The 230,686-nt window shown below is 66.2% G+C and carries 214 protein-coding genes, 1 tRNA gene and 8 pseudogenes (2 of these 223 only partly in view); 117 read left to right on the forward strand and 106 right to left on the reverse strand.

Annotated elements, in window-relative coordinates:
* On the forward strand, positions 1 to 8 hold the 3' end of the coding sequence (locus tag JOF57_RS21945; protein WP_209919960.1) for a Na+/H+ antiporter. 1,582 nt of this gene lie to the left of the window's left edge; only the last 8 of its 1,590 coding nucleotides appear in the window; its start codon lies beyond the left edge, outside the window; it ends in the stop codon at positions 6 to 8.
* Positions 1 to 2,007, forward strand: a complete 2,007-nt coding sequence (locus tag JOF57_RS21950; RefSeq protein ID WP_209919962.1) for an MMPL family transporter — start codon at positions 1 to 3, stop codon at positions 2,005 to 2,007. The genes JOF57_RS21945 and JOF57_RS21950 overlap by 8 nt, the downstream gene beginning before the upstream one ends.
* Positions 2,008 to 2,017: 10 nt before the next feature.
* Positions 2,018 to 2,824 (forward strand): alpha/beta fold hydrolase, encoded by an 807-nt coding sequence (locus JOF57_RS21955; RefSeq protein WP_209919969.1) that lies wholly within the window; start codon positions 2,018 to 2,020, stop codon positions 2,822 to 2,824.
* Between the two features lie 9 nt (positions 2,825 to 2,833).
* Positions 2,834 to 4,039, forward strand: a complete 1,206-nt coding sequence (locus tag JOF57_RS21960; RefSeq protein ID WP_209919971.1) for a cytochrome P450 — start codon at positions 2,834 to 2,836, stop codon at positions 4,037 to 4,039.
* Positions 4,040 to 4,044: 5 nt separating this feature from the next.
* Entirely contained in the window at positions 4,045 to 4,236 is a 192-nt protein-coding gene (locus JOF57_RS21965) for a ferredoxin (protein WP_209919973.1), read from the forward strand.
* Here JOF57_RS21965 and JOF57_RS21970 read toward each other — a convergent pair.
* From JOF57_RS21970 to JOF57_RS21985, 4 genes are all read right to left on the reverse strand, one after another.
* Positions 4,233 to 5,675 carry an HNH endonuclease signature motif containing protein gene (locus tag JOF57_RS21970; RefSeq protein WP_209919975.1) on the reverse strand — a complete coding sequence of 481 codons (1,443 nt, stop codon included), beginning with the start codon at positions 5,673 to 5,675 and terminating at the stop codon, positions 4,233 to 4,235. The genes JOF57_RS21965 and JOF57_RS21970 overlap by 4 nt on opposite strands.
* Before the next feature lie 102 nt (positions 5,676 to 5,777).
* Positions 5,778 to 6,455 (reverse strand): hypothetical protein, encoded by a 678-nt coding sequence (locus JOF57_RS21975; RefSeq protein ID WP_407666592.1) that lies wholly within the window; start codon positions 6,453 to 6,455, stop codon positions 5,778 to 5,780.
* A 19-nt stretch (positions 6,456 to 6,474) separates the two neighbouring features.
* Positions 6,475 to 7,101: a PaaI family thioesterase gene (locus JOF57_RS21980; RefSeq protein ID WP_209919977.1), complete on the reverse strand. Its 627-nt coding sequence runs from the start codon at positions 7,099 to 7,101 to the stop codon at positions 6,475 to 6,477.
* Positions 7,098 to 8,393 (reverse strand): adenylosuccinate synthase, encoded by a 1,296-nt coding sequence (locus JOF57_RS21985; protein ID WP_209919980.1) that lies wholly within the window; start codon positions 8,391 to 8,393, stop codon positions 7,098 to 7,100. The genes JOF57_RS21980 and JOF57_RS21985 overlap by 4 nt, the downstream gene beginning before the upstream one ends.
* 105 nt (positions 8,394 to 8,498) lie before the next feature.
* On the opposite strand from JOF57_RS21985, the gene JOF57_RS21990 reads away from it, so the two are divergent.
* The 3 genes from JOF57_RS21990 to JOF57_RS22000 all read left to right on the forward strand — a co-directional run bounded on the left by JOF57_RS21990 (position 8,499) and on the right by JOF57_RS22000 (position 10,948).
* A complete protein-coding gene (locus JOF57_RS21990) occupies positions 8,499 to 9,080 on the forward strand; it encodes a hypothetical protein (RefSeq protein ID WP_234938212.1) in 582 nt (193 codons plus the stop codon).
* Positions 9,081 to 9,108: 28 nt separating this feature from the next.
* Positions 9,109 to 9,888 (forward strand): site-2 protease family protein, encoded by a 780-nt coding sequence (locus JOF57_RS21995; RefSeq protein ID WP_209919981.1) that lies wholly within the window; start codon positions 9,109 to 9,111, stop codon positions 9,886 to 9,888.
* Positions 9,889 to 10,051: 163 nt separating this feature from the next.
* Positions 10,052 to 10,948: a cation diffusion facilitator family transporter gene (locus JOF57_RS22000; protein WP_209919984.1), complete on the forward strand. Its 897-nt coding sequence runs from the start codon at positions 10,052 to 10,054 to the stop codon at positions 10,946 to 10,948.
* Here the strand turns inward: JOF57_RS22000 and JOF57_RS22005 are convergent.
* Positions 10,945 to 11,361, reverse strand: coding sequence for a DUF3151 domain-containing protein (locus tag JOF57_RS22005; RefSeq protein WP_209919986.1), 417 nt, complete (start codon positions 11,359 to 11,361; stop codon positions 10,945 to 10,947). The two genes, JOF57_RS22000 and JOF57_RS22005, sit on opposite strands and share 4 nt — an antisense overlap.
* A gap of 82 nt (positions 11,362 to 11,443) precedes the next feature.
* On the opposite strand from JOF57_RS22005, the gene JOF57_RS22010 reads away from it, so the two are divergent.
* Together JOF57_RS22010 and JOF57_RS22015 are read left to right on the forward strand one after the other, a co-directional pair.
* Entirely contained in the window at positions 11,444 to 12,244 is an 801-nt protein-coding gene (locus JOF57_RS22010) for an Rv0361 family membrane protein (RefSeq protein WP_209919988.1), read from the forward strand.
* Positions 12,245 to 12,253: 9 nt separating this feature from the next.
* On the forward strand, positions 12,254 to 12,841 hold the full coding sequence (locus tag JOF57_RS22015) for a CHAP domain-containing protein (RefSeq protein WP_209919990.1): 588 nt from the start codon (positions 12,254 to 12,256) through the stop codon (positions 12,839 to 12,841).
* Here JOF57_RS22015 and fbaA read toward each other — a convergent pair.
* The gene (gene fbaA, locus JOF57_RS22020; protein ID WP_209919999.1) at positions 12,838 to 13,875 is read right to left on the reverse strand and encodes a class II fructose-bisphosphate aldolase; all 1,038 of its coding nucleotides are present in this window, start codon (positions 13,873 to 13,875) and stop codon (positions 12,838 to 12,840) included. The two genes, JOF57_RS22015 and fbaA, sit on opposite strands and share 4 nt — an antisense overlap.
* Before the next feature lie 118 nt (positions 13,876 to 13,993).
* Here fbaA and JOF57_RS22025 point away from each other — a divergent pair, with 118 nt between their 5' ends.
* Positions 13,994 to 14,644, forward strand: a complete 651-nt coding sequence (locus tag JOF57_RS22025; protein ID WP_234938793.1) for a VTT domain-containing protein — start codon at positions 13,994 to 13,996, stop codon at positions 14,642 to 14,644.
* Here the strand turns inward: JOF57_RS22025 and JOF57_RS22030 are convergent.
* The 8 genes from JOF57_RS22030 to JOF57_RS22065 are packed head-to-tail and all read right to left on the reverse strand — an operon-like array spanning position 14,641 to position 23,058.
* A complete protein-coding gene (locus tag JOF57_RS22030; RefSeq protein WP_209920001.1) occupies positions 14,641 to 15,837 on the reverse strand; it encodes a vWA domain-containing protein in 1,197 nt (398 codons plus the stop codon). The two genes, JOF57_RS22025 and JOF57_RS22030, sit on opposite strands and share 4 nt — an antisense overlap.
* On the reverse strand, positions 15,837 to 16,478 hold the full coding sequence (locus JOF57_RS22035; RefSeq protein WP_209920003.1) for an SRPBCC family protein: 642 nt from the start codon (positions 16,476 to 16,478) through the stop codon (positions 15,837 to 15,839). Before JOF57_RS22035 ends, JOF57_RS22030 begins: the two co-directional genes overlap by 1 nt.
* On the reverse strand, positions 16,475 to 17,350 hold the full coding sequence (locus tag JOF57_RS22040; protein WP_209923607.1) for an AAA family ATPase: 876 nt from the start codon (positions 17,348 to 17,350) through the stop codon (positions 16,475 to 16,477). Before JOF57_RS22040 ends, JOF57_RS22035 begins: the two co-directional genes overlap by 4 nt.
* 4 nt (positions 17,351 to 17,354) lie before the next feature.
* A complete protein-coding gene (locus JOF57_RS22045) occupies positions 17,355 to 18,077 on the reverse strand; it encodes an XdhC family protein (protein ID WP_209920005.1) in 723 nt (240 codons plus the stop codon).
* 11 nt (positions 18,078 to 18,088) lie between these two features.
* The gene (locus JOF57_RS22050) at positions 18,089 to 20,488 is read right to left on the reverse strand and encodes an aerobic carbon-monoxide dehydrogenase large subunit (protein WP_209920007.1); all 2,400 of its coding nucleotides are present in this window, start codon (positions 20,486 to 20,488) and stop codon (positions 18,089 to 18,091) included.
* Positions 20,485 to 20,976, reverse strand: a complete 492-nt coding sequence (locus JOF57_RS22055) for a (2Fe-2S)-binding protein (protein WP_209920008.1) — start codon at positions 20,974 to 20,976, stop codon at positions 20,485 to 20,487. Before JOF57_RS22055 ends, JOF57_RS22050 begins: the two co-directional genes overlap by 4 nt.
* 3 nt (positions 20,977 to 20,979) lie before the next feature.
* On the reverse strand, positions 20,980 to 21,870 hold the full coding sequence (locus JOF57_RS22060; protein ID WP_209920011.1) for an FAD binding domain-containing protein: 891 nt from the start codon (positions 21,868 to 21,870) through the stop codon (positions 20,980 to 20,982).
* 33 nt (positions 21,871 to 21,903) lie between these two features.
* Complete coding sequence (locus tag JOF57_RS22065; protein WP_209920013.1) at positions 21,904 to 23,058, reverse strand: XdhC family protein; 1,155 nt, start codon at positions 23,056 to 23,058, stop codon at positions 21,904 to 21,906.
* Positions 23,059 to 23,080: 22 nt separating this feature from the next.
* Here JOF57_RS22065 and JOF57_RS22070 point away from each other — a divergent pair, with 22 nt between their 5' ends.
* Complete coding sequence (locus tag JOF57_RS22070; RefSeq protein ID WP_209920025.1) at positions 23,081 to 24,037, forward strand: LysR family transcriptional regulator; 957 nt, start codon at positions 23,081 to 23,083, stop codon at positions 24,035 to 24,037.
* A 4-nt stretch (positions 24,038 to 24,041) separates the two neighbouring features.
* Here the strand turns inward: JOF57_RS22070 and JOF57_RS22075 are convergent, their stop codons facing one another.
* Genes JOF57_RS22075 through JOF57_RS22105 form a run of 7 tightly spaced genes read right to left on the reverse strand, consistent with a single transcriptional unit; the run spans position 24,042 to position 29,978 of the window.
* Positions 24,042 to 24,950, reverse strand: coding sequence for an LLM class F420-dependent oxidoreductase (locus JOF57_RS22075; protein WP_209920027.1), 909 nt, complete (start codon positions 24,948 to 24,950; stop codon positions 24,042 to 24,044).
* A 3-nt stretch (positions 24,951 to 24,953) separates the two neighbouring features.
* Entirely contained in the window at positions 24,954 to 26,066 is a 1,113-nt protein-coding gene (locus tag JOF57_RS22080; RefSeq protein WP_209920030.1) for a glycoside hydrolase family 76 protein, read from the reverse strand.
* Between the two features lie 15 nt (positions 26,067 to 26,081).
* The gene (locus JOF57_RS22085; RefSeq protein ID WP_209920032.1) at positions 26,082 to 26,726 is read right to left on the reverse strand and encodes a TrmH family RNA methyltransferase; all 645 of its coding nucleotides are present in this window, start codon (positions 26,724 to 26,726) and stop codon (positions 26,082 to 26,084) included.
* Complete coding sequence (locus JOF57_RS22090) at positions 26,719 to 27,609, reverse strand: hypothetical protein (protein ID WP_209923609.1); 891 nt, start codon at positions 27,607 to 27,609, stop codon at positions 26,719 to 26,721. The genes JOF57_RS22085 and JOF57_RS22090 overlap by 8 nt, the downstream gene beginning before the upstream one ends.
* Before the next feature lie 18 nt (positions 27,610 to 27,627).
* A complete protein-coding gene (locus tag JOF57_RS22095) occupies positions 27,628 to 28,404 on the reverse strand; it encodes an SDR family NAD(P)-dependent oxidoreductase (RefSeq protein ID WP_209920035.1) in 777 nt (258 codons plus the stop codon).
* Between the two features lie 3 nt (positions 28,405 to 28,407).
* A complete protein-coding gene (gene ttfA, locus JOF57_RS22100; protein ID WP_209920037.1) occupies positions 28,408 to 29,274 on the reverse strand; it encodes a trehalose monomycolate transport factor TtfA in 867 nt (288 codons plus the stop codon).
* 59 nt (positions 29,275 to 29,333) lie between these two features.
* The gene (locus JOF57_RS22105; protein ID WP_209920039.1) at positions 29,334 to 29,978 is read right to left on the reverse strand and encodes a TetR/AcrR family transcriptional regulator; all 645 of its coding nucleotides are present in this window, start codon (positions 29,976 to 29,978) and stop codon (positions 29,334 to 29,336) included.
* Positions 29,979 to 30,049: 71 nt separating this feature from the next.
* Between JOF57_RS22105 and JOF57_RS22110 the strand changes: the two genes are divergently transcribed.
* Both JOF57_RS22110 and JOF57_RS22115 read left to right on the forward strand, forming a co-directional pair.
* Positions 30,050 to 31,108, forward strand: coding sequence for an aromatic ring-hydroxylating dioxygenase subunit alpha (locus JOF57_RS22110; RefSeq protein ID WP_209920041.1), 1,059 nt, complete (start codon positions 30,050 to 30,052; stop codon positions 31,106 to 31,108).
* A complete protein-coding gene (locus JOF57_RS22115; RefSeq protein WP_209920043.1) occupies positions 31,105 to 32,184 on the forward strand; it encodes an NAD(P)H-dependent amine dehydrogenase family protein in 1,080 nt (359 codons plus the stop codon). Before JOF57_RS22110 ends, JOF57_RS22115 begins: the two co-directional genes overlap by 4 nt.
* 60 nt (positions 32,185 to 32,244) lie before the next feature.
* Here the strand turns inward: JOF57_RS22115 and clpB are convergent, their stop codons facing one another.
* The gene (gene clpB / locus JOF57_RS22120; protein ID WP_209920045.1) at positions 32,245 to 34,791 is read right to left on the reverse strand and encodes an ATP-dependent chaperone ClpB; all 2,547 of its coding nucleotides are present in this window, start codon (positions 34,789 to 34,791) and stop codon (positions 32,245 to 32,247) included.
* A 107-nt stretch (positions 34,792 to 34,898) separates the two neighbouring features.
* On the opposite strand from clpB, the gene JOF57_RS22125 reads away from it, so the two are divergent.
* The 12 genes and pseudogenes from JOF57_RS22125 (at position 34,899) to JOF57_RS22175 (ending at position 42,815) form a co-directional block, all read left to right on the forward strand.
* Positions 34,899 to 35,567: a GAP family protein gene (locus JOF57_RS22125; RefSeq protein ID WP_209920047.1), complete on the forward strand. Its 669-nt coding sequence runs from the start codon at positions 34,899 to 34,901 to the stop codon at positions 35,565 to 35,567.
* A gap of 37 nt (positions 35,568 to 35,604) precedes the next feature.
* A complete protein-coding gene (locus tag JOF57_RS22130; protein ID WP_209920049.1) occupies positions 35,605 to 36,228 on the forward strand; it encodes a CYTH domain-containing protein in 624 nt (207 codons plus the stop codon).
* A gap of 86 nt (positions 36,229 to 36,314) precedes the next feature.
* Positions 36,315 to 37,267, forward strand: a pseudogene (locus JOF57_RS31055) (IS3 family transposase); the annotation flags it as partial.
* Between the two features lie 122 nt (positions 37,268 to 37,389).
* On the forward strand, positions 37,390 to 38,739 hold the full coding sequence (locus JOF57_RS22145; protein WP_234713714.1) for an IS30 family transposase: 1,350 nt from the start codon (positions 37,390 to 37,392) through the stop codon (positions 38,737 to 38,739).
* Between the two features lie 4 nt (positions 38,740 to 38,743).
* Positions 38,744 to 39,067 (forward strand): annotated as a pseudogene (locus JOF57_RS22150) (integrase core domain-containing protein); the annotation flags it as partial.
* 100 nt (positions 39,068 to 39,167) lie between these two features.
* Positions 39,168 to 39,293: pseudogene (locus JOF57_RS31440) on the forward strand (DUF2510 domain-containing protein); the annotation flags it as partial.
* A 96-nt stretch (positions 39,294 to 39,389) separates the two neighbouring features.
* Positions 39,390 to 39,950, forward strand: a complete 561-nt coding sequence (locus JOF57_RS22155; protein WP_234938213.1) for a hypothetical protein — start codon at positions 39,390 to 39,392, stop codon at positions 39,948 to 39,950.
* 167 nt (positions 39,951 to 40,117) lie between these two features.
* The gene (locus tag JOF57_RS22160; RefSeq protein ID WP_209920051.1) at positions 40,118 to 40,435 is read left to right on the forward strand and encodes a type VII secretion target; all 318 of its coding nucleotides are present in this window, start codon (positions 40,118 to 40,120) and stop codon (positions 40,433 to 40,435) included.
* Between the two features lie 100 nt (positions 40,436 to 40,535).
* Positions 40,536 to 41,123, forward strand: a complete 588-nt coding sequence (locus JOF57_RS22165; RefSeq protein ID WP_209920053.1) for a hypothetical protein — start codon at positions 40,536 to 40,538, stop codon at positions 41,121 to 41,123.
* A 25-nt stretch (positions 41,124 to 41,148) separates the two neighbouring features.
* Positions 41,149 to 41,253 (forward strand): annotated as a pseudogene (locus JOF57_RS31360) (DUF2510 domain-containing protein); the annotation flags it as partial.
* 3 nt (positions 41,254 to 41,256) lie between these two features.
* Positions 41,257 to 41,946 (forward strand): hypothetical protein, encoded by a 690-nt coding sequence (locus JOF57_RS22170; protein WP_234939121.1) that lies wholly within the window; start codon positions 41,257 to 41,259, stop codon positions 41,944 to 41,946.
* Between the two features lie 149 nt (positions 41,947 to 42,095).
* On the forward strand, positions 42,096 to 42,815 hold the full coding sequence (locus JOF57_RS22175) for an EspA/EspE family type VII secretion system effector (RefSeq protein ID WP_209920055.1): 720 nt from the start codon (positions 42,096 to 42,098) through the stop codon (positions 42,813 to 42,815).
* An 11-nt stretch (positions 42,816 to 42,826) separates the two neighbouring features.
* Here the strand turns inward: JOF57_RS22175 and JOF57_RS22180 are convergent, their stop codons facing one another.
* Positions 42,827 to 43,456, reverse strand: a complete 630-nt coding sequence (locus tag JOF57_RS22180) for a TetR/AcrR family transcriptional regulator (RefSeq protein WP_209920057.1) — start codon at positions 43,454 to 43,456, stop codon at positions 42,827 to 42,829.
* A gap of 100 nt (positions 43,457 to 43,556) precedes the next feature.
* Here JOF57_RS22180 and JOF57_RS22185 point away from each other — a divergent pair, with 100 nt between their 5' ends.
* Genes JOF57_RS22185 through JOF57_RS22195 form a run of 3 tightly spaced genes read left to right on the forward strand, consistent with a single transcriptional unit; the run spans position 43,557 to position 46,665 of the window.
* The gene (locus tag JOF57_RS22185; protein WP_209920059.1) at positions 43,557 to 44,591 is read left to right on the forward strand and encodes an ABC transporter permease; all 1,035 of its coding nucleotides are present in this window, start codon (positions 43,557 to 43,559) and stop codon (positions 44,589 to 44,591) included.
* On the forward strand, positions 44,578 to 45,744 hold the full coding sequence (locus JOF57_RS22190; RefSeq protein WP_209920061.1) for an FAD-binding oxidoreductase: 1,167 nt from the start codon (positions 44,578 to 44,580) through the stop codon (positions 45,742 to 45,744). Before JOF57_RS22185 ends, JOF57_RS22190 begins: the two co-directional genes overlap by 14 nt.
* A gap of 18 nt (positions 45,745 to 45,762) precedes the next feature.
* Positions 45,763 to 46,665 (forward strand): aldose 1-epimerase, encoded by a 903-nt coding sequence (locus JOF57_RS22195; RefSeq protein WP_209920063.1) that lies wholly within the window; start codon positions 45,763 to 45,765, stop codon positions 46,663 to 46,665.
* Between the two features lie 12 nt (positions 46,666 to 46,677).
* On the opposite strand, the gene JOF57_RS22200 is transcribed toward JOF57_RS22195, so the two are convergent.
* From JOF57_RS22200 to dnaK, 4 genes are read right to left on the reverse strand one after another with little or no spacing between them, the layout of a single operon-like run.
* Complete coding sequence (locus JOF57_RS22200; RefSeq protein ID WP_209920065.1) at positions 46,678 to 47,067, reverse strand: heat shock protein transcriptional repressor HspR; 390 nt, start codon at positions 47,065 to 47,067, stop codon at positions 46,678 to 46,680.
* Positions 47,064 to 48,233 (reverse strand): molecular chaperone DnaJ, encoded by a 1,170-nt coding sequence (gene dnaJ / locus JOF57_RS22205; RefSeq protein WP_209920067.1) that lies wholly within the window; start codon positions 48,231 to 48,233, stop codon positions 47,064 to 47,066. Before dnaJ ends, JOF57_RS22200 begins: the two co-directional genes overlap by 4 nt.
* A 37-nt stretch (positions 48,234 to 48,270) precedes the next feature.
* A complete protein-coding gene (gene grpE, locus JOF57_RS22210) occupies positions 48,271 to 48,885 on the reverse strand; it encodes a nucleotide exchange factor GrpE (RefSeq protein ID WP_209920069.1) in 615 nt (204 codons plus the stop codon).
* Positions 48,882 to 50,735, reverse strand: a complete 1,854-nt coding sequence (gene dnaK, locus JOF57_RS22215) for a molecular chaperone DnaK (protein ID WP_209920070.1) — start codon at positions 50,733 to 50,735, stop codon at positions 48,882 to 48,884. Before dnaK ends, grpE begins: the two co-directional genes overlap by 4 nt.
* 306 nt (positions 50,736 to 51,041) lie before the next feature.
* Here dnaK and JOF57_RS22220 point away from each other — a divergent pair, with 306 nt between their 5' ends.
* The gene (locus JOF57_RS22220; RefSeq protein WP_209920072.1) at positions 51,042 to 51,863 is read left to right on the forward strand and encodes an Abi-alpha family protein; all 822 of its coding nucleotides are present in this window, start codon (positions 51,042 to 51,044) and stop codon (positions 51,861 to 51,863) included.
* A 4-nt stretch (positions 51,864 to 51,867) separates the two neighbouring features.
* On the forward strand, positions 51,868 to 53,190 hold the full coding sequence (locus tag JOF57_RS22225; RefSeq protein ID WP_209920074.1) for a DUF445 domain-containing protein: 1,323 nt from the start codon (positions 51,868 to 51,870) through the stop codon (positions 53,188 to 53,190).
* Between the two features lie 10 nt (positions 53,191 to 53,200).
* Here the strand turns inward: JOF57_RS22225 and JOF57_RS22230 are convergent, their stop codons facing one another.
* Positions 53,201 to 54,220: a LacI family DNA-binding transcriptional regulator gene (locus JOF57_RS22230; RefSeq protein ID WP_307870072.1), complete on the reverse strand. Its 1,020-nt coding sequence runs from the start codon at positions 54,218 to 54,220 to the stop codon at positions 53,201 to 53,203.
* Between the two features lie 157 nt (positions 54,221 to 54,377).
* Here JOF57_RS22230 and JOF57_RS22235 point away from each other — a divergent pair, with 157 nt between their 5' ends.
* From JOF57_RS22235 to JOF57_RS22250, 4 genes are read left to right on the forward strand one after another with little or no spacing between them, the layout of a single operon-like run.
* Positions 54,378 to 55,703, forward strand: a complete 1,326-nt coding sequence (locus tag JOF57_RS22235) for an aryl-sulfate sulfotransferase (protein WP_209920076.1) — start codon at positions 54,378 to 54,380, stop codon at positions 55,701 to 55,703.
* On the forward strand, positions 55,700 to 56,539 hold the full coding sequence (locus JOF57_RS22240; RefSeq protein ID WP_209920078.1) for an ABC transporter permease: 840 nt from the start codon (positions 55,700 to 55,702) through the stop codon (positions 56,537 to 56,539). The genes JOF57_RS22235 and JOF57_RS22240 overlap by 4 nt, the downstream gene beginning before the upstream one ends.
* A 1-nt stretch (position 56,540) precedes the next feature.
* Positions 56,541 to 57,299 (forward strand): ABC transporter ATP-binding protein, encoded by a 759-nt coding sequence (locus JOF57_RS22245; protein ID WP_209920080.1) that lies wholly within the window; start codon positions 56,541 to 56,543, stop codon positions 57,297 to 57,299.
* Between the two features lie 28 nt (positions 57,300 to 57,327).
* Entirely contained in the window at positions 57,328 to 58,299 is a 972-nt protein-coding gene (locus JOF57_RS22250) for an ABC transporter substrate-binding protein (protein ID WP_209920082.1), read from the forward strand.
* A gap of 3 nt (positions 58,300 to 58,302) precedes the next feature.
* Here the strand turns inward: JOF57_RS22250 and JOF57_RS22255 are convergent, their stop codons facing one another.
* Complete coding sequence (locus JOF57_RS22255) at positions 58,303 to 59,082, reverse strand: hypothetical protein (protein WP_209920084.1); 780 nt, start codon at positions 59,080 to 59,082, stop codon at positions 58,303 to 58,305.
* A gap of 96 nt (positions 59,083 to 59,178) precedes the next feature.
* Here JOF57_RS22255 and JOF57_RS22260 point away from each other — a divergent pair, with 96 nt between their 5' ends.
* From JOF57_RS22260 to JOF57_RS22275, 4 genes are all read left to right on the forward strand, one after another.
* Positions 59,179 to 59,898 (forward strand): oxygen-binding di-iron domain-containing protein, encoded by a 720-nt coding sequence (locus JOF57_RS22260; RefSeq protein ID WP_209923617.1) that lies wholly within the window; start codon positions 59,179 to 59,181, stop codon positions 59,896 to 59,898.
* Between the two features lie 37 nt (positions 59,899 to 59,935).
* Positions 59,936 to 60,484 carry a hypothetical protein gene (locus JOF57_RS22265; protein WP_407666593.1) on the forward strand — a complete coding sequence of 183 codons (549 nt, stop codon included), beginning with the start codon at positions 59,936 to 59,938 and terminating at the stop codon, positions 60,482 to 60,484.
* A gap of 18 nt (positions 60,485 to 60,502) precedes the next feature.
* The gene (locus JOF57_RS22270; RefSeq protein ID WP_209920087.1) at positions 60,503 to 61,126 is read left to right on the forward strand and encodes a TIGR03085 family metal-binding protein; all 624 of its coding nucleotides are present in this window, start codon (positions 60,503 to 60,505) and stop codon (positions 61,124 to 61,126) included.
* An 87-nt stretch (positions 61,127 to 61,213) separates the two neighbouring features.
* Positions 61,214 to 69,415, forward strand: a complete 8,202-nt coding sequence (locus JOF57_RS22275) for a BTAD domain-containing putative transcriptional regulator (RefSeq protein ID WP_407666594.1) — start codon at positions 61,214 to 61,216, stop codon at positions 69,413 to 69,415.
* Here the strand turns inward: JOF57_RS22275 and JOF57_RS22280 are convergent.
* Positions 69,321 to 70,707: pseudogene (locus JOF57_RS22280) on the reverse strand (ISL3 family transposase). The gene JOF57_RS22275 and the pseudogene JOF57_RS22280 sit on opposite strands and share 95 nt — an antisense overlap.
* Before the next feature lie 62 nt (positions 70,708 to 70,769).
* Here JOF57_RS22280 and JOF57_RS22285 point away from each other — a divergent pair.
* The 5 genes from JOF57_RS22285 (at position 70,770) to JOF57_RS22305 (ending at position 75,299) form a co-directional block, all read left to right on the forward strand.
* Positions 70,770 to 72,320, forward strand: a complete 1,551-nt coding sequence (locus tag JOF57_RS22285; protein WP_209920089.1) for a hypothetical protein — start codon at positions 70,770 to 70,772, stop codon at positions 72,318 to 72,320.
* Positions 72,321 to 72,341: 21 nt separating this feature from the next.
* Positions 72,342 to 73,271, forward strand: coding sequence for an LLM class F420-dependent oxidoreductase (locus JOF57_RS22290; RefSeq protein WP_209920091.1), 930 nt, complete (start codon positions 72,342 to 72,344; stop codon positions 73,269 to 73,271).
* Positions 73,272 to 73,309: 38 nt separating this feature from the next.
* Positions 73,310 to 73,789 (forward strand): hypothetical protein, encoded by a 480-nt coding sequence (locus JOF57_RS22295; protein WP_209920093.1) that lies wholly within the window; start codon positions 73,310 to 73,312, stop codon positions 73,787 to 73,789.
* 19 nt (positions 73,790 to 73,808) lie between these two features.
* Positions 73,809 to 74,282, forward strand: coding sequence for a hypothetical protein (locus tag JOF57_RS22300; protein ID WP_209920095.1), 474 nt, complete (start codon positions 73,809 to 73,811; stop codon positions 74,280 to 74,282).
* Between the two features lie 81 nt (positions 74,283 to 74,363).
* On the forward strand, positions 74,364 to 75,299 hold the full coding sequence (locus tag JOF57_RS22305) for a type IV toxin-antitoxin system AbiEi family antitoxin domain-containing protein (protein ID WP_209920098.1): 936 nt from the start codon (positions 74,364 to 74,366) through the stop codon (positions 75,297 to 75,299).
* A gap of 63 nt (positions 75,300 to 75,362) precedes the next feature.
* Here JOF57_RS22305 and JOF57_RS22310 read toward each other — a convergent pair whose 3' ends face one another.
* The 5 genes from JOF57_RS22310 to JOF57_RS22330 form a co-directional block, all read right to left on the reverse strand.
* Positions 75,363 to 77,189, reverse strand: coding sequence for an Hsp70 family protein (locus tag JOF57_RS22310; protein ID WP_209920101.1), 1,827 nt, complete (start codon positions 77,187 to 77,189; stop codon positions 75,363 to 75,365).
* Between the two features lie 30 nt (positions 77,190 to 77,219).
* On the reverse strand, positions 77,220 to 78,710 hold the full coding sequence (locus tag JOF57_RS22315; RefSeq protein WP_209920103.1) for a dynamin family protein: 1,491 nt from the start codon (positions 78,708 to 78,710) through the stop codon (positions 77,220 to 77,222).
* 53 nt (positions 78,711 to 78,763) lie between these two features.
* Entirely contained in the window at positions 78,764 to 80,611 is a 1,848-nt protein-coding gene (gene iniA / locus JOF57_RS22320; protein ID WP_209920112.1) for an isoniazid-induced dynamin-like GTPase IniA, read from the reverse strand.
* Positions 80,612 to 80,707: 96 nt separating this feature from the next.
* Positions 80,708 to 81,838 (reverse strand): IniB N-terminal domain-containing protein, encoded by a 1,131-nt coding sequence (locus JOF57_RS22325; RefSeq protein WP_209920114.1) that lies wholly within the window; start codon positions 81,836 to 81,838, stop codon positions 80,708 to 80,710.
* A gap of 284 nt (positions 81,839 to 82,122) precedes the next feature.
* Positions 82,123 to 82,671 carry an Rv0340 family IniB-related protein gene (locus JOF57_RS22330; RefSeq protein ID WP_209920116.1) on the reverse strand — a complete coding sequence of 183 codons (549 nt, stop codon included), beginning with the start codon at positions 82,669 to 82,671 and terminating at the stop codon, positions 82,123 to 82,125.
* 197 nt (positions 82,672 to 82,868) lie between these two features.
* Between JOF57_RS22330 and JOF57_RS22335 the strand changes: the two genes are divergently transcribed.
* From JOF57_RS22335 to JOF57_RS22350, 4 genes are all read left to right on the forward strand, one after another.
* Positions 82,869 to 84,650, forward strand: coding sequence for an Hsp70 family protein (locus JOF57_RS22335; RefSeq protein ID WP_209920123.1), 1,782 nt, complete (start codon positions 82,869 to 82,871; stop codon positions 84,648 to 84,650).
* Between the two features lie 10 nt (positions 84,651 to 84,660).
* Entirely contained in the window at positions 84,661 to 87,114 is a 2,454-nt protein-coding gene (iniR, locus tag JOF57_RS22340) for an isoniazid response ATPase/transcriptional regulator IniR (protein WP_209920125.1), read from the forward strand.
* A gap of 104 nt (positions 87,115 to 87,218) precedes the next feature.
* On the forward strand, positions 87,219 to 90,239 hold the full coding sequence (locus JOF57_RS22345) for a heterodisulfide reductase-related iron-sulfur binding cluster (RefSeq protein ID WP_209920128.1): 3,021 nt from the start codon (positions 87,219 to 87,221) through the stop codon (positions 90,237 to 90,239).
* A gap of 192 nt (positions 90,240 to 90,431) precedes the next feature.
* Positions 90,432 to 91,721 (forward strand): pyridoxal phosphate-dependent aminotransferase, encoded by a 1,290-nt coding sequence (locus JOF57_RS22350; RefSeq protein ID WP_209920130.1) that lies wholly within the window; start codon positions 90,432 to 90,434, stop codon positions 91,719 to 91,721.
* A gap of 25 nt (positions 91,722 to 91,746) precedes the next feature.
* Here JOF57_RS22350 and JOF57_RS22355 read toward each other — a convergent pair whose 3' ends face one another.
* The gene (locus JOF57_RS22355) at positions 91,747 to 92,607 is read right to left on the reverse strand and encodes a helix-turn-helix domain-containing protein (RefSeq protein ID WP_307870074.1); all 861 of its coding nucleotides are present in this window, start codon (positions 92,605 to 92,607) and stop codon (positions 91,747 to 91,749) included.
* A gap of 135 nt (positions 92,608 to 92,742) precedes the next feature.
* Here JOF57_RS22355 and JOF57_RS22360 point away from each other — a divergent pair, with 135 nt between their 5' ends.
* Positions 92,743 to 93,972 carry a YibE/F family protein gene (locus JOF57_RS22360; protein WP_209920132.1) on the forward strand — a complete coding sequence of 410 codons (1,230 nt, stop codon included), beginning with the start codon at positions 92,743 to 92,745 and terminating at the stop codon, positions 93,970 to 93,972.
* Between the two features lie 8 nt (positions 93,973 to 93,980).
* Here JOF57_RS22360 and JOF57_RS22365 read toward each other — a convergent pair whose 3' ends face one another.
* The 8 genes from JOF57_RS22365 to JOF57_RS22400 all read right to left on the reverse strand — a co-directional run bounded on the left by JOF57_RS22365 (position 93,981) and on the right by JOF57_RS22400 (position 102,787).
* Positions 93,981 to 94,349, reverse strand: coding sequence for a nuclear transport factor 2 family protein (locus JOF57_RS22365; RefSeq protein WP_209920134.1), 369 nt, complete (start codon positions 94,347 to 94,349; stop codon positions 93,981 to 93,983).
* Between the two features lie 18 nt (positions 94,350 to 94,367).
* Entirely contained in the window at positions 94,368 to 95,120 is a 753-nt protein-coding gene (locus tag JOF57_RS22370) for a maleylpyruvate isomerase family mycothiol-dependent enzyme (RefSeq protein WP_209920136.1), read from the reverse strand.
* Position 95,121: 1 nt separating this feature from the next.
* The gene (locus JOF57_RS22375; protein ID WP_209920138.1) at positions 95,122 to 96,438 is read right to left on the reverse strand and encodes a cytochrome P450; all 1,317 of its coding nucleotides are present in this window, start codon (positions 96,436 to 96,438) and stop codon (positions 95,122 to 95,124) included.
* A gap of 38 nt (positions 96,439 to 96,476) precedes the next feature.
* Positions 96,477 to 97,808, reverse strand: coding sequence for a UDP-glucose dehydrogenase family protein (locus JOF57_RS22380; protein ID WP_209920140.1), 1,332 nt, complete (start codon positions 97,806 to 97,808; stop codon positions 96,477 to 96,479).
* Between the two features lie 76 nt (positions 97,809 to 97,884).
* Entirely contained in the window at positions 97,885 to 99,447 is a 1,563-nt protein-coding gene (locus JOF57_RS22385; RefSeq protein WP_209920142.1) for a DUF7159 family protein, read from the reverse strand.
* Between the two features lie 221 nt (positions 99,448 to 99,668).
* Positions 99,669 to 101,000 carry an ammonium transporter gene (locus JOF57_RS22390; RefSeq protein WP_209920144.1) on the reverse strand — a complete coding sequence of 444 codons (1,332 nt, stop codon included), beginning with the start codon at positions 100,998 to 101,000 and terminating at the stop codon, positions 99,669 to 99,671.
* 184 nt (positions 101,001 to 101,184) lie between these two features.
* Positions 101,185 to 101,754, reverse strand: a complete 570-nt coding sequence (dcd, locus tag JOF57_RS22395; protein ID WP_209920146.1) for a dCTP deaminase — start codon at positions 101,752 to 101,754, stop codon at positions 101,185 to 101,187.
* A 16-nt stretch (positions 101,755 to 101,770) separates the two neighbouring features.
* On the reverse strand, positions 101,771 to 102,787 hold the full coding sequence (locus JOF57_RS22400; RefSeq protein ID WP_456094040.1) for a DUF7159 family protein: 1,017 nt from the start codon (positions 102,785 to 102,787) through the stop codon (positions 101,771 to 101,773).
* A gap of 362 nt (positions 102,788 to 103,149) precedes the next feature.
* Between JOF57_RS22400 and JOF57_RS22405 the strand changes: the two genes are divergently transcribed.
* A tRNA-Gly gene (locus tag JOF57_RS22405) sits at positions 103,150 to 103,223 on the forward strand.
* 82 nt (positions 103,224 to 103,305) lie between these two features.
* On the opposite strand, the pseudogene JOF57_RS22410 reads toward JOF57_RS22405, so the two are convergent.
* Positions 103,306 to 103,755 (reverse strand): annotated as a pseudogene (locus JOF57_RS22410) (site-specific integrase); the annotation flags it as partial.
* A gap of 861 nt (positions 103,756 to 104,616) precedes the next feature.
* Between JOF57_RS22410 and JOF57_RS22415 the strand changes: the two are divergent.
* The 3 genes from JOF57_RS22415 to JOF57_RS22425 all read left to right on the forward strand — a co-directional run bounded on the left by JOF57_RS22415 (position 104,617) and on the right by JOF57_RS22425 (position 105,735).
* Positions 104,617 to 104,835, forward strand: coding sequence for a hypothetical protein (locus JOF57_RS22415; RefSeq protein WP_209920149.1), 219 nt, complete (start codon positions 104,617 to 104,619; stop codon positions 104,833 to 104,835).
* 496 nt (positions 104,836 to 105,331) lie between these two features.
* A complete protein-coding gene (locus JOF57_RS22420; RefSeq protein ID WP_209920150.1) occupies positions 105,332 to 105,493 on the forward strand; it encodes a hypothetical protein in 162 nt (53 codons plus the stop codon).
* The gene (locus JOF57_RS22425) at positions 105,490 to 105,735 is read left to right on the forward strand and encodes a hypothetical protein (protein WP_209920152.1); all 246 of its coding nucleotides are present in this window, start codon (positions 105,490 to 105,492) and stop codon (positions 105,733 to 105,735) included. The genes JOF57_RS22420 and JOF57_RS22425 overlap by 4 nt, the downstream gene beginning before the upstream one ends.
* Before the next feature lie 109 nt (positions 105,736 to 105,844).
* Here JOF57_RS22425 and JOF57_RS22430 read toward each other — a convergent pair whose 3' ends face one another.
* Positions 105,845 to 106,021 carry a hypothetical protein gene (locus tag JOF57_RS22430; protein WP_209920154.1) on the reverse strand — a complete coding sequence of 59 codons (177 nt, stop codon included), beginning with the start codon at positions 106,019 to 106,021 and terminating at the stop codon, positions 105,845 to 105,847.
* Position 106,022: 1 nt separating this feature from the next.
* Between JOF57_RS22430 and JOF57_RS22435 the strand changes: the two genes are divergently transcribed.
* Entirely contained in the window at positions 106,023 to 106,322 is a 300-nt protein-coding gene (locus tag JOF57_RS22435; RefSeq protein ID WP_209920156.1) for a hypothetical protein, read from the forward strand.
* A gap of 148 nt (positions 106,323 to 106,470) precedes the next feature.
* Here JOF57_RS22435 and JOF57_RS22440 read toward each other — a convergent pair whose 3' ends face one another.
* Entirely contained in the window at positions 106,471 to 107,496 is a 1,026-nt protein-coding gene (locus JOF57_RS22440; protein ID WP_209920158.1) for an HNH endonuclease, read from the reverse strand.
* Positions 107,497 to 107,705: 209 nt separating this feature from the next.
* Between JOF57_RS22440 and JOF57_RS31495 the strand changes: the two genes are divergently transcribed.
* From JOF57_RS31495 to JOF57_RS22455, 4 genes and pseudogenes are all read left to right on the forward strand, one after another.
* Positions 107,706 to 107,807, forward strand: a complete 102-nt coding sequence (locus tag JOF57_RS31495) for a hypothetical protein (protein WP_456094044.1) — start codon at positions 107,706 to 107,708, stop codon at positions 107,805 to 107,807.
* Between the two features lie 247 nt (positions 107,808 to 108,054).
* Positions 108,055 to 108,750: a DUF262 domain-containing protein gene (locus tag JOF57_RS22445; RefSeq protein ID WP_209920160.1), complete on the forward strand. Its 696-nt coding sequence runs from the start codon at positions 108,055 to 108,057 to the stop codon at positions 108,748 to 108,750.
* A gap of 42 nt (positions 108,751 to 108,792) precedes the next feature.
* A pseudogene (locus tag JOF57_RS22450) lies at positions 108,793 to 110,179 on the forward strand (ISL3 family transposase).
* A gap of 320 nt (positions 110,180 to 110,499) precedes the next feature.
* A complete protein-coding gene (locus JOF57_RS22455; RefSeq protein WP_209920162.1) occupies positions 110,500 to 111,465 on the forward strand; it encodes a RelA/SpoT-related domain-containing protein in 966 nt (321 codons plus the stop codon).
* 106 nt (positions 111,466 to 111,571) lie between these two features.
* Here the strand turns inward: JOF57_RS22455 and JOF57_RS22460 are convergent, their stop codons facing one another.
* Positions 111,572 to 112,576 carry a hypothetical protein gene (locus JOF57_RS22460; RefSeq protein ID WP_209920163.1) on the reverse strand — a complete coding sequence of 335 codons (1,005 nt, stop codon included), beginning with the start codon at positions 112,574 to 112,576 and terminating at the stop codon, positions 111,572 to 111,574.
* A gap of 421 nt (positions 112,577 to 112,997) precedes the next feature.
* On the opposite strand from JOF57_RS22460, the gene JOF57_RS22465 reads away from it, so the two are divergent.
* Complete coding sequence (locus JOF57_RS22465) at positions 112,998 to 114,353, forward strand: hypothetical protein (RefSeq protein WP_209920166.1); 1,356 nt, start codon at positions 112,998 to 113,000, stop codon at positions 114,351 to 114,353.
* Here the strand turns inward: JOF57_RS22465 and JOF57_RS22470 are convergent.
* The gene (locus tag JOF57_RS22470; RefSeq protein ID WP_209920168.1) at positions 114,350 to 114,523 is read right to left on the reverse strand and encodes a hypothetical protein; all 174 of its coding nucleotides are present in this window, start codon (positions 114,521 to 114,523) and stop codon (positions 114,350 to 114,352) included. The two genes, JOF57_RS22465 and JOF57_RS22470, sit on opposite strands and share 4 nt — an antisense overlap.
* Positions 114,524 to 114,771: 248 nt before the next feature.
* Here JOF57_RS22470 and JOF57_RS22475 point away from each other — a divergent pair, with 248 nt between their 5' ends.
* The 4 genes from JOF57_RS22475 to JOF57_RS22490 all read left to right on the forward strand — a co-directional run bounded on the left by JOF57_RS22475 (position 114,772) and on the right by JOF57_RS22490 (position 117,876).
* On the forward strand, positions 114,772 to 115,020 hold the full coding sequence (locus JOF57_RS22475; RefSeq protein WP_209920170.1) for a hypothetical protein: 249 nt from the start codon (positions 114,772 to 114,774) through the stop codon (positions 115,018 to 115,020).
* A gap of 129 nt (positions 115,021 to 115,149) precedes the next feature.
* On the forward strand, positions 115,150 to 116,289 hold the full coding sequence (locus tag JOF57_RS22480; protein WP_234938217.1) for a TIGR03857 family LLM class F420-dependent oxidoreductase: 1,140 nt from the start codon (positions 115,150 to 115,152) through the stop codon (positions 116,287 to 116,289).
* Between the two features lie 161 nt (positions 116,290 to 116,450).
* Entirely contained in the window at positions 116,451 to 116,969 is a 519-nt protein-coding gene (locus tag JOF57_RS22485; RefSeq protein ID WP_307870075.1) for a TetR/AcrR family transcriptional regulator, read from the forward strand.
* Between the two features lie 46 nt (positions 116,970 to 117,015).
* Positions 117,016 to 117,876, forward strand: coding sequence for an AraC family transcriptional regulator (locus JOF57_RS22490; RefSeq protein WP_307870076.1), 861 nt, complete (start codon positions 117,016 to 117,018; stop codon positions 117,874 to 117,876).
* 86 nt (positions 117,877 to 117,962) lie between these two features.
* On the opposite strand, the gene JOF57_RS22495 is transcribed toward JOF57_RS22490, so the two are convergent.
* Together JOF57_RS22495 and JOF57_RS22500 are read right to left on the reverse strand one after the other, a co-directional pair.
* Positions 117,963 to 119,240 carry a hypothetical protein gene (locus JOF57_RS22495; RefSeq protein ID WP_209920172.1) on the reverse strand — a complete coding sequence of 426 codons (1,278 nt, stop codon included), beginning with the start codon at positions 119,238 to 119,240 and terminating at the stop codon, positions 117,963 to 117,965.
* Between the two features lie 398 nt (positions 119,241 to 119,638).
* Entirely contained in the window at positions 119,639 to 120,283 is a 645-nt protein-coding gene (locus tag JOF57_RS22500) for a rhomboid-like protein (protein WP_234938814.1), read from the reverse strand.
* A gap of 243 nt (positions 120,284 to 120,526) precedes the next feature.
* Here JOF57_RS22500 and JOF57_RS22505 point away from each other — a divergent pair, with 243 nt between their 5' ends.
* From JOF57_RS22505 to JOF57_RS22515, 3 genes are all read left to right on the forward strand, one after another.
* Positions 120,527 to 121,012 carry a MarR family winged helix-turn-helix transcriptional regulator gene (locus JOF57_RS22505; protein WP_209920178.1) on the forward strand — a complete coding sequence of 162 codons (486 nt, stop codon included), beginning with the start codon at positions 120,527 to 120,529 and terminating at the stop codon, positions 121,010 to 121,012.
* Positions 121,013 to 121,155: 143 nt separating this feature from the next.
* Positions 121,156 to 123,675, forward strand: coding sequence for an arylsulfatase (locus JOF57_RS22510; protein WP_209920181.1), 2,520 nt, complete (start codon positions 121,156 to 121,158; stop codon positions 123,673 to 123,675).
* Between the two features lie 68 nt (positions 123,676 to 123,743).
* Entirely contained in the window at positions 123,744 to 124,361 is a 618-nt protein-coding gene (locus JOF57_RS22515) for a maleylpyruvate isomerase family mycothiol-dependent enzyme (RefSeq protein ID WP_209920182.1), read from the forward strand.
* Here JOF57_RS22515 and JOF57_RS22520 read toward each other — a convergent pair.
* From JOF57_RS22520 to JOF57_RS22530, 3 genes are all read right to left on the reverse strand, one after another.
* Positions 124,358 to 126,181, reverse strand: a complete 1,824-nt coding sequence (locus JOF57_RS22520; protein ID WP_307870077.1) for an ABC transporter ATP-binding protein — start codon at positions 126,179 to 126,181, stop codon at positions 124,358 to 124,360. The genes JOF57_RS22515 and JOF57_RS22520 overlap by 4 nt on opposite strands.
* A 25-nt stretch (positions 126,182 to 126,206) precedes the next feature.
* Positions 126,207 to 127,094 (reverse strand): hypothetical protein, encoded by an 888-nt coding sequence (locus JOF57_RS22525; protein ID WP_234938218.1) that lies wholly within the window; start codon positions 127,092 to 127,094, stop codon positions 126,207 to 126,209.
* 100 nt (positions 127,095 to 127,194) lie between these two features.
* Positions 127,195 to 127,866 carry a VldE C-terminal domain-containing protein gene (locus tag JOF57_RS22530; protein WP_209920184.1) on the reverse strand — a complete coding sequence of 224 codons (672 nt, stop codon included), beginning with the start codon at positions 127,864 to 127,866 and terminating at the stop codon, positions 127,195 to 127,197.
* A gap of 304 nt (positions 127,867 to 128,170) precedes the next feature.
* Between JOF57_RS22530 and JOF57_RS22535 the strand changes: the two genes are divergently transcribed.
* Complete coding sequence (locus tag JOF57_RS22535; RefSeq protein ID WP_307870137.1) at positions 128,171 to 128,431, forward strand: helix-turn-helix transcriptional regulator; 261 nt, start codon at positions 128,171 to 128,173, stop codon at positions 128,429 to 128,431.
* A gap of 11 nt (positions 128,432 to 128,442) precedes the next feature.
* On the opposite strand, the gene JOF57_RS22540 is transcribed toward JOF57_RS22535, so the two are convergent.
* Positions 128,443 to 129,159 carry a GntR family transcriptional regulator gene (locus JOF57_RS22540; RefSeq protein WP_209920186.1) on the reverse strand — a complete coding sequence of 239 codons (717 nt, stop codon included), beginning with the start codon at positions 129,157 to 129,159 and terminating at the stop codon, positions 128,443 to 128,445.
* A gap of 180 nt (positions 129,160 to 129,339) precedes the next feature.
* Between JOF57_RS22540 and JOF57_RS22545 the strand changes: the two genes are divergently transcribed.
* From JOF57_RS22545 to JOF57_RS22560, 4 genes are read left to right on the forward strand one after another with little or no spacing between them, the layout of a single operon-like run.
* On the forward strand, positions 129,340 to 130,314 hold the full coding sequence (locus JOF57_RS22545; protein ID WP_407666644.1) for a phosphate/phosphite/phosphonate ABC transporter substrate-binding protein: 975 nt from the start codon (positions 129,340 to 129,342) through the stop codon (positions 130,312 to 130,314).
* A gap of 5 nt (positions 130,315 to 130,319) precedes the next feature.
* Complete coding sequence (phnC, locus tag JOF57_RS22550; protein ID WP_209920187.1) at positions 130,320 to 131,129, forward strand: phosphonate ABC transporter ATP-binding protein; 810 nt, start codon at positions 130,320 to 130,322, stop codon at positions 131,127 to 131,129.
* The gene (phnE, locus tag JOF57_RS22555) at positions 131,126 to 132,721 is read left to right on the forward strand and encodes a phosphonate ABC transporter, permease protein PhnE (RefSeq protein ID WP_209920189.1); all 1,596 of its coding nucleotides are present in this window, start codon (positions 131,126 to 131,128) and stop codon (positions 132,719 to 132,721) included. Before phnC ends, phnE begins: the two co-directional genes overlap by 4 nt.
* On the forward strand, positions 132,697 to 133,710 hold the full coding sequence (locus JOF57_RS22560; RefSeq protein ID WP_209920191.1) for a zinc-binding dehydrogenase: 1,014 nt from the start codon (positions 132,697 to 132,699) through the stop codon (positions 133,708 to 133,710). The genes phnE and JOF57_RS22560 overlap by 25 nt, the downstream gene beginning before the upstream one ends.
* 132 nt (positions 133,711 to 133,842) lie before the next feature.
* Here the strand turns inward: JOF57_RS22560 and JOF57_RS22565 are convergent, their stop codons facing one another.
* The 5 genes from JOF57_RS22565 to JOF57_RS22585 form a co-directional block, all read right to left on the reverse strand.
* Positions 133,843 to 134,712: a glycoside hydrolase family 16 protein gene (locus tag JOF57_RS22565; RefSeq protein WP_209923637.1), complete on the reverse strand. Its 870-nt coding sequence runs from the start codon at positions 134,710 to 134,712 to the stop codon at positions 133,843 to 133,845.
* Positions 134,713 to 134,799: 87 nt separating this feature from the next.
* Positions 134,800 to 135,249, reverse strand: coding sequence for a cupin domain-containing protein (locus tag JOF57_RS22570; protein WP_209920193.1), 450 nt, complete (start codon positions 135,247 to 135,249; stop codon positions 134,800 to 134,802).
* Positions 135,250 to 135,296: 47 nt separating this feature from the next.
* Positions 135,297 to 137,138, reverse strand: coding sequence for an Hsp70 family protein (locus JOF57_RS22575; protein ID WP_209920195.1), 1,842 nt, complete (start codon positions 137,136 to 137,138; stop codon positions 135,297 to 135,299).
* A 361-nt stretch (positions 137,139 to 137,499) separates the two neighbouring features.
* Positions 137,500 to 138,357, reverse strand: a complete 858-nt coding sequence (locus JOF57_RS22580) for a hypothetical protein (protein ID WP_209920197.1) — start codon at positions 138,355 to 138,357, stop codon at positions 137,500 to 137,502.
* A 70-nt stretch (positions 138,358 to 138,427) separates the two neighbouring features.
* Positions 138,428 to 138,835 carry a DUF2510 domain-containing protein gene (locus tag JOF57_RS22585; protein WP_209920200.1) on the reverse strand — a complete coding sequence of 136 codons (408 nt, stop codon included), beginning with the start codon at positions 138,833 to 138,835 and terminating at the stop codon, positions 138,428 to 138,430.
* 164 nt (positions 138,836 to 138,999) lie between these two features.
* On the opposite strand from JOF57_RS22585, the gene JOF57_RS22590 reads away from it, so the two are divergent.
* Positions 139,000 to 139,458 carry a nuclear transport factor 2 family protein gene (locus tag JOF57_RS22590; protein ID WP_209920202.1) on the forward strand — a complete coding sequence of 153 codons (459 nt, stop codon included), beginning with the start codon at positions 139,000 to 139,002 and terminating at the stop codon, positions 139,456 to 139,458.
* 4 nt (positions 139,459 to 139,462) lie between these two features.
* Here the strand turns inward: JOF57_RS22590 and JOF57_RS22595 are convergent, their stop codons facing one another.
* The gene (locus tag JOF57_RS22595) at positions 139,463 to 140,116 is read right to left on the reverse strand and encodes a L,D-transpeptidase family protein (protein WP_209920205.1); all 654 of its coding nucleotides are present in this window, start codon (positions 140,114 to 140,116) and stop codon (positions 139,463 to 139,465) included.
* 78 nt (positions 140,117 to 140,194) lie between these two features.
* On the opposite strand from JOF57_RS22595, the gene JOF57_RS22600 reads away from it, so the two are divergent.
* Positions 140,195 to 141,658: a bifunctional phosphatase PAP2/diacylglycerol kinase family protein gene (locus JOF57_RS22600; RefSeq protein WP_209920207.1), complete on the forward strand. Its 1,464-nt coding sequence runs from the start codon at positions 140,195 to 140,197 to the stop codon at positions 141,656 to 141,658.
* Here the strand turns inward: JOF57_RS22600 and JOF57_RS22605 are convergent.
* Positions 141,612 to 142,286, reverse strand: a complete 675-nt coding sequence (locus JOF57_RS22605; RefSeq protein ID WP_209920209.1) for a phosphatase PAP2 family protein — start codon at positions 142,284 to 142,286, stop codon at positions 141,612 to 141,614. The genes JOF57_RS22600 and JOF57_RS22605 overlap by 47 nt on opposite strands.
* Before the next feature lie 58 nt (positions 142,287 to 142,344).
* On the opposite strand from JOF57_RS22605, the gene JOF57_RS22610 reads away from it, so the two are divergent.
* From JOF57_RS22610 to stf0, 3 genes are all read left to right on the forward strand, one after another.
* On the forward strand, positions 142,345 to 142,827 hold the full coding sequence (locus JOF57_RS22610; protein ID WP_209920211.1) for a hypothetical protein: 483 nt from the start codon (positions 142,345 to 142,347) through the stop codon (positions 142,825 to 142,827).
* Positions 142,828 to 142,925: 98 nt separating this feature from the next.
* The gene (locus JOF57_RS22615; RefSeq protein ID WP_307870078.1) at positions 142,926 to 144,296 is read left to right on the forward strand and encodes a sulfatase family protein; all 1,371 of its coding nucleotides are present in this window, start codon (positions 142,926 to 142,928) and stop codon (positions 144,294 to 144,296) included.
* A 78-nt stretch (positions 144,297 to 144,374) separates the two neighbouring features.
* Entirely contained in the window at positions 144,375 to 145,214 is an 840-nt protein-coding gene (gene stf0, locus JOF57_RS22620) for a trehalose 2-sulfotransferase (RefSeq protein WP_209920218.1), read from the forward strand.
* Positions 145,215 to 145,241: 27 nt separating this feature from the next.
* Here the strand turns inward: stf0 and JOF57_RS22625 are convergent, their stop codons facing one another.
* The gene (locus tag JOF57_RS22625) at positions 145,242 to 146,006 is read right to left on the reverse strand and encodes a trans-aconitate 2-methyltransferase (protein ID WP_209920220.1); all 765 of its coding nucleotides are present in this window, start codon (positions 146,004 to 146,006) and stop codon (positions 145,242 to 145,244) included.
* A 58-nt stretch (positions 146,007 to 146,064) separates the two neighbouring features.
* Here JOF57_RS22625 and JOF57_RS22630 point away from each other — a divergent pair, with 58 nt between their 5' ends.
* Together JOF57_RS22630 and JOF57_RS22635 are read left to right on the forward strand one after the other, a co-directional pair.
* A complete protein-coding gene (locus tag JOF57_RS22630; RefSeq protein WP_209920222.1) occupies positions 146,065 to 146,943 on the forward strand; it encodes an amidohydrolase family protein in 879 nt (292 codons plus the stop codon).
* A gap of 23 nt (positions 146,944 to 146,966) precedes the next feature.
* The gene (locus tag JOF57_RS22635; RefSeq protein ID WP_209920232.1) at positions 146,967 to 148,166 is read left to right on the forward strand and encodes an alpha/beta hydrolase family protein; all 1,200 of its coding nucleotides are present in this window, start codon (positions 146,967 to 146,969) and stop codon (positions 148,164 to 148,166) included.
* On the opposite strand, the gene eccE is transcribed toward JOF57_RS22635, so the two are convergent.
* The 12 genes from eccE to JOF57_RS22695 form a co-directional block, all read right to left on the reverse strand.
* Positions 148,122 to 149,042 (reverse strand): type VII secretion protein EccE, encoded by a 921-nt coding sequence (eccE, locus tag JOF57_RS22640; protein WP_209920234.1) that lies wholly within the window; start codon positions 149,040 to 149,042, stop codon positions 148,122 to 148,124. The genes JOF57_RS22635 and eccE overlap by 45 nt on opposite strands.
* Positions 149,039 to 150,415, reverse strand: coding sequence for a type VII secretion-associated serine protease mycosin (mycP, locus tag JOF57_RS22645; protein ID WP_209920235.1), 1,377 nt, complete (start codon positions 150,413 to 150,415; stop codon positions 149,039 to 149,041). The genes eccE and mycP overlap by 4 nt, the downstream gene beginning before the upstream one ends.
* A 7-nt stretch (positions 150,416 to 150,422) precedes the next feature.
* The gene (gene eccD, locus JOF57_RS22650) at positions 150,423 to 151,841 is read right to left on the reverse strand and encodes a type VII secretion integral membrane protein EccD (protein WP_209920237.1); all 1,419 of its coding nucleotides are present in this window, start codon (positions 151,839 to 151,841) and stop codon (positions 150,423 to 150,425) included.
* A 2-nt stretch (positions 151,842 to 151,843) separates the two neighbouring features.
* Entirely contained in the window at positions 151,844 to 152,767 is a 924-nt protein-coding gene (locus JOF57_RS22655) for an ESX secretion-associated protein EspG (protein ID WP_209923638.1), read from the reverse strand.
* 16 nt (positions 152,768 to 152,783) lie between these two features.
* Positions 152,784 to 153,071 carry a WXG100 family type VII secretion target gene (locus tag JOF57_RS22660; protein WP_003880383.1) on the reverse strand — a complete coding sequence of 96 codons (288 nt, stop codon included), beginning with the start codon at positions 153,069 to 153,071 and terminating at the stop codon, positions 152,784 to 152,786.
* 29 nt (positions 153,072 to 153,100) lie between these two features.
* On the reverse strand, positions 153,101 to 153,394 hold the full coding sequence (gene esxG, locus JOF57_RS22665; protein WP_209920239.1) for a type VII secretion system protein EsxG: 294 nt from the start codon (positions 153,392 to 153,394) through the stop codon (positions 153,101 to 153,103).
* A 61-nt stretch (positions 153,395 to 153,455) separates the two neighbouring features.
* A complete protein-coding gene (locus tag JOF57_RS22670) occupies positions 153,456 to 155,027 on the reverse strand; it encodes a PPE family protein (protein ID WP_209920241.1) in 1,572 nt (523 codons plus the stop codon).
* Between the two features lies 1 nt (position 155,028).
* Positions 155,029 to 155,340, reverse strand: coding sequence for a PE family protein (locus JOF57_RS22675; RefSeq protein ID WP_209920242.1), 312 nt, complete (start codon positions 155,338 to 155,340; stop codon positions 155,029 to 155,031).
* Positions 155,340 to 159,308: a type VII secretion protein EccCa gene (gene eccCa, locus JOF57_RS22680; protein ID WP_209920243.1), complete on the reverse strand. Its 3,969-nt coding sequence runs from the start codon at positions 159,306 to 159,308 to the stop codon at positions 155,340 to 155,342. Before eccCa ends, JOF57_RS22675 begins: the two co-directional genes overlap by 1 nt.
* Positions 159,305 to 160,858 (reverse strand): type VII secretion protein EccB, encoded by a 1,554-nt coding sequence (gene eccB / locus JOF57_RS22685; protein ID WP_209920244.1) that lies wholly within the window; start codon positions 160,856 to 160,858, stop codon positions 159,305 to 159,307. Before eccB ends, eccCa begins: the two co-directional genes overlap by 4 nt.
* Entirely contained in the window at positions 160,855 to 162,624 is a 1,770-nt protein-coding gene (gene eccA / locus JOF57_RS22690; RefSeq protein WP_307870079.1) for a type VII secretion AAA-ATPase EccA, read from the reverse strand. The genes eccB and eccA overlap by 4 nt, the downstream gene beginning before the upstream one ends.
* A 186-nt stretch (positions 162,625 to 162,810) precedes the next feature.
* Positions 162,811 to 163,704, reverse strand: coding sequence for a class I SAM-dependent methyltransferase (locus tag JOF57_RS22695; RefSeq protein WP_209920246.1), 894 nt, complete (start codon positions 163,702 to 163,704; stop codon positions 162,811 to 162,813).
* A 71-nt stretch (positions 163,705 to 163,775) separates the two neighbouring features.
* On the opposite strand from JOF57_RS22695, the gene JOF57_RS22700 reads away from it, so the two are divergent.
* Both JOF57_RS22700 and JOF57_RS22705 read left to right on the forward strand, forming a co-directional pair.
* Positions 163,776 to 164,033 carry an antitoxin gene (locus tag JOF57_RS22700; RefSeq protein ID WP_209920248.1) on the forward strand — a complete coding sequence of 86 codons (258 nt, stop codon included), beginning with the start codon at positions 163,776 to 163,778 and terminating at the stop codon, positions 164,031 to 164,033.
* 6 nt (positions 164,034 to 164,039) lie between these two features.
* On the forward strand, positions 164,040 to 164,471 hold the full coding sequence (locus JOF57_RS22705) for a type II toxin-antitoxin system VapC family toxin (RefSeq protein WP_209920250.1): 432 nt from the start codon (positions 164,040 to 164,042) through the stop codon (positions 164,469 to 164,471).
* Positions 164,472 to 164,477: 6 nt separating this feature from the next.
* Here JOF57_RS22705 and JOF57_RS22710 read toward each other — a convergent pair whose 3' ends face one another.
* Positions 164,478 to 165,338, reverse strand: coding sequence for an oxygenase MpaB family protein (locus JOF57_RS22710; protein ID WP_234938822.1), 861 nt, complete (start codon positions 165,336 to 165,338; stop codon positions 164,478 to 164,480).
* 116 nt (positions 165,339 to 165,454) lie between these two features.
* Between JOF57_RS22710 and JOF57_RS22715 the strand changes: the two genes are divergently transcribed.
* From JOF57_RS22715 to JOF57_RS22725, 3 genes are read left to right on the forward strand one after another with little or no spacing between them, the layout of a single operon-like run.
* A complete protein-coding gene (locus JOF57_RS22715; RefSeq protein WP_209920255.1) occupies positions 165,455 to 166,069 on the forward strand; it encodes a TetR/AcrR family transcriptional regulator in 615 nt (204 codons plus the stop codon).
* A gap of 1 nt (position 166,070) precedes the next feature.
* Positions 166,071 to 166,928, forward strand: coding sequence for a helix-turn-helix domain-containing protein (locus tag JOF57_RS22720; protein ID WP_209920256.1), 858 nt, complete (start codon positions 166,071 to 166,073; stop codon positions 166,926 to 166,928).
* Positions 166,929 to 166,935: 7 nt separating this feature from the next.
* A complete protein-coding gene (locus tag JOF57_RS22725; RefSeq protein WP_209920259.1) occupies positions 166,936 to 167,772 on the forward strand; it encodes an SAM-dependent methyltransferase in 837 nt (278 codons plus the stop codon).
* A gap of 9 nt (positions 167,773 to 167,781) precedes the next feature.
* On the opposite strand, the gene JOF57_RS22730 is transcribed toward JOF57_RS22725, so the two are convergent.
* Entirely contained in the window at positions 167,782 to 168,363 is a 582-nt protein-coding gene (locus JOF57_RS22730; protein WP_209920261.1) for a VOC family protein, read from the reverse strand.
* Between the two features lie 125 nt (positions 168,364 to 168,488).
* Between JOF57_RS22730 and JOF57_RS22735 the strand changes: the two genes are divergently transcribed.
* The 6 genes from JOF57_RS22735 (at position 168,489) to JOF57_RS22760 (ending at position 174,170) form a co-directional block, all read left to right on the forward strand.
* Positions 168,489 to 169,118, forward strand: a complete 630-nt coding sequence (locus tag JOF57_RS22735; RefSeq protein WP_209920273.1) for a TetR/AcrR family transcriptional regulator — start codon at positions 168,489 to 168,491, stop codon at positions 169,116 to 169,118.
* A complete protein-coding gene (locus JOF57_RS22740) occupies positions 169,115 to 170,242 on the forward strand; it encodes an alpha/beta hydrolase (RefSeq protein ID WP_209920277.1) in 1,128 nt (375 codons plus the stop codon). Before JOF57_RS22735 ends, JOF57_RS22740 begins: the two co-directional genes overlap by 4 nt.
* The gene (locus JOF57_RS22745; RefSeq protein ID WP_209920281.1) at positions 170,218 to 171,207 is read left to right on the forward strand and encodes a 2-hydroxyacid dehydrogenase; all 990 of its coding nucleotides are present in this window, start codon (positions 170,218 to 170,220) and stop codon (positions 171,205 to 171,207) included. Before JOF57_RS22740 ends, JOF57_RS22745 begins: the two co-directional genes overlap by 25 nt.
* 85 nt (positions 171,208 to 171,292) lie before the next feature.
* Entirely contained in the window at positions 171,293 to 173,488 is a 2,196-nt protein-coding gene (locus JOF57_RS22750; protein WP_209920282.1) for an acyl-CoA dehydrogenase family protein, read from the forward strand.
* 65 nt (positions 173,489 to 173,553) lie between these two features.
* Complete coding sequence (locus JOF57_RS22755; protein WP_209920285.1) at positions 173,554 to 173,841, forward strand: hypothetical protein; 288 nt, start codon at positions 173,554 to 173,556, stop codon at positions 173,839 to 173,841.
* Between the two features lie 17 nt (positions 173,842 to 173,858).
* Entirely contained in the window at positions 173,859 to 174,170 is a 312-nt protein-coding gene (locus JOF57_RS22760) for a hypothetical protein (protein WP_209920288.1), read from the forward strand.
* Here JOF57_RS22760 and JOF57_RS22765 read toward each other — a convergent pair.
* From JOF57_RS22765 to fadD2, 3 genes are read right to left on the reverse strand one after another with little or no spacing between them, the layout of a single operon-like run.
* Entirely contained in the window at positions 174,153 to 175,028 is an 876-nt protein-coding gene (locus tag JOF57_RS22765) for an SDR family NAD(P)-dependent oxidoreductase (protein WP_209920292.1), read from the reverse strand. The genes JOF57_RS22760 and JOF57_RS22765 overlap by 18 nt on opposite strands.
* Before the next feature lie 48 nt (positions 175,029 to 175,076).
* Positions 175,077 to 175,859 carry an SDR family NAD(P)-dependent oxidoreductase gene (locus JOF57_RS22770; protein ID WP_209920294.1) on the reverse strand — a complete coding sequence of 261 codons (783 nt, stop codon included), beginning with the start codon at positions 175,857 to 175,859 and terminating at the stop codon, positions 175,077 to 175,079.
* A 41-nt stretch (positions 175,860 to 175,900) separates the two neighbouring features.
* Entirely contained in the window at positions 175,901 to 177,601 is a 1,701-nt protein-coding gene (gene fadD2, locus JOF57_RS22775) for a long-chain-fatty-acid--CoA ligase FadD2 (RefSeq protein ID WP_209920297.1), read from the reverse strand.
* 54 nt (positions 177,602 to 177,655) lie between these two features.
* On the opposite strand from fadD2, the gene ligD reads away from it, so the two are divergent.
* The 5 genes from ligD (at position 177,656) to JOF57_RS22800 (ending at position 182,267) form a co-directional block, all read left to right on the forward strand.
* Positions 177,656 to 178,894 (forward strand): non-homologous end-joining DNA ligase, encoded by a 1,239-nt coding sequence (gene ligD, locus JOF57_RS22780; RefSeq protein ID WP_209920301.1) that lies wholly within the window; start codon positions 177,656 to 177,658, stop codon positions 178,892 to 178,894.
* 8 nt (positions 178,895 to 178,902) lie between these two features.
* Positions 178,903 to 179,637, forward strand: a complete 735-nt coding sequence (locus JOF57_RS22785; protein WP_209920304.1) for a (Fe-S)-binding protein — start codon at positions 178,903 to 178,905, stop codon at positions 179,635 to 179,637.
* A complete protein-coding gene (locus tag JOF57_RS22790) occupies positions 179,634 to 181,064 on the forward strand; it encodes a LutB/LldF family L-lactate oxidation iron-sulfur protein (protein WP_209920307.1) in 1,431 nt (476 codons plus the stop codon). The genes JOF57_RS22785 and JOF57_RS22790 overlap by 4 nt, the downstream gene beginning before the upstream one ends.
* Positions 181,028 to 181,690 (forward strand): LutC/YkgG family protein, encoded by a 663-nt coding sequence (locus JOF57_RS22795; protein WP_209920309.1) that lies wholly within the window; start codon positions 181,028 to 181,030, stop codon positions 181,688 to 181,690. Before JOF57_RS22790 ends, JOF57_RS22795 begins: the two co-directional genes overlap by 37 nt.
* Before the next feature lie 127 nt (positions 181,691 to 181,817).
* On the forward strand, positions 181,818 to 182,267 hold the full coding sequence (locus JOF57_RS22800; RefSeq protein WP_209920312.1) for an STAS domain-containing protein: 450 nt from the start codon (positions 181,818 to 181,820) through the stop codon (positions 182,265 to 182,267).
* 161 nt (positions 182,268 to 182,428) lie between these two features.
* On the opposite strand, the gene JOF57_RS22805 is transcribed toward JOF57_RS22800, so the two are convergent.
* Complete coding sequence (locus JOF57_RS22805; protein WP_234938828.1) at positions 182,429 to 183,826, reverse strand: DUF1254 domain-containing protein; 1,398 nt, start codon at positions 183,824 to 183,826, stop codon at positions 182,429 to 182,431.
* 275 nt (positions 183,827 to 184,101) lie between these two features.
* Between JOF57_RS22805 and JOF57_RS31445 the strand changes: the two are divergent.
* The 3 genes and pseudogenes from JOF57_RS31445 to JOF57_RS22815 all read left to right on the forward strand — a co-directional run.
* Positions 184,102 to 184,197 (forward strand): annotated as a pseudogene (locus tag JOF57_RS31445) (hypothetical protein); the annotation flags it as partial.
* A 166-nt stretch (positions 184,198 to 184,363) separates the two neighbouring features.
* Positions 184,364 to 184,729: a heme-binding protein gene (locus JOF57_RS22810; RefSeq protein WP_209923640.1), complete on the forward strand. Its 366-nt coding sequence runs from the start codon at positions 184,364 to 184,366 to the stop codon at positions 184,727 to 184,729.
* The gene (locus tag JOF57_RS22815; RefSeq protein ID WP_209920327.1) at positions 184,726 to 185,043 is read left to right on the forward strand and encodes a hypothetical protein; all 318 of its coding nucleotides are present in this window, start codon (positions 184,726 to 184,728) and stop codon (positions 185,041 to 185,043) included. The genes JOF57_RS22810 and JOF57_RS22815 overlap by 4 nt, the downstream gene beginning before the upstream one ends.
* A 1-nt stretch (position 185,044) precedes the next feature.
* Here the strand turns inward: JOF57_RS22815 and JOF57_RS22820 are convergent, their stop codons facing one another.
* Positions 185,045 to 186,256 carry a CaiB/BaiF CoA transferase family protein gene (locus JOF57_RS22820; RefSeq protein WP_209923641.1) on the reverse strand — a complete coding sequence of 404 codons (1,212 nt, stop codon included), beginning with the start codon at positions 186,254 to 186,256 and terminating at the stop codon, positions 185,045 to 185,047.
* A gap of 155 nt (positions 186,257 to 186,411) precedes the next feature.
* On the opposite strand from JOF57_RS22820, the gene JOF57_RS22825 reads away from it, so the two are divergent.
* Positions 186,412 to 186,789, forward strand: a complete 378-nt coding sequence (locus tag JOF57_RS22825; protein ID WP_209920330.1) for a hypothetical protein — start codon at positions 186,412 to 186,414, stop codon at positions 186,787 to 186,789.
* A gap of 9 nt (positions 186,790 to 186,798) precedes the next feature.
* On the opposite strand, the gene JOF57_RS22830 is transcribed toward JOF57_RS22825, so the two are convergent.
* Both JOF57_RS22830 and gabT read right to left on the reverse strand, forming a co-directional pair.
* Positions 186,799 to 188,262, reverse strand: a complete 1,464-nt coding sequence (locus tag JOF57_RS22830) for an NAD-dependent succinate-semialdehyde dehydrogenase (protein ID WP_209920334.1) — start codon at positions 188,260 to 188,262, stop codon at positions 186,799 to 186,801.
* A gap of 18 nt (positions 188,263 to 188,280) precedes the next feature.
* Positions 188,281 to 189,627, reverse strand: coding sequence for a 4-aminobutyrate--2-oxoglutarate transaminase (gabT, locus tag JOF57_RS22835; RefSeq protein ID WP_209920337.1), 1,347 nt, complete (start codon positions 189,625 to 189,627; stop codon positions 188,281 to 188,283).
* A gap of 111 nt (positions 189,628 to 189,738) precedes the next feature.
* Between gabT and JOF57_RS22840 the strand changes: the two genes are divergently transcribed.
* A complete protein-coding gene (locus JOF57_RS22840; RefSeq protein ID WP_209920340.1) occupies positions 189,739 to 191,217 on the forward strand; it encodes a PucR family transcriptional regulator in 1,479 nt (492 codons plus the stop codon).
* On the opposite strand, the gene JOF57_RS22845 is transcribed toward JOF57_RS22840, so the two are convergent.
* From JOF57_RS22845 to JOF57_RS22870, 6 genes are all read right to left on the reverse strand, one after another.
* Entirely contained in the window at positions 191,207 to 192,013 is an 807-nt protein-coding gene (locus JOF57_RS22845; protein ID WP_209920342.1) for an acyl-CoA thioesterase, read from the reverse strand. The genes JOF57_RS22840 and JOF57_RS22845 overlap by 11 nt on opposite strands.
* 27 nt (positions 192,014 to 192,040) lie before the next feature.
* Complete coding sequence (locus tag JOF57_RS22850; RefSeq protein ID WP_209920345.1) at positions 192,041 to 193,192, reverse strand: acyl-CoA dehydrogenase family protein; 1,152 nt, start codon at positions 193,190 to 193,192, stop codon at positions 192,041 to 192,043.
* The gene (locus JOF57_RS22855; RefSeq protein ID WP_209920348.1) at positions 193,192 to 194,415 is read right to left on the reverse strand and encodes an MFS transporter; all 1,224 of its coding nucleotides are present in this window, start codon (positions 194,413 to 194,415) and stop codon (positions 193,192 to 193,194) included. The genes JOF57_RS22850 and JOF57_RS22855 overlap by 1 nt, the downstream gene beginning before the upstream one ends.
* Before the next feature lie 11 nt (positions 194,416 to 194,426).
* Entirely contained in the window at positions 194,427 to 197,321 is a 2,895-nt protein-coding gene (locus JOF57_RS22860) for an MMPL/RND family transporter (protein ID WP_209920351.1), read from the reverse strand.
* Positions 197,318 to 197,734, reverse strand: a complete 417-nt coding sequence (locus JOF57_RS22865; RefSeq protein WP_209920354.1) for an MmpS family transport accessory protein — start codon at positions 197,732 to 197,734, stop codon at positions 197,318 to 197,320. The genes JOF57_RS22860 and JOF57_RS22865 overlap by 4 nt, the downstream gene beginning before the upstream one ends.
* Before the next feature lie 171 nt (positions 197,735 to 197,905).
* Complete coding sequence (locus JOF57_RS22870) at positions 197,906 to 198,496, reverse strand: sigma-70 family RNA polymerase sigma factor (protein ID WP_209920357.1); 591 nt, start codon at positions 198,494 to 198,496, stop codon at positions 197,906 to 197,908.
* A gap of 124 nt (positions 198,497 to 198,620) precedes the next feature.
* Here JOF57_RS22870 and JOF57_RS22875 point away from each other — a divergent pair, with 124 nt between their 5' ends.
* The 3 genes from JOF57_RS22875 (at position 198,621) to JOF57_RS22885 (ending at position 201,419) form a co-directional block, all read left to right on the forward strand.
* Complete coding sequence (locus tag JOF57_RS22875) at positions 198,621 to 200,033, forward strand: NCS2 family permease (protein ID WP_209920360.1); 1,413 nt, start codon at positions 198,621 to 198,623, stop codon at positions 200,031 to 200,033.
* 44 nt (positions 200,034 to 200,077) lie between these two features.
* Positions 200,078 to 201,049, forward strand: a complete 972-nt coding sequence (locus tag JOF57_RS22880; protein WP_209920363.1) for a DUF808 domain-containing protein — start codon at positions 200,078 to 200,080, stop codon at positions 201,047 to 201,049.
* A gap of 166 nt (positions 201,050 to 201,215) precedes the next feature.
* On the forward strand, positions 201,216 to 201,419 hold the full coding sequence (locus JOF57_RS22885; RefSeq protein WP_055110820.1) for a cold-shock protein: 204 nt from the start codon (positions 201,216 to 201,218) through the stop codon (positions 201,417 to 201,419).
* Between the two features lie 59 nt (positions 201,420 to 201,478).
* Here JOF57_RS22885 and JOF57_RS22890 read toward each other — a convergent pair whose 3' ends face one another.
* The 6 genes from JOF57_RS22890 to JOF57_RS22915 all read right to left on the reverse strand — a co-directional run bounded on the left by JOF57_RS22890 (position 201,479) and on the right by JOF57_RS22915 (position 206,977).
* Complete coding sequence (locus JOF57_RS22890) at positions 201,479 to 201,973, reverse strand: DUF5994 family protein (protein ID WP_209920366.1); 495 nt, start codon at positions 201,971 to 201,973, stop codon at positions 201,479 to 201,481.
* Positions 201,970 to 202,107: a hypothetical protein gene (locus JOF57_RS22895; protein ID WP_209920368.1), complete on the reverse strand. Its 138-nt coding sequence runs from the start codon at positions 202,105 to 202,107 to the stop codon at positions 201,970 to 201,972. The genes JOF57_RS22890 and JOF57_RS22895 overlap by 4 nt, the downstream gene beginning before the upstream one ends.
* A 132-nt stretch (positions 202,108 to 202,239) precedes the next feature.
* The gene (locus tag JOF57_RS22900; protein WP_307870081.1) at positions 202,240 to 202,866 is read right to left on the reverse strand and encodes a TetR/AcrR family transcriptional regulator; all 627 of its coding nucleotides are present in this window, start codon (positions 202,864 to 202,866) and stop codon (positions 202,240 to 202,242) included.
* Between the two features lie 5 nt (positions 202,867 to 202,871).
* Positions 202,872 to 205,769: an MMPL/RND family transporter gene (locus tag JOF57_RS22905; RefSeq protein WP_209920374.1), complete on the reverse strand. Its 2,898-nt coding sequence runs from the start codon at positions 205,767 to 205,769 to the stop codon at positions 202,872 to 202,874.
* On the reverse strand, positions 205,766 to 206,185 hold the full coding sequence (locus JOF57_RS22910; protein WP_234938834.1) for an MmpS family transport accessory protein: 420 nt from the start codon (positions 206,183 to 206,185) through the stop codon (positions 205,766 to 205,768). Before JOF57_RS22910 ends, JOF57_RS22905 begins: the two co-directional genes overlap by 4 nt.
* 123 nt (positions 206,186 to 206,308) lie before the next feature.
* Positions 206,309 to 206,977 carry a TetR/AcrR family transcriptional regulator C-terminal domain-containing protein gene (locus JOF57_RS22915; protein ID WP_307870082.1) on the reverse strand — a complete coding sequence of 223 codons (669 nt, stop codon included), beginning with the start codon at positions 206,975 to 206,977 and terminating at the stop codon, positions 206,309 to 206,311.
* A gap of 102 nt (positions 206,978 to 207,079) precedes the next feature.
* Here JOF57_RS22915 and JOF57_RS22920 point away from each other — a divergent pair, with 102 nt between their 5' ends.
* Entirely contained in the window at positions 207,080 to 208,144 is a 1,065-nt protein-coding gene (locus JOF57_RS22920; RefSeq protein ID WP_209920377.1) for an NAD(P)H-dependent amine dehydrogenase family protein, read from the forward strand.
* Positions 208,145 to 208,183: 39 nt separating this feature from the next.
* A complete protein-coding gene (locus JOF57_RS22925; RefSeq protein WP_209920380.1) occupies positions 208,184 to 209,767 on the forward strand; it encodes a hypothetical protein in 1,584 nt (527 codons plus the stop codon).
* Here JOF57_RS22925 and JOF57_RS22930 read toward each other — a convergent pair.
* From JOF57_RS22930 to JOF57_RS22940, 3 genes are read right to left on the reverse strand one after another with little or no spacing between them, the layout of a single operon-like run.
* Entirely contained in the window at positions 209,733 to 210,221 is a 489-nt protein-coding gene (locus JOF57_RS22930) for an OsmC family protein (protein WP_209920384.1), read from the reverse strand. The genes JOF57_RS22925 and JOF57_RS22930 overlap by 35 nt on opposite strands.
* A 29-nt stretch (positions 210,222 to 210,250) precedes the next feature.
* Entirely contained in the window at positions 210,251 to 211,117 is an 867-nt protein-coding gene (locus JOF57_RS22935; RefSeq protein WP_209920387.1) for a LysR family transcriptional regulator ArgP, read from the reverse strand.
* A gap of 9 nt (positions 211,118 to 211,126) precedes the next feature.
* Complete coding sequence (locus tag JOF57_RS22940) at positions 211,127 to 211,792, reverse strand: TetR/AcrR family transcriptional regulator (protein WP_209920390.1); 666 nt, start codon at positions 211,790 to 211,792, stop codon at positions 211,127 to 211,129.
* A gap of 126 nt (positions 211,793 to 211,918) precedes the next feature.
* Here JOF57_RS22940 and JOF57_RS22945 point away from each other — a divergent pair, with 126 nt between their 5' ends.
* From JOF57_RS22945 to JOF57_RS22985, 9 genes are all read left to right on the forward strand, one after another.
* Positions 211,919 to 212,158 (forward strand): hypothetical protein, encoded by a 240-nt coding sequence (locus JOF57_RS22945; protein WP_209920393.1) that lies wholly within the window; start codon positions 211,919 to 211,921, stop codon positions 212,156 to 212,158.
* 90 nt (positions 212,159 to 212,248) lie between these two features.
* A complete protein-coding gene (locus tag JOF57_RS22950; protein WP_209920395.1) occupies positions 212,249 to 213,466 on the forward strand; it encodes a sensor histidine kinase in 1,218 nt (405 codons plus the stop codon).
* A complete protein-coding gene (locus JOF57_RS22955) occupies positions 213,463 to 214,125 on the forward strand; it encodes a response regulator transcription factor (RefSeq protein WP_209920398.1) in 663 nt (220 codons plus the stop codon). The genes JOF57_RS22950 and JOF57_RS22955 overlap by 4 nt, the downstream gene beginning before the upstream one ends.
* A 34-nt stretch (positions 214,126 to 214,159) precedes the next feature.
* On the forward strand, positions 214,160 to 215,656 hold the full coding sequence (locus JOF57_RS22960) for a bifunctional aminoglycoside phosphotransferase/ATP-binding protein (protein WP_209920400.1): 1,497 nt from the start codon (positions 214,160 to 214,162) through the stop codon (positions 215,654 to 215,656).
* A 161-nt stretch (positions 215,657 to 215,817) separates the two neighbouring features.
* Positions 215,818 to 216,492 (forward strand): cAMP-activated global transcriptional regulator CRP, encoded by a 675-nt coding sequence (gene crp, locus JOF57_RS22965; protein WP_209920403.1) that lies wholly within the window; start codon positions 215,818 to 215,820, stop codon positions 216,490 to 216,492.
* A 55-nt stretch (positions 216,493 to 216,547) separates the two neighbouring features.
* A complete protein-coding gene (locus JOF57_RS22970; RefSeq protein ID WP_209920405.1) occupies positions 216,548 to 217,063 on the forward strand; it encodes a MarR family winged helix-turn-helix transcriptional regulator in 516 nt (171 codons plus the stop codon).
* A gap of 14 nt (positions 217,064 to 217,077) precedes the next feature.
* Positions 217,078 to 217,509 (forward strand): DUF5313 domain-containing protein, encoded by a 432-nt coding sequence (locus tag JOF57_RS22975; protein WP_209920408.1) that lies wholly within the window; start codon positions 217,078 to 217,080, stop codon positions 217,507 to 217,509.
* 60 nt (positions 217,510 to 217,569) lie between these two features.
* Positions 217,570 to 218,217 carry a GntR family transcriptional regulator gene (locus JOF57_RS22980; RefSeq protein WP_307870083.1) on the forward strand — a complete coding sequence of 216 codons (648 nt, stop codon included), beginning with the start codon at positions 217,570 to 217,572 and terminating at the stop codon, positions 218,215 to 218,217.
* Positions 218,214 to 219,497 carry an MFS transporter gene (locus JOF57_RS22985; RefSeq protein WP_209920414.1) on the forward strand — a complete coding sequence of 428 codons (1,284 nt, stop codon included), beginning with the start codon at positions 218,214 to 218,216 and terminating at the stop codon, positions 219,495 to 219,497. Before JOF57_RS22980 ends, JOF57_RS22985 begins: the two co-directional genes overlap by 4 nt.
* 53 nt (positions 219,498 to 219,550) lie before the next feature.
* Here JOF57_RS22985 and abc-f read toward each other — a convergent pair whose 3' ends face one another.
* A complete protein-coding gene (gene abc-f / locus JOF57_RS22990) occupies positions 219,551 to 221,209 on the reverse strand; it encodes a ribosomal protection-like ABC-F family protein (protein ID WP_209920417.1) in 1,659 nt (552 codons plus the stop codon).
* Between the two features lie 54 nt (positions 221,210 to 221,263).
* Between abc-f and JOF57_RS22995 the strand changes: the two genes are divergently transcribed.
* Positions 221,264 to 222,781 carry a serine hydrolase domain-containing protein gene (locus JOF57_RS22995; RefSeq protein WP_209923644.1) on the forward strand — a complete coding sequence of 506 codons (1,518 nt, stop codon included), beginning with the start codon at positions 221,264 to 221,266 and terminating at the stop codon, positions 222,779 to 222,781.
* A gap of 13 nt (positions 222,782 to 222,794) precedes the next feature.
* Here the strand turns inward: JOF57_RS22995 and JOF57_RS23000 are convergent, their stop codons facing one another.
* The 3 genes from JOF57_RS23000 to JOF57_RS23010 form a co-directional block, all read right to left on the reverse strand.
* Positions 222,795 to 223,835 (reverse strand): coiled-coil domain-containing protein, encoded by a 1,041-nt coding sequence (locus tag JOF57_RS23000; RefSeq protein WP_209923646.1) that lies wholly within the window; start codon positions 223,833 to 223,835, stop codon positions 222,795 to 222,797.
* Positions 223,836 to 223,934: 99 nt separating this feature from the next.
* Complete coding sequence (locus tag JOF57_RS23005) at positions 223,935 to 225,044, reverse strand: sensor histidine kinase (protein ID WP_209920420.1); 1,110 nt, start codon at positions 225,042 to 225,044, stop codon at positions 223,935 to 223,937.
* Positions 225,037 to 225,729, reverse strand: coding sequence for a response regulator transcription factor (locus tag JOF57_RS23010; RefSeq protein ID WP_209920423.1), 693 nt, complete (start codon positions 225,727 to 225,729; stop codon positions 225,037 to 225,039). The genes JOF57_RS23005 and JOF57_RS23010 overlap by 8 nt, the downstream gene beginning before the upstream one ends.
* 87 nt (positions 225,730 to 225,816) lie before the next feature.
* Between JOF57_RS23010 and JOF57_RS23015 the strand changes: the two genes are divergently transcribed.
* Genes JOF57_RS23015 through JOF57_RS23025 form a run of 3 tightly spaced genes read left to right on the forward strand, consistent with a single transcriptional unit; the run spans position 225,817 to position 228,201 of the window.
* Positions 225,817 to 226,203 carry a hypothetical protein gene (locus tag JOF57_RS23015; protein ID WP_209920426.1) on the forward strand — a complete coding sequence of 129 codons (387 nt, stop codon included), beginning with the start codon at positions 225,817 to 225,819 and terminating at the stop codon, positions 226,201 to 226,203.
* 4 nt (positions 226,204 to 226,207) lie between these two features.
* A complete protein-coding gene (locus JOF57_RS23020; RefSeq protein WP_209920429.1) occupies positions 226,208 to 226,846 on the forward strand; it encodes a M15 family metallopeptidase in 639 nt (212 codons plus the stop codon).
* Positions 226,843 to 228,201: a DoxX family protein gene (locus tag JOF57_RS23025; RefSeq protein ID WP_407666595.1), complete on the forward strand. Its 1,359-nt coding sequence runs from the start codon at positions 226,843 to 226,845 to the stop codon at positions 228,199 to 228,201. Before JOF57_RS23020 ends, JOF57_RS23025 begins: the two co-directional genes overlap by 4 nt.
* A gap of 35 nt (positions 228,202 to 228,236) precedes the next feature.
* Here the strand turns inward: JOF57_RS23025 and JOF57_RS23030 are convergent, their stop codons facing one another.
* The 3 genes from JOF57_RS23030 to istA all read right to left on the reverse strand — a co-directional run.
* Entirely contained in the window at positions 228,237 to 228,533 is a 297-nt protein-coding gene (locus JOF57_RS23030) for a DUF2834 domain-containing protein (RefSeq protein WP_209920432.1), read from the reverse strand.
* Between the two features lie 33 nt (positions 228,534 to 228,566).
* Positions 228,567 to 229,349 (reverse strand): IS21-like element helper ATPase IstB, encoded by a 783-nt coding sequence (gene istB / locus JOF57_RS23035; RefSeq protein WP_209912624.1) that lies wholly within the window; start codon positions 229,347 to 229,349, stop codon positions 228,567 to 228,569.
* 61 nt (positions 229,350 to 229,410) lie between these two features.
* On the reverse strand, positions 229,411 to 230,686 hold the 3' portion of the coding sequence (gene istA, locus JOF57_RS23040) for an IS21 family transposase (protein WP_209915645.1). The gene runs 266 nt beyond the window's last position; 1,276 of the gene's 1,542 nt are visible here — the last part of the coding sequence; its start codon lies off the right edge, out of view — the gene reads right to left on this strand; the stop codon is at positions 229,411 to 229,413.

Below are 230,686 nucleotides of genomic sequence, written 5' to 3' on the forward strand. Positions count from 1 at the left end.
GTGATTAAGCGTCTGGCATGGCTCGCGGTATTGGTCGTGATCGTCTCCGGCGCGCTGCTGGGCCTGCTCAGCGGCAGCGACGCCGCGTCGCAGTCACCGGTCGCCGTTCCATCCGATGCCGAGTCGGCGCGGGCCGACGCACTGCGGGCCGATTTTCCCGGCGGAGACCAAATTCCGGCGATCCTGGTGGTGACCCGCACCGACGGCGGTGAACTCACCATGGACGACATCGACGCCACCGCCGACGCCCGGAACCGAATGACCGATGCGTCCGGCCCGCCTGTGGTGGTCGCCGACGACAGTAAGGCCGCCGTAGCCACCGTGCCGCTGAAGGCCGACCTGTCCGGCTTCGCGCTGAACGACGCCGTCAAGGATCTGCGCACCACCGCCACCAACGGCCTGCCGGGCGACCTGCGGGCACAGGTCACCGGCGGCCCCGCGTTCGGTGCCGACATCGCCAATTCGTTTGCCGGAGCGAACATCACGCTGCTCGCGGTGACGGCGGCGGTGGTGGCTCTGCTGCTCATCATCACCTACCGCTCGCCGGTGCTGTGGCTGGTGCCTCTGCTGGTCATCGCCTTCGCCGACCGCGTCGGCGCCGTCGTCGGCACCGCAGTGGCCTCCGGACTCGGGCTGAGCCCGGACGGTTCCACCTCGGGCATCACCAGCGTGCTGGTGTTCGGCGCAGGCACCAACTATGCGCTGCTGTTGATTTCGCGGTATCGCGAGGAACTGGGGCGTTACGAGCAGCATCGCGAAGCCCTGGTGACAGCAGTGCGCGCCGCCGCCCCAGCGATCGTGGCCAGCAACGCCACCGTGGTGCTGGCCCTGCTGACCCTGCTGTTCGCCTCCGCACCCAGCAACCGGAGCCTCGGCGTGCAGGCCGCATCGGGTCTGGTCGTTGCCGCGATCTTCGTGCTGATCGTGTTGCCGCCGCTGCTCGCGTTGTGCGGCAAGCGACTGTTCTGGCCGTTCATTCCCCAGGTCGGCGCAACGCCGCTGACCGAAAGCGGTGTCTGGCACCGGATTGCCGACTCGGTGGCCCGCAAACCCACCCGTGTCGCAGTAGCCTCGCTGGCCGGCCTGGCCCTGCTGAGCACCGCCCTGCTGGCCACGCCGATCGGGCTGACCCAGACCGAGCAGTTCCGGGTGCAGGCCGAATCGGTGACCGGCTACCAGACCCTGGCCGCGCACTTCCCGAGCGGCCTGACCGACCCCACCCGCGTCATCGCCTCCACCGCCGAGGCCGACGCCGTGCGACGCGCCATCACCGACACCCCCGGCGTCGTCTCCGCCACGCCCGTCGGCCAGTCTCCGACCGGACTGAGCCAATGGTCGGTGATACTCAAGGCCGAACCCGCCTCCGACGAGGCCTTCGAAACCATTGACGCCCTACGCAATTCGGTGCACACCGCCGATCCCGCCGCGCTCGTGGGCGGGTCCGATGCCCAGGCCAGGGATACCGCCGCGGCAGCCCAGCGTGACCGGCTCGTGGTGATCCCGGCGATCCTGGCGGTGGTGCTGGCAGTGCTCTACCTGCTGTTGAGATCGGCCTTCGCACCGCTGGTCCTGGTCGGAGTCACCGTGCTCAGCGCGTTGGCCGCGCTCGGGCTGGGCGGCTGGGCCAGTGTCCACGTGTTCGGCTTTCCGGCCCTGGACAACAGCACCCCGCTGTTCGCGTTCCTGTTCCTGGTGGCCCTCGGCGTGGACTACACGATCTTCCTGGTGACCCGGGCCCGCGAGGAGACACCCGAGTACGGAACCCGCCTGGGCATCGTGCGGGCCGTGTCGGCCACCGGAGCGGTGATCACCAGTGCCGGTGTGGTGCTGGCAGCGGTGTTCTGCGTGTTGGGCGTATTGCCGCTGATCGTGTTGACCCAACTGGGCATCATCGTCGGGCTCGGCATCCTGCTGGACACCTTCGTGGTCCGCACCGTGATCATCCCGGCCCTGTTCACGTTGATCGGGCCCCGCATCTGGTGGCCCGGATTGCACGCTTCGCGCTAACTTGGCAGGTGTGCAGGAGCTGCGACTACCGACGAAACTCGGCCGTCTCCGCGTCCAGGTCCGCGGCGACGGCGATGCCATCTTGTTCTGGCCGAGCCTGCTGATGACCGGCGACATGTGGGCCGGGCAGGCGCAGGAGTTCGATCCCGATCACCGGGTCATCCTCGTCGACCCACCCGGCCACGGCGGTAGCGAAAAGCTGACCGCCCCATTCAGTTTCACCGACTGCGCCGATACCGTCGCCGACATCCTCGACGGCGTCGGCGTCGAGCGCACGCACTTCGTCGGCAACTCGTGGGGCGGAATGATCGGTGGGACGTTCGCGGCGTTACATCCGGATCGTATCGGCCGTGCCGTGTTGATGAACTGCACGGCGTCGGCGGCCGGTCCGCGGCAGAAGCTCGAATACGGCTTGCTGTTGCAGATGGCCAGACTGCTCGGCGGGATCCGCGGCCCACTCACCCGATCGGTGCTCTCGGCGTTCCTGGGCCCGACCACGTTTCGCACGCGTCCCGAGGTGGTCGCCTTCGTGCGGGATGCGGCACACCGCGTCGACGTTGATTCCGCCGCATGGGCAGTGAAGAGCGTGGTGCCGCGCCGTCCGGACCAGCGGGCGTTGCTCTCCCGTGTGAAGGCGGCGGTGCTCGTGGTCGCCGGAGCCGAAGATGCGACCTTCCCGTTGCGGGAGACCATCGCGATGGCCGACGCCATTCCGGGGGCCGACGTGACGGTGCTCGACGGCGTCGCGCACCTGGCCGCGCTGGAGAATCCCCGCCTCGTCAACACGTTGATCAGGGATTTCCTGGCACGCGGGTAGCGTCGTGGCATGACTGGGCCGACAACGCTGCCGCCATTGCACATGCGGCGCAATGCCTTCGACCCGACGCCCGACCTGCGCGAGATCCGTGAGACCGACGGGGTACGCAAGGTCATCAGTGCGCTCGGCAATCCCGTTTACCTGATCACCCGCCACGAGGACGTCAAGGCGGTACTCGGTGATCACGAACGGTTCTCCAACAGCAGACCACCCGGTTTCACCCTGCCCGGAGCGCCCGAGATGTCCGAGGAGGAGCTCGCGAGCGCCCGGGCCGGGAACCTGCTGGGGCTCGACCCGCCCGAACACCAGCGGCTGCGCCGCATGCTCACCGCAGAGTTCACCATCCGCCGGATGAAACGTCTGGAACCGCGGATCGCCGAGATCGTCGACTCCCGGCTCGATGCGATGGCAGCGGCCGGCCCGCCCTCGGATCTGGTGGCCAACTTTGCGCTTCCCATCCCCTCCCTGGTGATCTGCGAACTGCTCGGCGTGCCCTACGAGGATCGCGACGACTTCCAGCAACGCTCGGCCCACCAGCTCGACCTGTCGCTGCCCATCGCGGAACGTCTTGCGCTGCAACAGCAGAGCCGTGACTACATGCGCGGCCTGGTCAAGCGGGCCCGCCAGGATCCGGGCGAGGACATCCTCGGCATGCTCGTGCGAGACCACGGCGGCGAACTGTCCGACGACGAACTCGTCGGTATCGCCGGACTTCTGCTGCTCGCCGGGCATGAAACCACGTCGAACATGCTGGGCCTCGGCATCCTGGCATTGTTGCGCCACCCCGACCAGTTGGCCGCAGTCCGCGACGATCCGGATGCCGTCGGCCCCGCCCTCGAGGAACTGCTGCGCTGGTTGTCCATCGTGCAGAACGCCATCCCCCGCTTCACCACCACCGAGGTCGACGTTGCCGGCGTACGGATTCCCGCGGGCGAGTTGGTCTTTGCCTCACTACCTGCGGGCAATCGGGACCCCGACTTCATCGACACCCCCGACACGCTCGACATCACCCGCGGCGCGCCCGGCCACCTGGCCTTCGGCCACGGTGTGCACCACTGCCTCGGCGCCCCGCTGGCCCGGATGGAGATGCGGATCGCCTTCCCGGCCCTCCTGCAACGGTTCCCGGACCTCGCGCTGGCCGAACCGTTCGAGGACGTCGCCTACCGGTCTTTCCACTTCATCTACGGGCTGAAATCGTTGGCGGTAACGTGGTGAGCGCCATGAAAGTAGAAGCTGATCAGGACGCCTGCATCGCATCGGGCAACTGCGTGATGGTCTCCGACGTCCTCTTCGATCAGGACGACGACGGAGTCGTGGAAGTCCTCGTCGACGAGGTGCCGGACGATGAGATCGCGCATGCCCGCGAGGCCGTCAAGCTGTGCCCCGCATCAGCATTGAAGCTCACCATCTAGAAGGGTGGGGGTGGTCCGTATTGTTCGGCGAGCCAGGCTTGGTAGTCGCGTTCGTATGCGAGGTCGTTGTTGAGTTCGGCGCGTAGGCGTCGTTCTTCGGCGATGCGTTCTTGATGGTCTTGTTCGCGGGTTCGTGTGCGTTTGGGCATCATTGCGCCCCGGTTGGGGTGCGGGGCTTGGGGTTCGGGCAGGTTCAGTTCCCCGGCGGGTTGGGCCAGGGTCGGGAACATCCCCGCGCCGTGGGGTTCGGTGGTGTAGGTGTGCCCGGTCGGTGATCTGAATTCGACTGTGCCGTCGGGGAATTGACGGTCGGTCCAGCCGGGGCAGAACGTTTTGACCAAATGGTGTGCCCGGCAGAATAGTTTGGTGTTCGACGGATGTGTCGGGCCTGCCGGCCAGGGTGCTGTGTGGTCGATGTCGCAGCGTTCGACCGGGGCGTCACAGCCCGGGAACCGGCAGGTCAGGTCCCGCCATCGGATGAACTCTGAGAGCGCCACCGACGGGCGGTACCCCGGCTCAGCGGTATCGGGTTCGGCGGGTTGGGCGGGCATCGCCACCGGCTTGAGTGTGGCGTTGGAGGCCAGGTCGCGCACCGATTCGGCGGGCAGGATTCCGTACCCGGGTAGATACCCCGGCGCATCGGAGGTGCCGTCGAGGGTGGCCTGCTCGGCCAGCACATGGACCATTGCAGCGTTGGCCGCGGCCCGTTTCTGGGTGGCCGGGCAATCGTCGCGACCGCACCGACACGGCAGCTGTGATTCCAGCCGGGCCAACGGTCCCACCGCATCGGCACGACGCTGCTCATGGGTGCGGGGATCGTGTTCACACACTGTGTTGGCCACGGCGTCCAGGCGTTGATTGAGCGCGGCCCCGTCTTCGGCATGCACGTTGGCCCACAGCGAAGTCATGCCCGGGCTGCTCGGTTCGACCTGAACGAACCGCTCATCGTTCACATCCGGGGGAACCCGCACCCCGTTGGGATCCAGTTTGGCGATCCACTGATCCACCCGATCCCGCAACTGCCGTTCAGACAGCCGCATCCACCGATACGCCCGCCCGGCCAGTTCCGCATCCAGTCCGGCCCACACCCCGGCGTCCACGATGCCGGTGCGGGCGATGATCACACACACCACCCGATAGTCGATATCCCCGACCGCGAACCGGGCCGCCACCATCGGCAGTTTGTCCCGCAACACCCGGGCGCGATGGATCTGGGTGCCGGCCCGACCCCGACTGATCCGCATCGCCGCCGAAATCTCGGCGGCCACCGCCTCGAACGGATCGGTGGTCCAAAAGATCGACTCGGCCAACTCGCGTTCCCGCAGAGAATCCAACGCCCCGATCGCCGAAAGCCGCCCCGCGATCGCCACCGACTCCGCCCGCGCCCCAGCACTGACCGCGTCGATCAGCGCCACATCGGAATCAGACGACTCGAACATACGTTCGAGTATGCCATGCTGGGCCGACACGGGTGCCGGTTCGATCAGATGGATCGCGGGCACCATCGGCGGCGGAGGTCACCTCGAGTCAGCCCACCTCCGCTATCCCGGATGGTGCCGCTCGTGCTCGCCCGGCATCTCGATCACTCCGGCCCGGATCAGGATCAGGAGGCTGACCACCAGGACCCAGATCGGGAATGCCAGCACGATCCACATGCTCACATCGCCTGCGACCAACAGAGCCGCCGCGACAACGTACGTGGTTAAAACCAGCGGGCGCGGCATCAGCCCCGTCTTCAACCAGATCGTGGCCAGCGAGATCATGAACACCGCGGCCATGCGGACCCCGTAGGTCTTGCTGAGCGCCATCAACAACATCTGGCCGAACGCGGCAACCTCGGAATGCACGGCGGGGTCGACCATCCCGGCCTTGCTGGCAATCAAGGCGGCACCGACCGCCGAGGACACGAACATCATGGCCAGGAACAGGATCCCGCTACCGAGGAACACCGACGCGAAAAACCTGTCCTCGTAACGCCCGAAGCCGTCGCGCACCACGCCGATGAACCACAGGAACGCGATACCCGCGAACGGCATCAGGACAGACGCGACCCGCAGTCGGGTACTCGCCCCGTCGATCCACTGCGAACCCGGCTCGGCACCTTCGGGCAGCGCGGTGCGGATCAGGATCAGCGAGGCCCCGAACAGCAGCGCGAACAACACTCCCGCGATCGCCGCGGCGCGCGGCGTCGACAAACGATGCAACGGTCGTTGATCCACCGCGTCATCGTGACACGGATCAGGGCTGGCCCGGCAGCAATCTGAGCATCAGGCCGTTGGCCTCGGCGAGCAGATTCTCGTCGGGGTCACGAAGTTCGGCGTTCACAAATGCCTTGCGCCCCTCCGACTCACGCACCCAACCGCGGGCGGTCAGCACCGTGTCGATCGGCGTCACCTTGCGGTAGTCCACATGCAGGAAAGCCGTCCGGCTGATCGGCCGGCCCGCCGCGTGGATCACCATGCCGAACACCGAGTCGAACAGCAGCGGCAGCACACCGCCGTGCACCGCGTAGTTGCCGCCGACGTGGAATCGGCTGAACTCGACCTTCAATTCGACGCCCTCGGGCTCGAACTTCGACATCGTGAACGGCGGCATCAGCAGACTGCCCACACCAGGCAGGGACGGGACCCGGTTGGCCGGCCCGACACCCTCGTCGGCCTCGTACGGACCGAGCAGCTTGACGAGCTCTTCAACCCGATCAGCCGCGTCGTTCCAGGTGTCGCTGTCCGGGTTGGCCGACACGGCCAGGTCCTGTGCCCGGCGCATCGCGGTCAGAAAGCGCGCGAAACCCGGTCCGGGATCAGCCGGTTCGAAAACCGGGAATCCGCCGTGCTGTTCGAAAACCGATGGACGCTCGTCGGTCACTTGGGCGCCAGAATGTCACGCCGCACGATCGTCTGATCACGACCCGGACCGACGCCGATGCACGAAACATGTGCGCCGGCAAGCTCTTCCAGGCGCAGCACGTAGTCCTGGGCCTTCGCCGGCAGATCGGAGAACTCGCGGGCGGTGGAGATGTCCTCCCACCAACCGGGCAGCTCCTCATAGATCGGCTCGGCGCGGTGAATTTCGGACTGCGTCATGGGCATCTCGTTGGTGCGCTTGCCGTCGACCTTGTAACCGACACACACCGGCACGGTCTCCAGGCTGGACAGCACGTCGAGCTTGGTCAGGAAGTAGTCGGTGATGCCGTTGACCCGGGTGGCGTACCGCGCGATCACGGCATCGAACCAGCCGCAGCGCCGGGCTCGGCCGGTGGTCACCCCGACCTCGCCGCCGGTCTTGGCCAGGTACGCACCGTGCTCGTCGAACAGCTCGGTCGGGAACGGACCCGACCCGACGCGGGTGGTGTACGCCTTGAGGATTCCCAGCACCGTGGTGATCTGAGTCGGCCCGATCCCGGAACCGACCGAGGCGCCGCCGGCGGTCGGGTTCGACGAGGTGACGAACGGGTAGGTGCCGTGGTCGACGTCGAGCAGGGTGCCCTGCGAGCCCTCCAACAGCACGGTCTCGCCATTTTCCAGCGCCTGGTTGAGCAGCAGCCGGGCGTCGGCGATGCGGTGTTTGAAACCCTCGGCCTGGGTGAGCAGGTTCTCCAGGACCTCTGCCTGCTCGAGCGCCTTGCGGTTGTAGATCTTGACCAGCACCTGGTTCTTGAATTCCAGTGCCGCCTCGATCTTTTCGGCCAGCAGCTGCTCGTCGAGCACGTCGGCGACCCGGATACCGATGCGGGCGATCTTGTCCTGGTAACAGGGTCCGATGCCGCGACCGGTGGTGCCGATCTTCTTGCTCCCCGCGTAGCGCTCGACCACCTTGTCGATGGCGACGTGATACGGCATCAGCAGATGCGCGTCAGCCGAGATCAACAGGCCCGAGGTGTCGACGCCGCGATCGTCGAGGCCCTGGAGCTCGGTGAGCAGCACACCAGGGTCGACCACCACGCCGTTACCGATGACGTTGGTGACCCCTGGCGTCAAGATGCCCGAGGGGATCAGATGCAGTGCGAAGTTCTCCCCGGTCGGCAGAACGACGGTATGCCCGGCGTTATTACCCCCCTGGTACCGAACGACCCACTGCACGCGACCACCGAGCAGGTCGGTGGCTTTACCTTTGCCCTCGTCGCCCCATTGGGCGCCGATGAGGACGATTGCCGGCATGGCGTAGTCTCCCGCCTAATCTTCCGCATTAATGTGATGCAGCCGGTAGGCCACCTTATCCCAGCTCACGCCAGGAACACATTTGCCCGACCACAAGGAGCAGTCTTGACCACCTCAGGCGGGGTTGCGGTGATCGGCACAGCGCGTGTCGCGCGCCCGCTCCGCGACCTGCCGAGGGTCGATGTGGATGGGCTCGGGGCGCACCGCAGAGTGGTCGTGACCGGCGGCGACGCCGAACTTTCCGCCGTACTCACCGCATTGCTGCGCGCCGATCGGCTCGATGTCGAGGTCGCCCCCGCGGCCGGCAGCTGGTCGGCCCGCCGCGCCTTGAGTGCCCCGGCCCGGCGTGTCCCGCTGATCCGCGACGAAACGGGAACCGTCCTGGTCGGCGCGGCGCAATGGCATGGAGCCGACGGTGCACCGCTGCAGGGCGAAGCCATCGTCGACGACTGCGTGCTGTTCGATGGCGAGGCGCCCGGTGTCCGCGTCGAACCCACGCCGGACATGCCCGGGCTGCGCGCGAGCGTGCTCTCGGCTCGCGGCCGGGCACGGCACTGGGTCGTCGGCCGCGCCGCGCAGCTGGGCACCCCGGGCGCCCAGGTGATCCGCGACGGTGTGCCCGCATCTCGGACGGTGCGGCGCTCGACGTACTACCGGCACACCGAAGGCTGGCTGAGGGTCGGCTGAACTGGGCCGCGGCCGGTAGCGTCGAACCGTGAACATCCGCCCGCTGCATCAGTCGGTACGGCCCAGCCCGGTCTTTCTGGCCGTCGTCGCGGTCACCGTGGCCGGCGGGGTGCTGGCGTGGCTCGCCGCCGACAACGTGAAGCCGATGTCCTACGTCGCTGTGTTCATCCTGGTGATCGCCGGCTGGTTGGTGTCGCTGTGCCTGCACGAGTTCGGCCACGCCTACACCGCGTGGCGTTTCGGTGACCATGATGTCGCGGCGCGCGGCTATCTGACGCTGAACCCGCTCAAGTACTCCCATCCCCTACTGTCACTCGGTTTGCCGGTGCTGTTCATCGCGCTCGGCGGCATCGGCCTGCCCGGCGGGGCCGTCTATGTCCGCACCTCGTGGATGACGGCGCGTCAGAAGACACTGGTCAGCCTGGCCGGCCCGGCGGCCAACCTGGTGCTGGGGGTGCTGCTGCTGGGCATCACCCGGGTCTTTTTCGACCCGGCCCACGGCGTGTTCTGGTCCGGGCTGGCCTTCCTGGGGTTCCTTCAGGTCACCGCCGTAGTGCTGAACCTGCTGCCGATTCCCGGGCTGGACGGGTACGGCGCACTGGAACCGCATCTGAGCCCCGCCACCCAGCGGGCGGTGGAGCCGGCCAAGCAGTGGGGTTTCTTCATCCTGTTGATCCTCTTGATCACGCCCACGCTCAACCGGTGGTTCTTCTCGGTGGTCTTCTGGTTCGTCGACCTCTCCGGCGTGCCGAGCCAGCTGGTGTTGATCGGCAGCCAGTTGACCCGGTTCTGGTCAGCCTGGCTCTGACGCGTCGGCGTCGTTGACCACACCCACCCACCCGCACACCCGTCGTCACGCTGGAGTGACGCTCGACGGCGACAGCCACTCTGGCGTGACAAAGGCGTGACAAAGGCGGGCCAGAGGAGCGGCCCACTTGCCACATATGCACACTTTCGCATACATTGCGGGCATGGGTGCAGGCCACAATCACAGTCACAGCAGCGACACACGCGTCAGCAGGATGCTCATCGCCGCGGCGATCCTGTCCGCGTTCTTCGTCCTTGAGCTGGTCACCGCGCTGGCGATCAACTCGATCGCACTGCTTGCCGACGCCGGCCACATGCTCACCGACCTGGTCGCCATGTTCATGGGCCTGACCGCGGTACTGCTGGCCAAGCGCGGCAGCACCTCCCCGGCCCGCACCTACGGCTGGCACCGGGCCGAGGTCTTCACCGCGGTCGCCAACGCGGCCCTGCTGCTGGGCGTGGCGGGCTTCATCCTGTACGAAGCCATCGAACGACTCGGCAATGCACCCGACGTGCCCGGCGTGCCGATGATCGTGGTGGCCCTGGCCGGCCTGGCCGCCAACGGCGTCGTCGTCTTGATGCTGCGGTCGCACTCCAAGGACAGCCTGGCCGTCAAGGGTGCCTACATGGAGGTCATGGCCGACACCGTCGGCAGCATCGGCGTGCTGGTCGCCGGCATCGTCACCGTCACCACCAGCTGGCCCTACGCCGACGTGGTGGTCGCGGTCCTGGTAGCCCTGTGGGTCCTCCCGCGGGCCATCGCCCTGGCGCGGGCAGCACTGCGGATCCTGAGCGAATCCTCCCCGCAGCACATCGACGTCGAGGAGCTGCGTACCGCGCTCGGGGCGGTCGACGGCGTGACGGGTGTGCACGATCTGCACGTGTGGACGCTGGTCCCCGGGAAGGACATGGTCACCGCGCACCTGACCAGCAGTTCCGACACCGCCCGCGTGCTCGACGACGCGCGCGCGGTACTCAACGCCCGGGGCCTGGCCCACGCCACCGTGCAGGTGGAGCCGCCCGATTCAGCCGAAGACTGCTCCTGCGACGCGAAGGACTAGGCCAGGCCGAGTTCGGCCCGGGCCGACGGATCGCAGTCGTCGAGCAGGTCGACGCACCGCTGGAACTCATCGGTCTCACCGATGTCGTCGGCGGCACGGGCCAGCGCGGCCACACACCGCAGGAATCCCTGGTTCGGCTCATGGGCGAACGGCACCGGGCCGAAACCCTTCCAGCCGTTACGCCGCAACTGATCCAGCCCGCGGTGATAACCGGTGCGGGCATACGCATATGCGGTGACGGCCTTGTCGTCGGCGAGCGCCTTCTCGGCCAGCACGGCCCACGCGATCGACGCCGACGGGTGGGCCGCAGCCACCACGGCCGGCTTCTCACCCGCAGCCAATTCGTCCTCGGCCTCAGGGTCTCCGGGAAGGAGGACCGGCTCCGGTCCCAACAAATCACCCATCCGTGTCATGGGCCTATTGTGCACCGACCGATAAGCTCCACCGGTACCGACGTACAGACCGGTAGCGACGTACAGGAGGACCGCAGCAGGTATGTCGAACCCAATGGGACCTGACGAGAACCGCACCGACCACAGCGACGCACCGACCGAGAAAGTCGAGCTGCCTTCGAAGGCCGAGCTGTCCGCCTTGTCCGAGCCCGCCACCGAGATCATCGGCTCAGCCGATGAGGTCACCGAGGCGGTGGCACTCAGCGAAGAACGACGCTTCACCGCACCGTCCGGGTTCGACGGGTCCACCCAGAAGATCGACACCCCGCCCGACCCGGAGACCGAGGTGTTCGCACCGCCCACCGAGGGCGACACCGTCACCGAGGAAGTGCCGAAAGGCGCTGCCCCACAGGTCATCGCGCCGCGCGAGGAATCGGCTCAGGCACCCACGCCGGCCGCCCGCCGCAGCTGGGGCTGGGTGGTGGCGGTCGTACTGGTGATCGCGGCCCTGGTGGCGATCGCAGTGCTCGGCACCGTCCTACTGACCCGCGAATCGACCTCGTCGGCCTCCCGGGAAGACGACGTCCGCACGACGATCCAGGGCTTCGACGCAGCCATCCAGCGTGGCGACCTGGCCGCCCTGCGATCGATGACCTGCGGCACCACCCGCGACAACTACGTCAAGTACGACCAGAAGGCCTGGGACGAAACCCACGCCCGGGTGGAGAGCGCCAAGCAGTACCCCGTGGTGGCCAGCATCGACCAGGTGGTCGTCACCGGCGATCACGCCGAGGCAAACGTCACCAGCTTCATGGCGTTCGCCCCGCAAACCCGGTCCACCCGTAGCTTCGACCTTCAGTTCCGCGACAGTCAGTGGAAGATCTGCCAGGCGCCTACCGGCTAATCTGACCGGGTGAGGCGGCGTGGACCCAAGCTGTGGTTGGCCCTGTGCACGCTCGGGGCAGTCATCGCCGTCGGCGCGGCCGCACTCCTGATCCGGCATCCCGGCGCAATCGACATCCTGCCCGGCAAACCTGCCGCCTTCCCCCAGATCGACCGCACCGCACTCGATCCGGCCCAGGCGCGGATCGTCGATGTGCTGCAGTCGCAGTACAGCGCCCAGCCCGGCGGCAGCCATTTCTCCGAAGGCGTCGAGGAGCCGTGGTGCGCCGACTTCGTCAGCTGGGTGCTCAACGAGGCGGGCCGGCCGCTGTCCAACCCGAACTCGGGGAGCTGGCGGATCCCGGGCGTGTACACGCTGCAGGAGTACTACCAGGCCGCCGGCCGGTTCACCGATCCGACGGGATACCGGCCCCGCACCGGCGACGTGGTGATGTACGCCGAAGGCAGCCCGCTCGGGTTGCACACCAATTTCGTTGTGACCGTGGATGACAACGCGATAACCACAATCGGCGGCAATGAGGAGGGCGGCATCCGGGTGCACACCCTCGATGACGCCGAAGTCGCCGGGATCCTCGGCTACGGCCGGTTGTCCGGTTAGCCGCCGGTGACGCTGCGCCCGGCGCTGTGCAGATCGTTGCAGGCCTCGATGACGCGTTCAGCCATCGACGCCTCGGCCTTCTTCAGGTAGCTGCGCGGGTCGTAAACCTTCTTATCCCCAACTTCCCCGTCCACCTTCAAAACACCGTCGTAGTTGGTGAACATGTGAGCGGCCAGCGGGCGGGTGAAGGCGTACTGCGTGTCGGTGTCGACGTTCATCTTCACCACGCCGTACCTGAGGGAGTCCTCGATCTCGGACTTCAGCGAACCCGATCCGCCGTGGAAGACGAAATCGAAAGGCTTTGCGTCGTCGGATAATCCGAGCTTTGCGGCCGCCACCCGCTGACCCTCGGCCAGCACCTCGGGCTTGAGCACCACATTGCCGGGCTTGTAGACGCCGTGCACGTTTCCGAACGTGGCCGCCAGCAGGTACGCCCCCTGTTCACCGGCACCCAGCGCGTCGATCGTCTTCTCGAAGTCCTCCGAGGAGGTGTAGAGCTTGTCGTTGATCTCGGCCTCGACCCCGTCCTCTTCGCCGCCGACCACACCGATCTCGACCTCGAGAATGATCTTGGCCGCAGCGGCAAGCTTCAACAGTTCCTGGGCGATGGTCAGGTTCTCGTCGATCGGGACGGCCGAACCGTCCCACATGTGGGACTGGAACAACGGATTGCGGCCGGCGGCGACCCGCTCGGCCGAGATGGCCAGCAGCGGGCGCACATAGGTGTCCAGCTTGTCCTTCGGACAGTGGTCGGTGTGCAGGGCGACCGTGATCGGGTAGCGGTCGGCGATCACGTGGGCGAACTCGGCCAGTGCGACGGCACCGGTCACCATGTCCTTGACCCCGAGCCCCGAAGCGAACTCGGCCCCACCGGTCGAGAACTGGATGATGCCGTCGCTGCCCGCGTCGGCGAAACCCTTGATGGCCGCGTTGACGGTTTCCGACGACGTGCAGTTGATGGCCGGGAACGCGAACGAATGCTCCTTGGCCCGGCCGAGCATCTCGGCGTAGACCTCAGGAGTGGCGATCGGCATGGTTTGTCCTTCCGTCTGACACGGGGTTATCGCAGGTGAAGGCCGGTCGCACGGCCCAGGTACCCTTGGGATCGTGATCGACATCGCCCTCCCTGAGGCTACGACCAATCTGGCACTCATGCCGGATTTCATGGATCCGCTACACCTCATCGGATCCTTCGGCACCTGGGCCCTGGTGGGCATCCTGGTCGTCGTGTTCGTCGAGTCCGGCGTGCTGTTCCCCGTTCTGCCCGGCGACTCGCTGCTGTTCGTCGCGGGCATGCTGGCCGCGGGCACCGCCGCCCAGGGGACGGCAGTGGGCGCCAACTTCGAACTCTGGCAGTTGCTGCTCTTCATCCCCATCGCGGCGATCCTCGGCGGTCAGGTCGGCTACCTCATCGGCCGGTTCCTCGGCGTCGAGATGTTCAAACCCGACGCCCGGGTGTTGAAGCAGAAGTACCTCGACGAGGCCCACACGTTCTTCGAGCAGCGCGGCCCGTTCGCCATCGTCATCGCCAGGTTCGTGCCGATCGTGCGCACGCTGGCACCGATCGTCGCCGGCGCCGCGAAGATGCGCTATTCGGTGTTCACGACGTTCAACGTCATCGGCGCCGTGGTGTGGGGCGTCGGCCTCGTGCTGCTCGGCTACTGGTTGGGTCAGTTCGAGATCATCCAGAAGCTGCTCGAGCCGATCTTCGTCCTGATCGTGGTGGCCTCGGTGGCACCGATGTTCATCGAGTGGTTCAAGCGCCGCCGCGCCGCCAAGAAGGCCGCCGCCGAGCAGGTCTAACTGCCGGCAAGCACGTCGAACAGTTCGCGCAGGCCGGTGAGCGTGTGGGCCGGCAGAAAGTGATCGCACAGCGGCAACGCGGCGGCCATCGACCCGGCCAGGGGCACATACCCCGGGGCGGCCGCGCGCGGGTTGAGCCACACCACCAGGTGTGCCCGCCGGCGCAACCGAACCATCTCGCGCTGCAGGAGTTCGGGCGGGTCCGAATCCCAGCCGTCGGAGGCGATCACCACCACCGCCCCTCGCAGCGCGTGACCGTGCGAACCGCCCAGCAACGCACCGATGGACCGGGCGAGCCGGGTGCCGCCGTAACGGTCGATCACCTTCTCGTTGGCCCGGGCCAACGAGACCTCGGCGGACCGGTGGGACAACACCGCGGTGAGCCGGGTGAGCGTGGTGGCGAACGCGAACACCTCGGGGCGGCTCCGTCGGTGCATCGCCGCCGCCCGCATCAGATGCAGATACACCGCCGCATACGGCTGCATCGACCCGCTGACGTCACACACCAGCACCACCCGCCTGCGACGGAGGCGAGCGCGAGTCCGGGCCACCCGCAACGGTTCCCACCCGGTCGTCCGCGAGGCCCTGATGGTTTCCCGCAGATCGACGCGACGGCCGGCCGGGTGACGGCGCCGGCGCAAGGTGCGCCGCTGCGGCCAGCGGGCCTCCGCGCTTTCCAACCAGGCTCCGATCCGCCTCAGCTCGTCGCTGTCGAACCGCTCGAACGGTTCGTCGGCCCGGACCGCCATCCAACTGGGCATCAGGTCAGGCAGGGCAGAGAGTGAACGGAAGTCGTCGGGTTCCGCGATCGCCGCGGCGACGGACGTCGGCCTGGTGGTCCACGGCAGACCCTCGCCGTCCTGTCCGGAGCCGGCCGGGGCCATGCTGGGTGCCGGTGCCACCGGCGATGTGGTGTTCCGCTTGAGGCTGGGCGGATCGAGCCCGACGACGGCGTCGGCGAAGACCGCGTCGAACACGGCATCGAACGCGGGCAGATCTTCGGCGCGACTCACCAGTGACAGCCGGGCAGCCCAATACAGCTGGGACCGTACGACGGGGACGAGGACGTGCATCGCCTCGACCAGACGCCCGGATCCGACCGCCGAGACCGTCACGCCGCCCGTGCGGAGCCGGTGGACCAGCGCGACGGCGAACGCGGCCAGATCGACCCCGCGGAGCAGGGATGCCGTCATCAGCGAGCGCGTGGAGCGTGCCTGGCCATCCGCAGGCGGCCGATCGTGAACACGATGGCGGCCATGAGGAAGGCCCCGAAGACTCGCGGTCCGTACCTTTTGAGGGCACTGCCGCCGGCCAGGCCGATCAGGTCGATCGGCTCGGGGTCGGGTGCCGGGGTCGGCGCAGCGGTGGGTGCCGGAGTTTCGGCAGGGGCGTCGGCGGCGAGCTTGGCCTCCAGCGATTCCACGAACTGACCCAGCAGCTTCTCCGACACGTCCTGCAACATTCCGCTGCCGAACTGCGCGAGCTTGCCCACGACCTTGAGGTCGGTGTCGACCGTGACGCGGGTGGCCTGCCCGGCGTCGTGCAACCGGGCGGTCACGGTGGCCGCGGCGTTACCGGTGCCGCGGGCCTCCTTGCCCTTGGCATCGATGACGGCGCGGTGTTCGTCGCGGTTCCGCTCGACGAAATGGACCTTGCCGCTGAACTCACTGGTGACCGGACCGACCTTGATCTTCACCTTGCCCAAGGTGTCCTCACCCTCGTGACCGGTCAGCTGTGCGCCCGGCATCAGCGGGACCACCTGCTCCAGGTCGGTGAGCAGGTCCCACGCCTTCTCGACGGGAACGCTGACGGTGAACTCGTTGGCGATCTTCATAGGACGCTTCCTCTCAGTTCCAGCAGTGCGTCACCGAGCACTCCGGTGTCGTCGGGGGTCTTGGCCAGTGCCCCGATGGTCGTCAGAGCGGCGGGGTCCACCAGGTCGCCGACGCCCAATGTCACCAGGGCAGCGACCCAGTCGATGATCTCGGCGATCCCGGGAGGCTTGTCGAGATCGAGATGCCTGGCCGCACCGACGAATTGGGAGGCCCGTTCGATGAGCGCATCGGTGGCTCCCGGCACGGTGCGCCGGACGATCGCGACGGCGTGGGCGGGCTGCGGGTACTCGATCCAGTGGTAGAGGCAGCGTCGGCGCAATGCGTCGTGCAGGTCCCGGCTGCGGTTGGACGTCAGCACTACAATGGGCGGCTGCTCGGCGACGAAGGTGCCCAACTCGGGCACGGTGACCGCGGCCTCGCCGAGGAATTCCAATAACAGCGCCTCGAATTCATCGTCGGCGCGGTCGATCTCGTCGACCAGCAGCACCGGTGGCCGGGGCCCGCGGTGCCGCACGCATCGCAGGATCGGACGGTCGACGAGGTAGTCCTCGGTGTAGAGGTGCGCCTCGTCGATCTGTTCGGCACCGTGCGCCTCGGACAGTCGGATGGACAGCAGCTGGCGCGGGTAGTTCCAGTCGTAGAGCGCCTCGCTTGCGGTCAGCCCCTCATAGCACTGCACCCGGACCAGTTGGGTATCCAGCACGGCCGCCAGGGTTTTGGCCGCGGTGGTCTTGCCGACCCCCGGCTCGCCCTCCAGGAGCAGCGGGCGACCCATCGTGACCGCGAGATAGACGGCGGTCGCGGTGCCTGCGTCGAGCAGGTAGTCGTTGGTGTCGAACCGCCGCACCACATCCTCGACACCGCTGAAGATCGGGTCAGTGTCCACTCAACCCGCCGACCCTGATCCCCTCGATCAGCTCGGCAACGATCGAAACCGCTATCTCGGCAGGGGTTTTCGCACCGATCGCCAGGCCGACCGGGCTGTGCACCCTGGCCCGCTCGGTTTCCGACAACCCCAGCCCGTCCAGGATGGACGCCCCGCGCACCCGGCTGGCGACCAGCCCGATGTAGCCGACCCCGGCGTCCAGCGCAGCCCGGATGACGTCGGCTTCGGCGCCGCCCAGGCTGGCGATCACCACCGCGGTGGCATCCCCCGAGCTGTCCGGGCCGTCCAACCGCCGCACGTCATAGCCGAGGACCCCGCACAGATCGTTCATGGCGTCGGCGATCGGTGTGCCGCCGAAGATCTGCACCAGCGGGGCGGGCACCTCGGGCGCCAGGAAGATCTCCAGCGCGCCGCCGGACAGGCAGGGATTGACCACCACACAGGCGCCCGGGGCCTCCGGAAAGTGCACATCGCCGTCGGGCAACACGCGCAGCAGCACGCTCTGGCCCAACTGGAGCGCGCCGAGCGCGGCCTTGCGCACCGAGTTCTGCGCGCAATGCCCTCCGACGAATCCCTCAATGGTCCCATCGGCCAACAGAATTGCCTCATCACCGGGATGGGATGACGTGGGCTGCTGTGCGCGTACCACCGTCGCGTGTACGAACGGTGTCCGGGCCCGACGCAATTGCGCCGCACGTTCACTGAGAGTCATCGCAGCTCCTTCTAGATCGGCGGCCTGGCCCGGCCCTGCATGGCCTCCCATACCCGCGAAGGGTTCAGCGGCATATCGGCATGTCGAACACCGAACGGCGCCAGGGCATCCACCACCGCGTTGACCACCGCGGGCGGTGAACCCACCGTGGCGGACTCGCCAATGCCCTTGGCCCCGATCGGATGGTGCGGTGACGGGGTGACGGTGTGCCCGGTCTCCAGATGTGGCACCTCCATCGCCGTGGGGATCAGGTAGTCCATCAGCGACCCGCCCAGGCAGTTCCCGTCCTCGTCGAACGCGATCATCTCCATCAGGGCCATGCCGATGCCGTCGACCACACCGCCGTGCACCTGTCCCTCGATGATCATCGGGTTGATCCGGGTCCCACAGTCATCCACCGCCAGGAACCTGCGGACCTTGACCACGGCGGTACCGGGATCGACGTCCACGACGCAGAAGTAGGCGCCGTACGGGTAGGTGAGATTCTCTGGGTTGTAGCAGATCTGGGCGTCCAGTCCGCCCTCGATCCCCTCCGGGAGATCTCCTGCCCCGTGGGCGCGCATCGCGATGTCGGCGATGGTGACCGACGCCGTCGGATCGCCCTTGACGTGGAAGTTGCCCTTGTCCCACTCAAGATCGGCAACGGAGGCCTCGAGCATTCCCGACGCGATGATCTTGGCCTTGTCCCGGACCTTGCGGGCGACCAGTGCCGCCGCCGCACCCGACACCGGGGTGGACCGGCTGCCGTAAGTGCCTAGACCGAACGGGGTTTGGTCGGTATCGCCGTGCACCACGTCGATGTCTTCGGGCGGGATGCCCAGCTCCTCGGCCACGATCTGGGCGAACGTCGTCTCATGGCCCTGTCCCTGGCTCTGAACACTCAGACGCACCACGGCTTTTCCGGTCGGATGTATTCGTAGCTCACAACCATCGGCCATACCGAGACCGAGAATGTCCATGTCCTTGCGTGGGCCGGCGCCGACCGCCTCGGTGAAGAACGACATACCGATGCCCATGAGTTCGCCGCGTTCGCGCTTCTCCCGCTGCTCGGCGCGCAGGCCGTCGTAGTCGATCATCTCCATCGCCAGGCGCATCGTCGTCTCGTAGTCGCCCGAGTCGTACACCCAGCCGGTCTTGGTGGTGTACGGGAACTGCTCGGGTTTCAATAGATTCCGCAGCCGCAACTCGGCGGGGTCCATCTTGAGCTCGAAGGCCAGACAGTCCACCAGGCGCTCGACGAGATACACCGCCTCGGTGATCCGGAACGAGCAGGCGTAGGCCACCCCGCCCGGCGCCTTGTTGGTGTACACCGCGGTCTGGTGCGCGTAGGCGGCCTGCAGGTCGTAGCTGCCGGTGAACACCCCGAAGAACCCGGCCGGGTACTTCACCGGCGCCGCCTGGCCGTTGAACGCACCGTGGTCGGCCAGAACGTTGGTGCGGACGGCCAGGATCTTGCCGTCAGCGGTGGACGCGATCTCACCCACCATGATGTAGTCGCGGGCGAAGCTGGTGGAGGTCAGGTTCTCGCTGCGGTCCTCCATCCATTTGACCGGCTTGCCCAACACCAACGACCCGACGATCGCGCACACGTAGCCGGGATAGATCGGCACCTTGTTGCCGAACCCGCCGCCGATGTCCGGGGAGATGACCCGGATCTTGTGCTCGGGCAGGCCGGCCACCAACGCATACAGGGTGCGGTGCGCGTGCGGTGCCTGCGAGGTGGTCCAGAGCGTCAGCTTGCCGGTGACCGGATCCAGATCGGCTACCGCACCGCAGGTTTCCATCGGCGCCGGATGCACCCGCGGGTAGACCATCTCCTGTTTGACCACCACGTCGGCTGCGGCGAAGACGGCCTCGGTGGCTGCGGCATCCCCGGTTTCCCAGTCGAAACAGTGGTTGTCGGTCTTGCCGTCGAGGTCGTCACGGATCACCGGGGCGTCGGGGTCGAGCGCGTGACGGGCGTCGATCACCGGATCCAGCGGGTCGTAGTCGACGTCGATGAGTTCCAGGGCGTCCCGCGCCGAGTAGCGGTCCTCGGCGACGACGAAAGCCACCTCCTGGCCCTGGAATCTGACCTTGTCGGTAGCCAGGACGGCTTGCACGTCGTTGGACAGCGTCGGCATCCACGCCAGACCCTTTTCCGCCAGGTCGGCGCCGGTGACCACGGCCTTGACCTTCGGATGTGCCTGCGCGGCAGTCACATCGATGCTGACGATCCTGGCGTGCGCGTACGGTGAGCGCAGGATCGCCAGGTGCAGCATGCCCGGCAGCGTGACATCGTCGACATAGGTGCCACGGCCCCGGATGAACCGCGGGTCCTCCTTGCGCAGCATCCGGCCATGACCGCAGGGCTTCTCGTCATTGACTGCGGTGTCCTCGGGTCGGCTGACGGGATTCTCCAGCGTCGTCATGCTGTGACCTCCTCATTCGCAGCCGACTCGCGGCCCTGCCGCGCCGCCCACTGCACCGAGCGCACGATGGTGGTGTAGCCGGTACACCGGCAGATCTGACCCGAAATCGCCTCGCGGATCTCATCTTCGGTGGGGTCCGGGTTGCGATCGAGCAGCGCCCTGGCGGTGATCATCATGCCCGGCGTGCAGAACCCGCACTGGAGGCCGTGACACTGCATGAAGCCCTCCTGCACGGGATCCAACCGGCCGTCGACCTCCATCCCCTCCACGGTGCGCACGGCATGCCCGGCGGCCATGGCGGCGAGCATCGTGCAGGACTTCACCGGTTCGCCGTCGACGTCTACCACGCAGGTGCCGCAATTGGATGTGTCACAGCCCCAATGGGTTCCGGTCAGTCCGAGTTGATCGCGCAGGAAGTGCACCAGCAGGATCCTGGGCTCGATCTCGGCGCTGACCGCCTCGCCGTTGACCGTCATGTTGATCTGCATGCCCTAGTTCCCTTCCGGCGCAGGAATGGCTCGCACCCGCTCGACCGCGGTGCGCAAGGTGCGGATGGTGAGCTCCGATGCCAGGTGACGTTTGTAGTCGGCGGTGCCGCGCATATCGCTGATCGGTGCACAGGCCTGCGCGGCGGCCGCTCCCGCTGCCGAGAAGGTCTCCTCCGACGCCGGCCTGCCCACCAGCGAGTCGGACACTGCACGCAGGGCCGCGGCATCGGCATTCACCGCGGTCAGCCCGATCCGCGCGGCCGAGATCGCGCCGTCGTCCAGGGTCACTTGCACGCCGGCCGCCGTCACGGCCCAGTCCCCCACGCGGCGTTCGACTTTCGCATAGGCACTGGAGGTCCGGTGCCGCACCGGGATCCGCACCTCGATCAGCATCTCGTTGTGGGCCAGCGCGGTCTCGTACGGCCCCACCAGGAAATCGTCGATGCCGATCTCCCGTTCGCCGGCCGGCCCGCGGGCCAGACAGGTCGCCCCCAGTGCGGTGCACGCGGTGGTGAGGTCCTCGGCCGGGTCGGCCTGACACAGCGAGCCGCCCAGCGTGCCGCGGTTGCGCACCACCGGGTCGGCGATCACGCGTTCGGCGTCACGGAAGATCGGGCATACCGCCGCCAGCGGATCGGACTCCAGCACCTGGCGGTGCCGGGCCATCGCCCCGATGCGGACCAGGGTGGGGTCGGTGACGATATAGCCGAGTTCGGCGGCCAGGTCGTTTATGTCGACCAGGTATTCGGGGTTGGCGATCCGCAGCTTCATCATCGGCAGCAGGCTGTGCCCGCCGGCGACGATCCTGGCGTCCTCACCCAACCGGTCCAGTAGTCCTACCGCGTGGTCGACACTGGTGGCGCGTTCGTACTCGAAGGGGCCGGGAACTTGCATGTGATCTAGCCCACACCAGGTCCTACGTCGGCGTCAATAGGTGGTTAAGCGATCGCTTAACTCGTGGTGGATGCGGCCTTCGATTTCGGCAAGGGGACGCCCGCCGCCTCCCCAGCGCTGGGCGATGATCTCGGCCGCGATGGACACCGCCGTCTCCTCGGGAGTCCGTCCGCCCAGATCCAGTCCGATCGGGCTGGACAACCGGGCCAGTTCGGCGTCGGTCATCCCCGCCTCGCGCAACCGGGCCAACCGGTCGACGTGGGTTCGCCGTGAACCCATCGCACCGATGTAGGCGACGTCGGGCAGGCGCAGCGCCACCTCCAGGAGTGGCACGTCGAACTTGGGGTCATGGGTGAGCACGCAGATCACCGTGCGGGGATCGATCTGCCCCGCCTCGGCCTCCGCAGCCAGGTAACGGTGCGGCCAGTCCACCACCACGTCGTCGGCCGTCGGGAACCGAGCCGAGGTGGCGAAGACCGGACGGGCGTCGCACACCGTGACCCGGTAGCCCAGCAGCGCACCCTGCCGTGCGACGGCCGCGGCGAAGTCGATCGCGCCGAACACCAACATCCGGGGTCTCGGTGCGTGGCTGGCGACGAAAACCTCCATGCCCTCACCGCGGCGCTGACCGTCCGGACCGTAGGTCAGCACCTCGGTACGACCCGCGGCCAGCAGTCCGCGGGCGTCGTCGGCGACGGCGGCATCGGCGCGCGGCGAACCCAGTGAGCCCACCACCGATCCGTGTGGGTCGTCGGGGTGCACGACCAGACGCCTACCGACCCAGGACGTGTCGGGATGCGCGATCACCGTTGCCACCGCGACCGGGCGATGCGCTTCGATGTCAGCGGCGACAGCATTCAACTCGGCAAAGTTGTTCGCCGACACCGGTTCCACGAACACGTCGAGGATTCCGCCGCAAGTGAGACCGACCTCGAAGGCATCGTCGTCGCTGACGCCGTAGCGCTGCAGCACCGGGATGCCGCTGGCCATCACCTCGGTTGCCAGCTCGTACACCGCGCCCTCGACGCAGCCACCCGACACCGACCCGGCGACGGTGCCGTCGGGGGTGACCACCATCGCCGCACCCGCCGGCCGCGGGGCCGATCGAAACGTGCGCACCACCGTCCCGACGCCTGCCGTGCCGCCGGCACGCCACACTGCTAACAACGTGCTCAGCACATCCCTCACGACATCAATCTAGGCTTCAGTGGTGACACCAGCACAACTACGTGCATTTTCGGCAGTCGTGCGATTGGGCTCGGTGCGGGCCGCCGCCGAAGAGCTGGGTGTCACCGACGCCGGGGTGTCCATGCACGTCGCCCAACTGCGCAAGGAACTCGACGATCCACTGTTCACCCGGACCGGCAGCGGGCTGGCCTTCACCCCCGGTGGCCTTCGTCTGGCCAGCCGGGCGGTCGAGATCCTGGGCCTGCAACAGCAGACGGCGATCGAGGTGACCGAGGCCGCGCACGGCCGGCGCCTGCTGCGTATCGCGGCGTCCACGGCGTTCGCCGAACATGCCGCGCCGGGACTCATCGAGCTGTTCTCCTCACGCGCCGACGACCTTTCGGTCGAGCTCAGTGTGCAGCCGGCCAACCAGTTCGGGCACCTGATCGCCTCGCGCGCCGTCGACATCGCGCTCGGTCCGCCCCCCGACGGCAACGGTCTGGAGCTGGCGGTGCGCCCATTCCTGAAGTACCAGTTCATCACGGTCACCACCCCGGACAACCCGCTGCTCACCCGCACCCCCACCCCGGTGTCACTGCGCGATCAGCAGTGGCTGCTCGGCCCGTCCGGCGGCAGCGTCGACGGTGAAATCGCCACGATGCTGCGGCAGCTGTCGATCCCCGAAGACCGGCAGCGGATCTTCCAGAGTGATGCCGCCGCCCTGGAAGAGGTGCTCCGGGTCGGGGGCGTGATGCCGACGATCGGGTTCGCCGTGGCCGCAGACCTGTCCAGCGGCAGGCTCGCACAGATCAAGGGCGTGGGCCTGCAGATGGCCGGTGAATGGGTCGCCTCGACACTTCCCCCGGCAGCCCGCCAGCCTGCGGTGTCCGAGCTGGTGCGGTTCATCACCACGCCGCGCTGCACCCAGGCCATGATCCGCGGCACCGGGGTGGGCGTTACCAGATTCCGGCCCAAAGTCCATGTGACCCTGTGGAGCTGAGCCGCTAGCTCAGTCCCAGGGCGACGGCCAGTTCACGGAGCGCCGGACGCGGGTCGGCCATCGGATTGTCGCCGAGCACCTGCAGCACGACGTGGTCCGCGCCGGCGTCCAGATGGGCGGTCACCGCCTTGGCCGCGCTATCGACCGATCCCATCCCCACCACAGCGCGCGCCAGCCGGTCGGATCCACCGCGCACCAGATCGGACTCGTCAAACCCTTGACGCAGCCACGAGTTCCGGTAGTTCGGCAGGCCGCTGTAGACGTCCAGGTGCCCGTGCGCCCGGCGGAGCTGATCCTCGTCGGTGGATCCGACGGCCACTGCCTGTTCGGAGACGATCCACTTGTCCGGGCCGAGGATGTCGCGGGTGACCCGGGTCTGCTCGGGAGTCACCAGGTAGGGGTGGGCACCGTCGGCGTGCGTACCGGACAGCTCGATCATCTTCGGGCCCAGGGCCGCCAGCAACCGGGGCGGGCGGCCGACGCCGGGCTCGATCTGCTCGGGCACCGCAGCCATCCGGTCCAGATAGTCGCGCATCGTGGCCAGGGGTTTCTGGTAGACGCCGCCCAGACCATGTTCGACCAGCGGTCCATGACTGACACCCAGACCCAGCACGAACCGGCCCGGGTACAGCGCGGTCAGGGTGCGTGCCCCCGACTCCGCGGCCGACGGCACCCGCACGTGAATATTGGCGATCCCGGTGCCCACGACCAGACGCTGCGTCGCGGCCAGGAACGCAGCCGACTGCGTCAGACACTCCTTGCCGGTGACCTCGGGCAGGAACAACGAGCCGAAGCCGAGGGCCTCGATCTCGCGCGCGACGTCCTGCGCATCCGGCATCGACCAGGTCTCGCTGGCCCACCACACCCCGATCCGGCTGGGAAAATCGATGTTGGCTCGCAGTGCCTGGGTCAAGTCCTACTCCTCGTCGTCCGCGGCCAGCGTGTGCGCGGCTTCCATCAACATCCAACCCGAAACCTGAACCGACAGGTCACGCTCGGGGATCGCCGACGCGTTCACCGCACCTTCGACGAACTGGGCCTGTTGGCCTTCGGCCCCGGGCACCTCGGCGGCCTGGTCCCAGAACGCGCCGAACAGCGGCAGCCCATCGACGGTCTGGCGGTTGTCCCAGGCGGCCTGCGCGGAGGCGAGCACGATCGAGCGCGCCGTAGCGCGCGCGGCACGATCGTCGACCGTATCCCCCGGCAAGGTGTTCGCCACCAGCGCCAGGTACCGCGCGGTGATGCCGTTGAACAGCCCGCCGTCACCGCCGCCGGCGCCTTTGATGACGCCGTCCGTAGTCATTTCCCGGTCCACCGCGGCCACCAGGCGACGTACCCGTTCGGCGTGCCGGGCGTCCTCGGTACGTACCGCGAGTTCGACCTCCAGTCCGAGCACCACGCCCTGGCAATAGGTGTACTGCGCCCGCACCATCGACCCAGCTTTGATGCCGTCGAACACCAGGTGGGTTTCCGGGTCGATCAGGGTGTCGTCGATCCAGTCGGCCATCTGCTGGGCCCGGCGTAACCGGTCGTCGTAGCGGGCCAAGAAGATCCCGGCCGGACCGTTGGCCGGGGCATTGAAGAACTGGTCCTGTTTGCGCCAGGGGATGCCGCCGCCGTCCTCGGGCACCCAGGCGTCGACGAACTGGTTGCACAGCTTCTTGAGCGCACCCGCCTTCTCCACCCCGACCAAGCGGCCGGCCCGCTCCAGCGCCAGCGCCAGCCAGGCCATGTCGTCGTAGTAGTTGTTGGTCCAGGACAGGTTGTTGCGGAGGTGATGCCCGCGGATCTGCCGTTGGATACGGGTTCTCCGCTCGGGCTGCGGATCACGCACCTGTGCGTCGACCAGGGTGTCCAGCAGATGCGCCTGCCACCAGTAGTGCCAGGTGCCGAACTGGCTGTGTTTCTTGGACGCCGGCCAGGCCGTCACACCGAGCTGAGTGCCCGGCAGACGCCAGAGCTTCGTCAGGTGTCGCTTGGTGATCGCCGCTTCGGCGCTGGCCGCACGGTTGGCCCATAGCTGATCCATGTTCACGATCCTGCCTTACCAAGCTGCCGAAATGTCGGCATGTCGAGCGATCCAGGCGTGCATGGCGATCCCGGCGGCGACTCCGGCGTTGATGCTGCGGGTCGACCCGAACTGCGCGATGGAGACGGTGACGGCCGCCCCACTCTGCGCCTCCGGGGTGATACCCGGTCCTTCCTGGCCGAAGATCAGCAGGCAGTCGCGGGGCAGTTCGGTCTGTTCCAGACGTACCGCGCCGGGCACGTTGTCCACCGCGACGACGGTCAGCCCGGCATCGGCTGCGAAGGACAGCAGGTCGGCGGTCGTGTCGTGGTGGCACAACCGCTGATAGCGGTCGGTCACCATGGCGCCCCGCCGGTTCCAGCGGCGCTTCCCCACGATGTGCACGGCATCTACGGCGAAGGCGTTGGCGGTGCGCACCACCGTACCGATATTGGCGTCGCTGCCGAAGTTCTCGATCGCGATGTGCAGCCGATGCCGCCGCCGGTCGATGTCGGCGATGATGGCCTCCCGGGTCCAATACCGGTAGGCGTCAACGACATTGCGGGTATCGCCGTCCTGCAGGAGCGCGGGATCGTAGCGCGGATGGTCCGGGAGCGGCCCCTCCCACGGACCCACCCCCGGGGACTCTCCCCACTCGGTCGGGCCTGCGGCGTCAGCCACGGGTGGTCCACAGGGCGGCGTGTGTGCCGATCACCGACACCGACGCGTACAGCAGCGCCGCGTTCATCTCCCCCTGCGTACACAGCGAGGCCCGCATGTTGACGGCGTCACGTGAGGCCTCCGGCAGGATCAGCACCGACGAGCCGTACACCGAGCAGAGATGGCTGAGCCCCGGCGGGGGCAGCGTGGGGCCGGTGACCACCATCAGCGGACCACCGCGGGCCGCCGCATCTTCTCCGTAACGCTTTGCTGCACCGTTGATTTCGAGTCCCAGCAGCATGTAGCCCTTGCCGCTGAAGGCAGTGGGGTCCCCCAACGAGGCCGGGGAAAGTTGTCCGCCGTCGGCGCTGAAGGCGTCGACGCTGGTGGACTTCACGGTGACCCCGGTGTCGTTGATGTTGGTGGGCAGCACCCCTACCGGGAAGGCCGCGGGGTAGGCGACCGTGGTTCCGGCAATGCGCTCGCGTGGCGAGTACATATACACTCCGCGCACCTGGCTCTGATCCCGGAACGGTCCCAGACACACTGTGCCGCTGAGCTTGTCAGGTGACGGCGCCGCCAGCGGCCGGATCCCCAGGTTGGTGATGTCATCGCAGCCGTGGAGCGCGTCGGCCTCGATCGGATGCGCCAGCGCACCGTACAGACCGAACCGGATGTCCTCGGGTTTGGCACGGGCATCGCCCGAGGCCGAGCCCTCGACGTCGACCAGCACATGGTCGGAGTCGAACCGCAGATCGGACACCTTGAGGCGCCAACCGAGGATGTCGATCGACTCGCCGAGCGCGCCTGTCGAGGCCTCGTAGGTACGTTTCGGCTCATCGGACGTGCAGCCCGTGGTGACGACGAGAAGTACCGCCATCACCGCCGCGATCAGCGCCCGCACTGCCACGTCAGTTCTGCCCTAAGTTCTCCCACGACCTTTTCCCACTGCTTTTGTTATGGCGCGCACCAGGTTTCGTGGAACCATCCGGCCCCCGGTGGTGAGCACCTTGTACTGCAATCCGGGCACGATAACCACCTTGCCCGCGGCCACGTCGGCCAGGCATTCGCACACCACATCCTCGACCTGCAGCCACAGGAACGACGGTGTGCCTGCCATGTCGATGCCCGCGCGGGCATGGAACTCGGTGTGGACGAAGCCCGGGCACAGCGCGTGCACCCCGACCCCGGTGCCGCCCAGCCCGTTGGCCAGCCCCTCGGTGAACGAGACGACCCAGGCCTTGGAAGCCGAATAGGTCGATCCGCGTCCGGGGACCAGCCCGGCGATACTGGCCACGTTGATGACGGTGCCGTTGCCTGCCTCGATCATCGACGGCAGCGCGGCATGCGTCAGTTCCATCACCGCGGTGACGTTGACGTCGAGTTGGGCCTGTAACTGTGCGAGGTCGGCGGTCCAGAATTCGCCCGAGGTGCCGAATCCGGCGTTGTTCACCAACACCTGCACTCCGGCGCGCAGTCGGTCGGCGACCTTGGCCCGGTCCGAGGCGGACGCGAGGTCCGCGGGCAGCACTTCGACGTCGGCGCCGGCTTCGTCGTGCAGTTCGGCGGCAAGTTGTTTCAACCGTGCGCCGTCGCGCGCGACGAGGACCAGGTCATAACCGTCACGCGCGTAGCGGCGGGCGAACCCGGCACCGAGCCCCGAGGTCGGTCCGGTGATCAGAGCGAGGGGACGAGACACGACCTAGCGCTGGTAGTGCGGTGCGTGACGCCCGTTGCGGGCCGGCGGCGGGGTGCGACGGATCGCATCCGGGCGGCCCGGTTCCTGGCGCGGCTGGGTGTAACGGCTCACGTCACCACGTCCGGGTGCCGCATCGGCCCGGCCCGGCGGGAGCTCGCGACGTCCGGCGGGGGTCGGCGTCAACGGGCGGCTGGGTGAGCTTGCGCGGCGGGCCAGCGCGGCCTGGCTGCCCTGACCGGACTGCGGTGCCACGCCGTTCTGCGCCACCGGGGGCAGTACCCGCAGCAGGTCGTTGAACTGACGGACGGTGCGCAGTCCCTCATCCCACTGGGCGCGGGTGCTGGTGACCGGCATGCTGACGAGCGTCCAGTTCTGCTCGTTCCACATGACCTCGGCGCAATCGGGAGCGGTGTGGGCGAACGTGACCATCCGGCGGTCGCACGCGCGGCGAGCGGCATCGAGGTTGGTGGAGTACACCATCCGCGGACCGATCGCGCCGAGCAGCCAGATGTCGCTCTCCCGGGGCTCCTTGATGCCCTTGAGACGCAGATCGACGACGACATTCGTGCCCACCTTTCGGTGCAGCGCAATCACCGTCGCCACCTCGTCGATGTCAAAGATGAACACCGCCTCGCCACGAATCTGGCCGAGGACGACGTTCTTGGCCGTGACGTCACCGACGGTCGACATCACCCCGCGCTTCCAGCGCTTGAGGATCTCGTGCGACTCGTGCTCGTAATCGAAGCCATGCGACTTCGCCCACGACTTGCGGCGCCGTCCCAACCCACGTCGACGGTCGATGTCGACGTACAGCAGTACCGCCGCACCCACGAAACAGAGTGCGGACAGCGTGAACCAGAGCGGGACCATCGGGCCTAGCCTACTTGTTGACGGTGGAATTGCCCCCACCTTATGAGGTCACAACCCGGTTACTGGTGATCAGGACGCTGTCCCCGGGGCTCTTCGAGGTAGGTGACGATCGCGTTCGTGAGGCCGCGCCGGGCCACATCGAGGTCGGTATAGGTGCCGAGTTGACGCTCGGAGGTGATGCCACGCATCGCGCCGGGGATGAACGAGGCGACCTCGCGGACCCGCTCGGGGTCCACGTCGAGATCGGCGAAGGCCTGCTGACAGGTCTGCAGCCAACCCTGCCCCCACGACCAGAGTTCGGCCGCGGTCTTCGGGTAGAGGCGTTCCAGCTCCGCGCGGTCCCGGGGCAGCGCGGCGCGTAAGTTCTCGATCGCCCGGGAATCGCTGGCCGTCAGCCCGTCGTAGAGCAGGTCGATGATGCCGGCGACGCGCTGACGTAGTGGTGCACCGTCGTCACGGCGGCCCAGCATGCCTGCGCGGCGTTCGGCGGTGCGCTGCAGGACTGCCGCCCAGAATCCGTCGATATCTCCGAACTGGTATTTCACTGCGCCCCAGGTGGCACCGATCTCCTTGGCGATCCGGTTGGCCGACACCGCTCCCGGGTCGCCGGTGGCCAGCGCCCTGCGCGCGGCTTCCAGCATGTTTTCCCGGGTGGCGAGGCCGCGTCGGTTGGTCCGCCGCGCGCCCGCCTCGGTCTCGCTCATCTCCAGCAGATTACCCCCGTTTTCACAGAACCCTCTTCCAAAGTTTCACGCGAGCTCCTACGATTCGCGACATGGCAAAACCACCGCTGTCGATGAAACCGACCGGATGGTTCCAGGTCGCCTGGACAGACCAGGTTCCCGCGGGCTCCGTACACGCCATGAAGTACTTCGGCGAGGAGATGGTCGCCTGGCGCTCGGAATCCGGGCAGGTGACCGTGATGAACGCCTACTGCGAACACCTCGGCGCCCACCTCGGATTCGGTGGCCACGTCGTCGGCGAGGCCATCCAGTGCCCGTTCCACGGTTGGCAGTGGAATCCCGAGGGCCGCAACGTCTGCATCCCGTATCAGGACCGGCCCAACCGCGGCCGCCGGATGCGCACCTACCCCGCCGTCGAGCGCAACGAGGCCATCTACATCTGGCACGACGCCGAAGGGCGTGAACCGTTTTTCGACGCACCGGACGTGTTCGCATCCTTCGCCGACGGCAGCAGCGCGGCCGACTACTACCCACAGCAGCGGTTGTTCCGCGAATCGCTGGAACTGCATCCGCAGTACGTGCTGGAGAACGGCGTCGACTTCGCGCACTTCAAATACGTGCACCAGACCCCGATCGTGCCGGTCTTCACCCGTCACGACTTCGCCGCACCGATCTCCTACGTCGACTTCACCATCACCTTCGAGGGCGACGACCAGCAGTCCATCGACGATGTGCGCAGCGGCGTCGAGGCCATCAACGGCGGCTTGGGCATCGCGGTGACCAAGAGCTGGGGCATGATCGACAACCGCACCATCTCGGCGGTCACGCCCGTCGATGAATCCACTTCCGACGTTCGGTTCATGGTCTACATCGGCCGGACCCCCGGGAAGGACACTCCGCGGGCCGCTGAGCGTGCTGCCGAGTTCGGCGACGAAGTGATCCGCCAGTTCACCCAGGACATCCATATCTGGTCACACCAGCGCTATTCCGATCCACCGGCGCTGGCCACCTCCGAATACGAGGGCTTCACCGCAATCCGCAAGTGGGCCATGCAGTTCTATCCCGACGGTCTGGGCGGTAGTGCGGCAGACCTGGCTTCTGGTGGCGGAGCCGCCAATCCAACATCAGGGAGAAAGGCAGACACCATATGAGCGAAAAGATTCGGGTATTCCAGGTTGCCACCGGCAACGTCGGCACCGAGATGATCAAACGCATCGGGCAACGCCCCGACCTTGAATTGGTCGGGTTACATTGCTACACACCGGAAAAAGTGGGCCGCGATGCCGGCGAGATCGCCGGCATCGATCCGATCGGGGTGACTGCCACCGGCTCGATCGACGAGATCATCGCCGCGCGTCCCGATGTACTCACCTTCCACGGCGTCTTCCCCGACGAGGACCTCTACGTGAAAGTCCTTGAGGCCGGGATCAATATCGTCACCACCGCCGACTGGATCACCGGCTGGCACCGCGACACCAACCATCCGCACCCGTCCGGCAAGCTGGTGTCGCAGCTGCTTGCCGAGGCGTGCGAAAAGGGTGGTTCTACGTTCTACGGCACCGGCATGAACCCCGGCGTGAATCAGATCCTGGGTGTGGTGTGCTCGGCCGACGTCGCCGAGATCGAGAACGTCACCACCATCGAATCCGTCGACGTGTCATGTCATCACAGCAAGGACACCTGGATCGAGGTCGGCTACGGCCTGCCCGTCGACGACCCGTCGATCCCGGGCAAGCTGGAGAAGTACACCCGGGTTTTCGCCGACAGCGTGCTGATGATGGCCGACTGCTTCGGGCTGGAACTCGACGAAGTCACGTTCAGCGCTGAGCTCGGCGCCTGCACCAAGGATGTCGACCTCGGCTGGTACACGCTGCCCAAGGGATCACTCGGCGGCAACTACATCAAATATCAGGGCATGGTCGACGGCGTACCGCGCGTCGAAACCCACCTGGAGTGGCAGATGACCCCGCACACCGATCCCAGCTGGGACATCAAGGGCTGCTACATCACTCAGATCAAGGGCGATCCGTGTGTCTACAACAAGCACATGATCTTCCCGAAACCCGGTGTGGACCTGTCTGATCCGACCTCGTTCGCCTCGATCGGCATGACCGTGACGGGATTGCCGGCACTCAACGCCATCGCGTCGGTGGTCGCCGCCCCGCCTGGGCTGTTGACGAGTGCCGACGTGCCGCTGCGCGGCTTCGCGGGGCGCTTCAACATCTAACGCTTCAGCACAGCAATAGCCCCGCCACACCTGTTGTGTGGCGGGGCTATTGCTACCGGGTCAGCTCAGCACCAGGCCTTCGCCGTCGGGGGTGACGTTGACCTGCACCACGTCTCCGTCGTGCACCTCACCGGCCAACAGCATCTTGGCCAACTGGTCGCCGATGGCCTGCTGCACCAGGCGGCGCAGCGGGCGGGCACCGTAGAGCGGGTCGAAACCGCGCTCGGCCAGCCACGCCTTGGCATCCAGCGACACCTCGAGGGTGAGCCGGCGCTGCGCCAGCCGCTTCTGCAGCTGTTGCAGCTGGATGTCGACGATCGACACGAGCTGTTCCGGATCGAGTGCGTCGAACATGATCACGTCGTCGAGCCGGTTGATGAACTCCGGCTTGAACGCGGCCCGCACCGCGGCCATCACCTGCTCCTCGGTGCCACCGGCACCCAGGTTGGAGGTCAGGATCAGGATCGTGTTGCGGAAGTCGACCGTGCGGCCCTGACCGTCGGTCAACCGGCCCTCGTCGAGCACCTGCAGCAGCACGTCGAACACGTCCGGGTGGGCCTTCTCGATCTCGTCGAACAGGACCACCGTGTACGGACGCCGTCGCACCGCTTCGGTCAGCTGACCACCCTGGTCGTAGCCGATGTAGCCGGGAGGCGCACCGACCAGCCGAGCCACCGAGTGCTTCTCGCCGTACTCACTCATGTCGATGCGGACCATGGCGCGCTCGTCGTCGAAGAGGAACTCCGCCAACGCCTTTGCCAGCTCCGTCTTACCGACACCGGTCGGGCCCAGGAACATGAACGAACCCGTCGGCCGGTTGGGATCGGCCACCCCGGCACGGGTGCGGCGCACCGCATCCGACACCGCGGTCACCGCGGCCTTCTGGCCGATGACGCGCTTGCCCAGCTCCTCCTCCATGCGGAGCAGCTTGGCGCTCTCGCCTTCGAGCATCCGGCCTGCCGGAATACCGGTCCACGCCTCGACCACCTCGGCGATGTCGTCGGGACCAACCTCTTCCTTGAGCATGACGTTCTCGCGAGCCTCGGCCACCGGCAGTGCGGCGTCGAGTTTCTTCTCGACCTCAGGGATACGCCCGTACCGGAGCTCGGAGGCCTTGGCCAGGTCGCCGTCGCGCTCGGCCCGGTCAGCCTCACCGCGCAGGCCGTCCAGCTGCTCCTTGAGCTCACGGACGATGTCGATGGCGCCCTTCTCGTTCTGCCATCTGGTCGTCAGCTCCGCCAGCTTCTCTTTGTAGTCAGCCAGCTCGCCGCGCAACTTCTCCAGGCGTTCCTTGGAGGCGTCGTCCTCCTCCTTCTCCAACGCCATCTCCTCGATCTCGAGGCGACGGACGAGCCGCTCGACCTCGTCGATCTCGACAGGCCGGGAGTCGATCTCCATGCGCAGCCGGGATCCGGCCTCGTCGACCAGGTCGATGGCCTTGTCCGGCAGGAACCGAGAGGTGATGTAGCGGTCACTCAGCGTGGCCGCCGCGACCAGCGCGGAGTCGGTGATGCGCACACCGTGGTGCACCTCGTAACGGTCCTTGAGACCGCGCAGGATGCCGACGGTGTCCTCCACGGACGGCTCGCCGACCAGCACCTGCTGGAAGCGACGCTCCAGGGCGGCGTCCTTCTCGATGTACTTGCGGTACTCGTCGAGCGTGGTCGCGCCGACCAGTCGCAGCTCGCCGCGAGCCAGCATGGGCTTGATCATGTTGCCGGCGTCCATCGCGGATTCACCGGTGGCACCGGCTCCGACGATGGTGTGCAACTCATCGATGAACGTGATGACCTGTCCGGCCGACTCTTTGATGTCGTCGAGCACAGCCTTGAGGCGTTCCTCGAACTCACCGCGGTACTTGGCACCGGCCACCATGGACCCGAGGTCCAAGGAGACGACGGTCTTGTCCCGCAGGCTTTCCGGTACGTCGCCGGCCACGATGCGCTGGGCCAGGCCCTCGACGATCGCGGTCTTGCCGACGCCCGGCTCACCGATGAGCACTGGGTTGTTCTTGGTGCGACGGCTCAGCACCTGCACGACGCGACGAATCTCATTGTCGCGCCCGATCACCGGGTCGAGCTTGCCTTCGCGGGCGGCTGCGGTCAGGTCGGTGGAGTACTTCTCCAGCGCCTGATAGGTGCCTTCGGGGTCTGCACTGGTCACGCGGGCGCTACCGCGCACCTTGGTGAATGCCTCACGCAGCGCCTCCGGCGAGGCGCCGTGCCCGGTCAACAGCTTGGCGGCCTCGGAATCGCCGGTGGCCAGACCGACCATCAGGTGTTCGGTGGAGACGTACTCGTCGTCCATCTCGGTGGCCAGATGCTGGGCCGTGGTGATCGCAGCGAGCGATTCCCGGCTCAGTTGGGGTTGGCTGCTGGCGCCGCTGACGCTGGGCAGCTGGTCAACCAGCCGTTGCGCGTCGGCGCGAATGATCGCGGGGTCGACGCCGACGGCCTCCAGCAGCGGTGCGGCGATGCCCTCGTTCTGGGTGAGCAGTGCCATCAACAGGTGTGCGGGCCGGATCTCGGGGTTGCCTGCGGAGCTGGCCGCCTGCAACGCTGAGGTCAGCGCCGCCTGAGTCTTGGTCGTTGGGTTGAACGAGTCCACGACACCTCCCTTTTTCGTGTAGAGAAAATGCTTGTCGTGTTCTTCAACGTAGTCAAGGTTGAGTCTGTTCCGCTCAACTTTAAAAATTTTCGATCGAGAGGGCGGCTATGACGGAAAGCTGGGGTTCGGTGCTCGCCGAACTGATCCCACTGGCCATGGTGGTGGCCCTGTCGCCGCTGTCCATCATCCCGGCGGTGCTGGTGCTCCACACACGTCACCCCCGACCGACCGGCCTGACCTTCCTCACCGGATGGCTCGTCGGCCTGGCCGCACTGACCACGATCTTCGTCGGCGTCTCCAGCATGCTCGGCGGGCTCAACGCCACCCCGACGTGGGCCTCGTGGTTACGCATCGTGGTGGGCGCTGCCCTCATCGTGTTCGGCGCGTACCGCTTTCTCACCCGGGAAAAATCGGAGCACATGCCCGGCTGGATGACCGGCCTCAGCAAGCTCACGCCCGCCAAGGCGGGAGCTGCGGGCCTGGCCCTCACCGTGGTGAACCCGAAGGTGCTGTTCATCTGCGCAGCAGCAGGATTAGCCATCGGTAGCGCCGGCCTCGGCCAGCCCGGGGTATGGGCGGCAGGGCTCTACTACGTGCTGGCGGCCGGATCGACCGTGGCTCTGCCGATCCTCGCGTATGCAGTATCGGGTGAGCGGCTGGACCCAGCGCTGGCCCGACTCAAAGACTGGATGGAACGCCAGCACGCCGTGTTGATCGCCGCGATTCTCGTCGTGATCGGCCTCCTCGTGCTCTATAAGGGAATTCACGCGTTATAGGCGCCGCATTCGGTGCAGGTCGGGCTACGGTGTGCGCATGTCCGAATACGGTTTCGGTGATTTCGAATTCGAGCGGAAGTTCTTTGTCCGCGAATTGCCCGCAGTGGCAGCATCGGATCCCACACCAGCGCTGATCGTCCAGGCCTACCTTTTCGCGTCCGACGGATATGCGGTTCGCGTCCGCGTCCAGGGTGCCGCTCCCGCCGCATTGGATGCCACCCCCGCCGAGCTCGTAGAGAGTTTGGGCGAGGGATCGCTGGGAACCATGACCGCCAAAGGTCCCGCCGTCGGGGGCACCCGCTATGAGGCCGAACGCGAACTCGATCCACTGGTCGCGGCCCAGATCGTGCGCCGGTCCGAACATGTGATCGCCAAAGTTCGCTATTCGATGTGGCTCGGCGAGGACGGCTGGATCATCGACCAATTCCTCGGCCGAAACGCACCCCTGCTGCTCTCCGAAGTCGAGCGCGGTGGGCCAGTCGTCGATCTGGCCATTCCGTCATTCTGCGTTTCCGAGGTTTCCGAGGATGACCGGTTCCGCAACGAGTATCTGGCGCACAAGCCATTCGGCACCTGGGCCGACGAGTACCGGCGTGAACTCGACCGCCGCGGACCCAGCTTTGTGGAGTCCTTGGGCCAGAATCAGTTTGAGGGCAGTTGAGCGACGGGGCTTCTCCGTCTGGGGCAAGTGAATGAATCACCCCGGGTTTGATGCACACCTTCTTTCGAGGGAAGGTAGTTCGCATCATGCCGAAGAGATACGACGAGGAGTTCAAGGCCCGAGCGGTCCGGTTGGTCACTGACCATCTCGAGGAGTACGACACCCGCACCGCCTGCATCACCGCGGTCGCCAAGCGGTTGGGAGTGTCCTACGAAACGCTGCGGCGGTGGATCAACCAAACTGAGGTCGATACCGGGGTCCGCGACGGGGTATCCACCGACATCTCGCGCGAGAACCGGGAACTCAAGCGTAAGAATCGTGAGCTTGAGGAAACGATCGAAATCCTCAAGGCGGCAACAAGTTTCTTCGCGCGGGAGAGCGACCCGCGACGCCGTTGATCTGTGCGTTCATCGCCGAGCATCGTGCTCGGTTCGGGGTCGCTCCGATCTGCCGCGTGCTCACTGAGCACGGCTGCAAGATCGCTCCGAGAACCTTCTACGCCTGGCTGTCGCGGCCCCCGTCAGCGCGGGCCTTGTGGGACACCGTCATCACCGAGGTGATGGCCGGCTACTACGAGCCCGACGAGGCGGGCCGCCGCAAGCCGGAGTCGTTGTACGGCGCGGTCAAGATGTGGGCTCACCTGCAACGCCAGGGCATCACGGTGGCCCGCTGCACCGTGGAACGCCTCATGCGGGCCAACGGATGGCAGGGGGTGACCCGGCGCAAAAAGGTCCGCACCACGATCGCTGACCCGGCCGCAGCCCGCGCTGCGGATCTGGTCAAACGCCGGTTCCGGGTGCCCGCCCCCAACATGCTGCTCGTCGCCGATTTCACCTACGTGCGACTCGCCTCTGGGGTGTTCGTCTACACCGCGTTCGCCATCGATGCCTACGCGGGGCGGATCGTGGGCTGGACGTGCTCGGCCAGCAAGGAGGATCGGTTCGTACGCCAAGCCATCCGGCACGCCGCGCTACTCAGAATGAGTCAGGGCAATCCGTTGCTGGGCAACACTATTCATCATAGTGATGCGGGGTCGCAGGGCGGATTCAACTGGTCGTCGCAACACCTTGATCACGGAGGTGTGGTGTGGCCAAGCGTAAGGACGCGGAATCGGTTGGTAGGCGACGGCAGTGGGCGGCTGACCGTGCGTTGCGGCCTGCGATGCGCTCACCAGGGCGCCCGGACCCGTCGCGGTCGGTGCAGCGTCAGTTTTGGCGGCTGATCGCCCAGGGTGTCTCCACCGACGACGCAGCCGCAGAGGTCGGCGTGTCGACACCGGTGGCGACCAGGTGGTTCCACCACGCTGGCGGCATGACGCCGATCAGTCTGGATGAGCCCACGGGCCGGTATCTGTCGTTCGCCGAGCGGGAGGAGATCGCACTGCTACGCGCCCAGGGCGCCGGGGTGCGTGAGATCGCCCGCGAGATCAAGCGTGACCCCTCGACAGTTTCGCGGGAACTGCGGCGCAACGCAGCCACCCGCAGCGGCACGCAGGTGTACCGCGCAGGGGTGGCGCAGTGGAAGGCCCAGCAAGCAGCAAAGCGCCCGAAACCCGCGAAACTGGCAGTCAACCCGCAGCTGCGTGAGTACGTGCAGCAGCGGCTCGATGGCAGTGTCCGCGGACCCGACGGCACCGCCGTCGCAGGTCCGCAGACCAAGGCCTGGAACGGCCGCAACAAGCCGCACCGACAAGACCGACGGTGGTCGACAGCATGGAGCCCGGAACAGATTGCCCACCGCTTACCGCTGGATTTCCCCGATGATGAGTCCATGCGCATCAGCCATGAGGCGATCTATCAGTCCTTGTTCATCGAGGGGCGTGGGGCGCTCAAACGGGAATTGGTCGCGTGCCTGCGGACCGGTCGTGCGCTGCGGGTCCCGCGGGCCAGGACACAGAACAAACCGCAGGGACATGTCACCGCGGACGTCGTGATCAGCAAACGCCCTGCCGAAGCCGCCGATCGCGCAGTTCCTGGGCATTGGGAGGGTGATTTGATCATCGGTGCGGGCCGGTCGGCGATTGCCACCGTGGTGGAACGCAAGAGCCGCTCGGTGATGCTGGTTCACCTTCCCCGCCTCGAGGGGTGGGGTCTGGCGCCGCCGGTGAAGAACGGGCCGGCGCTCAGCGGCTACGGCGCCGAGGCGATGAACGCTGCCCTGATCGCCTCACTGGCACAGCTACCCAAGCAGCTGCGTCAGACGTTGACATGGGACCGCGGCAAAGAGTTGGCCGCGCACGCCCAGTTCACCTTCGACACCGGAACGAAGGTGTTTTTCGCCGACCCGCACTCGCCATGGCAGCGGCCTACCAACGAGAACACCAATGGCGTTCTGCGTCAGTACTTTCCGAAAGGCACCGACTTATCTCGATGGTCGGCTCAAGACCTCGAAGCGGTCGCACTGACGCTCAACAACCGACCCCGAAAGGTCCTCGGCTGGAAGACTCCCGCCGAAGTCTTTGCCCAACAGCTACACTCACTCCAACAACCCGGTGTTGCAACGACCGATTGAACCCGCCCAGTACACCTCGGTGCGGTTCGGAGAAACCCTGTCCCTGTCGGGGCTGATCCCGTCAATCGGAACGGTCGGGGACGCCTTCGACAACGCCCTGGCCGAAACGACCATAGGGCTGTACAAAACCGAAGCCATCCGCGACGACTCGCCATTCCGACGGGGCCCGCTGCAACGGCTGGCCGACGTCGAGATGCTCACCGCCGACTGGGTGCACTGGTACAACACCGATCGGCTCATGCACCGCCTGGGCCGCATCCCACCGACCGAATACGAGGCCATCTACTACGCTACAAACACAGCCCAACCAGAGGCTGCACACCCATAACCACGTGTGCATCAAACCCGGGGCGATTCAGAATCCACACCACGGATAGCATCGACGAAACTGGTGCGGCCGATCTTGGCAGACACGAAGGGGCCGAATCATCGACAACAACGCTCCAACGCCTGGGACACCCGGGCCGCCCGGCTGGTTCGCCGACCCCTGGAATGCTCAGCAGCTGCGCTACTTTGACGGCCAACAATGGACCAGTCACACCGCTCCGACGTCTGAGGCACCTTCCGACTACGCCTGGGATACCGGTTATCCGTTTGGGGAACAGGTCCTGATCCTGCGGGCCATCGCGACGCCATCGGACGCCAGCATCATGTGCGGCGTCGAGAACGCCCGCGGCCAGCACATCGGATTGATTCAACCGACGACGAAGATTGGCTGGATCACTCGGGGAACCGAGGGGATGACGTTAGTGATGACTCGTCCCGACGGGGCGCCGTTGCTGTACTTCACCAGCTCCGGGGCGTACACCGGACTATCCATCCAGGTGCATGACGCCACTGGACAGGACTTGGGGCGTCTCCGTCGAGGTGGCTCGCGCTGGCGCATCTACACCTTGACGATGGAGCTGGAGTTTGACGGACAACGTCTCGGACGGTCCAATATCGGCACCACCATCATGCAAATGGACAAGAAGGTCCACGAACCGATTTACGATGCAGCCGGCGCAGTGCTCGGCCACGTGGATCGCCGCTGGCACCCCAACACGGGATCACGCAATCCGCATTACGACTACACACTGGACTGCTGCGCGCGAACATCACACCCGCTCCCCGCGCTGATGCTGACTACGGCCTTCGCGCACTACATGTATGACCGGATCCAGATAGGCGGTCCGTTTGGCGGAACGCGCTGGCCGTCCCGGAACAATTGATGGGAACGCGCATTCCAACCGCGCTTGCGAAGCCGGGCACCGAGATTGGTGCGACGAGGCGCCTCAGCGCGCTGTTAGGGTCTCCTCCAAGACGGGAGTGAATGCCTGCAGATGTGGCACTGGGACCGAGGTCGCCACCAACTGCGAACACGCACAAGGAGAAAAGCATGTCCGGCGAACTGCGCGTGATTACCTCACACGTGCTCGAACTTGCAGAGCGACAGAACACCGCCGCACAACAAATCCTCGCGGCCGCCGCTGCGTCGCACGGCGTCAGCACGTCAATGATGGTCAATCACGGCGTCGTCTGCTCAGCGGCCAACGCGGCCGTCGCAGCGGCAGAAGCAGCACGGGCTGCTGCCTGCGCTGGTTTGAACTCCGTTTCGAACAGCCTGTCGAGCCGACTGGGGCTGGCAGCGTCACGTTACGACCAGTCCGACACGCAAGAGGCGGGCAAACTCGGTAAAGAGATGCATCCACGCTGAGACCACTACCAGCTGGCAACTTCGTCAGCGGTAACGTTCGAATCAAAGGCAATTGTCTCGGCTCGCGCCGGCCGTCGATCAGAATCGGGACTTCAGATACGTGACCACACACGATCCGGACGATGAGTTCTTCCACTCCGACGACACGGGTTTGGATGCGCTCGACTTCGACACACCACCCCAACCCGACGATGGCGGGTCGGGAATTGACGCACTGCCGGAATACTCCGTAGGCGAAATCGACCAGGGAACCAGCCTCGGAGGTGTAGACGACTTCACCGGCGCTGACGTCGAAGACGATGAGGACGACGTTTTCGGCGCGGTCGAGACCGACGCGGCTACCGCGGACGAGGCAAAGGGCCCCGTGGTCCAGGCGATCAACCCGCCGGGCACCGTCTCGGTGACGGCCTACCTCGGCGGGTCGGTCGCCCAGGTCGATCTGGATCCAAAGGTAACCACCTTGACCGAATCCCAACTGGCTGAAGAGATCCGGTTCGTGGCAGGCGTGGCGGCCACGAAAGCTACGGCTGCCGTGCATGTCGGCGTGGTGAACATGCTCGTCGAGCAGGGCATGGATCTGCGCGACGCGCGGGATTTCGTGGAGACCAACATGCCGTTCGCCACACCGGAACAGGCCCACGAGGCCGACGTTGCGCTCATCGCACGGCACACCGAGCGCGAAGACTGACCGAGGGGCGACCATCAACGAAAGCGTGCCACCACCGCCGCAGGCGGGATGGTTTACCGACCCTTGGAACACTCATCAGATCCGGTACTTCGACGGCAGGCAGTGGACAGCCCACGCGGCATCTGGTCCGCCGATGCAACCGCCGACCGCGGCCAAGGTCCCTGCCCCGCCGCTGACTTCAGGCGGGTACCCGTTCGGGGAACCCACTCTGTTCCTCCAACCAATCCGCGGTGAAGCGGGCTCCGATATCCGTTGCTCGATTACGAACCCGCGTGGGCAACTACTCGCGTTGGTCCAACTACTGAAAGCACCCCCCCTGGGGGCTGAGGCAATCAGCGAACTCGTATTCGAGGTCGTTCGGCCCGATGGAACCCAACTGCTGCGGTTCATCCGATCCGTTGGATTCGCGGGTCGTGGCAAACATCGTCTGCACGTTCACGACCCCGACGGCCGTGAACTCGGTTGTCTTCGGCAGACCAGCTCGTATTGGCAATACTTCCGAACCCCCAAAATTTCGTTCGAGCTCGAATATCAGGACCAATCGCTAGGCGCCACCAAAATACGTTCCTATATCCCCAAGTTCACCAAGTTGGAACTCGACGAACCGATCTACGGCACCAGTGCAGAGATCGGGCGGGTACATAGTCAACGGAACCAATCCAAGCTCGAAGCCATGTTCATGTACGCGACCTTCGATTACCGGCTCGACTGTGCGCATCCCACGTCACCACCAATACCTACGCTGCTGCTGGCCACCACTTTTGCACATTTTCTGTATGACCATCTCGATTCGCTAGCGCCGTTCTCGCGGTGGGCCCGATGAGTGTCCCGTCGGCCTGGACACCAGCCGTCAGTGCATCCAGTGTTGCCCCAGAGAACGCCAAAGGCGCGTTCGGAACACCCAAAATTGGTGCATAGCAACATGTTGAGACGCTGTTAGGCTCACCTCAACGAAGGAAGGGCCAGACAAGAATGAGCTTTTGGGATGCCGCGGAGAAGGTTAGCAAGACTCTCAGCAAGAGCGACGAGTTGAGCGATCTCGGGGATGCCAACACTCTGTGGTCCACGAAGTCTCATAACGATGCCGGGGACAAGCTCGGGCTGGGTTCCGACGCAATCGGGCTCGTGCAGATGCTCATCGGGAAATCTGTCGCAACCCCCATCATCAATGTCGGCCTGTTGGGCATCCAAGGTATGACTCTCACTTGCGGAATCGGCAATCCGGATACTGGCGACAGGTTCGGGCAGGGCGCAGAGCAGTTGGGCCAAGTCCATGACACCCTGGAATCAGCGAAGCCGACCGCTGGATGGCAAGGAGGCGCCTCGCAGGCCTACACAGGGCAAGATGCGAAGCAGCAGGAACGTGCGCGCGAGATCGCAGAAGCGGACAAGGCCTTGGAAGCAATCGTGCGCAAGCAGGCGAATCAAATCGATCAGACGCGCTCGTTTCTTGGTACCTGCGCGACTGTGCTGGGCTATGCGATCCTGCCCGCAATGATTGCGAAGGTCTCCGGTCCGCAAGGTCCTGCTGTCGCAATGGCGATCGAGATAGGCGCGGTCGCCGGCTCTGTGCCTCTCGCTGCCGGACAGATGTCGGCGATGTCCGCCAAGTCAGCAGCAAATGCTGTCGAGGTAGGGAAGGTGATCGGGCAATACACCAAGGTGGCAGCAAGCGCGACGTTCGGCCAGTAGGAACCGACCACCTACAGCTCCGGCAACCCCAGCTCACCCGCATCGGCGGTGAGGTAGCGGGTCACGGTCGGCGCGAGCAGTCGCACGATGTCGTCACCGTCGAGTGTCGCCAACGGCGGGACCTCCATCACGTAGCGCAGCATCGCGGTACCGACGAGGCTCGACGCGGCGAGCATGGCCCGCAGCCGAGCCTGCTCACCGCCACCCAGTACGCCTGACACCGCGGCGAGCACGTAATCCTGCATGAACGTTCGAAATGCCACGTGCGCATCGGAATTCGACGTCGCGGACTGCAGCATGACCCGCATGCTGGCTGCGGTGTCAGGCGCCTCCCACATCTTCAGATAGACGCGCACCATGCGCTCGCCGACCTCCCCCTCCGACCCTTCCAAGGCACCCACCAGCACGGCGGGATCGAGGATCAGCCGGAGCGATTCCCGGAACAGGTCGGCCTTCGAGCCGAACAGGTAAAGCACCATCGACGCGTCGACGTTCGCGTCGGATGCAATCCCGCGCAGTGTCGTCTTCTCGTAGCCCTCGGCGGCGAAGCGGAGCTTGGCAGCCGCCAGCACGGCGTCGCGAGACACCGGGTCACCCTGGCGCCGCCCGCGGCGTGTAGCAGTTTTCCCAGGTGAAGCCATACGTCGACATTATCATTTCAACACCTATTGAAATTTGAGTAGCAACGGGCCTACCCTCACATCCACCGGGTAATTCAACACCGGATGAAAAGAGGAAACGATGCTCTCGACACAGACACCCACGGCCGTCCATCACGCAGCACCCGAACACGCGCCACCCGCCGCCCTGCGCGCCATGGGCATCGTCGCCGCCCTGACCGTCGTGATCGCGATCGTGGCCATCGCCTTCGCCCTGCCGGCGTCACGATCCAAGCCCCACAACGTCCCGATCGGTGCGGCCGGACCCCAGGCCGCCACCAGCCAGATCGCCGAGCGCCTCGAACAGCAGGCCCCCGGCGCGTTCAAGCTCACCTACTACCCCGGCGAGGCCGCCCTGCGTGAGGCGATCCTCAACCGAAACCTCTACGGCGGCATCGTCTTCGGACCTGAAGGGCCGGCCCTGCTGACCGCCACCGGAGGCAGCCCGGCCGTCGCCCAACTGCTCACCCAGATCGGTAGCGGCATCGCGGCACACTCAGGCGTCGCCCTGCACACCGAGGACCTTGCCCCGCCCACCAACCAGGATCCGCGCGGGACCGGGCTGGCGGCCTCTGCCCTGCCGATCACCCTGGCCGGGATTTTGCCTGCCGTGGCCCTCACCCTGATGCTGCGCCGCGAGGTGTGGACCCGCCTGACCGCCACCATCGTGTTCTCCGCACTCGCCGGCATCACGGTGGCAGGCCTATTGAAATATGTGTTGGGTTCGATCGACTCGAACTTCTGGGGCGTGGCCGCAGGACTGACCTTGGGGATCGCCGCCGCCGGATTGCTCATGCTCGGCCTGGGGTCGCTGTTCGGCAAGGTCGGACTGGGCGTAGGCGCGGCGCTGGCCCTCCTGCTCGGCAACCCGCTGTCCGGGCTGACCTCGGCACCGGAGATGCTGCCGTCCGGCTGGGGCCAGCTCGGCCAGCTGCTGCCGCAGGGCGCCACTGCCACCCTGCTGCGGTCCACCGCCTACTTCGACGGGGCCGGAGCCGACACAGCAATCATCGTGCTCAGTTGCTGGGCAATCGTCGGACTGATGTTGGTGATCAACGCCGCTTTGCGGCGGCCCGGGCGTACCGCGCCTATGATGCAGCACCGTGGGCCTCGATGACCGTGACGCGCTGCAGACACTGCAGAACGCCGTCGACCCCGAGCAGGGCTCAGCGCCCCTGATCCGCGATTTCTACACCCGGTGGTTCGCCACCGACCTCTCGGCCCGCGATCTGTTCCCCCCCGACATGGACCACCAGCGCGATGTGTTCGCGCGTGCCCTGACGTGGCTGTTCGGGGAGTTGATCGCCCAACGCGCCGAAGAGCCGGTGGCGTTTCTGGCCCAACTCGGCAGAGACCACCGCAAATACGGTGTGACGCAAGGGCATTACGACTCCATGCAGGAAGCGCTGTACAACGCGCTGCACGACCATCTCGAAGCCGACTGGCACGACTCCCTGGCCGAGGCGACCCGCGATGCCGTGGCCCTGATCATCGGGGTGATGCGCGGCGCGGCCGACGCCGAGGAATCCCCGGCCTACCGCGACGGCACCGTCATCGAGCATCACCGGGTCACCCGCGACGTCTCGGTGATCCGGCTGCAACTCGACGAGCCGCTGTTCTATCACCCCGGCCAGTACGTCACCGTCCAGGTTCCGCAGTGGCCGCGCCGGTGGCGCTACCTGAGCCCGGCCATCCCCTCCGATCGCTCGGGGGCCATCGAGTTCCACGTCCGGTCGGTGCCCGGCGGCATGGTGAGCACCGCCATCGTCGCCGAAACCAAGATCGGGGACCGCTGGCGGCTGTCCAGCCCGCACGGCGGGTTACATGTCGATCGCGACGGCGAAGATGTGCTGATGGTGGCAGGCAGCACGGGCCTGGCCCCGCTGCGCAACATCATCATGGACATGACGTTGCACGGCGAGAATCCCCGCGTGCACCTGTTCTTCGGCGGCCGCTATCCGTGCGAACTGTACGACCTGAAAACGCTGTGGCACATCGCCTCGACAAACCCGTGGCTGTCGGTGACCCCGGTGTCGGAGTACAGCACCGATCCCCCGTGGGCCGGCCAGTATCCCGACGTCCGGCCGCCGCGTGGGCTCCACGTGCGCCAGACCGGCACCCTGGCCGAGGTCGTGACGAAATTCGGCAATTGGGGCGATCGGCAGATCCTGGTGTGCGGTGGACCGGACATGGTCACCGCCACCAAAGCGGCCCTGGTCGCGCGAGGGGCGCCGGCCGACCGCATCCAGCACGACCCGCTCACGCGCTGAGGATGCCAAACTGGCGGCATGTCCGAGGTTCAACCAGTCACCCTGTCTGACCCGTCGTCGTCGCTGACGGCCACCTATGTTCCGGCCGCGGGGATGATCTGTACGTCGTTGGCCGACGGAGCGGACGAGTACCTGGGCCAGCGACGCGGGCTGCAGGCCTATATCGCCGACGGCAAGACGATGGGCATCCCGATCCTCTATCCGTGGGCAAACCGATTGAGTGCCAACGAATACCGGGTCGATGACGCGGTGGTGGACGTGACCCCCGGGGTGAACGGCGTGCGCGGCGACGCACACGGGGCACCGATCCACGGTGTGATCGCAGCCAACCCGGACTGGCAGGTGATCGAGAAATCGGAGAACGTGCTGACAGCGGAGCTGGACTGGGGTACCGACCCACGACTGCTGGCGACGTTCCCGTTTCCCCACCGCGTCAGGATGGCGGTGACGCTCGCCGACCGGACCCTCACGGTGGCGACCACCGTGACACCAACCGCCCGGCAACCCGTTCCGCTGTGCTACGGCTATCACCCCTACGTGACGATTCCCGCTGTGCCGCGCGAGGATTGGCAGTTACAGACCCCGGCCATGCGACATTTGCGCGTCGATGATCGGGGCTTGCCCACCGGCGAAACCCAACCGTGGACGGCGGGGGCGAGGCGCCTGGGCAGCACCGAGTTGGACGACGGATTCGACGACGTCGACGAGGGTGCGGTGTTCGCGCTGACCGGCGGGGCAGCGCGGGTGGAGGTCACCTTCGACCGGGGCTACGGCGCTGCCCAACTCTTCGCTCCACTCGGCGACAGCGTGGTGGGGATCGAGCCGATGGCCGCACCGACCGACGCACTACGCCGCGGCAAGTACAAAATGGCCGCCCCCGGAAGTCCGGAGACGGCCACCTTTTCGATCAGAACGGGTTAGCGGGCACCCCTACTACGGCCTATGTCGCCGCCGAGCGGCTCCGGGCTGCCACAGCACCACAGCCTTGGACGACACCGTCACCTCATGACGCTGGTTGGCACTCAGTTGTTCAACCTGCTGGGTCAGGTCGGATACCCGGGCGCGCAATGCATCAACCTGATTGGTGAGTTCGATGACGCGCTTGATACCTGCCAGGTTGACGCCCTCGTCCTGCGACAGCCGCTGCACCTCACGGAGCAGGTCGACGTCACGCTCGGAGTAGCGGCGCCCGCCGCCGGAACTGCGTTGCGGGCTGACCAGGCCGAGCCGGTCGTATGTGCGCAGGGTCTGCGCGTGCATACCGGCCAGCTCGGCGGCCACCGAGATCAAGAACGTACGGGCTTCCTCTTTGCGCTGGCTCATATGTTGCCCGCCCAACCTGCCCGCGGATCGAAACCACTGGCCCGTTCAGCTTTCGCATACGCCTCCAGCGCCTCTGCCGCTTCCCCTTCGAGGTTCGGCGGCACCGCGACCTTCACCGTGACCAGCAGGTCACCGTGGCCGCCGGAGCGCTTGGGTACCCCGCGCCCGCGTACCCGCAGGATCCGGCCGTCGGAGGTGCCCTTGGGCACCCGCACACCGACCTTGCCGTCCAGGGTGGGCACGGAAAGCGTTGCCCCAAGGGCCAACTCGTGGAAGCTGACCGGAACGCTGACGGTCAGGTCGTCGCCGTCACGCCCGAACACCTTGTCGGGACGCACGTGCACGGTGACATAGAGGTCGCCCGAGGGCGCACCCCGTAGCCCGGCCTCGCCCTGTCCGGCCAGCCGAATTCGCTGACCGTCCTCCACACCCGGAGGGATCCGCACATTGATCGTGCGGGTCCGGGTGGTGACGCCGGTGCCCTGACATTCAGCACACGGGTGCTCGATGATCGAACCGCTGCCCCGGCATTCGGTGCAGGGTTCGGAGAACCCGAACGCCCCCTGGTTGCGGTTGACCACACCGGAGCCGTTGCAGTTCGGACATACCTTGGGGCTGGTTCCCGGTCGCGCACCGCTGCCGTGGCAGTTGGTGCACGGCGCCGGGCTGGTCAGCCGCAGCGGCATGGCCACGCCCTTGGTGGCTTCCAAGAAGGACAGCTCGGTTTCGGTTTCCAGATCGTTGCCCCGGCGGGGCCGGCTCGGGCGTGGTTGCGTACCTCCGCGCCCGAACAGCCCTCCGAAGAGGTCACCGATATTGGCGCCGCCGCTCTGGCCGGCGGCGTCGAACAGGTCCCCCAGGTTGAATTCGGCTCCGTCGGAACTGAATCCACCGTTGAAGTTCCCGCCCGGGTTGAACCGACGCCCACCCCCGGAGAACAGCCGACGGGTCTCGTCGTACTCCTTGCGCTTCGCGGGGTCCGACAAGACACTGTTGGCTTCGGAAACCGCCTTGAACCGCTCGGCCGCTCCCGCATCGGGATTGCGGTCGGGATGCAGTTCGGAGGCGAGTTTCCGGTAGGCCTTCTTGATCTCGTCGGCGCTGGCGTCAGAGGAGACGCCGAGCTCCTTGTAGAAGTCCTTCTCGACCCACTCACGTTGGGCCATGCGCCACCTCCTTACCTCTTCTCTCTAGTTGGTTGGACTAATTGTCTGATTCTGCGGCCTGATCGCCTGCGGCGTCAGCATTTTCCGCTTCCGTCGGCGGCACGGTGTCGACCACGCCGACCATGGCGTGCCTGACCACCTGGTCACCGATCCGGTAACCCCGGCGCATCACGGTCCCGACCACAGGGTGAGTGCCCTCGCCCTCGTGCTGCACGGCTTCGTGCAGTGACGGATCGAACTCGTCACCCTCCGCGCCGAACCCGGAAAGACCCTGTCCCTCAAGCGCACCGACAAGCTTGTCGGCAACCGACTTGAGCGGACCGGATTCCAGGTCACCGTGGCTGCGGGCCCGGTCCAGATCGTCGAGGACACCCAGTAACTGGGTGATGACGGCGGACTTGGCCCGGTCGGCGGTGACCTGCTGATCGCGCAGGGACCGCTTGCGGTAGTTGTCGTATTCGGCCTTCACGCGTTGCAGCGTGGCCTTGAGCTCGGCGACCTCGTCGCTATCGCTCCCCGACTCCCCCGTCTCGGGGGCGGCGGGCGCCGGCCCACCAGGGGCCGGCGCCTGCTCACGAACCTCACCGGTGTCGGGATCGATGCGCCGTTTGTCGGTGACGGTCACCGGCTCGTGCGAATCGTTCTCGGTCACTTGGTCTCCTGATCATCGTCGACAACCTCGGCGTCCACCACGTTGTCATCCGCAGCGGCACCCGAATCGGCGCCACCGGCAGCCTGCTCGGCCTGGGTGGCCTCGTAGATCGCCTGGCCCAACCCCTGCGACTCGACGCCGAGCTTCTCCATGGCGTCCTTGATCGCGGAGATGTCGTTGCCTTCCAGCGCCGACTTGGCTTCGGCGATCGCACCGTCGACCTTGGTCAAGGTGTCCTCGGGAACCTTCGATCCGCCTTCGGCCTCACGCTGCTCCTTGACGAACTTCTCCGTCTGGTAGACCAGCGACTCGGCCTGGTTGCGGATGTCAGCCTCTTCGCGACGCTTCTTGTCCTCGTCGGCGTGCACCTCGGCATCCTTGATCATCCGGTCGATCTCTTCCTTGGACAGGCCGGAGCCTTCCTGGATCTTGATCGTGTTTTCCTTGCCGGTGCCCTTGTCCTTGGCGGTGACGTGCACGATGCCGTTGGCGTCGATGTCGAAGGTGACCTCGATCTGCGGCACGCCGCGGGGGGCCGGCGGGATGCCGGTCAGCTCGAAGGATCCGAGCAGCTTGTTTTCCGCTGCGAATTCGCGCTCACCCTGGAAGACCTGGATCTGCACCGACGGCTGGTTGTCGTCGGCGGTGGTGAAGGTCTCCGACCGCTTGGTCGGGATGGTGGTGTTGCGCTCGATCAGCTTGGTCATCACGCCGCCCTTGGTTTCGATACCGAGGGACAGCGGGGTGACGTCAAGCAGCAGAACGTCTTTCACCTCGCCCTTGAGCACACCGGCCTGCAGCGCGGCGCCCACTGCGACAACCTCGTCCGGGTTGACGCCCTTGTTGGGCTCCTTGCCGCCGGTCATTTCCTTGACCAGCTCGGTCACGGCGGGCATACGGGTGGAACCACCCACCAGCACCACGTGATCGATTTCGCCGACCGAGATGCCGGCATCCTTGATCACCGACTGGAACGGTGCACGGGTGCGGTCCAGCAGATCCTGAGTGATCTTCTGGAACTCGGCGCGGGTCAGCTGCTCGTCGAGGAACAGCGGGTTCTTGTCGGCGTCGACGGTGATGTAGGGCAGGTTGATCGAGGTGCTCTGCGAGGAGCTGAGTTCGATCTTGGCCTTCTCGGCCGCTTCACGCAGCCGCTGCATCGCCATCTTGTCCTTGGTCAGGTCAATGCCACTGGTGGCCTTGAACTTATCGACCAGCCACTCGACGATCCGGTCGTCCCAGTCGTCGCCACCGAGGTGGTTGTCACCGGAGGTGGCACGCACCTCGACGACACCGTCGCCGATCTCCAGCAGCGAGACGTCGAACGTGCCGCCACCGAGGTCGAAGACCAGGATGGTCTGTTCCTTGCTGCCCTTGTCCAGGCCGTAGGCCAGGGCGGCCGCGGTGGGCTCGTTGACGATGCGCAGCACGTTCATGCCGGCGATCTGCCCGGCTTCCTTCGTAGCCTGACGCTGGGCGTCGTTGAAGTAGGCGGGCACGGTGATGACCGCGTCGGTGATGTCCTCACCGAGGTAGGCCTCCGCGTCGCGCTTCAACTTCTGCAGCGTGCGCGCGCTGATCTCCTGCGCCGTGTAGTTCTTGCCGTCGATCTCGACGGTCCAATCGGTACCCATGTGACGCTTGACCGAACGGATGGTCCGGTCGACGTTGGTTACCGCCTGGTTCTTGGCGGGCTGACCGACCAGCACCTCGCCGTTGCGCGCGAATGCGACGACGGACGGGGTGGTCCGGGAGCCCTCAGAGTTTGCGACGACGACGGGGTCGCCGCCTTCCAGGACCGCCACGCATGAGTTGGTGGTCCCGAGGTCGATGCCGACCGCACGAGCCATGGTGTTGCCTCCTGTAGAGATATAGGGGTCTGAGCGGACTGCGCTCAAGCTTGCTCCGGGCGAGCATAGATTGTCAACCCAGACTTGAGTCTCAGTCACTCAACTTGCTGTCGGTGTGGTTAACGGGGGGTTCAGCGGTTTTGTTCCCGGCGCCGGCAATTTTTTTTGAGCAGGCGCCGTCGCCCCCACTCGGTACCGCGCGTACCGGGTACCGTGCCCCATAATCAGATGCCGCCGGTCCGCTCGACCGCGGCGTGATATGTCGCCCTAGGGCGCAATCAGCCAATTGAGGGGGATCGATCGGCGATGACAGACGAGATAACCAGGACCGGCGCGAACGTGCCCGAGGAGAAGCCCACCAAGCACGGGTACCAGCGCCGGGGATTCAGATTCGCCACTCCGATCGGCGACATCGCCATTGCCATCCGCACCCCGCGCAACCCACGGCCGCTCGTGTCGAAGCGGTACGACCCGTTCGGTATCGCCGATCGCGCGCTCGACGCCGCGAAGACCAGCATGAAGCTGGCCGCCTGGGGCGAAGAGCAGCTGGCCCAACTGGTGAAGAACCGGCTGGAGGCCATCGACGCGGCGGCGCCCCGGCAGGCGACAATCGCCACGCCGGAGGAGCCCACAGCCGAGTCTCTCAACACCAAGATGGACCGCCTGCTCGACCGGGCCCTGGATCAGAGCACCGCGGGCAGCCAGGTGGAGTTGTACCACCGCCTGCTCGACCAGTTGGTCGCCGACGAAGCACGGATCATCGGTGCGCTCTCCGAAGGGGATGCTTCGCCGCTGGTCAACGTCCACTCCTGGACCCGATCACGCACCCCCGGTCAAGCGGTTCTGGAGCATGCCTGCCTGATCGGCCGCACGGCCAATGTGGCGTTGCCCGGCATGGTCCCGCAGTACGTCGGACATCTGCTGTCGCTGGGCCTGGTCGAGACCGGCCCCGAGGACCCTTCCCAGAAGTCCGAGTATGAAGTGCTCCTGGCCGAGCCGATGGTGTTGCAGGCGATCAAGACCGGATCCCGCGGGCCGTTGGTCGCCCGGGTGGAGAAGCTGACCCTGTCGCTGTCGAGCCTGGGGCGGGGGCTGTGGGAGTCCGCGGTGCTGCGAGACGGTTCGTGAGGGCATGAGCACCAGCGAGACGATTCTCGCGGTCCAGACGTGGCAGGAGATCAAGGCCGATTTCGGCGTCAACTGGCTGATCTACCTGTCCATGCCGTTCGTCGCGGCTTTTGTGGGCTGGAGCACCAAGATCGTCGCGCTCGAGATGCTGTACCGGCCGATGGAGTTCAAGGGCATCGGCCCGTTCGGTTGGCAGGGCATCGTGCCCCGCCGCGCCGGCAAGGTGGGGTCCAAGACCATCGAGCTGCTCACCCAGAACCTGCTGAAACCCGAAGAGCTGCTGGAGAAGGTCGACGCCAGAGAAGCCGTCGACGCGCTGCGGGAGCCGCTCACCCAGGCGGTCGATGAGGTCTCCCGCGACATCGCCGAGCAGATCCGGCCCGGACTGTGGGATTCGCTGCCCGATGCCGCCCGCAACGCGATCATGTCGCGCGTCCACGACCAGACGCCGAAGATCGTCGAGAAGATGCTCAACGAGATGCGGTCGGACCTCAACCGGTTCGTCGACATCCAGTACCTGGCGGTCACGACGCTGGTCCGCAACAAGGACAAGCTCAACAAGCTGATGCGCGGGCTCGGCGACAATGCGATGGCATTCGTCCGTCGCAGCGGAATCTATTTCGGGCTGGCGATCGGCCTGGTCCAGGTGGTCGCCTGGGCGTTGTTCCAGAATCCGTGGATCATGCCGGCTTTCGGCTTCGGCGTCGGCCTCATCAGTGACTACATCGCGCTCAACATGTTGTTCCGGCCCGTGCAGCCGATCAAGTTCTTCGGTTTCATCCCGTTCCAGGGATTGCTGCACGCCCAGCGCGACACCATCACCAAGGACTACGCGCGGATCCTGTCCGAGGACCTGTTTTCCCCCGAGATCCTGTTCGACGGTGTGCTGCGCGGACCGGGTGCCGACAAATTGTTCTCGCTCATCGGCAAGGAGGTCGAAGCGGCCATCGACGCCCAGACCGGCATCGCGACACCCCTGGTCAAGTTCGCCGTCGGCACCCAGCGCTACAACGCATTCAAGGACAACCTGGTGCAGATAGTGCTCGAGCGGCTGCCCACCACGTTGGTCGACGCACAGGACTACGCCATGGGCGCCCTCGACCTGGAGCAGACCATCATCGACAAGATGGGTCAGCTCACCAACGAGGAGTACGAGTCGATCCTGCGCCCGGTGTTCAAGGATGACGAGCCGACCATGATCGCGGTCGGTGCCATTCTCGGCGGCCTCGTCGGCGAGATCCAGGTGCAGGTCATCGAGCACTTCGGCAACGAACCCGCCGCGTCCTCGGCACTGCCGGAGCTGGTGCGAACGGTGCTGCACCACTAGCCGGCAGATCTCAGCCGGTCGGGGAGGCGGCACAGCCGCAGGTCTCCCCCACCCTCAGCGTCGGCACGAAACCATCGTCGGCGCGCGGTGAATCGCCCAGTAGCCGGCCGAGGGCCTCACGGGCCAGCACATCGACAGGTTGCTGCACGGTGGTGAGTCGCAGCCGTCCGTAGTCGGCCGCGGCACCGTCGAACCCGACAACCCGGATGTCGCCGGGGATCCGCAGGCCCGCATCGGCGATCGCCCGAATTGTGGCCGCTGTCTGCCCGTAGGTCCCGACCACGAACGCCTGCGGCGGAGCGCTGCCGTGCAGATACTCCGCGACCGCACCGTAGGCGCCCGCCGGGGTGAGGTCGGTGCGGATGTGCGGGAGGCTGTGGCCGACGACGGAGGCGACGCCCTCGAATCGCTGCTGCACGGTTTCCCGGTCGCCGTGCCGAACATCGCCCGCAGTGACACCGCCGACGAAAGCGACGTCGCGACAGTCGTGGATGTCGAGCAGGTGTCGCGCGATGAGTTCGCCGGCATGGACGTGATCCACCCCGATGATGTCCGTCTCGATCGCGCCGCGGATGTTGTGCATCCACACCACGGGAATGCGTTCTCGCCGACAGAGATTCGCCGTGTGCGGGGCGTTCACCGCGCCGACCACCAGCAGCCCGTCGACACCGACCTCGGCGAATGCGGTGACGAACTCGAGCTCCCGCTCGGGGTCGTAGCCGGTGTTGCCGATCAGGGTCAGGTGGTGACGCGCCCGCGCTTCCACTTCGATCCGCCCCACGAACTCACCGAACAGGGGCAGCGTGAGATCGGGAACCAGCAGTCCGATCTGCTGCCAGCGCCGCGGCCGACGCAACGCTCTGGCGCGACCATCCGGCCGGTAGTTCAACTCGTCGATCGCACGGATGACCTTGACCCGCAACAATTCTGATACCGGGCGTGGCCCGTTGTTGAGAACGTAGCTCACCACCGCCGTCGAGGTGCCGGCGCGGTGGGCCACGTCAGCCAGGGTCGGACGTTTACCACTCACAACAGCTGGACCCTCCGCTCGTCGGTGACCACTCGAAAGAGTTTGAATCACATCGATTGTGACGGTTCCGTCCACGATTCGCATGCCTACGCTAATCGATTAGAACCGTAACGAGGAGGACCCATGGTGGTAACCGGGCGCTGGTGGAGTAACTGACATGGCATACGTACGACTCACCGGAGTCAGCTACCTCGACCCCGAACTCGCCTACGACAGCTACGTCCTGTTCACCGGCGCCGACGGGGTCACCCGACTGATCGACCTCAATGGCACCGTGAAGCACGAGTGGCCGTATGCCGGTGTGCCACCGCGCATCCTGGACCCGGCGCTCAACGATGGGCGTATCGGCGATGTCGGTGTGCAACTGTCCGACAGCGACGATGCCCGCGGCGGCATCTACGCCAACGGTACCGTCGGCCAACTCGACTGGGCCGGCGAGGTGGTCTGGGAGTGGGGCACGCAGGCACCGGACGGCGCGGCCCGGCAGAACCACGACTGGGAGCTGCTGCCGAGCGGAAACCGACTGATCCTGACCACCGTTCCCCGTGTGGTGCCAAGTCTCGGCGACTACACCGTCGGAGACCAGGGGCTCTACGAGGTGACGCCAGAAGGCGAGGTCGTCTGGCAGTGGCTGGCCGGTGACCATCTCGACGAGTTCGGATTCTCCGATGCCGGGTGGGATGCCCTGCGGCAGGCCGTTGCTCGCGACCCCGACGATCCCTGGGGCTATCTGGAGATGAACAGCGCCAAAACTCTCGGACCCAACCGGTGGCACGTCGACGATCCGGGCTCTATCTTCCACCCCGACAACATCCTGATCAGCTTCCGCAAGGCCAACATCATCGCGTTGATCGACAAGGCCTCCGGAACGATCGCCTGGAAGTTGGGGCCCTACTACGACGCCGAGTTCGGCGCCCAGCACCAGCGCATCAACGTGCACAAAGTGCCGCGACCGGTCGATCAGACCTCCGGTCAGCACAACCCGCACATGATCGCCACGGGCCTCCCGGGCGCAGGCAACATCCTGGCGTTCGACAACCAGGGCGGGGCCGGGTATCCAGCGGCGCCGCTGGGCATCTACGCCGGCTCCCGGGTGCTCGAAATCGACCCTGCTACCAAGGAAATCGTGTGGCAGTACACCGCCGAGGACTCCGGCCTGCCGTCGTGGACCTTCTTCAGTTCGTTCGTCAGCAATGCGCAGCGTCTACCCAACGGCAACACCCTGATCACCGAGGGGATGCAGGGGCGGTTGTTCCAGGTCACCCCCGACGGCGACGTGGTGTGGGAGTATCACAGCCCGTATCAGGGGTACGGCGTGGCCGGTGAACCCGAGGTCAAGCAAACCAGGGTGCCCGGGGTCGACCGGCTCACCCGGACCGCGCTGGTGTACCGGTCGCAGGCCGTGCCGTTCGACTGGGTACCCGAGGGCACGTTGCGCCACCCACTGCACGCCGTGGGACTTGAGCCGGGACACCTACCGTGACAGCCGGTTTGGCGGTTCGCGGCACGACGGCGAGCCCGCCACAGCGCCCGGCCCCAGCTCTGCTGCGGTCGGCATTCGCCCGGCTGAGCGTCCTCGGTTGGACGCTCGCCGGGCTGGGGATCGCCGCGGCCCTGTGGTCGCTGATCGTGGCAACCGGACGGTTCCCGCGACAGCTGTTCCCGAGCGTGCCCGAGATCCTCACCGCCGGCCGCACCCTGTGGACCGACGGCCTGCTGTTCGACGACATCGTCGCCAGTTTACAAAGAGCGGCAGTCGGTTTCGCGATCGGCGCGGCCGCCGGGATTGCCATCGCGGTGTTCACCGCCACCACTACCGCGGGCCGCAACCTGCTGCAACCGGCACTGCGGGTGTTCTCGCCGATCCCGACGATCGGCCTCGTCCCGTTGGCGATCCTGTGGTTCGGGCTGGGCGAGACCAGCAAGCTCCTGGTCATCGCACTCGGCGTCTTCGTCCCGGTGTGGATCAACAGCCACTCCGGGTTGGCAAGCACCCCGGTCGACTATCTGAAAGCTGCCCGCTGCCTGGGGGCCGGCCGTTGGCAGACCCTGTCGCGAGTGGTGCTGCCCGAGGCGGCCCCCGACATCGCGTCCGGCCTGCGGGTGGGTGCCGCGATGGCGTTTGTGCTCATCGTGGTGGCCGAGATGACCGGCACCACATCGGGTATCGGGTATCGGATCTCTCAGGCACAGCTGTTCTCCCAGGCCGATCGCCTGATCTTCTGCCTGATCATCCTGGGCATCGTCGGGGCCCTGTGCGACCTGCTCGTCGCCTCGGTCACGTCCCCATTTACCCGCTGGGCCCATGAGGAGCGCTGAGATGGCCATCGAGACCCACGACCTCGTGGTGAGGTTCCCCGGCAAGCAGGAGCCGACGCTGAAGGGCATCTCCCTGACCATTCCCGACGGATCCTTCTCCGTCCTCGTCGGTGCCTCCGGCAGCGGTAAATCGACTCTGCTGCACTGTCTTGCCGGTCTCATCACGGCCACCGCGGGCTCGGTGACCGATAGCGGCGAGACAGTCACCTCACCGCATCCCCGCCGGGGCGTCGCCTTCCAGCGCGACGTGCTGTTCCCATGGATGACGGTCGCCGACAACATCGACTTCGCCCTCGCGGCCCGACGACTGTCAAAACGTGAGCGCCGGGGCAAGATTCACGAACTGCTCGACTTGGTGGGCCTGCGTGACGAGGTGGCGGCACAGCGTCCCGGTGAGTTGTCGGGCGGTATGCGGCAGCGGGTCAGCATCGCCCGGGTGCTGGCCGGGGAGCCGACGGTCATGTTGATGGACGAACCGTTCGCGGCGCTCGACGCGCTGACCCGTCTGCGCATGCAGGATCTGCTGATCGATTTGTGGACGCGGCTGAACCGCACGATCGTGTTCGTCACACACGACATCGACGAGGCGATCCGGCTCGGTGACACCGTCAGCGTGTTGCGCGACGGACAGATCGTCGATCAGATCACCAATCCGCTGAGCCGCCCGCGTCCGGCCGATGCGCTGGCAGATCAGCCGGGCTACAGCGAGATTCGCAAAACCCTGCACCACCAGCTCGGCATCGACCACGTCGTGCACTGACCCCCTACCCCCACAAAGGAACCCATCCGTGAAGACCCCTCTTCGGCGCATCGTCGCCGCAGCAGTTGCCGCCGCCGCGCTCTCCGTGGCAGGCACCGCCTGCAGCGATGCGGGCACCGCGAACGCCGATCAGCTCACCGTCGGGTTCGTCGTCGACCCGTCCTGGGCGCAGGTCCCCGTCGCCGCCGACACCGGTCTGTTCGGCAAGCACAGCGTCAACGTCAAGGTGGTGAACTTTCAATCCGGTGTCGAGGCGCTGCAGGCCGCCGCGGCCGGGCAGGTCGACATCACCACCGCTGCCGATGTGCCGACCTCGGCCGCGCTGACCCGTACCCCCACGCTGCGGGTGATCGCCGACGGATCTCGCTGGGAGGGCTCACATATCGTCGCCCGGCGCAGCGCCGGCATCAACACCATCGCCGATCTGGCCGGCAAGTCGATCGGCACTCCGCTGGGCACCAGCGCCGCCTACTACGTGTCGAATGCTCTGGCACAGAACAACACGAAGGCCGAGCTGGTGCAGGTCTCCCCGTCGGCCATCGTCACCGCCGCCACGCAACGCAACGTCGACGCGGTGTCGATCTTCCAGCCTTACCAGGCGCAGACCATCAAGGCCCTCGGCGACGACGCGGTGGCCCTGAGCGGTGGAACCTACAACCAGCACAGCCTGTTCGTCGCCACCGAAGCCGCCGTCACAACCAAGGGCAAGGCGATCTCCGCATTCCTCAGCGCCCTCGGTGACGCCGGTGCTGCCCTGTCCGAACACGACAACGCCGCCACCGACGCCGTCGCCAAGGCCACCCAGCTGGACCCCGAACTTCTGCGCACCGTGCTCACCGAGTTCGACTTCACCATCCAGCTGAATCCGGACCTGGCCGGCAAGCTGGCCGAACTCGGGACGTGGGCCAAAACTCAGAAGTCGATCGACCCGAGCACGCAACTGCCCGACTACGCAAAGTTCCTCGACAACCAGTTCCTGCCGCAGCCGAGCAAGTCCTGACAGCTACGTCGTCCCAGCCCGCAGCTCACGCCGTCGCAGCAGTGCCGTGCCGAACGCGCCGACCACCACCAGCTCAGCAGCCACCCCGCTGCTGACGGCGGCCAGCAGCCAACCTGCGACACCGGTGGCCAGCACAAACGGTGGCAGCCACTCCAATACCCGCGACCAGGACGGCACCGGGTGCAGCTCATGCGCCGCGTCCTTGGCCCGGGCGTACTCGGGATAGAACTCGGTGACGGCCACCGCGAAGAACAGCGCGGCCAGCTGCAGAATCCAACCGGTCCAGAAATTGTCGGTACTGCCGTACAGCACATCCCCGAGGAAGCCGACCGACGCCGAGAAGCCGAAGGCCGCCGCCCACACCCCGGTCACCACCATGTTGGTGCGCTTGAACAGCGGCGTATCCCAATGGTCCGGCGGGGTGACGTCACGCGCGTACGCCGTGGTGTACGGCCGGCCGATCATCAGGCTGACCAGGGCGAAAATCGCCAACGAGGCATTCGTGATCTCCCCCGCCCACATCTCCAGCCACGTTTTCTCTCCTCTGGAGGCCACCAGGCCGACGGCGGCCAGCACCACGAAGAAGACCACTCCGAGCATCTCCAGCACGTGGACCGGGATGTTGCGACGACGGTCCAGTGCCAGCACCAGCAGCGAGAAACCGAGCGCGCCCCATACCGCGATCTCGTAGCGGCCCGGACCGGCCAGAATCGCCATCAGCGCCCACGGCACGATCCCGGACAACGGAGAGTCCAGAAACGCATCGAGGGCTTTGCCGAGCACGCGACGACGGTAGGTGACGCAGCTGGGAAATTCCCAAGACGGCAAAACCCCGCCATCGGGAATCGTCGGGCGGACCATGGTCATATGGCCTCCGACCTGGACACCCGCGTCGATGAGATCGCCCCGGACATCTACCGGCTCTCCACCTGGATACCGGGGATCACCGAGCACGGTTTCACCTTCAACCAGTTCCTGCTGACCGGTGACGAGCCGTTCCTGTTCCACACCGGCCAGCGGTTCCTGTTTCCGCAGGTCTCGGCGGCCATCGAGCGGATCCTGCCGCTGACCCGGCTGCGCTGGATCTCATTCGGCCACCTCGAGGCCGACGAGTGCGGTGCGGTCAATCAGTTCCTGGCGGCCGCGCCGGACGCCGAGGTGATCCACGGCCCGCTGGCCATCATGTTGTCGCTGACCGACATGTGCGATCGCGCTCCGGTCGCAGCACCTTTGGATGATGTGCACGACGTCGGTGGGCACCGCCTGCGGTTCATCGCCACCCCGCATGTTCCGCACAATTGGGAAGCCGGGCTGTGGTTCGACGAGGCCACGTCGACGCTGTTGGCCGGCGATCTGTTCACCCACACCGGGCAATGCCAGGCGCTCACCGAATCTGATTGTGTGGCGCCGGCATTGGATGCCGAGGCGGTGTTCCACGCCACCGGCCTCACCACCAACCTGATTCCCGCCCTGACCCAACTGGCCGAGCTGAACCCCACCACCTTGGCCTTGATGCACGGCGCGTCCTTCCACGGTGACGGCGCCGGTCAGTTGCGGGCGCTCGCCGACGGCTACACGGGGTTGTTCGGCGCGTCATAGCCGGCCGTGACCACACGCAATGCGTAGCCTTGTCGCGGTGAAGGCGTGGCAATTCGTGAGCGCCGTGATGGCTGCCGGCGCCCTGCTGTCCGGCTGCCAATCGAGCATCGAAGGCACTCCCGCCACCAGCCCGCAATCACCGACCGAGCCGAGTTTCCCGACCGCACGGCCCACCCGGTCCAGTCCGGCGCCGTCGCCGAGCACCACCGCTCCGTCGAGCACCTCGGCGTCCGCTCCGCCGTCCGGGGCCGAAACGCTGCAGCCACAGAACGGGTACGTCTTCATCGAGACCAAGTCCGGCCTGACACGCTGCCAACTTTCCAAGCAGGACGTCGGCTGCGAATCCGACTTCACCGACTCACCGGTGATCGACGGTGAGCACGCGAACGGCGTCAAACTCACCCCAGACGGCCAGCTCAAGTGGGTCGTGGGCAACCTCGGCGACATTCCGGTGGTCACCCTCGACTATCGCAAGTACCGCGCCGTGGGCTGGACCATCGATGCCGGTGAGGATGGCACCCGGATCAGCAACGACAGCACCGGGCACGGGATGACCATCGCTGTCCAGGGAGTGAAAACCTTCTAGAGCTTCTAGAGTCGGTCTATGACTGTCGCTCGGCGCGAACGTGCCGCACTGGTCGAGTCCATGCGCGCCGCAGGCCCCGATGCGCCCACCCTGTGTGAGGGCTGGACCACCCGTGACCTGGCCGCCCACATTTTGGTGCGCGAACGCCGCCTCGACGCCGCTCCCGGCATCCTGGTGCCGCAGCTTGCCGGCTATACCGAGCGCGTGCAGCGGAAAGTCAGCGAGGACACCGACTGGTCCGACCTGGTCGACCAGATCACCGCGGGACCGCCGTTGTATTCGCCGTTCAAGCTTCTGGACCCGCTGGTCAACGTCGGCGAGATGTTCATCCACACCGAGGACGTCCGCCGCGCCCAACCTGATTGGGAGCCCAGGAATCTCGATGCCAGCACGGTAGGTTTTCTGACCCGGCTGGTGCCCGGCATGGCGCGCATGGCGATGAAGGGCCAGCCCGCCCGGGTGACCCTGACGACGCCCGAGGGCAAGGCGCTCGCCACCGTCGGCTCCGGTCCCGAGGTGACGGTGACCGGGGATCCGGGCGAGTTGTTGCTGTTCGCGGCCGGCCGCGAACCGGCCCGCGTGACGTTCTCCGGTGACGACGGCGCCGTTGCGGCGCTGCGTGCCGCCCGGCGCGGGCTGTAGAACCCCAGGTCATCCACCCCTTTACTCGTTCTTGACCGTGCGTTGAATCGTCGCCACGACGATTACCGCGTGAGTACGCTTTTATCGGTGGAACTGGGCGTTTTGGGGCCTCTCCAGGTCCGACAAGACGGCGCGCCCGTCGCAGTGCCGGGCGCGAAGCCGCGCGCCATTCTCACGATGCTCGGTCTCCACGGTGGTTCGGTGGTCCCCGCCGACGTGTTCATGGAACTGCTCTGGGGCGACGCTCCACCACGCACCGCCGCCAAGGCCCTGCAGACCCACATCTCGTCGTTGCGTCACACCCTCGGCGACGGCTTCGTGCTGACCGAAGGGACCGGTTGGCGGCTGAGCACCACCGAGGTCGACGCCTCGCGATACCGGGCGGCGGCCAGGTCAGGACGGGACGCCTTCGGCGCCGGCGATACCAGCCGGGCCGTGGCACGATTCGACGAGGCGTTGGCGCTCTGGCGGGGTATCCCCGAGCTTCCCGACAGTCAGCGGGGGGCCTCGGAGAAGACCCGCTGGATCGAGGGTCACGCCGCGCTGGTGGAGGACCGGGCCGATGCGCTGCTCGCGTCCGGTCGGGCCGCAGAGCTCATCGGTGAGCTCGAAGCCGCCGTCGGCGATGCACCGTTGCGCGAACGACGTTGGGGTCAACTGATGCTCGCGCTCTACCGCGCCGGCCGGCAGGGCGAGGCCCTGGGTGCCTTCAAACGAGCACAAGCGGTCCTGTCCGGAGAGCTCGGTGTCGACCCCGGACCGGATCTCCGGCGCCTCGAAGCCTCGATCGTCGCACAAGACCCTTCGCTAGAAGTCCCTGCGGTACAACATGTTCCCTCCGTGATGCGGGCGGTGACCTTCCTACTGACCGATATCGAGGGATCGACCGCTGCCTGGGAGGAAGACGCCGATGCCATGGCGGTCGCGCTGGCCCGCCACGACGAGCTCGTCGAACAGGTCGTCACCTCCCGCGGCGGCCGGCTGATCAAGACGCGCGGTGAGGGTGATGCGACATTCTCGGTCTTCGACCGCCCGTCTGCGGCGGCTGCGGCCGCCCTCGAGCTGCAGGATGCGATTCTCCACGAGCCGTGGGTACTGAAGGCGCCCATCCGAATTCGCATTTCCCTGCACACCGGCGAGGCAGAGCAACGCGACGGCGACTACTTCGGACGCGCCGTCAACCGGGCGGCCCGGCTGCGTTCGCTCGCCGCAGGGGGTCAGATTCTGTGCTCGGGCGCGACCGCCGAACTCGTGGTCGACTCGCTGCGCGACGACGTCGTGCTTGACGATCTGGGCATGCGCGAGTTGCGCAATCTGGCCCGACCCGAGCACGTATTCGAGCTGCGCCTCGGGACCGAGGAAAGCGCGGCGGTCCCAAGCGATGCACCGGTTGAGCGGCCCGACCTTCCCACGGTGCTCGTCGGCCCAGGCCCGTTCGTCGGACGTAGCCACGAACTGGGGCAGCTCGCTGCATCGTGGCAGGCCGCGCTCACCGCTGGTGCCCGCGTGGCCCTGATCTCCGGCGAACCGGGGGTCGGCAAGACGCGTCTGGCCGGTGAATGGTCAAGGCAGGCTTATGAACAGGGCGCGGTGGTGTTGTACGGCCGCTCCGATGAGGATCTCGGTGCGCCCTACCAGCCATTCGCCGAAGCACTACGCACGCTCGTGCCCTGCGTCGGCACGCACCGATTGCGCGGAATGCGCGGCGTCGAAGCACTGCTGCCGCTGGTTCCCGGGTTGACCGACGTCCTCCCCGATCTCGCCGCACCACCGCACGCCGACCCGGACACCGAACGCTACGCACTGTTCGACGCCGTCGTGGCACTGCTGGGCGTTGCCTCGGCGGACGTGCCCATCGTCCTCGTACTCGACGACCTGCACTGGGCGGCCAAACCCACACTGCTGCTGCTACGTCATCTCCTGCGGTTCGGTGAGCATGCCCGCGTGCAGATCGTCGGCACTTACCGCAGTACCGACCTCGACCGCTCGCACCCGCTGGCGGCCATGCTCGCCGATCTCCACCGCGACGGCAGCGGCAGCCGCGTCGTGCTGACCGGCCTCGATGAAGACGACGTAACCACCTACGTCACGGAAGCCGGGTACGACGACGAGTTGGCCCGTGCATTGGCGTCGGTCACCGGCGGCAACCCGTTCTTCCTCATCGAGGCATTGCGTCATGTGGACGAAAGCGGCGGCCACTGGGACCCCAGCACCCTGCCGCAGGGGGTCCGAGAAGCCGTGAGCCGCCGACTTTCCCGGCTCCCGACCGAGACCAACAAGGCACTCGCTGCTGCCGCTGTCGTCGGCAGCCAGTTCGCCATCGATTTGGTCGAGCTGGTGGTCGGCCAAGAACTCGTCGATGCCTTCGACGAGGCATGCCAGGCCGGAATCGTCATCGAGGAGCCCGGCGGTCGGTACCGGTTCAACCACGCCATCGTCCGCCAGTCATTGCTCGCCGAACTCGCCTCCGTGCGGCGCATGCGGCTGCACCAGCGCATCGCCTCGGCGCTGGAGAACGAGCCCGGTGCCGACGACGAACTCCTGGCCGACTTGGCACACCACTACTTCGAATGCGCATGGGCGGGAAACGCTCTCAAAGCTGTCGAATACTGCCGGCGCGCGGCCGACCAGGCAATGACACGACTGGCCTACGAGGGTGCCGCCGACCTGTACGACCACGCCCTCCACGCGCTGGACGAACTCGACGACGAGGTTTCCGACCGCGACGGCCAGCGCGTCGAGTTACTGGTGGCACGCTGCGAGGCTCTGCTGGCCGCGGGCGATGTGTCCTCCGCAGCGGGCGCTGTTTCGCAATTGAAGTCGGGGGCAAGGGATTCAGACCGGCTCACGGCATGGGCGACGTGCTTCGACGGTGAGCTCTCGATGCTCGTCGACCCGGAGAGCCTGGACCAGATCGAGGCCGCGGTGGGCGCGGCTGCCGCGACCTTGTCCGAATTGAGTGACGCTGCAGGGGAAGCCAAAGCGCACACAATACGGGCCGGATGCCTGGCACGCCTTGGGCGCATCGGTGACTGCGAAGTCGCGTTGGACAACGCCCTCACCGCCGCCCGTCGAGCGCATGAACACCGCCGGGTGAACGAGGTCCTCGCGGGTGCGCCACTGGCCGCGTTGTGGGGACCCAACCCGGTTCCTCGCGCGGGCGGACGATGCCTTGACGTGGTACGTCTCCTGCGGATCACGACCGATTCGCCCGCAGTCGAAGCGACGTCGACCCGATGCCAGGCGGTCCTGGAGGCGTTCCGCGGCCGGGCTGCCGCGGCCCGGCGGATGATCGATTCGGCGCGGCGCACCGTCACCGAGCTGGGCTTGCGCCATGCGCTCGTCGAAGTGGAACACTTCGCCGGCATCGTCGAGTTGGTCATCGATGACCCCGCCGCAGCCGAGCGACATCTTCGTCTGGCCTACACCGGCTTTCGCCGCATGGGACTTGAGGCTGACACGGCGGAAACCGCCGCACTGTTGGCACGTACTTGTCTGCTACTCGGCCGCGATACCGAGGCTGAAGAATTGTGCGCAGAGAGTGAGCGTCTCGCCGGCCACGCCTTGAAGGCATCGATCACGTGGCGCACAGTTCGGGCACAGCTGCTCTCGCGCGACGGCAGGCATCGCGAGGCCCGGCAGGTGGCCGAGGAAGCTGTCGCCATTGCTGGACGCACCGATGCGTTGGTCGACCACGGCGATGCGTGTCTGGCATTGGCGACGGTGTTGGACGCCGCCGGCGACACCGCGGGGGCACGGGCCGCGGCCGAGCATGCGGCCGGTCTTTACGACCAGAAAGGCGCTGCGGCGCTGGTGGAAAGGGCGAGCGCGCTGCTTGGGAAGCGGACTGCCACGGCACCGCCCGCTGCACCCGCGCAGCCCCAAGCGCCGGTCGAGATTCGCACCGCGGCTATCCAGGCGAGCGAACGTGTCGCGGCAGCCGTCGACGCCGAAGCGTGGGATGAGTTTGAGCGGCTGTTTGCGCCCGACGGCACCGTTGAGAGTCGGCGCAAGCTTGTCGGCTTCGGGCGGACCGACTTCCGACAAGACGAAGTGGTGCACCAGACGAGGTGCGACCTCGAGAGCGGGATCATGCGGGCGAGCGAAGTTGTTCTTGCCGTTCGCGGCGAGCGCCTCGCACTCGCACGGGTAAGCATCAGCACTGTCGATGAAAGCCTCGGCGCTCCGCAGGACGAATTTCTCCAGCTGTACGGCATCGATGAGCAAGATCGTTTCGCACTTCAGATCTGGTTCGATCTCGACGATATCGACGCCGCGCTGGCCGAGCTCGACGCCCTGCACGCTCAACTCGAAGCGCCGCAATCACCACCAGACCACCCGAAGCGCCAATGGTCCCAACGCCTTCAGTCGCAGTTCGATATCCACGCTGACTCGTCGGAGGAGGACATCGGGTCGGACACTGCCTGTGTGCGGGCGATCCGCCGGTTGGACGACAGCGCCAGCCGCGAAGGCTGGGACGAGTTGGATCAGGTGTTCGCTCCTCGAATCTCGCTTGAGAGCCGCCGGAAGATCGTCGGCTTCTCGCGTACCGAAATTTCGCCCAGCGAGTGGGCGGGCAGGGCAAAGCGTTTCCCTGAGATCGGCGTCGTACAGATCCATCGGGAGCTTGTCGCCGCGCACGGCGAACGCCTGGCTCTGGTCCGCTCGACGCTGGGTACTGCAGACGAGAATCCTGGCGCACCACGCGACGAGCTACTGCATCTGATCGGGCTGGACACCGCAGGCCGCATCAGCCTGCAAGTGTCCTTCGACGTCGAAGACATCGACGCGGCGATCGCCGAGCTCGACGCCACGTACGCCCGGTTCGAGGAAGAGCGTCCGCGAGCGCCGAGGCTGGAAAACGCCGCCAGTCGCGTGTACCGGGACGTCATGGCGAACTTTGCCGTTCGCGACTGGGATGCCATTCGAAAGATCTTGGCCGAGGACGTTTCGACCGAGGATCGTCGTCGGGTGGTGAACGCCGGCCACCGACATGGGCGGGACGCCGTGATTGCCGAGATCTCGGCTATCGCTGACGTCGGGGTTACCGAACTCCAGTCAGAAGTGATCGCAACCCGTGGCAGACACCTCGCGTTGAGTCGTAGCCGAGCTTCGGCGGCAGGACAGCAAGCCGAATCCTTCCGCAGCGATCTCCTCGACATCATCGAGGTGAACGCCAACAACCAGGTTCTGGTGCGCGTCGTATTCGATCCCGATGACTTCGACGCCGCCTTCGCCGAGCTCGACGCGCGCTACCTCACCGGCGAGGCGGCGGCCCATTCGCACACCTGGTCAGTCGTCGCGGGTGCCTTCGCCGCGCTCAACCGGCGCGAACTCGACCAACTCCCCGCGACGACGCCCGACTATCGCATCCTCGACCATCGGCTGCGTACCACGATCAATGCGGCCGAAATGACCGCATTGTTCCGCACCACATGGGATCTCATACCCGACCTCTACATGTACATCGAAGTTGTACATCGGTTGAATGACCGCGGAGTCGTCATCACACAAGGAGCGCGCGGGACCTCAGACGAAGGCTTCGACGCGCAGTGGCGGATGATCCAGCTCCTGACAGTCCACGGCGACATGGGCGACCGATGCGAAATTTTCAACGAGGCCGACCTCGATGCCGCACTCGTCCGATTTGACGAACTCAGCCGACCGGTGCCCCAGCTGGAAAACGCGGCAAGCCAGGTGACAGATCGCTTTCAAGAGCGATTCGCCGCCCACGACTGGGACGCCATGGCGCAGATGGTGATTGACGAAATCAGCTTCGACGACCGTCGTCAGGTCGTCAATGCGGCCCTGCAGATCGGCCGGGATCGCTTCATCGAGAACTTCCGGGTAGCAGCTGATCTCGGCGCAACGCAAACGTTAAAGGCGATCGCAACCCGTGGCGATCGCGTCGTCCTTACTCGTGCTCATTTCGCGCGCACCGACGGGTTCGGCGCCGATCTCCTGCACGTCATCGAGATCGACAGCGATGGTCAGGTCACCGCGACAGTCACCTTCGACCCCGACGACCTCGACGCCGCCTTCAAGGAACTCGACGCCCGCTACCTCGCCGGTGACGCTGCCGAATACGCGCAGACATGGTCGGTCATCACACACGCCTACACAACGCTCAACAGGCGCGAACTCGCCGCAACGACCTCCGACTGGGTGGACATCGACCACAGGCGGAGCACATCACGGGGTCCCGCCGATCTGACTGCATTTATCCGGGCCAGCTGGGCCACGGAGCTGCGCAACATTATCTGGATCGAGGCGGTTCATCGGCTGAGCGACATCGGAGCACTCGTCACGCAAGTGGCATGCGCGACTTCGGGAGAGGGCTTCGATGCCGAGTGGCGGGAGGTCGCGATCGTGGGAGTTGAAGGCGATCTGCTCAACCGAATAGAGGTATTCGACGAGGACGACCTCGGCACCGCGCTAGCAAGATTCGACGAACTCAGTCGGCCAACGCCCCGATTGGAGAACACCGCGAGCCACATGTACCAACGTTTCAGCGCATACCTCACGGCTCACGACTGGGACGCCATGGTGGAAATGGCCGCCGATGATACCTGCACTGACGACCGTCGTCGGGTGGTAAGCGGCGGCATCCAACGCGGTCGCAACGCCTGGATCGCAAACCTGCGGTCCATCCTCGACGTCGGAGTCAGGAAACACGAGTCAGTGACTATCGCGACCCGCGGAGAGCGCCTCGCACTTACCCATGTCCGCGTTGCGGGCGGCGGTCAAAAGACCGAGGCGTTCTACCAGGAAATGCTGTGCATCGTTGAGCTAGGCACCGACAACCGATTCAGCGGAGCCGTCCTGTTCGACTCGGACGACCTCGACGCCGCCTTCGGCGAACTTGAATCCCGGTACCTCGCTGGCGAAGCGGCCGCGCACTCGCAGACGTGGTCGGCCGTCACTGACACCTACGCCACACTCAATCGGTACGAACTCCCGGCGACAACGCCGGATTGGATCGACATCGATCACCGGCGAGTAGTTGCAACCGAGACAGGCGACCTCGGCGCTGCCCTTCGCGCCGCATGGGATATCACGGCGCAAGCCACCATCTATGTGGAGGAAGTGCATCGACTCAGTGATGTCGGTGTACTCGTAGTCCACACGGCATTAGCGACCTCGCGGGAGGGGCTCGATGCCGAGTGGCGGGACATCTGCCTTTTCACGTTCGAAGGCGATCTGATCGACCGCTGCGAGCTATACGACGAGACAGGCCTCGACGCTGCACTGGCGAGGTTCGATCAACTCAGCCGACCGACGCCGGGCCTGTCCAACACAGCATCCCAGATGTTCGAACGAATTCACCTGGCCTACACCGCAGGCGACTGGGGGACAGTGGCGGAATTACTCGCCGACGATGCCGTGATCGACGATCGTCGTCCATTTGTGGGGGTCGGCGCCCGGCACGGCCGCGAGGCCGCAATCGCCAATGGGCGCGCAGTGGCCGACGTCGGGATGGGAACCGACAAGATGACAACCGTCGCGATCCGCGGGAAGTGCCTCGCCCTCATGCGTGTTCGGGTGAGCGTGCCAGAGGGCGAACAGGATCGGTTCAACATCGATGCATATCAGACGGTCGAGATCGACACGGATGAGCGGATTTTGGCCATCGTCGTGTTCGACCTTGACGACGTCAACGCCGCCTTCGCTGAACTCGAATCTCGCTACCTGGCCGGGAAAGCAGCAATCTACGCGGACACGTGGTCCACCATCACGGGCAGCTACGCCGCAGTCAACAGTCGCGAAATTCCCAGGTTGTCGCCGGAATGGGTCAATATCGATCACCGGCGAGCAATAGCATTTGCACAGGGTGAAATGCCCGCCTACATGCGTGCCACTTGGGACCTGGCGCCCGATGTCACGGTCTACATCGAGGCCGTACATCAGCTGAGCAACTTGGGAGCCGTTGTCACACATCTGGCGAGTGGGACGTCGCATCAGGGGTTCGAGGCCGAGTGGCGGGAAGTTGTCTTGTCGACGGTCGACGGCGGCCGTATCGACCGCTGCGAAGTCTTCGACGAGTCGGACCTCGAAGCCGCCCTCGCCCGCTTCGATGAGCTCAGCCGACCGGTGCTGCAGCCGGAAAACGCGGCCAGCCGAATGTTCGAACGCTTCAACGCGTACCTCGCGGCTCGCGACTGGGACGCCATGGTGGAAATGGGGCTCTTCCGACTTAGCAGGGGCGGAGCCTGGTTCTGGATGGCGCTCGCCGTGATTGGCGGGTGCAGGCCCACCGTACGCGGCGGCGTTGGTTGTCCGGTGTTCTGAATCCGAACGCGATTCGGCCGACGTGTTTGACGATTCTGTTGTAGCCCTCGCTGCGGGCGTTGGACAGCCCGGTGGTGATGGCCAGGATCATCGGTTCCTGCCACGCGGAGATGGTTTCGGCGAGCTTGACGATCTCGGGTACCGAGCACGCCGCGCAGAACGTGTAGAACCGGTACAGCGCGTCGCCGATCTCGTAGCGCAGACCGCCACGGTCGGTGCAGGCCAGCACATCTCGCAGCAGTTCCTTGGCGATCCAGGCCGCCGCGATGTCCCCGTTGGGGTCTGCGCAGGTCAGTTTCTCGAACAGCGTGTGGCGTTGATCGTCGGTCAGCCGTTCGGCGGCGCGCAGCAGCCGGCGGCGGTTGATCCACTCCGGATCGCTCTTGTGCCCGCGGCGTCCGCGGTAGGTCTGGGTGACGCGGCGGCGAACCCGATCGACCATCTCGTTGGCCTTCTTCACGAGATGAAAGCGATCCACGATCAGCTTCGCGTGCGGCAACGCCTCGCGGGCGGCCTTGGCGTAGGCCCCCGACATGTCGATCGCGACGAACTCGATCCCGTCCCTCCACGCCTGCTCGCGCTGGGTCAGCCAGTCGGTCACCGGCCGCGCGGCACGCCCGTTGACCTGGACCAGCAACCCGCCGGCGCCGGTGATGTCGACCAGGCCGCTGTCCCAGCGGTCCACCCACGCCCGGGCCCCGGTCTCCGGGCAGGTCTCCCACTTGGCCTTCCCGCGGCGGGTCTCATCGATGCCCAGCACCCGCACCGGGGGCGGTTCACCGGCCAGGACCGGATCCGCGGTGGCGATCACCGCGTCATGGCAGGTGTTCCAGCTACAGCCATACGCGGCGGCGACGGCCTTGACCGAGCGGTCGTCGTCGAGGACCGCCAGGGCCATCTCCGCCTTGGCTCGCACCGTCACCCGAGCCCGCGGCGGGATCGACGGCGTCGACTCAGTGAATGACCTGCGTTCGCAGGAGGTGTTGGTGCACAACCATTTCCGCTTTCGCCACATGATCAGCGGCCGGTCCGCACCGATCTTGATGTCCCGGGGCCGAGTCGTGACCCAACCCCTCGACCGCGACGATCTGGTTCGGCAGTCCGGGCAGATCCCGACCCACTCGAGCGCTGTGCCCACCTCAACGATGCGGACATCGCCGTCATCGACTTGCACGGACTCCACGGTGATGCCGTCGAGTCCAAGCAGCAGGGAACCACTATTGTCAGACATGCTCGCGCCTTTGCTCTGGATGCGTAGAGAACACCCAGTTGACAAGGGCGCGAGCCCTCAATCAGTCACCGACACGAACCCAATCGGTCACACCAGACCCCCATCAAGTCGGAAGAGCCGGAAATGGTTGCCGAGGACATTTGCAGTGACGACCGTCGTCGGGTGGTGGGCGCTGGTGTGCGACATGGCCGAGATGCCGAGATAGCGAATTTGCGGGCCGTCGTCGACGTCGGTGTCAAGAACATCGAGTTGGTAGTCATCGCGACTCGCGGGGAGCGCCTCGCGCTCACTCGTGCCCACGTATCCGGCGGCGGTCAGCAGCTCGAGGCGTTCAACCTCGAGATGCTGAGCCTCGTGGAGATCGACACCGACAACACGTTCTCGGCGAACGTCCTGTTCGACCTCGACAACTTCGACTCCGCTATCGCCGAAATCGACGCTCGGTACCTCGCCGGTGAGGCAGCAGAGAATGCGCAAGTCTGGTCACTTGTCATGCAGACCTATGCGGCATTCAACCGGCGTGAGTTGCTCCCCACCGTGCCGAACTGGGCGAGCATCGATCACCGCCGCGGCATAGCCTCGGCGCCGTTTGATGTGATCCGCTACGCCCAAGCGGCATGGGAGACGACGCCGGATATCAGAGCGTACGTCGAGGCGGTTCATCGACTGAGCAACCTCGGAGCAGTCGTCACAACGACCTCGCATGGGACGTCGCAGGAAGGATTCCACGCCGAGTGGCGAGACCTCCACCTCCTGACCCTCGAAGGTGGCCTAGGCAAGCGGTTCGAGCTCTTCGACGAAGCCGACCTGGACGCCGCGCTCGCCCGCTTCGATGAGCTCAGTCGACCGGCGTCGCGGCTGGGAAACGCTGCAACGCAAGCACTCGAACGCCTCGAGGTGCACTTTGTGGCCCACGACTGGACCGCCATGGCCGAGATACTGGCCGACGATCTCTACGCGGACGATCGTCGGGCGGTCGTGAACTCCGGGACCCGTCACGGCGTAGATGCCGAAATTGCGAACATGCGAACCATCGCCGAAGTCGGCAACCCGACAATCACGTCGACAATCGTTGCGACTCGCGGAGAGCGCCTGGCCCTCAGCCATACCCGCTTATCAGGTCGCAACGAGCGTCCCGACGCATTCCACACCGACGGACTCGTCATCCTCGATGTTGACGCGCACAACCGAATCGTGGCGCGCATCGTATTTGACCCCGACGACCTCGACGCGGCGTTCGCCGAACTGGACGCCCGATATCTCGCCGGCGAAGCCGCTGCCCACGCGCAGACCTGGGCGGCACTCGTGAGGGCATTGTCCGCGATCAACAGACACGAAATGCCCGCGTTGATGCCGGACTGGGTCAATGTCGACCACCGCCACGGGGCAGCATTCGCCGCAGGTGACATGAGCACCTACATCCACGCCTTGTTCGAGGACGTACCGCACATCAGCACGTACATCGAGGTCGTGCATCGCCTGAGTAACCGCGGCGCCGTCGTCACCCTTACGGCCAGTGGCGCCTCTCAACAGGGCTTCGACGCTGAATGGCGGGAGAGTGCGATTTTTGAGTTCGACGGCGACCTGATCAGCCGCTGCGAACTGTTCGACGAGGCCGACCTTGATGCCGCACTCACACGGTTCGACGAGCTCAGCCAACCGCCGGCCACTTGAGATCGCCGATAAGCTGGCATCGTGGATTTCCGAGTGTTCGTCGAACCCCAGCAAGGCGCTACCTACTCCGATCAGCTCGCGGTGGCCCGCGCCGCCGAAGCCCTCGGCTACTCCGCATTCTTCAGGTCCGACCACTACCTGGCGATGAGCGGTGACGGCCTGCCCGGGCCGACCGACTCCTGGGTGACGCTGGCCGGCATCGCACGCGAAACCTCGACGATCCGGCTGGGCACCATGGTCACCTCGGCCACCTTCCGCCACCCCGGACCGCTGGCCATCTCGGTGGCACAGGTCGACGAGATGAGCAGTGGCCGCGTCGAATTGGGCTTTGGCGCAGGCTGGTTCGAAGCCGAGCACCAGGCGTACGCCATCCCATTCCCGCCGTTGGGCGAGCGATTCGACCGGCTCGAAGAGCAGCTACGCATCCTGACCGGAATGTGGGATACGCCCGTCGGCGAAACCTTCGATTTCGCAGGGAAGCACTACACCGTCGTCGATTCCCCGGCGCTGCCCAAGCCCACGCAGGCGCCCGTGCCGATCGTCATCGGCGGCCTCGGCGCCAAGCGCACGCCGGCACTGGCCGCCGAGTTCGCCTCGGAATTCAACGTGCCGTTCGTGCCGCTGGACACGCTCAAGACCCAGTTCGCGCGAGTGGCCGCGGCCGTGGCCGACGCCGGTCGCCCGGCCGAGTCAGTGACCTACTCTGCTGCCTTCGTGCTGTGCGCGGGCCGCGACGAGGCACAGATCGCCACCCGGGCCGCGACGATCAACCGTGAGGTGGACGAGCTGCGCAGCAATTCACCGCTGGTCGGCACACCCGCCGAAATCGTCGACAAGCTGGGCCCGTTCCTGGACGCCGGTGTGCAGCGGGTTTACCTGCAAATGCTCGACCAGTCCGACCTGGATCATCTCGAGCTCTTCGCCAGTGAGGTGATCCGTCAGCTGAGCTGACCGAAGCCCCCTGCAAGGCCCGGCATAGGATCGGCCCCGTGACCGTGGACGACGACGATCAGGGGCAGCCCGCCGAGGTGCCCTGGCATCACTCGACGTCGAATGTCGCGGGGGCCAGCGCGGCCGCACTCGCCGTGATCGGCCTGGTGCTGTGGGCCGCGATCGCTCTGACCGGCTCCGGAGGGCCCGAAGACGCCCCCATCGATTTCGTCCCGCCCAGCTATGCGTCGACGTCGTCAAAGACGTCGAAGTCCACGACGACCCGGACCACCACGTCCCGCCTGCCGGTGACCTCCGAATTCGTCGTGCCGTCGGACACCACGACGACGACCACGGAAACCTCGCCGACAACGACCTCCGAGACTTCGACGACGACAACCACTACTACGACGACTACCACCACGACATCAACGACGACCACGACAACAACGCCGTGGTACACCCAGCCTGGCGGCATCGACTACGGCGAGTACCCCACCACCGTGACACGCACGCCGTATCCGCCGCCCGGCGGCTGAGCACGCCTACCATCGGCGCGTGTCGAACTATTACGACGACGACGAGCCGACGCAGTACGCGCCCAGCTATGGCGAGTACTCCGACGCGCCCGCGCCGCCCACTCCCGAGCCCATCCCCTGGTACCGCAAGCCCGCCGCATTGCTCGGCCTGGGCGCTGTCGGTGCAGTCATCGCGGCGCTGGTCATTTATGCGTTGGTGCAGCTGTTCTCGTCGGACTCCGCTTCGACGACCACAACCACCACCACGTCGACGACTCCGACAACGACGACATCGGTGGTGACCTCGGCCCCGGTGGTTCCGGCGCCGACGCAGACCGTCACCGAGACGGTCGCACCGACCACCACGGTTGAGGAAACCCCCGCCACGACCACCACCACGACCACCGAGGCGCCCACAACCACCACCGAGACCACGACCACGACCACCGCGCCGCCGACGACAACGACGACTGCGCCGGTGACCACGACCAGTCCGGCCCCAGCCACCCCCTGACGCCGGCTCGACGCAGGCGGTTATCCACAGGTCCTCGAAATGCGTCTGGTGGCCGTTGTCACGTCCACGAGTATCGAGTCGGTGGACGTTGACGATGTGCTCCGCCAACAGGATGGGGTGATCTCGCGTCGGCAGGCCTTGGATACGGGGCTGCGGGAGCACGAGATCCGGCGACTGCTCAGACGCAACGAGTGGGCGCCGGTTCACGCGGGCGTGTACGTCGACCACACCGGCCCGCTGACGTGGTCGCAACGCGCTTGGGCGGCGGTGCTCTACGCGGCTCCGGCGGCACTGTGTTTCGAATCGGCGCTGGGAGCTGAAGCGTCGCCCATCCACGTCGCGGTCACCCAACAGCGGGCGATATTGGCTGAACCGTCCGGAGTCCGCATTCACCACCTGGTGAATCTTGAGGAGCGGGTGCTGTGGAACGTCAGCCCACCCCGGATGCGTTACGACGAAGCCGCGCTCGACGTTGCATGCCGCGCCGCATCCGAACTCGATGCCATCGCGGCCATGGCCAATGCCTGCCAATCTCGGCGAACCACCGCGCAACGGCTGCTGCGCGTGCTCGATTCACGGGCACGGGTCCGCCGTCGTCGGTGGTTACGCGCGGTGCTGGTCGATATCGCCGACGGCACCTGCTCAGTGCTTGAGCACGGCTATCTCGCTCGCGTGGAGCGGGCGCACGGCTTACCTCGGGCCACGCGACAGAAGCGGGCCACGTCATCGATCGGCGTCTGCTATCGCGATGCCGAATACGGCGAACAGCTCATCGTCGAGCTCGACGGCCGGGTTCACCACGATTCGGCGACCAGGCGAGATGCGGATTTCGAACGCGATCTCGACGCCGCTGTCGACGGCCATTCGACGGTCAGGCTCTCCTACGGGCAAGTCTTCGACCGGCCGTGTCAGACCGCGAGCAAGATCGCTCAGGTGCTGCAGCGGCACGGCATCGCGGTAACCGGGCATCCGTGTGGGCCGGAGTGTGAGTTCACTCGACTCGACTGCGCCGCATAGTCATCAACACCGAGGATTCCAGTCAGTATTGAGCAGCGATCCTAGGTTCAAGTCCACGCCGCCTCAGGGTGACGGCGCCACCGATGTGGGCGTGGGGGTCTGAGTCGGCTCGGGCGTTTGCGTGGGCTCCGGCGTAGGTGTCGCAGTCGGTGACGGGCTCGGCGTCGGCGAAGGCTCGGGCGTCGGCGAAGGGCTTGGCTCAGGTGACGGGCTCGGCGTAGGCGTGGGCGTAGGCGTGGGCGTAGGCGACGGCGTAGGCACCGGCGGCTTGAACGTCGGGATCGGCAACTGTGGAAGCGTCACAGGCGGAAACACCAGTGGCGGCAAAGGAATCGGCGGGAGCCCGACAGGCACGGGCGCAGGCACAGGAGCGGCCGGCCGAGGTCCGGGCGCTTGCGGCGCCGGCGCCGGTGCAGGTGCCGCCCGACGCGGGGCCGGTGCAATCGGTGCGCTCTGCCGGCTCTGCACGAGCCACGGCGCGGCCGCCGGCCGAGGCGCAGCAGCCTGCGCGGGGGCAGCCGCCGCGGGACCTGGCCAGGACGGATCCCGCACCACCACGGTCCGGGTGGGCGGTGCGGGAACGGCCTGGACCAACGGCGACTCGGCCGGAACGGTTTGCGGCGCCGAGAGTCCGTCAACTCCGGCGTCGAGCCGATCGGCCCGCGCCGACAACACCATGCCGACCGTGCCGACAACAGCCAGGAACACCGCTGCATAGACCACCACTCCCCCGCGCCGGTACCAGGCAATACGCGCGGCAGCGGGCGGCAACGGCGGCTCGGAGAACACGAATTCGGGCCGGGCCGAGTCGTCGGTCACCGATTCGGGAATGAACTCGGCGACCTCAGCCACCGAGTCTTCGGCCGACCAGGCCAGCGCAGACGCCGCGACCGTGGCGGTCCCGAGCACGGGAACCGAAACGGGAGCCGATACCGGAGCAGCAACCGCCATCTGCGTCGCGGTCTCGTCGACTCCGCGTCGGGCCAGCAGCCCAGCGCCGACGGCGGCGATCACCTGAGCTTGCGGCACGGTGGTGACCGGAAGGCGGAATGCCGATGAAAGCCGTTGAGTGACAAGGGGTATCCGCGCGCCACCGCCGACGGTGACCAACGCAGCCAGCTGTGCGGGGTGAATACCGTTGCGCCGTAGCAGGTCCAGCAGGGCTTCGATCACGCCACCGAGCGGCGGGTCCACCACTGCGTCCAGTTCGGCACGGGTGAGCCTGATCGCGCTGCCGACCCCGGTAAGGCTGGTCGCACTCTGATCGCTCAACTGTTCCTTGGCGGTCCGGCACTGATCCCGCAGCCGGGTCAGGGCGGCCACCGCTGCTGTGCCGGCCGGTTCGGCATCCAGAGCATTCAGGACGCCGCGCAGCAGTTCCTGGTCGATCAGATCGCCGGAGAAGTCCTGGTACCGCACCGTCTCCCCGATGGTGGCGAAGCCCGCAGAAGCGTCGGCCAGGGTGAGGCTGGTGCCGGAGCCGCCGAAGTCGCACAAGGCGACGACGCCGCGCGCGGGCAGACCCGGATACGACTGGATGGCCGTCAACGCCGCGACCGAATCGGGAACGACTCGGACACCAGGCATTGCACCGCGCACGGATTCGAATGCCGCAGAGTTCCAGTGCGCGGGCACCGCCAACACCGAGACATCGGGACGATGCGCCGGGCTGGCCTGACGCGTCAGCGCCTCGACGGCACCGGCCAACAACTGCTCCGCGCGATGAGTCGACCCGTTGGCTGCGACCAGGGGCACCGGGTCACCCACTCGTCCCACGAAATCGGTGAACACCAACCCGTCCGTGAGCACGGCCCGCCGCAACAACGGCGTGTGGTCGGCAATCGCCACCAGATTGGTCGCCCCCACGGACAACCCCAGGCAATCACGCATACCCCTATGTCGGCGGAGGGGCCCAATTCGTTAGTGGCGCGACGAATACTCGGCGACCAGCGCTTCGGCACTGCGCACCGCGGCCCGGCAGACCCGCGTCGTAAATGGGTCGTTGAGCGGATGGTCAGCCCGCCGCCGCCAGCGCTGCGCCGCTGCGAAGGCCGACCGGGGCCCGTCGAACGGCGCGTCGGGTTGCAGCCCGAGCCGACTGGCCGCGTCGGTGCCAGACCCGCCGATGAGGCGGCGCAGCGAGGCCATCTCATCCTCGTTCAGCGTGGTGGGGCGCGAGCGCAGCAGGCTGAGTAGCCGCAGCTCCTCGAAAGCATGCGTGTCGGCCAGCAGGGGGTCGATGTCGGCGAGGATGTACGGCGTCGCATAAATGGGATTCACCTGCACGAACTGCCGCAACGACAGCAGCGCGGTGTGCGCCTTGAGCAGCTCCGACCGTTGCGCGAACTGCTGGTCGATCACATCGCGCAAAGCGATCAGGCCGCTGCGTTCCAGCAGTTCGTCGGCCAGGGCGACGGAGTCGGACACCCCGGCATGCATCACTGCGATCGAGATCCGGATGCCGAACATGCCGAACCGGTCGAGCAGCGCCGCGCGGGTGGCCGCGTCCACCGGCAGTGAGTTGTCCTCGCGGACAAACCGGTCCACCGAAAGCATGGCTTTCGTCAGTTGAGCCGGTTCGATGCCGGCGAGCTTCTGCAGCGCGACGAACTCGCTCTGGCGCAGGGTGCGGGCGGTGAGGGCGAGCAGTCCGGACACCGGGACGACGGCCTGGCAGATCCCGGTCTTGTCCATCTCTTCGGTGAACCGCTTGGCGACATCCTTGGCCGACATCATCGCGTCGATGCGCCCGGCGCCGATCTCATCGGCCCGCGAGGCCACGCCGATGACGCCGAGCGCGCCCGACGATCCGCCGACGAGCTCGCCGATCTGCTTGAGCAGGGCGATGTCGGCGGCGTTGAGGGTGCGCAGCAGGAACACCACCGCGTCGACGCGGGGGACCCCGTCCTCGGGCACCAACAATCGGTGGGTTCGCTGCGAGACGTCCCGCGACAATGACGAGGTTCCCGGGGTGTCGATGATCGTGGTGTCGACGAGCTCGGCGGCCGGCCACTCGACGTCGAGGTCCACCACGTCCTCGGGGTTCAGCCCGGCGAAGCTGAATGTGAGACCGCGGTCATGCGGATCCCGCGCGATCGGCACGTTGGCACGCCGTCCGCCGCGGTGGTTGGCGGTCACCTTGGGGGTTGGCCCGTGCCGGAACCAGGTGACGATCCGGGTGGCCTCGGTGGCGTCGGTGGGCGCGATGTCCTCCCCGACCAGGGCATTGACGAGCGTCGACTTGCCTGCCTTGAGCGTGCCGGCCAACGCGATACGGATCGGCTGGTTGAGCCGACGTCCGATCCGGTCCAGCTCGTTGTGCACGTCGGGCCGATTTCGGTAGGCCGGGTCACCCCGGTACGCCTTGATGGTGCCGCCCAGAATCGAACGCACCTGATCCGCCGTGCTCACGCTGCGGAGTCCAACCTTTCGCCGCCAGTCAAATCGAAACTAACTGTTGGAGCCTAGTTGCCCTCGACGGCCAGACGCTGGGCGTGGTCGACGACCTGGGTCAGGATGTTCTGCCGGCGCTCCAGTTCCCTGACCCGGGTGTTGCGTTCGGTCTCCTCGACTTTCGCCGCGGCGAGGGTGGCCTGCAGCGACTCGTTGAGTGAGCGGGTGGTCTGGTTGGCGATGCCTCGGTAGTGGTCGCGCAGTTGCCGTTGGATGCCCTTGAGCCGGTCCCGCGATTCCTTGCCGACGACGAAGGCGACGTCGTCGATGAACTTGCGCATGTTGGTTTTGGCTTCACCGCGCACCCGGAGCATGCGGTTCTCCATGTCCTCTTTGTAGGCCTTGCGGCCCAGCACCAGACCGGCGCCCAGCGACAGCGGGTTGAACATGCCGAGCCCGGCGAAGGAGGTGAGCATGCCGAACATCAGCACGCCGCCGTAGGAACCCCGCATGCCGGTGATGACCTTGTGCCCGGCCTTGATGGGCTTGGCCTCCAGCCGGGCCAGCGATTTCATCTCGCCGAATCCGGCGCCCATGTCGCGGGCATCGATCTGCGGTAGTTGCACCGCCTCCAGGCCCGCTTCGGTGAAGGTGCGGGCCACCTCGGCCGCCAGCGCCTCGGCGCGTTGGTAGGCCCAGACGAAGTTGTCGCCGACGGCGGTGGCCACCGCCTCCTCCAGTTCCGAGCCGATCTCGGCCCAGTGCAGGGTGGGGTCGCCGGTGTCGATCTCCTTCTCGGCGTGCGCGGTGATGTTGCGGAACCGGTTGCGCAGATCGTGGTCGACGTCGGCAGTCAGATCGGAGATTCCGTCGTTGAGGACCTGCTGCCACAGCGCGGTGTGCTGCAGGGCGTCCTGGGCTTCCTGTTTGCGGCGTTCCAGCTCGGCGGTGAGCCGCTCACGTTCACCCGGATCGGTGAAGGCGGACAGCTCGGAGTTCACCGTCAGCAGCAGATGTTCTGCCGCCGAATGGATTTCAGCTACCACTTGATCGCGGATCCGGTCACTCTCGCGCGTCAGCACCCGATCGGACAGGAACTTCACGATGGCCGGGAAGTTCGACTCCTCATTGAGTTCCTTGTCGTTGAGCTGGATCGCATGGCTGCGCAGCACACTGGAGACGGGAGTGATGGGGGTCGAAATACCGGCCCGTTGCAGGTGAGCGGTGTTGGCCCCGACGATCTCGCGCCAGTGCGGATACAGGTCGGTCTTGGTCGCGACAATCGTTGCCACCGGGCAGATTTCGATCGCCTGGCGGATGAAGGTCATTTCCGGTTCGGTGAATTCCTGACTGGTGTCGCTGACCATCAGCAGGGCGTCGGCGTCGGGCAGCAGGCCCAGGGTTGCCGAAAGGTGCGGCTGCCCCAGCCCGCCGACGCCGGGGGTGTCGACGAATGCCAACCCGCCCTTGAGCAGTGGGCTCGGGGCGGTCACCTCGACCCGCAACACTTCCCGGCCCCCGGCCTGCGGGGCGCGACGCAGGTCGTTGGTCACCTCCGACGGCGGGATGTCGATCAGTTCGGGTTCGGCCCCGTCGGGCCGGGCCACCACCAGGCGCGCCGACGGCTGCTCACCGTAGGCGACGACGGTGGCCAGCACGGTGGACTCGTCATCCCCGACGCGGGCCACCGGAATGTTGAGCAGCGAGTTCAGCAGTTGACTCTTGCCCTGTTTGAGCTGGCCGGCGATGACCACACGGATCTGCGGGTCACTGATGCGCGCCTTCGCCACCTGCAGACGCTCCACGAGATCGCCGCGGTCATACGTGGCGGCGATCGTGCTGGTGTGGTCGATGAGTTCGACGATCACCTTGACCGGTCTGGCCGGCCCGCCGGGTTTGGTGTCGTTGGGTTGCGTCATGGAAGTCCCTCCTGCATGCCGGGCTCAACGGTAGGCGCGCGAACGGGACGGGGGCCACCCGCGTAACGGATGACCCCCGCCCCTGTGCGGATCGGATCAGAAGACGTCGAGCCCGGTCTCGATCGGATTGTGCGATGCGACATCGGTGTGCGACTGCGACTCGTAGCTGTTGCCCGAGCCCAGCGCCGAGCTGGTGTCGTTGTGCGACCCGAAGGACGTGTCGTTGTGCGACGCGGTGTCGTTGTTCGACGCGAACGCGGTGTCGTTGCCCGAGCCGATGTTCGAGGTGTAGCTCGACGAGTTGTCCTCCACGCTGTGCGTGGTCTCGGTCTGGACCGCGGTGCTCACCGAGTTGTCCTGGGTGTTGCGGCTGCCGTAGTCACCGTCGATGGCGGTCTGGTTGCCGCCGACCGCGGTGGTCGAGGCATCGGTGAGGATGATCGAGCCGGCGTTGCCGCCGTCGCCACCGGACGCACCACCGCTGCCGATTCCGATCAGGCTGTCACCACCGGACGCGCCACCACCGTGGCCACCGCTCATGTCGACATCGCTGATAACCGGGCCGTCGTTGCCGGAGATCAGATCGCCACCGGAGGTCTGCGAGTTGTCTTCGATGTCGTTGTCCTTGCCGACCGCGACGTTGGAGCCGGAGCCGGCCAGGATGTCGCCGTTGTTCATGGTGTTGCCGTCGCCGAGCACCGCGCCGTCACCGCTGACGATGTCGCCCTTGTTCTCGCCGTCGACCACCACGCCGCCGTTGGTGGCAGTGTTGGTGCTCTTGTCGCCGAGGGTGATGTCACCGAAGCCCAGGTTGAACGCACCCTGCTGGGCGTTGGCGCCGGCGTCCTGGTTGGGGCTCATGACCGGCACATTGTTGTGGCTGGCCAGGTCGGTGTCGTTGTTGCTGGCGAACTCGGTGTTGTTGCGGCTGGCCACCTCCGGCGCGAACTGCGTCTGCGGGGAGAACGGCGAGGCGACCTGGTTCGCGAACTGGCCGGGCAGGCTGTGGTGGTCGGCGACCGCGCGCTGCAGGCCGAGCACCGGGTTGCCGCCACCGAGCATGAGACCGGCCGGGGCGGCGGTGGCCGCGACGGCGTGCAGCTGAGCCGCGGTGACGTTCGGCAGGCCGGCGTCACGCAGGCTGCCGTCCGGGTCGGTGATGAAGGATGCCGCGGAGGCCGGGCTGCGGAACAGGTCGAGGATGAAGTCGATCAGAGAGATTGCCATTGCTCCAACCCTTTCGGTTGTTGTCGGGAAGTTCTTCCGAAGTCCCCCGCCGGGCTGTCCGGCGATCTGAAGACAAATTTATGGGTGCGTGGCTGCGCCGGAAACGGGGTCGATTCCCCTCCCCGTATCGCCCCCACCCGGGGTGCGGGGGGTCACCCCAGTAGGGGGTTAGGGGATCCATAGGGGCAGGGCTGGGCAGCCCCAATTTCGTTGGTGTTTCCGCAGGTGAAACGCAATAAGCGCATGACCACATGGGTCATGCGCTTATTGGAATGCCGGATGAATCAGTCGAAGATGTCGAATCCCGCGCCACTGTCAGTGTGGTGCTGGTCGTCGACGACCGGGTGGGCCCAATCGGGGGCCGGCGCCGGGTCGATGATGGACGCATCGTCGAGAACAGGCTCGGTGAGCTGCATCGATACCTCGTCGAGCGGCTGATTCACGAGGCCGCCATCGTCGATGGCCGGTACGGAGGACACCAGCTGGTCCAGGGAGTCCGCCTGATCGATCACCTGGCTCGCCGCCTCATCCCAGGCATGGTTGGGGGCGTCGACCGGCACGTGATCGCCGAAGGCGTCGAATGCCGCCGTCGCCGCGCCACTGGCCCAGACGTTGCCGCCCGGGTCGGCGGTACCGAGGTCACCGAACGCGCCGCCGGTGGCGGCCGTCGACAACGACTCGGATACGACCGGAATCAGATTGTTGACATCCGCGCTGGTCACATCGGTCAAATGCGCGTCTGCGATGGCCTGCGCCGGGTCGGCGGCATAGTGGGCAGCAGCTTCGGGGTCGCGTACCAGCGACATCACGAAGTCCAGCAATGTATTCGCCATGCTCCACCTCCTCAACAGTTCGCTTCGAATGTTAGCCAGCTGTGAGAGGGCTGGGATCGGTGCCGAACCCACCCTTGCCCGCCTGCCATTAGGGGGGTGAACATTAGGGGATTGACGCCACTAGGGGAACAATGCCGGGCCTTGGCTGCCTCAGCAGTTAGGGTGAGGGTCGGCCGAGACAACAGGAGTGACGCCTGATGACCGACGCACTGGGCTTGTCGATCGGGATGACCAATCTGGTGGCAGCCCGCGAAGGCCGCCAACCGGTGATCCGCCGATCGATCTTCACGCTGCACAACGATCGCGCACCGGACGTAGGCGAGTACACCGGCAGTGGATTGCCGTTGGCCGGCTTCGTAGAGCGAGTGGGCGACCCGGTACCTCTTGTCGCCGCCGATGGGTCCCAGCACCGCGGTGAACTGGTGCTGGCCGAGGCGCTGGACGTGATGGCCCGCGCCGTCGGCGGCGGTGCACCCGTGGTGATCGCCGTGCCGGCGCACTGGGGCGCGAGCACCGTCGGCGCATTACGCGGCGCCCTGCGCAACAAGCCCGCGCTGTCGCCCGACGGAGTTCCACCGGGCCTGGTGCCCGACTCGTTGACCGCGCTGGCGGCGCTGCAGGCCGATCCGGGGTTACCCGCCGACGGCGTTGTGGTGTTGTGCGATTTCGGTGGCAGTGGGACGAGCGTGACACTGGCCGACGCCGGTGCCAGCTTCGCCACCATCGGGCCGACTGTTCGTTATCCCGAGTTCTCCGGCGACCAGGTCGATCAGGCGTTGCTCAACCATGTGCTCAGCGGGATCGCGACGGCCGGCGATGCCGACCCGGCGGGCACCGCGGCGGTCGGGTCGCTGGCGAAACTGCGGGCCGAATGCCGGCAGGCCAAGGAGCGGTTGTCCGCCGACACCGCGACGGCGATTCCCACCGATCTGCCCGGGTTCAACGCCGACGTCAGGATCACCCGGCCGGAACTAGAGCAGCTCATGTCCGCGCCTCTGGCCGGCCTGCTGGATGTCGTCGAAGACACGTTGCAGCGCAACAACATTGCCTTGTCGAGCGTGACCGCGGTCGCCACCGTCGGCGGCGGAGCGGCGATCCCCCTGGTGACACAGCGACTGTCCGAACGGTTGCGCGCGCCGGTGGTGACAACGCCGCGACCCCAACTCGATGTGGCGGTGGGGGCCGCTCTCGTCGCCGAGCGCGTCATCGACGCCGCCGCACCGACCGGTATGGCCCCCGAGGTGGCGGCCGCCGATGCTCCGACCGGCATGGCGCCGACCAGCCTCGGTCCGGCTGCCTGGGCGGCCGGAGCCACGATGGCGCAGCCGTCGGCCAACGGCGCGGATGCGGGCGCCCTGGCCTGGTCCCAGGACGACGCACCCGGAAATGAACCGGTGCCCTATGCGGGCGGCGAGTACGAAACCGCGCCGGGCGCGACCGCGGCGCGGCCACAAGTGGCGTTCAGTCATGAAGAAGAGATGTACGACGCCGGGCCGGCGCCACTGCCCTGGTACAAACGCCCGCCGATTCTGTTCGGAGCGGCCGCCGCGGCGGCGCTGCTGGCCGCCGGCGGTCTCGCCGTCACCTTAACCAGCTCGGAGGGAGATTCCGGGCCGGTCACCGAAACCAGCACCACATATTCGATGGGCCCCTCCCCGGAAGGTCCACCACCAGAACCGATCACCACCGTGACCCAGGGACCGAACGGGATCGAGACCACCACGGTCATCGCACCCCCGCCGCCGCCTCCGGAGACGACGACGTCCGCGCCGGAAACCACCACGACGACGAGTCCGACCACGACGACGACCACCACCACGACAACCACCACGCAGCCGACCACCACGACCACCACTCGCACGACGACGCAACCGCCGACGACCACCACGCAGCCGCCGACGACGTCAAACCCGCCGACCACCACCCCGCCGCCGGCCACGACCACCGCGGCCGCTGAGGCCCCAGACGGCGAAGCCTAGGCAGACGCTGATGACTGCGCCGGAGATCGATGCGGTGCTGGCCAATCCGGCCGACCCGGTGAAGCTGCTGCTGTCCGGCGGCATCGGAACCGGGAAGAGCACGGTGCTCGCCCAGGTCCGCAGCACCCTGCGTGACGCCGGCCGTACGGTGCTGACCCGTGCACCTCGACCGGGCGACGGGGCCGAGGCGGCGTTCGTCGTCGATGACGCAGACCAGCTGACTGACACCGAAATCGATTGCCTTGCAGAGAAAGTCGCGGATCTGTCGGCGACTGTGGTGGTGGCCTGTGAGCCGTTGACCCACCGCCCTTCGTTGCAGGCCCTGGCCACCGCGCTGGAGCGGGAGAACCCGGTGCTGCGACTCGGGCCGTTGCCCGCCACGGAGGTGGGCCGGGTACTGACCACGGCGCTGGGATCTCCGGCGACCGTCGAAACCGTGAGATCGGTGCTGGCCGCAACCGCGGGCCTGCCGTTTCTGTTGCGGGCCGCCGCAGACGCGGTCGAGGCGCCGACCGACGCGGCGCGGTTCGCACTGTTGCAGCGGTTGCGCCGGGTTGACGACGCCACCCGCGATGCACTGCTGATCCTTTCGCTGAGCCACGATCTCGGCCCCGACGACGTCGCGGCGGCACTGCGACTGACCGGCGCCGAGGCGTCGGCCCTGGTGGATCGGGCCCGCGCCGGCGGGCTGGTGGAGCCGTCCCACGACCGGCGGTTCCTGCGGCTGGTGCATGAATCGCTCGCCCAGATCGCCGGTGCCGCCCGCCATCACGAGATCGAAACCTCCCTGCTCGCTTCGCAACTCGAGCTGTCAACGTTGTCCGCCGACCTCGCGGTGCGCCTGGCCGAGCACGGATTGCGCGATGACCGGTTGGCCGAGGCACTGGCCGAACACGCCGCCCACAATCGCGCCCGGCCGGCGCGGGCGGCCCGGCTCTACCGCGCCGCGGTCACCGCCGGGGCCACCGCGGTGAGCACCCGACTGGCCGATGCACTGGCGCTGGCCGGAGATTGCACCACCGCGGCCCGCATGGCCGATGAACTGCTCGGCTCCGAGGACCCGTCCGAACGGGCCACCGCGGTGCGGGTCGCGGCCAGCGTCGCCATGCACGACGGCGGCGCGGCCCAGGCCGCCGACCTGTTCCGTTGGCTCGGTCCGTATCCCGACACCTTGATCGGCTCGGCCGCTGTGACCTCCTTCCTCGCCGCCGGTGATGCCGATGCGGCGCGGGTGGCGTCGCGCTCCGAGGTGGCCGGACCACCTACCTCGACGGCGCGCGCGGCGCGCAGCCTGGCCGAAGGATTGGTGCTGTCGCTGGATCAGTCGTTCGCGGTGACGGTGGCCCGGTTGGGGCAGGCGGTCACGTCCGAAAATCAGGCCGGTGGCGTCGCCCCCGACACCCCGGCGGCGCTGGTGACCCTGGCCGCCCTGCACGGCGGCGACTCGGTGCGGGCACGCAGTGTGATCAGCCGCGCGGTGCGGGCCGGCAGCGCGGGCGAGGAGGCGTTCAGTGCGGCACGCCACCGCCTGCTGTTGGGCTGGGTGAAGATGCAGGACGGCCAGCTCGGCGCGGCCGGCGCGGATGCGGCCGCCGCCGAAGCGGGTGAGGATCTGCACCGGAGAGACGCGTTGTGGGCCGCGGCGCTGCGTACCGCGATCGCCCGACGCAGCGGGGACAGCGGTGCCGTCCAGAAGCATTGGTATGCCGCGGTCGAGGTGCTCGCCGAGTATTCGATCGACCTGTTCTCACTGCTGCCGCTGGGTGAGTTGTGGGTGGCCGGCGCCAGGATGCGTCAGGTAGACCGCCTGGAACACACGCTGTCCGAGGCGTGGGGCCTGCTTGCCGCGCTGGGCGATCCGGTGTTGTGGTCGGTGCCGCTGCACTGGGCCGGTGTGCACGCCGGGATCCTGGCCAACTCGCCCGGAGCCGTCGCCCCGCACGGGCAGGCACTCACCGCCGCGGCCGGTCACAGCGCCTTCGCCCGGGCGCTGGCCAATGCCGGGCGCACCTGGCTGCGGGTGCTGGCCAATCACGTCGACACCGATGAGGTCACGACTGCGGCCCGGGCCCTGGCTCAGTTCGGCCTGACGTGGGACGGCACCCGGCTGGCCAGCCAGGCCGCACTGCAGACCCCGGATGCCCGGGTGTCCCAGGCAATGTTGCAGTTGGCCCGCGACCTCAAGCAGACCAGCGCGGTCGAGGAGATCGTGTCGGTGTCGGAGCCTCCGAGCGGGACCGCCTCCCAGGCGACCGCTCCGTCCTCGACCAAGCTGTCCGACCGCGAGCGGGAGGTGGCCGAACTGCTGTTGCTCGGGATGCCGTATCGCGATATCGGCAGTCAGTTGTTCATCTCGGCGAAGACCGTCGAGCACCATGTGGCCCGGATTCGCCGGCGTCTGGGCGCCGAGTCCCGCACCGAAATGCTGTCGATGTTGCGGGCGATGCTGGCGCCGCAGAGCTGAGAGCTATACCACTACACGCCCCAACTTAGGTAAGCCTCGGTAGCGGTAGGAAACACCTAAATGTCACTATGAGCTGAAGGAAGCTAAGTTACCGACGGGTAACCATGCCCAAGTTACCCGCGAGTAACTCGCGAAATGGAGGCGTTTCTGTGGAGAGTCTCGAACACACACTTGTTGTGTCGCGGCTGATTCTTGGTCTGCTCGCCACACTCGTCGTGCTGGTGTTCGCCGCCAAGCGCGTGCAGTGGCTGACCAAGCTGATCAGCTCGGGGCAGAAGGTCGGTGACGAACGTGGCCGCAAAGACCATCTCGTCCAGCGCTTCCTGAACCAGAACAAGGAAGTCTTCGCGCAGTCGAAGCTCCTGAAATGGTCGATCCCCGGCATCGCGCACTTCTTCACCATGTGGGGCTTCTTCGTCCTCGCCACGGTGTACCTCGAGGCCTACGGGGTGCTGTTCAACCCCGAGTTCCACATCCCGTTCGTCGGCCGCTGGGCCGTGCTGGGCTTCCTGCAGGACTTCTTCGCCGTCGCCGTGCTGGCCGGCATCATCGTCTTCGCGATCATCCGCATCCGCAAGAACCCTGAGCAGCTCGGCCGCGAATCCCGGTTCTACGGCTCGCACAACGGCGGCGCCTGGACCATCCTGTTCATGATCTTCCTGGTCATCCTGACCTACGCGATCTTCCGCGGCGCGGCGGTCAACGTGTTGGGCGAGAACTTCCCGTACCAGTCCGGCGCATTCTTCTCCGACGGCATGGCCGCGCTGCTGGCTCCGCTGGGCCACACCGCCAACGTGTGGATCGAGACCATTGCGCTCATGGGCCACATCGGCGTCATGCTGGCCTTCCTGCTGATCGTGCTGCACTCCAAGCACCTGCACATCGGCCTGGCTCCGATCAACGTCACCTTCAAGCGCCTGCCTGACGGCCTCGGCCCGCTGCTGCCCATGGAATACAAGGGCGAGCTGATCGACTTCGAGGATCCCTCCGAGGACGCGGTGTTCGGCAAGGGCCGCATCGAGGACTTCACGTGGAAGGCCAACCTCGACATGGCGACCTGCACCGAGTGCGGTCGTTGCCAGTCGCAGTGTCCGGCCTGGAATACCGGCAAGCCGCTGTCCCCCAAGCTGGTGATGATGAACCTGCGCGACCACCTGTTCGCCAAGGCTCCCTACATCATCGAAGGCAAGCCGATGCCCGAAGAGGGCTCGGTGGACTTCGCCACGCTGGATCACAGCGAACACCGCCACGGTGTGCCCGAAGACGGCTTCGAACGCGTCATGGGTTCCGGCCCCGAGCAGGCACTGCGCCCGCTGGTCGGCACCGCTGAGCAGGGGGGCGTCATCGACCCCGACGTGCTGTGGTCCTGCACCAACTGTGGTGCGTGCGTCGAGCAGTGCCCGGTGGACATCGAGCACATCGACCACATCGTCGACATGCGCCGCTACCAGGTCATGGTCGAGTCGGAGTTCCCCGGCGAGCTCGGCGTGCTGTTCAAGAACCTGGAGCTCAAGGGCAACCCCTGGGGCCAGAACGCCAAGGACCGCACCAACTGGATCGACGAGGTCGATTTCGACGTCCCGGTCTACGGCCAGGATGTCGAGAGCTTCGACGGGTTTGAGTACCTGTTCTGGGTCGGCTGCGCCGGCGCCTACGAGGACCGGGCCAAGAAGACCACCAAGGCCGTCGCCGAACTGCTGGCCGCCTCCGGGGTGAAGTTCCTGGTGCTGGGCACCGGTGAAACCTGTACCGGTGACTCGGCTCGTCGCTCCGGCAACGAATTCCTGTTCCAGCAGCTGGCCGCGCAGAACGTCGAGACCATCAACGAGCTGTTCGAGGGTGTCGAGACGGTCGACCGCAAGATCATCGTGACCTGCCCGCACTGCTTCAACACGATCGGTCGCGAGTACCCGCAGCTGGGTGCCAACTACACCGTCGTGCACCACACGCAGCTGCTCAACCGGCTGGTCCGGGACAAGAAGCTGGTGCCGGTCAAGTCCACCGGCGGCCCCGAGGTCACCTACCACGACCCATGCTTCCTGGGCCGTCACAACAAGGTCTACGAGGCTCCGCGTGAGCTGGTCGAGGCCTCCGGCGTGACGCTGAAGGAAATGCCCCGCCACGCCGACCGCGGCCTGTGCTGTGGTGCCGGTGGTGCGCGGATGTGGATGGAAGAGCACATCGGCAAGCGCGTCAACGTGGAGCGCACCGAAGAGGCCATGGACACCGCCTCGACCATCGCGACCGGCTGCCCGTTCTGCCGCGTGATGATCACCGACGGTGTCGACGACGTGGCCGCTGCCCGCAACGTCGAGAAGGCCGAAGTGCTCGACGTGGCTCAGCTGCTGCTGAACTCGTTGGACAAGAGTGGCGTCAAACTGCCCGAAAAGGGCACCGCGGCAAAGGCATCCGAGGCTCGTGCCGCCGTCCGCGCCGAAGCCGAGGCGAAGGCCGAAGCTGCGGCACCTGTGGTGGAGGAGGCCGCCCCCGCGGCGGCTGCCGAAGCACCTGCGGCGACGACTGCCACCGCCACCAAGCCGGTCACCGGTTTGGGCATGGGCGGCGCCGCAAAGCGTCCGGGCGCCAAGAAGACTGCGGCTCCGGCCGCGTCGGCGGCACCTGCGGCCGAAGCCCCTGCAGCTCCCGCTGCCCCGGTCAAGGGTCTGGGCATGGCCGGCGGCGCCAAGCGTCCGGGCGCCAAGAAGACTGCGGCTCCGGCCGCGTCGGCTGCCCCGGCGGCAGAGGCTCCGGCAGCTCCTGCGGCGCCGGTGAAGGGTCTGGGCATGGCAACGGGCGCGAAGCGTCCCGGCGCCAAGAAGGCTGCCGCTCCGGCGGCATCGGCGGCTCCCGCTGCTGCTCCGGCGGCTGAAGCACCGGCTGCGGCCGAGCCGGCCAAGCCGGAAACTCCGGCGGTGGGCCTGGGTATCGCCGCGGGCGCACGTCGTCCGGGGGCCAAGAAGGCCGCCCCGGCGGCACCCGCAGCCCCGGCGGCTCCGGCCGCCGAGCCGACGCCGGAACCGGCAGCCGAAGCACCGGCTGCGGCTCCTGCCGAGCCCGCCACGCCGGAACCGCCGGTCGTGGGCCTCGGCATGAAGGCCGGCGTCAAGCGTCCCGGCAAGCGCTGAGCACGTCCCTATCGCACCGAACGGCCATCTCCGCAAGGAGGTGGCCGTTCGGCGTATTCAGGGAAGTCAGCCGCGCCGTGCCCCCAGGCATATCCGATCTCGAAACCCGGTATCACCGGCGATACCGCACTTGCCGATCGACTACTCGACTGTGGCGGTGGCCACCTGGCGGATCGGCAAATTCCAAAATCAGTGGACGGTGATGAGACCATGGTGAGCGTGACTACCCATCAGTTGCCGTGGCAGACCGGTCAGCACCCGAAGCCGCGTACGTTTACCCAGTCCACGAAGCTGCAGGACGTCCTGTACGAGATCCGCGGACCGGTGCACGAGCACGCCTCACGGCTGGAAGCTGAAGGGCACCGCATCCTCAAGCTGAACATCGGCAACCCCGCGCCGTTCGGCTTCGAGGCACCCGACGTGATCATGCGCGACATGATCCAGGCGCTGCCGTACGCGCAGGGCTATTCCGACTCGAAGGGCATCGCCAGCGCGCGCCGCGCGGTGTTCACCCGTTACGAGCTGGTCGAGGGTTTTCCCAAGTTCGACATCGAAGACGTATACCTGGGCAACGGCGTCTCCGAGCTCATCACCATGACCCTGCAGGCGCTGCTGGACAACGGCGACCAGGTACTCATCCCGGCACCGGATTACCCGCTGTGGACGGCCTCGACCGCGCTGGCCGGCGGCACCCCGGTGCATTACATGTGCGACGAGACCCAGGGCTGGAATCCCGACGTCGCCGATATCGAGTCCAAGATCACCGAGCGCACCAAGGCGCTCGTGGTGATCAACCCGAACAACCCCACAGGCGCGGTGTACAGCCGCGAAACCCTGGAACAGATGGTGGAGTTGGCCCGCAAGCACCAGCTCCTGCTGCTGGCCGACGAGATCTACGACAAGATCCTCTACGACGACGCCAAGCACATCTCGCTGGCGACCCTCGCGCCTGACCTTCTGTGTCTGACTTTCAATGGGCTGTCCAAGGCCTACCGGGTGGCGGGTTACCGCTCCGGCTGGCTGGTCATCACCGGGCCCAAGGAGCACGCGACCAGCTTCATCGAGGGCATCAGCCTGCTGTCGAACATGCGACTGTGCCCGAATGTTCCTGCCCAGCATGCGATTCAGGTGGCCCTGGGTGGCCATCAGAGCATCGACGACCTGGTGCTGCCCGGCGGCCGGCTACTCGAGCAGCGTGACACGGCCTGGACCAAGCTCAATGAGATCCCCGGGGTGTCCTGTGTGAAACCCGCCGGTGCGCTGTACGCGTTCCCGCGCCTGGATCCCGAGGTCCACGACATTCACGACGACGAGCAGCTGGTGCTCGATCTGTTGCTGCAGGAGAAAATCCTGCTGACCCAGGGCACCGGATTCAACTGGCCCACGCCGGATCACCTGCGCATCGTCACGCTGCCATGGGCGCGGGACCTGGCCCAGGCGATCGAGCGGCTGGGCAACTTCCTGGCCGGCTACCGCCAGTAGCAGCGGGTTCCTCGCAACAGGGGCGTCAGCCGTTCTGGCGATAGCCACTGGGAGTCACTCCCACCCGCCGCCGAAACGCAGTCGAGAAGTGGTTCGGTGTCACAAAGCCGACCGCGGCGCTGATTTCGGTGATGGTTTGCGATGTCGTCGTCAACATCACCTTGGCTCGATCGATACGCCGATCCAGCAGGTATTGGTGCGGAGTGGTGTGGAATTCGGCAGCAAACGCCTTGATGAATCTGCCGACTGACATCTCGGCGAGTTCGGCCAACGTGTCCAACGTGATCTCCGAGTCCAACCCGTCCTCAAGGTACTCGACAAGGGCGGACCGGGTGGCGGGGTCCAGAACGTCGCGACCCGTTTTGCGCGGGGGCCGGACAGATACGCAGGTATCGACGATATGCAGTCGAAGCGCCTCGGCCAGAGAGTCTTTGAGCAACCGGGCCAGCGAATCGTCACGGCCGAAGAGCCTGGCCAAACCCTCTGTCAGTTGGTACATCAGGGGATCGCGTTTCTTGATACGCGGCACCTGAGCCGCACCGCCGACCGTTTGCACGGGAATCGCGATCTCGCAGAATCCCGCCGGTTCACCGCCCTGGACCTGCGACATGCACGCCTCGCCTGCGGGCACGACCCAGATATCGCCTACCCTCGGCGGGACACCGACCGATGACCCCCAATCCTGTGCCGTCTCCATCGAGTGCGGGCTGCCTTCGCGGTGCACATAGATCAGGTGCCGCGAGTCGTCGAAGCAGCACCAATCGGTAGGTTCATCGATGTGCTCGGTCGCGAACCGGAGGCTTAAACCTCGCGCCATCACGTCTTGCTGCGCGAGGACGATCCGCGGAGTCAGCGCTCGCTTACCGTTCCATACGTCCAGTGGCACAGCCCGAGACAATACCGACGCGGCGTTGAGTCCGTAGGAATTCTTCCGGGCACTTTTCCACCCCCGGCGCATTGTCGGCATCGGAGCAAGCCGGCACACAGGTAATTCACCACTCGATTCACTTACCCTGACCGGGTGGCGCACACGCATTCCCACTCTCATTCACTGACCGGTCCGTCTCCCTTGGGTCCGCTGGCCGCCCGAATCGTCGTCGGCCTGTTGATCGCCATCGGCGTCGCGATGGTCATCGGCGCCGCCATGCTGTGGCCCAGCCACCAGACGGTCGACATTCCGCTGCCCTTCCAGAACGCCGCGGGCGGGGCCGTCACCACCGAGGCCGGGCACGTCACGTCCAGCACTCTGGCGGACTGCGGCAGCCCGTCGGCAGGCGGCGTGTTGACGGCCGCACCGAAGCCGGCCGAGCCGGGCGGCGGCACCTGCGTGCAGAACCTGGTGGCCATCGATTCCGGCCCCAACAAGGGCGCCAAGACCCTGCTGGAGTTCACCACCGGGCCCGGACAGCCGAATCTTGCGGCCGGAGACAATATTCGGGTGAGCCGCCAGGTTGACCAGGCCGGTACGACGAGCTACGCGTTCTTCGACTTCGAGCGCACCTGGCCACTGGCGCTGCTCGCGCTGGCGTTCACCGTCGTGATCGTGGCCGTGGCGCGCTGGCGCGGTCTGCGGGCGATCGTCGGCATCGTGGTGGCCTTCGCGGTGTTGATGATCTTCCTGTTACCGGCGCTGCGCGATGGTGCCCCGGCGGTTCCGGTGTCGCTGGTGGCCTCGGCGGCGATTCTCTACGCGGTGATCTATCTGGCCCACGGCGTCAGCCTGCGCACCAGCGCGGCCCTGCTGGGCACTCTGACATCCTTGTTACTGGCAGCGATATTGTCTTGGGCGGCAATTGAATTGGCCCACTTGACGGGGTTGTCCGAGGACCAGAACAACGAGGTCGCGGCGTACATGGGCAACGTGTCGATCACCGGACTGCTGTTGGCCGGGTTCATCATCGGCTCGCTCGGTGTGCTCAACGACGTGACCATCACCCAGGCCTCGGCGGTATTCGAGCTCGCCGAACACGGCGGGAGCCGGCGCGCGATCTTCGTCGGCGCCATGCGGGTGGGCAGTGACCATATCGCCAGCACGGTCTACACCCTGGTGCTGGCCTATGCGGGCAGCGCCCTGCCGCTGCTGCTGCTGTTCAGCGTGGCCAACCGGTCGCTGGGTGACGTGCTGACCGGGGAGAGCGTGGCGATCGAGATCGCCCGTTCCGCGGTTGGCGGTATCGCCCTGGCGCTATCGGTCCCGTTGACGACGGGGATCGCCGCGGTACTCGCCACGCCCACCGCCAGGACGAAATAGCCTGCGACTCAGCCGACGAGGTCCTTTTCGGTGAGCTCGGTGGCAGCCAGCGCGGCGGCCAGGGTGTCGTGGCGGAACGCCGACGTGACATGGTCGTGCACCACCCGGAACGCCGCCGCCCCGGTGCGGGTACTCCCGTCGGCCGCCATGATGGTCTGTTCGACGACGACCACGCCGTCGTGCACGAACATCCGCCCCGGCGTCACGGTGTCCCCGCCGGACTCGGCCCACTCACGCAGGGCGGCGTGCCCCTGGGCGGCACCGTGGGCATCGCCCACCTCGATGTCATCGCTGGACAGCGCGATCAAGGTGTCGACGTCGTCCTCGTTCAGCGCGTCATGCCAGGCCAGAACCGTGGCGATCTCGGATGTGGTCATGAACGAAACGTACGCTACTCAGAACGGTGTGCGGTCGAGCCAGGCGTCCCAGGTCGCGGTGTCGCCGAACACTTCCAGCCCGAGGTCGGCGGCCGTGCCCCGCCGCGTGACCGCCATCAGCAGCTTCTGGGCCGGCCCCTTCAGGGCGACAGTGCCCTTGCCATGGCTGTGCGCCCACCCGAGCCCGTCCTCGTCGTGCGCGACCGTCCACTCCCCTGTCGGCCCCAGACCGTCGTCGGCCGCGTGCAGGTGGATGCTGGCGCCCAACGCGAGCGGTTCTGCGTGCCGTTTCTTGGCCGTGCCGGTGGCGATCTCGAGCCATTCGCTGACGGCATCGGCGGCGAGTTCGGCGGGGAGCACGAACTCGCCTCCCACGGCCAAGGCCGCGTCAGCGTGGTGGACCGCCACCTCGTGGACGCGGCGGCGGATCCACCAACCCCCCGGCTTCGGGCCAAGGAACGTCCATACCCTGGTGTCGGTGCCGATCTGGTCGACGGCCTTGAGGACCTGGGTCGCGCCCTGGTTGAGCCACTCGATCGCGGCGTCGGGATCCTCGGGCGGGCGGCCCTCATGGACCTCACGCGGATCGAGGGGTGAGACCCGACGCTCGGAGATAATCTGTGCCGCCCAACGGTTTCCGCGACCAACATGGCGGAACAGTTGCTTGAGCGTCCAGTCCGGGCAGGTCGGTACCGGCGTCTCGGGATCGCTGGAGGCGATCAGCTCCCCGAAGCTCCGGGTCTGGTCGAGCAGAGCGGCTCGGAAGTCCACGTCACGAACCTACCGCTGTGCGTGCCTTTCCGAGCGTTATCGGCAGAGTCGACCAACCGCGCAGGATCCGGGTGTCTCGGCGGTTGCCTTCGCCCGCGGCCCGGGCGTCGGGGAACCGGTCGAAGAAGGTCTGCAGGCCCACCTGTCCTTCGGCCCTGGCCAGGGCCGCACCGAGGCAGAAGTGTCGGCCACCGGAGAACGACAGGTGCCGGCCGGCGTTGTCGCGTTCGATGTCGAAGCGGTGCGGGTCGGTGAATACCGCGGGGTCGCGGTTGACGCCGGCGAGATGCACGATGACGAGTTCTCCGGCCTGCACCGCGGTGCCGGCCACTTCGGTGTCGCGCAGGGCCACCCGCGCGCTCATCACGACCGGTGAGTCGAGTCGCAGGATTTCCTCCACCGTGTTCGGCCACAGCTCGGGGCGGGCCGAGAGGGTCTGCAGATGTTCGGGATGGGCGAGCAGCATCCGGATGCCGTTGCCCAGCAGGTTGACTGTGGTCTCGAATCCGGCCGCCAGCACCAGCCCGGCCAGCGCCCGCAGTTCCGACTCGTCGAGCGGTTCTCCGGCAGCTCCCGCCTCGGAGGCCGCGATGATCTGGCTGAGCAGGTCATCACCGGGGTTGCGCCGCAGGTGGCGCAGGTGATCGGTCAGCCAGGCCTCGAATCCGTGGATGCCGGAATTCACCTGTTGATACTGCTGCCAGGTCAGCCCGATGTCGAGACTCGGGGCGCCGAGTTCGCCGAAGCGCAGCACCTGGGCGCGGTCGGCGTCGGGGACGCCCAGGATGTCGCTGATCACCGCGACAGGCAGCTGTGCGCAGTACCGGTCCACGATGTTCACCACCCCGGCGTCGCCATCCATCGAGTCCAGCAGTTCGTCGGCGGTCTCCTTCACCCGTTCCCGCAACCGGGCCACCGCGCGGGTGGTGAAGACCGAGGAGACCAGCTTGCGGTAGCGGGTGTGATCGGGTGGTTCCACCGCCAACAGGGACGGCGGCAGCAGCGGGTGCAGCATCCCGGTGTCGGTCTTGTCCGCCACCCAACGCAACGGACGCGGCAGGTTGCCGCCGAGCCGCGACACCCGGAAGTCATCGGAGCGCAGCAGGTCGGTGGCCACGTTGTGGTCGAACGTCATCAGGATGGCGCGACCGCGTACCAGTGGTCCGCGTCGGCGCATCTCGTCGGCGAAGGGCGCCGGGTCGGCCAGCACCGCTGGGTCCGCGATCAACCGGGCCTGCGGATCGCCGCGACGTATGCCGACCGCGGAGACGCCTCGAACCACCCCGTGCAAGGCCATCCACCGGATTCGTTCGCGCATGGCCCGAGCCTACGACCGCGGAAATTGTTCTACAAGCGTCAAACAGTGGCGACGGGGCGTCCCAGCGCGTAGACCCGCCACCCGGCGTCCCGCCACCGCTGGTCATCCAGGCAATTGCGTCCGTCCACAACGACTTTGACGCGCACCGTGTCGGCCAACTCAGCCGGGTCAAGGTCAACGAACTCGGCCCACTCGGTGAGCACCAGCACCGCATCGGCCCGGTCGCAGGCTTCGACGACGGACGTGGAGTAGTTCAGCGTCGGGAACACCCGCTGGGAGTTGTCCATCGCCTTGGGGTCGTACACGTTCACCGCGGCCCCGTTCAACTGCAGCATGCCGGCGACGTTGAGGGCCGGCGAGTCGCGCACATCGTCGGACTCGGGTTTGAATGCCGCGCCGAGTACGGCGATATTGGCGCCCAGCAGGGATCCACCGCAGGCCCGGGTGGTCAGTTCCACCATGGCGGTGCGACGACGCATGTTGATGCTGTCGACCTCACGCAGGAAGGTCAGGGCGTGGTTGGCGCCCAGTTCACCGGCGCGGGCCATGAAGGCGCGAATGTCCTTGGGTAGGCATCCGCCGCCGAAACCCAAGCCCGCGTTGAGGAATCGCCGCCCGATGCGTGGGTCGTAGCCCAGCGCGTCAGCCAGCAGCGTGACGTCGGCACCGGCGGCCTCACACACCTCCGAGATCGCGTTGATGAACGAGATCTTGGTCGCCAGGAACGCGTTGGCCGACACCTTGACCAGCTCGGCGGTCTGCAGGTCGGTGACCAGGAACGGCACCCCGTCCTCGATCAACGGCGCGTAGAGTTCACGTACCGCAGCCTCGGCCCGAATCGAATCATGCTGCACCCCAAGCACAATGCGATCCGGGTGCAGGGTGTCGTGCACGGCGTAGCCTTCGCGCAGGAACTCCGGGTTCCAGGCCACCTCGACGTCGACGTCAGCAGGGGCGAGTCCACGGGCCCGCTCGGCCAGGTCGGCGGCCGTGCCGACCGGAACGGTCGACTTGCCGACGATCACCGCGGACCGGCGCAGCCGCGGCACCAGGGTGTCGATGACGGCGTGCACGTGGCGCAGATCGGCGCCGTAGTCGCCCTTCTTCTGCGGGGTACCGACGCCGAGGAAGTGCACGTCGGCGAAGTCGGCGGCCTCGTCGTAGTCGGTGGTGAACCGCAGCCGTCCGGCAGACAGATTGTCGTTCAACACCTTGCGCAGGCCGGGCTCGTAGAACGGGATGTCGCCGGCGGCGAGTTTGGCCACCTTGCCCGGGTCGATGTCGACCCCGATCACCTCGTGGCCGAGCTCGGCCATCCCCGCGGCATGTGTCGCGCCCAGATAACCGGTACCGAAAACGGTGCATCGCATACTGCCTGGATAGGCGGCGAGTATGAGCTAGTTGCTACGTGACACTGAGCGGCAGGCCAACGTCAGGTGACGGTTGTCAGTGCCCACCGAACGGGAAGGGCCACAGCGATCCCCCGTCGCCACCACCGCGCGAACCCCCGGAACGACCGGGATTCCAATCGTCGGATCCGCGACCGGAACGACCGGGATTCCAGTCATCGGATCCGCGACCGGAACGACCGGGATTCCAGTCGTCCGAGCCTGAGCCCGGCCACTGCGGCGCCTCGCGTTCGTGGCGTGACGGCGGATCCCACTGCGGGCTCTGACGCTGCGGCGGATCCCACGGGGGACGGAAGATGTTCGGCAGCCGCGGCGCAGGCGGCAGCACGACCAGCGGCGGGATGTACGGCGCCGGCGGGTTGTAGATCGGCGCCGGCGGCGGCGCGATGGGCAGCGGTGCCGGTGCTTCGGGAACCGGCGCCGGAGCCTCGGGTGCCGGCGGCGGGACCGCGGCGGGCTGCTCGACGTAGACCGTGCGCGGCGGCGCCTGCGGCGCGGGTGCCGGAGCCTCCTGGACCACCGGGATCGGAGCCTTGATGGTCTCCGGCGGCGGGGCAGGTGGCGGCGGTACCAGCGCTTCTGGCGGCGGCGCCGGGGCGGGGAGCTTGGCCGGGGCGCTGGGCGCCACGGCGCCCTGTGCCGGTGCGGGGCGTTGATCGACAGTCGGCCGGATATTCACCGCAAGCGAGATCACCAGCGCCACAACGCCAACCACGAACACCGAGGTCAACGCCGAACCGACGAGCAGGAACGGTTTGCGCTCCCCTCCCATCGGCATCTCGTCGCCGACGAGCTCCACAACGTCGACCGGCGCGTCGCCCAGCGGGGCCATCTCGGTGGAAAGACCGGCCAGCGCGTAGGCGCTACCCGCGGTGCTGCCGTCGGGATCCTGCGAATAGGCCAGCCCGACGGTGGTCGCCTCGAACGCGGGCGCATGGGCCGAGGCCAGCGCGGCGCCGCGGGCCAGCGCCATCTCCGGCTCGTCGGGGGCACTGACCGGCAGCGACACCAGGTTCTCCAGATGCGCTTTCACCGAGGCGACGTCCACCCCGGCGCCCAGGACGAACATGCCGTCCGGCGCGGAATCGGACGCTTCGACCGCGGCGGCCATGTCCGTGAGCACGGCCATGGCGTCGGCGCTGTGCAACGACTGGGCCAACACCTTGACCACCGAGCCGTCGTCGGTCTTCACCACGGACAGCGTCGCAGTGTCGCGGTCGATGAACAGCAGTGCGGTGGTGCTGTAACCGACCGCGCGGCCGACCGCCTGGGCCAGTGCCGCAGCGGCATGGCCTTCGGAGACCAACATGACGTCGTCGATGCCGTGCGCAGACAGCGTGTCGCGCAGCGCGGCGGCATCCGAATGGTCGGTCCAGGTGACGCCGATCGACTTCAGATGGTGCCCGCCCGCAGTGGCGCTCTCCTGGGTTCCGAGGATGGCGGCGACCACCTGATCGGACGCAGTGGCGGTTGCCGAATCATCACCGGCGGTGACATCGAAGACGTCGTGATCGACAGTGACCCCGTCGGCCTTCTCCCCTTCGACCAGCACCATGCGGACCGTCGTAGGTGCCATCGCCACACCCAATACGATGTCCACCAAGCCCTCCAATGTGTTTGCTACACTGCCGTTGTCGCCATTGCGCACACATTCCGCACGAACCGACAACTAGAACCTTTTTCGGTGTAACCAGGTCGATCGTTACACCCGTGCGCATTAGCCGAAGCGCTCAGATTCTGGTCGGACCGCGACGGCATGCTGCGCGCCGGCGCCGGTTAGTTAGACCCTACTCGGCATTACGACAAACGACGCCGCCCGGTTCATCCCGCACTGTCTTCTTCGGCCGGATCCGGACGCTGCGTCAGACCCCCGGGCTGGCCCAGCTGCCCGAACAATCCGGGCCGACGCTGGGGCAGATGCCCGTGCACACCTTCGGCGTAGGCGGACTCGGCGTGCTGGGTGAAATCGACGCCGGTGGTCTCGTCTTCGGGACTGAGCCGGAAACCCATGAACCGGTCGATGGCCTTGGCCAGCAGGTAGGACATGGCGAAGGCGTAGACGGCCACCACGACGGCGCCCAACAGCTGCTTGCCCAGCTGGGTCAGCCCGCCGCCGTAGAAGAGGCCCTGCGGGCCTTGGGTCATCACCTCGGTGGCCAGGAATCCGATCAGCAGCACGCCGACCACGCCGCCGACGAAGTGGACGCCCACCACGTCGAGCGAGTCGTCATAGCCGAACCGGAACTTCAGGCCGATCGCAAAGGAACACACCACGCCGGCCGCCAGGCCCACCACGACTGCGCCGAGGGTGTTGACCGTGCCGCACGACGGGGTGATCGCCACCAGGCCGGCCACCACACCGGAGGCCGCACCGAAGGTCGTCGGCTTGCCATCGCGGACCTGCTCGACGGTCAACCAGCCGAGCATGCCCAGGCAGCCGGCCACCAGGGTGTTGAGGAAGATCGCCGCGGCGGTGCCGTTGGCCGCCAGTGCCGAGCCGGCGTTGAAACCGAACCAGCCGAACCACAGCAGACCGACGCCGAGCAACACGAACGGCAGGTTGTGCGGACGCATGGCGTCCTGTTTGAAGCCGATGCGAGGTCCGAGCACCAGGGCCAGCGCCAGGGCCGAGGCCCCCGAGACGATCTCGACGACGAGGCCGCCCGCGTAGTCGAGGACGCCCAGGCCGGCCAGCCAGCCGCCCGGGCCCCAGACCCAGTGCGCGACGACGGCGTACACCGCGACCGCCCAGACCGGGACGAACAGCATCCAGGCGGCGAACTTCGCCCGGTCGGCGATGGCCCCGCTGACCAGGGCAGCCGTGAGGATGGCGAAGGCCAGCTGGAATGTGGCGAACAACAGCTCGGGTACCGAGCCGTGGACGGTGCTGGGCGTGATGCCCAGCATGCCGAAGTGCTGCAGGCCGCCGATCAGACCGCCGCCGGCGTCGTCCGAGAACGCCAGGGTGTAGCCGACCAGCAGCCAGGCCACGGTGACCAGCGGGATCGAGATGAAGCTCATCATGATCATGTTGAGCACGCCGGTGGTGCGGACCATGCCGCCGTAGAAGATGGCGAGGCCGGGGGTCATCAGCAGCACCAGCGCGGTGCTGGCCAGCAGCCAGGCCGTGGCGGCCGGATCGATTTCGGGCACGTCGGACTCCTTCGGTCCCGACGAGAATGTCCGGCGCGCGTTTCAGCCGCGGGGCGAAACTGTTTCCAGCGTGTTTCGTGTTGCCGTGTGGTTACTGAAAGTTCACTCGTGTGATTGCACGCCCAGCGGCCACTCATGACACGCGAATCGCTGCTCTACGTGTCATAAGTGGCCACTCGGCGGCCTAGGACTTGATGAAGTTCAGATGTGAGCGCGACGGCGTCGGGCCACGTTGGCCCTGGTATTTCGAGCCGACCTTGTCGCTGCCGTACGGGTGCTCGGCCGGGCTGGTCAGCCGCAACAGGCAGAGCTGGCCGATCTTCATACCGGGCCACAACGTGATGGGCAGGTTGGCGACGTTGGAGAGCTCCAGAGTGATGTGCCCGGAGAAGCCCGGGTCGATGAACCCCGCCGTCGAGTGCGTCAACAATCCGAGACGGCCCAGCGAGGACTTACCTTCCAGGCGCCCGGCCAGGTCGTCGGGCAGCGAGCACACCTCGAGCGTGGAGCCGAGCACGAACTCTCCGGGGTGCAGAACGAACGGCTCCCCCTCACCGGGTTCGACCAGGGAGGTCAACTCATCCTGTTGTTTGGCCGGGTCGATGTGGGTGTAGCGGGTGTTGTTGAACACCCGGAACAGGCTGTCCAGGCGGACATCGACGCTCGACGGCTGCACCAGGGCATCGTCGAACGGCTCGATGGCGAGGCGTTTCGCGGCGATCTCGGCCCGGATGTCCCTATCGGAGAGCAGCACCCGACGAGAGTATCGGTTACCGACGGACCACCTGCGGCAACGGCGGCACGACGCTCTCGGCGTGAGGCACCGTCAACGTTTCCTGCGCCGCCCGCCCAGCCCGTGGAACCACCATGCGGACAACGACGTGGATCGGCGGCTCGACCGGCGCCGCGTGCTCAGCCGGGGTCGACGCCTGCGGCGGGGAACCACCGTCGGCCCGATGCACCGTGGTCGCCAAGAACACCGATCCCGCCACGATCAGCACCACCGTGGCCACGATCATGTGCACGGTGCGCATCAGCGGGTCACGCTTGGGCGCCGACGCAGAATCGTCCCGAATGTCGCTGCTGGCGAGCAGCGCACCGCGCGCCAGCAGCAGGGCAGCGTCATCGCCGACTGCGACGGGGCACGACATCACCGAGTTCACCTCCTCGACAAGGCTTTCCGCATCTGGGGCGGATCCCGCGATGGCGACTGCGGAGATCGGTTCGGGGAAGCTGTCGCAGACGCCCCGCAGCGCCAGCACTGCGGTGGCCTCGCCTGGCCCGTCCAGACGGCGGCTACGCAACCGGCGAGTGCCGTCCTCACCCTCGGCGCCGATCACGGTCAGCATGGTCTCGTCGGGTTCCACCACCCACAGCGCGACCGAGTCGCAGTCAGCGATCTGGGCGGTGTACTCGGCGGCAGCTTCGAGAGCGTCAGTCGTGGGGACCACCGCCAGCGTCGCTGTGCCCAGCTCGTCGAGGGCGTCCAGGACCCGCTTGGCTTCGTCGGCCACCGCATCGGTCCAGGTCAGCGAGACACGGTTGACGGTGTGGCCGTTGGCGGGGGCGGCGGCGTATGTGTCGCGGACTGCGTTGACGATGTGCTCGCGGAAGCCTGGGTGCTCGACGCCGGTGCCGGTGTCGGCGTCGGCGTCGGCGTCGGCGTCGGCGTCGGCGTCGGCGTCGAACGAATCGTGGTCGATCACCGCACCGTCGCCGTGGCTGCCCTCCACCAGGAGAAGCCGGGCCTCGCGCGAGGTCATGGCAATACCGATAACAACATCCATTGGGTTGAATCCCTCGGTTGGTTCGGCCCGACCTGCGGGCCTGTTCGCTCCATTCAGCACCGGATGGAGCCCACGACAACCGACGGTAGAGCGGGCGCCTGAGAGTGACGGCCCAAGGCTTTAGGTGACTCTCAGGGTGGCGGGTGAACGGCAATCATGTTCTGGAGTCAGATGTTTCGCCACAGCCCCGGATGCTCTGGGTCAGCACTGGGCAGCCACGTTTCGACACCGTCGGCACCCTTCGCCAGTCGCCGGCCCCAACCCCACATGTCAGCGGGCGTCAATTTCTTAGACTCGCCGAGACGATGTCCGCCCGCCTCACCCACACCACGGGCCGGGTTGCTATCCTTCGTCAGCACCATGCCGATGTAGTTCAATGGCAGAACATCAGCTTCCCAAGCTGAATACGCGGGTTCGATTCCCGTCATCGGCTCCACGCATACTGGCAGTGAGCGCGTCGGCATCCTCCGGCAAACATATGTCCGCCGAATCCCGCACTTTCCCCGTACTTTCGATTTTCAGGATTGGTCGCTGGCCCAACGCTCTAGCACGGTGCGGGTGTCCGGGCCTGCGGTCACCCGCTGCACACAGTGGCCCTCAGTCGTCGCCAGCTGTGCGTGTGACAGCTGCCGTTGCGCGGCTTCAACGCCGAACCCATCCCGGACAACTGTGGCCACAGACCGCCGGAAGCTATGCGGTGTCACCCACTGGAGATCCTCGTGGTCGACAAGAGCTTCCCGCAGCGCCGACCTGACATTCGTTCATGCCACCAGTCCGCCGTCACGGTTGGCGAACACCGCCCCAGCCTGCCCAGTCACCGCGTACAGGTCGGCAAGCACCTGGACGCCGAACGCCGGCAGGCTCACAGTGTGCGGCGGCGCCCCGCCCTTGCGCGTGTCCTGTCGGTGCAGCGGCTTCCCGGCCACCCGACCGGCGTCGACGACAGTGCCACTGATCGTGACTGTCGGCGCCGGCCGTCTGCTCGACGCCGCCGGCACCGCGGGGACGTGAGCGGCCAACTTGTCGGCGAAGTGATCGCCGCATCGGAAACCCTCCGAGCACGCGGCCTGTCCGAGCGCGGGTTCCAGGCGCTGATCGCGATCGCCGAGAAGGCCAACACCAACACCCGACAAGCATCAGTTCGCTGGGCACACATTCAGGCCGTCCAGTACGGCACATCGCTCTCCACTGCGAAGCGAGCTATCAAGGAACTTGAAGGTGCGGGCTACGTTCGGAAAGTCAAGCGCGGGTTCAACAATCAACAGGGCAGGTCAGCGGCACGGGTTTATGAGTTGTCCACAATGCCTGTCCGGGCGGACATTCCACGGACATTGGGGCGGATCACCCAACACGAACGGGTCATCCATGGTGACCCATTCGAGGGTAGGCGAACGGGTCGCCCAAGACGACCCAATCGCCACCCCCACACTCGATTTGCTGGACTGCGACTCGGACCGACTGGGTCATGGAACCGGATCGAACGGGTCAAATCCGGGTACCGAACGGGTCAAATCCGGACGACCTACTTGACGGGTTAACACCTGACGCCGCAAAACCCCCTGACGAACAGCAGCTGGTATTTCGTGACGGGGGTACGTCACTAGGGGCCAGCCGCGAGCCGACGCGCTTCGACAACAACCTCGCTCAGCAGTTGTACGCCGACGCCGACATGGACCACCAGTGCCCAAATTGCCGCGCCGATGCTCATGAGTGGTGTCAGCGGGACGACGGCTCGCAGAAGCGCATGCCCTGCCTAGCCCGCACTCGGAGACCAGCGTGACGTCGCGAGTGTTCCAGGACGTCTACGCCGACGCCGCAATGGATGCCGAGTGCCCGAACTGCCAGGCACCACCGCACAGGTGGTGCAAGCGCCCAAACAGCGACACCGGCCAATTCCGTGCATCGCCCGTATGCGCGTGACTGCCCGGTACCCCGGCCGCACTAGAAACTGCCCGTCGACGACGTCCGACGTCGAGCCCGATGACGCGCGGGCCTTCTCGACACGATTCTTCTCCGAGCCAATCCACCAGCCCGAGGACGATCTGTGAGCGCCCGCGCCGCGCTGGTCTGCTACCGCCAAACCGAGTCCGGGCCGGTCTCAGCGGAGTTCACCTATTGGGACACCGCCTGCCAAGCACGACAGGCCGCAGCCGAACTCACTCCTGCGGTCCTCAGTGCATCGGTGTTCACAGTGTCGTGCGACTGGACCGCGGGCCGGACCGCAGGCGACGGCTGTCGTCGAAGACCAGCGCGGCCACCAGCGAAGGCGCCGGGGTTGCGTTCACCAGTCGCGGTCGGTGCGATCGCCAAAAGGAGTCTGGCCGGTGAACACCGAGTCCGGTCTGATCCGCGCCGGCGCGATCGTAGTCAGGTCCGGCCCGGCGCTGAAGGCGGCCCGCGACTGCGCCCTGATCGCCAGGGCACCGCAAGCTGTCCGGCATCCCGTATCAAACCTACGAAGCTCTGGCCTGCGAACTCGGCGCCGCGATGGCCGCAGCCGGTGACTCGGACGTCCGTTCGCCCGCCGTCAGTAAGGCTGTCGCCATGGAGCAACCGACCGTGCCAGTCGCCGAAGCAGCTGCCCGCCTGGGCATCTCGGTCAGGCAGGCTCGTCGACTCGCCCCGCAACTTGAGGGCCGCAAGATTGCCGGTTGCGTGTTTGTCGACGAGACGGCACTTCGCCAACACACCGAAGGAACGCAATGAACCGCCTAGAACGAGACCGACTCATCGCCAGCCTGACCGACGACGAACTCGAGCAACTCGGCAAGCGCCATGTCGAAGCTGCCGCTCCCGAAGACCCGACACGGCAGTTCCTGCGAGCCATCAACGCCGAACGCGACGGCGACTGGATCACGGAGGTTTCAGCGCGGCTCTCGCTCCCGGCACAGTCCAGGCCCAGAACGTTCGCCCAAACCTTCACCGCCCAAACCGAACCCACACGCTGAAAGGACCGAACACCATGCAGCTCACTGCCCGCTTCTACGCATCACAAGTCAGGAAAACCGCCGAAACACTCGGCATCCCACTACCCGCCGCGCTCGTCGAGCAGCTCGATCACGCCGACAGGTCGCCGGCACCGCCGAAACGATGCTCGGCGGCGCCGGCGACCTGAACGAAGCAGTCCTCGACGCAATCGAAGCTGGCCGCGGCACTCGAACCGCACACCGCCGCGCTCACAGCAGCCGCCGCCGCGCTACCCGTCGACAACCTCGACGACGTCCAAGGTGTCATCGTGCGCGGGCCCGACGTCGTACAGCACTGGAGCAACGCGAAGAAATCGGTCACCTTGTGGTCCGCTGCGGTACAAGGATTCACCGCCCTTGCCGAGGCGACCGGCATCGACTACACCAATCACAGGCCGTTGATCCTCACCGATACAGACGCACTCGCCGCCCGCCTCAAAGGCGTCTCCCACATCGACGCATGGACGCTTGCCCGCAACGGATTACCGCTCGCGCTCGCCACCCTCGGTCAATTCGTAGCGCGCATGACGCGCTACGAAGCCGACCACGACACCGCCGCCGCGAACTAGGCCCGGCAACGCTCCGTGACCTCTCCACCAATCGACCTCGCAGCCGACCAGGGGGATGCGCCCATGGGCACCCCACCCGCCGCCTCCCATCGCATAGGCGCTGCCCCCTCTGCACCGCCCCGAAAAAAAATCGCCTCCGTCGCCGGGCTTAACCGTTTGCCTTCGCCGCCGCGATCAGAGCGCGCAATTGGTCGGGGTTCATCCACGGTCGGGCATGGTGGATCATTCGATGACAGTTTGCGCAGATGAGAACGAGGTCTTTGAGCCGAGTCGATTTTGGGCCACTCTCGTGGAGCGGGACGACGTGATGGCACTCGATGATGCCGTCACCCTTATCGCCATACGCCGCTCTAAAGTCGAACCCGCACGTCTCACAAGCGAGATTGCCATGCTGTGCAAGATGCTGAGCGATTTTCTTGGTCCGGAGGCTTCGGCTGCGTTCCCGGACCATGTGGCGTCGCTCGAGTAGGCGCCCCTCTGGTGCTTCGCCCTCCATCTCATCAATGTCGACGAGATCGACGTAGTCGGCAGTCAATACGCCAGAACCCACCCCGTCGCGAATGAGTTGCGCCGTTTGAATCATCGCGGCTTCGTTGTCGAGGAAATCTTGGAGCACAACACCGTCGAGTCTGTTGCCGTGGCTCAGCTTGTTGCCCTTGCCTGGAAGGTGCGCAGCAATGTTGTAGGTCTTCATCGACACGCCGTCGGGATTGCGGAACCGCACTCCACGCGCATTCGGCGGGTGAATCGGCAGGCATTGCAGCAGCGCTGAAAGATCAACTGTCTCTTGCTGGCTTGTGCCTAGACCTTTCCAGTTGTTCTGCCGGAGAGCGTCACAGGCCAGGATGAGTTCATCCCGTGTCCAGTCCGGTTCGCTGGTTGGGACGGCGAAGCCCAACTTCTTGAGCCATTTCGCTGCGTCGGTCTTTCCGCCGGACAGCTGATCAACGTTGAGCGGTTCGAGGCCTTCATGGAATCCGTGGGCGGCTGCGAAGATCGCTTTCGAGTCGTAGTGCTTGCCTTTGTGGATGAGAAAGTAGTCCTTGGCCTCGCCGAAACCGTACTTGGCCAAGAATGGGCCGCGCGTCAGCTCGTCGAACTCGACGATTGCCTTCAGGACGTCCCCCTCGTCTACGAGTTCCTTGGCGACTACAGGCGCGGGAGGGTTTGCCATAGCGGTCGAGCGTACTGAGCGCCGGATGGCTCCGGGTGAGCAATGCGACTATCAACCGGTCGTGAGGCCGGCGTGGGATCCGCCGCTGCGGGCTCGCGTGCTCGCATGCTTGGGCGGTGACGATGCGGCAGGAGGCGAAGGCGACGCGCGCCCTGTACGAGGGTTAACGCGCTGACGTTGACGACGTGAACCCGTATGCCGACCGATCAGTGGTCCTCGCGAAGCTGTGGATGCGCGGCTACAGGCATGCTGCACATACGTGTCACCAACGGGCCGGCTACCGGCGACCCGGGGTACAGCCGATTAGGTGAACGACGCCGGCGACACCTAATTCGTGACCGTGCTGAACAACGTCGCCGCTTCTGTCCCGGCCTACTGTCAACCCGTCGCGGGCCCGCGACTATCTTCTTCGTACTAGGCCAGGTGAACTATCGAGCTTCTCGCTACTGTCAGGGACAGCTTTCAGATCGTGGCTGACAGAGTGACACTCAATCAATCGTTTCGCAGAGGAGTTGCATGTCAGAGGCAAGAGCGTTCAACCGAAACCCAAGTCCGCAGATGGCCAGCTGGTTCCTGGATCTCAACTCCGCGAAGCGGCTCGACCTGGATCCTCCATATCAGAGGCGGAGCGTTTGGAATCTTGAGTTTCGCAGATTCTTCATCGACTCAATTATTCGAAATTATCCAACTCAAGCGATATTTATCGATACGACACTAGATCCAGACCATCCCACTATTTACAAAATTCTCGACGGGAAGCAGCGACTTACATCGCTGATTATGTTCACCGAAAACGAGTTTACAACCCCAGAATCACTGTCTGATCTAGATCTTGACGATACTTATTACAGCGACCTACCCCGCGAAGTAAAAACCCAAATCCTTCGCTATCTATTTACAGTTGAGACGGTCACTAACGCTAGCGCTGCCGAGTTAAATCAAGCGTTCGACCGCCTAAACCGCAACGTCATACGCCTCAACAAGCAGGAGCTGCGCCACGCGCAGTACGCCGGCGCGTTCATATCGAAGATGGAAAGACTCTCCGACGAGCCATTCTGGGAGGATATCGGCTTGGTGACGCCCGCACGACGACGGCGCATGCTTGATGTGGAATATATTTCAGAGTTGTACGTGGTCGCCGCGCAAGGCATTCAAGATGGCAAAGATTACCTCGACCTTATCTATTCTGATTGGGACGAAGAGATCGCGAACGAGAGGCGGGCTGATGCGCGGTTCCGGGCTCTTCCGACTTGATGGGGGTCTGGTGTGACCGATTGGGTTCGTGTCGGTGACTGATTGAGGGCTCGCGCCCTTGTCAACTGGGTGTTCTCTACGCATCCAGAGCAAAGGCGCGAGCATGTCTGACAATAGTGGTTCCCTGCTGCTTGGACTCGACGGCATCACCGTGGAGTCCGTGCAAGTCGATGACGGCGATGTCCGCATCGTTGAGGTGGGCACAGCGCTCGAGTGGGTCGGGATCTGCCCGGACTGCCGAACCAGATCGTCGCGGTCGAGGGGTTGGGTCACGACTCGGCCCCGGGACATCAAGATCGGTGCGGACCGGCCGCTGATCATGTGGCGAAAGCGGAAATGGTTGTGCACCAACACCTCCTGCGAACGCAGGTCATTCACTGAGTCGACGCCGTCGATCCCGCCGCGGGCTCGGGTGACGGTGCGAGCCAAGGCGGAGATGGCCCTGGCGGTCCTCGACGACGACCGCTCGGTCAAGGCCGTCGCCGCCGCGTATGGCTGTAGCTGGAACACCTGCCATGACGCGGTGATCGCCACCGCGGATCCGGTCCTGGCCGGTGAACCGCCCCCGGTGCGGGTGCTGGGCATCGATGAGACCCGCCGCGGGAAGGCCAAGTGGGAGACCTGCCCGGAGACCGGGGCCCGGGCGTGGGTGGACCGCTGGGACAGCGGCCTGGTCGACATCACCGGCGCCGGCGGGTTGCTGGTCCAGGTCAACGGGCGTGCCGCGCGGCCGGTGACCGACTGGCTGACCCAGCGCGAGCAGGCGTGGAGGGACGGGATCGAGTTCGTCGCGATCGACATGTCGGGGGCCTACGCCAAGGCCGCCCGCGAGGCGTTGCCGCACGCGAAGCTGATCGTGGATCGCTTTCATCTCGTGAAGAAGGCCAACGAGATGGTCGATCGGGTTCGCCGCCGCGTCACCCAGACCTACCGCGGACGCCGCGGGCACAAGAGCGATCCGGAGTGGATCAACCGCCGCCGGCTGCTGCGCGCCGCCGAACGGCTGACCGACGATCAACGCCACACGCTGTTCGAGAAACTGACCTGCGCAGACCCCAACGGGGACATCGCGGCGGCCTGGATCGCCAAGGAACTGCTGCGAGATGTGCTGGCCTGCACCGACCGTGGCGGTCTGCGCTACGAGATCGGCGACGCGCTGTACCGGTTCTACACGTTCTGCGCGGCGTGCTCGGTACCCGAGATCGTCAAGCTCGCCGAAACCATCTCCGCGTGGCAGGAACCGATGATCCTGGCCATCACCACCGGGCTGTCCAACGCCCGCAGCGAGGGCTACAACAGAATCGTCAAACACGTCGGCCGAATCGCGTTCGGATTCAGAACACCGGACAACCAACGCCGCCGCGTACGGTGGGCCTGCACCCGCCAATCACGGCGAGCGCCATCCAGAACCAGGCTCCGCCCCTGCTAAGTCGGAAGAGCCCGGTTCCGGCACGCCCGGCAGTTCTTAGAAGCAGTCAACGTCGAATATCCATTGTCTCCCACCCGGTATAGCAACATTGCCGACTTCTACTCGGTTTGGGCTGCAGTGATTGAGCTCAGGACAGCTTCAGAATTAGACGACCCGTTGGTGTGTGCTGCTCGTCTTGCAGAGTTCTACGTCGAACTAGTATCCCAATCGTCGGACCGCTCACGTTCGTATTTGTTGGCGGCAAGGCAGGGCTCAAATAAGGCCTTAAATAGATCGCGGCGTGCCGAGATACTGAAGGATGTATTGACCGGTAAGACGCAATGATCCCGGCTGAATTACTTACTCAGTACGGACTTCGGTCTGCGCAGCTTAATTCTCTGCGGGACTTTTTTGATAAACGTTTGAGCGCCGATCTTTCGCACCTGAAACCGATCAGAATTGATGGCCGGGTCAAAGAACCTTCGAGCATCCTGCAGAAGCTCGCGACGGGAAAATACGAAGGTGTCGCTAAGCTGCAAGATCTTGTTGGAATGACGGTCGTTCTGCTCCATCGGCGGGATGTCGGGTCGGCCATTGATGTGGTGAAGTCCTCTAGCTTGATAATTGTTGGAGAGTCGACGAGAGAAGTAGAGGCTACGGACTTTCGTTACAGGGAACCGAAGCTGTACATCCAGCCGCCCGCCGACTTCCTTGATAGAAATCCAGAATTGAACGACTTCGTGGTCGAAGTGCAATTCACGTCAGCCCTCCAACATGCTCTAGATATGACTACTCACGATTTCGACTATAAGGGCAAGTCATATTCATGGCGCAATTTTCGCCTCGTCGCAGAGCTTCGCGGCATGCTGGAATTGGTCGACAACATGATCGATGATATCGACAATGTCGAATTTGCGCGTTCTGAGGTAATAATTCCGCCGGCGAGGATCGTCTACGCTTCCGCCATCCTCGAAGTGCTTACCGCGAGATTCGAAGATGAACGGTTGCCGTCAGATCGCCGGCGATTTGCTGACACGGTGGCGGGATGGTGTCGCGCCATTGATATTGACCCTGACAGCCTTGCTGAACTGCTAGGCCGGCAAGAACGGTTCTTGCGCGCTGAGTCGTTAGACCCGACGAGCGCGGTGCTCGGCGCACTCCTAACGGAGCATTCGTCCACGCTCACCGACAAGTTTGAGGGCCACTTCGTGGTGGGCAGCGAGCTTGAGTCATTATGTCCCGAAGCAGGGTCGATCGCGCCCGACAAGCGAGTCCGCCTCGACTGGCAAGACCGATTGACCAGTTAACGCGCGTCTCGCTGCAGCAGACCTGCCGGCCGAACCACCCGAGCGTGCCAGCCGTCGTGACCTGCGCTGGCACGCATGTGCATTCGGCGCCCGGCCCCGGTGGCTCTTATTCCGAGTCGTCGTACCGGCCGATGGCTGCATCCTCAGCAGCACTAATTTCGTCCGGTGTAGCTTCGTCCTCGTCCCACTGCGTCTCTCCTATCTGTTCGAGGGGGAGTAGGTCAACGCTCAGCCGGAGACCGCAGACGGAGCATTCGAATTCCTGGGGTTCGCGGAACACTTCAACGAACGGAATTCCGGGCCTGCCGTTGTCGTCATACTCGACCTCGATCGTGCTTCGGTGGACCGAGTACTCGAGCCATCCTTCGTATTTGCAGACGGGGCATTTCTGGCGCGTCCATGCGCCATCGTCGCCGTAGTACCCGGCGGGCGCTCGCTCTGCCCACTCAGATAGGGCGTCGTGATCCAAGCCCCGGCCCTGGAGTCTGTCCAATTCCCGACGCGCAGCTGCCTTGAGCTGCTCCAGCATCAATCGCTTAGCTTCGGCCTGTGCTTTTAGACGTTCGTCGACTTGGGTTAGAAAGTCCTCGCCCCAGTAGGAGGTGCGATTCAGCGACGGATCGGACTCATTGATTGTCGCGATGACGTGTTCAGACAGGGCGACCATTGTGGTGAGGGCAGGTTCGAATGTCGTGAGGTCGACGCAGCCTATGTGTGTCGCAAGGTTCCGAATGTCGAAGACGACGGAGTCGCGTTCGGAGTTGTAATCGAATGGATCGCACTGCTTCAGAAGGGTCAAGCATTCGGTGGCCGATCTCGTCTTCACCTTCGCGGGGACGAGTTCGCCGACGCCGACGAACTGCAACAGATGCTTCGGCTGCCTGTCCTCGGCCAGTAGCACAGGGCTGATGCTTGCGACTGCGGCTTTAGCAAGCAGCTCGACCGATGTACCGATTGACACAGCACGATCCAAGATAGAGAGATCATCGGATGCGCTTGCTAGTGCCCGTCGAGCGTGCAGGGACGCAACCCGAAATAGATACTTGGGTAGTTCGCTCTGCGACACAGCTCGGCCAATACCGGGCCATTGCGGCGGCGTGACGGTCGGCATGCGGACAACGCTATTCCACTCGGTGGGTGGCCCCAACACCGACATTCGCCTGGACGCGACGTTCACCGGGCGCGACCAGAACGCGGCGGGCCGAGTGTTTGCGGGTACTCCGTACTTTCCCTGCATAAACACCCGCAATCTGGCGGGAACTTACCCGCATCCACCCGTACTAGTTACTCACGTGATCCATTGCAGTACAGCACTTCAGCGAACGGCAGTACCCTCTGACAGACCGGCCGGCCCCAAGCTGAACACGCGGGTTCGATTCCCGTCATCTGCTCCACGAACACCCTGATAGAAGGCTTGTCAGCCGTCGAACGCCTGTTTTCATGACGCTCCTCTACCGCCGCCGTACCGCCGACCGCCCGTCGGTTTGCCGGAAATTACAAGCGTGTCAGTAACGCGTGGGATACTCGACACCGTGGCTGACCAGTGGGACCGGCGATTCGATGACCACCCCGTGTGGGGCGCGGTCGTCACGCTGAAGGACCATCTGTCCAAAATCGACTTGCCATCCGATCCGCAACTCGCTGAGTCCTACAGGCGCCTGGAGCGGCTGGTTGCGACTCTCGATGCTTATCGCGAAGCCGAGAACAATAAAGACCTGTTCACGAACACAATGCTCCAGTCGGTGTACGACGCCATGGTGCAGTACGTCCTGAATATGCTTTCGCAGTATGTGCAGGATCCCGCGACCTACGCGGGATCCCTCACGTCGGCCGCCGACAACGTCGACACTGTGCATGAGCAACTCGCTAGGTGGCCCGCGCTCTCGCTGCGCGGACGCGCGGTCGCCGCAGGGCAAGCAGCGGGGCAGTACGAGGACGCCTCTAAAGAGGCACTCGCCAGGTTCAGCGTGCAGGTGGAGGAGATCGGCGAGAAGGTCACCGGTCTGCGGGCGCGCATCGACGACGAAGTCGAGCAGGTGCAGCAAGTACGTTCCGAGGCGATTCAGGAACTCCAAACAAATGTCGATACCCACCTGACGTCAGTGAAGGAACAGGTAGTTGAGATCGAGAATGCGGTCAGCGGGCATCTGAAAACCCTCGAAAACCTCACGGACAAAACAGAAGAAAGCCTCAAGGATCGGCTTGCGGAATTCGGCGAATGGTCACGGACTGAGGCGGCCGACAGCATCCGAGAGGCAATCAACGAACTCCGCGAGGATACGGCGAAGTCGGTCGCGGAGACCAAGGCGGCCCTGGAGGAGACAAAGCGCCTCCACAACGAGACGGCCGAACTCGAGAAGCAAACCCGCAACACCGCTGAGGCTCTCGCCCAACGTGCCGTCGCCGACGATTACCAGAAGAACGCGCGCAACAAGGCTTTTGCGGGATGGGTCTGGGACGTACTCGGGTTCGTGGTAGGCGCTGTGCCGCTTGGATTCGTTCTCTATCACTTCCTAACCGTGACGGACAATACCGACAATCTCGCAGCTCTGACTGTGAGCCGGGTCGGCGTCTCCGCAGCCGCAGTCGGTGTCGCCGCGCTGTGCTTCCATCGGGGTAGCCAGAACCACAAGGAGTCGCGCATCGCGAAGCGGACAGACCTGCGCGTCCGTACTGTTCGCCCGTTCCTCGCGAATCTCGAGCCCGACGTGCGTGATGCGGTGATCGAGGGCATGGCGGACCAGCTCTATTTGCAAGGCAAGATGGAGACGCTTGGCCCGCAGGAAGGCGCGGAGGCCGAAGAGAATCTGCTAGCACGGTATTTGAAGGACCGCAGACTCCGAACAGCAATAACCGATGGCGATACCGAAGGCAAGGCCGAGACCTAACCTCGAAGCTGAATCACGTTTCCTGCGTACTGCTTTGACATCGCACCTAGCGCGTCCATCGCGTCGGCGTGGTCGTCTTCGAAGAGGTGCGCATAGATCGTCAGCGTCGTGGTGACCTTGGTGTAGCCCATGAACCGCGCGATCTCCAACGGTGGAATCCCAGCCGCCACACAAACTGGCGTACGTGTGCCGTAACGAGTGGGACTTCAGCTCCGGCGAGAGCTTGGCCGTTGGTGTAGCACGTTGGCGCGGAGGACAGTTGGCCGATACACCGCCTTGTAGAAGGTCATGTGCCGCAACGGCTCCTCCCAGGTCAGCCAGCCTTGTTGCCGGCCCATTCGGTGAACTAACCCGACAGATAGCCAAACGGCGTAGCATTGTTGCTTGTCGGGGCCATAATCGGCCGGAGGTGTCGACCATGTTTGACGCGACCCGCTCACTCGTCGTTGCTGGCACAGCAACATTGATGCTGGGCTTCAGCACCCCATTCGCCTATGCCGACCCGCCGGCACCCGGCTCAGCCTGCGGCCCCGACAAGGTGATCACGTCCGTCAACACCTGTGAGCCGCTCAACTCGTCGTGCACGGGGTATGACGGCATGGTGATTGGCCGGGTGGCCGCTGACGGCCGGTGCGTGATTCCGGGACTCGACGGCACTCGGTGGTAGCTGGAGAGTTCAGCTGCCAGCATCGGATATGACCGGGAATCACCGGAGGCTCGACCGATCGCCGAGCCGTCGAACCGGCACATCCTCCCATTCATTGAGAACCCTCGTTGACAATTGCCGCAGCCGTGGATGACAGTGCTAGGCATCCACCGCACGAAAGGCACGTCATTGAGCGCGAACCCGCCCGAAGGCCAGCTCAACGAACTCGGCTATTACGCCGTGACCCGCCACCCCGCGGATGTCCGAGTGGTCTTGCCCGAAGCCCGTACAGCGGACGCGCTCGGCCTGGGCTCCTGCCACATCGGTGAACGCTTCACGGTGAAGGACCCGGCGGTCCTCTCGGGCGCGGTCGCGGGCGCCAGCACCAGCCTGGGTATCGCGCCGTCGACGAACTACCACACGCGGCATCCCACGGTCACCGCGACGATCGGGTCAACGATGCACGCGCTCACCGAAGGCCGGTTCGCCATGGCGTTCGGCCGCGGGATGGCGGCGTACTGGCAGGCGATCGGTCTGCCGGTGGTGACCGAGGCCCGGATGCGTGACTTCTTCGGCATCCTGCGCCGACTCTGGGCCGGCGAGATGATCCTCGACCACGATGGTCCGGCCGGGAAGTGGCCGTTTCTGCGCCATGCCAGCGGACTGCCCGACGGACCTCCCATCGGATTGGTGGCGGTTGGACCCAAGACCATGGAACTGGCCGGCGAGATCGCCGATTTCGTTGTGCTCCATACCTTTTTCTCCGACGAGGCGACGACGTCATCGGTCGCGGCGGTGCGCCGGGGCGCGGAACGCGCCGGCCGGGATCCTGACAGCGTCCGCATCTGGGCGTGCCTGGCAACGGTCCCCGACGCGTTGTCGCCGGAGGATCAGATGCGTCGCGGGGTCGGGCGGCTGGCCACCTACCTGCAGGCGTACGCCGACGTGCTCGTCTCGGCCAACGGCTGGGATCCCGCGGTGTGGGAACAGATCAAGCAGACCGAACTGTTCGCCGACGCGGCCGCTGCGGGGCCGATCGACGCCAGTGCCTCATTCGAAACGCTGCAGCGCATCGCCGAGTTGATTCCCGCCGAATGGTTGGACTCGGTAGCCAAGGGGTCACCGCAGGACTGCGCGAAAACCGTTGCCCGGCAGTATGACCTGGGCACCCACTCGGTCATCATGCACGGGGCCAGCCCGCACGAAATCGCGCCCGTCGTACAGGCATACCGGGACATCCGGCCGGTGCTGCGCCGGGCTGTCGCAGCGAACCCTGGGAGGTTCGCCTGAACAATCGCGAATCCCCGCAGGCCAACCGCGCTCGGGAGCAGTGGAACGACGCGGTCCCCCAGTCGGCCGCGGGTACCCGGCTGAACAAGCGCGGACTGGAGACCCGGGCGCGCCTGCTCGACGTCGCGATCCGCTGCCTGGCCGACAGCGGTGGCGAGCCGGTGTCGGCCAATCGCATCGCCAAAGACGCGGGCGTCACCTGGGGTACGGTGCAGCACCAGTTCGGCGACCTGGACGGCCTGTGGATGGCGGTGATCACCGAAATTCATTCCCGCAGTTGGTCCTCCAACGCCGAGACCCCGCCTCGCAGCGGCCCCCTGCGGGAGCGGGTGGCCACGGCCATCGACTCCGTCTGGTCCTACCTGGACACCACCGAAGGCCGGGCGCTCACGGCACTGCGCACCTCGCTGCCCGCGCGTCGTTCCGATATCGCCGCCGAATATCCGCGGACAGCAGCGGCTTTCGCTGCGCGCGAACTCGACTGGACGCAGGGATTCGACTATCTGATGGACGGGCTGGACATCGACCCGGACCAGCTGTACCGGGTGCGGTGTCTGCTGCCCGCCGCGATCCGGGGCCTGAGCAACGAACGTCAGATCGGCTTCACCTCGGATCTCGACATCGCCCGCGCGACGTTGACCGACGCCGTGGTGGCGTTGTTGTCCCAGCCGAGGTCTTGAGGCAGACCGACACCGGTGCGACGCCAGGTCGGTAGCATCCTGGGCTGTGTCACTGAAGGTGTGGAATGACAATCGGGCGTTGACTCCGCGGATCGTCGTATCACAACAAGACATGGCGGCACGTGGCATGCGACTCCGGTTCGTCACCGAGCAAGTCGATCAACCCACCGACTGGTGCTGCTTCGACGACTCGCGCCACCTGATCTACGTGCACCGCCAGGGAAGCCTGCAGAAGATGGAAACGGCTCTCCAGTGGGAACCATCGAGCCACGCAGTGCCGCGGGTGGGCGACATCTGGGTCGTACCGGCCGGCGAGAGGTGTGCGTCGCTGGTCCACGGTGGCGAGCCCGCGGGATTCTGCGAGATCGCCATTCCCGTGCAGACGGTTGGCGAAGACGCTCACGTGCCACGCGTCAAGAAGCGCGATCCGTTGATCTACCAACTGTCTGAAGGTTTAGCCAAGCTCTTCGGCCGTGAGGATGCTCCGGCTCGGTTGCTCAAGGACTCTCTGGCCGAGTCGCTTCGGCTGCATATCTCCGACACCTGTGCGGTGACCCGGCCCCGCCGCACTTCGGGACGCACTGCACTGGACGCCTCAACCCGGACCATCCTTGTCGAGTACCTAGAGGACGGCCTGGATTCGGAGATCACCGTGGAGACGATGGCCGCACTTGCCGAGATGTCAGTCAGTAGATTCATCAAAGCATTTGCCGCCGCGTTCCATACCACTCCGCATCAGTATCTGCTGGGCCTGCGTATCGAACGCGCGAAGTCGCTGCTCGTGACGACATCGCGATCCATCACCGAAATCAGTTCTGCGGTCGGCTTTTCGAAACCGAACCACTTCGCCACCGCATTCCGGTATCGGGTAGGTGTATCTCCGACCGACTACCGTCGAAACGGCTGAGGCCCTACACACTTCGATCGCGGGCCGAATTGCTCGCGGGTGATCGACCCCCACCGACGGCGGGGGTCGATCACCTGGCCAGGTCGTCACCCCTCGCTGTGGCTCTTTGAATCGCCGGAGGTCCTTGCGCGAGAGCCGTTAGCGGACTTGCGCTTTGCGCCTGGGCCCGCGGCAGTCTTCCTGAGGTCGACCCTGAGCTTCTTGACCGTGGATTTGATGCCGTCGCTGACCCCCTTGTGTAGGTTCGTCCGCTCGGTGTGCGCAACGCCGGATTCGACCTTGCCGCGGCGTACAACCGGACTTTCACGCACCAATGATGGTTCGGTGCTGGTGATCTCGGTCGCAGCCTGCGCTGATTTCAGGTCGGCTTTTTCTCTGGGCGAGCTGACGTCCAGTGCCAGCGTCTTGGCTGCGGCCGACGGCAACGACGCGACATCGGCAGCGGTGGGGGCAGGGGCAGGGGCAGGGGCAGGCGGAGTAATCGCGTCCGCAATCGCCTGAGGAATGTGCACCAGCAGGGCGCTGCCAAGGCCCCACCCGCTGGAGGTGGCGGGGGTGAACGTCAAGAGGCCCCCGATCCTCTTGCCGAACCGGTTGACCTTTCCATTGACGACCACATCGGTGAGATCGGCGGGCGCGTTGACGATCGCGCTGAGTGCAGCCACCGGGTCACCGGCTTCGCCGGCATCAACGACTGCTTGCGCCGACTCGGCCAACTGCTGGACCGCCATCTGCACGGTGGCCAACAGGCCGAAGCCGGTCCGTCCGACGAGTCCGGTATCGAACATTGATTTCTGGACGATCGTGTTGAGTGCGGCTGTCACGTTTGCCGAAATCTGGTAGGGCAGTGAAAGAAGGTCGAGCATCGTGAAGAGGGTGGTCGCCAGCCCACTGAGGGCACTGGCGAACTCAGTCTGGGCTCCGACAATGTCGCCCTGCGAGAGGCGCTCGATGATCACCGGAAGCGATGCCGGCAGAGTGGTGCCGATTCCGGTCCCTTGCTCCGACGTCAACCACTGCACCAGTCCGGTGGAGGTCCTCGTCAATGAGGTACCGATGGTGCTCGCGTACGCGGTTTGATTGGCGATGATCTGCCGCAGCACCGGCATCGGGTCGGCCGCTGCCTTGTCGACGAGCGTCGACAGGCTGGCGTTCGTCGTTCCGAGCACATCTGCCCATCGGGTGATGGGGTTGACGAACGATCCAGCGGAGGCAGTCAACTCGACGCCGGCGGTGGATGAGTACACCGCCGGGACCCTCATGTCAGACGGCGCGGGGGGCGGGCCTACGAGGCTGAGCGCGATGGCGCCGGCAGTGGCCAGGGCTGCGCCGGTCTTCGCGTAGGGCTGCAGGGCGGTGCGCAAGATGATTTCTCCTCTGAATCGACGCCGGCCATGCCGACCGGCGGTGTCGAACGATATGTGTGAGGAGACTGAGAAAACCGGAAAATGTGTAACACGTTCTAGAAATTGGGAATGGAGCGAGCAGGTGACACCGTCACAATAGTTGCCACAGTGGTATGACAGGCAGTTTCGCCATCGAACTCCGCGCTCCGCTCACGATGGTCGTGGCGCGCCAATATCTGCAGCCCAGTCCAGATAATCCCCGTGCAGCTCCGTAAGGCTCTACATCGCCGTCCTGTTGCCGAGGTGCAGCTCAGGTGTTTGCCAGATGGCACGCTCGCGGCCCACGACAATTATTCGTACGTGTTACAGAATGCGTACGCGGTTCGCGCCTCGACTCCCACTCCGGGTGAGATCAATCAGCCGGCGGGCACGCTCGGGTCGGCAGTTCTGACCGGCCCATCCCGCTTCCGCGTCAACGGATAGCAGCACAAACCGATCAGCAGAGCCGACATGTGGCCGATCGCGGTGAAGTTGATATTGCCGACCAGTGCGGCACCGAAGTAGATGAACGCCGCGCCGAGGTACACCCACCGCCATGGCCGCGCCATGCGGTACGCCAGCACAGCCCCCACCCCGGCGAAGAAGTAACTCACCCCGACGTCGCGGACATGGACGAGCCGTTCGGGTGCGAGGTGCTCAAGAATAGCCAGGTACAGCACGCCTTCGCTGATGTAAGTGGCCAGCACATGCGCGGTCAAACCAACTGTCAGCCAACGAATTTGACCCAACCATCGTTCGGCGGGCGCGAGGATGAGGCTGAACAGCACCAGGTACGGCGTCCAGTACCGGCCGTCGATCCAGAACAAGCTGGTGCCGAGCACGTAAAGCGGGTCCGTGCCTAGGTGGTGGATGTTGGTCGAGCTCTGGACCAACAGATCATGGAGCTCCCGCCCATGCATCTGACGCTGGATGATCGTGGTAAACAGCAGTGCCACCAGCCAGGCATAGGTCAGCGGGGCGCTGCGCACATACCTCCACACCGCCGCCGGCCATGACCTCAGGCGCACGCTACTCAGTATGTGCGCGACAGCTGGATACCGGCAGCGATAACGGTGACCGCCGGTGCCAAGAAGGCCCTCGGCGGCACGAGCGGGGCTTCGGACAACAGGGGATCCGAGGATTGATTCATGCGCGGTCACCGCAACTCTCGATCGAGAGTTGCGGCGACTGCGTCATTTCTGTGAACTCTCCCGACCCGCCACATTGGCACCGGACCTCGAGCCGGACCGTGGGATACTCGCTGGATGGGCAGCGCGCAGCAGCACGAGATGACCCGCACTCCGGTCGACGAGTTGTCGGCGTTCGAAGTGGCAACCCGAGATCTGGTGGGCGTGGCGCTGCGCAGCGTGGAACAACTGGAGATCTCACTGCCACAGTTCCGGCTGTTGCTCGTGCTGCAGGAACGTGGGAAGTCGACATCGACGGAATGTGCCCTGGCGCTGGGGGTGGTCGGGTCGACAGTGACGCGGTTGGCCGACCGACTGGACGCATCCGGACATCTGGCCCGCGGTTCCGACCCGAGCAACCGCAGTGTCGTCACGCTGTCGCTGACCGAGCGTGGCCGCAAACTGGTCCGCCAGGTGAACTCCCGGCGTCGACGGGAGCTGAGCAAGGTGCTGGACCGGCTCGATCCGGCCGAGCGGGCGGCGTGCGCGTCGGTATTGCGCAGTTTCCACGACCTGCTCACCGACGATGACGCCGACGATCTGAACCGCCCGATACCGCTGTAGGAATAGCGCCCGTTGCGGGCGATGCACACAATCGGTACATCGCCTATGGGAAATGCCTTGGCCCCCAATGGGTATCAATTTCCACCGACTGGTGCGGCGATTTATCGGGACAAGGCGCCCAATCGGGCATAGTGTCAGGCCACATGGAATCGAACACCGATGACATGGCCCGGTCTGATGGCGACAAGCGCGGCAAACTGTCGAGACGTTCGATGCTGGGGGGCATCGCCGCTACCGGAGTCGGAGTGGCCGCTGCCGGCGCATTCGTCGCCGGATGCGAAGACAACTCTGGAAAGCCCGGCGCCAGCGGAAAAGTCGGCCCTCCCGATTACGGGACCGGCATCAACGAAGGTTTCGACGGCAAGATCGAACTCGACGTTCGTGATTCGACCCCGGACTGGAAGCCGTTCGAGCTCAAGCACGCCCCGGAAGGTGCGCCCAACGTTCTGGTGGTGCTGTTCGACGACACCGGCATGGCTTCGTGGTCGCCGTATGGCGGCCGGATCAACATGCCGACGCTGCAAAAGCTGGCCGACAACGGGCTCACCTATTCGCAGTGGCACACCACAGCGCTGTGCTCGCCCACCCGGTCCTGTCTTCTGACCGGTCGCAATCATCACGTCAACCGGTTCGCGAGCATCACCGAGGGTTCCGACGGCTTCCCGGGCGCGGCCGCCCGGCTACCCGCACAGTGCGCGACGGTGGGTCAGGTGCTGCAGGACAATGGCTACAGCACGTTCTGGGTGGGCAAGAACCACAACGTCCCCGAAGAAGACGTCTCCAGCGGCGGCAGCAAATCGGAGTGGCCGGTGCAGAAGGGATTCGACCGGTTCTACGGGTTCCTCGGCGGTGAAACCAACCAGTGGTATCCCGACCTGTCCGAGGACAACCGGTTCATCGACCAGCCGTACCCGCCGGAACAGGGCTACCACCTGTCGAAAGACCTTGCCGATCAGGCGATTCGGATGCTGCGCGACCAGCGGTCCAGCAACCCGTCCAAGCCCTGGTACATGTGGTTGTGCCCCGGCGCGAACCACGCTCCGCACCACAGCCCCGAGGAGTACTCGGCAAAGTACAAGGGCAAGTTCGACGACGGCTACGAGGCCTACCGGGAATGGGTGCTGGGCCGGATGATCGACAAGGGCATCATGCCCAAGGGCACGGAGCTGACCCCGATCAATCCGCTTCCGGCTGACGTGGCTTCGGAGGCCGACGCGGTGCGGCCGTGGGAATCACTCAACCCCGACGAGAAGAAGTTGTTCAGCCGGATGGCCGAGGTATTCGCCGGATTCTCGGAGTACACCGATGCCCAGGTCGGGCGGGTTGTCGACTATCTGGAGCAGACCGGGCAATTGGACAACACCGTCATCTTCTACTGCGCCGACAACGGTGCGTCCGGTGAGGGCTCACCGAACGGTTCGGTCAACGAAAACAAGTTCTTCAACGGTTACCCGGACGATCTCGCCGAGAACATGCAGATGCTGGACAAGCTCGGCACCCCCGACACCTACAACCACTACCCGACGGGCTGGGCGGTGGCGTTCTCCACGCCGTTCCAGATGTTCAAGCGCTACTCGCAATTCTCGGGCGGCACGTGCGATCCGATGATCATCCACTGGCCCAAAGGCATCAAGGCCAGGGGTGAGGTGCGCCATCAGTACCACCACGCCACTGACATCGTCCCGACCATCCTCGACGTCGCGGGAATCAAGATGCCCGACGAATATCGCGGCATCAAGCAGTACCCGGTCAACGGGGTGTCGATGCGATACAGCTTCGACGGTGCCGATGCCGCCACGACCAAGAAGCGGCAGTACTACGCGATGCTGGGCACCCGAGGTATCTGGCAGGACGGCTGGAAGGCGTCGGCACTGCACGCGCCCATCAGTGGAAAGGGTCATTTCGATCAGGACAAGTGGGAGCTCTTCCACGTCGACGAGGATCGCTCCGAGGCCAAGAACGTGGCCGATAAGAATCCGGAGAAGCTCAAGGAACTGATTGCGGCGTGGGATGAGGAGGCCAGGAACAACTATGTCCTGCCGCTCGACGACCGGACCCCTATCGAACTGATCAGCATCGAGCGTCCCCAGTTCGAACCGCCCCGCACCCGCTACCTCTACTACCCGGACACCGCGCCGGTGCCCGAGGGCGTGGCGGTCAACATCCGCGGCCGGTCCTACAAGATCATCGCCGACGTCGACATGACCAAGGATGCCCAGGGCGTGCTGTTCGCGCACGGTTCACGCTTCGGCGGGCATGCCTTGTTCATCAAGGACAACATGCTGCACTACGTCTACAACTTCCTGGGCATCAAACCAGAGCAGGTGTTCGTCTCCGGTCCGCTGCCAGCCGGCAAGCATGCGTTGGGTATGGAATTCGTGTGGGAGAAGAAGGGTGAACACGGTGAATCCCTGGGAACCACAATCCTTTACGTAGACGGCAAGGAAGCCGCCAAGGGGCCGATGCGGGCCCAGATCGGCAAGTTCACCCTTGCCGGTGACGGACTGTGCGTCGGGTTCGACAGCGGTGACAACGTGTCCTCGCTGTACCAGAACCCGGGCCGGTTCACCGGCGGCACCATCAGGGGTGTCGCGGTCGACGTGAGCGAGGAGAAGTACGCCGACCTCGACCGGGAGGCGCAGGCCGCGTTCGCGACGGACTGAGCGACGGGACGACGGCGACTCTCCGGCCCGACTAGTTTGGTCAGGGAAACCTGACGATAGGAACAGCCGTGGACTCCGACACCATCTGGCGCAATGTCGATGACCAGCGCGGACAGCTCGCCGATCTTCTCGACACCCTCGAACCCCAACAGTGGGCGACGCCGTCACTGTGCGCGGGCTGGACGGTGCGTGAGGTCGCCATCCACATCACGCAGTCCCACGCGAGTATCGGCGAGTTGTTGCCTGCTGCGTTCAAATCGGGCTTCCGGTTCGACGCCATGGTCCGCCGGGCCGCGCTGGAAGATCCCTCCGAGCCATCGGCCATCACGGCCCGGTTGCGCGCCATGGCGGGTTCGCGCAAGCGTCCGCCGATGACCAAGGAGGTCGATCCGCTGCTGGATATCCTGATCCACACCCAGGACATCTGCATTCCGCTCGGGATCGACCAGCCGATGCCCACAGCAGCCGCCGCAGCTGTCGCAGACCGCTTGTGGCACATGAAATTTCCGTTTGCGCCGCAACGGGATCTCCCGGGCTACCGGTTCGTGGCCACCGATGCCGGCTATGCCGTCGGCCCGGAATGGGGTGGGCGGCGCGAGGCGCCGATCCGTGACATCGTGCTGATGTTCTCAAGGCGACGCGACGTTCCCGATTCCGAACCCGAGGCGGAATCCGGGGAAGACTAGCTTTCGTTCTGCACCTCGTGCAGCCGTTTGTACAGGCCATCCTGTGCCATCAACTCTTGATGGTCGCCGCTCTGGGAGATGCGCCCGTCCTCCAGCACCAGGATCCGGTCAGCCACCGCGGCAACGAAATCCAGGTCGTGGCTGATCACCAAGCAGGTGCGCTCACTGGCGTAGCCGCGGATCACCCCGATCAACCGGGCCCGCTCGTCGGCGTCGAGGTTCTCGGTCGGCTCGTCGAGCAGGAGTACCTCCGGCCGGCGCAACAGGCAGCGGGCGAGGGCGATCAGACGTTTCTGCCCTCCTGAGGGGATCTGGACGTCGACGACGGTGCCGTAGCCGTCGGGCATCCTGGTCTCGATGACCGCATGGATATGAGCCTCGATGCATGCCTCTTCGATCTCGGCGTCGGTGGCCTGTTGCCGGGCCAACCGGATGTTCTCCCGGATGGTGTCCTTGGTGAAGAACGGGAACTGGGCGAGCTTGGACACCTGATCCCGCAGCGAGTCGATTGTGACACCGGATATGTCGTTGCCGTCCAACAGGATCCGCCCACCCTGCGGATCCCGGAATCGTAGGAGCAGATTGAAGATCGTCGACTTTCCCGACCCGATTCCGCCGACCAGACCCACCGTCTCACCCTCGGCGATCGAGAATGACAACCCCTCGACGACATTCCGACCGGGCGTGTAGCCGAACGTCACGTCCTCGAAAACCACGTTGCCGTGTACCTCGCCCAGCGCCACGGCATCCTCGGCTTCGCGTACCGAGGGCTTCGTGTCGAGCAGTTCGTAGGTGGACGTCACATTCGGCGCCAGGGCCTTGTATGTGGTGTAGGCCCCGAGAACCCGTTGTGCGGCGCTGAACATCACCGGAACCACGCCGGCGAACACCAGCAGGCCGGCGAATGTCAGCCCGAAGTGCCCACTGAGCCCCACACCGACCAGTAGGACGATGACAGTGCTGAGCGCGACGAAGATCTGTGAGCCGTTGACGGTGGCCTGCATCCACACCACCGAGGCTGCCGATCCCTTGGCGGCCTCCTCCGAGACGGCATGAAATCGCTCGCTCCGGAGCGGTTGCGCGTTGAACGTCTGGATCTCGGCGATCCCGCTGATCGTCTGCTCAACCTCGGCGGCCATCGCCCGCTCAGCATTCATCACCCGGTGCATCACCGCCTGCACGTGGCGGCCGGCGAATCTCAGGCTGAGCAGCGCCAGTGGCGTGAGCACCAGCGCGGCCACGGTCATCTGCCACGAGATGGCCAGCAGGTAGCTGATCACCACCACCAGCACTACCGCGTCGATCAGCGGTGGCAGCAGGCAGTCGGTCAGAAGCCGTTGCACACCAGTGGATTCCGTCATCACCCGATGCATCAGCTCGCCGCTGCGTGAGGCCAAGAAGAAGTCCAGGGACAGCGACTGCAGGTGGTCGTGTACGCGCTGGCGGATATCGACCACCAGCACCCGCTCGACCCTCGCGCCGATCCAGGCGTTGGCGAAGTACATGAGTTGGGTCAGCACCAGCGAGGACGCCCAGACCACCAACAGCACGACGAACGGCACCGGACCGGCCAGTGATTTGAGCAGTCCGTCCTCCCGGGCCACCAGCGGACCGCTCAAATCCCATACATTGCTGAGGCTTCCGCTGTTCCCGGCGTCGGCGATGACCTGGACCATCGGCCCGAAGGCGGCCACGGTGACATAGGGCAGCGCCGAGGCGATCCCGCCGATCACCAGCAGCAGGGTCAGCACGCCCCGGACCGCGCGCAGCATGCCCAGACTGCGCCAAACCATGTGCAGCGACGACGCCACGTCGGCCACGCGCACCCCCTCTGTCCCGCGAAGGCTAACCTGCCGGGTCGTTGCTGTCGCGCGGACCATCGGACGGCGCCGGTGCACCGTCATCCTCGAAGAAATGCCCGATCGCGGCGAGCCCGCCGTGCCGACGAGCCTGGTAGGCCCAGATCGCCGCGACGACCGGCAACGGGCCGAACGCCACCCACCACCGCGCCGCGGGCGTGGCGAATTCGGCGATCACCTGTGCGCTCGGCCGACCGTCGACGTACGCGGGCAACCACTCGTGCAACAGAATGGTCAGCATTCGGGTCGCCTCGAAGGGGCCGAAGGCGGTGGCCAGCACCCAGGACAGTGCGGCGATCAGCAGCGCCCACGGCCATGCCAGCAGCAGAGACTGATCGTCGACGATATGGGCGGCCGAGCGGATCGATTCCACGATGAATGCACAGCCCAACGCCACCAGCAACACACCGATCTGGGCGGCCAGCAGATCATCGATCACCGAGTTGGCCAGCTCGTCATCCGTTCTGGTGGGCAGCCCGGCCGCCAACGACAACAGGCCGGTCAACAGCGCCAACAGCATCAGCGCCGACGTGGCGTCGTTGATGCGGATGAAGGAAGCCGTCAGCACACCCATCACCAGCTTCGACGAAGCGGCCGGCCGGGTTCGGTACAGGATCATCACCACCAGCCCGGACAGGACGATCGAGATCAACCAGGTGACCACGGCCGCGCAGATGAGGACCAGGGCCAACGAGGCGATCAGCGGCACCAGCTGCGAATTCTCGGCCTGGCTGTTGCGCACCACGAGTAGAGGGACCGCGCCGATGGCGCACACACCCAGCACCCGGACCAGGATGGGGAGAGTGAATCCCGCGATATCGCCGGGATCCAGGTCGGGATCACTCCGCCGGATCGCGGCAATCTCGGCGCTCATCACCGATCGTGCCCGGCGGAAAGACATTCTGCGCGCCACGGTGCGAATCTAAGCCGCGTGCGCAGCCCAGATCATGGGACACGCTGGGCGCACATCGGGCTCAGCGGAGGTACAGCTCGCCGCCGGTCGGGTAGCCGCCACCTTTGGTGGTCAGGTGGACGTGGTCGTAATGGCCGTAGCCGCCGGATTGTGACCCGCCGGGCGTGTAATAGGTGCCCCGCCAGATGGCGTCCTGCAGGGCGAACCGGTCGGCGTTCTTCAGCGCATAGGCGACGATCCGATTACCGAGCGCGATGCCCGCCGCGCTGGTGGGGTTGGGGATCATCACGTCAAGGGCCAGGCCGTTGGGGTGCCAGCGCAGCGCGTCGGGACGAACGCCGCCGATGTTATGTATCTCGGGGAAGTCAGCATGGACGCTGCGGGCGGCCAGGATGGTCTTGACCTGCAGACCCCGCTCCGGTGCGATGCCTATGGGCAGCAGCTGGGGAATGTTGATGACGCGCCAACGCGAGGCGGCGGCGGCCGGCGCCTGCGCGGCGCTCAGCGAGACGGTCTGTACGGACGGAGCCGACGCGGAAGCGGCCGGTGCGGCCACGATCTCCATGCAGCAGGGTGCCGCTTCGGTGGCGGCGACGGGTGTGGCGGCGGGCTCATTGGGATACGGATTGGCGTCACCACCGCTGACGAAGAACGCAGCGACGGGCGCAAGGATTGCAGCCGCTACCGCCGGGAGTTTGCGCTGGCGGGGACTGGCTAATACAGGTCGGCCCACACGGGCACCATACGGGCACTTCTGCGGCAACGCAGCAACCCCTGCTCCGATCTACGAGTTTCCTCAGAAACGTGTCAAGCATATCGACGGCGTGTTTTCGCAGGTCATTGGTCACAAATCGGTCACAAGAATAAGGGAACCCTAAAGGTTGAAACAGTCCCCCTCGTCCGCATTTGCTGGCTAATGTGCTGCCCAGATTGACGCCGACGTTGATTAGGAGACTGACCTGCGCAGGCCCGACACGCTGGATGCGACCGCCCGCTCAAAAATCATCGAGCTTCTCCAGGACAGCATCGCCTCGACGATCACCCTCGAAACGCTCGCACAACAAGCGAACATGCCCGTGGCCGTGTTCATCACCGCGTTCCGCGCGGCGTTCCACACCACCCCGTATCAGTACCTGCTGGACCTACGCTACGAACACGCCAAGGCCCTACTCAAGGAGTCCTCGCACACCATCGCCGAAATCGGTGCGATGGTCGGATTCTCGAGGCCGAGCCATTTCTCCACCGCCTTCCGGCGCCGCGCCGGAATGTCACCCCGCGCCTACCGCAACCGCCGCTGAACGCACGGCCACTACGGCGCCGTCATCACCGCGGTGAAAGTCATCCGGTCGCCCCGGTACAGCGAACGCCGCTGCTCGATCGGGATCCCGTTCTGGTCATAGGACACCCGGTTGAGCAGAAACATCGGCGTCCGACTGTCGACGGTGAGCAACGCCGATTCGCGCGAGTCGGGAAGCGCCGTGTCGATGGTGTCGACGGTCCGTGCGAAATGGACTCCACGGCTGCGGATCTCGGCATAGAGCGAGTCACGATAGTCGAAGACATCCCGCAGTCCCGGGTATCGCGCCGCGGGTAGTTTGGTGGTCTCCAGACCCACCCGGATGCCGTCGGTGGTCAGGACGCGTTCCAATTGAATTATGGGAGCACCGATTTCGATGGCGAGTTGACCGGCCAGAATGTCATCGGCAACCAGATCGCTCCAGCCGACCAGGATGCGCCCACCACTGCGGCCCTGCTCCTTGACCGCCTCGGTGTAAGACCCCATCGACAGGGGCTGCAAGATCTTGGGCCGCGCGACCACGGTGGTACGGCCGCGGCGTTCGATCCGACCGGCCAACAACAACTCTCGCAAAGCCTGTCGGACCGTCTCACGGGCGACGTCGAATCGTTCCGCAATCTCCCGCTCCGCCGGGAAGGGGTCATCGACCGCCAGGTCATCGAGCAGACGCTCCAGTTGCGCACGAACGACCTGATGCTTGAGAACCCGTGGTTCTGCGCTCGCGGACACCCGCTCACCGTAGCAAGTCTTGGTATAGACCAAGGCTTGCCCTGTTGTTAACCTCCTCGCCAACTCGGATGCACCCGTTGGTATAGACCAACGCACAGGGTGTGGGGCATGGCAATCGTCCGCCTCCGCAGGCGCCCCGCCAGCCAAACACCCTCGCCCCGAAAGGCTCTGCGCGCCATGATGTTCCGCACGCCCAACAACGCAGTCCGGATCGCTGCCGTGGTCGCCGCCAGCGCCGCGCTCACCTTGTCCGGCTGTTCGAGCTCCGAGGGCTCCGACGCCAAGACCGCCCAGGGCTTCCCCGAAACCCTCACCCTCGCGGCGATCCCTGCCGAGAACTCCACCGACCTCAAGGCCAGCTACCAGCCGCTGATCAAGCTGCTGGAAAAGGAGACCGGCGCCAAGGTCAAGTTCGTGCAGGCCTCCGACTACGCCGGCGTGGTCGAGGGCATCATCGCCGACAACGTCGACCTTGCCTTCTTCGGCCCGTTCGCCTACGTGGTGGCCGGCGTCAACGGAGCCAAAGTCACCCCGGTCGGCGCGGTGATCCAGGAGCAGGGCGCCGCGCCCGGATATCAGTCCTACGGTCTGGCCCGCGCAGACGAGGCGGACATCAACGGTCTCAAGGACTTTGCCGGCAAGAAAGTCTGCTTCGTAGACCCCAGCTCGACCTCGGGATTCCTCTATCCGACCGCCGGGCTGATCGAGGCCGGGGTGATCAAATCCGGAGCCGAGGGTGATCTGTCCACGGCGATGTCACCGATCTACGCCGGTGGTCACGATTCCTCGGCCCTGGCGATCGCCAACGGCGACTGCGACGCCGGCTTCGCGTTCGACACCATGGTCGACCAGACCATGATCGCCAAGGGCGACCTCGAACCCGGTGAGCTCAAGACGGTCTGGAAGTCCGAGAAGATCGCCGGGTCGGTGTTCGCCGCCAACGATTCGCTGGGCAGCGAGGCCATCGGTAAGCTCGAGTCCCTCTTTGCCGACAAGGTCAACGTGCCCAACCTTGAGGCGGAAGGCCTCTGCCAGGGCGACGCGTGCCGGATCACCGACGAACGCGCCTGGGGGTTCGTGCCGGTCGAGGATTCGGACTACTCCGGCGTGCGCCACGTCTGCGACGTCACCGGCTCCGAGAAGTGCAAGGGCTGAAACCCATGAGCACAGGCGGACCCCACCATCCCGTCGCGGGCGACGATCTCGTCGTCATCGCCCAGGACGTCACCAAACGATTCGGCGACACCCTGGCCCTGGACCAGGTCAGCCTGGAAGTCCGGCGCAGCGAGATGCTGGTGCTGCTCGGCCTTTCCGGCTCGGGCAAGTCCACCCTGCTGCGCTGCCTCAACGGCCTGCATCAGGTCACCTCCGGCAGTGTCGAGGTCGGCGGCACTCACGTCGATACGGCTTCGGCCGCACAATTGCGCGCGCTGCGCCGCAATGTGGGGTTCGTGTTCCAGCATTTCAATCTGGTCGGGCGGTTGAGCTGCCTGGAGAACGTCCTGATCGGCGGCCTCGGCCAACTGCGGCTGCCGCGGTACGGCGCACTGACCTACCCCAAGGCGATGCGCGCCGAAGCCCTCACCTACCTGGATCGGGTCGGCCTGGCCGACTACGCCGACCGCCGCGCCGACACCCTCTCCGGCGGCCAACAACAACGCGTCGCGATCGCCCGCACCCTGATGCAGAAGCCCGGCCTGCTGCTGGCCGATGAACCCGTCGCCTCACTCGATCCCGAAAATGCCGGTGTGGTCATGGATCTGCTGTTCCGGGTCTGCATCGAGGAGAAGCTGACCGTGGTGTGCACCCTGCACCAGGTGGACCTCGCGCTCGGCTGGGCGCACCGCTTGGTCGGGCTGCGTCACGGCCAGAAGATCCTCGACCGGCCCGCCGTCGGCATGACCCGCGACGACGTCATGGAGATCTATCAACGCGTCGACCCCGCCCGTTCGGCGGTCCGCCCGTCGTGAGCACCGACCTGACCGAACGCCCGGCACCGGCCGCGCCGCCGGCACCCCCGCGCCGGCCGCTGCCCGGCCTCCTGCACCTGGTCACGGTGGCCGCACTGCTGGCCACCCTCGTCGCGGCCTGGTCGATCGACTTCGCTCCCGCGACACTGCTGAACGGGCTCGACGACGTGATCGCGTTGCTGCACCGCATGATCCCGCCACGACTGGACGATCCGGGGCGAATCGGCGGACTGGCGGTCGAGACCCTGTTGATGGCCGTGCTGGGAACAGTGCTCGCCGCGGTCGCCTCAGTGCCGCTGGCCTTCCTGGCCGCCCGCAACACCACCCCGCATCCGGCCGTGCAGGCCGTGGCCCGGGCGATCATCACCTTCTGCCGCGCCATGCCGGACCTGCTGTTCGCCGTGCTGTTCGTCCGGGCCCTCGGAATCGGTGTGCTCCCCGGCATTCTCGCGTTGGCCCTGCACTCGATCGGCATGCTCGGCAAAGTATTCGCCGATGCCATCGAGCAGACCGACCCGGGCCCGCGCGAGGCGGTCCGCTCCACGGGCGTCGGCTACTACCGCGAGATGCTCAACGCCGTCGTCCCCCAGGTCGTCCCGTCCTGGGTCTCCACCTTCATCTACCGCATCGACATCAACCTTCGAATGTCGGTGGTGCTGGGCTTCGTCGGCGCCGGCGGCATCGGCTTCGCGTTGCAGGATGCGTTGCGGGGGTTGATCTATCCACGGGCCCTCGGCATCGCCTGCGTCATCCTCGCGATCATCGCCGCGATGGAACTGCTGTCCATCGTGATCCGGCGGATGCTCCTCGATTCTGCTGTGTCGAACCCGGCCCTCGAGCGCGCCGCCCGGTTCGTGTTCGGCGGCGCACTGGTCGGTGTCTGTGTGACGGCCCTGGTGGTGTTGAAGATCAGCCCGCTCTCCCTGGTCACCTGGGTGGGGCCGGCCCTCGAGGTGTTCGCCCGGATGATCCCGCCCAACTTCTCCGCACTGGGCGGTGAGTTGTTCGCGGCCGCAGGACAAACCGTCGCGATCGGTGTGGTGTCCACCGCCATCGGCGTGGTGTTGTCGATCCCGGTCGGAATCCTGGCCGCGCGCAACGTCACACCCCACCCGGCGGTCTACTGGTTGGCTCGGGCCTGGATTCTGCTGGTCCGGGCGGTACCCGAGCTGATCCTGGCCGTGGTGTTCGTCGCGGCATTGGGGCTCGGCCCGATCGCCGGTACCTGCGCGCTGGCCATCGGCTCCATCGGATTCCTGGCCAAACTGGTCGCCGATGCGGTCGAGGAGATCGATCCGGGACCGCTGGATGCCGTGCGATCGGTGGGCGGCGGGTGGTGGAAGACCCTGTTCTCCGCGGTGATTCCGCAAGCCATGCCGGCGATGGTCGGGTCCAGCCTGTACCAGTTCGACGTGAATGTGCGTACCTCGACAGTCCTGGGCATCGTCGGTGCGGGCGGCGTCGGCTTCCTGCTATTCGAGTCGATTCGCACGCTCAACTTCGACGTCGCCGGTGCCATCGTCCTCGTCATCTTCGTCATCGTCTACGCCATCGAAAGGTTGTCCGGATGGATCCGATCCCGCCTCGTGTGACCGTGGCCGCGGTGTGGACCGGCTCGGGTGTCGATGTGCGGACGGTGCCGATCCCCGAACTCGGCGCGGGTGAGGTCCTGGTCCGGGTGCGGTTGGCCACCGTATGCGGCAGTGACCTACACACCGTCACCGGCCGGCGTCCCGCCGCCTGCCCCTCGGTCCTCGGCCATGAGGCCGTCGGCGAGGTCGTCAGTGTCGGTACCGGTACGAATGTCCTAGTGGGCCAACGCATCATCTGGTCGGTGACGGTGGTCTGCGGAACCTGTAGCCGCTGCCGATCCGGTCTCAGCGCCAAGTGTCTGTCGGTGCGCAAGGTGGGCCACGAGTCGTTCGACAGCGACTGGCCGCTGTCGGGCTCCTATGCCGCACACCTGGTTCTGCCTCGCGGCACCACCATCGCCGTGGTTCCCGACTCGCTGCCCGACGCGGTCGCCGCACCCGCCGCGTGCGCGACGGCGACGGTGATGGCCACCCTGGAAGCCGCCGGCGAACTGGCCGGCCGGCGGGTACTCATCGGCGGAGCAGGCATGTTGGGGCTGACCGCGGTTGCGGCATGCGCCGACGCGGGTGCCGACGTGCAGGTGGTCGACCTCGACTCCGACCGCACGGCGCTGGCGTCGCGGTTCGGTGGCCGGGCCTCCGATGGTGGGCCGGTCGACGTGGCGATCGACTACACCGGTTCGAGCATCGCAGTCGCGGATGCGTTGGGGCGCCTCGACATCGGCGGCACCCTGGTGCTGGCCGGATCGGTGACTCCAGGGCCGCCGTTGACGGTGGATCCGGAAACCGTTGTACGGCAATGGCTGACCATCACCGGCGTGCACAATTACGAACCCCGGCACCTGCACCGGGCCGTCGGCTTCCTCGACCGCACCCGCGACCGTCATCCGTGGGACACGCTCGTCGTCCCCGCAGTCCCGCTCACGCAGATCGCGTCGGCACTCACCCCACCGCCGCCCGGCAAGTTACGGACTGCGGTCTGCCCCTGACCCACGGCCAGGCGGCCCAGGCTGCCAGGCTGCCCAATGTCACGCTGGAGTGGCGCTCGGCTACGAGCGCCACTCCAGCGCGACAATGCAAGGTATAGCGAGGTATAGCGGGCGGACGATCCAGACGAGAACTCAGCCCTCGAAGATGCGGATCCAGTCGATCAGCATCTCGGCCGGGTAGCTGCCACCGCTCGGATCGCGGCCACCGGAGCCACCGACGGCGATGTTGAACACCGGCACCATGGTGTAGCCCGGATCATTGAAAGGCCAGTCCTCCAACGAGTTTGCCGGAACCGTGAAGAAGGGTTCCATGCCCGGGGCATAGTCCTTCCAGAAGTACATGCCCGTCGGCATCCATGACATCCGCCAGGTGTGCCAGGCGCCGTCGATCGGGTGCCGATCGGTGGCGAAGGACTCACCATCGAGACGGGCGTGCACCGTGGTGCCCGACGGCCAGTCCCGGTTGCCGTACCACTCCACCAGGTCAACCTCGCCACCGCGGACGGGATCGTCGTTGAGGAGCCAGAACGCGGGCCAGGCGCCGTCGGTCAGGCAGTTGAGCTTGACCCGGGCCTCCCACGTCGTACCGATGCCACCGCGCCAGTTTCCGACCACCTTGGCGCCGGCGTACTTCTCCTGGACGGTGGTGCCCGGGCCGCGGGTTGCGCGGATCACCAGGTTGCCCTTGCCGTCCTGGAAGGCATGGTCGGTGTCGGTGACGTAGCGGCCCATGTTGAACGGCTTGTCCCACTCGACCGGGTTCTTGATGGTCTCGCGCTCGGGCACCAGGTGCCACCACGTGGGGTCCGGCGGGGACCCGGCCGGACCGTTGAACTCATCCTGGAACAGGAACGTGGGTGACGCCGCGGTAGCGGCCGGCGGAGTGGGAGCTCCGGGCGCGGCGGGGCCAGGTGCGGCCGGGTCGGCGTTGGCCGTCCCGGCAGGCAGCGCTGCCGCTGCCACCCCCAGACCCATCATGAACATCACGCTACGACGATCCATCTCAGGCACAGCAGAACCTTAACCGAACTCTTACCGAGATATCCGACCCCTGCCCAAAGTTTTGTGCGCACATGCCTGTTTCCCCAGCTAGGGGCACTCGGCAGGCGCGTCGCCTCGCATCGGAGCGTCGGCGGGCAGCGTGTAGGTCACGACGACGTCGGCGTCGACGACCCCCTCGTTGGTCACCTGATGGGCCACCCCACCCGGGATGACGACCATCTGGCCCGCGGTGTACACCGTCGGCGCACAATTACCCGCGCTCCGCACGATGACCTCGCCGCCGTTGATCACCGACTGCTCCGGACCGGGATGGGTGTGCCAACCGCTGCCGGCCCCGGGTTTGAGCAACAGGCCCTGCACATGCAAGGTGGTCGGCTGTCCCGCCGTCACGATCCAGATCGGCGCGGTGGTGGTGCCTTTGCCGAGATCGGTGCGCACGACGTCACCCTCGGCCGGGGTGGCTGCGGCCGGGCCGGCCAGCACGACTGCGGCGACTGCGGTCGTGGCACCGACGGCGACGATATGCGTGAGTTTCATGGGTCCTCCCGGCGTTGACCGAAAGCTACCTCTCCTGGCATTTTTCGTCAGGGATACGGCTGGTACGGGTACTGCGGCTGCTGCTGATACGGGTACTGCGGCTGTTGCGGGTAGGGGTTCTGCGGCTCGCCGCGGTTCGGCACCTGGATCGGGATGGGCACCGGGACGAACGGCACGGTGACGTAGGTCGTCGTCATCGGGTTCGTCGTCGTGGTGGTCGTGGTCGGCGGTGTCGTCGTCGTGGTCGTCGGCGGCGTCGTGGTTGTCGTCGTTGTTGTCGTGGTGGTGGTGGTGGTCGTGGTGGGAGGCGGCGTCGTCGTCTGCGTGACAACGTGCGTCTCGGTCACCGGGGGCGGTGGAGCTTGGGTCACCGTGACCGGCGGGGGCGGCGGTTCGACCGGTTCCGGTGCGGGCGGCGGTTCGACCGGGGGCGGGGGTGCGACCGGGCTCGGCGCCACCTCCTGTGCAGGCAACGGCTTGGGCTCAGGCGGCTTGACCTCTGAACTCGGCGCGGTGCCCGTCGCACTGGTCAACGCATACGTCACACCACCGATGGCAACGAGAACCAGGGCCGCGGCCACGGCGAAGACGGTCAGCGGCAAGCGCTCCCACCCGCCACGCTGCTGCTCGATCGGGCCCGTCGGCGGTACGTACTGCACGGCGGGACGCGCCGCCGTCTCACTGCCGTAGGCATCCACCAGATCCGGTCCGGTGTAGGGCACCACGTCGTCGCCGGCCTCATCCTCCGACCAGGCCAATGCGCGGAAGGTGGACGAACCCGCAGAACCCTCTGCGGCGGAAGGTATTCCGGCCGTCGCCGACACCGCCGCCACTCCCAGGGTCGGGGCCATACCAGTCTGCGCATCGGCATCCACCGCGTAGGCCGCGGACAACGCGGCACCGATCGCGGCATCCAGCGCCGGCTGCGGAGTCGTCACCACCTGCGCCTGTGAATGCTCTGAAAGTCGTTGGGTGACCAGTGGAATACTGGCCCCGCCGCCGATGGTCACCACCGCCGAGACCGCCGGCCAGCCGATCCCGTTGCGCTCCAACATCTTTTCCAGCGCATCCAATACACCGTCGAGCGGTGCCTGCATCAGCCCCTCGAGTTCGGTGCGGGTCACCCGCACCGTGGCCGAATATCCGGGCAGCTCGACCACCAGGTCGGTCGCGGTGTCGGCCGACAACCGTTCCTTGGCCTGACGACATTCCTCGCGCAGCCGGCCCAGTGACCCCACCGCCTCGGTACCGGCCGGATCGATTCCACCGGCCTGGGCCACACCGTCGAGCACGTGGGTCAGCAGCGCCTGATCGAACTGGTCACCCGAGAAATCGGGATAGCGGGTGGTCTCGTCGATCGGCTCGAAGGCCGCCGCGGCATCGGCCAGCGTGATGCTGGTACCACCGCCGCCGAAGTCCAGCAATGCCACCACGCCGTTGGACGGCAGGCCCGGGTTGGCGCGCAGCGCAGCCAGCGAGGCGACGGCATCGGGGATGAGTCGGGGTGGCCGCCCGTCGCGCGACAGGCTGGGGTTGTGCCTGAGTGCGTTGCGCAGGGCTCGCAAGGTGGGTGCACCCCAGTGGGCAGGCACCGCGATGGCCAACTGTTCGGACGGGCCCCCGACGAGCTCGACCATCGCATCGAGGGACTCGACCAACAAGGTGTCTGCGGGATAGGACGCACCGTCGGGCGCCACCAACGGCACCGGGTCACCGACCCGCTCGACGAACCCGCTCAACGTGACACCGGAACCAGATTCGGGCACGCCGACCTGCGGCGTCCGGTCTGTCGACAAGGTCAACACCGAACGCCGGCTGACAGGTTGATTGCCGACACGCGCCGCAACCAAGTTGGTGGTCCCGATCGACAACCCCAACGGGCCGCTCATAACGTTCGCCACGATAGCCGCCACGGAGCCCCGCAGCTGTCCGACACTCCGCGGGGACCGCCCCAAGCGCGTTCCGCCGGTGCACGTTTGACCACGTCAGCAACGCCCATGCCGCACACAGGAATGATGATGGTTACTTCAGATGGCGGCCAGTGCGGAAATCTGGCAACGTTTTCCGGGCGGTCCGCACCGAGCCGCACATGCGGATGTCAGACCCTGTGACGAGCGTGCAGCTTTCTCGAGGCGGACATCGAGTGTCCGTCGCGAATGCCTGTACATTCGCCACAGTGGCCGGGGATGGTGTGCGCCTCGACGGGAGGCGCAGCACAACGCTCATCTCGGAACTCCTAGCGGGCCACGCTCAGCAACCCTTGACAAGGGTGATCCGCAATTGATTGCTCGTCCATTCTTCAGCAGCAGAGATATCGCTAGACCAACCAATTGCGCGCAGCGGCAAGATATTCGGCCCACAAGGCAGGTGAATATTGGGGTCAAACTGCACGGGCGCAACGATGTAGGTACCACCACCGGGGGCGTAGCTACCGATATTCATCCCGTCGGACCAGATTGCGTCAGAGGCGATTAGGCCGTCCGGATGGGCCGACGTTCCGTATCTGACGCTGCCCCGTACCGGATTGATGCCCTTCGGCAGTTCGATCTTCAACGTGACGTCGTTGTGGCCTGCATCGCCCCGATTCTTGTACTCGATCAGTGTCTCCACGATCGCAGCGGGCTCGGTCACCGTGATCGCATCCGCCCATATCGGGCTCTGCCAACGGCCCTCAAGCTTGAACTGATCGAGCGGTGTCACAGGATCGCTTGATGGCGAAGGTTGTTGCGAAAGAACCCATTTGACGACGCCACCTGAAAGGCCGAGGATCACGCACGCGGCCACAGCCGTGCCAGTCAAGGCGCGGCGATTGACCTCCATCGCCCGGTAGTCGTCTCGGTGTATCGCAAAGTAGAGGCTGATCGATCCCAGTGCCCACGCGGAGGCTATCGTGATCGCAAGCTGCGCGTTCAGCCCGAAGATCTTCACAGTCATGAGCCAGGCCGCTTCCATACCGACCACGACAAACAGGGCAAATAGCCCTCGCTGGGTAAGCGTGTTCACCGCAGGCGACTTGCACCGATCTGTGTCGCCAGGTTCAGGTGTCGACTCTTCATTGCACGATTCTTCCGAGTCCTTTGCGTCAACGTCCGCATCAATATCGGCCATCCACACCCCTCGAGCGTTCCGCACACCCGAAGGTGCTTCCCAACCCAGATACGACCGGCCCAGGTACGCGCTAGTGATCGAACATGCGCGAGATCTCGTTGCGCTTGTTCGACATCTCGTTCTCGATGTAGATCGCGTTCACCAGCGCAAGCGCCAAGAGCACGGCGGCGACGATGCGAACCCACTTCGCAGCCCCTAGGAAGAAGGCGACAGCCGTGCCCGCGGCTACGACGGCAACTCCGGTCCACACCGGGCCTGAGCCGGTTAGGAGGCTGACGGATTGCATGGACATCACAAGCCCGATCACGACGAGCACACAGACGCCAGCAGCAACTGCCGCTTGCTTGCCATTGTTGGCTTTGTCCGGTGCGGTTGGTCCCGACGCTGGCCCGCTCCAGGCGGCGCCGTTCCAATAGATCCGGTTCTCGGGGTCAGAGGGGTCAGGATACCAGCCCGGCGCCGGATTCGGAGCGTTCATCGTGGGTAGCCCCTTTCTGTCAGAATGACGAGAGCGTAAACCCGCCGGGTGACACGCCAGGCCGATTGTCTGGAATCGTCACAGCAAAACGAAGCCGCCGCCGGAGCTCACGAACAGACCCATCGCGAGTAATCCGGCGCGCCCGGTGTGCTCCAATGTCGGACATGGGTGACATCGACGACATCAAGCAGGTCAAGTACCGGTACCTCCGTGCCCTCGACACCAAGCACTGGGACGAGTTCGCCGACACCCTCACCGAGGACATCGCGGGCGACTACGGACAGTCCATGGGCAAGACGCTGCATTTCACCGACCGCGACGCTCTGGTCGAGTACATGAAGAGCTCGTTGGGCCCCGAGGTCATCACCGAGCACCGCGTCGCGCACCCCGAGATCGAGGTGAACGGCGACGAGGCGACCGGCACCTGGTACCTGCAGGACCGCGTGATCGTGCCCAGCGTGAACTTCATGCTGTTCGGGTCGGCGTTCTATCACGACCGCTATCGGCGTACCGCCGACGGCTGGAAGATCAGCGCCACCGGCTACGACCGCACGTACGACGCCACCCTGTCGCTGGAGGGGCTCAACTTCAAGCTGGAACCCGGTACCGCCCTCAATATTTGACGCGTTACTTCGCGACGGCGATCACGGCGCCCGGCCGCAGCCACTGGATGATCTGCACCAACGTGGCGTCGTCGATCGCCACACAGCCTGCGGTGGGGCTGCCATCGGTGGTGTGCAAGAAGAACGCACTCCCGTTGCCGGGCACCCTGGTTTTGTTGACGCCCATCACCACAGCGTGTTTGTACTGAGGGATCTGCAGGTTCTCGGTGGCACTGCCCGAGTCGGTGCTGAACGGGCACTGCGCCTTCTGACACACCTGCATGGTGTTGTAGGTCGGGCTCTTCGTGTCGCCGTCCCACCAGTGGTCCGGACCGACCTGGACGTACTGCAGGCCACCGCCGGGGTTGGGGGCGGTTCCGAACGCGAAGTCGAGGGTGAATACCCCCATTGGGGTCGCCATATCGCCTTCGCGGGTCTGTGGGGCCATACCGTTGGAACCGATGTTCGCCGGGATACCGGCGCCGACCGGCTCCCAGCCCGCAGGCCCGCGTTGCCAGACATCCATCTTCGCCTTCGAACCACCCACTCCGACAACGGAAATCACCTGGGTGGCGTTGCCCACCGAAGAGGCGAACCAGGGTGGGTCGACGGCACCGGCGGTGGGCGCGCATGCCAGAGCCAACACCCCGGCACACAACATGGCGAGCAGTCGGCGCATCCGTCCATCGTCGTCGGCAGCCCTCTCGGCCGGATAAAGCTTGCAACACGATCCGGTCGCGATGGCTACGTTGGTGACATGGACGTGCAGGCGATCGGCAAGGGTTTGGGCACGTTGGACCGAGAGGTCTTCGAGGCCGTGGCCGAGTCACCGAGCCCACTGCTGGACACCGTGATGCCCGGGCTGACCAGGGCCGCAGACCATTCCAAGCTGTGGTTTGCCATCGCGGCCGCCATGGGCGCGCTGGGCAGCACGTCGTTGCGGCGTGGTGCTGCGCGGGGCGTGGTCAGCCTGGCGGTGACCAGCCTGGTGACCAACCAGGTCGCCAAACGGGTCTGGCGGCGGCCGCGACCGGACCGCAGTCTGATCCCGCTGGCCCGACGGACCCGACGGGTCCCCACCTCGCATTCCCTGCCATCGGGGCACTCCGCGAGCGCTGCGGCCTTCGCGGTGGGCGTGGGCCTGGAGTCCCCCTCGGCGGGCCTGCCGCTGGCTCTGCTCGGCGGCCTGGTCGGGCTGTCTCGGGTCGCCACCGGCGCGCACTATCCCGGCGATGTGTTCGCCGGATTCGGCATCGGCGCCGCGATCGCGGTCCTCGGCGCACGCATCGTCCCGACCATCCCGGCTGCCACCCTGCCGGCTTCGGATCCGTTGCGGTTCCATACCGAGCCCCGGCCGGATGGTGCCGGCGTGGCACTGGTGATCAACCCGGCCTCCGGCGGCGGAACGGGCGCACGGATCGTCGACGAAGTGCGAAAAGCCCTGCCCCGCACAGAGATCGTCGAACTCGACAACGGCGACGACATCGAGGCGGTGTTACGCGAGACCGCTGCCCGCGTCGAGGTGCTCGCGGTGGGCGGCGGCGACGGCACCGTGGCGTGCGCGGCGGGCATCGCCGTCGAGGCGGGTGTCCCGCTCGCGGTGTTCCCCGGCGGGACGTTCAACCACTTCGCCAAGGACATCGGCTGCGATTCGGTGGCCCGGACCGTCAAGGCCATCACCGACGGCACCGCGGCCTACGTCGACCTGGTGTGCCTCAACGAGGAACACATGGTGATCAACACCGCCAGCATCGGCGCCTACCCGAACTACGTGCGGATGCGCGAGAAGCTCGAACACCGGATGGGCAAGCGTCTGGCCGGGATGTACGCGCTCTACCTGACGCTGCGCCGGGAAGCCCCGGTACGGATCAGCTACGACGACAAGACCCTTGAGACCGAGTTGTTCTTCCTGGGCAATTCGACGTACTTCCCGTCCGGGTTCGCCCCGTCGCTCCGGCCGCGTCTGGATGACGGTCTGATCGACGTGCGGATCCTGGAGACCGGGCGGCGGTTCAGCCGGCTGCGCATCGCGACGTCGGTGTTGTTGGGCCGGCTCGAACGCAGCCCGCTCTATCACGAACTCCGGGTGCCACAGTTCCGGTTCGTCGCCGTCGACGGACCCACCGTCCTGGCGCACGACGGCGAGGTGGGCGAGGCACTCAGCGAGGCCAGTTTCACCGTTCGGTACCGGGCGCTGCCGGTGTTTCGTCCGCTGCCGTAACGGTTGTCGGATACGGCGGCACCAACAGCAGGCAGACAACGAAATACCCGTAGCCCAGGGCCCAGCCGGCCAACACATCCGACGGATGGTGGACGTTGAGCACCACCCGGCCCACCCCGATCGCGACGACGACCAGCACCCCGGCAACCACCCACCATCCCCGCAGCCGCGGGTGGAGCCTCGGCCACGCCAGCGTCAACAGGGCCAGCACCGCAACCATCACGCCCAGCGCGTGCCCGGACGGGAACGACGTGGACAAAGCATGGACCAGCGCGGTGGCCGGCCGCGGACGGTCCGCCAGAAACTTGGCCACCTCGGTCGTCACCGCGCTGAGCTCGATGGTCAAGAACAGGAAAAGCGCGATGCGTCGTTGGCGGCGGACCAGTGCGACGACGATCATCACCAACGCGAGCAACCGGAATGCAAACGGGCCGAGCACGGTGCAGAACACGTTCCACGCGGTCACCCAGCCCGGGTGCGCCGAGCCGTACCGGTACGGACCCGCCAAGCCCGCGGCGTCGACGTCGGCCAGCCAGGTCCACTGATTCGCGTAACCGATCCACAGCGCCGCATACACCGCGACGGCCAGCACCGCGGTCACCACCAACCAGCTTTCACGGGTTCTCACCAGACAATCTCTACCAGCTCCAACCGATTTGCCATGTTTGCGCGCTACCGTCGAAGACATGGCCCTGATACTGCGGAAGCTGATGCACATCGGTGGACTACCGGAGGGTCTGCGGTCGGAGGCCGAAGCCGAAGGCATCCTGTTCCTGGCCGAGTACATACCGGTGACCAGGCGTTTCACTGGATCGATCCCCGGAACGCGATCGGCAGGAAGCGTCGCCAGCTACGCCGGTTCACTGGTTCTCACGAACTACCGGGCGCTGGCCACCATGTCCACCCTGCCCAAGCTCGCCGGCCGCAGCATCGACCAGCCGTGGTTGGCCCCGCAGGTCGGTGCGGTGCACGCCGAGATCAACGAGACCGGGCTGGTCCTGCAGGCCGACGTGGCCCATATCGACCGGCGCTGTCACGGGAAGCTTTCGCTGCATTACAAGACCGAGATCCCGGACGAGGTACTGACGCAACTGCCCCGCCGGTCGCTGGCCTTCGACGTGGGCGCGGAGTACGTGTTCCGCGCGGTCGGCGTGCCGTACCACCCGTAGCAAACGCCGCACCGAGTATGTAGCTCGCGATGAGCCAAACGGTTGCGGGCAGCGCATTCAGGCTGTTCGGTCGTGGGTGTGGACGGAAAGGAAGTGACGTGACCGAGCCGCAACGGCAGAACCTGTTGATCGTGCACTGGCATGATCTCGGCCGCTACCTCGGCGTGTACGGACGCCCGGATGTGGTGAGCCCACACCTCGACCGCCTCGCCGCCGAGGGGGTCCTGTTCACCCGCGCCCACGCCACCGCACCGTTGTGCTCACCATCGCGGGGCTCGCTGTTCACCGGCCGCTACCCGCAGAGCAACGGACTGGTGGGCCTGGCCCACCACGGCTGGGAGTACCGCGCCGGGGTGCGCACACTCCCCCACTGCCTTGCCGAATCAGGCTGGCACACAGCCCTGTTCGGCATGCAACACGAGACCTCGCAGCCGGCCAATCTGGGGTATGACGAGTTCGACGTCTCGAACTCGTTCTGCGAATATGTCGTCGAGCAGGCCAACGCCTGGCTGACCGCGCCACCACGGAAACCGTTCCTGCTCACCGCCGGATTCTTCGAGACACACCGGCCGTATCCGCGCGAACGATACGAACCGGCCGATTCTGGGTCCGTCGAGCCTCCCGACTACCTGCCCGACACCGCTGAGGTGCGGGACGACCTCGCCGAGTTCTACGGCTCGATTGCGGTAGCTGACGCGAAAGTCGGTGAACTGCTCGGCACTTTGGCTGCGACCGGTCTCGACGAGAGCACGTGGGTGGTGTTCATGACCGATCACGGGCCGGCGTTGCCCCGGGCCAAGTCGACGCTGTACGACGCGGGTACCGGCATCGCGCTGATCGTGCGCCCACCGCGTGGCTCCGGGATTCCGCCGCGCCGCTACGACGAACTGTTCAGCGGGGTCGATCTGCTGCCCACCCTGCTGGACCTGCTCGGCGTCGATATCCCCGACGAGGTCGAGGGCCTGTCTCACGCCAGCAACCTCACGGCGACGCCGACGGAGACGGCTGAGGTCCGTTCCGAGGTGTACACGACAAAGACCTATCACGATTCTTTCGACCCGATTCGTGCCATTCGCACAAAGGAATACAGCTATATCGAGAATTACGCGGCGCGGCCATTGTTGGACCTGCCGTGGGATATCGCCGACAGCCCCTCTGGCCGCGCCCTCGGCGATACCGTCCTGAGGCCCCGGCCCGGCCGCGAACTGTACGACCTCGTCGCGGACCCGACCGAAAGCAACAACCTGCTGGGACCGGACGCCACCGACAAGGCCGAGGCGATCGCGAACGACCTCGCACTGCTGCTGAACGACTGGCGCGAGAAGACTCTCGATGTCATTCCCTCCGAATTCGCCGGCACCCGGATATCGGAGCGTTACACCGAGACGTATCTGCATATCCACGGCCGTCCGGCCACCAGCAGATCGGCCATCGCCGTCGACCGCGGCATCACCGATACCCGCCAATAGTTTTCATCACGGCGAACGAAAACTATTGACGCCCCGTTAAATAGGCGCCGCAAACAATTCATGGTTAGAGTCTCGCCCATGCCAGATCATCCGACGGCCTACCTGGTGCTCGCATCCCAGCGCAGCGGCAGCACCCTGCTGGTGGAATCCCTGCGCGCCACCGGCATGGCCGGGGAGCCCCAGGAATTCTTCCAGTACCTGCCGACCACCAGCATGTCGCCGCAGCCGCGGGAATGGTTCACCGGTGTCGAGGACGAGTCGATCCTGCGCCTGCTCGACCCCCTGATCGAGGGCAAGCCGGACCTGGCCCCAGCTGAGATCTGGCGCGACTACATCCGCACCGTCGGCCGCACCCCCAACGGGGTGTGGGGCGGGAAGCTGATGTGGAACCAGACGCCGCTGCTGCTGGAACGTGCTGAGGGCCTGCCCGAGCGATCCGGGCCCGGCCTGCTCGACGCGATCCGCGACGTCACCGGCGGCGACCCGGTGCTGATCCATGTCTACCGGCCCGATGTTGTGTCACAGGCGGTTTCGTTCTGGCGCGCGGCGCAGACCAGGGTGTGGCGCGGCCGGGCCGATCCGGTGCGCGATGCGCGTGCCGAGTACCACGCGGGTGCCATCGCCCACGTGATCCAGCTGCTGCAGGCCCAGGAGGAGGGTTGGCGGTCCTGGTTCGCCGAGGAGAACATCTCCCCCATCGACGTGTCCTACCCGTATCTGTGGCGAAACCTCACGACCGTGGTGGCCACCGTGCTGGAAGCGCTGGGCCTGGACCCACGATTGGCGCCGCACCCGGCCCTGGAACGGCAGGCCGATCAGCGGTCCGACGAATGGGTGGACCGCTACCGCCGCGATGCCGAGGAGCAGGGCCTACCTACCAGTGATTTGGGTGCGTTCAGCGGCGGTCAGCGCCGGTGATTGCACCGGAGTCACGGGCTGACTCCATCACCGGACCTGGGCCACCGCGAACACGCGACGGAACGGGAAGAACGTGATGCCGTCAGCGCGTTTCGGATAGGCCTCGGCCAGCATCGGGATGATCGCCTGTCGGTAGAGCTCCCACATCTGCTCGCTCAGCCGGCCTTTGACCTGGGTCAGAGCGGTCCCGGTGATCCAGTCCAGAACCGGTGTCTCACCGGATAATTGGTGCACATAGGTGGTCTCCCAGGCATCCACCACACACCCCGCATCGGTCAACAACCCGGCGTATTGCGCGGGCGTATCCACCTGGCCGGCGTCACGCCACGGCATGTCGCGCAGCGGCTCGACGAACGGTTCACGGCGGGCCAGCTCGCGTACCGCGTGATGGGACGGGGCATCGAAATTTCCCGGCACCTGAAAGGCGATCCAGGCGCCCGGAGCCAACTGCCCGGCCCAGCGCACCAGGAGTTCACGATGGGTGGGTACCCACTGCAGCGCCGCGTTGGTGATCACCACGTCGGTGTCGGGTTGCGGTTCCCAGTCCTCGATCGCCCCGACATGTGCCTCAAGCCCGCGGCCCTGCGCCGCGGCAACCATCTCCGGCGAGCTGTCCCAGGCCTCCAAAGTGGCCCCGGGCCAGCGCTGTCCCAGCGTCTCGGTCAGGTTGCCCGGCCCGCAACCGAGGTCGACCACCCGTGACGGCGCCGACGCCGCGACCCTTGTGAGCAGGTCGTAGAACGGCCGGCCCCGATAGTCGGCGAAGGCGAGGTACGTCTCCGGATTCCACATGCCCCCGATCATGCCCCCCACTCGTGGTTCGGGGGCGGGTGGTTATCGTCAGACCCCGATGGACGAAGCAAACAAGGTACGCAAGATCTGGACCGAGCTGGGCCTGCCCGGCATCGTCGACGTGCACACCCACTTCATGCCCAAGAACGTCATGGACAAGGTGTGGCGGTACTTCGACAGCCAGGGCCCGATGATCGGGCGGGAATGGCCCATTACCTACCGCGCCGACGAGGCTGAGCGGGTCGCCACTCTGCGGGAGTTCGGCGTCCGCAGGTTCTCCTCACTGATCTACGCGCACAAGCCGGAGATGGCCGCCTGGCTAAACCAGTGGGCGGTCGGCTTTGCCGAGGACACCCCGGACTGCCTGCACACGGCCACGTTCTTCCCCGAACCGCAGGCCACGGCCTATGTCACCGAGGCGATCACCGCAGGTACCCAGGTGTTCAAGGTCCACATCCAGGTGGGCAACTACGACCCGAACGATCCCCTGCTCGACGAGGTGTGGGGGCTGATCGAGGACGCCGGCGTCCCAGTGGTCATCCACTGCGGTTCCGGCCCGGTGTCCGGCCAGTTCACCGGCCCCGAACCGATCGCCAAGTTGCTGGGCCGCTATCCGCGGCTGGTGCTGATCGTCGCGCACATGGGGATGCCGGAGTACTCCGCCTTCCTGGATCTCGCCGAGCAGTTCGAGCAGGTGCGGCTGGACACCACCATGGCGTTCACCCCGTTCGTCGAAGAGACGATGCCTTTCCCCACCTCGGAGACAGACCGGCTGAAGGCCCTGGGTGAGCACATCCTGTTCGGCAGCGACTTCCCGAACATCCCCTACGGCTACGCCGAGGCCATCCACCACCTGATCGACCTGCCGGGTGTCGACGACACCTGGCGCCGCAATGTTCTGCACGACAACGCCGCGAAGTTGTTCGGGCTCAGCTGAGCAGTTGGCTAGCATCGGGAAGCGTGGAGCCGTCCAGCGCAGACCCGGTGGAACCCCCGATCCCTGTTCCCGACGTCCCCGGCGGTGAGGCCGGTGCGCGCGGCCTGCCCCGGCGTGCCGATCTGACCGTGCGGCAACGCGCGATCGTGGACGCCTCCGCGATCGCCGACATCGCGTTGCGCACCGGGGTCGCCTCGATCGTGGCCACCTCGATGGTGCCGACGGCGCTGGCGTCGATGCTGCATCCGTCCGCGTCGCGCGCCGAGAACGACCACATGCGGTTCTACGCGGATCTGGCTGCGGCACAGGATCCCGCGGTGTCGTTCCCGGCGCCCACCCGACCACCCCGGGTATCCACCCGCCGGGCCAATCCGGTAGCCGAGATGATCGCGCACGGCCGGGTGGAGAACATCCGTTTCGACAGCAGCTTCACCGCGGTCAACCCGGCGCTGCGCGATATGTGCGACGGGTTCACCCGCAACAACGTTGTGCGGGCCCAGCATTGGCGCCATGACGACGGCCCGCACCCGACATTGTGTGTGATCCACGGTTTCATGGGATCGCCGTACCTGGCGAACGGCCTGTTCCTGTCGTTGCCGTGGTTCTACCGCTCCGGCTTCGACGTGCTGTTGTACACCCTGCCGTTTCACGGCCAACGCGCCGAACGGTTCTCACCGTTCAGCGGCTACGGATACTTCTCGCACGGGTTCGCCGGATTCTCCGAGGCCATGGCCCAGGCCGTGCACGACTTCCGTTCGGTGATCGACTATTTGGAGTACTCCGGTGTCGATCGGATCGCCCTGACCGGCATCTCGCTGGGCGGCTTCACCTCGGCGCTGCTGGCCAGCGTGGACGACCGGATTCAGGCCGTCGTCCCGAATGTGCCTGTGGTGACGCCGGATCGCACGGTCGACGAGTGGTTCCCGGCCAACAAGCTGGTGGCCCTGCAACGCCGGGTGTCCAGGACCGATCCCGCATTGATCGAAGCGGCGGCGCGGTATGCCTCACCGCTGAACTATCGTCCGCTGGTGCCCAAGGAGCGGCGGATGATCATCGCCGGCCTCGGCGACCGGCTGGCTCCACCGCAGCAGGCCGAAATGCTGTGGGAACACTGGGATCGCTGCGCGTTCCACTGGTTCCCCGGCAACCACCTGCTGCATGTGAGCCAGCCGGACTACCTACGCCGGATGACCCGCTTCCTGCGGGATTTCATGTTCGACTGACGGCTGCTGCAGCGCCAACGGCACCTCGACCGGAGTGCCGTCCAGGCGGTCCGAGGACAACGGGTTCAGCGCCGCCAACGCCGGGCGGTGCCGGCCCCCCGCCGGTTTCAGGCTGGGTAGCGGGGCCTTGCGTGCGGGCCGGTCCTCGGTACGGATCGCCGCGCCCACCGTCAGCTGCGGCTCGGTCGGAGATCCGGTGAATTCCAGTGCCGTCCAGATTTCCTGGGCCGGTAGCGCGCCGATGCCGGCCAGCACGGCGTCCAGCTCGTTGCTCACGTTGACGCGGTAGGCCGCCACGTATCCGGAGTCGTCCGTCACGCCGCGCCAGGTTTCCTTACCCGGGTCGGGCAGCGGGGAATCGACGCCGTCGACCAGCGTGATCGTCCAGCCCTGCTCACGCAGATGGTCGGCGAGCCGCCGCCCGACGATTTCGGTGGTGTCCCGCAACGGGATTCGCGAGGAGCGGGCGCGCAGTGCATCGAGATTGTCCGATGCTGCCACGGTCAGGCTGATCCAGCTGCGGCGGGTGCCGCCGGCGTCACGGTGGGTGATCCGGACCTTGTCGCAGCGAATGCCGTAGCGATCCAGGTAACTGACCACCACCGGCAACTGGGCCGGGTCCGCGGGATCGACGCGCAGCGTGACGGTCTCGGATTCCGACCGCTCGGCCGGCCCGTTCTTGGCGCGGTTCCGCCGCCACATCGCCAGGTGCCGGGCGATCCGGGTGGTCAGGAACACCCCGCCCCACCAGGCCAGCAACAACACCACAGCTGCGACGGAAACTCCGAGCACCCACCGTTCGGTATTGGTCTGCCATGGCCGGGCCAGGACGGCTGCGACGATGAACAGCGACGCCAGCGCGAGTCGGGCGGTCATGTGGTGGGGTCCTTCCGTCGATATGCGCCGAATGCGACGGCGAGCGCCGCCAGCGCAAGTGCTCCGGTGCCGGCGAAAGCGACGATTCGTCCGGTGTTGTCACGCGGTGCTGGTTCTGATGGTGCGGCAATGGGTTTGCCTGCGGGAGCCGCCGGTCCGTCCAGCGGCCGGTCGGCGACATCCCAGGTGAGTGCGGCCACCGGGTCGACACCGCCGGCACCGCTGATGTTCGACGGCGAGCGGGCGGCACCCTGGGCCGTCGTGGTCAGCCGGTGCACCACCTGGCGTGCGTTCAGGTCCGGGAACTTGCTGCGCACCAAGGCCGCAACCCCGGAAACGTAGGCCGCGGCGTAACCGGTGCCGTTGAGCGGAGCCAGCTTGCCCTGGTCGGTGGGCAGCGCGTTGGCCAGCCCTCCTCCGGCCGCATTGCTCACCGAGGAGATGTTCTCGCCCGGCGCCGAAATCCCCACCCAGGGGCCGGGCATGGTGAATCCGGAGGGCTGGCCGGTGGCGTTGAGCGCGCCGACCGACAAGACGTAGGGCTGCCACCACGACGGGATGGACACCGAGGAGACACCGCCCCAGTTGCGCGGATCATCCGGCGTTCCGGACAGCGGATTGGACCCGCACGCCGACCCGGTGGCGGCCCCGCCCTGGGTGTCGCCCGCGGCCGCGATGATGACCGCGTCCTTCTCGAGCGCCGCATAACGCAGCGCCGCACCGAGTTCGGTCTGGTCGATCTGTTTGTCAGCGGGCAGGCAGGTCACCACCGAGATGTTGATGACGCGCGCACCCAGGTCCGCGGCGCGCACCACGGCCCGGGCCAGGCTGGCCACATCCGCGGCGGCACGGGCCTCGGCCGCATCGGCGCTGGGGGTGCGCGGGGCGAATCGCGGTGAGTTCTGCCGGATCGAGATCAACCGGGCTTCCGGCGCCACCCCGGAGAAACCGTCGGGTCCGGGTTGGCCGGCGATGAGACCGGCCACCGAGGTGCCGTGACCATCACAATCGGTCAGTCCGTCGGTGGATTCGATGAAGTCTCCACCGCCCTCGATATGGGGCAACCGCGGTCCCGGCTGCACCCCGGTATCGATGACCGCAACGGTCTGGCCCTGCCCACGGCTTTGCTTCCAGGCATCGGACAGGTTGAGCGCCAACTGGTTCGGGTTGACCGCGCCGGGATCGGTACCCGGCCTCGCTTCGGTGGCGACGCACGCCGAACGCTGCGTCATCGCCTCCACCGGGCCGGCACTACCGGCCGGTGGGGCGATCTGCGGGTCGACCTCGGGCGGGCTGACCGCACCCGCCGACGGGGAGCCGACCAACAGCACCAGACCGGCTGTGGCCAGAACACCCAGACTCTTGTGGATCACCGATTCATCACCTGTCGAGGACGAGGCTGAACAGCCCGATGAGGAAGGCCATCACCGGAATCAGCGATGCATCGAGCCCGGTTGCCAGGAAGCCCACCAGGCGCCGCATCGGCAGCGAGTAGGTATCCGGCGATGCTGCCCGCGGATTCAGTGCGGCGAGAATCCACACCGCGACGAGCACGGCGAGCGTAGCCAGAGTCAACCAGGCGGCCGCATACCGGCCGTCGATCGCGAAGGCCACCAACAGGACAACGGACAGCAGGTAGGGCTGGGCCAGCAGCCAGGCCTTGCAGGAAGCGGAGTCCCACACGCGAGCCCGCAGGGCGGAGCCGAGCGCGGCGGCGACCACGACGTACCACGCCCACGGCGACGCAGCCGACGAACCGACCAGGGCCACCGACCCCGCGACGCCGAGCAGCACACCCGCGGCGATCACGCCGGTCTGATGCGACTGGCTCACCCGGACCCGGCGCGGCAGATCGGCCAGCACCGAGAGCGGATGTGCGGACGGGGAAGGATCACCCGGCGCCGGGATGACCGGCAGCGGGAAACGCGCCCACATGGCTGACAGTTGGGCGGCCTGAACGGTGACCACCAGGGCGATCAGGATCAGGGCGCACCCGATCACCGTCGCGTTGAGCTCCCACAGCGTGGCCGCTGCGGCGACCAACAACACGCCGGCACCGGCCACGGTGGTCGCGGTGAACACCGCGATACCCCGGTCACCGGGCGAGCTGGCCATGCTGATCAACGACCACGCAGCCACTCCCGCCGCAGCCAGCAGGATGCTGGGTGCACCGAATTCGCCTGGGACACCGAGGGCGAACGCTGCGCCGACCGGGACCAGCGCGGTGACGGCCAACGCGGTGGCCAGGGCTCCTGACCGGGCCCGGGTCGACAGCGCAGCCAGCACGGTGGCGACGGCGATGCCGCCCGCCACGAACAGCCCGAGCAGCTCACCGGTGACGACGCGATGGGCGACGGCCAGACCGGTGCCCACCAGGATCAGCCCGATCAGGGCCAGCGCCGCGCCCCGTGCGATGTGCGCGGGGCCCCACGGACGTCGCCGGGCAGCCGAGAAGATCACCGCCGCATCGGCGATGTCCTCGACGATGCGCGGGGCAGCCGGGCCGGACGGGACGGCTTGCAGCGCAAGCAGGTCCCCGTCCACCACACCGACCGTGTCGAGGGTGGCATCCAGGCTGTAGGGCGCACCGCCCACCGGGGCCAGGCTGAGCCGAACCGGGTCCGGGGCGCTCGCGCCGTCGTCGCCGCCGCTGGGGGGCAGCACGATGCGCTGGACCGCGGGCAGAATCTCGCGCAGCGGCAGACCGGACGGCAGGGCCATCTCGGTCAGCCGGCCACCATCGTCTCCGGCAGCCAGTACGGCCACCCGGACGATCGGCATCACAGTGTTGTCGGACATTCCTATGCTTTCTGGGTTCTTCTCATGGAGCGTGGATCTCGGTGGGGTACAGCATCGTTGGATAGTGCGTTGTTGGCGGCTTCGCTGTCGAAGTCGCGGATGAGCGGTTGGTCGGGAAACCAGGAACCGCTCGGCAGGGAGGCGGTGAGCCGTTCGATCGCCATGGCGATCGCATCGGCACTGCCTGCCGTGAAGGTCGAGATCCACTCCCCGTCGAAGGCTTTCGACGGGGAGACCAGAATCCGTCCCCCGGGGGTGTCGATGATGCTGACCCCCACCTGGGTGGTGACCCGGTGGCCGTCGCGATGCTCTCCGGCCACGATCTCGACATACGTCCGGCGCCCGTCGAACACCGCCTCCACGATCGGGCGGGCCGAGGCCGGGACTCCCAGGAATCCCAGCACCTCGGTCAGCGGCGTGCCGTTGCGGATCTGCTCGTCAGCGCGGGCGCCGGCCGCGGCCGGCAGCGCGAACTCCTCGAACCGCGCCGGCCTACGCTGCGACAGCCCGGCCGTGAGCACCGGGCCCAGGGCGTGGGGGTGGGCGATGTCCATCTCGGTGAACGTCACCAACTGCGCGTTACGCAGGACGACAACGGTCCGGCCGGTCAGGTCGCCGGTGCGCGCCACTATGCCACGCAGCAGATCCCCCGGCCCGGAGACGAACCGCAGGTCCAACCACTGGGCCGCCCGGCAAGCCAGCCGAACCCATTGCGCCACCCGAGGATTGACTCCGCCACCGGCGTCGAGCACGCCCATCCTGGTCAGTTCAGCGGCCTGTTCGGCGACAAAGCCGGCCCGCTGTGCCGGTTCGCTGTAGGGCGGCGTGATGGCCAGCACCCACGGGTACCCCCCGGCGCCCAGTACCTCGGCGAGGTACCAGGCCTGATCGGTGGTCAGCTCGACCGCGTTGGCTCCGGTACTCAATGCGGAGCCACCGGCATCAGCCCCACTTGGCGCCTTCGGCCGCGTCGCGGGCACTCATCGACATGGTGTTCATCTCGTGCGTGGACGCCATGGCACGGTAGGCCCGGGTCAGCTCTTCCATCGCCTGGTTCCACTGGGCCTGCCAGGCCTGGTAGGTCATACCGGTGTCACCCTGCCAGGCGCTGCTCAGCGCGGCCTGCTCACTGGCGATGTCGGCACCGACGGCATGCAGGGCAGCCGAGTAGGTGTTCATCTCTCCGGCGTGAGCCAGCATGGCCGGGTAGTTGTACATGATCTGAGACATGAAAACTCCTGTATCCGGGGGTAGTTCGGTTAGACCGCGGTGTAGGTGCTGGCGGCGGCGGCATCCTGGGCGACGTAGGTGCCCGCGGCGTCGCCGAGGTTGAGCTGCGCGATGTCCAGCAGCGCGTTCACCTTGGCCGACACCTCGACGAATCGGACGTGTGCGGCCTGGAACGCCGCGGAGGCCTCACCCATGTGGAAGGCCTGAGACGACATGGCGGCCTGCTCGGCCTGCGCGATGGTGCTGCGCATCAGGGCAGTCTTGGCGCCGAAGGCCGCCTCGGAGGCGATCAGCTGGGGAATGTGAGCATCCAACAGGCTCATGGATTTTCCTTTCGGGTCGTAGACATTTGGCGGTGCGTCGAACGTGGTGGAGATGATCTGGTCAGCTGCGGATACCCCCTTCAGAATCGCCGGGCGCCCAGGAACCGGGCAGCATCGGCGAGGCGGGACTCTCTTCGTAGGTCTCGCCGGCCAGGGTGGTCAGCCCGGCCGCGGTGGCATCGGATTTCGTCTCGGTACCGGTGAATCCCACGGTGCCTGCACCGCTTTCGGATGCCCGCACCCGCGGCTGCGGCCGTGGTGCGGGGTCCAGGTCGGGCTGTTCGTAGTCCATGTACGCGTCTGCGTAGGCGTGGTCTTCCAGTGCCGCACCTCGCTTGCGACGGCGCTTACGCCGTGCCGCGAGCGATGCGGCCACACCGGATGCCGCCGCGGGAATGCCGGAAGCCGGTGCGTGCGCACTGGACTTGCCCCCCACCGTCGGGCTGAAGCCCTCCTCGGGGTCACTGCCGAGCACCGCATACGGTGCGAAGGCCGCCGCGGCGACTGGAGCCGGTGCCGCAACCCCTCCGGAGGCAGGCGCGGCCGCGGGCGCGGCGGCTCCCGCTCCGGCGCCGACTCCCCCCGGAGCCAGGCCGGCCATCGGCAGGCCCTGATCGCCCCGCACCGGCGCCGCCGGAGCATCCCCATCGGCCGGAGCGTCGGGTGCAACGTCGTCGGTGGGAAGCAGGTCGAGGAAACCCAATGCGGCAAGGCCGATGCCGAGGAGCGGCACCAGAAACGGGGACAGCGCAACGCCGATCCACGTGCCCCAACCCACCGGCTGGAAGATCATCTGATAGATGACGCCGAACAGGAACGGCCCCCAGGTGGTCAGGAAACCGGCCGGGTTGGTCATCAGGTCGGTGAGCATGGCCTGGATGGTTCCGAGCGGATCGTTGAGGAACCGCAGCAGCTCCTTGCCGCCGATCATCGCATCGTTACCGAGGTAGTCGACCAGCCATTGCGGCAGATTCGGGTACTGGTTGTCGGCGGTCGCATCCGCAGTGGTGAGCGCCGATCCGGATTCGGACGCAGTGCCCTGCGAGGCCATCTGCCGCGCGTTGGCCGAGGCCGTACCGGCCTCCCCGACGCCTGGCTTGAGCAGCATCGGCGACGGTGTGCTGGTCGGTGTCGCCATCACTGCGGCCCCCGAGATGGCCTGGTAGGTGGCCATGGTGGTGGCCGCCTGGATCCACATCCGGACGTAGTCGGCCTCGTTGACCGCGATCGGAATCATGTTGATGCCGAAGAAATTCGTGGCGATCAGCACGCCGTGCACCGCATGGTTGAGCGCCAGCTCGGGCAGGGTCGGCATGGCGGCCAGTGCCGTCGTGTACGACGCGGCCGCGGTCTCGTGCTGCACGGCCACCGCAGCGCTGTTCGCGCTCTGCTGCGCCAGCCAGGTCAGGTAGGGCCCGTGCGCGGCGATGTACTGTTCCGAGCTCGGACCTTCCCAGGACCCGGCCTGTACCGTACCCAGCACACTGGTGAGTTCTGCTGCCGCCGAAGCATATTCGGCACTCAGCGACTGCCAGGCCCCCGCGGCGGCCAGCAACGACCCGGCACCTGGACCGCTGGTGAGCAGCGTCGAGTGCACCTCGGGTGGTAGGGCCATCCACATGGGGGCAGTCATCTCAGATGCCGCGTGCGATCAGGTAGGACGAAGCCGCCATCGCGTCGCCGGTCAGGTAGCTGGCACCGGACTCGCCGACGCCGACGCCCGAACGGCCGAGCTCCTCGACACCCTGGGCGGCCATCGCCGAATGCTGGGCGCCGTGCGCGCTGAAACCGGTCGCGGTCTGCAACGAGACTGCGTCGGCCGCAGGCGGGATCACCGCCGAGACCAGGGGGGCGGCCGCGGCGTGCGCGGCAGCCAGGCGCGCGGTGAGCGCCTCGACGGCCGCGCTGGCGGCGGTCAATCCTTCTGGAACTACCCGCAATGTCATCAGAATTCCTTTCGCCCGTTGTTCACGGAAAGTGCCGTGTCATCGATGAGTGGGTTGACGAGTTGGACGAACTCGGGCGCGTCGCCGTTGCCCAGCAACATGCCTCGTCCCGCGGGGAACCGGGCGAACCGATGCCCGCGGAGCTTGCCGCTGTCGGCCGGATTGCCCGACAGCATCAACGTGGTCGCCTGCAGATCGTTGAGGCGACGCAGCAGCGGCGCCGTCATCACGGCATGCGCCGACCCGGTGGCCCGGGCCGTCACGATGACACGCAGGCCCAGATCGGTTGCCTCGGCCAACAGTCCCGCGATGTTCGTCCACGGGCGCTGCCCGGCGAACGGCCCGCCGGCCGCCGGTCCGTCGGGGATCTGGTCCACGTCGTCGATGATCAGATAGTGGATGTGGCCGTCGGGTCCCGAGCGCTGATTCCAGGCGCTGAGCTCCTGCGGACTCAGACCGGCCGGCGGGCGGCGCTTCTCGATGAGTGCCGAGAGGCCCAGCATGGCCGGCAGCACCCGATCGATGTTGGCGGTGTACTCGTTGTCCGGGAACAACGGCTCCTCCACCAGGTGCAGCCGCCGGTCGATGACCGTGAAGGCGACCTCGTCCGGCCGGGAGTTCTCCCGGATGGTCCGGATGATGTGGCGCAGCAGCGTTGTCTTGCCCGACTTCGTATCGCCGAACACCGCGAGCAGCGGGTTGTCCTTGAAGTCGAGCACCACCGGCGCCAGATCCTCTTCGCGCTGTCCGATGACCACCTGCTCCGGGGCCGGGTACAACGTTGCCAGCGCGGCGGGGGCCAACGCGGTGGGCAGCAAGCGCACCGGCGGTGCGCTCTGCCCCGGGTAGCGGGAGTTGATGACGGCGATGTCGCTCAGTGCCGGTTGCGCGAACAGGAAGTGCTCGGCGGCCATCGTCAGGCCGCGGCCCGGCTGATCGGCGGGCACCGACTCCGCTGGGCGGCGCAGCGCACCCACCACGCGCACGATGCTGTCGTGACTGTCGTGCAGCTTGAGCTCCAGACGCAAGCCCAGGCCGTCACGCATCGCCAGCGGCACCTCCAGCCAGTTCGGCGTGGTGATCACGACGTGGATGCCGTAGGCCAGTCCGGTGTTGGCCAGCTCGGTCACCTTGGCCAGCAACGGATTGCGGGTGTTGAACGTGTCCGTGTTGTCCCGGCTGAACGCGTAGAGGTTGTCGATGACGAAGAACACTTCGCCATAGCCATCTTCATATCGGCGGCTTCCGTTCACCGCGCCCTGCTGCTGACGTGCCCGCAACAGTTGCTCGAGCTCGCCGAACGTACGGCGGATGCGCTCGGGCTCCATCGGGGTCGCCACGCTGCCGACGTGAGCCAGACCGGCCAGACCGGCGAGCTGTCCGCCGCCGTAGTCCAGGCAGTAGAAGCTCACCTCACTCGGCGAGTGCAGTGCCGCGGCCGACAGGACGAAGGTCTGCAGTGCGGTCGACTTGCCGGATCGCGGACCACCGTGGATCAGCACGTTGGCTGCCGACGAGTTGGCGTCGAACACCAAGGCGTCCCGGCGCATCTCGAATGGCTTGTCGATCTCGCCCAGCGGCCAGCGCAGTTGGCCGGGCTCCACATCGGTACGGGCCAGGACGTCGTCCAGCGCGATCGCGCCGTCCAGCGGCGGCAGCCACAGCTTCGGCGCCTGCGGACCGTAGGTGGCCAACTGGTCGCCGATGGTGGCGATCAGTTTGCGCGGCGGCGCAGCGGCGAACTCCGGCTCGTTCGTGACGATCACGGTATCGGGCTCGGGCTCGACCCGAGAGGCCGTGAACAGCTGCGGCTGCGGCAGTGCCCGCACCACGATCGACTTCTCGACGCGGGGCGGGTCGTAGATACCGTCGACGTAGGTGCTGCGGAACTTGATCGGCACCGCACCCGGGGCCGGCACCAGGAAGCCCTCGCCCTTGTGCTCGCGACCCGATTCGATGTGATAGGCGTCCTCGACCCCGATGATCTGACGAGAGATGCTGGGGCTGGACACCTTCAGGCCGATCCGGTACGACGTGTTCTTGTCGATGTCCTTGATCCGGCCCACGTCCAGGGTCTGCGACGCGAACAGAATGTGAATCCGGAACGAGCGACCCTTGCGCGCAACGTAATCGAACAGGTCCGCATACTCGGGATGCTCGGCGAGCATCAGGGTGAACTCGTCGGCGACCACGAACAGCGTCGGCATCGGGGGCAGGTCATGCCCGGCCGCGATAGCCGCCTCGTACTCGGTGACCGAGTTGAACGCGCTGCCCTGAACCCGGCGACCGGCTTCCTTGAGCGACTGCTCACGACGGGACACCTCACCTCGCAGGGTGTCGGCGAACCGGTCGGCCAACGACCGCTTCTCGGCCATGTTCGAGATGACCGCGACGACCTGCGGGAAGTTGCGGAAGATGTCGGCTCCGGCCTCACCCTTGAAGTCGGCGTAGATCACGATGAGCCGCTCGGCAGAGTGAGTCGTCAACAGCGACAACAGGATCGACATCAGGGTCTGGGACTTGCCCGAACCCGTCATACCGATCATCAGGCCGTGCGGGCCCATGCCGCCTTCGGCCTCGTCCTTGAGGTCGAAGTACAGCGGTTCGCCGGTGGCGGTGACGCCGATCGGCACCCGCAGCTCGTCGTCGCGGTTGCGCGGGGCCCACAGGCTGGCCACATCCAGGGCCGAGGCGTCCGGGATGTCCAGCAGCGTGCCGAAAGTGGCACTGCCGGTGGCGGTGGACCGCACATAGCCGGGGTTGGAATCCCATCGCGACAGCCGGCGCGCGATGTGCGCGGCCTCGGCGGCCGACATCGTGTCGGCCTGCGCGACGTAGGGCTGCCAGCCGCTGCTCTGCCAGCGCTCGATCCGGCCTTCGATGACCCGCAGGATGGGCCGCTCGGGATCGGGATACTGCTCGCGGTTGGGCAGCGTGTCAGATCGGTGGATCACGGTCACGCCGGTCAGACCGGGCCGTCGCGCGATGTCGTCGGGATCGGCTTCAGGGTCGTCGAGGACCACCAGCAGATGCTTGAGGACCTGATCCGGTTCGGTGGGGAAGGCGGGTCGGCCGGCCAGGGCCGAATCCAGTTGCCCACGCAGCTCGTTGACACCGGTGGTCAGATAACGGGCCGGGCCGACACCGTCCGCCTGGGACGGAACGTCCACGTGCGGAAGCCATTTCAGCCATGACCAGGCGTCGGAATCGACGTGGGGTGAGGCCAGTGCCACTCCGAGCATGGTCGGGTCGTGCCAGGTGACCGCCTGGGTGATCCAGGCGCGCAGCGCGTCACGGACTTCCTCGGCCTCACCGATCACCGTGATCCGGGCCAGCTTGGTGACGTCGATGCCGGTCGGGGCATCGCGCACGGTGCGCTGCACATCGAGCAGACCGCGCAGGGTGCTGTGCGACACCGGTTCCAGGTCGATCTCGTCGGCGGTGTCCTTGACCTTCAGCGCAGCGTCCAGCGGCACATCGTGCAGCCCGGCGCGGAGCACCAGGAAGTCTCGGTCCCGCGGGTCGCGTTCCCACTGCCTGCGGGTGCCGGGGATGGTCGCCAGAACCTCGGGTTCCGGGTGCGACCACTCCAGCGCCGCCCGCTGCTCACCGGCGTGGGCACGGACGTTGTCCCGGACGACGGACAGGTAGCGCAGGTAGTCGGCGCGCTCGGCGTCGACCTCCTCGGTGCGCATCTTGTTGCCGCTGCCGCGGTAGAGCGCCGTGGCCGCCAGCAGCAGCACGAACGGGAAAAACAGCATGGTCGGCGAGATCATCCGCATGCCGGTGGCGAACAGCGCCACGATCATGCCCACGATCAGGATGACGATCAGGTACGGCAGCACCCGGCGCAGCAGGGACGGCGGAACCATCCGCTCCAACTGGGGTGGCGGCTCGATCGTGATGGTGCCCTTGCGGGTGGTCGGCGGAGCCAGCCTGCGCTGGTGCTCGAAGATCAGCCTACTCATCGCGTGGCCTCCAGGCGCGCAGCATTTACGTTGGGCGACAGCGCATCATGTGCGGTCAGGGCGTCGCCACGGGACAAGGTCGGACCCGCCGCGAACTGCGTCAGGATCGACCACGGAATGGGTCGGGCCGGCGAGGTGAGACCAAGTGCCTCAACAACTTTGTCGTCACCTGCGGTGTCGATGCCGTATCGGACGCCGGTGTCGCTCACCCAGAACAACGAGCCTGCGGTCGGCGATCCCGGTTCGGCGCCGACGGTCTGGACGAAGTAGCCACTGCCGGGGGTCAGTGCGACCCGGTTGGCGGCACCGTTGCTGCCCGCTCCGACCAGGTCGACGGTGTGCAGACCGTCCCGTACCGGCAAGGCCGCTCCGGAGAGCACCGACAGCTTGCTCTCGGTGGCACCGGCGGGCTTGATCCACTGTGCACACGTCACCGGGGCGGTCGACGGTGCGACCAGGGTGACGGGTGCCTCCGGGTAGCCCGCAGTGTCGATGGCACGCGAGACGGGCATCCGCGACACCTCGTCGGGCCCGATGCGCGGCGCCTGGTCCAGGCCATAGGAGTTGCTGTTGCGCAGGATCGAGGCGAGCACCGGCGAAACCGGCTGCAGGCCGTCGGAGAGCACCGCGTAGTAGCGGGCGGTGTTGTCGGCGTCGTAAGCGGCCACCACACCGCCGACGGGCACCGGTGTCGACAAGGCGTAGCTCGTCGGCGCGCCGGCATCGGCGATGCCGGGCACGGTCAGTGCCGGAGCCTCGGGGATGGCGTTGAACAGGCCGGCGGCGATCGGTCGCGGCGCCGGGATCTCTGCGCCGAAGCCGAGTGCATCGGTGACCGCGCGGTCGGCCAGAACGATCGGACTGCGCTTGCCGTCCCACAGCACCCAGTCGCCCGGGGTCGGCCCGGCCGGGTTGTGCACCAGCACGGCCTGACCGGGCGCCAGCGGCAATGCGCGCTCGTCGCCCGTCGCGAGTTCGCCGGCGATGACCGTCACGCCCACGTTGGTGCCCGAAACTGCGTCGCACACAGTCCAATCGGCGGCACTTGCGGTGTTCTGCGCCATACGTTCCGGCGCGCCGGGGATGCCCAGCAGGTTGCCCCGCGGGAACTTGTCGATCTCACTGGTCTTCACCGTGGTCGGGTTGTCCGCCTTGCCGGTGATCAGCCGCGCCGAGGTCAGATTGAGCACCGGATGCAACTGCTCACCCACGCGCACGTACAGCGCCGCCGTCGACCGGTCGGCGAGGACCGCGTCGTTGCCCGCCGATCCACCCGGCCGGAACAGTGAGAACAGGAAGCAACCGATCAGACCCGTGACCAGGATCAGGGCGCCGGTCAGCACTGCCCGGCTCTGCGTGCGCAGCGGGTCGACCAACATGCGGGTGTCGTGCAGCGCGACACCGGAAGCGATGCGGCGCATGACGAATCGCCAGCCCGTGACCTGGTTTTTGGTGACAAAGCCACGCCGGTAGGACACCTGGTCCGGGTTCTCGTTGGACGGCGTGCGGGACGTGAACGAGCGACGCTCGTCGGGGCCGGGCGCGGTCATGCGGGCACCGTCAGACCCAGGCCACGCAGCAGCGGGCCGGCCGAACTGTTCACGTCACCGGCGGTGATCGTCATCATCTCCTCGTCGGTGAAGTCGTCGTGCTCGGAATGATCGAGGCGGTACTCGCGCTCCTCTTCGGAACGCTCGACCAGGTTGCGGACGAAGCGGCCGTTACCGGCGATGTCCAGGCTGCGTCGCGGCACACCGTTGCCGTCGGGCGTGGTGGCCTGCGCCAGGTAGCCGAACAGCTTCTCCATGTCGTCGTGCGCGGCCTTCTCGAAGGTGCTGTCACGCTTCTCGGCCATCCGCTCGGCGATCTCGACGAGTTCGGGCGAGGAGTAGGACGGGAAGTCGATGCTGCGGGTGAAGCGCGAACGCAGACCTTCGTTGGTGTCCAGGAACATGTCGAGGTCCTTGCGGTACCCCGCGACGATCACCACGAGCCGGTCACGGTCGTTCTCCATGCGGGCCAGCAGCGTGTCGATGGCGACCAGGCCGAAGTCGTTCTTGGCCCCGGTGGACACCAGCGCGTAGGCCTCATCGAGGAACAGCACACCGTCCAGCGCGCTGTCGATGATGGCGTTGGTCTTGGCTTCGGTCTCACCGATGTGCTGACCGATCAGGTCGGCACGGTGAACCTCGCGGACCGTCTCCTTCTTGAGAAGTCCCAGGCCGCAATAGATCTTGGCGACGACGCGGGCGATGGTGGTCTTGCCCGTTCCGGGCGGGCCGGCGAACACGAGGTGGTTGGTGCGCTGCGCGACGGCCAGTCCGCGCTCCTGGCGTCGGATCGACATGGCGACCGAGCTCTTGAGCCGCGCCACCTGGAACTTCACTTCTTCCAGACCGATGAATTCGGCCAGCTCGGCCTCGGCCTCGATCAGAAGGTGGGCCTTGCGCTCCTTGGCACCGGGGTCGACGAAGTCGGACTCCGACGGTTCGGTGTCGGGATCCCACGGGTCGCTGCGGGCGTCGATGCGCGAGGCCGTGGTGATGAGCAGCCCGAAGGTGGGATCCGACAGGGCGTCTTCGACCTGCTTGTTCTCCGGGTGCGCGGCGAAGAGATCCTGCAGCACCTCGTTGGCGTCCTCGTCCTCGCCCTGCCCGCGCAGGGTCAGCGCCTTGGCGAGCGCGCCGTCGAGGGCGGCCACGGCGATCGGACCGGACGGGTCCTCCAGGTACGACAGGGCGGGTGCCAGCATGCCGAGCCGGGCCAGCGCGATACCCAGCGTGGTCCGTGCGGCGTGACCGGTGACCTCATCGAGCGACGGGTCGGTGACGACCGGGGTGAGCAACCGCACCACGTCGTTCCAGCGCTGGGCCTGGTGGTTGAGCGCCACCCGCAGCCAGGTGGCGTTCAACCATCCCGGTCGACGGGCGAGCAGCTCACCCACGAGCGCGTCGGCCTCGGCGAGCTGCCCCTCGCCGGCGCGCCGCGCCGCGTAGGCGAGCTGGAAGTCGTCCACCTCGGTGGCCCGGAACTGCAGGTACAGCCCGCTGTCAAAGGTGAAACCGAGGTCTCCGGCGGCCAGGTCGATCTCGCGCTGCAGCAGACCGGCACTGCCGCGGGTGCGCCACACCGCGTCGATGACCGCACCGGACACGTCGCCCGCGGCAGCCAGACCGGTCCAGGCGTCACAGTGATCGTGCGCGATATGTGCGAGTCCAGCAAAGCCGGACCGGGCTGCGGTGAGGTCGGCCGGACGCTGCCGGTCGTTCACCGTCAAGCCCAAAGCACGACAACATGTGGCGAAACGGCTGATCACATCGCGATCGAGCCGGGGCGCTCCCTGAGGCGGAGCCGCAAGCGTGTCACTACCCATATGCGTGCACGGGAGCGACGAAGCCCCCGATTCTCTCCCTTATGTATGGCTAAGCTAACTTTTGCTGAAGTTAGCATTGCATAACTTAACTGTCGAGAGGCACGTAGGTGGACTAGCTCGTGAACTGCCTCACCTTTTGGTCGCAGCCACCAAGGTGATAGTTCCCGTCATCACGCCGGCATCGGACCCCGGAGCGGGCACGGGCCGGCCTGCCCGGGCCAGGAGGTCATGAAGCGGTGTCGCGACGGCGTCCCAGCCGTGCTCGCCGAACCACTGCTCCGCGGGTGCGTGCTGCTGGTTGTACACCAGCGTGAAGAACGCGTTCTCCTCGCCGGAGGACACCGCTTCAGCCCGCTTGGCCTGGAATGCCTCGTCCGGCATCGGGCGCCCCTCCTCGACAGCGACGAAGCTCCCCGGCGCGGCCAGCGCATCAATACCAGCAAACAGCTGTTCCTGTGCCGTGGCAGGCAGATAGATGAGGAGTCCCTCAGCGATCCAGGCCGAGGGCCGCGACGGGTCGAAGCCGCTCTCCCGCAGCGCGCGCGGCCAGTCGTCGCGCAGGTCGATGGCCACCTCACGGCGCTCCGCCGTCGGCGACTCCCCGAGCAGGTCGATGGTCTCGCGCTTGAACTCGAGCACCCGGGGTTGATCCAGCTCGTAGACCACGGTGCCGTCGGCCCACGGCAGGCGGTAGGCCCGCGAATCCAGACCGGCCGCCAGCAACACGATCTGGGTAATCCCGGCGTCGATGGCCCGGTTGAAGTACTCGTCGAAGTACTTCGTGCGGACCCCCTGGAAGTTGACGAAGTTCTCGCCGAACTCGGTCTGCAACGGGTGCTCGGGGTCGGTGCCCTCGACCGCTCCGATCCATTCGCCGCCGGCCGCGCGACAGAAGGCCTCGGCGTACTTGTCGACAGCGAGCGGATCGGCCTTGCGGGCCTCCAATGCTCTTGAGGCCGCGACGAATAACGCTGTCGAACCTACGCTCGTGGTGATATCCCAGTTGTCATTATCGGTGCGCACCAGCGCGAGGGTACGCCGCTTCCCTGACACTCACCCCGGAGTGATGCGTGTGATGCGCGTACCATGACATCATGCGCACCACCGTTGCGATCGCCGATGAGCTGCTGGCCGCGGCCAAGCTCCGCGCTCAACAGCGGGGGCAGTCGCTCGGCTCGCTCGTCGAGGACGCGCTGCGCCGCGAGTTGGCCGCCGAGCAGAACTCCGCGCCGCCGCCTGCGATTCCGGTGTTCACCGGCGGCAGCGGCCCCCGCCCCGGCGTCGACCTACGGTCGAACCGGGCGTTGCACGAGACTCTCGATGAGAGCGTCGAACTCAACTCCCGCCGGTAACCGCGCATGTTCCTGCTCGATGTCAACGTCGTACTCGCCGTACACCGCGCCGACCACCCTGATCACGATGTGGTCAAAGGCTGGTTCGACCAGCTACTTGACGGAGACGAGCCCTTCGCCGTCCCGACTGTGGTCTGGGGGTCGTTTCTCCGATTGGCCACCAATCGAAGAATCTTCGAGGTCCCTTCACCGCGACCGGACGCCTTCTCGTTCATCGACGCCGTCAACGCCCAGCCGAACCATTTGACCATCGGGCCGGGCCCCCGCCACCTCACACTGTTGCGCGAGATCTGCGACGAAGCTGATGCCGCTGGCGATCTCGTCCCCGACGCCGTCTTGGTCGCCATCGCAGTCGAACACCACTGCGACGTGGTCAGCCTCGACCGGGACTTTGCGCGGTTCACTTCGATCCGTCACATCAGGCCGGGGCTGGACTGACCGGCGTCACACCAATGGACGGCCAGTGCGGATCCGCCAGTCAAGGTCCTTGAGCAGCACGTTGAACGGGAACTGACGCAGGAACGACGGGAGGAGGTCGTTGATCGTGCGCAGCACCCCGATCAGGCGGTCGAACCGCTTCTGACTCTCGGCATCCCACGGCAGCCGCATCTCCTCCCGGAAGCGCTGCGGGAGGAATCCGGTGGTGATCAGCAGGGCGACCGCATCGAGTCGGCTCTGCACGAAGCGGGGCAGTTTCGGATTCTTGGGCCGGCCCGCAGCGATCGGATACAGGTATCCACGCACGGTGTCGTCGATGTGCAGCTGCTCCAGGGATTCCTCCCAGTACCGGTCGAACGCCGCGCGGTCGGCCGGCCACATCGACTCGGGCACCTGCAGCGTGGTGCCCATCGTGACGCTGTCGCGGTAATGGCGGTCTGCGGTCTCGTCGTCCAATTCGCCGATGAACATCCGGAATACGTCGACGCCGCCCTTGTAGAGGCAGGCGGCCACCCACAGCTGAAGGTTCTTGTCGAACGCGTTGTACTTCACCGGGCTGTCCTCGGTGGAGTACACCTGCGCGTGCGCCTTGTTAACCGCACGCCGGTAGGCCGCCTTCTGCGCGTCGCTACCTCGGGTGGCCACGGCGAGGTAGGTGAAGGTGGTCCTGGCCCGCTTGACCGGGTGCAGGTCGGTGCGACCGCTCTCGACACGGCTCTCGACAACGCCGTAGCCGACGCCGGGGTTGGCCAGCTGCATGATCACGTTGGCGGGGCCGGCCAGCAGCGCCACACCCATCAGCCCGTCGTCGACGCCGGCGGCCCGCCGCCGCTTGGGCGCGGCTCCGGGACGCGCCGACTCGTTCATCGGCCGCTCGATATGCGGGACCGGTTCGCTGACCGTCATGGCCACCCCTCCTAGAAACTGAGAACCTGCGTTTCCTGATAGTGGCCTGCCAGGCTGACAGGTGTCAAGATGTGTGGGTGAAGCAGGTCCGTCCGTACCGCGGCGTCGAAGCGGCCGACCGCCTGGCGCAGCGCCGCAGCCAGCTACTCGAGGCCGGGCTGGAACTGCTCGGAGCCGAAGACGCCGAAGTCACCGTGCGCGCGGTGTGCCGTAGCGCCGGGCTGGCCGCCCGGTATTTCTACGAGAGCTTCACCGACAAGAACGACTTCATCGCCGCGGTCTATGACGGGGTGATCGCCGATATCGCGACCTCGACGCAGGCCGCCGTCGCGGCTGTTCCACTGGCCGACCAGACCACCGCCGGGATGACCAACATCGTGCATCTGATCGCCAAGGATCCGCGGATCGGTCGGCTGCTGTTCAGCGTCAAACTGTCCAACGAGGTGCTGCTTCGCAAGCGCATCGAGTCCGTCACGCTGTTCGCCACGCTGCTCGGTCAGCATGCCGGCGATGCGTTGCAGCTACGCGCGAACGACTATCTCAGGGCCACTTCATATTTCGCCGTCGGCGGGGTGACACAGACGATCAGCGCGTGGCTGTCCGGCGAGGTCGCGCTGTCCCCCGAACAACTCATCGGCCAGTTGCGCTCGATGCTCGACGCCGTGGCCGGCATGCAACAGCCAGGGGATTGAGGTGGCCGGCCCGGTATTGCTACGTCCGAGCCCACCGCTGGCGGCCCACGTTCAGTTTTTCGGATACTGGCACAACGCGCAGGCCACGACCCATCGCAGCCGTGCCCTCCCCCGCGGCGCCGCCACCGTGGTAATCGATCTCGGTTCCCGAGAGCAGGTCGATTTCTTCGTCGCCGATGCCACCACCCGCCTCGATGTCGGGACCGCTTTCATCGCCGGGGCCGGTGTGACCTCGTACGTCACCCAGATCGATCCGTCCCAAACCGTGCTGACCATCCATTTCCGTCCCGGTGGCGCGTCGGCTTTCCTGCCGGCGCCGCAGGACGATCTGGAGGACCACTGTGTGGACCTGGACACGATCTGGGGTCGCGACGCATCGACCCTGCGCGCCCGACTGATCGAAGTGCCCTCGGCGCGGTCGAGGGTGGCCCTGGTGGAGTCATTTCTGCTGGCGCGCATGAGATCCCGCGATCCCGCAGTCGGTGCGGTCTTGCAGGCGGCCGAAGGTCGGCCTTCACTACGGGTGGCCGATGCCTGCACGCTGACGGGATTATCGGCCCGACGGCTGATCGCGGCTTTCCGGGCCGAGGTGGGTCTGACCCCCAAGACCTATCTGCGGGTGCGTCGGTTCCAGGCCGCTATGAGGCTGCTGGACGCCGGAGAAGCCAGTGGTGCCCGGATCGCGGCCGATCTCGGCTACTTCGACCAGGCACACCTCGTCCGGGAGTTCCGTTCGTTCACCGCCATGACGCCCACGCAGTACATGCCGCGCCGCACCTGGCTGCCGAGCCACGTCGGGATCGGGCCGCAGCGCCGGGACAAAAATATCCAAGCCCCGGGCACCGCCGAACGCGCATGATGGCGATATGACCAACTCCGGACAGCCCCCAAGTCAGGCCGTGGCCGATACCGGCACCCTGGTGGCGGCCATCCGCGCCGAGGAAACCCGCCGTCCCGACCGGCTTTTCGACGATCCGTTCGCGCAGAAGCTGGCCGGTGAAGCGGGACGGCGGATGCTCGCCGAGGCGGTGGCCGCCACCGGCGACAAATCGACCTTGCAGATCGTGGTGCGCACCCGGTACTGGGACGAGGCGCTGTTGAACGCCGTGCCGCCGGTGACGCAGGTGGTGATCCTCGCCGCGGGTCTGGATGCCCGGGCCTACCGACTGCCCTGGCCCGACGGCACAACGGTCTTCGAGCTCGACCAGCCCGCCGTGATCGCCGCCAAGGGGGACGTGCTGACCGGCGACGAACCCCGCTGCCGGCGGGTGGCCATCGGCGTCGACCTCACGCAGGACTGGACCGATGCCTTACGGTCCAACGGCTTTGACCCGACAGTGCCTGCCGTGTGGTTGATCGAGGGCCTGCTGCAGTACCTCGATGAGGACGCCGTGCACACGGTGTTCGAACGCGTCGACGCGTTGTCTGCACCCGGATCGGTCCTGCTCTACGACATCGTCGGCAAGACTCTGCTGGACAACGTGATGCTCGCTGCGGTCCGCGAGCAGATGGAGCGCAACGGTGCGCCGTGGCTGTTCGGTACCGACGCCCCGGAGCAACTGTGCGAACCACTGGGCTGGTCAGCGGTAGTCACCGATGTGGCCGAGCCGGGCAACAAGTGGAACCGGTGGTTCGTCCCGGCGGTGTCGCTCGATGTCCCCGGCGTGCCGCGCGGCTACTTCGTCACCGCCACCAAGCCGTAACCGGACTGACTACCGCCCGGCGCCCACCGGCGGACGTCTGTCGGCGGCAGTCTTGGGCGCCGCCTGCAAGTCGTTATCAGCGAATTCCTTGGTCCAACAAGCGAATTCCAGCGTGATTCCGTCCGGGTCGAGGAAGTAGAACGACCGGACGTAGACACCGGGGTGCACCGTGGCCGACGCCTGCATCGGGCTGTCGTCGTGGTTGAGCACCGGCCCGACGCGAACCCCCTTGGCCTTGAGCTTCTGCCGGTATTCGTCGAACTTCTCGGCGGGCACATGCAGGGCGATGTGGTTCAGCGAACCGGTGGCGCTGACGAATTCGCCGATGCCGGGAATGGCGGCCGGGGCCGAAATCCCGGGCACCCCGTCGGGGGCGTCGCGGAACCAGAAGAATGCGATGCAGTCCCCGCTACCCGCATCGAAGAAGAAGTGCTGCCCCATGTCGCCGGGCAGATCCAGCGATTTGATCAGGGGCATGCCGAGCACATTGGTGTAGAAGTCGACTGTGCGCGCCATGTCCGCGCACACCAGTGCCACATGGTTGATTCCGCCGAACTCGAACTCCGAGTTGGGGTTGTTGGGCTTGATCACGTCGATAAACCTCCGGGGCGAATACACCAAGGACTGGCGCAGCTGCGAATCTGAATCTAACATCAGATTCAGATGTGATCAATGGCCGTGCCGGTTGTCCTGGCCCGCCGGGAGTGAGGAAATCTGTGACCGTCAGCCCCCGCACCCCCTTGCCAACCGCACGAGGCCGCCAGACCCAGGCGGCGATCGACAGCGCGGCCCGCACGGTGATCGCCCGCAAGGGCATCCTGGCCACCACGATCTCCGATATCGCCTCCGAGGCAGGCCGGTCGGCCGCGTCGTTCTACAACTACTACGCCTCCAAAGAAGCCATGGTGCGCGAATGGGCCCTGCGCTTCCGCAACGAGGCCCGCGAACGCGCACTTCCGGCGACCGGACCGAACCTGACCAACCGGGAGCGCTGCCACCAGGCGGCCTCCGCGCACTGGATGACCTACCGGCACCGCCTGGCCGAGATCATCAGCGTGTCCCAGATGGCGATGATCGACGACGACTTCGCCGAATACTGGGACGAAATCTGCCGGCTACCGATCGCCATGATCACCGAGATGATCAAACATGCTCAGCAGCAAGGATTCTGCCCTGACGACGACGCCCACCTCACCGCCGTCGCGTTGGTTTCGATGCTCAACCAGTTCTGCTATGTCCAACTGTCCGGCGGCCGAGACGCCGCCGCCGACGACGACGCCTGCATCACCACCCTGTCCAACGTGTTCTATCGGACCATCTACCACGAGGAGATCCCGCGTTCATGAGTACAGCGTCACCGGAGGTGGTCCGCGAGTTCATCGGGCTGGAATCCCCCACGGCCCAGCGCGCCGGCGCCGGCGGGTACCCGTGCCAGGGCCTCTACTACCGTCGTGCCGGCCACAAACCCACAGTGGCCGTGATCGCCACGCATTACCAGATCGACTTCTCCGAGCACTACATCGCCGACTACCTGGCGAGCAGGGGCGTCGGCTTCCTCGGCTGGAACACCCGGTTCCGCGGCTTCGAGAGCAGCTTCCTGCTCGACCATGCCCTGGTCGACATCGGCGTAGGGATGCGCTGGCTGCGCGAGGTTCAGGGAATCGAAACCGTTGTGCTGCTGGGTAACTCCGGTGGCGGATCACTGATGGCGGCCTATCAGTCCCAAGCCGTCGAGCCGAATGTCCAGCCGCTGGAGGGCATGCGGCCGGCGACGGGCCTGACCGAACTGCTGCCCGCCGACGGGTATGTGGCCAGCGCGGCCCACCCGGGCCGCCCGGAGGTGCTGACCGCTTGGATGGACGCCTCCGTCGTCGACGAGAACGACGCCGTTGCCAGCGACCCCGAACTGGACCTGTTCGACGAGCGCAACCCGGCACCTTATTCGGCCGAGTTCGTGGCGCGATACCGCGCCGCGCAGGTCGCGCGCAACGAGAAGATCACCGACTGGGCCGAGAGCGAGCTCAAAAGAGTTCAGGCGGCCGGATATTCAGATCGCCCCTTCACCGTCATGCGCACGTGGGCCGACCCGCGGATGGTCGATCCGACGATCGAGCCGACCAACAGGCACGCCAACCTCTGCTATGCCGGGGTACCGATCAAGGCCAACCGGTCCGCCCGGGGCATCGCCGCGGCCACCACCGTGCGGAACTGGATCGGCATGTGGAGCCTGCGCCACGCCCAGACCCGGGCCGAGCCACACCTGGCCCGGATCACCTGCCCGGCGCTGGTGATCAACGCCGGCCAGGACACCGGCGTGTACCCGTCCGATGCCCGACGCATTCACGACGCACTGGCGAGCACCGACAAGGCACAGTGCTCGATCGACACCGACCATTACTTCACCACTTCCGGCGCCCGCGACGAGCAGGCCGATACCATCGCCGGATGGATCGCGAAACGGTGGCCGTGAACCCCAGCCCGATCCGGGTCCTCGCACACTTCACCCCAGGCGAGAAGGTTCTGAATTTTCTTGCTCCCCAACAGGACTGGCTCGACGTGAGGTTCTGCGCGGAGGACGACGACACCACCTTCTACCGCGAGCTTCCGACTGCCGAGGTGCTCTGGCACGTACTGCGGCCGGTATCCGGCGACGACCTGCAGCGGGGGTTGCGGCTGCGGCTGGTGCACAAACTGGGCGCCGGGGTGAACACCATCGACGTCGACACCGCCAGTCAACTGGGCATCCTGGTGGCCAACATGCCCGGGGCCAACGCCCCTTCGGTAGCCGAGGGCACCGTGCTGCTGATGCTGGCCGCGCTGCGCCGATTGCCCGAGCTCGACCGCGCCACGCGGGACGGCAAAGGCTGGCCGTCGGATCACAGCCTGGGCGAGACCGTCCGTGACATCAGCGGTTGCACGGTGGGCCTTCTCGGCTACGGCAACATCGCCAAGCGAGTCGAGAAGATCGTCATCGCCATGGGCGCCGAACCGCCACAGGTGGTGCACACCAGCACCCGCGACACCGGTCACCCACGGTGGCGCAGTCTGCCGGACCTGTTGGCCGCCAGCGATATCGTCTCGCTCCATCTCCCACTGACCGATGCCACCCGGGGCCTGCTCGACCAGAAAGCCCTGGCGTCGATGAAGCCCGGCGCGGTCGTCGTCAACACCGCGCGCGGTCCGATCATCGACGAGCCGGCACTGGTGGAAGCGCTGCGCACCGGGCAGCTGGCCGCGGCCGGGCTGGATGTGTTCGCCGAAGAGCCGGTCCCGCCCGGCAACCCTCTGCTGGAGCTCCCCAATGTGGTGCTGACGCCCCACGTCACCTGGTACACGGCCGACACCATGCGGCGGTATCTGACCATGGCGGTGGACAACTGCCGGCGCATTCGTGATGGTGAACCGTTGGCCCACGTAGTTAACGGGGTGAGATAGGCCGCCGGAGTGGCGCCGGTCACGCCGGGGTACCCTCGGCCCAACCGACCGGTTAATAGAGTGATGCCCCGGATGGAGGAACCGCATGCCCATTGCGATCACGTCTGAGCACAGCGACCTGGCCGACTCGGTCCGGTCCCTGGTGACGAGGGTGGCGCCCTCGGAGGTGCTGCACGAAGCACTCGAGACTCCGATCCCAAACCCCCCGCCGTACTGGAAAGCCGCGGCCGAGCAGGGGCTGCAGGGCGTCCACCTCTCGGAATCCGTTGGTGGGCAAGGCTTCGGCATCCTGGAATTGGCCATCACACTGGCCGAGTTCGGCTACGGCGCGGTCCCCGGGCCCTTCGTCCCTTCGGCGATCGCCAGCGCGCTGATCTCGGCAGGCAACCCCGAGGCCAAGATCCTCGGTGGCCTGGCCTCGGGCGAGACCATCGCGGCCTACGCCATCGACTCCGGCCTGACCGCGACCCGCCACGGTGACGGCCTGGTCGTCCGCGGCGAGGCCCGGGCGGTACCCGCCGCGGCACAGGCATCGATCCTCGTGCTCCCGGTCGCGATCGAGTCCGGCGTCCAATGGGTGGTGCTGGACGCCGCCCAGCTCGAGATCGAGCCCGTGCGCAGCGTGGATCCATTGCGCCCGCTGGCCCACGTGCGGGCCAACGCCGTCGAGGTCGAAGCCGACCGGGTGCTGTCCGACCTGAGCCGCACCCACGCCAGGGCACTGATCACGACACTGCTGTCGGCCGAGGCGATCGGTGTTGCGCGCTGGGCCACCGATACCGCCACCGCGTACGCGAAGATCCGCGAACAGTTCGGCAGGCCGATCGGCCAGTTCCAGGCGATCAAGCACAAGTGCGCCGGGATGATCGCCGACACCGAGCGGGCTACCGCCGCCGTCTGGGACGCCGCCCGGTCTTTGGACGATGCTCAGGAAGACCCCTCGGCGACAACCCATTTCGAGTTCGCTGCGGCGGTGGCCGCCACCCTGGCACCCGCTGCCGCACAGCACACCGCCCAGGACTGCATCCAGGTACACGGCGGGATCGGGTTCACCTGGGAACACGACACCAACGTCTACTACCGACGGGCGCTCGTCCTGGCGGCCTGCTTCGGCCGGGCCTCGGACTACCCGCAGTTGGTTGTCGATACCGCGACCGCCACCGGGATGCGCCCGGTAGATATCGACCTCGATCCCGACACCGAGAAGCTGCGTGACGAGATCCGCGCGGAAGTCGCTGCGCTGAAAGAGATCCCGAGCGGTACCGAACGCAATACCGCGATCGCCGAGGGCGGCTGGGTGCAGCCACACCTGCCCAAGCCGTGGGGCCGCGCGTCCGAGCCGATCGAGCAGATCATCATCGCCCAGGAATTCAGCAGCGGCCGAGTGCGGCGCCCACAGATGGGTATCGCCTCCTGGATCATCCCGTCGATCGTGGCGTTCGGCACCGATGAGCAGAAGCAGCGGTTCCTGTCACCGACGTTCCGCGGCGAAATGATCTGGTGTCAGCTGTTTTCCGAACCGGGTGCGGGTTCGGACCTGGCCAGCCTGACCACGAAGGCCACCAAGGTCGACGGTGGCTGGCGCATCACCGGGCAGAAGATCTGGACGACGGGCGCTCAGTACTCGGCGTGGGGCGCCCTGCTGGCGAGAACGAACTCGAGCGCACCGAAGCACAATGGCATCACCTACTTCCTGCTGGACATGAAAGCTCCCGGTGTCGAGGTGAAGCCGCTGCGCGAGCTGACCGGCAACGCGATGTTCAACACCGTGTTCATCGACGACGTGTTCGTGCCCGACAGCATGGTGCTCGGGGAGGTCGACCGCGGCTGGGAAGTCAGCCGCAACACCCTGACCAACGAGCGGGTGTCGATCGGCAGCAGCGAGCCGCCGTTCTTGGCCAACCTCGAGCAGTTCGTGGCCTTCCTCGGTGCGGGCCAGTTCGACCAGATCGACCAGAATCGCGCGGGCCAGCTGATCGCCGAAGGACACGCCGCCCGGGTGCTCAACCTGCGGTCCACCCTGCTGACATTGGCCGGCGGCGATGCCATGCCGGCCGCGGCGATCTCCAAACTGTTGTCGATGAAAACCGGTCAGGGCTATGCGGAGTTCGCGGTGGCGACCTTCGGCACCGACGGGGCGATCGGGGATCCCGAGCAGGAATTCGGCCGGTGGGCCGAGTACCTGCTGGCCAGCCGCGCCACCACGATCTACGGCGGTACCACCGAGGTTCAGCTCAACATCATCGCCGAACGCCTACTGGGCCTGCCCCGCGATCCGTAACGTTCTCCGCGGTGTCAGGCGTACCGTCGAAATAGGCGGCTACCAGAAACGGTTGACACTCAACGATGAGCACGTCACGACTACGCATTCTGCGCCCGATGCTGTTGGGCGCAGTGGCGCTGTCGGTCGTCATCGCGCCGACCGCCGGGTGGGGACAGGTCTCCGCGGGGCCCACCGAGATCCAGGCCGACCCATGTGTGAACGGCGTGATCCCGTGGAACCCCTACGTGGTGAACTGCAATCTGCAGCCCAGGCCACCCCGGATACGCGGGTCCGCGCCCGATGCCGGCGCCATCATTGCCTGCCGAGACCGCCCGGGCTGCCTGGCCTGGTACATCAACGGCCCGCCATGACCAGGTGAGCTGAAGCCATGGGTAGCGACGAGGACGATGTCGAAAAGCGTTGGCACGACCCGGAGATGTTCCGCTCGGCGGTGGGTTACGTGGTCGCCGTCGTCGCCGTTGCCGGCTTGGCGCTGACGTTCTACGCCTTTGATCACTCCGTGCTCTCGGCGACGCTGGTTCCCACGATCATGTTCGTCGGCGGGCTCGGGGCTTTCATCCGGACCTATCAGGTGTGGAAAGCCGAGGGCACCTGGCCGATCTGGCACGGCGCAGGCTGGTTCCTGCTGGCGGCGTCGTTGATGTGCCTGGCTGTACCGGGTTCAGCGATGCTCTCCTGATGCACCCTTACTGAGTGACGCTTCCACAGCACGGGCCCGGGTGATCGCCGTCTTCGCGAGGCGCAAGGCCAGCCGCGGCGACAACCGCTCCAGGTACCAGAGCAACTTCCACCACGCGGGCACGATGATGGTCGCGTCACCCCGCTTGACCGCACGCACCACGCGGTCGGCAAACACGTCAGGAGCCATGGGCCGCAACGGCTCCCAGACCTCCTTCACGTACTCCTCATCGCTGGCCACCGGCGCCTTGATCCGCCCGAACTTGCCACCGGCGAGGATCGGGGTCCGGACCACGCCGGGGCACAGCGCCGAAACCAGCACGTTGTGCCGCTCGGCCTCGACTCTCAACGTCCGTGAGATGGAGACGACGGCATGTTTGGTGGCGGCGTAGCTTGCCTGGCCCGCGCCTGACATGAGACCTGCCATCGAAGCCGTGTTCACGATGTGACCACTGCGCTGTCTGATCATGATCGGGTAGACGGACTGGATGCCGTGCACCACACCACGCAAGTTCACATCGAAGACGTCGTTCCAATCATCGAGCGTGTACGAATCGACCTCGCCGGCGACCCCGATGCCGGCATTGTTGAACAGGTAGTCGATGCGGCCGGACTGCTGCACGATCTCTGTGGCAATCCGTTCGAACGAGGCGAAGTCGCGCACGTCGAGCTCGATCGCGTGGGCTGTCGCGCCGCTCTCATCGAGCCGGCGGGCGAGATCCTGCGCGGCGTCGGTCTGCCTGTCGGCTATCCAGACCTCAGCGCCTTCCCCGGCCAGTCTGGTCGCCAGCGCCGCACCGATACCGGAGGCACCACCGGTGATGACGGCGACCTTCCCTGCCACACTCTGCACCCCCATGACCGCAGAATACGTTCGATCTTGCGGTCCCGCCGGGGGTTGCGCTCCTTAGGGCAGGATCGAGTCGACGTAACCACCGTCGACCCGCAACGCCCCACCGGTGGTGGCCGATGCCAGCGGAGAAGCCAAGTAGGTCACCATGTTCGCGATCTCCTCGGGCTCGATCAGCCGCTGGATCAGCGACTGCGGCCGATGCTTGATCATGAACTCCCGCTGCGCCTCATCCCACGGCAGCGATCTGTCGACGAGTTGGTAGACGAAGTCCTCGACACCCGCCGTATGAGTCGGTCCGGCGATCACCGAGTTCACGGTCACGCCGGTACCCGCTGCCTCCTTGGCGAAACCCCGCGATACCGCGAGCAGCGCGGTCTTGGAGACGCCGTAATGGATCATCTCCGCCGGCGTGACGATGGCCGAGTCACTGGCGATCTGGATGGCCCGGCCCCAGCCCCGCTCGGTCATCCCGGGCAGGTAGCTGCGGATGAGTCGCACCGAGGCGAGGACATTCACGTCGAAGTAGGTGCGCCACTGGTCGTCGGTGATCTCCAGCGGCCGCACGGCACCGAAGATGCCGAGGTTATTCACCAGGATGTCGACGTCGGGCAGCTGACGCAGCAGCTCGGCCGTCCCGTCCTCGGTGGAGACGTCGGCGGCTACGCCCAGGACATCGAACTCGCCGAGCTTGGCGACGGCTTCATCGACCCGTCCCGACGTGCGGCCGTTGACGGCAACCCGAGCACCGCTACGTGCCAGCTGCTCGGCGATCGCCAGCCCGATGCCTTGCGTCGAGCCCGTGACGAGTGCGGTCTTTCCGGAGAGGTCGATGTTCACGCGCCAGTACTACCTCCATTCGACGCGAACTATTCCGCGAACTATTCGATGTCCCGCAGCTCACGCTTGAGGATCTTGCCGGTCGGGTTGCGCGGCAACTCGTCGAGGAACACCACCTCACGCGGCACCTTGTACCGCGCCAGATGCTCTTTGACATAGGTCTTGATCGCGTCTTCGTCGATCGTGGCGCCCTCGGCCTTCACCACGAAGGCCTTCAGTCGGGCACCCCATTCCTTGTCCTCGACACCGAGTGCGGTGGCCTCGATGACATCGGGGTGCCCGCTGATCAGATCCTCGACCTCGGCGGGGAACACGTTCTCTCCGCCGGAGACGATCATCTCGTCGTCACGGCCGCTGACGTAGAGCAGGCCGTGCTCGTCGAAGTATCCGACGTCGCCGGAAGACAGCATGCCGTCGATGATCTCCTTGCCCCCACCGCCGGTATATCCCTTGAACGGGAAGGTGTTTCGCACGAAGATCCGGCCTACCTGGCCCGCCGGAAGCTCCTTGCCGTTGTCGTCGATGATCTTGACGGTGATGCCCTTGACCACCGGTCCGACCGTGGACGGGTTGATCGACAGGTCCTTGGGACGCGCGATGCTCGCGAAGGCGATCTCGGTCGATCCGTAGAGGTTGTAGATGACCGGCCCGAGTTCTTTGAGTGCGCGGGACGCCAATTCCGCACCGAGCTGCGATCCCGAGACGAACACGATCCGCAACGACGACAGATTGGGCTTGGGCTGCATCTGCTCGAGGTGGTCAAGCATGCGCGAAAGCATCACGGGCACCACTACCATCGCCGTGACCTGGTGTTTCTCCACATCCTCGAACACGGTCGCCGGTTTGAAGCGGCGGCGGAGCACCAACGTGGAGCCGAGCATCATCGCCATCGTGGCGTGCAGGAACCCGAGCGCGTGGAACATCGGCGCGGGCAGTGACGTCACCTCACCGCCTTTGAACGGGACATGGGACAGCACTCCCCCGATCGGGGCGAGTGACGGCGGGGCGGCCCGGTTGGCGCCCTTGGGCGTTCCGGTGGTGCCGCTGGTCAGGATGATGATCGCGGGATGTTTGGTCGCCTTGGGTGCGGGCCGGCCGTTGCTGCGCGCGATGACGTCGGCCAGCGTCTCGTCGGTGCTGCCGGACGGGTTGTCGCCTCGGCCGGAGCCCGAAGATTCAGCACTGTCCGGGTTGACCCCCAGCGCCCGGAGCCTTCCCAGTGCCGGTTCGGCATGTGCCACGGCAGCGGTGTACTCGTCGTCGTAGATGATCACCTTCGCGCCTTCGCGCTCGCAGACCTCCTTGATCTGCGGCCCCGAGAACTCGGAGTTGAGCATGATGATCCGGGCTCCGACGCGGGCCGCGCCGTATTCGGCGATCAGGAACCAACGGTGGTTGCGGGCCAGGATGGCCACGCCGTCGCCGCCCCGTACGCCCATCGTGAGCAGTTCGTTGGCTACCGCATGTGCCGCTGCGTCGAGCTCACCGAACGTCAGCTCGCCCTCGTCGTCGATGACCGCGACGCGGTCGGGATGCCGACGCGCGTTGAGCGCAGGGATCATCCCGATCTCGCCCCAGATTCGGATGTCGTTCAGCATGGCCGCGATGTGCTGCGGCGCTTCCAGCCGTAACGCGCCCGCCTCCAACATCTTGCGCGCATAGTGCAATTCGGCCGCGCCCCGCTCTGCGTACTGTTTGGCTTTCGCGGTGAGGTTCGCCGGCAGATCAGACAAACTTGGCATGTCGCCACAATATGTGACATCTATCGCACCAGGGGCGGTAACTAGCATGTGGTGATGGCCGGTGCACTGTCGCTGGAGATCGACGGCCTGGTGGTCGCCGTCAGCAACCCTGACAAGGTGGTTTTCCCTGACGCGCAGGTCACCAAGCTGGACCTGATCAACTACTACCGGTCCGTCGCCGACGGTGCGCTGCGCGGCGTCTACGGACGTCCGATGATCCTCAAGCGGTTCGTCAAGGGCATCGCCACCGAAGCCATCTTCCAGAAGCGGGCGCCGGAGAAGCGACCGGAGTATGTGGACGTGGCCGAGCTCAAATATCGGTCGGGCACATCAGCCAAGGAAGCGGTGCTGCGCGACGCCGCGGGCCTGGCGTGGGCGGTGAACCTGGGGTGCGTCGACTTCAATCCCCATCCGGTGCGAGCCGACGATCTCGACCATCCCGACGAACTGCGGGTCGACCTGGACCCGATGCCCGGGGTCGACTGGTCGCAGATCGTCGATGTCGCTCAGGTCGCGCGCCAGGTACTGGAGGAGCACGGCCTGACTGCGTGGCCGAAGACCTCGGGCTCGCGCGGCTTCCATATCTATGCGCGCATTCAGCCGCGGTGGCCGTTCACCAAGGTGCGACTGGCCGCCGAGACGCTGGCCCGCGAGGTGGAGCGACGCGTTCCCGATCTCGCTACGGCCCGCTGGTGGAAGGAGGAACGGGGCGCGCGGGTTTTCGTCGACTTCAACCAGAACGCCAAGGACCGCACGGTGGCCTCGGCCTACTCCGTGCGCGCCACCCCCGACGCCCGGGTGTCCACCCCGCTGCGCTGGGACGAGGTCGACGGTTGCCGCCCAGAGACTTTCACGGTCGCCACCGTGCCCGGCCGGTTCGCCGAGATCGGCGACCCGTGGGAGGGCATGGATCTCGCGGTCGGCGAGTTGGACCCATTGCTTGCCCTCGCCAAGGAGCTCGGCCCGGCCGAGAAGGCACCCAAGGGTGGACGAAGCGGTGACGGCCGGCGTGTTTCTTCGATGCCGCTGATCGAGATCGCCCGCACCAAGACCAAAGACGAGGCGACGGCAGCGCTGGACGTGTGGCGCGAACGCTATCCCGCGGTGGCCGAGCGACTGGAGCCCGTCGACGTCTTACTCGACGGGATGCGCGGCCCGAGTTCGATCTGGTACCGGGTGCGGATCAACCTGCAGCACGTGCCCGAGGCCGAGCGTCCGCCGCAGGAAGAGTTACTTGCCGACTACAACCCGTGGGAGCACTACCGCGGCGCACAATGGCACCAGGATTCATAGGAGTACGCATGCGAATCGCCCTGTTCGCGACCTGTCTGGCGGATGCGATGTTCCCACCCGCGGCGATCGCCACGGTGCAGCTGCTTGAGCGCCTCGGCCACCAGGTGGTCTTTCCGCCTGGCCAAACCTGTTGCGGCCAAATGCATATCAATACCGGCTATCTCAATGAAGCCACCGCACTGGTGCGCAACCACGTCGAGTCCTTCGAATCCGCGAACTGCGATGCGGTGGTCGCACCTTCGGGCTCGTGTGTGGGGTCGGCCCGCCACCAGCATGCGATGGTGGCCCGCCGGGCCGGCGACGAGGACCTGGCCACGCGCGCGGAAAGATTGGCCACCACCACCTACGAGCTGTCCGAGTTCCTGATCGACGTGCTCGGTGTCGACGACGTCGGCGCCTACTTTCCGCACCGCGTCACCTATCACCCGACCTGCCACTCACTGCGCATGCTCGGGGTGGGCGACAAGCCGCTGCGCCTGCTGCGCAACGTGCAGGGAATCACTCTCGTGGCGCTGCCGGAAGCCGAATCCTGTTGCGGCTTCGGCGGAACCTTCGCGATCAAGAACTCCGACACGTCCACCGCCATGCTGGCCGACAAGATGGCCCACATCGCAGAAACCGGCGCCGAGATCTGTAGCGCCGGGGATTCGTCGTGCCTGATGCACATCGGCGGCGGGCTGAGCCGGCTGCGCTCCGGGGTGCGTACGGTGCACTTGGCCGAGATCTTGGCGGCCGAGGCATGACCACATTCCTGGGCACCCCCGGCGTCGGCAATCTCCGTGGCGACGAACCCTTCCCGAAAGCCGCGCGCACCGCGTTGGCCGATTCCCAACTGCGCCGCAACATCGGCCACGCCACCCACACCATCCGGACCAAACGGCTTGCCGCGGTGGCCGAATGCGATGACTGGGAGCAGTTGCGCGCCGCGGGCAGCGCCCTCAAGCAGGACGTCATGGCGCGGTTGCCCGAGCTGCTCGAACAACTCGAGGAAAACGTCACCCGTCGGGGTGGCGTGGTGCACTGGGCCCGCGACGGTGACGAGGCCAACCGCATCGTCGCCGACCTGATCCGCGCCACCGGGTCCGACGAAGTGGTCAAGGTCAAGTCGATGGCCACCCAGGAGATCGGTCTCAACGAGTACCTGGAAGCCCAGGGCATCGCCGCGTTCGAAACCGACCTGGCCGAGCTCATCGTGCAACTCGGCCACGACAAACCCAGCCACATCCTCGTGCCGGCCATCCACCGCAACCGGGCCGAGATCCGCGAGATCTTCCTCCGGGAGATGCCCGACGCCGGAGAGCTCACCGACGACCCACGGGTGCTGGCCATGGCGGCCCGGGCCCATCTGCGGCGCAAGTTCCTCACCGCGAAGGTGGCGATCAGCGGGGCGAACTTCGGGATCGCCGAGACCGGCACGCTGGCCGTGGTGGAGTCCGAAGGCAACGGCCGGATGTGCCTGACGTTGCCGCAGACGCTGATCACCGTCATGGGCATCGAGAAGGTCGTGCCGGCGTTCACCGATCTCGAGGTTTTCATGCAGTTGCTGCCGCGCTCGTCGACCGCGGAACGGATGAACCCGTACACCTCGATGTGGACCGGCGTGCACCCCGGCGACGGGCCCCAGGAATTCCACCTGGTCCTGCTCGACAACGGTCGCACCCGGGTGCTGGCCGATGAGGTGGGGCGCGCGGCCCTGCACTGCATCCGGTGCAGCGCATGCCTGAACGTGTGCCCGGTCTACGAACGCACCGGCGGCCATGCCTACGGCTCGGTCTATCCGGGCCCGATCGGGGCGATCCTTAGCCCGCAGTTGACGGGGACCACGGGTCATCGCGATCCGAACGCCAGCCTGCCGTTCGCCTCGTCGCTGTGCGGGGCGTGCTTCGAAGCCTGCCCGGTGTGCATCGACATCCCGACGATCCTGGTCCACCTGCGTGCCGAGCAGGTGGACTCCGAGCGCAGCGTCCTTCCGTCCGGGCAGGATCTGGCAATGAAGGCCGCGGGCTGGGCGATGGCCGGTGCGGGCCGACTGATCGCCGGGCGCGATCACCGCATCTCGACACTGCCCTGGCCGGCCTCCAAGTGGACCGCCAGCCGTGACATTCCCGAGCCGCCCGCCGAGACGTTCCGGCAATGGTGGAACCGCACCCACGAGGGAGGCCGGGCGTGACGTCTGAGGCGAGGGCCGCGGTACTCGGCCGGGTCCGCGGCGCCCTGGCCGCAGCACCCCCGCAGGCGGTCACGGTGCCGAGGGACTACCACCGTGACCCGCTCACCGGTGCCGGCGACATCGAGCGGTTCGCCGAGACTGTCGCCGAGTACCGGGCGCGGGTCCATCGCATCGGAGCCGACGCGATCGCGTCGACCGTGCTCGGGTTGATCGGGCCCGACGCCACCGTGGTCATCCCGGCTGATCTGCCGTCCGAATGGGTGACCGGGCTGACGACGGTCCGCGACACGCCCGCCCTGGGTGTCGAGCAACTCGATCGAGTCGATGCGGTGCTGACCGGATGCGCGCTGGGCATTGCCGCGACCGGGACGATCGTCCTGGACGCGGGTCCGGGCCAGGGGCGGCGGGCCTTGACCCTGGTTCCCGACCATCACCTCTGTGTGGTCCGCGCACAGCAGATCTACGACACCGTGCCGCAGGCATTCGCCGAGCTGACACCGACGCGGCCGCTGACCTTCATCTCCGGGCCCAGCGCCACCAGCGACATCGAACTGCAGCGGGTAGAGGGCGTCCACGGACCCCGAACTCTGGACGTGCTGATCGTGGCGAACCCTACTGACGGGTAGTCGCGAATGTTCTTAGCAAAGCATTAACGCTGGCTCCCCGCCGCCTTAGATTGCCCGCATAGCGTGATGTTCAGGTTGACGCGACGGAGCTCAGCCAGAGCTCAGGAAAGACGGCGGGAGGCTGATCATGACATTCACGAACAACACCCCTGCATTGGATCGACACTTTCGGTACGGGAACTCGGCAGTCATCTGCGGAGGCGCATCGATGCGCGCGCAGTGCCGCCAACTGGCGACAGTGGTGACCGTCAAGGGAGATATCGACAGCTACAACATCGACCAGATCGGGTCGTATGTGAACAGGTTCATCCTTGCGGAGAAGCCATTGGCACTCGATCTGAGTGGCGTGAACAGCTTTTCACCGCAGGCGATCTCACTGTTCTACGACATCGATGACCGGTGCGGCGCACTCGGTGTGGACTGGGCGGTCATCGCCAGCCAGCCGGTTATCGCCGAGATCCGCGACCAACAGGTAGGCGTGCCGCTCAGCTCGTCGGTACCCGAAGCCCTGCATCACTTCGCCGAAGGCAATACGGCACGTCGCCGGTTGCTGCCCCTGCTTATCAAGAGCGCCTGAGAGAAAGGCCACGCAATGTTGATCGATGTTCGCTGGTTGACCCGCCTGCTTCGCAATCGCCACCGGGCGGTGCGCATCTAAACCCAACGCACACCAGACACAGCGAAACGGCTGCCAGACCTTGGTCTGGCAGCCGTTTCGCTATTGGTGGCGAATCCCTGTCACCGGACTTTCGTGACTACAGGCGGTTTCCAGGTCCCGCCGATGATCGACGGCGGGGTTTCCTTGGGCCAGTAGAGGCGCAGCATCAGATTGAACTTGCCGGCCGGAGCGGGCAGCCAGTTGGCTTCCTTTCCCTGTCCCGGGTTGTCGTGCTGCAGATAGAGGTCGACCGACCCGTCGGGATTGGTAACGAAGGGGTTCCGCTGGCTCAGGGTGTAGCGGTTGAGCGGATTGTCGACGAAGAAAAAGCCCTCGTCGTACATCGTCAGTGACCAGAATCCGTTGACGGGCGGGAACTGGCCCTTGTCGAAGTGCACCGTGTACTTGTTGGCACCGTCGAAGGCCTGGCCGTCGGCATCGGCTTCCGAAGTCGGGTAGACCGCATCCTGGGGCCGGTTGGCACCCAACCCGATCGCGGTGATCACGGCGCGCTGCAGATAGTCGGTTCCGTACTCACCGGTCTTGGTGGTGAATCGCCAGCCGTTGACGTCATCCCAGTCCTTGGCGGCGGCCATGACCTTGTCGACCCCGTCCTTGGGAATCGACTGCAAGGCCGCGGCGACATCGGAGCCCAGCTTGCCGAGGTCGAACTTCTCCCCGGGGACGATGCCGAGCTTGGCCATCTGGTCGACGATCGGCTTGTCCGCCTCAGCGGGTGGGTTGTCCTTCATCAAGGTGGCCATCAGATTGAAGTAGTCCTCGGCGCTCAGGTTGTTGACCTGATCGCGAACCGGGGTCTTCATGTCGATGGCCGGATCGACCTTGCCGGCCGGCGGGGTGTAGGGCTTGCCGTACGAACTGAGCGGCACCAACGAGATCGCGTCCTGCAGCTTGTGCACGGCGGCGTAGTCCTCGGGCGTGCCATCGCAGTAGATGCGTCCCAGCAGCCACACCGTCGAGGTCGGCGACTTGTATTCCTTCACGCCGGCGGGCAAGGTGCCCTTCCAGCCGGGACCGGTGATGGCGTAGGTCTGCGGACCGGTGCCCGTGGTGCGCTTCCCCGGTACCTCGAACACGTTGGTGTAGCCGTCGAGCATCGGGAACAGGTAGTAGCGGTCGCTTGCCTCCGGCAGGCTCAGCACCCACGGCTCATTCTTGACGTCGATGAATCCGTTTGTGTAGAGCGTGTCCGCGTTCGGCGCGGTGACATCGCGGAACTGCGCGTTCGGGTACTCACGCATCCGCATCAGCTGACCCATCGGAGCACGGGGCGACTCGACCTTGTCGACGTTGGTCATGACGCGTCGCGTCATCTCGACGGTGACCAGGGAGTAACCGTAGACGTACGCATCCAGGGCGATGGCCTTGGCTTCATCGGGCGACAGCTGCCCGGATCCGGATTGTCCAGGCTTTTCAGGCGACGACGGAGAGCATGCCAGCGTGGCCATCATCAACATCGTGGCGCCGAGCGCAACCAGCCATTTGGCCGTCCGCCGATCCTTTTTCACGAAAAGTCGTTCCTCTCTTGGGTTTTCTGCTGGTTGCATGCAGACACCGCGCCCCTCGTCTCCATAAGAATGGGGCTGCGCGGCCGACCACTGGTGTGGCAAGCCGCGCAGCCGATTCACCCCGACCCGGGAATTACTGTGCAGCAAACTGTCAGCTTCTGTCTTGATATTCTGGGACAAATCTTTGACATTGAGGGATATGGCCGTGATCCGGGGCACGGCCCGAGCAAAGCGTCCTCACCCGCTCCTGCAAACGCTGGTTCGGCACCACTCCGACGGCCTATCGCAACGCCCGGCTCACGGCACGGCCGCGACCCTAAACGCTGGCACACCAAGACAAGCCATGTCCTTGCCGAACGAACGATTCGTCGCGCACACCCCATCTTCCCTGCTAAAGTTCGGCCCGCCGGGCGATGCAATCGGCACCTGCCCGCCTCGGGAAGGAGTCCCGCTGTGTCCCGCTCACTGACCACCGTGCGCTACGGAATGGTGCCCGCTTTCGCCGCCGGTGCCGTGGGGCTTATCGGTGTCGTCGGCGCGCTGCTCACCTCTGTGACAGCGACTGCCGAGCCGCCTCCGCGCCCACCCAATTGCACGGCCGCCGATCTCGCCGGTATCGCCTCCGGGGTCGCCGCCGCAACATCCACGTATTTGTGGACCCATCCGGACGTGAACGATTTCTACACAAATCTGCACGGCCGCCCCCAGGAAGAAGTGCCGGACGCCACCCGTACCTTCTTCGACGCCAACCCTCAGGCCCACACCGACCTGCTCGGGATCCGTCAGCCGATGACCGATTTCCGCGACCGCTGCGGGATCAAGCCACCCGATCAGCCCCTAGGACAACGATGAACACCCCAACGCCTCGATCATCATGGCGTCGCGCGGCCACGGTTCTGCTCGCCTTCACCGCCCTGCCCGGCGCCATCGTCCTGGCCGCCCCGGCCGGGACCGCCAGCGCCGACGTCTGCGCCAGTGCCGGACGCCGGATCTCGGTCGGCGGGTGCGTGAACGTAGCCGACGCCGTCGCCCCATACGTTCCGCCGCCGGCCTACTACGCCCCGCTCCCGGAGGACGCGCCACCGCCGCCGCCCCCGCCGGGTTCGAACGTCAACGGCTGCATCGGCTACAACGGCCGGTGGGTCCACGCGGGCGGTTGCAACTAGCTCAGGCGATCGCGCCCGAATCCTTGAGTTCCTCGATCCGGTCCCAGTCGAGGCCGAGCTCCATCAGCACGATCTCGGTGTGTTCGGAGGCCTGAGGCGCCCGGGTGGTCTCCAGCGGTTCGTGGTTGAACTGCACCGGCCCGCGCACCACCCGGAACGGCTTGCCTCCATCGGAAGCCTCCACCTCGACGACCATGTCGTTGGCGATCGCCTGCTCGTCGGTGTTCAGATCGACCAGGCTCTGGAACGGCGCCCACTGGCCCTTCATCGTCTTGAGATGCTGGCGCCAGTATTCGAACGGCTTGCTGCCGATCGACTTCGCGATGAGTTCGACGCCTTCCGAGGCGTTCTCGATCAGCGGCAGTACATCGGAGAACCGCGGGTCATCGGCCAGCTCGGGCAGACCGAGGTGTTCGAAGGCGTCGCGGATGTATCCGGTCGGGCTGACGATGCACAGGTTGATGGTGCCGCCGTCGGACGTCCGGTAGTTGGCCATGAACGGGTTCACCGAGGTGGCATCGCCGGGCATCAGCGAGCGCATCGTCTCGCCGGTCTCCATGCCCTGGGTGACGCTGGCGCCGGCCGCCCACCACGCCGTGCTCAGCAGCGAGACATCGATCTCCGCAGTTTCCCCGGTCCGCTCCCGGTGGAACAACGCCGCCGAGATGCCTCCGGCGATGTTCATCCCGCCGATCGAATCGCCGAAGGCCGGAATGCCCTGGGACAGTGCGCCGTCGATCGCCTCCGGGGTGAGCGCGTGGCCGACACCACTGCGGGTCCAGAAGGCGGTGCCGTCGAAGCCGCCGGTATCGCGTTCGGAACCCTTGTCGCCGTAGGCGCTGCCACGGGCATAGATGATGTTCGGGTTCACCGCGCGGATGTGCTCGACATCGAACTTGTTCTTCTGCCGTTGGGCCGGAAGGTAATTGGTCAGGAAGACGTCGGCTGTCTTGGCGATCTCGTACAGCACCTCCTGCCCGCCGGGGGTCGAGACGTCGATACCGACGCTGCGCTTGCCGCGGTTGGGATGCTCGATGAGTGGATGCCGGTTCGGGTCGAGTTGGAACCCGCCCATGTTGATGAAGCCCCGCTGGGTGTCCCCGCGCACCGGGTGCTCGACCTTGATGACGTCGGCACCCCAGTCGGCGAGGATGGCCCCGGCCGCCGGTACGAAGGTGAACTGCGCGACCTCGAGCACTCGCACGCCCTGCATGACCTTGATCAACGCGGCTCCTAACCGTTGCACTTACGGTAAGTGTAGCGAGACCGGTACGGGTTCACGTCGCCCCCGCCGGAGGTTGCACACGGAACAAGTCATCTTCCGAACGCTTCCCTGACAACCCGGCACGCTCGTAAACTCAATGGGTTATGACGACCCCGTCAAACGCGCACGGCGGATGGGCACAGCGACGGCATCCGATCGGGGCGCTCGATCACCATCTCAGCCGCCGACAAGCGCGTCAGATGAGTCGGCGGTTCGCCGGGGTCGGCGTCGGCATCGCCGCCGCACGCCTGCGCGAAATATCCTGCGGCGCACCTGCCGCCGACGCTGAGCGGGCCGGAGTCGAGTTCGCCGTCATGGCGGATGAGCTCATGCACGACGCGCGCCTCGCGAAACTGGACCACGACAAGCAGCTCTGCGCGTCGTGGTTCGTGATCATCGCCATGGGGCTGATCATGTTCAGTTCACTGCTGTGCCTGGTCGTGCTCATGTTGAGCCTGATGCAGCACTCGTCGCCGTTCTGAGCCGACCGCTCAGTCGAAGGCCACGCTGAAATACTGCGTCTCCTGGAACTCCTCAAGGCCAACACGTGCGCCCTCACGGCCGAGGCCGCTCTGCTTCATCCCGCCGAACGGGGTCGACGGGTCGGACACGACGCCCCGGTTGATGCCGACCATGCCGGCGTCGAGGGATTCGGCGAGCCGCAGCGCATCCTGTAGCCGGCCGGCGTAAACATATGCGGCCAAACCATATTCGGTGTTGTTGGCCCAGCGCAGAAGATCCTTCTCGTCTTCCCACACCACCACCGGGGCAACAGGTCCGAAGATCTCGTCGGCGAGGATCGCGGCGTCCGGGGCGACTCCGGTCAGCAACGTCGGGGCGACGAACCAGCCTTCGGCGGGCGCCTCGGCCCGCGCGGCGATCACCGCACCATGGGCCACCGCGGCATCGATCGCCGCGGCCACCCGTTGCGCGGCGCGCTCGCTGACCAGGGGGCCGATCTCTGACGCCGGATCCGACGCGGGACCCACCCGGAGCGCCGCAACCTCGGCGCCGAAGCCGGCGACGAACTCGTCGACCACCGACGCGTGCACATAGAACCGGTTGGCCGCGGTGCAGGCCTGACCGCCACCGCGGAACTTGGCGACCATCGCACCCGCGACGGCCGCCTCCACGTCGGCGTCGGCCGTCACGACGAACGGGGCGTTGCCACCGAGTTCCATGCTGGCGTTGACGATCCGGTCCGCAGCTTGTTTGAGCAGCACCCGGCCGACGCCGGTGGAACCGGTGAAGGACACCTTGCGCACCCGGTCATCGCGCAGCCAGCTCTCGACCACGGTGGCGGCATCGGTGGTGGGGACCATGTTGACCACACCGTCGGGGACACCTGCGGCCGACAGGATTCCGGCGATCGCCAGCGCCGTCAGGGGCGTCTCGGCGGCCGGTTTGAGGACCACGGTGCAGCCCGCGGCCAACGCCGGGGCGATCTTGCGGGTCGCCATCGCGGCCGGGAAATTCCACGGTGTCACCAGTGCGGCGACCCCGACCGGCTTGTGCGTCACGAACGTGCGGGTGCCGCCCGCGGGGCTGACGCCGTAGGCGCCGCCGGTGCGCACCGCCTCCTCGGAGAACCAGCGGAAGAACTCGGCGGCATAACCCACCTCGGCCCGCGCGTCGGCCTGCGATTTGCCGTTCTCCGCGCAGATCAGGGCGGCCAGTCGCTCGGTATCGGCGACCATCAGATCGAACGCGCGGCGAAGGATGTCGCTGCGGTGCCGCGGGCTGGTCTGGGCCCAGTCACCGAAGGCGCGATGTGCGGCGTCGACGGCCGAGCAAGCGTCGGCCACCGTGCCGTCTGCCACTTCGGCGATGGTCCGGCCGGTCGCCGGGTCGTAGACCTCGAATGCCGAGGCGGCACCACGGGTCTGCCCGTCGATGAGGATGCCGTGCTCGGCGTCGAGCTCGGCGATTGCATTCTGCGTGTTCGGAGTGTTCACGTACCGGCTCGGCGAAGGTCAGCGGGTCTCGGCGAGGATGGCGGCCAGGATGTCCAACCCCTCTTCGAGGAGGTGATCGGGCATCGACAGCGGCGGCAGGAACCGCAGCACGTTGCCGTAGGTTCCGCAGGTCAGCACCAGCAGGCCCTGGGCGGCGGCGGCGGCCGAGACCTGCTTGGTGAGGTCGGCGTCGGGCTCGGTGGTGCCGGCCTTGACCAGTTCGACGGCGATCATGGCGCCGCGGCCGCGGACCTCGCCGATCCGGGAGTCCTGGGCAGCGATCGCGTTGAGGCGGCCGGTCATGGTCTTCTCGATCTCCACGGCGCGGGCGAGCAGTCCGTCCCGTTCGATGGTGTCGATGACCGCGAGGGCCGCGGCGCACGCGATCGGGTTACCGCCGTAGGTGCCGCCGAGCCCGCCGGCATGCGGCGCGTCCATGATCTCGGCGCGGCCGGTGACCGCCGACAGCGGCAAGCCCCCGGCGATGCCCTTGGCGGTGACGATCAGATCGGGCACGACGCCGTCGTGCTCGACGGCGAACATCGCGCCGGTGCGGGCGAAGCCCGACTGCACCTCGTCGGCGACGAACACCGCGCCGGCCTCGGTGCACCAGTCCTGCAGCGCCTGCAGGAATCCCGGTGCGGGAACGATGAATCCGCCTTCACCCTGAATGGGCTCGATCACCACGGCGGCGACGTTGTCGGCGCCGACCTGCTTGTCGATCAGGTCGAGGGCGCGGGCGGCCGCGGCGGCGCCGTCGGTTTCGCCGTCGCGGAACGGGAACGACGTCGGCACCCGGTACACCTCACCGGCGAACGGTCCGAAGCCATTCTTGTACGGCTGGTTCTTGGCGGTCATCGCCATGGTCAGGTTGGTACGGCCGTGGTATGCGTGGTCGAACACCACGACGGCCTGCCTGCGCGTGTAGGCCCGCGCGATCTTGACGGCGTTCTCGACGGCTTCGGCACCGGAGTTGAACAACGCGCTGCGCTTGTCGTGGTCGCCGGGGGTGAGCCGGTTGAGTTCCTCGGCGACGCGCACGTAGCCCTCGTACGGGGTGAGCATGAAACAGGTGTGGGTGAACGCGGCGACCTGCTGGGTGACGGCCTCCACCACGGCGGGCGCACTGTTGCCCACGGTGGTCACCGCGATGCCGGAACCGAAGTCGATGAGCTGGTTGCCGTCGGCGTCGACGAGGATTCCGCCGCCTGCGGCCACCACGTACACGGGCAGTGTGGTCCCGATGCCGCCGGCAACCGCAGCGGTCTTGCGGGCCTGCATCTCCTGGGAGACCGGGCCCGGAATGGCGGTGACGAGCCGGCGTTCCTGGGTGACGGCCGCACCCGCGATCTCGGCGATGGTCACGTTTCCTCCTGCTGCTGGCGGTTGGTTGTCCTCACGCTAGGCAGCGGCCGGGGCCGGCGGCAGGTCGGAAATGCACATTGGCGTCTCTGATGACTGTGCAATACTGCCGGCATGGTCCTGGTCGGCGATCTCTTGGACGAGCACGTTCTCGGGCTGCGCGCCATCCAGGTCAGTCATCCCGACGCAGCGGTCCGCTGGGTGGCCACGAGTGAGCTCGCCGACCCCGGACCGTTCCTGGAAGGCGGCGAGATCCTGCTGACCACCGGCCTGGAAACCGGCAACTGGGACGACCAGTGGGATGGCTACGTGCGCCGGCTCGGCGACGCCGGCGTGGCGGCGGTGGGGTTCGCCGTCGGACTCACCCACGCCGAAACACCCGCGGAACTGGCCGTCGCCTGCCGACGACACCAGGTGAATCTGTTCGAGGTGCCGCGCCCGACCACGTTCGTCGCGATCAGTCGCTACGTCGCACACCTGCTGGAGGAGCAGGAGTCCACCGCGACGCGCGAGTCACTCAAGGCCCAGCGCAAGCTCATCTCGGCCGCAGCCAAACCGGATCCTGCCGTTGCGGTCATCACCGCCCTGGCCGCGGCGCTCGATGGCGCGACCTGCCTGATAAATCCCGACGGCCGCGTCGTTACCGGCCCGGTCGGCACCCGCCGCACCGAGTTTCCGTTCGACGACGTCGCCGACGACGTCAAGCGGCTTCGAGCACACGGATTACGTTCGGCTGCAGCACAATCCAATCCGACATCCTCAGTATCGGTACACCCCATCGGGCTGAGCGGGCGAGCATCGGCCTATCTGGCCGCCTTGATGCCGGCCAGGGCGTCGGAGGGTCAGCGCCAGGCCGTGACAACCGCGGTGGCCCTGCTCGGGCTCATCGATGAGCAGGACCGCAGCCGCGCCACGACCCGACGGCACCTGTACTCCCGGGCTCTGGAGCTGCTCGCCGAAAGCGATGTCCGCACAGCTCAATTGGTGCTGGAAGTGGACCAGGCGATGATTGAGCTGCCCAAGCACATCCGCTTCCTCCGAGGCGTCGGAGACGAATCCGCCATCGAGAACGCGGTGGCCGCCCTCGAGCGGCTCGGCATCCTCGCCGGGGTCTACGCCGGCGAGCTGTGCGCGGTCACCGAACCTTCCCGCGCCGCCGCTACGGGTTCCCGGTTGGCCGAGGGCGGGCTGCTCGTCGGCATCGGGAATTCGGTCGTCCCCGGTGACGGCCAGACCGGCTACCACACTGCCGGCCTGGCGCTGGGCCAAGCCACCGAAGGGTCCGGCGCGGTGGTGTGGGACCGGGTGATCGACAACGGCCCGCTCGGTCTGATCGACCCAGAGAAAGCTGCCGCCTTCGCCGAATCCTGGTTGCGTGGGCTCGATTCCGAACAGCTGGACACGCTGCGTTGTTTCCTGCGCCACCACGGATCCCGGCTCAAGGTCGCCGAAGAGCTCTGCCTGCACCGCAACACGGTGCGCAATCGTCTCGCGGCCATCGAAGCGGCACTGCCCGGGAAGCTCGACGATCCGCAAACCCGGGTGAGCGCCTGGATCGCCCTGCAGTCGGTTCCCGAGAACCTCAGGCCTTGAAGTACACGAACTGGTGGCTGGTGGACAGCAAGGTGCCGGTGCGGCCGAACAACTGCGCAGTCTGGTCGAAGTAGCCGCCGGAGTACTTGTGCGCCCGCGCCGTTCCCAGCACGAAGTCGTCTCCCTGCGCGGCAAGCTGCTCCTCGTCGGCGTGGAAATACACCGTGATCGATACCGTTCCGGCCGGTACGAACTGGCCGTGGCGCAGGAACACCCGCGGATAGAAGATGTCGCTCACCGCGGCCAACGCAGCGAAATCCATTGGCCTGGAAGGATTGTTGCGCACCCACAGGGTGGTGGTGGAACTCGCCGATGCGGTCGGCTCAACCCCGATGTCGGGCATCCCCCCGTCGACGAATCGCATGTCGTAGTTGTCGAACCACGCCACGTCGAACGGCAGGACAGATGGCTCGATATTCTCGGGCGCCGTGGCCTGCGGTGCGGCGATCTCGGTGTCCGACCAGCCTTCGCGCCGTAGCCCGAATACCGCGGTGGCGGTGGTCTTGACCTCGCCGTCCTGACTGAGTTCGACGATCCAGTGCTGATTGGATCGGTTGGTCTTGACCACCCGCGTCACGATGTCGAACGCACCGTCGGCGACGGGCCCCACGTAGTTCACCGTCAGGGCGATGGGCTGGCCGTGCCGTTGCGGGTGCAACTCGACCGCCCGCACCATGGCGGCCGCGGTGATGCCGCCGAACGGGCCGACCATGTTGGCCCATTCCGGGATCGTCCGACCGCGCCACCGATCGTCACCGGACTGTTCGAGCTCCAGGGCCTTGTCCAAGGGATGCACCCGGCCACAGTACCGAGGGCGCGCCGCCTACTTGGCCGGCGAGTAGTTCGGCCGGCCGAGCCCCAGGGCCTGCTGCGCGATCATGTTGCGGAACACCTCAAGGGTTCCGCCGTAGATTCCGGTGGGGCCGGCCAACCGGAAGATGTACTCGGCAGCGCCGTCGTCGGCGGCCCCCGTCGTCCCGACCGGCAGCGCACCGGCCGATCCGACGATGTCCATCAGGTCCGGGGATACGTCGCGCATGGTCTGGGCGATCGCGACGCGACCGTACATACCGGGGCTGCTCAAGGCGGCTTCCAACCGGGCGACACTGCGTCCGAGCCGATAGCGCGACGCTGTGTCGTCGGGGGCGACGGCTGCCACCCGATCCACCGCCTCGGCCATCAACGTGATGTGCTCGGTCATCGTCGCGAGCTTCTGCAGACCGCGGGTCTCGCGCTCGAAGGTGCCGTGCTCAAGCTCGAGGGCGCCGCGCAACACGGTCCAGCCGCCGTTCACCTCGCCGACGCGGTACCGGTCGCTGACCCGGACATCGCTGTAATAGGTGATGTTGGTGCGGTCCCCGTCGACGGTACGGATCGGCTGGATCGCCACACCCTCGGAATCCAGCGGCACCAGGAACATCGTGAGGCTCTTGTGCTTGGCGGCGGCCGGGTCGGTGTTGGTCAGCAGGAACACGTACTGCGCGTTGTGCGCATTCGAGGTGAACATCTTGGAGCCATTGATAACCCAGCCGTCACCGTCCCGCACCGCACGGGTCTTGCAGGTCGCGACGTCGGACCCGCCCTCAGGTTCGGTGTAGCCCAGGCACAGCCGCAGCCGCCCGTCCAACACGCCCGGCAGCACCTCGTCGAGAAGCTCGCGTGAGGCAAAGTTCTCGATCGAATGCGCGACCATCGCGGTCGTCCCCCAGTGGAACCACGGGGTATGCGCCCGACCCACTTCCAGTTCCCAGATCCGGCGCCGGACCGCACTGAACCCGCCGTCGACCTCGGCCCGGTAGTCGCCGGCCAGGTAGCCTGCCTCCCCCAGGGCCAGATGCACTGCCTCGTCGAAGTTCTCACCGGTCTCCCGATCACGTTCGATCACCTCATCGGTGACGACCCGAGCCAGGAACGCCCGCAGCTCGTCGCGGAAGGCCAGGTCTTCCTCGGAGAGCTCGACATGGGAGAAATCCATCAGGACACCGTGACACTCCTAGGATCATTTGTAAAGTCGATCTCGCGTCGGCGCAGCAGCAACAACGATGCACCTCCGATGAATGCGGCGGCGCCGGCCAGGACCAGGAATCCGTCGAAGCTGTTGGTGGCGGCCAACATACGACTCAGCACGACCGCACCCAGCGCCGACGAGACGCCGATGACCGCCGAGAGGATGCTGAGCACCGAGCTGTAGACGCCCAGGTCGAAGTGGCGTGCCACCAGGTAGGCGATCACGTCCCCTTCGGCTCCCCAGGCCGCACCGAGGCAGCAGACGGCGACCGCGAGTACACCGATTCCGTTCCACGGCGACGCGATGAGCAGGCAGCCGAGGCCCGGTAGCGCCATCGCCACCGCGGCGACCACCTGCGCCGGTAACCGGTCGAGGGCCACCCCGCAGACGAAGCGACCGACGATGACGGCGGTGGCGAACACCGTGATGAGCACCGCGACGTCGGCGCCGGCCCCGGCGTCGCCGAGCATGATCCCGAGCTGGGTGGTGGTGACCGAGTGGTACAGGTTGCACAGCAGTACACCCGCCAACAGAATCCAGAAGACCCGGCTGCGCCCGATCGCACGGTAATCCCTGCCGGCCTCGCGTTCTCCCGCGACTGCCTCCGGGTCGCCGTTGTGTCCGGGCACGAGAACCAGGGCGACAACGCCGATGACCGCGATGGTCGCCGCGATGGCCAGGCATCCGGCCCGCCAACCGAAATTGCGGTTGATGACATCGAGCAGGGGGACGCCGAGGGCACCCAGCAGTGGCGGGCCCGAAATCGCGATAGCCAGGGCCAGCCCCCGGGCCGCCTCGAAACGCGTCGCGACCAGTCGGCTGTAGATCGCGGGCGTCGTCGTCACCCCGAGCGCAATGAGAACGACGTTGATCGCGAAGTACTGCCAGATGGGGCCGGACATCATCGCGTACGCGATCCAGCACGCGGGCAGTCCGACGACGCCGACGGCGGCGATCCGGCGCACCCCGAACAGGTCGGCGAGACGACCGTAGAACGGCAGGAACACGAACGTGAGCAACGTGATGGCGCCGGTCAGCGCGAAATCCGAGCGGCTCCACCCGAACGCCGCGAGGAACTGTGGCCCCATCGCGGCGTTCGTGTACGCGCTCAGGCTCAAACCGGCGCTCAGACCGGCCGTTGCGGCCGCCAGCGGTCGCCAGTTGGTCCGCAGCTCACCGAGGTAGCTCATCGCCGGTGAATCTAGCTCGTCGGTACCAGGATCGCTGCGGTGTCCTCATCGTCGGCGCGGGGCGGGCGCGGCCCCACCGGTTTCCGGAATTGGTTGTCGCCGCGGGGATAAACCACCTGCGGCCACCAGAACCATCGACCCAGCAGGGTGGCGATCGACGGCATGAGCAACGAGCGCACGATCAATGTGTCCAGCAACAGCCCGATCGCGATGGTGGATCCCATCTGGGCCAGCACGATCAACTTGCTGCCGAGCATGCCCGCCATGGTGGCAGCGAACACCAGACCCGCCGACGTCACCACGCCGCCGGTGCCTGCCATCGAGCGGATGATGCCGGTCTTCAATCCGGCGTGGATCTCCTCCTTGAATCGGGAGACCAGCAGCAGGTTGTAGTCCGATCCGACCGCCAACAGGATGATGACCGACATCAACATCACCAGCCAGTGCACATTGATGCCGAACAGGTTCTGCCACAACAACACCGAGACACCGAAGGCCGCGGCGATCGAACTGGCCGCCGTGCCGACGATGACCAGTGCTGCCACCGCGCTTCGGGTGATGATCAGCATGATCATGAAGATCAGGGTCAATGCCGACACCACGGCGATCATCAGGTCGTAGCGGGCACCGTCGGCCATGTCCTTGTAGTTGGACGCGACGCCACCCAGGTAGACCTTGGCGTCCGACAGCGAGGACATCTTCAAGCCCTCCTGCGCGGCCTTTCGGATCGAATTGACCCGGGCAATCCCCTCGGGGGTCGCGGGGTCGCTTTGGTGGGTGATGAACATGCGAGCGGACCTGCCGTCCGGCGACAGGAACATGTCCAGACCACGCTTGAAGTCGGGGTTCTGGAAAGCCTCCGGGGGCAGGTAGAACAGATCGTCGTTCTTCGCCTCATCGAAGGCCTGCCCCATCGCCAGGGCGGTGTCGTTCATCGCCTCCATCTGATCGAGCAAGGCCTTCTGCGAGTTGTAGGACGCCAGCGACAAGTCCCGGCTGCTTTTCATCGATGCGATCGTCTCGGGAAGGAGCGCGGTCAATTTCGGAGCGAGGTCCGCCAGTTGATCGGTATTGGCCTGGACCGACGACGTCTTGTCGGTCAGTTCGTCGATCCCGTCGAGGGCATCGAAGACGGATCGCGCCGCGGAACACATCGGGATGTCGAAGCAGTGCGGTTCCCAGTAGAAGTAGTTGCGCATGGGACGGAACTGGTCATCGAAGTTCGCGATGTTGTCCCGCATTTTCTTGGTGACCTCAAGGAGCTCCTGCGACTTGGCCGCCGAGTCCTGGGTGAGCTTGGTCTGTTGGAGAGCGAGTTGGTACTGGCGCTCCATGATGTCGATCGACACGTTCGTCGCATCGACCATTCTGAGCTGGTTGGCCAACTGCTCCCGCTGGAACGGCAGATTCATGTTGTTCGTCTGCCCCTGGACGCTCGTCTGAAACGGAATCGAGCTGTGCTGAATAGGGATACCCAACGGCCGGGTGATGTTCTGCACCATCGCAATTCCATCGGTATGCAGGATATTTCGCGCGACAGTGTTCAACACCAGCATGTCGGCCGGGTTGCGCATATCGTGGTCGGCCTCGACCATCAGGATGTCCGGGTTCATCCGGGCCTGCGAGAAGTGCCGGTCGGCAGCGGCGAAGCCGATGTTGGACTCGGCGTCCTGCGGCAGGTAATAGCGATCGTTGTACGCCGGCTTGAAGCCGGGAAGGGCGATCACGCCGATCAGCACCACGAACCCGCTGGCCACCAGAACAGGCCCGGGCCACCGGACCACCGCGGTACCGACCCGCCGCCAGAACCGACTCTGGGCAGGTCGCTTGGATTCGAAGAGCCCGACGCGACTGCCGAGGAAGAGTACGGCCGGTCCCAGCGTGACCGCGGACGCCACCACCACGACCATTCCGATAGCGACGGGGGCGCCCATGGTGGTGAAGTAGGGCAGTCGCGCGAAGCTGAGACAGTACGTGGCGCCGGCGATCGTCAGACCCGAGCCGATGATGACCGGAGCGACGGACTTGAAAGTGGTGTAGTAGGCGGTATCCCGATCTTCACCGGACCCCCGGGCCTCGCGGTAGCGGCCGAAGATGAAGATGCCGTAGTCGGTGGCGGCGGCGATCGCCAACATCGTCAGGATGTTTCCGGCGAACGTCGTGAGACCGAATGCGTCATGGTTGACCAGGACAGCAACCACGCCGCGCGATGACAGTAGTGCGATACCGGTCAAGAAGAGCTGGATCAGCGTGGTGACGATCGAGCGGTAGACGATCAGCAACATGACCGCGATCGCCACGAGGGTGAACAGGGTGATCTGAGCCAGGCTGGCGTTGCCGATGACGTGCATATCGGTGAGGAGCGCCGTCGGGCCTGCGACGTAGGCCTGCACCCCCGGCGGGGCCTGCGTCTCCGCGATGACCTTACGAACGGCCTCGACACCTTCGTTGGCCAAGGTCTGGCCGGTTTCGCCGGCCAGATTGATCATCACGTAGGAGGCCTTGCCGTCGGCGCTCTGCGCGCCGGCGGCGGTGAGGGTGTCTCCCCAGAAGTCCTGAATGTGCTGGACGTGCTCCGGGTCCTGCCGCAGCTTGCGGATGATCTCGTCGTAGTACTGGTGAGCTTCGGGGCCGAGTGGATGCTGGCCCTCGACGATGACCATCACCGTGCTGTTGGAATCGAATTCCTTGAAGTTGGAGCCCATCCGCTTCATCGCGATCATCGAGGGCGCGTCCGCGGGAGCCATGGGGGCCGAGTGGGCCTCGCCGACAACCTCGAGTTGCGGGGCGACCACGTTCACGGCGACGGTGGCCAGGACCCAGAACGCGATGATCGGCACCGCCAAGATGCGGAGAGCGTGAGCTACGACGGGCCTTTTCTCATGCGCGGCAGCCTTGTTCATCATGCGGACTTCACCAGGCAGTAGGTCTGAGCATTGATGCCATCGGCTGATTTCTCCTCACGGACAACGTCATTCACGGTGACGCGGCAACCGATCGCGTTACCGTCGCCCAGCGCCATCAGGTTCGCGCTGACGGTCGGCAACGTGGTGGACAGGGTGATCGACCACGGCAGAGGTGTGGTCACGTGGTGCACCTTGGCGTCCGGGTCGAAATAACTGATCTGGGCAGTCGACCCGGGTGGTCCGTACACGTCATAGACGAGGACCTTCGGATTGAACTGGACGATCTCGATGCCCGCGCCGGCGTTCGCGTTGAGGTCCTCGGAACCGAAAACCCGGTGCAAGCGCGATACGACCAGGCCCGATACGGCCAGCACCACCACCAGAACCAGCGGAATCCACGCGTGTTTCACCACGCGACGAACAGCCCGACCAGGACCCACCGGTACCTCCCGACGATCGGCGAATTAGTTCGAATAACTATGTACAGCGCGGGGAACTGTACACCGCTGCGACCGGGAACGCCGTCGAGGCCTCGATACTGGGAACTTGCTGTTGATTACCTGAAAGACCGGGAGCGGTCGCGGTCAGGCGGCCGTACCGTCACGCGACGGACGATCGAGATAGCCACGGGCGACTGCCATTTCAACCAGTCTCGAACGCAGTGCGCCGCGCCCGCGATGCAATCGCGACATCACCGTTCCGACCGGAATCTGCAGAATCTCCGCAATCTCCTTGTACCGGAACCCCGCAACGTCGGCGTAGTAGACGACGACGCTCTGCGCTTCCGGCAGTGCCCGCACGGCCTGGCGCACCTCGTCGTCGCCCATCGATTCCAGCGCCGCCAGTTCCGCCGAGATCACGCCGAGGGGGAAGCGCTGTGCCACCTCTGCGAGTTGGGCATCCGAGAGTTCGTCGGCGAAGACCTCCTTCGGTCGACGCTGCGCGGTGCGGTACGCGTTGATCCACGTGTTGGTCAGGATGCGGAACAGCCAGGCCCGGATGTTCGTGCCGTCCTGATAGGTGTGAAAACTGCTGTACGCCTTGACCATTGTCTCTTGGACCAGATCCTCGGCGTCCGTGGCATTACGCGTGTATCGACGCGCGGCCGCGTAGAGCTGATCCACCAACGGCAGCGCATCGCGCTCGAACCGTGCCGCCCGCCCGTCGTCGTCCATACCGGCAGCATCACATCTCAACAGAGCTTGAGGTCAAGCGATTTTCGGACAGGGCCCTGACGCGCCCACCCACGGTGCGGCAATGCGGCGCGAGTTGGGTGCCACGACCTTAGGCTCATCGCTTATGAACCGAGTCGATCGCTTCTTCGAGATCTCGGCCCGCGGCTCGACAGCCCTCTCCGAGATCCGCGGAGGCCTGGTCACCTTCATCGCGATGGCCTACATCATCGTGCTGAACCCGGTCGTTCTCTCCGGCTCCGCCGACGTCGCAGGCAACAAGCTCGAATTCGCGCAGGTCTCGGCCGCCACCTGTCTGGCGGCGGGCGTGATGACGATCCTGTTCGGGATCATCGCGCGCCTGCCGTTCGCGTTCGCCGCGGGTCTGGGCATCAACTCGTTTCTGGCCACCACCGTGGTGGGCACGGTCACCTGGCCCGAGGCCATGGGCCTCGTGGTCATCGACGGTCTGATCATCGTCGCGCTGGCAGCGAGCGGGTTCCGCCGGCTGGTGTTCGAGGCAGTGCCCATGCAGCTCAAATTGGCGATCACCGCCGGCATCGGCCTATTCATCCTGTTCATCGGACTGGTCGACGCCGGATTCGTCGGCTCGACCGGCCTGGCCTCTCCCCCGATCGGTCTCGGCACGGGCGGTGTCGGCTCGATCAACACGGTCCCGACCGTCATCTTCGTGCTCACCTTGCTGGTCACCGGAATCCTGGTGGTCCGCAAGGTCCGCGGCGGCATCCTGATCGGCCTGGTCACCGGCACCGTGGTGGCCGTGATCGTCGAGGCGATCTGGCACCTCGGCTCGGCGCACGACACGCCGGGAGGGTGGGGGCTGTCGGTACCGACCCTGTCCGGCTCACCGTTCGCTCTGCCCGACCTGTCCCTCGTCGGCGACGTCAGCCTCGGCGCGTTCAGCCGGATCGGGGCCCTGGCGGCCATCATGCTGGTGTTCACGCTGGTGTTCGCCAACTTCTTCGACGCCATGGGCACCATGACCGGGCTGTCCCGAGAGGCCGGGCTGTCCGACGCCGAGGGCAACTTCCCGCGGCTGAAATCCGCACTCATCGTCGAAGGTGCCGGTGCCGTCGTCGGCGGATCCTCATCGGTGTCGTCGAACACCGTCTTCATCGAATCCGGCGCGGGCATAGAGGAGGGCTCCCGCACCGGATTCGCCAACCTCATCACCGGTGCGCTGTTCCTGGCGGCCATGTTCGTCGCGCCGTTGGCCTCGATCGTGCCCACCGAGGTCGCCGCCGCGGCCCTGGTCATCGTCGGCGCCATGATGGTGTCGCAACTGCGCCACATCGACCTCTCGGAGTTCTCCGTGGCCCTGCCGGTGGTACTGACCGTGTCCACCATGGCGTTCAGCTATTCGATCGCCAACGGCATCGGCGTCGGCTTCGTGGCCTGGGCGGTGTTGCGGTCCGCCGCCGGTAAGGCTCGCGAGGTCAGCCCCCTGCTGTGGATCGTGGCCGCCGGCTTCATCCTGTACTTTGCCCGCGGCTGGATCGAGTCACTTATCGGCATGTAGCGGTCGGTAGCCTTCTCGATCATGGGCGAAAAGACACAGCACCAGTGAGCGCCGGCCTGTTCGGTTTGCTCGACGACATTGCCGCGCTGGCCCGGTTGGCGGCGGCTTCGATCGACGACATCGGTGCCGCGACCGGCAAGGCGACTGCCAAGGCCGCCGGGGTGGTGATCGATGACACCGCGGTGACGCCGCAGTACGTGCACGGCCTCACTGCCGACCGTGAACTCCCGGTCGTCAAGCGCATCGCGATCGGATCGCTGCGCAACAAGCTCGTGTTCATCCTGCCCGCGGCGTTGCTGCTCAGCCAGTTCGCGCCGTGGTTGCTGACCCCGATTCTGATGCTGGGTGCGACGTACCTCTGTTACGAGGGCGCCGAGAAGGTCTGGGGCCGTTTCCTCGGCCACGGCGGACACGAGACCGGCGGCCAACCCACCACGGCCGTCGGCGGCGACGCCGAGAAGTACATGGTCACCGGTGCGATCCGCACCGATTTCATCCTGTCCGCCGAGATCATGGTGATCGCGCTCAACGAGGTGGCCAACCAGCCGTTCCTCCCGCGGTTGATCATCCTGGCGATCGTCGCGGTAGTGATCACCGCGGTGGTGTATGGCGTGGTAGCCGGGATCGTGAAGATGGACGATATCGGTCTGCTGCTGGCCCAACGCTCGTCACAGGTGGCCCAGAAGATCGGCCGGGGCCTGGTGACCGGGATGCCCAAACTGCTGTCGGCACTGTCGGTGATCGGCACGGTCGCGATGCTCTGGGTCGGCGGGCACATCCTGCTGGTCGGCACCGACACCCTCGGCTGGCACACGCTCTACGGCCTGGTCCACCATGCCGAAGAGGCGGTGCGCCACGCCGTCGGCGGCGGGTTCGGCGGCATGCTGGCCTGGCTGGTCAACACCGGGGTCTCGGCCGTCATCGGCCTGGTGGTCGGCACCGTGGTCGTGGCAATCATGCATGCGCTGCCGTTCGGCAAGAAAGACACGAAAGACACACACAACGCCGCTGGCTGACCGCCACCACCGGTCGTCACCACTCCGCCCAGAGGCACTTCGGCTCCCCCGGCAGCAAACTGATTGCGGCAAAGGAAAATTCTGTTAGGCGCCGCGCCCATCCACGTGTCATACTTGGCCAGGACGTTTTTGGTACGTCCAGATTTACAATGAGAGAAGCAAAAATATGACACAGGGAACTGTGAAATGGTTCAACGGCGAAAAGGGCTTCGGCTTCATCGCTCCTGACGGCGGCGCCCCGGACGTCTTCGTCCACTACTCCGAGATCAGCGGCGGTGGTTTCCGGTCGCTCGAGGAGAACCAGCGCGTCGAGTTCGAGATCACCCAGGGCGCCAAGGGCCCCCAGGCGGTCGGAGTCACTGCGATCTAATCGCCCCAAGACTTGATCATGGGCTGGTACGGATAATTCCGTACCGGCCCATTTTCATGTCACACCGGCGCCTGCGCCGGTAGTTCCACCAACCATCGCGCGGATTCGACCCGGGCGACGCGCAACACACGATCTGCGGTCTCGAACATCGGAGTGTGCCGCACCGACTCCTCCACGGACATCGCTGCGGCACAACGCATCACCAGCCCGCCGAGAGCCACGGACGTCCTGCATGGGACGACGAGAAGTTTCACGCACTGGTCACGGCCCGCCACCATCATCAGGCGCGGCCGGCTCAACTTCACCCCGGTCGGCAGGCGAGTACCGGTCACGATCGAGTCGAGGTCCAACTGGCCCTCAGCAGCTGACCAATTGACGCGGATATCAACAACTTCCCCCAGCGACCGATGCAAAACTCCGACGAGTTCCGGCAGTTCGCTCGCCACCGACGCGGTATGCGGCCACCACGCTCCGTCAATATCGGCGCCCAACTGGCCAGCGAGGGCGAGCCGGACCGGACTGGCCAGCCGTCGCGTCCCGTTGAGGCCGTTCACGACGGCGCATCGGCACGGGCCTGCGACCTGGGCGGGTCCGAGAAAACCATGTCCGAGGACGTGGCATTCGTGGCCTCGACCTCCGGCACGGGTTCCTGCTGCTCGGGATGTGAAAACAGTTCGGACGAATCCATAAGAGTGTCCTTGAGAGGTGCGGGACTACCGCATCGGTTTTGGATAGCAAGCGGTGGTTGAACACCGCGACTAACCACAAACCTACACCCGATGATCGATGTCGCGACGGACCGGCCGTCCCGACACCCCCGTCATCGGCTGCGGAGAGCAGGCAGGATCAAGGTGTCGATGACCTCACGGACGAACTTTGCATCGACACTCTGACCGCTGATCACCCGCATCAGACCCATCCCGGTCAGCACGTCGGCCACCAGAGACCAGTCGCGGTCGGCTGCCAGCTCACCACGGGCGGCGGCCTGTTCCAGGATGACTGTCACGACACGCCTGCCCTTGAGCAGCATCAGATCATCGAGCGCCGAGGCGAGCTGCTGGTCATGAGCGGCCTCGACGGCAACCCTCAGCACCATGTCGTAGGGCACCAACTCGTTGTCATTGCGCACGGCGCGCTCCACGATCGCATCGAAATCGCCGGCCAGGCTGCCGGTATCGGGGGCATCGTCGGTCATCAGGTCAGGCCGCCAGTACACCAGCGCATCGGTGATCAATGCGGCCTTCGATGACCAGCGGCGGTAGATCGCCGCCTTGCCGACCCCCGCTCGTGCGGCGATGTCGTTCATGTTGGTGTCGACGTAGCCGTTCTCCGCCAACGCGGCCAACGCGGCATCGAGGATGGCCGGGTCACGTGACCGGTCGAGTCGACCAACGGTGCGCTGACGCAGTTTGGGCTCTGCGTCAGGCGTGTTGTCCGGGTCGGCCACGTCCGTCACACCGTGGTTGCCGGTATCGGTGCGGTGTTGTCGTCGGGGTCTTCAGCCGCCTTCCGGGCCCGCTCTTCGCGATCGAGTCGGCCCTGCCGGGTGATCTCAAAGGTGTTGAGCGGCCACCAGAACCAGCGGCCCAGTACCGCGGCGATCGACGGCGTCATGAACGAACGCACGATCAGCGTGTCGACTACCAGGCCGATACCGATCGTCATGCCCAGCTGTCCGACCACGCGCAGGTCGCTGACGATCATCGACATCATGGTGAAGGCGAACACCAGGCCGGCCGCGGTGACGACGCGTCCGGTGGCCCCCATGGCGCGGATGATCCCGGTGTTGAGGCCGGCGTGGATCTCTTCTCGGAGCCGGGACACCAACAGCAGGTTGTAGTCCGAGCCGACCGCCAACAGGATCACCATCGACAACGGGATCACGATCCATTGCACGCCCAGTCCGAGGATGTCCTGCCAGAGCAGAACCGACAGGCCGCAGGCGGTGCCCAGCGATGCGGCCACGGTTCCGACAATCACCAAGGCGGCCACCACACTTCGGGTGATGATCAACATGATCGCGAAGATCAGGATCATCGATGCGAGGATCGCGATCATCAGGTCGATGACGACACCGTCCTGCATGTCGGCGTACAGCGAGGCGGTACCGGCAAGCGAAACCTTGGCGTTGCTCAGCGGGGTGCCCTTGACCGCATCGGCGACGATGCCTCGGATGTCCCGAACGTGGTCGATGCCTTCGACCGAAGCCGGATCACCCTGGTGGGTGATGATGAAGCGGACCGCCTTGCCATCCGGCGATACGAACATCTTCAAGCCCCGCTCAAAGTCGGGATTCTGGAACACATCTGGCGGCAGATAGAAGAAGTCGTCATTCTTGGCCTGATCGAAATACAGACCGATCTCGGTGGCGCCCTTGGCCATTTCCTGTTGCTGAGCCTGCATGCCGGCCATCGTGCTGTGGGTCGCGATCATGAAGTCGCGCATCCGCGTCATCGAGTCGATGGTGGCGCGCAGCACCGGAAGCATCTGCGGCATCAACTCGTCCATGTGGTCCATGTCGCCGGTGAGCGTCTGCATCTGGTCGGTGAGCCCGTCGATACCGTCGAGAGTGTCGAAGATCGACCGCATCGACTGACAGACCGGGATGTCGAAGCAGTGCGGTTCCCAGTAGAGGTAGTTGCGCACCGGCCGCAGGAAATCGTCGAAGTTGGCCAGGTTATCGCGCATCTCCTGGGTGGTGGCCAGCATCTCGTGGGTATGGCCGACCATGCTGTGCGTGGTTTCGGTCAGCTCCTTCGTGATGGCGTACATGCGTTCCATGTTGGCGACGGTCTCGCTCATCTCGTCGGCCTGTTCCAGCATCTGAGCCGAGTTGTCATTGTTGAACTTCGCGCCCTGCAGCGTGCCGGCGTTCTGTGCGCCGAGCAGGAACGGGATCGAACTGTGCTCGATCGGGGAGCCCAGCGGACGGGTGATGGTCTGCACCCGCTCAATGCCACGCATGTGGACCACCCCCTTGGCGACCCGGTCGATGACCAGCATGTCGGCCGGGTTGCGTAGGTCGTGGTCGGCCTCGAGCATCAGCAATTCGGGGTTCATCCGAGCCTGGGAGAAGTGCCGGTCCGCGACACCCATGGCCAGGTTGGCGGGCATGTCCGCCGGGGTGAACTTCTGGTCGTTGTACTGCGGCACATAGCTCAGCAGGCTGACGAAGCCGATGACGGCGATCAGGATGGTGACGAAGAGGATCGGGATCGGCCAGCGAACCACGGACGTGCCGACCTTGCGCCAACCTCTGGTCGACAGCTCCCGCTTGGGATCGAGCAGCCCGAACTTCGATCCGACGGTCAAGACGGCCGGCGCCAAGGTCAGGGCCGCGGCGATGATCACCAGAATCGCGATAGCACAGGGCAGAGCCATCGATTGGAAGTAGGGCAGCGTGGTCATTGTGAGGCACAGGCAGGCGCCGACGATCGTCAGACCGGATCCCAGGATGACGTGCGATACACCGTGGTAGGCGACGTAGAACGCGTCTTCGCGATCCAGGCCTTTCGACCGTTCCTCGTGATATCGGCCGAGCAGGAAGATCACATAATCGGTTCCGGCGGCCAGGGACAGCATCGTCGTCATGCTCACGGCATACGGCGTCAGGCCGATGATGTTCAGATTGCCGGCAAAGGCGGTAACACCTTGTGCCGAAATGAGTTCCAGGCCAATGACGAACATCGAGATGAGCATCGTCACGATGGAGCGGTAGATGAACAGCAGCATCACGATGATGACGGCGACCGAAACCAATTCCATTTTCGCCATGCTTTGATGCCCGGCGACGCTGGTGTCGGCATTGAGGACGGTGTTCCCGGCGACGTGGGCCTTGATGCCCGGCGGCGCTGGCACCGAGGCAACGATGTCACGCACGGCGGCCACCGATTCGTGGCTGGCACTGGTCCCCTGCGATCCGTTGAGGAAGATCTGCACGTAGGCGGATTTGCCATCCACGCTCTGTGAGCCGGCTGCGGTCAGCGGATCGCTCCAGAAGTCCTGGACATTCTGTACGTGTTCGTCATCGGCGTTCAGTTTGGCGACGATCTCGTCGTAGAACTTGTGCGCCTCGGCGCCGAGCTTGTCGTCGCCCTCAAGCACGACCATCGCCGTGGAGTCCGAATCGTACTGCTGAAAGACCTTGCCGATGTTCAACATCGACTGATACGACTGGGAATTGGTGGGGCTCAGCGGCACCGAACGGGTGGCCGCGACTTCGTCGAGAGAGGGAACGAAGGCACCCAGAGCCACCACCAGGAGCACCCAGATGAGGATGATCGGCAGCGAGAATATCCGGACCATGTGCCCCAGGAACGGGCGATGCGGCTTCGAATGCGCGTTGCTCATACGGATTTCACCAAGCAGTAGATGAACGGTTTGACGGTGTCGGTGCTCGCCCGCTCGTCGCGGACCTCGTCGTCGACGGTCACCCGGCACCGGAGATCGCTGACGTCACGATCTCCCTGGGCCATGATGTTGGCCGACATCGACGGCAGCGTCGTCACGATCGTGAACGACCAAGGCAGCGGCGCATTCTCGATGAGATGAGGTTGACCATTCTCGTCGAGGTAGTTGAGATTTGCGGTTCCCCCAGACCCGGTCACCTCGTAGGTGATGTGCTTCGGGTTGAAGTTCTCGGTGACGCCTGAGCCATCCGCCGTCCTGGTTTCGTGGTGGCTGGAGTCACGAATACGAAGGATCGCGTATGCACCCAGACCGACGACGACCACCAGAACCAGTGGTATCCACGCCTTCTTGAGCAACTTGAACACCGTTGCGCCTTCCCCGATGTGACACTCGCAAGATTTACCTCAACGGAACCCAAGTTCCGCCTAAGAGGATGCTGAGTACTGTACTCGAGGCGGGCTTCGCCGACGATTCGGTACTTACCCGGCCAAAAATCGCTCGAGACCGGCAATCACGATGTCGAGATTGAAGTCGAAGTCCTGGGCCGCGGTCGCCGCGACACCGCGATCGGCGACGACACCGCTGAGCAGCGGAAAGTCGCTCGGCGGAAGGTCCTTCAACGCGCGAACCACCTCGGGCGTCTGATGGTGCAGCCGTGACTCGGCCGATCCGAGCACGTCGTGTGCGGCCGACATCGCGAGCCCCGACACCAGGGTGAGCACCCGCCCGGCGTCGTCGGTGCCGAATCCCCCGGCGTTCAGAGCCCGCAGCACCTGCTCGGCCAGCGCGAGGCTGGCGGCCCCACCGGTGCCACTCAACCGGAAACTCGTGGCCGTCACCCCGAGTTTGAGTACGCCCTGGCGGATCGCGCTGCCGTAGGCCCGCAGAATCTCCTGCCAGCTCGCATCCTCGGGCAACTTGATCGAGCGCAACTCGGCCTCGAACAGATCGGCCACCACCAGCTGCAGCAGGCCGTCGCGGTCACCGACGTAGTAGTGCAGCGTGGTGCGGTCCACTCCGAGCGCATCGGCCACCGCCTGCATCGTCAACGCGCCGGGCGCGATGGCGCGGGCCGCGGCGAGGATCATCTCCTGATCGATGCGCGGCGGACGCCCCCGCCCCCGGCGAGGGGTGTTTCCGGTGGTCACACGGGCAATTCTAGTTGCTCACGACTCCCGTTGAAGCACCCCTCTTCCTTTTTTCTCACGGTCGTGGAAAACTGCCGGAAACCGAGGAAGAGAGCCGTTGCCATGTCACAGAATTCTCCATACCGGGTTGTCCAGTGGACGACGGGAAACGTCGGGAAAAGTTCGGTGGCGGCCATCGCCCGCAACCCGACCCTGGAACTGGTGGGCTGCTACGCGTGGTCACCGGACAAGGCCGGAAAGGACGTCGGCGAGCTGGTCGGCATCGAACCCCTCGGGGTCGCTGCCACCAATGACATCCAGGCGCTGCTGGCCCTCAAACCGGACGTCGTCGTTTACAATCCGATGTGGATCGACGTCGACGAACTCGTCGAAATCCTTTCCGCCGGAGTCAATGTCGTGGCGACCGCCTCATTCATCACCGGCCACAACCAGGGTGAGGGCCGCGACCGCATCGCCGAGGCCTGCCGCAGGGGCGGGTCGACGATGTTCGGATCGGGCATCAGCCCGGGCTACGTCAACCAGTTGGCGGTCGTGGCCGCCGGTATCTGCGACCGGGTGGACAAGATCACCGTCAACGAGGCTGCCGACACCACCTTCTACGACTCGCCGGAAACCGAGAAGCCGGTCGGATTCGGCCAGCCCATCGATCATCCAGATCTGCAGGCCATGACGGCCCACGGCACCGGGGTCTTCGGCGAGGCGGTGCGGATGATCGGCGACGCGCTTGGGATCGAATTCGACGAGGTCCGCTGCGACGCCGAATACGCCCAGACCACAGAGGATCTCGACCTCGGTTCGTGGACGATCCCGGCGGGAGGCGTGGCCGGGGTGTTCGTCAGCTGGAAGGGGATCATCGGCGATATAACCCGCGTCGAGCTCACCCTGCGGTGGCGCAAAGGTCAGACACTGCAACCTGATTGGCAGATCGACCAGGACGGCTGGGTAATCGAGGTGGCCGGTCGCCCCACCGTGACGATGAAAGTCGGTTTCCTGCCGCCACCGGACTTCGAGGCCACCACGCTGGAGGAGTTCATGGTGCTGGGGCACATCATGACCGCCACTCCCCCGATCAATGCGATCCCCGCGGTGGTCGATGCCGCACCCGGCATCGCCACCTACAACGATCTCCCGCTGATCCTGCCGCGCGGAGTGGTGCCGGCGAGTTAGCATCCAGCCATTCGCGCATCGGGGCGGCCGGGGGGACACATGACGCAGTTTTCGGGTTGGGTCGGAGCCGGTGTGCTGACCGCCGGGGTTTCGGCGGCTCTGCTCGTCGGTGCCGGTGCCGCCAGCGCCGACACCGACGGCGGCTCGGATCCCGGCCCCGCGACGACGTCGTCGGTGGGGAGCGGAAAGGTGAGCGGCACTGCATCATCCGGCCGCCACCGATCCACCCCGCGTTTCAAGCACAGCGATCGCCCCGCGACCACTGCGGCCACTGCGGCGTCACGTCTCCGACAGCGAGTCGACAACGCTGCCGAAAAGGTCACCGAGAAGCCGAAGGCAGAACCGGCGCCCCGGCGTCGACTCTCTGCGCTGCGCAGCGAGGTCCGCGAGCAGGTGCGTGAACGTCTGACGCCACCGGCCGCGGGCGTGGCCGGACGTCGCATATCAACCGTGGACACGGCGACTATCGACGCCCGCGCCACTGGCGCCCCGAATCCACTGGACGCAATCTCGCAAGTGGCCACTCGGGTGACGGAGGCGATCGGCTCGGCCGTCTTCAACACCATCGGCACGGTGATCCAAGCCGCCGACGGCCCGCCCGTGGTGCCTCCCGCACTCCGCGATTCGGTTGAGGTGAGCAGTTCGACGCTGGTCGTCTCACCGGGCAACGAGGTTCCCGCCGACTGGTATTTCCCGACGCAGGGCAAACCGGAGCGGATGATCTACCTGCAGCACGGTTTCATCGCCACCGGTCCGATGTACAGCTACACGGCGTCCTATCTCGCCGACCGCACCAACAGCGTGGTGGTGGTCACCACGGTGACCTCCAACCCATTCGCCGAGGGCGGCATGTGGCTCGGCGGGGACAACATGCACAAGTCCATCGCGCAACTTTTCCTCGACCCCGACCGAGAAGCCTTGAACGCCAGTATGTCTACGGCGACGCTGAAGGCAGGCCACGAGACGTTCGCGGTGCCTCAGCGGTTCGTGCTCGTCGGGCATTCTCTCGGCGGCGGCTTTGCACCGGGAGTGGCCGGCTACTACGCCGAGGGACTGGTGGCCCGCAGAGCCGATGGCCAGGACGCACCCAACGATCTCGCCGGCGTGGTGCTGCTCGATGGCGTGCCCTCCGGCGACACGTTGCCGAACGCGATGGGCCGCCTCAAGGCGCTTGAGGCCAGCAATGGCAACGATCCGGCCGACTACGTGCCGGTCTACGAGATCGGTGCGCCGCTGAACCTCTTCAACTTCATCAGCACGGTGAACGACGATCTTTCGGCGGCGCGGCCCGGAAAGTTCAACGGCGTCGTCGTCAACGGCGGTGTGCACATGGACGGGATGCTCGGCGGCAACCCCCTGATCCAGGCCGTGGCCTACCTCGTTGCCGGTACCCCGCAGCCGCAGAATCCGCCGGCCGTGCAGTCGTTGATGGCCGGCTGGGTCAACGACATGTTCGAGGGCAACATCGATCCCGTCACCGGCCGCTGCCTGAGTGACTGCGACGGCACCTACGGTGACGCCGGCGAGACCATCGACATCGACGCCGACCGGGGTGGTGCCACCGGTGTGGTGATCGACTCCGGTTCGTTCATCCCGGCGTCGGTGCTGTCACGGTGGGCATAGCGCTCACCGGGAAGTTGACCGAGTTGGCGATGAAGCACATCCGGTGGGCTTCATGATGCAACTCCGTGGCATCGCCGACCCGGTCCGGTTCGGCGATGGTCACCTGCGGCCGTAACGTGACGTCAGTGAAATTGCCACTACCCTCGGCGTTTTCACTCATGGTGCCCTCCGGCCGATCAGCATAGGCCGTCACGGTGATGCCGGCTTTGGCGCACAGCGCGAGGTACCAGAGCATGTGGCACTGGGAAAGGCTGACCACGAGCAGTTCCTCGGGGTTCCAGCGCTGCGGGTCTCCCCGGAAGGCGGGATCAGCGCTGCCCAGGAGCGTCGGTTTACCCGGCGCATCTACGCCCGTCACGTCGTGATCGCGCGCGTAATCGCGGTATCCGCTGGTCCCCGAACCGGTGTTGCCGGTCCAGGTCACCTCGACCTCGTATCGATGCGTCCTACTCATCGCCACCTCTCACCCACATCGTGCCAACCTCAACCGACGCGCCCACGCAGGCTCGCCGCCGCATCACGCACCGCGGCCGTGATGGCGTCGACCATCGGACTTTCGAGCTTCCAGCACTGCCAGTACAACGGCACGTCCAGATACTGTTCGGCGATCCGGACGAAGTCGTCGTCCACCAGTTCCTCGGGATACATCCCCCAACCCAACCCGGCCCGCACTGCGGCACCGAAGCCTTCGGCAGTCGGGATGTAATGCGTCGGCCGGACGATGTCTTTGCGGAATACCTTGCGCACCAATTGGTCCTGCAGCGCATCGTGACGACTCCAGGACAGCGAGGGCGCCGCCTGCGCCGCGTTGCGGGTGAACCCGTCCGGCAGATAACGGTGTAGGTACTCGGCGCTGGCCACCGGCACGTAGCGCATGGCGCCCAGTGGGTGCACCCGGCATCCCGGCACCGGGTTCCGCTCGGTGGTGACGGCTCCCATCACCACGCCCTCACGCAGCAGGCGTGCCGAGAGGTCCTGATCCTCGATCCTGATGTCGAACAGGAAATCGGCAGCCTCGGCGAACACCCCGGTGAACCAGGTCGCCATCGAATCGGCGTTGACCGCGAGCGCGATCCTGGTACGTTGCGCGGTGCCGCCGCCCATTTCCGCCAGCGTCTCGGACTCCAGCAATGCCGTCTGCGCCGCCAGCCGCAACAGCGGGACACCGGCAGCTGTTGCCGTGCATGGCTTTTCGCGAACCACCAGAACTTGACCGACGCGTTGTTCCAGGGCCTTGATGCGCTGACTGACCGCCGAAGGGGTCACGTGCAGACGCTGCGCGGCCGCATCGAAGCTTCCCAGCTCGACCACCGCAGCGAGGGCAGCAAGCTGCTGGCCGTCGATCTGCACGCCACGATCCTAGTCGGGCAGACCCCCGTCGCCGCGCAAACCGCTGCCGGTGAACCGGACCAGTTCGTTCACCCATCCGCGGTCCAGGCCGCCGGGCCCCAAAGGCTGTCCATAGAGAGTCAGATCGGAACTCGCCAGCGCACCGATCATCGCAAAGATGGCAATTGTGCTGCGCTGCTGACCTTCTCTGGTCTGGATGTCCGGCACCGCCCGACCTGCCGCAGCGAAGAACAACTCGGGCAGACTCGGTGTGCCCGCCAACTGATCGAGCCAGATCTGGTCTTCGTCCAGGGCAAGCTGATTCATCACCTTGAGCCAACGCAATCCGCCAACCGGGTCCTCGTCGAGCAGCTTGACATAGGGCGCGACAAGAGCCTCGACGACGTCGCAGACCCCGATCTCGTTGCCCGACTCAGCCACCCGCATCAGCTCCTCGACAACCGCCTGGAACACCATCGGCGCCCGCCGCCGCGCCACCGCCAACACCAGGTCCCGCTTGGCCGGGAAATGGTAGGCCACCGCGCGACTGGCCACTCCCGCTTCGCGGGCCACTGCCCGCGAAGCCACCGCACCAATCGATGATTCGGCGAACATTCGCTCGGCGGTGTCGACGATCAGTGCTCGGGTGTCGACATCACGCCGGGGACCACGCCTACGGGTCGAGCTTGAGACCACATCAGGAGCCTAACCACTTGTGGCGCCGTCGTCCTGTGGTCGGTGCAGATCTCCTACTACGGTCGTAGGTCAAGATCAGACGCCAGCGCGATGTGGGCTGACCTGCATTCTTCGTAGCGTCGAGCCATGACACGAGCACAGCGTTCCCCAGCTATCTCGATGGCCAATTCGATGACCGGCGTCGCCCGTGGATGGACGGCGCGAGACACCGTCGTCGCTCCCGGTCTCTGGCGGCGCGCGGTGGCCGCGGTGCGCGCAGCACTGGCCGCCGTACCCCGGCCCGACCTGAAGCAGCCCTACTATCCGCCGCCGCGTGAAGGCTTCGTCGAGGACGCCGCGATGTCACGCGAGATGTGGCGACTCTGAGTGCCGATATCCGGCCCCGGGGAATCCGGCCGCAGAAGATCCGACTGCAGTAGGAGGCGCAGCGACGCGTTGACCTTCTACGATCAGCAGATGCTCGGGAGCATCGCGCGCGGATTGCGTGCGCACATGCGCCGGCGGGGATACGCCCTGCCGGTGGGCTACAACTGGGCCATCGTGTTGGCATTCGACACCACCGTGATGGGTGCCGGTGTGGTGGCGATGTTGCAGCGCCCCATGGCCGACCATCCGGCCGGCCTGCTCGCAGTCGTCGTCTGTATCGCTCCGTTCGCGTTGTTCTACCTGTCCGGTGTCGATTTCAAGGCTCCGATCGTCTGGGCAACCTGGACCACCTCGACCGCGATCCTGCTGTTCGCGACGGCGACACCGGTCGCCAATGACTTCGCTCCGCTGATCGCGGTGCTGATGGTCGGCGAGGTCGCCTCACTCTCGGGGGTGTGGGCCGGATTCCTCGCGTCGCTGACCGCGGCCGCCCTGCTGCTGACCGCCGCGGCCCAGCATCGTCTCGATGCGCTGCCGCTCTATCTGGGAATCCTCGGGATGGGCTGGCTGGTGGGTTATCTCGTGCACACCCAGCAGCAGCTCATGCGGGAGCAACAGGAGTCGCAAGCCGCGCAGGCCCGCCACGCCGCGGCCGATGAGCGGCGACGTATCGCCCGCGAGGTCCACGACGTGATCGCGCATTCGCTGAGCGTGACCCTGCTGCACGTGACCGGGGCGCGCCGCGGGTTGCAGCAGGACCGCGACGTCGACGATGCGGTCGAGGCATTGGAGCAAGCCGAACGCCTGGGCCGCCAGGCCATGGCCGACATCCGGCGCACGGTCGGACTTCTCGACGGCGCCCCGATGAGCATGGCCCCCGAACCCGGAGTCGACGACATCTGTTTCCTGATCGAAGATTTCGTACGTGCCGGGCTCAACGTGGACTTCGACGCCACCGGCCGTACCGATGTGGTCTCCGCCGCGGTGGGCTTGGCGTTGTACCGCATCGCCCAGGAGTCACTGGCGAATATCGCCAAACACGCGCCTGATGCGGAATCGGCGGTGCTACTGAGGATTTCCCGAACCTCGGCCACCTTGACGGTCACCAACCGACTCCCGGTCCCCGCTTTGGCCGTCAAGAACGGCCGCGATGTGGAGGGCCGCGGTACGCGCGGTATGCGCCAACGCGTCGAGCTGCTCGGCGGAATCATCAGTGTCGGCCCCGCCGACGACGGATGGTCGGTGCGCACGAACATCCCGTTGGACGACACTGACCGGGCGCCCCGATGGTGCCCCGTGGTGTCATGACGGGCCCCGTGACCGAGGTTGCCGTCCTCCTGGTCGATGACCAGGACCTGGTGCGCTCCGGGCTGCGACGCATTCTGCGGCGCAAGGACGGCTTCACGATCATCGCCGAATGCGCCGATGGCGACGAGGTGCCCGATGCCATCAACCGGTACCGCCCGGATGTGGTGGTGATGGATCTGCGGATGAAACGCGTTGACGGGATCGAGGCCACCCGGCAGGTGACCGCCCTCGACGGGCCTCCGGTACTGGCGCTGACCACATTCAACGACGACGAGCTGCTCTCGGGCGCGCTGCGCGCCGGGGCCAGCGGATTCGTCCTCAAGGATTCGTCCGCCGAGGAACTGATCCGAGCGGTGCGCGCGGTGGCACAGGGCGACAGCTACCTGGACCCGGCGGTGACATCACGGGTGCTCACCACCTACCGCAAGTCCGCGGCGCCGCGTCGAACCGCCGCCGTCGGCGATCTCACGGCTCGGGAGCTCGACGTGCTGGCACTGATCGCCAAGGGGCATTCCAACGCCGAGATCGCCGATGAACTCAGCATCTCCGGGCTCACCGTCAAGAGCCACATCGGCCACATCTTCATCAAGCTCGACCTGCGTGATCGCGCCGCTGCGATCATCCACGCGTACGACACCGGGCTCGTCTCGCCGCAGTAATCTCGTCTCGCCGCAGTAATAGAGTCTTTGGGCTATGGGCACATCAGGTAGGCCGACCACGTCGCAGACCGCTGAGTCCGCGGCAGGCGGTGCCGCAGCCGAAATTCACGAAACACACACCGGGATCGTCGCGTTGGTGGGCAATAGGGCCTACAAGGTCAAGAAACCCGTCATCACAGACTTTCTCGATTTCAGCTCGGTCGAGCGTCGTGAACAGGTGTGCGTTCGTGAGGTTCAGTTGAACCAGCGATTGGCTCCGGACAGCTACCTCGGGGTCGCCCATTTCTCCGGTCCGGACGGTGGTCAGCCCGAGCCGGTGATCGTGATGCGCAGATATCCCGATTCGCGCCGACTGACCTCGATCGTCGTCAGTGGCGAACCCGTGGTCGAGCAGCTGTCGGCGATCGCCGAAGCGATCGCCCGGTTTCACGCCGGCGCCGAACGGTCGGAGGATATCGACCGCGCAGCGACGGTGCCCGCGATCGCCGGCCGGTGGCGTGACAATCTCACCGAGCTGCAGCGGCATGCGGGAACCGTGGTGCCCGCGGATTCGCTGGCCGAAGTCGATCGACTGGCTGAACAGTTCATCAAGGGTCGTGCCGCACTGTTCGACGACCGCATCGCCAACCGGCACATCGTCGACGGCCACGGCGACCTGCTGACCGGGGACATGTTCTGCATGCCGGAGGGCCCGGCCATCCTTGACTGTCTCGAGTTCGACGACGACCTGCGCCATGTCGACTGCAGCGACGACGCCGCCTTCCTGGCGATGGACCTGGAGTTCCTCGGCCGCCGTGACCTGGCGGATTACTTCCTCGCCGAGTACCAGCGGGTCTCCGGGGACACGCCGCCGACCGCGTTGGTGGATTTCTACATCGCCTACCGTGCCGTGGTCCGCGCCAAGGTGGACTGCATCAGGGTTCACCAGGGCACATTGAGCGCCGCGGACGATGCCCGGCGTCATCTCGACATCGCCCTCGATCATCTCCGCCGAGGCACCGTGCGACTGGTCATCGTCGGCGGTGGTCCTGGCACCGGAAAGACCACACTCGCGCACGCGCTCGCCGAGCAGGTGTCCGCGCGGGTCGTCTCCACTGACGATGTGCGCCGCGAGTTGCAGGAGCGTGGCGTTCTCGACGGCGCCGCCGGGACCTTAAACGAGGGCCTGTACAGCAACGACAACGTGGCCGCCGTGTATGACGCCGTGCTTGAGCGGGCCCGAGAAACACTGGCCAAGGGGCAGTCGGTGATCCTCGACGGCACCTGGCGCAATCCGGACCTTCGGCGGCGAGCACGCGACACCGCAGCAGAACTGGCCTGTCCAACGGTGGAATTGGCGTGCACGGTGCCTCTCGACGAAGCCAAGCAGCGCATCGTGGCGCGCCAGGTCACCAACTCAGATGCCACCCCGCAGATCGCAGAAGGTTTGGCGACCGACGCCGACTGGTCTGACGCCCACCTCATCAACACCCGCCGCCCGCTCGCGGACTCCGTCGCCGAAGCCCAACGGATCTATTGCTCGACAATCTGACCTCCACGGTCGCCGCCATTACGAAGTATGGTTCCGGTGTAAACCCGGCGCCGCCGGCCGATCTACCGGCCTTGTAAAGTGAAACGGCGGCCTCCCTTTAGGCCGCGACCTGCACAAACGTTCCGGGCAGCGAGGTTCGGCACATCCACCAAGGGGGAAACATGAATGAAGTGCTGGCCCGCGCCGGCATCTTCCAGGGTGTGTCGCCAGACGCCGTGGCCGCGCTCGTGCGGCAGTTGGAGCCGGTGACCTTCCGTCGCGGGGAGGTCGTGTTCACCGAGGGAGATCCCGGCGAGACGCTGTACATCATCACGGCGGGCAAAGTGAAGATCGGCCGCAAATCAATGGACGGGCGCGACAGCCTGATCACGTTGATGGGCCCGTCGGACATGTTCGGAGAGCTCGCCATCTTCGATCCGGGCCCGCGGACCTCGTCGGTGACCGCGCTGACCGAGGTGAAGGCGGTCGTGATGAGCCGCAGTGTGCTGCGGAGCTGGATCGCCGACCGGCCCGAGATCGCCGAACAACTGCTGCGTGTGCTGGCCCGCCGGTTGCGCCGCACCAACGACAACCTGTCCGACCTGATCTTCACCGATGTGCCGGGCCGGGTGGCCAAGCAATTGCTGTACCTGGCCCAACGGTTCGGTAGCCGCGACGGCAATGCGCTGCGCGTCGACCACGAGCTGACCCAGGAAGAGATCGCCCAACTCGTGGGCTCCTCGCGGGAGACGGTCAACAAGGCGCTGTCGGACTTCGCGCAACGCGGCTGGATCCGGGTGCAGGGCCGAAGCATCCTGATCGACAACGCCGAGCGGCTGGCCAAACGCGCGCACTGAGCGTGTGATCACCAGAACATTGTTAGTACCCTAACTATTAGGGTACTTTCTAGGCATGACCGCGGTATCCGAAGCGCCTGCTGCATCCTCCGGTGCGCGGAGCGCCGATCCCCTGGCCCTCGAACGGCAGGTCTGTTTCGCGCTGGCGGTCAGCAACCGCGCCGTGCTCGCCGTGTACCGGCCACTGCTCGAGCCGCTGGGCCTGACCCATCCCCAGTACCTGGTGATGCTGGCATTGTGGGATCACCGGCGGTCCGCCTCGGGTGGCATTCCCCCGTTGTCGGTCAAAGAGATCGCCTCCGCGTTGCAGCTCGATTCGGCGACCCTCTCGCCCATGCTCAAGCGGCTGGAAGCACTCGGCCTGCTGACCCGCAACCGTCGGGCCGGCGATGAACGCGCGACCGATGTCGAGCTCACCGATGCGGGGATCGCCCTGCGCGAGCGGGCCCTGGCCATCCCTCCCGCGGTGGTGGAGCGCCTGGGCGTCGACCTCGCCGAACTCGAAGAGCTGCACCGGGTACTGACCCGAATCAACTCAGCTGCGCTAGCGGCCAATTCACTCACCGATTGACACCAGGAGCCCTCATGGCCAGCCAGAAGAAAACCAAAGACCGCCCCAACCTCTTTCAGTACATCGCCTACTGCTACGGCAAGCGACTGCCCGATTCCATGCGCGATTGGGTGGCCCATGACCTGGCCGACCATGGCGCCGTGCGCCGGCACTTGATCCGGATGGCGATCCCGCCGCTGTTCGTGCTGGGGCCGCTCTGGCTGCTGCCCGCCTCGTTGTACGTGCACATCGAGATGACCGTGCCGATCTACACCTGGGCCATCTTGATGGCGCTCGCGCTCAACAAGATCTGGCGCCGGCACCGGCTGGCACAGCACGGGCTCGATCCCAACCTGGTGGACGAGATCCAGTACAAGAAGGACCTGAAGAAGCACGAGGACTACGCCCGCCGGTTCGGACCTCGCCCGGAATCCGCCAAACATCAGGCCAACAGCAGCCCGTTCTAGCATTTAGCCTGGCCAGCCCCTTGCATGCAAGCTTGCATGCAAGGGGTACAGTGGTCTTCCGTGGTCACGGACGAGAAATCGAGCAACAGCCAGCGCGTCTACCGGATGACCAAGGACCAGATCCTCTCCGGTGAGTTTCGAGGCGGGCAGTTGCTCAGCGAGGTAGAGGTGGCGACGCAGCTCGGCGTCAGCCGCACGCCTGTGCACGAGGCCTTTCTGCGCCTGGCTGCCGAGGACTTCCTGGATCTGGTGCCGCGACGCGGGGCCGTCGTCGTCCCCGTGTCCGCACAGGAAGCCACCGATCTGCTTGAGATGCGCCTGGCGCTGGAGACCGCGGCGGTGCGCCGGCTGTGCCGGACACCGGAATCCATCGACACCCTGTTCGGTGAACTGACCGAGTTGGTGGAGCGGCAACGCCACGGTGCCGCGATCGGTGATGCCGATCAGTTCGCCGCCGCCGACGACGCGTTTCACCGCCGGATCGTGCAGGTCGCCGGGAACTCGATCGCCGGGCGCTTCTACGGATCACTCAGCGACCGGCAGCGCCGCATGATGGCCGACGCCGCCCGTTCGGACTCAGCCCGGTTGACCGACCTGATCGGTGAACACGCGGATCTGGCCGATGCCATCGGCCGCCGTGATGTGTCCGGTTTCGAGGCTGCGCTGCTGTCCCACCTGGAAGCGACCTACCGGGTGGTCCTGGCATGACCGCTGTCGCAACGGAATTCGTCAAGGCGCCCGTTCAGCGTCGGCGACGCATGCAACCCTGGCTCGCCGTCGCCATCGCTGTCTTCTGCATCGGTTGGGGCGGAAACCAATTCACCCCGCTGCTGATCGCCTACGGCCAGCACGGCGGCTACACCCGGGTGGACGTCGACATCCTGCTCGGTGCCTACGTGCTCGGCCTGATTCCCGGGCTGCTGATCGCCTCGACACTGTCGGACCGCCACGGTCGACGCAATGTGATGGCCACGGGTGTGATCAGTGCGGCGCTGGGCAGTCTCATCCTGGCAGTCGGCGACTACTGGGGCTTCCCGGCCCTGTTCGTCGGCCGGTTGTTCAGTGGGGTGGCGGTCGGGATCGCGATGGCAGTGGGTTCGGCCTGGATCGCCGAACTGTCCAAGCCGCCCTTCGACGACGCTTCGACCGGCGCCGGAGCGCGGCGCGCCTCGATCTGCCTGTCGTTGGGCTTCGGGGTGGGACCGCTGTGTGCCGGACTGCTCACCGTGTACGCCCCGCTACCGCTGGTGCTGACCTACCTGGTCCACGCTGCCCTGTGCGTTCCGGTGCTGTGGGCGGTGTGGAACCGGACCGTCGAGACCCGCGGAACGACAACTGACCGCCGCTTCATCGACGGCCTGAAGGTGCCCGCGGCCGGCCACCGCCGGTTCCTGCATGTCGTTGTTCCCATGGCGCCGTGGATCTTCGGCTCGGCGGCCATCGCCTATGCGGTGGTGCCGGCACTCGTCGCCGACCGGCTCGGCTCGTGGGCCCTGCTCTATACGGTGGGGTTGACCGTGCTGACGCTGGGCTGCGGTGTGGCGATCCAACCGATTGCACGTCGGCTCGATGATGTGTCCAGCTCCCGGGCCGTGGTGGTGTCGATGGCGTTGATGGCACTGGGGATCTTCGCCGCGGTGGCCACCGCCGTGACCCGATCGGCACTCGTCGCACCGCTGGTCGCGATGCTGCTCGGCAGCGCCTACGGCATCGCGATCGTGTCGGGTCTGCTTGAGATCCAACGCATCGCACCGCCCGACGAGCTCGCCGGCATCTCCGGGGTCTACTACTCGCTGGCCTACCTCGGGTTCCTCCTGCCCGCGGTGCTGGCCGCACTCGCGCACTGGTTCAGCTATCCGGTGATGCTGACTTTTCTCGGCGTACTGGCGATTATCTGCACCGCCGTGTGCGCGTCAGGGTGGGCGAAGCATTTAGAGCCGCGGACGTTGAGCGTTGACTCTGCGCTGAGGGCGCCGAGTCTGCGCTGAGGGCGTGAAATCGCGTGAAATCCCGCTCTGAGCGCAGGCTCGAGGCTCTGTGCCTACAACTCGGCGACGCGCCCGTTGTCGACCAGCCACCGTCGGTCCAACCGCACGTTCTGCAGCATGCGGCGGTCATGCGTCACCAGTAACAACGCTCCGTCGTACGCCTCGAGAGCCTGCTCAAGTTGCTCGATGGCAGGCAGATCCAGATGGTTCGTCGGCTCATCGAGAACCAGCACATTGGTACCGCAGGCCTGCAACAACGCCAGGCCGGCCCGGGTTCTCTCCCCCGGTGACAGCTCGTCAACCGCGCGTTCGACGTGATCGGCCCGCAGCCCGAACTTCGCCAGCAGGGTTCGCACATCGGCCGTCGACCAGTCCGGCAGGTGCTGCTCGAACCGGTCGACGAGTCGCGCGGTGCCGGTGAATTCGGCACGGGCCTGGTCGATCTCGCCGATCGCGATGCTGGCGCCCAGGCTCGCGCGCCCCTCATCGGGCTGCCGACGCCCCAGCAGTAGCCGCAGCAATGTCGACTTTCCTGCCCCGTTGGCGCCGGTGATACCGATCCGCTCGCCGGCATCGACCTGCAACGACACCGGGCCCAGCACGAAATCACCTTGCCGCACAACGGCATTGTCGAGGGTGGCGACTACCGCGCTCGACCGCGGCGCGGCGCCGATGGTGAACTGCAGGGTCCATTCCTTCCGAGGTTCCTCGACCTCCTCGAGGCGGGCGATCCGACTCTCCATCTGACGCACCTTCTGCGCCTGCTTCTCGCTGGACTCGGTGGCGGCGCGCCGGCGGATCTTGTCGTTGTCCGGTGACTTGCGCATCGCGTTGCGGGTGCCCTGGCTCGACCACTCGCGCTGGGTTCGGGCACGCGCGACCAGGTCGGCCTTCTTCTCGGCGAACTCCTCGTACTGTTCGCGCCGGTGCCGGCGACCGACCGCACGCTCCTCCAGGTAGCTTTCGTACCCACCACCGAAAACGGTGGTGGTGTTCTGTGCCAGATCCAGCTCCAGCACGCGAGTCACGCTGCGGGCGAGGAACTCCCGATCGTGACTCACCAGCACCACACCCCCACGAAGCTCCCTGACGAACTGCTCCAGCCGGGCAAGCCCGTCGAGGTCCAGATCGTTGGTCGGCTCATCGAGCAGCACGACGTCGAACCGCGACAACAGCAGTGCCCCCAACCCCACCCGCGCCGCCTGCCCACCTGACAACGCGGTCATCGGCGTCGAGTCCGGGCGCACGGTGTCGGTGTCGAGTCCGAGATCGGCCAGCACTGCGGGCAGCCGTTCGTCGAGATCGGCCGCGCCGGTGGCGAGCCAGTGATCCAGCGCGGCCGAGTAGGCAGCGGCCGGATCCTCCTCCCCGGGGCTCGGGTCGGCCAGTGCCGCGGCCGCGGCATCCATGGCCTGCGTGGCTTCGGTGCATCCCGTACGACGCGCGATGTAGTCCGCGACAGATTCCCCTGGGACGCGCTCGTGTTCCTGCGGCAGCCATCCGACGAACGCGTCGGCCGGCGCCACGCTGACCGTGCCGTCGAGCGGCTCGAGATCCCCGGCCAGGATCCGCAGCAGCGTGCTCTTGCCTGCGCCGTTGACGCCGACCACCCCGATCACATCACCCGGCGCGACGGTCAGGTCGACCCCTTCGAAGAGGGTGCGATGGGCGAATCCGCCGGCCACATTCTTCGCGACAAGCGTTGCAGTCATGGCCCTATCGTCGCATCACCGCAGTCACGGTCGGCTACCGTCGATCCGGTGACCATGTCACGGGCTCGTCTTTCCCGACTCTGCGCCGTCGGAACCGTCATGTTCACGCTCGCCGCGGCCACATCGTGCGGGCAATCGGCGCCCCCGCCGGTCGCCACGTCCACCTCGACGACGATTGCGCCGGTCCCCACCGCCCCGTCGGCCACGACGGCCGCCGTCGTTCCCGCCGGTGATTTCACCCCGGTCGCCCAGCTCGTCAACGACGCGATCGCGGCACCTCGGCTGCCCGGTGCGGTGGTCCAGGTCGGGCACGCCGGCAACATCGTCTTCCGCCACGCTTTCGGCTCGCGCAAGCTCGACGGCGAGCCGGGACTGGACGGGGCACCCGCGCCTGCTGAGCCGATGACCGAGGACACGATCTTCGACCTGGCCTCGCTGTCGAAAAGCCTCACGACGGCGGTCGCCATCCTGCAGCTCTACGAGCAGGGCCGGGTCCAGATCGACGAACCTGTGCAGACCTACCTGCCCGACTTCAACCCTGCCAACGACCCACGCCGCGCGCGGGTGACGGTGCGCATGTTGCTCACTCACACCTCGGGGATCGCGGGTGATCTGAGTCTTGACGGGCCGTGGGGACTGGACAAGCCCGACAAGGCCGAAGGCATCCACCGGGCGCTCGGGGCGTGGGTCGTGTTCGAGCCCGGCGAACGCTTTCACTATTCCGACATCGGCTTCATCATCCTCGGTGCGCTGCTCGAGAAGCTCACCGGTGAACCCGAGGACATCTACATTCGGCAGAACGTGTTCACACCGCTCGGGATGAGCGATACCCGCTACCTACCGGTGGCCAATGCATGTGGACCCCAACAGGTCCGGGGAAATGCGATTGCCTTCGATCCGAACGCACCCGACGTTGTCGACTGTCCGGCGGGTACGTGGAGCACCGATCTCCTGGCGCGGGTCGCACCCACCGCGATCGACGGGGACACCCCTGGCCTCAACCCGGACTTCGGCCGCCCGCTGCGCGGTACCGTGCACGATCCGACGGCCCGCCGGATGGGCGGTGTCGCCGGCAGTGCCGGGGTGTTCTCGACAGTGAGCGACGTCGGCCGGTTCGCGCAGGCGCTCCTCGACCGCCTCGCCGGCCGGCCGAGTGCGTTTCCACTGAAGCAATCCACGCTGGCATTGATGACGACTCCGCAGCAGCCCGGGCACAGCCCGGCACAGGTCGAGGCGGCGAACACTGCGACCCGGGAGGCGATCGAAAAGACCCCCAACACGACACATCCCCTGCTCGCACCGAACTATCCCGCCATCCCCGGGCAAGACCTCCGCGGCTTCGGCTGGGATATCGACACAGAACAGTCCCGCCCGCGGGGCATGGTGTTTCCGGTCGGCAGCTTCGGGCACACGGGCTTCACCGGAGTGACGCTGTGGATGGACCCGGGATCAGACACCTACGTCGTCGTGCTCGGGAACGTGATCCATCAACCCGGCGGCCCTCCCATTGCGGGGTTGAGCGGTGAAGTCGCCACACTGGCCGGCCGGGCCTTGCACTTGTACGGGAGCTGACACACCGCTGCAGTCAGCGACGCGTCGTCGTGACGTGCACGTGGTCGTAGTGGCCGTAGCCGGATGCCTGCGGACCGGACGGCGTGTAGTAGGTGCCACGCCAGATCACATCCTGTAATCCGAATCGGGCCGCATTGCTCATCGCGAACGAAAGAATCTCGTTTCCGAGTGCGATGCCCTCAGGGCTTTCGGGATCGGGAATCATGATGTCGATCGCCAGACCGCTGGGATGCCACGGCTTCGAGTCCGGCCGGACCCCACCGATGTGGCCAATCTGGGGAAACTGTGCGCTGACGGCCCGGGCAGCCACGATGGTGTTGGGCTGCAGCCCGGCCTCGGAGGCAACACCGACGGGCAACGACTCCGGGATATCGGCACCGGGAGCTGCGAGGGACGGATCGCCGGGCATCACCGCGGCTACGTTGTCGACCACCGCCTGCTGTTGCGGTGTCAATGCCCCGTACTGCGCCTCCGCGTCGGCGATCGAACGCATCAGTTCACGCCACTTGGCCTGCAGGTCTGCGCGTACCGTGGCAGCCTGCTCGGCTGCAGCGCGAGCATCGGCGGCCGATTTCTCTGAAGCGCCGGCGGCTTCGGCCGCGCGCGCACGTGCTGACCGATAGGCCTCCATCTTGTCGGCTGCCCCGTCGACGACCGCCCGCTGCACCGTCAGCTGATCGATCAGCTGCTGCGGGGAGTCTGCGGTCAGCACCGAGGCCACCTGACCGGTGCCTCCATTCATGTAGGTCATCGCCGCCACCCGGTCGATTGCCGCCTGAAAGGGCAGAAGCTGGGTGTTCGCGAGGTCGAGGGCCTCCAGGTCACCACGATGACGGTCAGCGGTCGCTGCCTCTTCGGCCTGCCGGGAATCGACATCGCGTTGGGCGGCCGTGACGGCTTCGCGAGTCTGAATCGCCTGACGGGACAATTCGTCGAGCTTGGCCACCCCGTCAGCGGCCGGGTCTGCCTTCACGTCGCCGATCGGCGTCAGCACCAGGACCGCGACCGCCGCACCGCACACCGCTCGCCGAAGCAAGTGGCGCACTCCGGTCATTCGGATTGTCACGATCCTTCGCTTGCAAGGACCGATCTTGGCCCGGCTGTGTATCCCTCGGACAGGCTACGAACTGGCCTGGAGGATGTCTACCCGTACTTACCCGGGAATGTCGGCGGGTAGTCGCACCGTGACGCGGAGTCCACCGGCCGGACCGGGGGTGAGGGTGACGGATCCGTCGTGCACCTGGGTGATGCTTTTGACGATCGCCAGGCCGAGGCCGACGCCTGCGTCGTGGGTGCGCACGCGTTCAGTGCCGCGCTGAAATGGCTCGACGAGGGTGGAAATCGATTCTGGGTTGAGCTTTTCGCCGGTGTTCTCGACGATGAGCACCACAGTGTCGGGGCAGGCGCTGGCTGTGACCCGCACGGTGCCCTCTTCGGGCAGGTTGTGGACGATCGCGTTGTGCACCAGATTGGTCGTCATCTGCAGCAGGAGCGCAGGTGAGCCCATCGTGAGGGCCAGCTCGCCGGAGGTCTCGATGGAAACGCCACGTTTTTCCGCCAGGGGCAGGAGTGTCTCAGCGGCTTGTTCCGCGACGAGGGACAGGTCGACGTGTTCGCGGGTGAAGGATCGCCGGCCCGCATGACTGAGCGCGAGCAGTGCTTCGGTGACGTCGATTGCCCGGGTGTTGACGGCATCGAGGCGCTCGATCAGGTCGCCGGTGTCGCGGTTGGGGTCGTTGCGGGCCACCTCGAGAAGGGTCTTCGTGATCGCCAGCGGGGTGCGCAGTTCGTGAGAGGCGTTGGCTGCGAACCGCCGTTGTTCGGCGAGGTGTGCGTCGAGCCGTTCGAGCATGGTGTCGAAACTGTCGGCGAGCTCACGGAATTCATCTCTGCGTCCCGGTAACCGGATCCGGTGCGAGAGCGATCCGTCGGTGGCTACCCGGGTGGCTTCGGTGATGCGCGCCAGGGGCTTGAGCATCCGGCCGGCGAGAAGCCACCCGCCGACGAGACCGAACACCAGCAGGAACGCCAGCACTGCGACCGCCGCCGGAGCGAAGGCATGCAGCAGGTTGGACTGGATCGGAAACACACCATCAGTCATCGTGTTGTCCGTGCTTCCGGGGATGATCTTCATCCGGTCGGGAACGTAACGCAGCAGGAACAGCCACACGGCGGCGAGCAGCAAGGCGCCGGCGAACATGAGGAACCCGGCGTAGCTGAGGGTGAGTTTGAGGCGGACACTCAGCCCTGGGGCTCTATCCACGGTCGCCTCCTTCGTGTTTGGTGGGTGTTGTGTCGATGCGGTAGCCGACACCAGCGACGGTGGCGATGACCCAGGGTTCGCCGAGCCGTTTGCGTAGCGCCGAGACGGCGATGCGCACGGCGTTGGTGAACGGGTCGGCGTTCTCATCCCACGCACGTTCCAGTAGCTCTTCGGCGCTGACGACACCGCCTTCGGCGGCAACGAGAACTTCCAGCACGGCGAACTGTTTGCGGGTGAGCGCGACGTAGCGGCCGTCACGAAAGACCTCGCGGCGGAACGGATCCAGCAGCAGGCCCGCGATCTCCCGGACGGGTGGTCTGTGGTTGGCGCGCCTGCGGTCCAGCGCTCTGATGCGGAGCACGAGCTCTTGGAGTTCGAAGGGTTTGGTGAGGTAGTCGTCGGCGCCGAGCCCGAACCCCGAGGCTTTGTCGTCGAGCCGGTCGGCAGCGGTGAGCATCAGGATCGGCATGCCGCTTCCGGAGGCGACGATGCGTTCGGCGATCTCGTCCCCGGAAGGTCCTGGGATGTCGCGGTCGAGGACGGCGATGTCGTAGGCGTTGATGCTCAACAGTTCCAGGGCGGTGTCACCGTCACCGGCGATATCGGCGGCGATCGCTTCCAGACGCAACCCATCGCGGATAGCGGTCGCCATGTAGGGCTCGTCCTCGACGACCAACACACGCATGCCCCCACGCTACGAGCCATCGCATATCGCCGGCGTATCGAAAATCGCATACGCGCTGACAACACCGCATTGCCTTGACTAGCGGCCATGACACACATCAATTCAGCACACAGCCATTCAGCACACACCGCATTCCGCAGCACGCGACGCCCCCTGGGCACCCTTGCCATGGCCGCCCTGATCTGGTCGGGATGTCTGGCCGTCGCTGCCCAGGCCGGCGCCGACCCTGGTGGCGGGGGTCGCACTCCCGAACAGCAGGAAGCTGCCCTCACGTTCGCCCAATGTGTCCGCGACAACGGAGTGCCCGACTTCCCCGACCCTGCCACCGCGCAGGATCCCGTCATCGACACCACGAAAATGCGGGGCGGCGTCGGTGCCCGCAGCATTCCCGAACTCCAGCCCGCGGTGGACGCCTGCCACGACTTCTTGACCGCCGCGCTGCCGGGGCCAGTGGGAACTGGCCGGCCGGCCTGAAGTCATGACCCACAACCAATCAGCACGACCAGCCGCCCGCCATATCCCCGCCGTCGTCTTCGCTGCCGCTGTAGTGCTCAACGCGGTGCTTATCGGTGTACTCGTCCACCAGTCGCTGGCACCTGTTGCGGCAGCTGCGCACCGTCCTTGGATAGAAAGCACCCCGGAGGACCGGCCGACATCGAAGATCACCGTCCTCGACGGCGCCGTCCCCGACGGTGTGACGGTCTTCGATGACGAAATTCCTGCTGTGGTCAACCTCGACGCTGATCTGCTCGCTGTCCTGCGCCGGGCCGCAACAGACGCCACGGATGACGGCGTCGAGTTCGTCGTCAACAGCGGCTGGCGTTCCCCGAACTACCAGGATCACCTGCTTCGCGAAGCGGTCTCGGAGTACGGGTCGGAAGCGGAAGCGGCCCGGTGGGTGGCCACCCCCGACACGTCTGCACACGTGTCGGGGGACGCGGTCGACATCGGACCCGCCGATGCCGCCGCATGGCTGTCCAGGCATGGCGCCGGGTACGGGCTGTGCCAGATCTATGGCAACGAACCCTGGCACTACGAACTGCGTCCCGACGCTGTCGATTACGGATGCCCGCCCCTATACGCCGATCCCACCCACGATCCAAGGATGCAGCAGTGACCAGCGCGATCAGCCAGTTTCGGCCCGGGCCAGTCGAGGCTGTGACCACACCGACGATCTGGCATCCGTTGTGGCGGACCGCGTTCCGCTTCTGCGTCGTCTATTTCGGCCTGTATTGCGTGCTCACCACGTATATCCCGTTCGAGCTGCTGGGCGTCCTCGGCCGCTGGATCCGCAGTGGGCCGTGGGTTGTGCTCCTGACCGACCCTGTCACCGGTTGGGTGGGCAGAACGTTTTTCGGGGTCGACGCGGTGCTGCACGAGGACTCCGGAGCCGGAGATCAGACGGCCATCTGGGTGTTGGTGTTCTGCATCCTGGTTGCCGCGGTGGTGGCCACCGCAATGTGGACTGCCGTCGACCGTCGCACCTCCCACCCTCGGCTGGCGGCCTGGTTCACGCTGTTCCTTCGGCTGTGCCTGGGCGGGCAGATGCTGTCGTTCGGATTTTCCAAGCTGATCCCCATCCAGATGCCTGGCCCCACGCTGACACAGCTGTTGCAGCCGTACGGCAACCTCAGTCCCATGTCGGTGCTTTGGCTACAGGTCGGCAGCTCCTATCCATACGAGATGGCTCTCGGCGCTGCGGAGGTCGTCGCCGGGTTGCTGCTATTCGTGCCTCGGACCGCGGTGCTGGGCGCCGCAGTGAGTCTGGCGAGCATGGCTCAAATCCTCCTGATGAACATGACCTTCGATGTGCCGGAAAAACTGCTGTCCTCGCACCTGCTCTTGATCAGCCTGTTCCTGCTCGCGCCGTACCTGCGTCGGCTGGTGAATGTGTTTGTGTTGCAACGCACATGCGAACCATTGACGCAGCCCTCGCTGTTCACCGACGCCCGGAGAAACCGCATCGCGGCTTGGGTTCAGATGACCATCGGCATCTGGGTCGCGTTCAGCGGCGGCTTTGACCGCTGGGTGGTCTGGCAAGATCAATACGGCGCGGCCAGCCCGAAGTCCGAACTGTACGGAATCTGGGAGGTGCGGGACTTCACCCTCGACGGGCAGCCGTTGCCGCCGTTGACCACCGACGAGAATCGTTGGCAGCGACTTATTTTCGATGACCCCGCAGCGGCAACCTACCAACAGATGAACGGTGAACTGGTGCCGGTGCGCGCCGATTTCCTCTCCGACAGCCGACTGGAACTCACCACGCTGACAAACGCAACCGGCGGAAACGACGGGCGCAGGCCACCCTTCGCGACGCTGTCTGCTGATCAACCCACCCCAGACCGACTGTTACTGCACGGGCAACTGCGCGACCGTCCGGTTGCGATCAACCTGGAACGCGTGGATCCGAACAATTTCACTTTGCGCAGCCGCGGATTCCACTGGGTGCAGGATTACGCGTACTTCGGCTGATATGTAGGCATGGTTTGTCAAGGGACAGGTGAAGCTCACTCGTTGATCTTCGCTGCACCTCCACACGCTCTCGATGCCACCCGCCGCTCAGCCAGCACCAGTTGCCGCCGGATCAGAAACAGCGGAAACGCCACACTCACGGCAAGGACCGCACTGAGCACCAGGTAGATCCACACCTTCGGGATGCCGATCCGGCGCGCCTCGACCACCATGAACACAAAGGCCGCCAACGCGAACACCAATAGGTCGTTGGTGAGCGAGGACGTCGCGTAGTTGGTGTAGCCGCTCTGGAAGTGTCGACCGTCGCGTAATTCCCCCGGGGTGTCCGTCACGTAATTCCGCCACCGGTGGGCCTCGGTGTAGGTCTACCGGGATGGCTTGGTGTTGTCTACCGGCGCGCTAGCGCCGGGTCTTTTTCGGGGTCTGTAGCTAGGGCCGTCCATCAGGATTTGGTGGCTGGTATTGATCAACCGGTCGAGCAGTGACTCGGCGACGACGGGGTTGGGGAACAGGTTGTACCAGTCCTTTGGTGATCGGTTGGAGGTCAGGATGAGCGGTTTGCCGTTGACGGCGCGGTCGGAGATCAACTCGTAGAGGTCGTCGGCGTGCATCGCGGTGTGCTCGCGCATGGCGAAGTCGTCGAGGATGAGCACGAGCGGTTTGGTGTATTCGCGGATGCGTTGACCCCAGGTGCGATCGGCGTGACCGCCGGCGAGGTCGGAGAGCACCCGGGAGGTCTTGGCGAAGCGGACGTCGCCGCCGCGGCGGGCTACGGCGTGGCCAAGTGCTTGTGCCATATGGGTTTTCCCGACGCCGACGGGTCCGTAGAGGATGACTGATTCGGCGGCGTCGAGCCACCGCAGTGCGGCCAGGTCTCGCAGCATCGCGGCGGGCAGTTTGGTGTTGGCGGTGAAGTCGAAGGATTCGAAGGTCGATTGTTCCTCGAAGCGGGCTCGGCGGATGCGCCGGGTGAGGGCGGCGGATTCGCGGCGGGCGATCTCGTCTTCGCAGAGAACTTGGAGGAAGTCGAGGTGTCCGAGGGTGCCGTCGCGGGTTTGGGCCAGCCGGGTGTCGAGGGTGTCGAGCATGCCGGTGAGTTTGAGGGTGCGTAGCGCATTGCGCAGGGCGGGGTCGAGAATGCTGCTCATAGGTTGATGTCCTTGGTTCTGATCGAATGATGTTGATTGACAGTCAGATACGATGCGGTGGTTACGCGGTCTCGCCGGTGGTGGTGTCGAATGCTTGCGGTCCGCGCAGATGGGCCGCGGCCTGCGGGGCGGCGGATTCGGGAATGCCGTCGAGTTCGGTGCCGGCGACCAGGATCCCCTTGACGGTGCGGTAGCTCGGATCGCCCACAGCTATCGAACGGGCGCAGGCGGCCTCCAGGCGGACGTCGCCGACGGTCTTGCGCAGTGCGAGGACGCCTTGGGCGCTGCGCAACCGGTGGATGGCGTTGACTTCCATGAACTCGGCGATGACCTGGGTGCAGGCCGGTCCGACCTCGGCGGCCACCCGGCGGCACCAGGTCGGGTTGCGCATCGTGAAGGCGATCTTCTCCGGCGGGTAGTGCTCAAAGTCGGTGGCCCGCCCGCGGTGATGGGTGACGTGGGTGGCCACCACGTCACCGCCGTGCACGATCTGCACGATGTCACCGCAGGTGCGAGCATGGACCTGCTGGCCCATCAGCCGCCACGGAACCGAGTACAGCGCCTTGCCGACCTTGACGTGGCAGTCGGTGGCGACCTTGCCCGTCGACCACACCGCGAGCTGAAATGCGTTCTGAGGCAACGGTAATAATGCACGTCGTTCGACGGTGGCGAAGACGAACCCGGGTTGCTCACCGTCCAGCGCCCGCGACTGTCGCACCCCGGCGACCTCACGGCACCACGCCACCGCGGCGGCCTGCATCTGCTCCAGCGAGGTGAACTCCCGACCCCGCCAGAACGAGTCCCGAACGTATTGCATCGGCCGCTCGACGCGTGGTTTGTCCTTCGGCTTGTTCGCCCGCGCCGGATCGACCAGGCAGCCGTAGTGCGCACCCAGCTCGGCGTAGGCCTTGTTGATCTTCGGGTCATAGAGATCCGGTCGAGTGACACCGGTCTTCAGGTTGTCCGGGACCAGCCGGGCCGGGACACCCCCGAAGAACTCGAACGCCGCCACATGCGAAGCGCACCAGGAGGATTGATGCATCTTCAGGACCGGTTGGACGAACAGGTGCCGTGAGTGAGCCAGCACCATCACGAACGCCCACACCGTGACGCGTCGACCGCTGACCGGGTCGAACCACATCCCGAGCTTGCCGTAGTCGATCTGGGCTTCGCTGCCCGCCGGCACCGGCCCGCGCGGCACGGTCACCTTGTTGCGGGCCGCCTCCTCGGAAAGGTTCCCCGAGATCCACCTGCGCACTGAGGATTCCGAGGCGGCAACGCCATGCTCGTCGCGCAGCCGCTGCGCCACCGTCGCCGCACTGACCTCGGCTTTGAGC

This window comes from Mycolicibacterium lutetiense, assembly GCF_017876775.1.
In the GTDB taxonomy this organism is placed as follows: domain Bacteria; phylum Actinomycetota; class Actinomycetes; order Mycobacteriales; family Mycobacteriaceae; genus Mycobacterium; species Mycobacterium lutetiense.

Bases quoted from the DNA above. Each gene is read 5' to 3' on its own strand.
- fbaA (WP_209919999.1), bottom strand. From the start codon at position 13,875: ATGCCGATCGCCACTCCTGAGGTCTACGCCGAGATGCTCGGCCGGGCC.
- dnaJ (WP_209920067.1), bottom strand. From the start codon at position 48,233: ATGGCCCAACGTGAGTGGGTCGAGAAGGACTTCTACAAGGAGCTCGGC.
- JOF57_RS22155 (WP_234938213.1), top strand. From the start codon at position 39,390: ATGTGCGGCGTCGAGAACGCCCGCGGCCAGCACATCGGATTGATTCAA.
- JOF57_RS22755 (WP_209920285.1), top strand. From the start codon at position 173,554: ATGAGCACGTCACGACTACGCATTCTGCGCCCGATGCTGTTGGGCGCA.
- esxG (WP_209920239.1), bottom strand. From the start codon at position 153,394: ATGAGCCTGTTGGATGCTCACATTCCCCAGCTGATCGCCTCCGAGGCG.
- JOF57_RS22745 (WP_209920281.1), top strand. From the start codon at position 170,218: ATGGATCGCGAAACGGTGGCCGTGAACCCCAGCCCGATCCGGGTCCTC.
- JOF57_RS22920 (WP_209920377.1), top strand. From the start codon at position 207,080: ATGTCACAGAATTCTCCATACCGGGTTGTCCAGTGGACGACGGGAAAC.
- JOF57_RS22330 (WP_209920116.1), bottom strand. From the start codon at position 82,671: ATGGCGAATACATTGCTGGACTTCGTGATGTCGCTGGTACGCGACCCC.
- JOF57_RS22525 (WP_234938218.1), bottom strand. From the start codon at position 127,094: ATGAGCGCCGAGATTGCCGCGATCCGGCGGAGTGATCCCGACCTGGAT.
- JOF57_RS22005 (WP_209919986.1), bottom strand. From the start codon at position 11,361: ATGACACGGATGGGTGATTTGTTGGGACCGGAGCCGGTCCTCCTTCCC.
- JOF57_RS22710 (WP_234938822.1), bottom strand. From the start codon at position 165,338: ATGAACGAGTCGGCGCGTCCCGGAGCCGCGCCCAAGCGGCGGCGGGCC.
- JOF57_RS22185 (WP_209920059.1), top strand. From the start codon at position 43,557: ATGCTCTCGACACAGACACCCACGGCCGTCCATCACGCAGCACCCGAA.
- JOF57_RS22200 (WP_209920065.1), bottom strand. From the start codon at position 47,067: ATGAGCCAGCGCAAAGAGGAAGCCCGTACGTTCTTGATCTCGGTGGCC.
- JOF57_RS22335 (WP_209920123.1), top strand. From the start codon at position 82,869: ATGACCGACGCACTGGGCTTGTCGATCGGGATGACCAATCTGGTGGCA.
- iniR (WP_209920125.1), top strand. From the start codon at position 84,661: ATGACTGCGCCGGAGATCGATGCGGTGCTGGCCAATCCGGCCGACCCG.
- JOF57_RS22660 (WP_003880383.1), bottom strand. From the start codon at position 153,071: ATGTCTCAGATCATGTACAACTACCCGGCCATGCTGGCTCACGCCGGA.
- dnaK (WP_209920070.1), bottom strand. From the start codon at position 50,735: ATGGCTCGTGCGGTCGGCATCGACCTCGGGACCACCAACTCATGCGTG.
- JOF57_RS22010 (WP_209919988.1), top strand. From the start codon at position 11,444: ATGTCGAACCCAATGGGACCTGACGAGAACCGCACCGACCACAGCGAC.
- JOF57_RS21965 (WP_209919973.1), top strand. From the start codon at position 4,045: ATGAAAGTAGAAGCTGATCAGGACGCCTGCATCGCATCGGGCAACTGC.
- JOF57_RS22705 (WP_209920250.1), top strand. From the start codon at position 164,040: ATGTTCCTGCTCGATGTCAACGTCGTACTCGCCGTACACCGCGCCGAC.
- JOF57_RS22440 (WP_209920158.1), bottom strand. From the start codon at position 107,496: ATGGCAAACCCTCCCGCGCCTGTAGTCGCCAAGGAACTCGTAGACGAG.
- JOF57_RS22030 (WP_209920001.1), bottom strand. From the start codon at position 15,837: ATGACGGCATCCCTGCTCCGCGGGGTCGATCTGGCCGCGTTCGCCGTC.
- JOF57_RS22630 (WP_209920222.1), top strand. From the start codon at position 146,065: ATGGACGAAGCAAACAAGGTACGCAAGATCTGGACCGAGCTGGGCCTG.
- JOF57_RS22160 (WP_209920051.1), top strand. From the start codon at position 40,118: ATGTCCGGCGAACTGCGCGTGATTACCTCACACGTGCTCGAACTTGCA.
- crp (WP_209920403.1), top strand. From the start codon at position 215,818: ATGAATGAAGTGCTGGCCCGCGCCGGCATCTTCCAGGGTGTGTCGCCA.
- JOF57_RS22105 (WP_209920039.1), bottom strand. From the start codon at position 29,978: ATGAGCGAGACCGAGGCGGGCGCGCGGCGGACCAACCGACGCGGCCTC.
- JOF57_RS21985 (WP_209919980.1), bottom strand. From the start codon at position 8,393: ATGCCGGCAATCGTCCTCATCGGCGCCCAATGGGGCGACGAGGGCAAA.
- eccCa (WP_209920243.1), bottom strand. From the start codon at position 159,308: ATGAGTAGGCTGATCTTCGAGCACCAGCGCAGGCTGGCTCCGCCGACC.
- JOF57_RS22570 (WP_209920193.1), bottom strand. From the start codon at position 135,249: ATGAAACTCACGCATATCGTCGCCGTCGGTGCCACGACCGCAGTCGCC.
- JOF57_RS22025 (WP_234938793.1), top strand. From the start codon at position 13,994: ATGCCGGATTTCATGGATCCGCTACACCTCATCGGATCCTTCGGCACC.
- JOF57_RS22170 (WP_234939121.1), top strand. From the start codon at position 41,257: ATGCAACCGCCGACCGCGGCCAAGGTCCCTGCCCCGCCGCTGACTTCA.
- JOF57_RS22175 (WP_209920055.1), top strand. From the start codon at position 42,096: ATGAGCTTTTGGGATGCCGCGGAGAAGGTTAGCAAGACTCTCAGCAAG.
- JOF57_RS22840 (WP_209920340.1), top strand. From the start codon at position 189,739: ATGGTCCTGGTCGGCGATCTCTTGGACGAGCACGTTCTCGGGCTGCGC.
- JOF57_RS22145 (WP_234713714.1), top strand. From the start codon at position 37,390: ATGCGCTCACCAGGGCGCCCGGACCCGTCGCGGTCGGTGCAGCGTCAG.
- JOF57_RS22600 (WP_209920207.1), top strand. From the start codon at position 140,195: ATGGACGTGCAGGCGATCGGCAAGGGTTTGGGCACGTTGGACCGAGAG.
- JOF57_RS22365 (WP_209920134.1), bottom strand. From the start codon at position 94,349: ATGACCACATCCGAGATCGCCACGGTTCTGGCCTGGCATGACGCGCTG.
- JOF57_RS22925 (WP_209920380.1), top strand. From the start codon at position 208,184: ATGACGCAGTTTTCGGGTTGGGTCGGAGCCGGTGTGCTGACCGCCGGG.
- JOF57_RS22670 (WP_209920241.1), bottom strand. From the start codon at position 155,027: ATGACTGCCCCCATGTGGATGGCCCTACCACCCGAGGTGCACTCGACG.
- JOF57_RS22310 (WP_209920101.1), bottom strand. From the start codon at position 77,189: ATGCGTGATTGCCTGGGGTTGTCCGTGGGGGCGACCAATCTGGTGGCG.
- ttfA (WP_209920037.1), bottom strand. From the start codon at position 29,274: ATGGTCCCGCTCTGGTTCACGCTGTCCGCACTCTGTTTCGTGGGTGCG.
- JOF57_RS22475 (WP_209920170.1), top strand. From the start codon at position 114,772: ATGTTTGACGCGACCCGCTCACTCGTCGTTGCTGGCACAGCAACATTG.
- JOF57_RS22930 (WP_209920384.1), bottom strand. From the start codon at position 210,221: ATGAGTAGGACGCATCGATACGAGGTCGAGGTGACCTGGACCGGCAAC.
- JOF57_RS22285 (WP_209920089.1), top strand. From the start codon at position 70,770: ATGGTTGCCGAGGACATTTGCAGTGACGACCGTCGTCGGGTGGTGGGC.
- JOF57_RS22505 (WP_209920178.1), top strand. From the start codon at position 120,527: ATGGGCAGCGCGCAGCAGCACGAGATGACCCGCACTCCGGTCGACGAG.
- JOF57_RS22035 (WP_209920003.1), bottom strand. From the start codon at position 16,478: ATGAAGATCGCCAACGAGTTCACCGTCAGCGTTCCCGTCGAGAAGGCG.
- JOF57_RS22905 (WP_209920374.1), bottom strand. From the start codon at position 205,769: ATGAGCAACGCGCATTCGAAGCCGCATCGCCCGTTCCTGGGGCACATG.
- stf0 (WP_209920218.1), top strand. From the start codon at position 144,375: ATGCCAGATCATCCGACGGCCTACCTGGTGCTCGCATCCCAGCGCAGC.
- JOF57_RS22700 (WP_209920248.1), top strand. From the start codon at position 163,776: ATGCGCACCACCGTTGCGATCGCCGATGAGCTGCTGGCCGCGGCCAAG.
- JOF57_RS22970 (WP_209920405.1), top strand. From the start codon at position 216,548: ATGACCGCGGTATCCGAAGCGCCTGCTGCATCCTCCGGTGCGCGGAGC.
- JOF57_RS22810 (WP_209923640.1), top strand. From the start codon at position 184,364: ATGGTGCCCGCTTTCGCCGCCGGTGCCGTGGGGCTTATCGGTGTCGTC.
- JOF57_RS22590 (WP_209920202.1), top strand. From the start codon at position 139,000: ATGGGTGACATCGACGACATCAAGCAGGTCAAGTACCGGTACCTCCGT.
- JOF57_RS22445 (WP_209920160.1), top strand. From the start codon at position 108,055: ATGGCCAGCTGGTTCCTGGATCTCAACTCCGCGAAGCGGCTCGACCTG.
- JOF57_RS22345 (WP_209920128.1), top strand. From the start codon at position 87,219: ATGCCCAAGTTACCCGCGAGTAACTCGCGAAATGGAGGCGTTTCTGTG.
- JOF57_RS22760 (WP_209920288.1), top strand. From the start codon at position 173,859: ATGGGTAGCGACGAGGACGATGTCGAAAAGCGTTGGCACGACCCGGAG.
- JOF57_RS23020 (WP_209920429.1), top strand. From the start codon at position 226,208: ATGACCCACAACCAATCAGCACGACCAGCCGCCCGCCATATCCCCGCC.
- JOF57_RS22455 (WP_209920162.1), top strand. From the start codon at position 110,500: ATGATCCCGGCTGAATTACTTACTCAGTACGGACTTCGGTCTGCGCAG.
- JOF57_RS22995 (WP_209923644.1), top strand. From the start codon at position 221,264: ATGTCACGGGCTCGTCTTTCCCGACTCTGCGCCGTCGGAACCGTCATG.
- phnC (WP_209920187.1), top strand. From the start codon at position 130,320: ATGAGCACAGGCGGACCCCACCATCCCGTCGCGGGCGACGATCTCGTC.
- JOF57_RS22480 (WP_234938217.1), top strand. From the start codon at position 115,150: ATGACAGTGCTAGGCATCCACCGCACGAAAGGCACGTCATTGAGCGCG.
- JOF57_RS22180 (WP_209920057.1), bottom strand. From the start codon at position 43,456: ATGGCTTCACCTGGGAAAACTGCTACACGCCGCGGGCGGCGCCAGGGT.
- JOF57_RS22545 (WP_407666644.1), top strand. From the start codon at position 129,340: ATGTTCCGCACGCCCAACAACGCAGTCCGGATCGCTGCCGTGGTCGCC.
- JOF57_RS22960 (WP_209920400.1), top strand. From the start codon at position 214,160: ATGGGCACATCAGGTAGGCCGACCACGTCGCAGACCGCTGAGTCCGCG.
- JOF57_RS22740 (WP_209920277.1), top strand. From the start codon at position 169,115: ATGAGTACAGCGTCACCGGAGGTGGTCCGCGAGTTCATCGGGCTGGAA.
- JOF57_RS22115 (WP_209920043.1), top strand. From the start codon at position 31,105: ATGAGCGAAAAGATTCGGGTATTCCAGGTTGCCACCGGCAACGTCGGC.
- abc-f (WP_209920417.1), bottom strand. From the start codon at position 221,209: ATGACTGCAACGCTTGTCGCGAAGAATGTGGCCGGCGGATTCGCCCAT.
- JOF57_RS22945 (WP_209920393.1), top strand. From the start codon at position 211,919: ATGACACGAGCACAGCGTTCCCCAGCTATCTCGATGGCCAATTCGATG.
- JOF57_RS22325 (WP_209920114.1), bottom strand. From the start codon at position 81,838: ATGGCAATCTCTCTGATCGACTTCATCCTCGACCTGTTCCGCAGCCCG.
- JOF57_RS22795 (WP_209920309.1), top strand. From the start codon at position 181,028: ATGGTGGAACCGCACCCACGAGGGAGGCCGGGCGTGACGTCTGAGGCG.
- JOF57_RS22060 (WP_209920011.1), bottom strand. From the start codon at position 21,870: ATGCAAGTTCCCGGCCCCTTCGAGTACGAACGCGCCACCAGTGTCGAC.
- JOF57_RS22785 (WP_209920304.1), top strand. From the start codon at position 178,903: ATGCGAATCGCCCTGTTCGCGACCTGTCTGGCGGATGCGATGTTCCCA.
- JOF57_RS22400 (WP_456094040.1), bottom strand. From the start codon at position 102,787: ATGGATGTTGTTATCGGTATTGCCATGACCTCGCGCGAGGCCCGGCTT.
- JOF57_RS22245 (WP_209920080.1), top strand. From the start codon at position 56,541: ATGGCCATCGAGACCCACGACCTCGTGGTGAGGTTCCCCGGCAAGCAG.
- JOF57_RS22430 (WP_209920154.1), bottom strand. From the start codon at position 106,021: ATGACACCTTGGACGTCGTCGAGGTTGTCGACGGGTAGCGCGGCGGCG.
- JOF57_RS22270 (WP_209920087.1), top strand. From the start codon at position 60,503: ATGACTGTCGCTCGGCGCGAACGTGCCGCACTGGTCGAGTCCATGCGC.
- JOF57_RS23015 (WP_209920426.1), top strand. From the start codon at position 225,817: ATGACACACATCAATTCAGCACACAGCCATTCAGCACACACCGCATTC.
- JOF57_RS22625 (WP_209920220.1), bottom strand. From the start codon at position 146,006: ATGTGGAATCCGGAGACGTACCTCGCCTTCGCCGACTATCGGGGCCGG.
- JOF57_RS22380 (WP_209920140.1), bottom strand. From the start codon at position 97,808: ATGCGATGCACCGTTTTCGGTACCGGTTATCTGGGCGCGACACATGCC.
- JOF57_RS22460 (WP_209920163.1), bottom strand. From the start codon at position 112,576: ATGCCGACCGTCACGCCGCCGCAATGGCCCGGTATTGGCCGAGCTGTG.
- JOF57_RS22790 (WP_209920307.1), top strand. From the start codon at position 179,634: ATGACCACATTCCTGGGCACCCCCGGCGTCGGCAATCTCCGTGGCGAC.
- JOF57_RS23000 (WP_209923646.1), bottom strand. From the start codon at position 223,835: ATGACCGGAGTGCGCCACTTGCTTCGGCGAGCGGTGTGCGGTGCGGCG.
- JOF57_RS22675 (WP_209920242.1), bottom strand. From the start codon at position 155,340: ATGACATTGCGGGTAGTTCCAGAAGGATTGACCGCCGCCAGCGCGGCC.
- JOF57_RS22870 (WP_209920357.1), bottom strand. From the start codon at position 198,496: ATGGACGACGACGGGCGGGCGGCACGGTTCGAGCGCGATGCGCTGCCG.
- JOF57_RS22130 (WP_209920049.1), top strand. From the start codon at position 35,605: ATGTCCGAATACGGTTTCGGTGATTTCGAATTCGAGCGGAAGTTCTTT.
- JOF57_RS22220 (WP_209920072.1), top strand. From the start codon at position 51,042: ATGACAGACGAGATAACCAGGACCGGCGCGAACGTGCCCGAGGAGAAG.
- JOF57_RS22080 (WP_209920030.1), bottom strand. From the start codon at position 26,066: ATGGATCAGCTATGGGCCAACCGTGCGGCCAGCGCCGAAGCGGCGATC.
- JOF57_RS22580 (WP_209920197.1), bottom strand. From the start codon at position 138,357: ATGGCCGATATTGATGCGGACGTTGACGCAAAGGACTCGGAAGAATCG.
- JOF57_RS22225 (WP_209920074.1), top strand. From the start codon at position 51,868: ATGAGCACCAGCGAGACGATTCTCGCGGTCCAGACGTGGCAGGAGATC.
- JOF57_RS22950 (WP_209920395.1), top strand. From the start codon at position 212,249: ATGCTCGGGAGCATCGCGCGCGGATTGCGTGCGCACATGCGCCGGCGG.
- JOF57_RS22125 (WP_209920047.1), top strand. From the start codon at position 34,899: ATGACGGAAAGCTGGGGTTCGGTGCTCGCCGAACTGATCCCACTGGCC.
- JOF57_RS22510 (WP_209920181.1), top strand. From the start codon at position 121,156: ATGGAATCGAACACCGATGACATGGCCCGGTCTGATGGCGACAAGCGC.
- iniA (WP_209920112.1), bottom strand. From the start codon at position 80,611: ATGACGCAACCCAACGACACCAAACCCGGCGGGCCGGCCAGACCGGTC.
- eccE (WP_209920234.1), bottom strand. From the start codon at position 149,042: ATGACCGCCCGACTCGCGCTGGCGTCGCTGTTCATCGTCGCAGCCGTC.
- JOF57_RS22955 (WP_209920398.1), top strand. From the start codon at position 213,463: ATGACGGGCCCCGTGACCGAGGTTGCCGTCCTCCTGGTCGATGACCAG.
- JOF57_RS22420 (WP_209920150.1), top strand. From the start codon at position 105,332: ATGGAGCAACCGACCGTGCCAGTCGCCGAAGCAGCTGCCCGCCTGGGC.
- JOF57_RS22725 (WP_209920259.1), top strand. From the start codon at position 166,936: ATGACCAACTCCGGACAGCCCCCAAGTCAGGCCGTGGCCGATACCGGC.
- JOF57_RS22235 (WP_209920076.1), top strand. From the start codon at position 54,378: ATGGCATACGTACGACTCACCGGAGTCAGCTACCTCGACCCCGAACTC.
- JOF57_RS22045 (WP_209920005.1), bottom strand. From the start codon at position 18,077: ATGACTCTCAGTGAACGTGCGGCGCAATTGCGTCGGGCCCGGACACCG.
- JOF57_RS22875 (WP_209920360.1), top strand. From the start codon at position 198,621: ATGAACCGAGTCGATCGCTTCTTCGAGATCTCGGCCCGCGGCTCGACA.
- JOF57_RS22805 (WP_234938828.1), bottom strand. From the start codon at position 183,826: ATGTTGATGATGGCCACGCTGGCATGCTCTCCGTCGTCGCCTGAAAAG.
- JOF57_RS22825 (WP_209920330.1), top strand. From the start codon at position 186,412: ATGACGACCCCGTCAAACGCGCACGGCGGATGGGCACAGCGACGGCAT.
- JOF57_RS22050 (WP_209920007.1), bottom strand. From the start codon at position 20,488: ATGACGACGCTGGAGAATCCCGTCAGCCGACCCGAGGACACCGCAGTC.
- JOF57_RS22000 (WP_209919984.1), top strand. From the start codon at position 10,052: ATGGGTGCAGGCCACAATCACAGTCACAGCAGCGACACACGCGTCAGC.
- eccD (WP_209920237.1), bottom strand. From the start codon at position 151,841: ATGTCCGACAACACTGTGATGCCGATCGTCCGGGTGGCCGTACTGGCT.
- JOF57_RS22595 (WP_209920205.1), bottom strand. From the start codon at position 140,116: ATGCGCCGACTGCTCGCCATGTTGTGTGCCGGGGTGTTGGCTCTGGCA.
- JOF57_RS21960 (WP_209919971.1), top strand. From the start codon at position 2,834: ATGACTGGGCCGACAACGCTGCCGCCATTGCACATGCGGCGCAATGCC.
- JOF57_RS22765 (WP_209920292.1), bottom strand. From the start codon at position 175,028: ATGGGGGTGCAGAGTGTGGCAGGGAAGGTCGCCGTCATCACCGGTGGT.
- istB (WP_209912624.1), bottom strand. From the start codon at position 229,349: ATGAGCAGCATTCTCGACCCCGCCCTGCGCAATGCGCTACGCACCCTC.
- JOF57_RS22850 (WP_209920345.1), bottom strand. From the start codon at position 193,192: ATGGATTTCTCCCATGTCGAGCTCTCCGAGGAAGACCTGGCCTTCCGC.
- JOF57_RS22585 (WP_209920200.1), bottom strand. From the start codon at position 138,835: ATGAACGCTCCGAATCCGGCGCCGGGCTGGTATCCTGACCCCTCTGAC.
- JOF57_RS22575 (WP_209920195.1), bottom strand. From the start codon at position 137,138: ATGAGCGGCCCGTTGGGGTTGTCGATCGGGACCACCAACTTGGTTGCG.
- JOF57_RS22750 (WP_209920282.1), top strand. From the start codon at position 171,293: ATGCCCATTGCGATCACGTCTGAGCACAGCGACCTGGCCGACTCGGTC.
- JOF57_RS22895 (WP_209920368.1), bottom strand. From the start codon at position 202,107: ATGGATTCGTCCGAACTGTTTTCACATCCCGAGCAGCAGGAACCCGTG.
- JOF57_RS22055 (WP_209920008.1), bottom strand. From the start codon at position 20,976: ATGCAGATCAACATGACGGTCAACGGCGAGGCGGTCAGCGCCGAGATC.
- JOF57_RS22975 (WP_209920408.1), top strand. From the start codon at position 217,078: ATGGCCAGCCAGAAGAAAACCAAAGACCGCCCCAACCTCTTTCAGTAC.
- ligD (WP_209920301.1), top strand. From the start codon at position 177,656: ATGGCCGGTGCACTGTCGCTGGAGATCGACGGCCTGGTGGTCGCCGTC.
- JOF57_RS22375 (WP_209920138.1), bottom strand. From the start codon at position 96,438: ATGCGCGAACGAATCCGGTGGATGGCCTTGCACGGGGTGGTTCGAGGC.
- JOF57_RS22560 (WP_209920191.1), top strand. From the start codon at position 132,697: ATGGATCCGATCCCGCCTCGTGTGACCGTGGCCGCGGTGTGGACCGGC.
- JOF57_RS22195 (WP_209920063.1), top strand. From the start codon at position 45,763: ATGTCCGAGGTTCAACCAGTCACCCTGTCTGACCCGTCGTCGTCGCTG.
- JOF57_RS23010 (WP_209920423.1), bottom strand. From the start codon at position 225,729: ATGCGTGTGTTGGTCGTCGAGGACGAGCCCTACATGGCGACCGCTATC.
- JOF57_RS22110 (WP_209920041.1), top strand. From the start codon at position 30,050: ATGGCAAAACCACCGCTGTCGATGAAACCGACCGGATGGTTCCAGGTC.
- JOF57_RS22425 (WP_209920152.1), top strand. From the start codon at position 105,490: ATGAACCGCCTAGAACGAGACCGACTCATCGCCAGCCTGACCGACGAC.
- JOF57_RS22860 (WP_209920351.1), bottom strand. From the start codon at position 197,321: ATGATGAACAAGGCTGCCGCGCATGAGAAAAGGCCCGTCGTAGCTCAC.
- JOF57_RS21970 (WP_209919975.1), bottom strand. From the start codon at position 5,675: ATGTTCGAGTCGTCTGATTCCGATGTGGCGCTGATCGACGCGGTCAGT.
- JOF57_RS22800 (WP_209920312.1), top strand. From the start codon at position 181,818: ATGACATTCACGAACAACACCCCTGCATTGGATCGACACTTTCGGTAC.
- JOF57_RS22885 (WP_055110820.1), top strand. From the start codon at position 201,216: ATGACACAGGGAACTGTGAAATGGTTCAACGGCGAAAAGGGCTTCGGC.
- eccB (WP_209920244.1), bottom strand. From the start codon at position 160,858: ATGACCGCGCCCGGCCCCGACGAGCGTCGCTCGTTCACGTCCCGCACG.
- JOF57_RS22820 (WP_209923641.1), bottom strand. From the start codon at position 186,256: ATGCAGGGCGTGCGAGTGCTCGAGGTCGCGCAGTTCACCTTCGTACCG.
- JOF57_RS22985 (WP_209920414.1), top strand. From the start codon at position 218,214: ATGACCGCTGTCGCAACGGAATTCGTCAAGGCGCCCGTTCAGCGTCGG.
- JOF57_RS22565 (WP_209923637.1), bottom strand. From the start codon at position 134,712: ATGGATCGTCGTAGCGTGATGTTCATGATGGGTCTGGGGGTGGCAGCG.
- JOF57_RS22815 (WP_209920327.1), top strand. From the start codon at position 184,726: ATGAACACCCCAACGCCTCGATCATCATGGCGTCGCGCGGCCACGGTT.
- JOF57_RS22855 (WP_209920348.1), bottom strand. From the start codon at position 194,415: ATGAGCTACCTCGGTGAGCTGCGGACCAACTGGCGACCGCTGGCGGCC.
- JOF57_RS22610 (WP_209920211.1), top strand. From the start codon at position 142,345: ATGGCCCTGATACTGCGGAAGCTGATGCACATCGGTGGACTACCGGAG.
- fadD2 (WP_209920297.1), bottom strand. From the start codon at position 177,601: ATGCCAAGTTTGTCTGATCTGCCGGCGAACCTCACCGCGAAAGCCAAA.